Consider the following 230,686-nt stretch of genomic DNA (forward strand, 5'->3'; position numbering starts at 1 on the left):
GGTCAGCGGGCCCGAGGACGCCGAGGGCGGGGCCGACTGGCTCTTCACGACCTATGGTCGTGAGCCCGCGGTCGAGGTCAGCGTGCCCGCCGAGGTCACGAGCGAACGGTCCACGTCCTTCCTGCTCGACCTCGGTCCGGCGATCGAGCAGGTCGAGCAGACGCGCTTCTGCTCCTAGAGCCCCTGCCCTTCGGCGCAGGCCTCCAGCAGTCGCTCGACGTGGATCAGCGCAGCCCGGTGGTCCGCGCGAGGGCGAGCTGGAGCAGCTCGTCGATCAGTTCGGCGTACCCGAGCCCGCTCGACTCCCACAGGCGGGGGTACATCGAGAAGGGCGTGAACCCCGGCATGGTGTTGATCTCGTTGACCACGACCTCGCCGTCCCCGGTCACGAAGGTGTCGACCCGCGCCAGGCCCTCGCAGCCGACGGCCTCGAAGGTCTGGGCCGCGAGGTCACGCACGCGGGCGGCGATCTCCTCGGGCAGGTCGGCCGGGCAGCGGAGCACCACGCCGTCCTGGTCGAGGTACTTGGCCTCGAAGTCGTAGAAGGTGTGCCCCGCGTCGCTCACGACGATCTCGCCCGGGACGGAGGTGCGCGGGGGCGCGCCGTCCCGGCCCTGGAGGACTGCGCACTCGATCTCTCGGCCGCTCACCCCGGCCTCGACGAGGACCTTGGGATCGTGCTCCTGCGCGGCGCGGACCGCTGCGGGGAGGTCGGCGAGGTCGTCGACCCGGGAGATGCCCAGGCTCGAGCCGGCCCGGGCGGGCTTGACGAAAACCGGCAGCCCCAGGGCCTCGACGGTCGCGGTCCAGGTCGCCGGGTCCCGCTCCCACTGACCGGGCCGCAGGACGACGTAGGGGGCGACCGGGACGCCCTGCCCCGCCAGGACGAGCTTCATGTAGTGCTTGTCCATGCCGACGGCCGAGGCCAGCACCCCGGCGCCGACGTACCGGATGCCGGCGAGGTCGAGCATCCCCTGGACGGTGCCGTCCTCGCCGTAGGGACCGTGCAGGAGCGGGAGGACGACGTCGACGGTGCCCAGGCTCGAGGGCACCGTCCCAGGGACGAGGGTCAGCGCACCGTCGTCGTCGGTGGCCCGCGGGAGGAGCACCTCGGCCGAGCCGGTGCCCGCCAGCACCTCGGGGAGCTGCCCGTCGGTGATCTCCCAGCGGGCGGGGTCGTCCTCGACGAGCACCCAGCGGCCCGTCCGGGTGATCCCCACCGGGACGACGTCGTAGCGGGCGCGGTCGATCGCGCGGAGCACCCCCGCGGCTGTCACGCAGCTGATCGCGTGCTCTCCCGAGCGTCCGCCGAAGACGACGGCGACCCGTGGGCGCGCAGGGGTGGGGGCAGGGGTGGCGTCCATCGCGGATGACCCTACCGGCCCGCCGCGCTGTCGTACGCTGCGGCGGTGAGCCTGCACGCAAGCACCCCCCTGTCCCCCGCCACGACCGCCGTGACCGCCGGCCGCCCGCCCCGCGAGCAGGGCGGGCCGGTCAACCCGCCGGTCGTGCTGTCCTCGACGTACGTCTCGGCCGGGACCCCCGGCCCCGGAGAGCTGCTCTACACGCGCAACGGCACCGAGACGTGGACCCCTTTCGAGGTGGCCCTGGGAGAGCTCGAGCGCTCGGCGCTGCCCGCCCTCGTCCTGGGCTCGGGCATGGCTGCGATCGCCGCGACGCTGGCCCTGGTGCCGTCCGGCGGCCGCGTCGTCATGCCGCGGCACTCGTACCAGATGAGCCTCGCCCTGACCGAGGACCTCACCGTCCGGCACGGCTGGGAGCGTGAGCTGGTCGACATCGCCGACACCGAGGCGGTGCTCGCTGCGGTCCGGGGGGCCGACGGTCAGGGTCCGGCGAGCATGCTCTGGGTCGAGTCCCCCACCAACCCGATGCTCGAGGTCGCCGACCTGCCGGCCCTCGTCGCCGGCGCGCACGAGGTCGGGGCCCTGGTCGCCGTCGACAACACCTTCGCGACGCCGCTCGGCCAGCAGCCCCTCGCTGTCGGGGCCGACGTCGTCGTGCACTCGGTGACCAAGTACCTCGCGGGGCACTCCGACGTCGTGCTCGGGGCGGTCGTGACCTCCGACCCTTCCCTGCGCGAGCGGCTCGCCACCTTCCGCACGGTGCACGGCGCGATCGCGGGGCCCTTCGAGGTCTGGCTCGCGCTGCGGGGTCTGCGCACCCTCGCCCTGCGCGTCGAGCGCTCCCAGCGCACCGCGGAGACCCTCGCGGCCCGGCTTGCCGAGCATCCCGCGGTGGCCCAGGTCCGGCACACGAGCCTGCCCGACGACCCGGGTCACGAACGGGCCTCACGTCTGCTGACGGGGCACGGGTCGATCCTCGGCCTGCGCCCCCGCGGCGGGGCGGCCGCCGCGGACGCCGTGGTGGACCGGGTGCGGCTGTGGGTGCCCGCGACCAGCCTGGGCGGGGTCGAGTCGAGCCTCGAGCGTCGTCGCCGGTTCCCCACCGAGTCCGTCACCGTCCCCGAGGACCTGCTCCGGCTCTCGGTCGGCATCGAGGACGTCGAGGACCTCTGGCGGGACCTGGACCAGGCCCTGCGCGGCTGAGGGGACACCCCAGCGGCGTCAGGCGCGCTCGGCCTTGTGGGGCCTGGCGAGCAGCAGCTGGGCCATCTGGTCCACGGGCAGCCCGTGGTGCAGCACGTCGACCACGGCCGAGGTGATCGGCATCTCCACCCCGACGCTCACGGCGAGCTCGAGCACCGAGGTCGAGGACTTGACCCCTTCCGCGGTCCCCCCGGTGGCGAGGACCGCCTCCTCGAGGCTCGTGCCCTGGCCGACGTGCACGCCCAGGGTGTGGTTGCGGGAGAGCGGCGACGCACAGGTCGCGACCAGGTCACCCATGCCGGCCAGGCCCGAGAACGTCTCGGCGTCGGCCCCGAGGGCGAGGCCGAGGCGGGTGATCTCGGCGAGCCCCCGCGTGATGACGGTGGCCATCGTGTTGTGCCCGAAGCCCCGGCCCTGGGCGATGCCGACCGCGACGGCGATGACGTTCTTGACCGCCCCGCACAGCTCGACGCCCACGACGTCGGTGTTCGTGTAGGGACGGAAGTACCCCGAGGCGCAGGAGGCCGCGACCCGCTGCGCGGTCCCTTCGTCGGTCGACGCGACCACGGTCGCCGTGGGCTGCCGTTGGGCGATCTCCCGGGCGAGGTTCGGCCCCGAGACGACAGCCACCCTGTCCGCGGGCAGGGCGAGGGCCTCGCGCAGCACCTCGCTCATGCGACGGTCCGAGCTGAGCTCGACCCCCTTCATGAGGGAGACCACGACGGCCCCGGGCTCGATCAGCGGGGCGAGCGGGGCCAAGGTCGCCCGGGCGCTCTGAGCGGGGACGGCGACCGCGACGAGCTGGGCGCCCGCGAGGGCCTGCGCGGCCTCGGTGGTCGCGCGCACCCCCCGGGGCAGGTCGATGCCCGGCAGCGAGCGCTCGTTGCGGTGCTCGGTGTCGATCTGCTCGCAGACCTCCGCCCGACGGCCCCAGACCGTGACCTCTCGCCCGGCGTCGGCGAGCACGGCGGCGAAGGTCGTGCCCCAGCTCCCCGCACCGAGGACGGCCGTCCGGGTGATCGGGAGGGTCACGCGACCCCCTCCCCGCCGTGACGACGCCAGACGTACCGCTCGGGCGGGGCCTGCTCCTCGCGGATCTCCTCGAGCAGCTCGGTGATCGCGGCCATGACGCGCTCGGTCGCCTCCCGCAGCACCTGGCTGTCCTGGGGCCTGCCGTACAGGTCGGACAGGTCGACGGGCGGGCCCGCGACCACCGTGACCAGCTTGCGCGGGACAGGCCTCACGACCTTGGAGTACCTGCCGAGCAGGCTCTGGGCCCCCCACTGGGCGATCGGCACCACCGGGGCGCGCGTGGTCAGGGCAAGGCGGGCGACGCCGGTCTTGCCCGCCATCGGCCACAGGTCGGGGTCCCGCGTCAGGGTGCCCTCGGGGAAGACCGCCACGCACTCGCCTGCCTCGAGAGCCTCGACGGCGGCGCCCAGCGAGCGACCGGCCGCGGCCGAGTTCCGGTAGACCGGGATCTGCCCGGTGGCGCGCAGCACCGTGCCCAGCACGGGGACGGAGAAGAGCGAGGACTTGGCGAGGATCTTGGGCGCGACGCCCTGGTCGTACAGGAAGTGGGCGAAGGTCAACGGGTCGACGTTCGTCATGTGGTTCGCCGCTGCGATGAAGCCGCCGGGCTGGCTCAGGTGCTCCCCGCCGCGCCACTCCCGGCGCGTGACGGCGAACAGGAGGGGACGCACGACCCGTGCGACATTGCGGTAGGCGCGGTTGGAGCGCTGCGGTGCGGGCACGGGAGCCGATGCTACTCGGCCCCCGGGCCCTGGCTCACTCTCGGCTGAACTCGGCGCCCAGGGCCTCGAGCTTGTCCATGAAGTGCTCGTACCCGCGGTCGATCAGCCCGATGCCACGGACCTGCGAGGTGCCCTTGGCCGCGAGGGCCGCGATGAGGTGGCTGAAGCCGCCACGCAGGTCCGGGACCTCGATCTCGGCGGCGGCCAGGGGCGTGGGTCCCGAGATCACGGCCGAGTGGTAGAAGTTCCGCTGCCCGAAGCGGCACGGGTGACCGCCGAGGCACTCGCGGTACACCTGGATCGTGGCCCCCATGCCGCGCAGCGCGTCGGTGAACCCGAAACGGTTCTCGTAGACGGTCTCGTGGACGATGGACAGGCCCTTGGCCTGGGTCAGCGCCACGACGAGGGGCTGCTGCCAGTCGGTCATGAAGCCCGGGTGCACGTCGGTCTCGAGGACGATCGAGCTCAGGTCACCGCCGGGGTGGAAGAAGCGGATGCCGTCCTCCTCGACGTCGAACTCGCCCCCCACCTTCCGGAACGTGTTGAGGAAGGCGGTCATCTCGGGCTGGGTCGCACCCTTGACCTTGATGTCGCCGGCGGTGGCGAGGGCGGCCGAGGCCCACGACGCCGCCTCGATGCGGTCCGAGAGCGCGGTGTGCCGGTACCCGGTCAGACGCGGCACGCCCTCGATCCGGATCACCCGGTCGGTGTCGACCGAGATGATCGCGCCCATCTTCTGCAGCACGTTGATCAGGTCGAGGATCTCGGGCTCGATGGCCGCGTTCGAGAGCTCGGTGATCCCCTCGGCACGGACGGCCGTGAGCAGCAGCTGCTCGGTCGCCCCGACGCTCGGGTAGGGCAGCGTGATCTTGGTCCCGTGCAGCCCCCGGGGAGCGCGGATGTGGATGCCCTGCTCACGCTTGTCCACCTCGGCTCCGAACTGCCGCAGGATGTCGAGGTGGTAGTTGATGGGTCGGTCACCGATGCGGCAGCCACCCAGGTCGGGGATGAACGCCTCGCCGAGGCGGTGCAGCAGGGGTCCGCAGAACAGGATCGGGATCCGGCTCGACCCCGCGTGCGCGTCGATGTCCGCCACGTGCGCGGACTCGACGTTGCTCGGGTCCAGGCGCAGCACCCCGCCGGCGACGTCGGCGTCGACCGTGACCCCGTGCAGCTCGAGGAGGCCGGTCACGACACCGACGTCCCGGATGACCGGGACGTTGCGCAGCTCGCTGGGAGTCTCCCCCAGCAGCGCGGCCACCATGGCCTTCGAGACGAAGTTCTTGGCGCCGCGGACGGTGATCTCACCGTGGAGCGGGGCGCCGCCGTTGACGTAGAGGACGTCGTTCATGGGCCTATCGTCACCTACGACGCCCAGAACGTCATATCTCGCCCACGAGTCCTGCGTCACAGAGGGGTCCGGGGCATGGTCAGGCGAGCGCGTCGTCCCCGTGGCGCAGCACCGGGCGCGCCGCGACGACCTCGACCGGGGGGAGGTGCTTGGCCGGCAGGGTCAGGGGGCGCCACGACGCACGCGTGGCCTCGAACTCGGTGATCTCGCCCTCGTGCTTGAGGGTCAGGCCGATGTCGTCCAGGCCCTCCATGAGGCGCCACCGGGTGTAGTCGTCGACCTCGAAGGGCACCACGACGTCGTCGGCCCGCGCCTGCTTGGCGACCAGGTCGACGGTCACCTCGGTGCCGGGCCGGGCCTCGAGGACCTTCCACAGCAGCTCGATGTCCTCCTGGGCGACCTGGGCGGCGAGCAGGCCCTGCTTGCCGGAGTTCCCCCGGAAGATGTCGGCGAAGCGCGTCGACAGGACCGCCCGGAAGCCGTAGTCCTTGAGCGCCCACACCGCGTGCTCGCGCGAGGAGCCGGTACCGAAGTCGGGCCCGGCCACCAGGACGGAGCCGCTGCGGTACGCGTCCTGGTTGAGCACGAACTCCGGGTCACCCCGCCAGGCGGCGAACAGGGCGTCCTCGAACCCGGTGCGGGTCACGCGCTTGAGGTAGACCGCGGGGATGATCTGGTCGGTGTCGACGTTGCTGCGGCGCAGCGGGACCCCGACGCCGGTGTGCTGGCTGAACTTCTCCATCGTTCTCACGCTTCCTTCGTGTCGACGCGCTGCGGAGATGACCGCGGCGTCGGACCGGTTACTGGGGGTCTCAGGCGGACTGGCGGGCGTCGGCGACGGGCGCGCCCTCGAGCGGCGAGCCGTCCGGCACCTCGACGTCGGGCCCGAGGTCGGCCACCGAGGAGAGGGTGCCCCGGATGGCCGTCGCGCCGGCCACGAGGGGCGAGACGAGGTGCGTGCGGCCGCCCTTGCCCTGGCGGCCCTCGAAGTTCCGGTTGGAGGTCGAGGCGCTGCGCTCCCCCGGCGCGAGCTGGTCGGGGTTCATGCCGAGGCACATCGAGCAGCCGGCGTTGCGCCACTCGGCACCGAAGTCCAGGAAGATCTGGTCGAGCCCCTCGGCCTCGGCCTGGAGCCGCACGCGGGCCGAGGACGGCACCACGAGGACCCGCAGCGAGTCGGCCTTCTTGCGGCCCTTGACGAGCTTGGCGACCGAGCGGAGGTCCTCGATCCGGCCGTTGGTGCACGAGCCGATGAAGACCGTGTCGACCGCGATGTCCCGCAGGGGCATGCCGGGCTCGAGACCCATGTACTCCAGGGCCCGCTCGGCGGCGACGCGCTCGTTCTCGTCGGCGATCTCGGACGGGACGGGGACGTTGCTCGACAGCGGGAGGCCCTGGCCCGGGTTGGTGCCCCAGGTGACGAAGGGCTCGAGGTCAGAGGCCCGGAGGACCACCTCGGTGTCGAAGACGGCGTCGTCGTCGCTGCGCAGCGTGCTCCAGTACTCGACGGCTGCGTCCCAGTCGGCCCCCTCGGGGGCGTGCGGCCGACCCTTGAGGTACTCGAAGGTGGTCTCGTCCGGGGCGATCATCCCGGCGCGGGCACCGGCCTCGATGGACATGTTGCAGATGGTCATCCGCGCCTCCATGGACAGCGCGCGGATCGCCTCGCCGCGGTACTCGAGCACGTAGCCCTGACCGCCGCCGGTGCCGATCTTGGCGATGATCGCCAGGATGATGTCCTTCGAGGTCGCACCCTTGGGCAGCTCGCCGTCGACCGTGATCGCCATCGTCTTGAACGGCGCGAGCGGGAGGGTCTGCGTGGCCAGGACGTGCTCGACCTCGCTGGTGCCGATGCCGAAGGCGAGGGCGCCGAAGGCTCCGTGGGTCGAGGTGTGCGAGTCGCCGCAGACGACCGTGAGGCCGGGCATGGTCAGGCCGAGCTGGGGGCCCACCTGGTGCACGATGCCCTGGTCGGCGTCACCCAGGGAGTGCAGCCGCACGCCGAACTCGGCAGCGTTGTTGCGCAGGGTCTGGATCTGCGTCCGGCTCGTGAGGTCCGCGATCGGTCGGTCGATGTCGAGGGTCGGGGTGTTGTGGTCCTCGGTCGCGATGGTGAGGTCCGGTCGACGCACGGGCCTCCCCGCGAGCCGCAGCCCTTCGAAGGCCTGCGGGCTGGTCACCTCGTGCACGAGATGGAGGTCGATGTAGAGCAGGTCAGGGGCTCCGTCGGTGCCCCGGCGCACGATGTGCGCGTCCCAGACCTTCTCTGCCAGCGTGCCCGCCATGTGATGCTCCCTCGTCGATGTCACTCCCGGAAGGGTGGCCCGGGTACCAATCCGGCCGAGGCACTTGCGTCTCAGTGCGCGAGACGCCAATATCGACCTATGGACAACTCTAGCGGAGTCGGCGTGCTGGACAAGGCCGCATCCGTCCTCAGCGCTCTCGAGGCCGGCCCTGCGACCCTCGCCCAGCTGGTCGCCGCCACCCATCTTGCCCGACCGACCGCCCATCGCCTCGCCGTGGCGCTCGAGCACCACCGGCTCGTCGCGCGGGACATGCAGGGTCGGTTCGTGCTCGGGCCGCGGCTCTCCGAGCTCAGCACCGCAGCCGGCGAGGACCGCCTCCTCGCGGCGGCCACCCCCGTCCTGACCGCCCTGCGCGACCACTGCGGCGAGAGCGCCCAGCTCTACCGCCGCCAGGGAGACCAGCGCATCTGCGTCGCGGCCGCCGAGCGCCCGATCGGCCTGCGCGACTCGATCCCGGTCGGCGCGACCTTGACCATGCAGGCCGGCTCGGCCGCGCAGATCCTCCTCGCCTGGGAGGAGCCCGACCGCCTCCACCGCGGGCTCCAGGGCGCCAAGTTCACCGCAACGATCCTCTCGGGCGTCCGGCGTCGAGGCTGGGCGCAGTCCGTCTCCGAGCGCGAGGCGGGGGTCGCCTCGGTCTCAGCCCCGGTGCGAGGCCCCTCAGGTCGGGTCGTCGCCGCCGTGTCCATCTCGGGTCCGGTCGAGCGCCTGAGCCGTCAGCCCGGGCGCCTGCACGCCGGGTCGGTGGTCGCGGCCGCGAACCGCCTCACCGAGGTGCTGCGCCGCACCGGCGAGTAGCGGAGAACGACGAAGGCCCGGTCACCAGTGGTGACCGGGCCTTCTGCTGTACCCCCAAGGGGATTCGAACCCCTGTTACCGCCGTGAGAGGGCGGCGTCCTAGGCCTCTAGACGATGGGGGCCTAGACGATCTCTCCCCGGGGGGATCGACCGCGAGAACTCTACAACATGCTCAGCGCGCCGATGACCACCGATCCGCGAGCGGAGCGGCCGACGACGTGCGCTGGGGTACCAGGACTCGAACCTAGACTAAGTGAACCAGAATCACTCGTGCTGCCAATTACACCATACCCCATGGGGGTATAACCCCCGATCAGTGGGCCTCGTCGAGGCCTTGTGACCGGATGTCGTACCGGCGGGGAACTCTACCTGAGCAGAGCAGGTGCGCCAAACCCGCCGACGCGGCAGCGTGCCCGGACCCTGCCGCCGGCCCGGCGTGGTGCCTGTCCGCATGCTCGTGGGACCATGGCGAGGTGACCATCGACACACCCTCGCGCGACCGCGCGGCCTCCTTCGACCTGGGCGTCGCCGCCTACGGTCAGGCCCGCCCCGGCTATCCCGACGACGCCGCACGCTGGCTCGTCCCGGGCGCCGGCTGTCGCGTCGTCGACCTGGCCGCCGGGACGGGCAAGCTCACGTCGCGCCTCATCGCCCTGGGCCACACGGTGACCGCGGTCGAGCCCTCGCACGGCATGCGCGCCGAGCTCGAGCGCACGGTCCCGGGGGTCTGGACCCTGGCGGGCACCGCCGAGGCGATCCCGGTGCCCGACTCCTCGGTCGACGCCGTCGTGGTCGCGCAGGCCTGGCACTGGTTCTCCCCCCGGCACACCGTCCCCGAGGTCGCGCGTGTGCTGCGCCCCGGCGGCCACCTCAGCGTGGTGTGGAACGTGCGGGACCACCGGGTCGACTGGGTCGACCAGTTCACGCGGATCATCCACGAGGGCGACACGCTCGCCCCCTCGCACCGCGAGCCCGTGCTCGACGAGCAGTTCGCGCCGATCGAGCACGCCCGGTTCCCCTGGACCCACCGCCTCCGACCCGCGGACCTTCGCACCCTCGCCGCCTCCCGGAGCCACACCCTCACCCTCCCGACCGCGGAGAGGGAGGCGCTGCTCACCGCGGTCGACGAGCTCGCACGCACCCATCCCGACCTCGCCGGTCGCGATCACGTCGACCTGCCCTACCGGGCGACCTGCTGGCGCGCCCGCCTGCGGTGAGCGGCGCGGGAGGGCGGGCAGCGGCAGCAGCGACAGCGGCGGCAGGTCCGCACGAGGACGCCGCGCGGCTGGTGGACGCGGTCGGCTGGCTCGCCGACCACCTCCTCGAGGTGCCCGAGGCCGACTGGGACCTTCCTGCTGCGGGCCTCGAGTGGACCTGTCGCCGAACCGTCGAGCACCTGTGCGACGACCTCCTCGCGTACGCCCTGCAGCTGACGGGTGCACGAGCGAGCACCTGGGCGCGCGAGGACTACCTCCCCCTGACCTCCCCCACCGGCGGGGCCGACCTCGTCGCCGTGACCACCGAGGCGGGGACACCCGGCATCGTGGCGAGCCTGCGCACCCTCGGGCACCTGATGGGTGACACCCTGGCCGCGACCGACGACGACGTGCGCGCCTACCACCCGTGGGGCGTGACCGACCGCACGGGGTACGCGGCCGTCGGCATCCTGGAGACCCTCGTCCACGGCCACGACCTCCTGACAGGGCTCGGCACGCGCCCGGACCTGCCCGCGGGCCCCGCGGCGGCAGCCGTGCGACGACTCTTCCCCGACGCACCGACCCAGGCCACCGCGACCGACCCCGGCCTCACGCTCCTGTGGTGCACCGGTCGGCTCCCCCTCGCGCTGCCCGGCATCACGACCCGCCCCCGGAGGGACCACTGGCTCCCCCGGGCCCAGACCCCCTCGGACGTGGGCCTCGCGGGCCCCGTCAGAGCCCCAGGAGGGCCGGGAGCTCGCTGAGGGACCGGACGCCCTCGACCCCGGCGGCCCGAGCGGCCTGCACCTCGTCCTGGGAGATCGGGAGACGACGCGGCCCGGGGCGGTCCACCCACACCCCGAGCAGTCCGGCCCCGACCGCCGCCCGGGCGTCGACGTCGAGCTCGTCCCCGACGTAGGCGGTGCGCGACGGCACGGTCCCCAGCCGGCGGCAGGCCTCGAGGAACACCGCCGGGTCGGGCTTGCCGACGCCGAGCGTGTCGACGCCCACGAGCATCGGTACCCTCGCGCCGAGGCCGACCCGCTCGAGCTTGCCGGTCTGGTACGCGACGTCGGCGTTCGACAACGCCCCGACAGAGATCCCGCCCGAGATCAGGGCGTCGACCGCTGCAGCCGCCTCGGCATGGGCCGTCCACGCCGAGGAGAAGCCCTTCTCGAAGACCTCGTCCCAGGCCCGGTACCTCGCCTCGTCGAGCACCGCACCGCCGAACTCGGCGTGCAGGGCGTTGGCGCGGGCCATGCGCTGCTCGCGGTAGCCGAGCTCACCACGGGTGTACCGCGCATAGTGCCCGTCGACGTCGGCCCGCCAGTGGGCGAGCACCTCGTCCCGGCGGCTCGCAGCCTGGGGCAGGTAGGTCGTGACGATCTCGGTGAGCGCCGCACCGAAGGCCCCCCGGGTGTCGACCAGGGTGTCGTCGATGTCGAACAGGACACCGTCGACCCGACGTCCGACCGGCACGGACGACCCCACCGTCACAGGCTGGCGCGCAGCGCAGCGATCCGCGCGAGGCTCGAGTCCCGGCCGAGGATCTCGAGGGACTCGAAGAGCGGCGGCGAGACGCGGCGGCCCGAGACAGCCACCCGCAGGGGGGTGAAGGCCAGGCGCGGCTTGATGCCCAGGTCCTCGACCAGGGCCGCTGTGAGCGCCCCCTGGACGGCCTCGGTCGTGAACCCCTCGGCGGGGATCGCCGCCAGGGCGGCGGTCGCGGCGTCGAGCACGTCGGCGGCGCCGTCGCGGAGGGCCCCGCGGGCGTCCTCGGTGACCTCGAGGGCGTCGTCGGGCACCAGGAGGAAGCCGAGCATCGGGACGGCCTCGCCGAGCAGTGCGATGCGCTCCTGGACCAGCGGCGCGGCGGCTGCGAGGACCGCCTGCTCCTCGGGCCGGAGGGCGTCGTGCTCCCGGGCCGACACCAGCCCGGCGTCGTGCAGGTACGGCACGACGCGCCCACGGAAGTCCTCGGCGGCGAGCATCCGGACGTGGGTCCCGTTGATCGACTCGGCCTTCTTGACGTCGAAGCGCGCCGGGTTGGGGTTGACGTCCGCGACGTCGAAGGCCGCCACCATCTCCGCGACGGTGAAGATGTCGTTGTCGGGGGCGATCGACCACCCGAGCAGGGCCAGGTAGTTGAGCAGCCCCTCAGGGGTGAAGCCCCGCTCGCGGTGCAGGAAGAGGTTGGACTCCGGGTCGCGCTTCGAGAGCTTCTTGTTGCCCTCCCCCATGACGTAGGGCATGTGCCCGTACACGGGCTCGACGCTCGCGACGCCGAGGGCCACCAGGGCCCGGAAGAGGACGACCTGGCGCGGCGTCGACGAGAGCAGGTCCTCGCCGCGCAGCACGTGCGTGATGCCCATGAGCGCGTCGTCGACCGGGTTGGTCAGGGTGTAGAGCGGCTGCCCGTTGCCCCGCACGATGACGAAGTCCGGGACCGAGCCGCCCGCGAAGCTCAGCTCGCCGCGCACCAGGTCGGTGAAGACGACGTCCTCCTCGGGCATGCGGATCCGCAGGACGGGCTCGCGGCCCTCGGCACGGAACGCCGCGCGCTGCTCCTCGGTGAGGTCCCGGTCGAACCCGTCGTAGCCCAGCTTGGGGTCCCGGCCGGCAGCGCGGTGGCGGGCCTCGACCTCCTCAGGGGTCGAGAAGGACTCGTAGGCGTAGCCCGCCTCGAGCAGCCGCCGGGCGACGTCGGCGTAGACATCCATCCGCTCGGACTGACGGTAGGGGGCGTGCGGCCCGCCGACCTCGACCCCCTCGTCCCAGTCGAGGCCGAGCCAGCGCAGGGCGTCCAGGAGCTGCTCGTAGCTCTCCTGGCTGTCCCGGGCGGCGTCGGTGTCCTCGATGCGGAAGACGAAGGTGCCCCCGGTGTGCCGCGCGTAGGCCCAGTTGAACAGGGCCGTGCGGATGAGCCCCACGTGGGGCGTGCCGGTGGGTGAGGGGCAGAAGCGGACCCGGACCTGGTCGCCCGAGGGCGCGGCGGTCGGGGCGGAGGGCGTGGCGAGGTTCTCAGACATGGTGCGTCCAGCCTATCGGCGCGCGCCCGCCACACCCTCGCGACCCGGACCGTCGCGGATCCTCCGGTCAGTCGCGGCGCAGCACCGGGTTGCGGAGCACGCCGATGCCCTCGACCTCGCACTCGACGACGTCCCCGTGGACCACGGGCCCGACGCCGGCCGGGGTGCCGGTGAGGATGACGTCACCCGGCAGGAGCGTGAACGCCTGCGAGATGTAGGAGATGAGGAACGGCACGTCGAAGACGAGGTCAGCGGTGCGGCCGTCCTGCTTGGTCTCACCGTTGACCCGCGCGAGCACGGCGAGGTCGTCCACGTCGAGCCCGGGAACCACCCACGGGCCGAGCGGGCAGGACCCGTCGAACCCCTTGGCACGGCTCCACTGGTCGTCCGAGCGCTGGATGTCGCGCGCGGTGACGTCGTTCGCGACCGTGAACCCGAAGACGTGCTCGAGGGCGCGGTCCGGGGTGACCTCCTTGGTCACCTTGCCGATGACGACCGCGAGCTCGGCCTCGTGGTGCACGTCCGCGGACCACGAGGGCAGCACGATCGGGTCGTCCGGGCCGATCACGCTCGTGTTGGGCTTGAAGAAGAGCAACGGGCTGACGGGCAGCTCGTTGCCCATCTCGGCCGCGTGGTCGGCGTAGTTCCGGCCGACGCCCACGATCTTCGACCGGGGGATGACCGGGGACAGGAACCGCACGTCGTCGGTGACGGGGATCCGCTCCCCGGTGGGCTGGACGGGCATGTAGATCGGGTCGCCGCTGATGACGACGAGCTCCTCGGCCCCGGGCTCGCCGTCGACGAGGGCGAAGCGGGGGTCTCCTCCGGTGGTGAACCTGGCGATGCGCATCTGCGCAGCGTAGCCGGGGCGCCGGTCCGTGCCGCGGGAGGTGGCCGACGTAGGCTGCGCGGGTGCAGCGTGTGGTGGGAGCCGACGTGGCCCGGGGCCTGGCCGTCCTGGGGATGTTCGCCGCGCACGTGGGCGACGAGGACGAGCGGTTCTGGACGGCGACCGGCTGGCTGCAGGTGGTCGACGGACGTTCGGCGGCGACCTTCGCGCTGCTCGCCGGCCTCTCGGCCGCCCTCCTCAGCGGAGGGCCGGTGCCCGCCGAGGGCGCCCGACGACGCCACGCCCGGGTCCGGATCCTCGTGCGCGCCCTGATGCTCATCCCCCTGGGGGCGCTGCTGATCGCTCTGGGCACGCCGGTCGCGGTCATCCTGCCGGGCTACGCCGTGATGTTCGCCCTCATGATCCCGGTCCTGGGGTGGCGCCCTCCCTCGTTGCTGCTGCTCGCCGCCGTGCCGACCCTGGTCGGGCCGCTCGTGGTCGAGGCGGTGCGCGAGGCCCGGCGCGGGGACCCCTTCGCCGCAGGGCTGCCCCAACCGGTGGACGTCGTCGTGGGTGAGTACTACCCGGCGGCCGTCTGGACCGCGTACCTCCTCGTCGGTCTGGCCCTGGGACGCCTCGACCTGACCGACCGTGCCCTGCCGCGGCGCCTGGCCCTGGTGGGCGCCGCCCTGGCCGCGGTGGGTCACGGCACCTCGGCCGTCGCCCTGCGGGTGCTCGACCCGGAGCAGCGGACCCTGCGGGCCCTGCTGACCAGCGAGCCGCACGCCGACACCACCCCCGAGGTGGTCGGGAACCTCGGAGCCGTGCTGCTGGTCCTCGCGGCGAGCCTGCTCGCGGCACGGTACGCCCCGCGACTGGTGACGCCCGTGGCCGCGACGGGTGCGCTGGCCCTGACCGCGTACACAGGGCACATCATGGTGATCGCCGTGCTCGGCGACGAGGTGGTCCGTGAGCCCAGCAACCTGGTGCTGGCGGCCTTCGTGCTGGCGGCCCTCGGCCTGACGACGCTGTGGCGGCTCGCCCTCGGGCGTGGGCCGCTCGAGAACCTGCTCTCGCTCGCCTCGACCTGGACGGCCGACACCCTGGTCCCCACCGGTCGGCGCGGGGCGCCCGGCGCGGGCCCAGCCACCGCGGATGCGCGCAGGGAGGACCAGGCGCTCAGGCCCGGGCCAGGACCTGGCCGTGCAGCACCGTGAACCAGCCGTCCTCGGCGGTGCCCCACTGGCGCCACGCCTCGGCCAGGGCCTCGAGGGCGACGTCGTCGGCCAGACCGTGCTCGACCGCCTGGCGGGCGAAGTCCGAGACGGTGACGCGCTCGGCCCACAGCCCTGACCACCACCGGCGGTCCTCGGCCGTCGCGTAGCACCAGACGTCGGCCCCCGGCGTGATGCCTTCGGGGTCGAACCCCGCCTCGCGGACCCAGGCGAGCAGCCGTCGGCCCGCGTCGGCCTCGGCCCGGTTGGCGGTGGTGACCTCGTGGTAGAGCTCGCGCCACTCGTCCAGGCCGGCGGACTCCGGGTACCAGGTCATCGCGGCGTAGTCGGCGTCGCGGACCGCGACCACTCCCCCGGGCCGGGCCACCCGGCGCATCTCGCGCAGGGCACCGACCGGGTCGCTCAGGTGCTGGAGCACCTGATGGGCGTGCACGACGTCGAAGCTGTCGTCGGGGAAGGGCAGGTCCATCGCGTCACCGTGCTCGAAGGTGAGGTTCGTGGCGCCGGCCTCGCGGGCTGCCGCGCGGGCGACGTCGAGCACGGCCTCCGAGGCGTCCACGCCGACGACGACGCCCGGGGCGACCCGGGTCGCGAGGTCTGCGGTCACCGTGCCGGGGCCGCACCCCACGTCGAGGAGGCTGAGCCCTGGGCTCAGGGCGGGCAGCAGGTAGGCAGCCGAGTTCTCGGCGGTGCGCCGGCGGTGGGCGCGGAGCACGCTCTCGTGGTGCCCGTGGGTGTAGACGTCCTGGATGGTCACCAGCCCAGTAAGGCGTACCTGGCCCCGCGTATCAAGCAACAAGACACTCGGTCTCAGCCTTCGGGCACAGGGACCGGCCCACCCCCGCCCGGACCTCAGGCCTGCCGAGCCCCCCGCGCGACCTCGACCCCGCGGTTGGCGAGCTCGTCCGCCCGCTCGTTCCCCGGGTCCCCCGAGTGCCCCTTGACCCACACCCAGGTGACGTCGTGGCGTTCGACCTCAGCCTCGAGGGCCTGCCACAGCTCCTTGTTCTTGACGGGCTTCTTGTCCCCGGTGCGCCAGCCGTTGCGCTTCCAGCCCGCGAGCCAGGTGCTCATGCCCTTCATGACGTAGGTCGAGTCGACGTGAAGGGTGACCGCGCAGGGCCGGGTGAGGGCACGCAGGCCCTCGATCACGGCGGTGAGCTCCATGCGGTTGTTGGTGGTGAGCAGCTCGCCGCCGAAGAGCTCGCGCTCGTGCCCCTCGGTGCGCATCCAGGCACCCCAGCCCCCGGGTCCCGGGTTGCCCTTGCAGGCACCATCGGTCCACATCTCGACGACGGTCATGTCTGGTGCGATCGGGTCTGCCACGCGGCACACCTTAGCGCCACCCGGTCGAACACCTGTTCGACTATGCTCGTGTCATGCCTGCCGAGGGTGCGGTGATCCTGCATGCCGACCTCGACGCCTTCTACGCGTCGGTCGAGCAGCTCCTCGACCCTGCACTCCGAGGCAGGCCGATCGCGGTCGGTGGCGGGCCCCACGGGGGCGTGGTCCTCGCGGCCTCCTACGAGGCGAAGCAGCACGGGGTGCAGGGCGGCATGCCCGGCTGGCGCGCGGCCCGGCTCTGCCCCGACCTGACCTTCGTCCGCGGCAGCTTCGGGGAGTACCAGCGCCTGGGCGACGCCGCGATGGCCGTGCTCACCGACATGAGCCCGCTGGTCGAGCGCATCTCGATCGACGAGGCCTTCGTGGACGTCTCCGGGTCGGTCCACCTGCTCGGCCCGCCGGCAACCATCGCCGCGAGGATCCGCCGTCGGGTGCGCGAGGAGGTCGGGCTGCCGATCTCGGTCGGCGCCGCCCGGACCAAGCACCTGGCCAAGATCGCCTCGCAGGTCGCGAAGCCCGACGGACTGGTGGTCGTCGAGCCGGGCACCGAGCACCGGTTCCTCGACCCGCTCCCGGTGGGTCTCGTGTGGGGGGTCGGGCCCGTCACCGAGGAGCGGCTCGCGGGGTTGGGGGTGCGCACCATCGGCGAGCTCGCCCGCACCCCGTCCTCGACGGTCGAGCGCCTGCTCGGCCACGCGGTCGGCGGCAAGCTGCTCGCCATGGCGCACGACGACGACGCCCGGCGTGTCACCACGAGCCGCCGCGCCCGCTCGGTCGGCGCCCAGTCGGCAGTCCGACGACAGCGCCCGGATGCCGCGGAGGTCCGCGGCGTGCTGTCGCACCTGGCCGACCGCGTCTGCCGGCGGTTGCGGGGGCAGGGCCTCGCGGGGCGCACCGTCACGGCCCGGGTCCGCTTCACCGGGCGACGCTCGGTCACCAGGTCGCGGACCCTGCGCGAACCCGTGGCCACCACCCTGACCGTGACCGAGATCGCCGAGCAGCTCGCCTGGTCCGCGATCACCGAGGCCGGGGCGAGCCACGAGATCACCCTGCTGGGGGTGTCGGTCTCGGGACTGACCGACCAGCGCTCGATCCAGCTCGAGCTCGAGCTGCCGCCCCCCGACCCCTGGCGCCCCGGCTCGGCCCCTGGCGCGGCGCGGCGGGCCGTGGACGGTTCGGTCGACGCGATCCGCGGCCGGTTCGGCGCCACGAGCGTCGGCTATCTGCCCGTCCTGGTGCACCGCAAGGGTGCCGTCCCCGACGCCTTCCGTGAGCTGGCAGAGCACGACGACCTGGTCGAGCGCGGCGCTGCGAGCCCGGACGAGCTGGTCCCGGGCTCGCCCTAGGGCCAGCGCATCCCGCTGCTCCACCCCGCCTCGTCGCGCTCGTACACCAGCCGTCGGTGCGCCCGGTCGCCGCTACCCTGCCAGAACTCGACCCGCATCGGCTCGACCTCGTACACGACCCAGGTCCCCAGCACGAGGCCCGGGGACCGCTCGATCTGCTCGGTGGCCCGGCGGGTCGCCGCAGCGAGGTCGTCGAGCTCCGCGAGGGGCTCCCCGGGCCGCGCCGCCAGGGCGGCCACGCGCGAGGCGGGTGAGCGGCTCAGGAAGTCCTCCGCCGAGGCCGAGGCGGCGACCTGTCGCGCGGACCCCTCGACGCGCACCTGCCTACCCAGGGGCTGCCAGTAGAAGCACAGGGCGACCTGGGGCCGGGCCTCGAGGTCCTGGGCCTTGCGGCTGCGGGTGTCGGTCGCGAACCTCCAGCCACCGTCGACCACGTCGTCGAGGACCACCACGCGGCTCGAGGGCCGGCCGTCGGGGCCGACCGTCGCGACGGTCAGGGTGTGCGGCTCGGGCACCTCCTGCTCGAGCGCCTCCTCGAACCAGCGCAGGAACAGCTCGACCGGCTCACCGGGCACGTCGGCGAGGTCGAGCGCTGGCAGCGGGCCCGCGAGCGCGGGGATCCGGCGCAGCCGCGAGCGCAACGAGTCGCGGTCGCGGTGCCGCGCGCTGGGCCTGGCGGGGTCGGGGTGCGTCGGGTCGGTCATGGCGCCTCCTGGTCTCGGGGCGACCCTAGGCCCACGCAGACGGCCCCACCCGGGCAGGGGACCCTCGGCACGGATCTACCCTGGGACGGTGCCCATCGTCGTCCCGCGCCGTCTCGCGCCCGAGGTGCTGCCTGCAGACCTCTGGCTGTCGCGGGCCGCAGCGCATCAGGCGCGCGCCGACGAGCTCACCGCGGACCACCGTGCGCGCCGCGCCGCGGGCGAACGGCACCCGATCGACGACTTCCTCTTCGACTACTACGGCACCAAGCCCTCGCTCCTGCGGCGCTGGCACCCGGGCCCGGGCCTGGCCCTGGCCCCGACCCCCGAGGGCTCGGCCGAGCACGCGGGGTGGCGGTGGTACCGCGAGGACGGGGGCGGCGTGGTGCGGTTCGACGTCGAGGCCTTCCTCGCCGACCGGGGCAGCACCGTGCGGTACGTCCACCACCTGCTCTCGGCGACCGCGGGCCGCCCGGCGCACACCGGCTGCCTGGGTCTGCACGAGTGGGCGATGGTCTACCGCCAGGACGACGCCCGGCGCCGCCACTCCCTGCCCCTGCGCCTCGGTCGGGAGGGCACCGACGCCGTGGTGGAGTCCCACCCGCTGCGCTGCACCCACATCGACGCCTTCCGCTTCTTCACCCCCGAGGCCGTGGGGCGCAACCGGCTGCAGCCCACCCGCGAGAACCAGCCCGAGCTCGAGCAGCCCGGTTGCCTGCACGCGAACATGGACCTCTGGAAGTGGTGCTCGAAGCTCGGCCCGGCCGTGCCCGGGGACCTGGCCCTGGACTGCTTCGCCCTGGCGCGCGAGATCCGCACCCTCGACATGCAGGCCTCTCCCTACGACGTGTCGGGCCTCGGCGAGCAGGCCGTCGCGATCGAGACCCCCGAGGGCAAGGCCGAGTACGTCGCCCGGCAGCGCGGGTTCGCCGAGAGGTCGGGTGAGCTCCGGGCCCGGCTGATCCGGATCTGCGCAGACCTGGACCCCACGCTGGTGCCACACTCGACCGCGTGACCCTCCGCTACCCGGCAGCCCTGCGTCCCGGCGACGTGATCGGCGTGACCGCGCCGTCGGCAGGCGTCGCCCCCGCGCTGCGCCCGCGGCTCGAGGTCGCCGCCGAGCACCTGCGCTCACGCGGCTTCGAGGTGCTGCTCGGCGACTGCCTCGACGACGCGGGGGTGGTGAGCGCGCCGGCCGCCGAGCGCGCGGCAGAGCTGACGGCGATGCTGACGGACCCGGCGGTCCGCGCCGTCGTGCCGCCCTGGGGCGGGCAGCTCGCGATCGACCTGCTGCCGCACCTGGACTGGGAGCGCCTCGCGGCCGCCGAGCCCACCTGGCTGGTGGGCTTCTCCGACACCACCACCCTGCTGCTGCCGCTCACGGTGCACGCGGGCTGGGCGACCCTGCACGGCCAGAACCTCATGGACACCCCGTACCAGGTGCCCGCGCCCCTCATGCCCTGGCTCGACGTCGTGACCGCCCCGCGCGGCGCGGTGCTCAGCCAGGCCCCCTCGCGGGCCCACCGACGTGGGGCCTTCGACGACTGGGCGGCCGACCCCACGGTCACCGGCTACTCCTTCGACACCGCCGGGACGTGGGTGCGGCTCGACGGCGAGGAGCCGGTGACCGTCGCCGGCCGTCTGCTCGGCGGCTGCCTCGAGACCATCCACCACCTGCAGGGCACCCCGTACGGCGACGTGCCAGGCTTCGTCGAGCGCCAGGCCCCCGAGGGGCTGGTGGTGTATGTCGAGGCGGCCGAGGCCCCGGCCCTGGACACCGCGCGGTCCCTGCACGGGATGCGGCTGGCCGGCTGGTTCGACCACGCCCGCGCGGTCCTCGTGGGCCGCACCTCGGCCCCCGACTCCCCCGGGCTCACCCAGCGCGAGGCCGTCCTCGACGCCCTGGGCGGGCTCGGCGTCCCGATCATCGGCGAGGTCGACTGCGGGCACGTGCCGCCCCACCTGGCCCTGGTCAACGGCGCCCCCACGACGGTCCGCTGGTCACCCCGCGGCTCCTCGCTGGTGCAGACCCTCGCCTGAGCGTCCCCACGCCTCGTCCGAGGCGCGGCCGCACCTGCCCCCACGGGGCGCGACCGCACCACGCCCCCACGAGGCGCGACCGCACCTGGGAGGATGGCCGGTGATGACCACCACGAGCACTCCCCCGACCCTCGCCGAGCGCATCCCGACCGACCCCCAGGATGCGGACGCCCTCTACGCGGCCTTCGTGGGCTGGGCCGAGGACCAGGGCCTCACGCTCTACCCGGCCCAGGACGAGGCCCTGCTCGAGCTGGTCACCGGCTCGCACGTGATCCTCTCGACGCCGACGGGCTCGGGGAAGTCCCTGGTCGCGGTGGCCGCGCACTTCGTCGCCCTGGCCCAGGGGCGACGGACCTACTACACCGCACCGCTCAAGGCCCTGGTGAGCGAGAAGTTCTTCGACCTGGTCAAGGCCTTCGGCTCGCAGAACGTCGGCATGATGACCGGGGACAGCGCGGTGAACCCCGGCGCCCCGATCATCTGCTGCACGGCCGAGATCCTGGCCAACATCGCCCTGCGCACCGGTGACGGGGCCGCCGAGCACCCCGACCACGTGGACGACCTGGCCGTGCCGGGCGAGGACGCCGTCGGGCAGGTCGTCATGGACGAGTTCCACTTCTACGCCGATCCCCAGCGCGGGTGGGCGTGGCAGGTCCCGCTGCTCGAGCTGCCGCGCACCCAGTTCCTGCTGATGTCCGCGACCCTGGGCGAGGTCGACTTCTTCGTCGAGGACCTCGAGAAGCGCAGCAACCGCGCCGTCGCGACCGTGACGAACACCGAGCGTCCCGTGCCGCTGACCTTCAGCTACGTCGTCGAGCCCCTGCACGAGGTGGTCGAGGACCTGGTCCACACCCGACGCGCCCCGGTGTACCTCGTGCACTTCACCCAGCGCGACGCCGTCGAGAGGGCCCAGGCCCTGCTCTCGACGACGGTGGCCTCACGCGAGCAGCGGGACGCAATCGCTGCCGAGCTCGGGGCGTTCCGCTTCGGCACGGGCTTCGGCAAGACCCTCTCGCGGCTGCTGCGCCACGGGGTCGGGATCCACCACGCCGGGATGCTGCCCAAGTACCGGCGGGTGGTCGAGCGGCTCACCCAGCGTGGCCTGCTCACCGTGGTCTGCGGCACCGACACCCTGGGCGTGGGGATCAACGTGCCGATCCGCACCGTCGTGCTGACCTCCCTGGTCAAGTACGACGGCGTGCGGATGCGGCACCTCAGCGCACGCGAGTTCCACCAGATCGCGGGCCGGGCAGGGCGGGCAGGCTACGACACCGTGGGCGAGGTGGTCGTCATGGCCCCCGACCACGTGATCGAGAACCGCAAGCTGCTGGCCAAGGCCGGGGACGACCCCAAGAAGCTCAAGAAGATCGTCCGCAAGAAGGCCCCCGAGGGGGCCGTCAACTGGACCGACAAGACCTTCGAGCGGCTGCGTGACGCCCCGCCCGAGCCGCTGACCTCGAGCTTCGCGGTGAGCCACGCCATGGTCCTCAACGTGCTCGCGCGCCAGGCCCCCGACCGGCACGGCACGGTGCGGTCGGGGCCCGCGAGCGACCCGGTCGAGGCCATGCGGCACCTGCTCACCGAGAACCACGAGCCCGAGGCCACGCGCGGCCGGCACGTGCGCCAGGCCGTGCGGATCTACCGGTCGCTGCGCACCGCGGGGGTGGTGGAGCGGGTCGACCGCGAGGACGGGCGGGGCCGCACCGTCCGGCTCACGGTCGACATGCCCGCGGACTTCGCCCTCAACCAGCCGCTGTCCCCCTTCGCCTACGCGGCGCTGGACGTGCTGGACCGCGAGTCGCCCGCCTACGCCCTGGACGTGCTGTCGGTCATCGAGTCGACCCTGGACGACCCCCGCCAGGTGCTCGTCGCGCAGGAGAAGAAGGCCCGCGGCGAGGCCATCGGCGCGATGAAGGCCGAGGGATACGACTACGAGGAGCGCATGGCCGCCCTCGAGGACATCACCTACCCCAAGCCTCTGGCCGAGCTGCTCGAGGGCACCTTCGCGATCTACAAGCAGGCCAACCCGTGGGTCGCCGACCACGAGCTGTCCCCCAAGTCCGTGGTCCGGGACCTGCACGAGCACGCGATGACCTTCACCGAGTACGTCTCGTACTACGGCCTCGAGCGCACCGAGGGGGTGCTGCTGCGCTACCTCGCCGACGCGTTCCGAGCCCTGCGCCAGACCGTGCCGGCCGAGCGACGCGACGAGCACCTCGAGGACCTCGTCGAGTGGTTGGGCGAGCTGGTCCGCGGCACCGACTCGAGCCTGCTCGACGAGTGGGAGCGTCTGAGCAACCCCGAGGCCGTGGACGCCGCTGCGGACGACGACGGTCTCGCCGAGGAGGCTCCCCCGGCGATCACGACCAACCGACGCGCCTTCCGGGTGCTGGTCCGCAACGCGCTCTTCCGCCGGGTCGAGCTGGCCGCCCGCGAGCGCTGGACCGAGCTGGGGAACCTGGGCGACGTCGACCCCGACGGCGAGCGCTGGGACACCGAGCGGTGGCACGACGCCCTCGACCCGTACTTCGACGAGCACGACGAGATCGGCGTGGGACCCGACGCCCGCGGCCCCGGCCTGCTGATGATCACCGAGCGCCCCGGGACCGACGGCGAGCGCTGGGAGGTCCGCCAGGTGCTCGACGACCCGGCGCGGGACCGCGACTGGCGGATCGACGCCGTCGTCGACCTGGCTGCGAGCGACGAGCGCGGCGCGGTGGCCCTCACGGTGGTCGCAGCCGGGCGGCTCTAGGCAGGGCCGCTCCCCGGCCCCGTCGCCCTCCCCCTGCGGCGCCTGGCTACAGTGCCGAGGTGGCGAAGAAGAAGCCCCGCGGCACCCCGGCCCTGGTCGCCCTCGAGGCTGCCGGTGTGGACCACACCGTCCACGCCTACGAGCACCACGCCGAGAGCGACCTCGGGTACGGGCTCGAGGCGGCCCAGGCCCTCGGCCTTCCCCCCGAGCAGGTTCTCAAGACCCTCGTGGCGGCGGTCGACGGCCGGTTGACCGTGGCCGTGGTCCCGGTGACCGGCCGGGTGGACCTCAAGGCTCTCGCCTCAGCCGTCGGCGGCAAGCGGGCCGTCATGGCCGAGGTGGACGCGGCCGAGCGTGCCACCGGGTACGTCGCCGGTGGCATCTCCCCCCTCGGGCAGCGCACGTCCCTGCCGACGGTGGTCGACGACTCCGCCGCCGGCCTCGCCGTGGTCTACGTCTCAGCAGGCCGGCGCGGGCTCGACGTCGGGCTGTCACCCGCCGACCTGGTGCGTCTCACCGGTGCGCGAACGGCACCGATCGCGCGGTCATGACCTGCCGATGACGATCAGCGGCCGTAGCCGGCGAAGGGGCGGTCGGTGGAGACGATCTGCTTGCCCAGGGGCAGCAGCGAGACCGGGATCAGCTTGAGGTTGGCGATGCCCATCGGGATGCCGATGATCGAGACGAAGAGCGGAACCGCGGTGACCACGTGGCCGATCGCGAGCCAGATCCCGGCGACGACCACCCAGATCACGTTGCCGATGGTCGACAGGGCCCCGGCCGTCGGCCGGTCGACCACCGTTCGACCGAAGGGCCAGAGCACATAGCTGGCGATACGGAAGGAGGCGATGCCGAAGGGGATGGTCACGATGAGGATGCAGCACAGGATGCCCGCGGCGACGTAGCCCACCGCGAGCCAGAAGCCCGCGAAGACCAGCCAGATGATGTTGAGGAGGGTGTTCACCCAGCTACTGTCTCGTGACCTGGCGTCCTCCGGCATCCGGGGGATCCCTGATCTTGCCCGGGGTGGCGCGGTGCACGCCCCGCAGGTGGTCTCGCGAATAGCCGCGCGGAGAAGGCCCAGTAGGGTCGCGCTGTGCCCCAGGACCCGACCCCCGCAGCCCAGCACGACCTCGCCCCGGCCGGCCTGGTGCACCGCCTCGAGGCCGTCCAGGAGCGCGTGCGCCAGGCCGCCGAGCACGCGGGCCGACCGGCCGAGGACGTCCGCCTGATGCTCGCGAGCAAGACCCAGCCGGCCCCGGTCGTCCGGGTGGCGGTCGAGGCCGGCGCCCGGCTGCTCGGGGAGAACAAGGTCCAGGAGCTCGTCGCCAAGGGGCCCGACCTGGCCGACCTCTCCCCCACGGTGCACCTCATCGGCCACCTGCAGTCCAACAAGGTCAACGCCGCCTTGCGGTGGGCGGCCTGCGTGCAGAGCGTCGACACCCTCGACCTGGCCGAACGCCTCTCACGTCGCTGCGAGGCCGTCGACCGGGACCTCGAGGTCATGGTGCAGGTCAACGTCTCGGGCGAGGAGAGCAAGTACGGCGTCGCCCCCGCGCAGGCCACCGCCCTGGCCGCCGCGGTCGCGACCCTGCCTCGGCTGCGGCTGACAGGGCTGATGACGATCGGTGCGAACTCGGACGAGGAGACGGTGGTCCGGGCGGGGTTCGCCGAGCTCGGCCGGCTCCGCGACGAGGTGCTCGCCTCGGGCCTGCCGGGCACCGGCTCGGCCCACGAGCTCTCGATGGGGATGAGTGGAGACCTCGAGCTCGCGATCGCCGAGGGCGCGACGATGGTGCGGGTGGGCAGCGCGGTCTTCGGAGCCAGACCGGCGCCGGTCTGACCGAGGTCAGGGCACGCGGGCCGTCCACTCCGGGGTGCCGAACTTGGTCTCGACGAGCTCCTCGGCGCGGGCGCGCTCGGCGGCCGTGACCCCGCCCTCGACCGTGGCGTAGCGCGAGCGGAAGTGGTCCTTGAAGGCCTCGATGACCTCGCCGCGGGCCATCCCGGACTGCGAGCGCAGCGGGTCCACGCGCTTGTTGGCGCTCTTGGTGCCCTTGTCCGAGAGCTTCTCCCGGCCGATGCGCAGCACCTCGAGCATCTTGTTCGCGTCGATGTCGTAGGCCATGGTCACGTGGTGCAGGACGGCCCCGCTGGCCAGGCGCTTCTGGGCGGCACCGGCGATCTTGCCCGCGGGCGAGGCGATGTCGTTGAGGGGCACGTAGGTCGCGGTGATGCCGAGCTCGGCCAGGGCCCCCAGCACCCAGTCGTCGAGGAAGGCGTAGGACCGCTCGAAGCTCAGCCCCTCGACCAGGGAGGCGGGCACGGTCAGCGAGTAGGTGATGGTGTTGCCGGGCTCGATGAACATCGCCCCGCCGCCCGAGACCCGGCGGACCACCTGGATGCCGTGCCTATCGGCGCCCGCGGGGTCCACCTCGTTGCTCAGGGACTGGAAGGACCCGATGACGACGGCCGGGGCTCCCCACTCCCAGATCCGCAGGGTCGGTCGGCGGGTGCCGGCCCCCACGGCGTCAGCCAGGGCCTCGTCGAGGGCCATGTGCATCAGCGGGCTCTCGGGCCCCTCGTGCACGATCTCGAACTCGTGGTCCTCCCACCGGGTCGCGTGCCCCAGGGCCCGACGGACGGCGATGGCGACGGCCTCGGGGTTGAAGCCCACCATGGTCACGTGGTCGCCGAGGACGCTCTCGACCATGGTGGTCAGCTGCGCGACGGTCGCCGTCTGGGGCATGCCCAGCAGGGCGGCGTCGATGCTCTCCAGGGCGTCGTCGGGCTCGAGGAAGAAGTCCCCGCTGACCGCGACCCGGCTGAGCCGCCCATCGGTCACCTCGACCTCGACGGCCACCAGCTTGCCCCCGGGGACCTTGTACTCGCCGCGCATGTGCTGCCCTTCGTCGTGCTGCCGTCGTCGTCGTTCCTGTCGCGCCATCCTGCACCCCCGCCTAGCGTGCCCGCACACGACCCACTAGTGTTAGTTGAAGTTTGTATCACTCAGGTGACGGGAGCACCACCACCTCGTCACCCCGCCGCACCATCCGCACCACCGAGAGGACCGTCGTGGCACCCGAGGAGAAGTCCGAGAACTCCGAGCACGCCGAGCACCCAGAGCACTCCGAGGGCGGCCGCTACACGGCCAAGGGCAAGGAGTTCACCCGGGACACCCGGTACATCCAGACCCGCATCACCACCGACGGGCGCGACGGCTTCCCGGTCGAGGCTGGTCGCTACCGCCTCGTCGCGGCGCGGGCCTGCCCGTGGGCCAACCGGGCGATCATCGTGCGGCGGCTGCTGGGCCTCGAGGACGCGATCTCGCTCGGCACCCCCGGACCGACCCATGACGCACGGTCGTGGACCTTCGACCTCGACCCGGGCGGCAAGGACCCGGTGCTCGGCATCGAGCGTCTGCAGGAGGCGTACTTCGCCCGCGACCCCGAGTACCCGCGCGGTATCACGGTGCCGGCGATCGTCGACACGACCACCGGAGCAGTCGTGACGAACGACTTCGCCCAGATGACCCTCGACCTCTCGAGCGAGTGGGTCGACCACCACCGCGACGGCGCCCCCGACCTGTACCCCGAAGGGCTGCGCGAGGAGATCGACGCGGTCAACGACCGCGTGTTCCGCGAGGTCAACAACGGGGTGTACCGCTGCGGGTTCGCCGGGTCCCAGGAGGCCTACGACACGGCTTACGCGCGGCTGTGGGAGTCCCTGGACTGGCTCGAGGACCGGCTCGCGGGGCAGCGCTACCTGGTGGGCGACACGATCACCGAGGCCGACGTGAGGCTCTTCACCACGTTGGTGCGCTTCGACGCCGTCTACCACGGGCACTTCAAGTGCAACCGGAACAAGCTCAGCGAGATGCCCGCCCTGTGGGGCTACGCCCGCGACCTGTTCCAGACCCCCGGGTTCGGCGACACGATCGACTTCGCCCAGATCAAGGAGCACTACTACGTGGTGCACACCGACATCAACCCGACGCAGATCGTCCCCCAGGGTCCGGACCTGTCCGGGTGGCTGACCGCCCACGGGCGCGACCAGCTCGGCGGTCGGCCCTTCGGCGGCGGAAGTGCCCCCGGGCCGGTCCGTGAGGGCGAGCGCGTCGAGGCAGGGCACTCCCCGCTGGCCTGAGCGCGGCGGGCCACCGGGGCTGAGCCGATGCGGTCGGCTCAGCCCCGGTGCTCGACGCCGGCGTGCAGCAGGCCGTAGACGATCGAGTCGACCAGAGCCTCCCAGGAGGCCTCGACGAGGTTGGGGCCCACGCCCACCGTGCTCCACGTCGTCTCGGCCCCGGTGTCCATGGTCTCCACCAGCACCCGGGTCACGGCGTCCGTGCCGTGCTGGGTGTCCATGATCCGCACCTTGAAGTCGATCAGCTCGAAGCGCTCGACCTCGGGGTACGTGGGCAGCAGGGCCTTGCGCAGGGCATGGTCCAGGGCGTTGACCGGACCGTTCCCCTCCCCTGTCGCGAGCACCCGGTCTCCCCCCACGTGCATCTTCACCGTCGCCTCGGCGTTGGCATCCGTAGGATCCCCGGGGACGGTCTCGACGATCACGCGCCAGCTCTCGGTCGTGAAGTACGCCAGCCGCGCGCCGTCGAGCTCCTCACGCAGCAGCAGCTCGAAGGAGGCGTCGGCGGCGTCGTAGGTGTAGCCCTGGGCCTCGGCGTCCTTGACGCGGTGCGTGACGCGGGAGAGCACCTCGCCCTGCCCCGCCAGGTCGAAGCCCAGCTCGCGGCCCTTGAGCTCGATCGAGGCGCGACCGGCCATGTCCGAGATGAGCATGCGCATGTCGTTGCCCACCGCGAGAGGGTCGGTGTGCTGGTAGAGGTCGGGATCCACCTTGATCGCACTCGCGTGCAGCCCGGCCTTGTGCGCGAAGGCGCTCGACCCGACGTAGGGCTGGCGGGCGAAGGGCGCGATGTTCGTGATCTCGCTGATCGCGTGGGCGATCCGGGTCATGTCCCGCAGGCCCGTGCCGGCGAGCAGCTCGCGCCCCTCCTTGAGCTCGAGGTTCGCGACGACCGTGAGCAGGTCGGCGTTCCCGGTGCGCTCGCCGTAGCCGTTGATGGTCCCCTGCACGTGCACCGCCCCTGCGCTCACCGCGGCGAGGGTGTTGGCGACCGCGCAGCCCGAGTCGTTGTGCGCGTGCATGCCCAGACGGCCGCCGGTGGCCTCCCCGACGGCCGTGACGACCTGGTGGACCCAGTCGGGCAGCATGCCGCCGTTGGTGTCGCACAGCGTCACGACCTCGGCCCCGGCCGTGAACGCGGCCTCGGCAGCGCGCAGGGCGTAGTCGCGGTCGTACCGGTAGCCGTCGAAGAAGTGCTCGGCGTCGAGCACCACGCGGCGCCCCTCCTGCACCAGGAACGCGACGGTGTCGGTGATCATCGCGAGGTTCTCCTCGCCCGTGGTGCGCAGCGCCCGCTCGACGTGCCGGATGTCGCTCTTGGCCACGAGGGTCACCACGGGGGCCTCGGAGTCCAGCAGGGCGCGGACCTGCACGTCCTCGGACGCCTTGACCCCGGGCTTGCGGGTCGCCCCGAAGGCAGCGAGCACCGCGGTGCGCAGGTCGAGCTCCTTGTCCGCACGCTTGAAGAACTCGGTGTCCTTCGGGATGGCCCCCGGCCACCCACCCTCGATGTAGCCCACGCCGAGCTCGTCGAGCAGGGGGGCGATGGCGAGCTTGTCCGCGACGGACAGGTTCATGCCCTCCTGCTGCGCGCCGTCGCGCAGGGTGGTGTCGTAGACGTCGAAGGTCGTGCTGGCCACGGGAGCTCTCTTCGGTCGATCCGTCGGCGGGCCGACGGCGGTGCGCGGGCTGTGCGGTCGTGCTGTCCTGCAGACCCAGTCTCCCCGACCCGGTGCGAGCGGCGGGGGTGGTGCCGATCGGTGGGACGGTGCCCGGGCGGGGGTGGTGCCCAGACCAACAAAAAGACCCCCCGGGGTGCGGGAGGTCTGCGCGTCAGGCGGGTGGGCCGGACGCGCTACACGATGATGAGAGTGATCTGGGTCACCCGTGCATGATGCCACAGGGTCGGGCTGAGGTGAAGCGCTCCCCACGACCACGACCGAGGCCAGGGCTGTGGCCCGCCCGAGGTCGGGCGGGCCACGGCCCCGCAGTGCTGCTGGGCCCTCGGGCTGCGCCTGCCCTCAGGCCAGGCGGTGCAGCCAGCCGTGCGTGTCGGCCGCCCGGCCGTACTGGATGTCGGTGAGCTGCTGCCGGACGGCGGCGGTCACCGGTCCCGTGGCCCCTGCGCCGACGGTGAGGTCGAAGTCCTCGCTGGCCAGACGCCCGATCGGGGTCACCACCGCAGCCGTGCCGCAGGCGAAGACCTCGGTGACCGAGCCGTCCTCGAGGCCGCGGCGGAGGTCGGCCAGCGCCACGCGCTCCTCGCGGACCTCGTGCCCGGCCTCGGTCAGGAGCGTCAGGATCGAGGACCGCGTGACCCCCTCGAGGATCGAGCCGGTGAGCTCGGGGGTCGAGACGCTGCCGTCGGCGCGGACCACGAACACGTTCATCCCACCGAGCTCCTCGAGCTCGGTGTTGGTCGCGGCGTCCAGGAAGCAGACCTGCTCGCAGCCGCGGGCGAGCGCCTCCTGCTGCGGCAGCAGGCTGGCAGCGTAGTTCCCGCCGCACTTGGCCGCCCCCGTCCCTCCGGGCCCCGCGCGGTGGTAGTCGCGGACCACCCAGATCGACACGGGCTTGACCCCGCCGGAGAAGTACGGGCCCACGGGTGAGGCGATCACCGCGTACTCGGCCTGACGCGAGGGGCGCACCCCGAGGAAGGTCTCGGAGGCGTACATGAAGGGCCGCAGGTAGAGCGAGGTCTCCTCGCCCGAGGGCACCCAGGCGAGGTCGGCGTGGACGAGGGCCTCGATCGAGCCCAGGAAGTCCTCGACGGCGAGCTCGGGGAGGGCGAGCCGGCGGGCCGAGGCCGCGAACCTGCGGGCGTTGGCCTCGGGTCGGAAGGTCCAGACGGAGCCGTCGGCGTGGCGATAGGCCTTGAGCCCCTCGAAGACCTCCTGGCCGTAGTGCAGCACGGCCGCGGCAGGGTCGAGCAGGAGCGGGCCGTAGGGCTCGACCCGTCGGTCGGTCCAGCCCGTGTCGGCGCTCCAGGTGACCTTCGCCATGTGGTCGCTGAAGACGGTGCCGAAGGTGGGGGCGCCCAGCAGCTCGGCCCGCTCGGCCTCAGGTCGAGGAGCAGGGTTCGCGTGCAGGGCGAAGTCTGATGCTGTCGTGGTCGTGGTGGTGCTCATGATCCGGGTGGTCCTTTCACCAGGCGGCGACCTGAGGTCGTCTGACGGTACCGGTGGTGACGGCCGACGCGGAACGGGTGGGCTCAGCCGGCGACGCGCGCGGCGAGCTCGGTCCCGACCTCGGCCGTCGACCGTACTCGGTCGCCGCGCTCGGCGAGGTCGGCCGCGACGGCGGTCTCGACCCGCGTGGCGGCCTCGGCCAGGCCCAGGTGCTCGAGGAGCATCGAGACGCTCAGGACCGTCGCCGTGGGGTCGGCCTTGCCCTGGCCCGCGATGTCCGGGGCCGAACCGTGGACGGGCTCGAACATCGACGGGGCGGTGCGGTCGGGGTTGATGTTGCCCGAGGCCGCGAGACCGATGCCACCGGTGATGGCCGCGGCCTGGTCGGTGAGGATGTCCCCGAAGAGGTTGTCGGTGACGATCACGTCGAACCGGGAGGGCTTGGTCGTCATGAAGATGGTCGCCGCGTCGACGTGCAGGTAGTCCGTGGTGACCTCGGGGAACTCGGCGTTGACGGCCTCGACCGTGCGGCGCCACAGGTGCCCGGCGTGGACCAGGACGTTGTGCTTGTGCACCAGGGTCAGGTGCTTGCGCGGTCGGGCTGCGGCCCGCGCGAAGGCGTCCCGGACCACACGCTCGACGCCGAAGGCGGTGTTGACGGAGACCTCGTTGGCCACCTCGTGCGGGGTCCCCACGCGGATCGCACCGCCGTTGCCGACGTACGGACCCTCGGTGCCCTCCCGGACGACGACGAAGTCCACCTCGCCGGGCTCGGCCAGCGGGGACCGGACGCCCGGGAAGAGCTTGGCCGGCCGGAGGTTGACGTAGTGGTCGAGCTCGAAGCGCAGGCGCAGCAGCAGGCCACGCTCCAGGACGCCCGAGGGCACCCCCGGGTCGCCGATCGCGCCGAGCAGGATCGCGTCGTGCTCGCGGACCGTGGCGAGGTCGGCGTCGGTCAGGGTCTCCCCCGTCGCGTGCCAGCGCCGGGCACCGAGGTCGAGCTCGGTGGTGGCGACCGTGACGTCCGTCCCGGCGAGGGCGACGTCGAGGACCTTGAGGCCCTGCTCGACGACCTCCGTCCCGATCCCGTCCCCGGCGACGACAGCAAGCTTCACGGTGCGCGACATGGCTGAGATCCTAGCGCTCGTCCCACGGTTCGGGACGTCGATCTCGCATGTCGAATGGCACGCTCCGCCGTGCCCACCGCCTGCGACGAGCCGTCGCCGCCCTCCCGGCCAGGCACCAGGTGCCGGGGGCAGGCAGGCGTGATCTGCTGTGCGAACCCTGCTCCCGCGTCGTCCAGGAGGTCGCATGCCCCCCACGGCCGAGGAGGCGCGCCACCCCGGGGCCCATGCCGCCTCCCCGTGGGCCATCCCACCCCGAGGGTGGTGGCAGATCGCGGTCCGGGCCGGCCGGCGCTCCGCGACCGACCGCGTCCCGCTCATGGCCGCCGGCGTGGCCTTCTTCAGCTTCCTCGCACTCTTCCCCTCCCTCATCGCGACCATCCTGGTGTACGGCCTGGTGAGCGACCCGGAGGACATCACCGGCCACCTGGAGACCCTCGCGGGGGTGCTCCCCCAGGTCGGTGTCGATCTCGTCGAGGACCAGATGGACACCCTCGTCGCCGCCGACCGGCAGGGCCTGGGGCTCGGTCTGGCGGTCTCGGTCCTCGTCGCCCTGTGGTCGGCCTCCCTCGGCATCGCGCACCTCATCTCGGCCGTCAACGCCGCGTACGAGCAGGGTGAGCGCGTCGGGTTCGTCAAGCGCCGCGCGATGGCCCTGGTCTTCACCGGCGGCGCGATGGTGCTCTTCGTCGTGGTGATGACCCTCGTCGCCGTCTTCCCGGCCGTCGTCGCCCTGGGCGGCGTGCCTCGGCCGCTGCTCAACGTCGGGCGGTGGCTCGTCCTGCTCGCGGTGCTGGCGGTCAGCCTCGGGGCGGTGTACCGCTTCGCTCCTGAGCGCCGGTCTGCCCGCGTGCCGTGGGTGAGCGTCGGGGCGCTGGTCGCGACCGCGATCTGGCTCGCCGCCTCGGCGGGGTTCTCGCTCTACATCACCTACCTCGGCAGCTATGCCGAGACCTACGGGGCCCTCGCCGGAGTCGTGGTGATCCTGCTGTGGATGTGGCTGTCGGCCATGGCGGTGCTCTTCGGCGCCGAGGTCAACGCCGAGGCCGAGCACCAGACCGACGTCGACTCGACGGTGGGCGAGCCACGACCGCGGGGCGAGCGCGGAGCGGTCAAGGCCGACGCAGCCGTGGGCCGCCCACCCGAGTCCGAGGACTGAGGTGGACGGCCCACGGCCGGTCCGCAGCGTGGGAGGGACGCCCGCCCCCGCTGCGACGAGGGTCAGCGCGCGGCCGAGCCCTCCTGGTAGTCCGAGTCGGACTCCTTCATCCACGAGAACATCTTGCGGAGCTCGCGGCCCGTGGTCTCGATCGGGTGGGCCTCACCCTTCGCGCGGAGCTCGGCGAACTCGGGACCGCCCGCGTCCTGGTCACCGATGAAGCGCTCGGCGAAGGCACCGGACTGGATGTCGCCCAGCACGGCCTTCATGTTCTCCTTCACCTCGGGCGAGATGACGCGCGGGCCCGAGACGTAGTCGCCGTACTCGGCCGTGTCCGAGACGCTCCAGCGCTGCTTGGCGATGCCACCCTCGACCATGAGGTCGACGATCAGCTTGAGCTCGTGCAGCACCTCGAAGTACGCGACCTCGGGCTGGTAGCCGGCCTCGGTCAGGGTCTCGAAGCCGTACTGGACCAGCTGCGAGGCACCGCCGCACAGCACGGCCTGCTCGCCGAACAGGTCGGTCTCGGTCTCCTCGGTGAAGGTGGTCTTGATGCCACCGGCCCGCAGGCCACCGATCGCCTTGGCGTAGGACAGCGCCAGGCCCCAGGCCTCGCCGCTCGCGTCCTGCTCGACGGCGACGATGACGGGCACCCCGCGGCCGGCCTCGTACTCCCGGCGCACCAGGTGGCCCGGTCCCTTGGGGGCGACCATGAGCACGTCGTGGGCCGGGGAGGGCTTGATGTAGCCGAAACGGATGTTGAAGCCGTGGCCGAAGACGAGGGCGGCGCCGTCCTTGAGGTTGGGCTCGATCTCGTCGCGGTAGATGTGCCGCTGGAACTGGTCGGGGGCCAGGATGACGACGACGTCGGCCTCCTTGACGGCCTCGGCGACGGTCAGGACCGGCAGGCCCTGGTCCTCGGCCTTGGCCCGCGAGGCCGAGCCCTCGCGCAGGCCGACGCGCACGTCGACCCCCGAGTCACGCAGGTTGAGCGCGTGCGCGTGGCCCTGGCTGCCGTAGCCGATGACGGCGACCTTGCGGCCGGCGATGATGGACAGGTCGGCGTCGTCGTCGTAGAACAGCTCAGCCACTGGGGTGTCTCCTTGGGTTGATCGGGGTCGGTACGAGGTCTGGGGGTCAGGCGGAACGGCTGACGCGCTCGAGGGCGCGGTCGGTGATCGACCGTGCACCGCGCCCGATGGCCACGGTGCCGGACTGGACGATCTCACGGATCCCGAAGGGTTCGAGGGCCGTGAGCAGGGCGTCGAGCTTGCCCGGACCTCCGGTCGCCTCGATGGTCACGGCGTCGGGCACGACGTCGACCACCCGCGCCCGGAACAGCTCGACGACCTCGAGCACGTGGGACCGGATCGCGAGGTCGGCACGCACCTTGACCAGCAGGAGCTCGCGCTGCACGGCGGCGTCCTGCTCGAGCTCGACGATCTTGAGCACGTTGATCAGCTTGTTGAGCTGCTTGGTGACCTGCTCGAGCGGCAGCTCGTCGACGTCGACCACGACGGTGATGCGCGAGATCTCGGGGTGCTCGGTCGGCCCCACCGCGAGGGAGTGGATGTTGAACGAGCGACGGGCGAAGAGCCCTGCGACCCGGGTCAGGACGCCGGGCTTGTTCTCGACGAGGACCGACAGCGTGTGCCTGCTCATGCTGCACCTTCTTCCGGGGAGGTGGCCTGCGGCACAGCAGCCGCGTCAGGGACCGACAGGAGGGGACGGGAGAGCTCGCGCATCACTCCTCCCGGTCCCAGGAGGGGCTGATGCCACGGGCGTACTGGATCTCGTCGTTGCTCACGCCGGCCGCGACCATCGGCCACACCATCGCGTCGCGCGAGACCGTGAAGTCGACCACCACGGGCTGGTCGTCGATCTCCAGGGCCCGCTTGATGGTGGCGTCGACGTCGGCCTTGGTCTCGCAACGCAGGCCCACGCAGCCGTAGGCGTCGGCGAGCTTGACGAAGTCCGGGATGCGACGGGTGCCGTGTCCGGTGTGCAGGTCGGTGTTGGAGTAGCGCGACTCGTAGAAGAGGGTCTGCCACTGCCGCACCATGCCGAGCGAGGAGTTGTTGACCACGGCGACCTTGATCGGGATCTCGTTGATCGCGCAGGTCGCGAGCTCCTGGTTGGTCATCTGGAAGCAGCCGTCGCCGTCGATGGACCACACCGTCCGGCTCGGGTCCCCGACCTTGGCCCCCATCGCGGCAGGCACCGAGTAGCCCATGGTGCCCAGCCCGCCCGAGTTCAGCCAGGCGTTGGGTCGCTCGTAGCGGATGAACTGCGCGGCCCACATCTGGTGCTGGCCGACCCCCGCCGCGTACACCGCCTCGGGACCGGACATCTCACCGATGCGCTGGATGACGTGCTGCGGGGCGAGGTGGCCGTCCTCGGGCTCGGTGTAGCCCAGGGGGAAGGTCTCGCGCCAGTCGTCGATCTGACGCCACCAGCCCTCGAGGTCCGGCTGGCCGTGCTGGGCGTGCTCGCGGGCCAGCTCGGGCAGCAGGTCGGAGATGACCTCCTTGAGGTCCCCCACGATCGGCACGTCCACCCGGCGGTTCTTGCCGATCTCGGCCGGGTCGATGTCGGCGTGCACGATCGTCGCGTTCGGGGCGAAGGAGGACAGCTTGCCGGTCACGCGGTCGTCGAAGCGGGTGCCCAGCGCCACGATGAGGTCGGCCTTCTGCAGGGCCGCGACCGCCGGGACGGTGCCGTGCATCCCCGGCATGCCGAGGTTCTGCGGGTGGGAGTCCGGCAGGGCGCCACGGGCCATCAGGGTGGTCACGGCGGGGGCACCCGAGGCGTCCACGAGCCGCCGCAGCTCGGCGCTCGCGCCGGACCGGATCGCCCCGCCGCCGACGTAGAGCACCGGACGCCGTGCCGTGGCGAGGAGCCGGGCGGCCTCGCGGATCTGCTTGGCGTGCGGCTTGGTGACCGGGTGGTAGCCGGGCAGGTCGATCTCGGTGGGCCACGCGAAGGAGGTCATGGCCTGCATGGCCGACTTCGCGATGTCGACCAGCACGGGACCGGGACGCCCGGTCCGCGCGATGTGGAAGGCCTGGGCGATGGTCTTGGGGATGTCAGCCGGGTCGGTGACCAGGAAGTTGTGCTTGGTGATCGGCAGCGTGATGCCGACGATGTCCGCCTCCTGGAAGGCGTCGGTGCCGATCATGGGGGCCGCGACCTGGCCCGTGATGGCCACCATGGGCACCGAGTCCATGTTCGCGTCGGCGATCGGGGTCACCAGGTTGGTCGCCCCCGGGCCCGAGGTCGCCATGCAGACCCCGACCTCACCGCTGGTGTAGGCGTAGCCCGAGGCCGCGTGCCCCGCCCCCTGCTCGTGGCGCACCAGGATGTGGCGCAGCTTCGTCGAGTCCATGAGCGGGTCGTACGTGGGCAGGATCGCGCCGCCGGGGATGCCGAAGACGTTGCGGGCCCCGGCCTCCTCGAGGGATCGCACGATCGACTGCGCGCCGGTCATCGGCTCGCCCTGGCCCGAGCCGACGACCGTCGGACGGACGACGTCGGCCGGGGTGACCGCGGGGGCGGTCTGCGGGCGGGGTGTCGGCCGGTCGGCCGGCGGACGGCTGGCCCCGGCTGGCGGTGCCGGGTGGGGGCCCTGGACCATCGTTGCTCTCCCTGGACGTCGGACGTGCGGTGCGGTGCTCGGATCGGGCGCCTGGCCTCACGAGGCCTGGCATGAAAAAACCCCTCGCCCCGTCAAGCGGGGATGGCGAGGGGTGGGCGCGGACGAGACCTGGCGGCGGTCTGGCTCGCGCCTAGGTAAGTACTACGACGATCGTCTGCACCTCGTGAACATTACGCCTCCGTCACGGTGTTGTCACGCAGCCCGCATGGCGTCTCGCATCATGGATTACGTGACTGTGATGTGAGACGACCAGAGCCTCTCGACGAACCGGAACCTTCCACCCCCGCGGCCCTCGACCCCGCGCGAGGGCCCGACCAGACTCGGCACACAGCATCCGGACGCAGGACCACCACGAGATCGAGGAGCACCGATGGCTGGGACCTTCCTGGGCGCCGACCCCGCGGCCCTGCGCACGCAGGCGCTCGCCCTGCACCGCGCCGGTGACGCACTCAGCTCGAGCGCGCACCACGTCAGCCAGGGGCTCGACTCCCTCGCCTGGCACGGGGCCGATGCGACGGCCGCCCGCGAGGCCTGGCGCTCGTGCTTCGCGCCGATCCTGCTGCGCTGCGCCGCTGCGCTGCAGGAGGGATGCATCCGCCTCCTCGACGAGGCGGACCACCAGGACGGGGCCAGCACCGGCACGGCGCCGGGGGGCATGACCTGGGACCAGGTCCGGGGCACGGCCGCGAGCGCCCATGAGGTGGTCAACGCGGCCCTCGGACGGCTCGGCGACGTCGGAACCGTCGCGGACCTCGTCGCGCTGCACGCCGCGACCTCACGCTGGTCCAACGTCACCCTCGGCGCACCGGCCGCGGTGCTGAACCAAGGGCTGGAGATCATGCAGCAGGCCCAGGTCGGCCCCGCGCTGCGCCACGGGCTCACCGGGGTGGCGGTGCTGGGCGTCGGCTCCGACGCCCTCATGGCCCACCGTCGCCACAGCGAGGGCGACCTCACCGGGATGGTCGACCACGGTGCCTCGGCGATCCTCGGCACCGTCGGGCTGGCTCCCGCCTACTCCGCGCACGGCCTGCTGCTGGGGGCCTCGTGGCAGGTCGGATGGACCGTCGGCAGCCACGCCTCGGAGGCCATGGACGGAACCAGCTTCGGCGACCGCTTCACCGAACGCATGGAGCCCGCGTTCCAGATGGGCGGCGCCTGGGGGATGCTCAACACACCGGGTGCCCTGATGGTCACCGGGGCCGAGGAGGTCGGCCTGCGGGCCCGCGACACGTGGCGGTGGGTCACCGGCTCAGGCACGGGGACCCTGGACGACGGCCGCTAGTCTCAGGCTGGGCACAGGCCCACCCTGCTGAGCCACGAGGAGAGCATGGCCGAGGACGAGCTGTGGGCGCCTGCGCCCTCGCGCCCCCCCACGACCACCGTCGACCTCGGCCTGCCGGGACTGACCCGGGTCCAGGAGATCGCGCGGGGCGGGGAGAGCGTCGTCTACCGGGCCTACCAGGCGGCGCTGGACCGCGACGTCGCGGTCAAGGTCCTCCTCGAGACCGACCCCGCCACCCTGGCCCGGTTCCGCCGCGAGCTCGAGATCACGGTCCGGCTCGGGCGGCAGCACCCCCACATCGTGACGGTGCTGGACACGTCGACCACCTTGCAGGGAAACCCGTGCCTGGTCATGGACTTCCACGACCTCGGTTCCCTGCACGACCGCCTGCGCAGCCACGGGCCGCTCCCGGTCGCCGAGGTCGTCGCGGCCGGGACCGCGGTCGCCGACGCACTTGCCTTCGCCCACAGCCACGGGGTGCTGCACCGGGACGTCAAGCCCCAGAACGTGCTGCTGCTGCCGACCTCCTACGTGCTGACCGACTTCGGGATCGCCCGGATGGCAGGGGCCGACCACACCGCCTCGCTCGAGCGGTTCAGCTACCGCCACGCCTCGCCCCAGGTGCTCGACGGCCTGGAGCCCACCGTCGCCGACGACGTGTGGTCGCTCGGGTCGACGTTGTTCACCCTGCTCGACGGCCGCGCGCCCTTCTCGGCGGCTGATCCTGGTGACGACACGGCCCTGGGCTACCTGCGCCGGGTGCGCACCGGTGCGCGACGCCCCCTCGGCGGTCAGGAGCTCCCTCCCGGGCTGCGCGAGATCGTGGACCGGTGCCTGGCATCCGAGCGCGAGGACAGGTACGGAGCCGCCGCCGAGATCTACGAGGCGCTCCGTCGGCTGCCCACCGAGACCCGCACCTGGGCTCCCAGCCCAGCCGCGACGACCTCGGGTGCCGCAGCGGCGCCGGTGCCCGCCCCGGACCCGGCCCCGAGCCGGCCGGGGGACGGCAGCACGCCGCCCAGCACGTCCGGCGAGGACGCACCTGCTGCGGGACTCGCCGGCCTCGCCCTCCCACCGGTCGAGCCCCGCTCACCGGGCCCCCTGGCGCCCTCCGCCCTCGGGCTGCTCGACCTCGGCGCCGCCCCGGGCGGCCCCGGCGCCCTCGACGACGAGGCGACCGGTCTGCACCGCACCGCCGCCTCGGCACCCGAGCCGCGACCGGCTGTGCCCGACGGGCCCGACGGGTCCGAGGAGTCGGGACCTCGAGGTCGCCGACGATCGCGAGCCACGGTCGCGGCCTTCGTGGGCGGCGCCGTGCTGCTCGGCAGCGCCGTCGGCGTGGCGGTCCCGTTGTGGACGGGGGCACGGGTCGACCGCCAGGACGCGCTCGAGCCCTCGGTCCCCGCCCCCACCGCCGGGGAGGTCCCGGTCGAGGGCGATCCCCTGCCGGTCCCCGAGGGGCCCGTCCAGGCGTTGATCTCCGACCCCGAGCTCGAGCCGAGGGACGTGGTCGCGATCGACCGGGGCACCAGCGTCGAGCTGTCGTGGACGGACCCCACCGGAGGGCAGGTGCTCTCGGTGGTCGTCGACCCCGACTCGGACGAGGACCGACCCCTCGCGCTCAAGGCTGCCGAGCTCGGCGTCACCGAGGTGACCATCGAGGGCATCGACCCCGAGGCGCCTCAGGTGTGTCTCCAGGTGGTCGCGGTCGACGTCGCGGACTCCGAGCGTGTGGGCGTCTCCGAACCGGCCTGCGTCAGGCGCTGACAGCAGACGCTCAGCGGCGCCGCAGGGGCCGCGGGTCGATCCACCACCCCAGTCGGCGTCCGCGAGGGGCGCCCCGCCGCAGCCCCCGCTCCACCCGCCGGGCGGCGTCCCAGGTCCCGTCGCTCGTCGCCACCTCGACAGGAGGCCCGAAGGCCTCGGCCTCCGCCGCGAGGGCGAGCCCCGCAGCCTCGTGGTCGACTCCCCGCGCGGTCCCTCGATCGCTTGCCCGCACGAGGTCGGCGACCTCGTGCGCCTCGGCGTGCACGGTCGCCGCAGGCGCCGGTCGTCCGCGACGCAGCACGAGCGAGTCCGCGACGAGCTGCCACGCCCCGACGGCCCCGGCGGCACGCAGCCGCCGGCGCCTCAGCCCTCGAGCTGCCACCAGCCCCACGAGGACCACCCCCGCCGCTCCGGCCAGCGCGAGCAGGACCGCGACGACCACACCCCCCCGGTCGACGCCGTCGGGCACCGCGTCGCTGGCGACCGGGTCGTCGTCAGCGCCGGGCGGTGGCGCCTCCGGGAGCCCTTCGGGCTCAGGCTCTGCGTCGGAGACGTCCTGCTCCTCAGGTTCGTCACGCAGGCCCGAGGCCGTCGCGGCGTCGGGTGCCGGATCGAACCGGACCCAGCCCGTGCCCGCGAGGTAGACCTCGGCCCAGACACGCGCGTCCTGGCCCCGGACCGTGACCGGCGATCCGGTGCCCGGCTCGTCGAGGGCGAAACCCACCACGAGCCGGGACGGCAGGCCCACCGCCCTGGCGAGCACCGCGAAGGAGGCGGCGAACTGCTCGCTGGTGCCCACCTGGCCACCCTCGCCGCGGTCCGCGAACAGGAACTCGCGCAGCCGCACGTAGGAAGACCCACCGATCGCGTCCGTCGCGAGCTCTCGCTCGCCGCGCACCTCCTGCGCGATGAGGGTCGCCTGGTCGACCCGCGAGCTCGCGCCCTCGACGACCGCCTGGGCGTACTCGCGCATCTCGGCCGGGAACCGCGGCAGGGCGAGGTACCGGTCGACCTCGTCCCCGGCCGGCACACCGGCGCGCGCGGCTCGCACGGCGTCGGGCTGGTCGACCTCGCTGCGCACGCGATAGGTGAGCCCGTCAGGAAGCCGCCCGTCCTGCCCGACGGGCAGCATCAGCACCCCGGAGTCGGCGTCGACGAGGGCGCCCGTCAGATCGGTCTCGGTCACCTGTCCGGCCGAGGGCAGCCACGGGCCGGGGGGACTGGCGGACCCGGCGAGGCCCACCAGCTCGACCGTGACGTCCATCGCGCCACGGTCCCGTCCGGGAGCCAGGGCAGGCTCGACCACGGACCCGACGGGCCGCAGGTCCAGGCTCGCCCCCCACCCGGCTCCGTCGAAGTCCGGCAAGGTGACCCAGCTGAGGTAGCCGGGGTGCTCCCCCGCGACGGTCAGCAGCACGAGGTCAGGCTCAGCCTGCCAGCGCGCGAGCTCGGCCATCGGGTTCGCCAGGTCGGCGGGGACCTGGGGCGGTGCGACGAGCTCGCGCGGCTCGAAGGGCCTGCCGTCGACGGCCGAGGCCACCACCACGGCGCCCGCACCGACCACCAAGACGCTCACCAGACCCGCGAGTCCTCGCACCGTCCACGCCACGCGGGCTCGCCGGGGGGCCTCCCCGAGCCGCACGGCCGTGCTGCTGCGGCCCACGGCGCCGCCGTCCAGGACGACCCACCCGGCAGCGGCGACGACGACGCAGGCCGTCGCGACGACGCCACCGTCGGCGGCCCCCGCCGAGAGCAGCTGCCCGGCGCCGTAGATGACCGCCGCACCGACGAGGGGGGCGAGCCGCGCCGCGGACCCGCGGGCCAGGGCCAGGGCGACACCCAGGCTGACGAGGGCGCACAGGAGCAGCACGGGCAGGGCGAGCTCGAGGGGAGCAGGCCGCGGGGCGGTGAGCAGGCGGGCCACGGCGTCGGCCAGCGGTGCGACCAGGGACCCGCCCGGGCCCGCACGCCAGGTCCCCTCCGACGCCGGCCCCGCGGGTGCGGGCTCGGCCCGCGCGAAGGCCAGGGCGACACCCAGGACCAGCGACAGGCCACCGCTCGCCACCCCCCACGGCGGCACCCGGAGCCAGCGGCCCAGGGCCACGATCCCGACGGGGGCGAGCAGGGCACCCAGGACGAGCGCGAGAACCACGGGAGTCGTGAACGACGCGGCGAGCGGTACCGCCGCGACCAGCAGCAGCGCGAGGGCCCAGCCCGTCGTCGCGGGCCCGGTGGGACGGGGGGTCATCGGGTGGCCACCAGGTCCCAGCCCCGCAGGAGGTCCTCGGCGCGGGGGCCACGGACCACCGTCGCGGGGCCGAGGGCGCCGAGCACCCGACCCGGCTGAGGGTCCACGACGAGCAGCACGACCGAGGCCGGGTGCATCTCGTTCACGAGGAGCTCGTCGACCGCGGCCCCAGGTCCGGTGATCACCGCGAGGACGTCCACCGCTCCCCCGGCCGGCAGCGCTGCGGGCGGTCCCGAGCGACCGTCCCCGGGCACCAGGACCGTGAGCCGGTCGCTGACCTCGTCGACCGCCCGCAGCGGCGCCGAGGTCCCCGGGGCCCCCGTCGGCACGGCCAGGTCGAGGTCGCTCGCGAGGGCGACGCACCGTGCCGGCACCCCGGCGACGGCACACACCCCGACCAGGGAGGCGGCGACGTCGACGGCCTCCTCGAAGGTGTCGTCGCGATGACTCGTCGCGCGGTCGTCGAGGAGCACGGTCAGGTGCGGCTGGGCCGGGTCGGCGTCCTCACGGACCATGAGGGTCCCGGTCCGTGCGCTGGTCGCCCAGTGCAGACGGCGCAGGTCGTCCCCGGCGACGTACTCCCGCAGGCCGACGAGGTCGGTCCCACCGCGCTCGACCCGCTCCTCGGCCCCCACGTGCCCGCGTCGCCTGCCGGTCGGAGGCTCGGCCGCGGCGAGGGCGCGCGGGGTCACGACCAGGGTCGACCTGCCGCCCAGGGCCTCACGGGCCCGGACCAGGTCCGCCAGACCGCGACGCTCGAGGGTGAAGGGGCCTACGTGGAGAAGCCCGCGCCGGTCGGTCGGGACGGGGACCTCGACCGACCGTCGCTCCCCCGGCAGCAGTCGCACCGGGGCGACCTCGAGCTCCTGGGCCCCCACCTGGTCGGTGCCTGCCACCACGACCGGGACCCACGAGGACCTGTTGTGCAGCTCGAGGCGGGCCGCTGCCCGCCCCAGACGTGGGGTCCGGGCGGGCTCGAGGTGGTGCTCGACAGCCAGCGGCGCCGGGAGGAGGACCGAGACCGTCGCCACGAGGACCAGTCCCACAGCCGCCGAACCGAGGGCCACGAGCCCTGGGTAGGCCGCCGCCGCGCCACCGGCGAGCGCGAGGAGCCCGAGGCCGAGGGTGCCGAGGCCCCGCGGCGTCGGCCGCACGCGACGCCGGATCAGACCAGCCACCTCAGGCGGCCACGGGCCGCGGAACCTCGATGCCCTCGATCCCCGCCGCCACGACGTCGTGGGCCGTCGCCCCGTCCAGGACGGCCTCGCGGGTCGGGATGACCCGGTGGTCGAGCACCGCGTGGGCGAGCTGCTGCACGTCGCTCGGCACCACGTAGTGGCGTCCCTGCGCGGCTGCCTGGACCTGGGCCGCGCCCACCAGGGCCCGCAGCGCGCGCGTGCTCGCGCCGAGGCGGCTGCGCGGGTCGGTCCGCGTGGCCTCGCCCAGCGCGCGGACGTAGCGCAGCAGCGGCTCGGCGACGTGGACCCCCGTCAGCAGGCGCCGGTAGCGGGCGACCTCCTGGGGGCTGCTCACGACCGGGACGGTGCTCACGTCACCGGCCTGGCTCCCGGGGCGCAGCACCGCGAGCTCGTGCTCGACGTCGGGGTACCCCAGGGTGACCCGGACCAGGAAGCGGTCGAGCTGGGCCTCGGGGAGCCGGTAGGTGCCGTCGAGGTCGATCGGGTTCTGCGTCGCGACCACCAGGAACGGGTCCGGGACCGGGTGCGCCGTGCCGTCCGAGGTGACCGTCTGCTCGGCCATCACCTCGAGCATCGCCGACTGCGTCTTGGCGGCCGCCCGGTTGATCTCGTCCGCGAGCAGCACGTTCGCGAACACCGGCCCGGGTCGGAAGCCGACCGCCCCCGTCGCCGGGTCCAGGACCGTGGTGCCGGTCACGTCGGCAGGCAGCAGGTCCGGGGTGAACTGGATGCGCCGCGAGGTCCCCCCCAGCGCCCCCGCGAGGGCGCGGGCCAGGGTCGTCTTGCCGGTGCCGGGCACGTCCTCAAGCAGCACGTGACCGCCCGAGAAGAGGGCCGCGACGACGAGCTCGACCACGGGGCGCTTGCCGTGCACCGCGTGCTCGACCGCGTCCACGACCCTGCCGTGCAGCACGCGGAACTCCGCGATGGACTCGGCGGTGAGGTCGGTCATGGGGTCTCCTCGGTGATCAGGTTGGTCGAGTCAGGTCGCAGGCCGCGTCCGGTGGTCCGCTGGGTGCGCAGCACCCAGGCCGCGAGCAGCAGGCCGAAGCCCGTGGCCATGAGCGGGGGTCGGTCCGGCCCGCCGGGGGCCCCGGGGACCGGGGTCCAGGGCAGCGGCACGACGACGACCTCGGGGTCCTCGAGGCTCACGGGCTCGGTGCAGAGGTTCGTGACCCGGTCGCACTGGCCCCAGTTGTTGCGCGGCGGGATGTCACCCGCCGAGCCGGCAGAGGTGACGGTGGCACCGTTCACGCCCAGGGCCCGCACGCTCACGCTCACGCTCCCCGGGCCGATGAACCCGCCGAGGTGCACGGGCCCGCTGGTGCTGCACGCGATGGGACTACCGACCCCGTCCACGACGAGCTCGCACCCGCCCGTGTGCTCCCGCCACGACTGCGGCGGGTTGAGCTCGGCGGACATCGGGATCTCCTCGGCGTACCGATCAGGGGTGCCGGCGTGGACGTGGCTCACGACCACGTCACCGTTCGCAGGTGGCGGCGGGGGCGGTGCCGGCACGGCGACCGTGGTGCTTGCCGCACCCCCCTCCCCGACCCCGTTGCGGGCCGTGACGGTCACCGTCAGGGTGCCGCCCGAGGTGCACAGCGGCTGCCCGGCGCAGCCGACCCCGAGGGTGGTCGAGGTCCCGGCGACGGCGGTCGAGCCCGAAGCCCCTCCGCCGGACCAGCTCACCGTGTACCCCGTGACCGTGGAGCCCTGCCCTGCGGCTCCCGACCAGGAGACGTCGACCGTGACGGCGTCGGCGGTGCGCCCCTGCATCGTCGCCCCGAGCCCGCCGACGGGCCCGGGCACCCCGGCGACGACGACCTCGTTGCTGGGCTCGGAGCTCGTCACGAGGCCGTCTCGGACGGCCTGCACCACGAAGCGCAGCCCGGTGCCCGCAGGCAGGTCACGCAGGACGACCGAGGTGGAACCGGCACCGACCGAGGTCGTCGAGCCACCCTGCGGGCCCACGAGGTAGGAGTCCACGGTGCTCGTCGACGGCGTCCACGAGACCGTGACGGAGCCGTCCTCCCCCGCCACGGCGCCCACTCCCGACGCCGGGGCGGGCGCTTCGGGCGGGCAGGCCGGGGTCCGGACCGACGTCGCCGGAGCCGGCACCACCTGCGTCCCGGCGACCGCCTCGACGGTCACGGCGACCGTGGTGGCGCAGGCGAGGCTGCGCAGGGTGGCGCTGGTCGCCGTGCCGGCGACCTCGACGGGGGCCACGCCAGGGGCGCGGACCAGGTATCGCTCAGGGGGCGTCCGTGCACTGCTCCACGACACGGTCGCGTCGCTGGTGCCGTCGGGCTGCTGGGGGCCGAGCTCGGCGAGGACGCCCTGGGGGGCGAGGATCTCGTCCTCGGGGAGGTCCTCGTCGGGATCGGCGTCCGGGACGTCCGGGTCGGCTGGTGGGACGGTGCCCTGGCCGGGCGCGTCGGCGTCGGGCCGGCCCCCGCCCCCTGCGCCGGTGCCACCCCCGGTCCCGGACCCGGTGCCTGGCCGCGTCCCGCCGGTCGTCGGGGGCGTGACCTGCCCCGGGCCCCCGCGCGGCGGCGTGACGTCGCCCGGGCGCGAGGCGTCGCTGCCGGGGTCGTTGCCCACCGCGCGCTCCGGTGAGGTCGAGCTGGTCTGCCGCGGGGGCGGCATCACGACGGGAGCACCGCCGCTCCCGCTGGCGGGGTCCTGCACCGGTGCGCCGGACCGTCCGGTGTCGATCTGCCGGCTGCTCCCGTCGGCCTCGACCAGGACCGCGCGGGAGCCGTCCTCGGTGAAGACCACGAGGCGACCGTCGTCGACGAGCAGCCGCGGGTCGCGTCCGCCCGGGACGATCACGTCGGGCCCGCCGCGGGACCCGTCCGGCCGCAGCACGATCACGCGCCCGGCACCGGTGCACGGGACGTACACGCGGCCGGCGAAGACGGCCGGGCTCCCCGGGCGCTCGCAGCCCAGCGCACCGACCTCGACGTCGAGCACACGGTCCCCTGACAGCATCACCACGGCCGAGCGTCCTGGCAGGCTGGCCGGGGCGAGGTCGTTCGGTGAGGTCACCGCAGGCAGGACCTCGCCGTCCAGCTGCGGGACGGCGACGGCGAGATCGCGACCGACCCCGGCCTGGAGCACGGCACCGCCGTCCGGGGCGAAGACCGTGACCCCGCGCTCGTGCGGCACCAGACGCGTCGCAGCGCCCGCCCCTCGCACCGGGCGGGGCTCGGAGGCCTTCAGCACCTGGGCGTCGCGGTCCCACGTGAGGCTGCGGAGCTCACCGTCCCGGTCGACCACCCACACCTCGCCCTCGCCGTCGACCACGACGTCCGCGAAGGGCACCGCGCCGCGGTAGGGCGAGGCGAGGTCGCGCAGGGTCAAGGGGTCCACGATCCGCACGACGCCGGTGGAGGGCGTCACGAGAAAGGCCAGGCCCCCACCCACGAGGACGCGCGAGGGCTCGTCGGTCTGCCGCTGCCCCCCGGCGAGCAGGGTCGACAGGTCGATCGAGGTGATGGTCCCCGTGCTGGCGTCACCGATCACGAGGTGGCCGTCGCGCTGGCTGATCTCGAGCTCGCTGCCCGGCTCACCGATCTGCAGCCGCCGCTCGGCGCTCCCTGTCGCAGGGTTGATCTGGACCACCTGACCGGTGGCGTCGTCCGGCAGCCACGTGACCCCGTCGGACATCGACACCACGGTGCTCGCGACACCGCTGCCCACGGCGGCGCCGAGCACCAGGGCGGCGCCTGTCACCGCGACGCCCACCTCGGCCAGGCCACGCTGACGATCGGCGCCGCGACCCACCAGTCGCCTGAGCACCCCACCCTGCATGAACGTCCGGCTCAACGGTCCGCCCCCCGCTCGATCGACGGTGATATTACCTGGACCACACGGGTCGTCCCCTGGGTGATCACGAGGCCGCGGCCGGTGCCCGTCATCGGCTCGTGGCTGTGCATCGGCACGGTGGCCCCGACGAGGGACCCGTCGGCCATCTCGGGCGCGAGCAGGACGGCACGTCGAGCCCGCCGAGCGACCGTCACCGGGCCGGCGACGTGCTGCCGTGCCCGTGCCTCGTCGGCGTCGGTGGCGAGCACCACCGCGGTGCGCCGGGAGGTCGCCTGCTCGACCACCTGCGCGAGGAGCTCGACGAGGCGACGGTCCTCGCCGCCGCGCTCCCACCCGCGCTCCCACTCGTGCACGTCGTCCAGGAGCAGCAGGTCCCACGCCTCACCCTCGGGGGCCGGGCCGTTCAGGAGCACCTCGAGGGCTTCCAGCACCTCGGTCTGGTCGCTGAGCGCCTCGACCCCCGCGGCCGCCCGTGCTCGGGGTCCTACCAGGAGGACGGCGCGGGGCGGCACCGAGGACCGAGCAGCGACCTCGGCGACCCCGAGCAGGAGGGAGGTCCGGCCGCTGCGGGACCGGCCGCTGACCAGCAGCGGACCTGCGAGGAGCGGGAGCATGACGCCTGCCGCGAGGTCCGCGTCCACCCCGAGGCACACCTCGTCGCGCTCCGGGGCGGGCACGAGGTCCGCGGGCACGCGCGTCGGCATCGGGGGGATCGCGACCGGCGGCTGGGCCGCGTACCGACCCCGCTCGGTGTCGGCGATCTCACGCAGCAGTCGCGCCTGGTCGGGGGTGCCCGCCCCCCCGACGGTCGCGACCTGGACCTCGGACCGACCGAGCAGACCTCGACCCGCGGGCGAGCGGTCGTCGAGGACGTTCGGCGCCACCCCGAGCACCTGGTAGTCGTCCACCGAGGTCATGCGCAGCACGATCCGCTGGCCGAACGAGGTCGCCAAGGAGCTCGGCAGACCGGCCCGGCGCGGGGTCGTAGCCGTGACGTGGACGCCGCACCGGCGACCGTCCTGCAGGATCGAGGCGAGCTGGTCCACGTGCGCGCGGCGCAACGGCCCGCCCTGGTCGAGCTGCTCGACCAGGGCACCCAGGTTGTCCACGAGCAGGTGGACCCGCGGCATGACGACGCCGACGGCCGCGAGGGCTGTGAGATCTGCGACCCCGTGGCGCGCGAGGAGCGCGTTGCGCTCGGCGATGGTGCGGTGCACCATCCGGATCAGGCGCTGCACCCGCTCGGGCTGCTGCTCGACCACGACCGAGCCGACCGAGGGCAGCTCCTCGAGCACCCCCAGGCCGCCGCCCGCCGCGTCGATCGCGTACACCAGGCAGGGAGCGGGCTCGTCGGCGAGCGTGGCGGCCAGGGCCACGGTGCGCAGGAGCTCGGTCTTCCCGCTGCCCGAGGCGCCGTGCGCCAGGAGGTGACCCGCGTGCGCGTAGTCCACGACGAGCGGCGGCTGCGTCTGCTCGTCGGGCTGGTCTGCGAGGCCGATCGCCAGGCTGCCGGGCGCGGGGGTGCAGCTGCGCACCTCGGGGGAGCTTCCCGGCACCGCCTGCTCGTCCGACGCCCCGGGCCCCAGCAGGATCGCGCCGCGGTCCCCGCGCAGGATCGGGACCTCCTCGGGCAGGGGCGGCAGCCACGGGCGGGACGGCGCGGGGAGGCCGGACCGGGCGAAGGCCTCCCCGACCGTCAGGACGAGACGCTCGAGGTCGGACCGCTCGTGCACGCGTCCGGTGCCGGTCGTGACCTCGGCCGTGGCGCGCGCGCTGAACGGGCGCACCTGCACGGCGCCGTCGGCGTCGGCGAGCCGTGCGTGGGCACCGACCCAGCCCACCTGGACGAGCTCGCGCGTGCCGTGGCCCGTCCGCCGGAGCCAGGCGCGGCCCGGGGTCCGGCGCGAGAGGACAGCGGCGTCGGGGGCGTCGATCACGTCGGAGGAGTCCTCGGTCGAGGCCATCCGCAACGCGATGCGCAGGTCGGTGTTGGCCTTGATCTGCGGGGTCACGACGCCCGCCGGGCGCTGGGTCGCCAGCAGCAGGTGCATCCCCAGCGACCGTCCGCGCTGCGCGACGTCGACCACGCCGTCGACGAACTCGGGGACCTCGCCGAGCAGGGCGGCGAACTCGTCGACGCAGATCAGCATGCTCGGCGGTGCCAGGTCAGGCCGGAGCCGCTCGAGGGCGACCAGGTCCTTGGCCCCGTGCTCGGCCAGCAGGTGCTCGCGCGCAGCCAGCTCGGCCCGGAGCGAGACCAGGGCCCGCTGCACGAGGGCGGGGGTCAGGTCCGTGATGTACCCGACGGTGTGCGGCAGGTCGGCGCACTCGCGGAAGGCCGCACCCCCCTTGTAGTCGACCAGCAGGAAGGTGATCCGGCTCGGAGGGTTGTTGGTCGCGAGCGAGCAGAGCAGCGTCTGGAGCAGCTCGCTCTTGCCCGAGCCGGTCGTGCCGGCCACGAGACCGTGCGGACCGTCCTCGCGCAGGTCGACCGTCACGACACCGTCGGCCCCCGCACCCAGCTGGGCCCGCAGCCCCGAGGCCGTCGTCCACCGGTCGAGCACCGCGTTGACGTCGTCGGGGTCGGACAGGTCCGTACCCAGGTCGGGCAGACGCACCGACTCGGGCAGGGCGCTGTCGGGCGGGACGACGGCGGCCTCGTCGCGGAAGGCCGTGAGGACCCGCGCCGTCTGCCACGCAGCGGCGAGGTCGAGCTCGTCGGTGACCTCGACGACGTCATCTCCCCCGCGGTCACGCCGGCGCACCCGCCGGGAGTCCAGGTCGACGAGCAGGTCCGTCGCGGCGGGCACCTGCTCCGGGTCGGCGCCGACCCACAGCAGGTGCACCTGCGCCTCGGGGGCCTCTCCGGCGACCGCCTCGACGACACGGCGCGGTACGCCCGCGCGGTCGTCCACCACGCAGACGGTGTGTGCCCGGACGGCGTCCTGCGAGACGAGCGCCTCCAGCAGCCCGGCGCCGGCCGTGGCGCCGACGGCGACCGGTGGCAGCCCGGCGATGCGGCGGGCCGTGTGAGGCAGCCACCGCAACCAGGTCTCCACGTGCTCGCTCTCGGGACCGAGGACCGCCGCGATGGTCAGGTCGGTGGGTGAATGGGTCGCGGCCAGGCGCACCAGCAGCGCACGAACCGCCGCGTCGGCCCGGGCCCGGTCGGCGCAGGTGATCGCGACGAGCCGGTGCGCAGCGAGGGGCACCGGGACCGGCTGGTCGGCGAGCTCGGCCCTGCGCGAGACCTCGCGCAGGGCGAGCTCACGCTGCGCACGCTCGCCGCCCCGAGCGACGGACGCGGTGACCACGGCCGGCCTGGGCCCCGTGCCGGCACGCACCGACAGGAAGTCCTCGTCCGCGCGGGTCCGGCCCCAGGTCGACACGTGCCGGGCAAGGACCCGCTCGCGGACCGTGACGAGGTCGGGCTCGTCCTCGACGGCGCGTCCCCGCTGGCGCTCGGCTGCCGCGTCGAGCTGCTCGAGGGCCTCGTCGACCTCGACCCGCCAGGCCCCGAGCTCGGCGGCGTGCTCGCGAGCCTGCTGACGGCGTGAGACGACGTGGTTGAGGCTCATGAGGATCGGGAAGCCGAGCATGAACATGAGGGAGAACGGACTACGACTCATCGCGAACATCGCCCCGCCGAGCAGGGCGGGCATGAGCATCATCGGCCAGGGGAAGGCCTGCCGGCGGGGGGCCGACGGGGGCGAGGGGATCTCGAGCTCCTCGGCGTCCAGGCGCCCGCCGAAGCGCGGGGGCCGCAGGACCGCCACCTCCGAGGACGGCAGCGGCGCGTCCCCGCGGTGCACCTCGATCACGGTGCGCCCGAGCTCGATGCGCTCGCCCCAGCCGACGGGCTGCGCGCGCAGGACGGGGCGGCCACCCACGCGGGTGCCGTGCGCCGAGCCCTCGTCCTGCACCACGACGCCGCCCGCGAGGAGCAGGCGCGCGTGCAGGCGGGAGACCAGCGGGTCGGAGAGGACAACGGTGGCCGCCGAACCGCGCCCGACGGTGCACGCGTCCCCCTGGAGGTCGATCTCGCGGCCGGCGTCGGGCCCTGCGACGACCCTGACCCGCGCCCGCGCGGCACGGCGGGGCACGGGACGCTCGAGCCAGTCGGCCGGGACCGAGGCGACAGACAGGACCGCCCCGGTGCGGAGCGGCGCCTGGGAGAGCTGGAGCTGGGCAGGCCACGGCACACCGTCGGTGGTCGGGGCGAGGAGCACGCCGCTCGAGGGGCCCCCGAGGTGCTCCCCGAGGGATCGGGCGAGGTCCGCGACACGCGCGTCCTCACGGGCAGAGACCTCGACGTCGACGGCACGCAGCCCGCTCTCCCGGGTGGGCTGGATGCTCAGTCGCCACATGCTGGTCTCCTGGGGTCGGGGTGCGGTCGCCGGGGCGGTGCAGCGGCGGGGGTGGTGCGGGGCAGCGGGGTGCAGGGCGGAGGACGAGGCTGGGCCGGGGCGACCCGCCCAGGACGGCGCGGGTCGCCCCACCGGCTCAGCTCGAGGCGAGCTCCTGGTCGTCGGCCTGCTGCGAGAGCGACAGGGCGTTGGCCTGGAGGGCCTCGACGACACGCTGCAGGGCCGGGACGTACTGGCCGGTCCAGTCGGCGTTGAATCGCTGGGCGTCGGGTCCGTACCAGGGGGTCGCCTGGAGCTGCTGGGTCAGGCGCGAGGTGATCTGGGTGATCTGGTCGGCGTCGACGTTCATGATGCGGACGAGGTCGCGGGCGGCGTTGATGTCCATGCCGAGGACGTTGCTCATGGTGCTCTCCTTCGGGTTCGTGACCGGGCCGTGTGCCCGAGCCATCAGTGGTACGGCCGTGCAGTCAGGCCTGGACCGGCTCGACGGTGCCGAGCCGGACGGTGGTGTGCGCGTGGGCCAGGGCCTCGCGCAGGTCGGTGGAGGTCGTGGTCGACCAGGTCGAGACGACGGTGAGGGCGTGGCGGAGGCCGCCGGGGAGCTCGGGGAGGTCGAGCTGGACGTCCACCCGCTGCTCGACCGGGCTCCCCTCGTGGTGCCGCGTCAGGTCGGCGCGCGCCCGCCCGGGGTCCTCGCCCCCCTCGGGCCGCGCAACCTGGCCCGGGTACTGGGCGAGCATCGCCTCGAGCACCGCGGCGGCCGTGGTCCCGACCGGGACCAGGTCAGCGGTGACGGTGAGGTTCGCCACGCCGGTGGACGGGGCGGCCACGGGACGCAGGACCGCGAGGGCACGCGGGGCGGGCTCGGCCGTCCACCCGTCGGGCAGGTCCACGGTGAAGCGCGGTCCGCCAGGGAGCAGCGGTCCGGGGTGCTCGACCGTGCGGGGCTCGTCGACGGGGCTCATCGCGCGGCCTCGCCCTCGGAGGCGCTCCGGACGTCGAGGCCGCCACCCTGCTCGGGATCGCCTGCCTCGTCCGCCTCGCGCAGCGCCTCGCCCCGCAGCGCACCCAGGCCCGCGGCGCCGAGGGCCGCGAGGCCGAGAGGTGCGGCGGCAGCCGCGACGGGGATGCCACCGGCCTCGGCCGCGGCGACCGGCGGCAGCACCGGGCCCTCGCCTGCCCCTGGGCTGGCCGGGGCTCCCAGCCCCGCCCCCGTGCCGACCGGCGAGGACGGCACGGCGGTCGACGCCACGGGCGGGTCGCCCGGGACGCCGTCCTGCCCCGCGTCGGTCGCGGCTCCGAGCACCGCGCCGGTCCCGAGCGGTCCAGAGCCACCAGTACCGCTGCCGCCGCCGGACAGGCGGTCCGAGACGGCACCGCCGACCGCCGAGGCGACGGTCTCGCCCAGGGTCCCTCCCCCGACCGCGTGGCCCACGGCTCCCCCGACGATGCCGCCGAGGACCTGGCCGGCGGCCGTGCCCGGGTCCCGGACCAGACCGGCAGCGATCCCCCCGGCGGAGATGCCGGTGGACGCCCCGCCCACCGCCCCGCCACCGCCGTCGGGCCGGGTCACGGGCCCTTCGGGTGCGGTCACCCCGGCGCTGCCCCCTGCAGCACCGTTGACGTGGACCGTGACCGAGCCGATCGAGACGGGGGTCACCACCTGGGCGGCACCACCGGCGGACCCGCCCCCCGCGGAGGGCGGGGTGACGGCCGTGTCGGGGGCCACGAGGACCGGCCCGCGGGCGGCCGAGAGGGCAGGCAGCGTGGTCGGCTGGAACTGGTGGGCCGGGATGTGGACCGTCGGGGAGTCGGCGCTGACACGCTTCTGGGTCGAGGAGATCAGGGCCAGCACCGACGCGAAGCGACGCAGGTAGCGCGACACGGACTGCACCCACGGGATGACGACGCCCCGGAGGTAGCGGGCGAAGGCGATCGCCCAGCCGGTCCAGGACATCGCCTCCATCGCCGCGGCGAGGGCGCGCAGCACCGTCACGAGGTTGTCGGCGAAGTCGGCCGAGTCGTTCATCGTGCGGACGATCGAGTCGAGTCCGTCGACGTCAGAGCCCTGGAACATCGGTGCCTCCTGCGAAGGGGATGGAGCGGCGAGCGGCTGGGGTTGGCGTGATCGACGCTAGGGAGGGCGTGGCACGCGGGGCCAGCGTCCGGGGGGTGGAAGGTTCCGCCACGAGGCGAGCCTCAGCGGCTCGCCTCCTCCTGCATCTGGGCACGACGGGCGAGCTCGGCGGCGTTCTGCTGGAGGTTCTCGGTCGCAGCCTCGAGCTCGGGGCGCAGGGCGCCGTCCCACTCGGCGACGAAGCGCTGCGCACCGGGGCCGGTCCAGGTGACCTGGCTGAGGAGGGAGCTGACCGCTCCGACCATGCTCGAGAGATCCCCTGCACCGGCCTGCATGGCCCGGGCCTGCTCACGGCTGTACTCGGGGTCGATCCCGTGGAACGTGGTCTTGTCGTACACGTCGGTCCTCCTCGCGTCAGGCCCCCCGTGCGGGGACATCGGTGACGCTAGGTCGGCCGACGCGGATCAGGACAGGGCGCCGGGGGTGGAACCTTCCGGGTTGAGGCCGGCGCCGCGGGCCCGGGCGGCCTCGACCACCCCGAGGTCCTCGGCGGTCACCAGGCGCACCTCGGCCGCGCGGCGGCCGACCGCGAACCGGACGTTCTGCACCCGGCCCGTCCCCTGGGAGAACGGGTCGTCGGCCGGGCCGAAGGCCATCCGGGCGACCACCCTGATCGCGTCGTCGACCCGCTGGGCACGCTCGAGGTTCCAGGCGTGCCCGCGCCAGGTCAGGATGCGCTCGTAGATCTCCCGGTTCGACGGCGGGCGGGGGTAGTCGTCCGCCCCGACGAGCCACGGCTCGGCCAGGGCCAGCGCGACGTACCACTCGCGCGACCAGGCCTCGAGCCGGGGCGCGGGCGCGGTGGGGGCGCCGTCGAGGTCGGGGACCGGGACCCCCTCGAGAACCACGGGATGCTCGGCCGCCGGGACGGTCACGTCGACCACGAGCACCAGGTCTCCGTACTGCCCCGGCGCGGTCTGGCGGCCGCGCAGCAGCAGGACGTGGTTCTCGCCCTCGTCGAGCAGGGCGGCCATCCCGTCCGTCAGCGCGACCCTCCGCGCTCCACCGGGGGCGTCGAACAGGCTCGAGAGCTGGGCCTCGGTGGACCCACGCCACCGCAGACGCACGACCTCCTCACCGACCACGACCTCACCGACCACCCGCGAGACGTGCGGGGCCGCCCTCGGCAAGGTCAGGGCGGTGCGGCGCAGCTCGGCGTCCGGGTCCGAGTCGGCGACGGCGCCGTGCGGGTCGCGACCCACCAGGAGGGTCTCCCCCGATCCCAGGACGACGGTGGGCACACCGGCTCCTCGCAACGTGACACGCAGCATGGTTCCCCCCGGGCAGCGGCCGGCCCGTCGGCGGCGGCCTGGCGCTGTGGCAGCCTACCGGCCGGTGGCTGCACCTCCCGCGCGGGCTTCGTCACCAGCGCTCGGCGCCGGTGAGGTCCGTCGCCGGCGGCTCCAGCAGATGCTCGCGCAGGGCGGTGAGGTCGAGGGTGCGCTCGAGGGCCAGGTGGCTGATCACGTACGGCGTCAGTCGCGGGGGGTGCGGCGCCCTCACCCACCGCGCCCACCGTTCGGCCGCGCGCGCGAGCGGCGTGGCGACCGCCACCGGCACACCGACGACCCGGACCCGCCCGTGACCTCGCCGCGCGAGGAGGTCCACGAGGACCTCCCGCAGGACCACGGGTTCGGCGTCACCCACGTTGGCCACCAGGACCTGACGCCCGGCAGGCACGCGACCGCCGCTGCTGGGCGGCACGCGGACGGTGGTCGCCGCGAGCGCGGCCCGCACCAGGGTGTCGACGTGGGTCAGGGAGTGGGGGGTGAGCCCGTCCCCGGCGACCAGGACGATCTTGCGTCCCGCCGTGCCGCGTACCGACCCCTCGATCCGCGGCAGGAGGGTGGTGTCCCCCGGTCCGTAGACCGCGTGCGGTCGCAGCACGACGATGCCCGGGCCGGGTACGGCCTCGGTGAGGAGGTACCGCTCGGCCTCGGCCTTCGAGGCCCCGTAGGCCCCGAGGTACCGCGTGACGGGGGCCTCCTCCTCGCGTCCCTGGCGGGTCGGGCGGAACGGGTCGTAGACGCTCGCGGTCGAGATGTGCACCAGGCGCGCGGCCGGGAAGCTCTCGCGCACCGCCCGGGTGCCGTCGAGGTTCGCGGCCCGCACCGTGGCCGGGTCGCCCCAGTCGGTGACGGCTCCCCCGGCGTGGACGAGCGCGTCGATCTCGCCGAGCTCGTCGAGCGTTCGCGCGTCGAGCGGACCGTCCAGCAGGTCCCAGGTCATGTGGGTCGCCCCGTCGACGCCGGCCGGGCGGCGCGAGAAGGTGGTCACGTCGTGCCCGGCGGCGACAGCCGCACGGGCCACCGCACCTCCCACGAACCCCGAGGCACCCGTGACGGCGAGCCTCATCGCCCCTGCTCCGGTCCGAGGAGTGGCTGCACGAGGGTCACGAGCGCCCGCCGGTCGGGCTTGCGGCTCCGGCCGGCGACGGGCATCCGTCCCACCTGGACCACGGCGTCGGGCAGCGCGCCGTGGTCCAGGACCTCCGGCAGCTGGTGGGTCACCGCTGACGTGAGCGGGGTGCGCGCGCTCGGCAGCGCGTCGGCCGTCGTGCGGTCCCCCTCGACGACGAGGACGACCCTCTCGTCGCCGTCCTCCTGCGGCACGCCCACGAGGGCGGCCGCCCGCACCCCTGGCAGCCGTGCCAGACGCGGCTCGTGCAAGCCGGGGTAGATGTTGACCGTGCCCCGGATGATCATGTCCCGCGCACGCCCGACGAGCACGAGACGACCGTCCTGGACCCGGGCGAGGTCCCCCGAGCGGTGCTCGGTCACCGGGGAGGCTCCGAGGTAGCCGCGCATGAGGGACGGGCCGGAGAGCACCAGCTCCTCGCCGTCGATACGCACCTCGACACCGGGCAGGACCCGCCCGACCAGGTCGCCCTCACCGGTGTGCGCGAGCTTCTCCTCGGCCTCGACCACCGCGACCGGGAGGATCTCCGTCATGCCGTAGACCCCCGTCCACCGCGTCTCGGGCAGCACGCGCACGGCCCTGGCCAGCAGCGCCGCCGTCACGGGGGCACCCCCGACCAGCACCCGCCGCGCCGAGCGGGCCGGCGCTCGTCCAGCCTCGACCGCGTCGAGCAGCGCGGTCACGTCTGCGGGCACGAGGTAGGTGCTCGCCGCGTCGGCAGCGCGCGCCGCGAAGGAGACGACGTCCTGCGCGGGCGCACGGGCGGGGATCGACCAGGTCGCCCCTGACAGCAGGGCCGGGAGGCCCAGCAGCATCTGGTCGGTGTGGACCTCCTCGCCGGGCTCCAGCCGGTGGACCGCCCCCAGGAGCTCCGTCGCCGCCGCCAGGGAGCCAGCCGTGTGCACGACCGCACGAGGTGCGTCCGTGGTGCCCGAGGTGAAGACCACCAGCGCCTCGTCCTCGGCGTGCCCCGCCCCCTGCCCATCCGTCCCGTCGACCTGCCAGGAACCGGTCGCGGCGGCAGCGGGGCGAGCGAGGGCCGCGGCACGCACCGACCCCCGCGGCACACCGGGAAGCCGAGGCCCGGTGTGGAGGTGCTGCAGGTCGAGCTGGGCCCAGCGCGGCAGCAGCAGCCCACGCCGCCGCGCGACCCCTCGCAAGGGACCCGTCGCGAGGGCGTGCAGCAGGGACTCGGTCGCTGCCATCGTCGGCGCTGCCGCCGCGAGCCGGGCCGCGAAGAGCTCCGGGGTCGAGCCGGGGTCGACGAAGACCACCGCGCCGCGAGCCCGCACGACGCCCAGGGCCAGGACCACCCCCTCGGGCCGCGGCCGCACCGAGAAGAGCACCCGCCCCCCAGGGCGCAGCCCGTGCCGCGACAGACCCGTAGCCGTGGCCTCGACCTGACGCGCGAGGCTGCGGTAGGTGACCTCGACGGGCGTCCGACGCTCGCGGCCGGTGGTCGAGCCCCACCACCGCAGGGCCACCGCCTCGGGCGTTCGCTCGCACTGGGCGAGCACGAGGTCGACGAGGTGGCTCACGCGGCGACCCCGAGGCGGCGGTAGGACGGGATGAGCACCCCGCGGGCCGCGGCACGGTCCACGACCCGCAGCGTCCTCCCCGCCGACGCGACCGGCGCGAGGGCGTCCAGGACGGCGTCGACCTGGGCCATCGCGAGCGGCATCCCGAGGCAGAAGTGCGGGCCGGCCCCGAACCACAGGTGCCGGATCGCCGGGTCGGCGGGGGCCGACGGGTCGAACCGGCCGCCGGCCCGGCAGCAGGAGACCGTCGCGATCACCACGCGGTCCCCCGCACGGACCGGCACCCCGGCCACCGTCGCGCTCGCCCGCACCGACCGCAGCATCGCCGGCGAGGGGACCGTCACGCGCAGGGCCTCCTCGACGACCCGGGTGCGTTCCAGGGCGCCCGCGGGGGTGCCGAGCAGGGACCCGAGGTGCCCGGCGTCGTGCGTGATCGCCACGAGCCGCGGGACGAAGGACTGGATCGTCTCCGTGCCCGTCAGGACGAAGGCGCCCACGGCGCCCAACGCCTCTCGCTCGCTCAGCCCCAGGGCCCGCATCCGGCCGGGGACCGTCGCCTCGTCCCCGGCCCGGTAGGCCGTCCGGGCAGGTCGCCCGAGGTCGCCGAGCACCTGCCGGGCCCGTCTCACCTGGGCCGGGGTGAGCCGCCGTCGGTGCAGCCGGACCAGGCCGACGATCTCCTGGGCGGCGCGGAAGGCCCCGCGCACGGCGGCGTCCGTGGGCGGCAGACCCGTCATGCGGCAGATCACCGCACCCGCCAGCTCGGAGACCTCGGCGACGAGGTCGACCCGGCGGCCCGCGAGCAGGCGCGCGGAGAGGTCGTGCAGGGCTGCGCCCGCCACCGGGGCCGTGAGCTCGCGGACGGCCCGGGGGGTGAACAGCCCGCTGAGCGCCCGGCGCAGGCTCGCGTGCTCGGCCCCCTCCATGTTCAGCAGGACCGCGGGACCGAGCACGGGCGTCCACAGGTCCGAGGGCGCACCCGGGCCCACCTTCGAGAAGTGCTCGGTGTCGAGCAGGACGGCGCGCGCCGTGGCGGCATCGCTGACGACGACGCCGAGCCCGGGCACGCGGACCGCCGGCCTGCGCCTGAGCGAGCGGATGGCCGGATACACGACCGGGTGGGCGGCACGCTGCAACCGCTCCTCCCACACGAGCGGATCGGTCATCGGATGTCCACGACCTCGGGCCGGTAGCGGTGGTCGGCGTACCAGCCCAGGGTGCGCACGAGACCCCAGGCGTGGGCGCGACGCGTCGAGGCACGGACCACGACCTCCCGGTGGGCGCCGTACGCCGTCGTCAGCCGGCGCACCGCGTTGACGAGCGCCCGGTCCTCGTGGAGGTCCTCGATCGCCGTCCGCGGGAACCCCCCGGCCCGCAGGTACAGGTCGGACGTGATCGCCATGTTGCACCCGGGGGCCATCACGTAGGGCCCGAGGTACGAGGCGTCGCGGTTGCCCGGCCGGTACCGCCCGAAGGTGCTCGCGACCACGACGGCTGACCCGAGCACCGCCTGCTGCACCCGGGAGACGGGACGGTCGTCGGTGCGTGGGACCAGCCGGCCTGCGACGAGCTCGTCCCCGGTCGCGAAGGCGGCCCGGACGCGCGCGGTCCAGTCCGGGGTCGGCAGGCAGTCGGCGTCGGTCCGCGCCAGGTGCGTCGCCCCGGCCGCGATCGCGGCGCGCATGCCCGTGTCGGCCGCGGCCCCCGTGCCCTTCTGCTCCTCGTGGACCAGGCGCCACCGGGGCCTGTCCCAGTCCCGCGCGGCCTGCAGCACGACCTCCCCCGTGCCGTCCCTCGACCCGTTGTCGACGACCACGAGGTCGAAGTCCGGGTCCTCCTGGTCGCGCAGCGCCGCGAGGGTCGCGCCGATGCCGTGGGCCTCGTCCCGCGCGGGTACCACGACCGCCAGCCGCACCGCCTGGGAGCCACCGGTCTGGTCGACCCCGCTCACAGGCGCACGACCATCGCGCCGATCGAGATGCCTCCGGCCAGCCCCACGAGGACCACGACGTCCCCGGGCCCCACGGTGCCGTGCTGGAGGGCCTCGGCGAGCTGGAGCGGGAGGGAGGCCGACGCGACGTTCCCGTGGTCCGCCACGGTGACCAGGGTCCTGCCCGCGGGCAGGCCGAGGGCCTGACGCACGTCCTCGAGGTAGGGCACCGCGACCTGGTGCACCGCGACCAGGGCGACCTCGTCCCATCCGAGGCCCGCCTCGTCGAGGGCACGCAGCACGACCCCTGGCCCCAGGGCGAGGAAGGCCTCGCGCAGCCGCGAGCCGTCGATCTCGAAGTAGGTGCGGTCCAGGTCGCGCGGGTACGCCGTGCCACCCCCCGGGAGCATCCCGACGTCCCAGTGGGTCGAGTCGGCGCCGAAGGCGCTCGCCAGGATCCCTCGTCGCGCCGTCCCCTCGGCAGTGGCGCGCTCGGTCTCGGTCGCCGCGCGCACGAGGACGGCGGCCCCGGCGTCGGACATCGTGTAGCCGGGGGCTGAGAGCAGGTACGTCTCGCGGTCGGGCACCTCCCAGCGGACCGCCCGTGAGGGGGCCTCGCCGCACACCACGAGGACCGTCGCGTACCTGCCCGTGGCGATGAGGGCCTCGGCGACCTCGAGACCGTTGAGCACCGAGTTGCAGGCGTTCTTGACGTCCATCACCGGGGCGCGCACACCGAGGCGAGCGGCGACGATGTGGCTGGTGGCCGGCTCGACCATGTCCTGGCTCGCCGAGGCGAAGATCAGCAGGTCGAGGTCCTCGGGGGCGAGGCCGTGCTCGGCGAGCAGCTTGGCTCCGGCCGCCGCGGCGAGGTCCGAGGCGTTCCAGTCGTCGGGCAGCACGTGGACCCGTCGCACGCCGGTCAGGCGGGACACCATGGGGATGCGAGGAGCGGCGTCCGGGCTGCGCCGGTGGAGCTCTCGCTCGGCGTCGGCGACGTCCACGGTGCGCTCGGGCAGGTGGACGCCGACGCCGGCGATCACGGCGACAGGTGCAGGCATGGCGGAAGCGTAGCCACCACCGCGACCCTCGCGACGCCGCCCGGCGCCGTGTGGACGACCCGCGCGGGGTGCGGGTCCGACGTGCTGGACTGTGCCCGTGCTGACCACCCGTCACGAGATCGGCCTGCTCGTCCGGGCGCGCCCGGCCATGGCCGGGCTGCTCCTCACGGGCCACCTGCTCGCCCGGCGCGGCGGTGTGGTCCGCGTCCCGCACCTCGGCTGGGTGACGGCGGACCCCGTCGTCGGGCGACGCGTGCTGGGCGACCACCGCTCCTTCACCCTGGTCGGAGAGGGAGGAGTCGGCCACCTCTGGGCGCAGATCCTGGGCCCGTGGGTCCTCGACCTGTTCGACGGTCCCGGGCACCACGACCTTCGCAGCCGGTCGCGCGAGCTGTTCACCGAGGCGACCTCCTCCGTCCTGGTCGACACGGCGTGGCAGGGGCGCCTGGCCCAGGCGCGCGAGCAGCTGCGTGCGGGCGAGAGGCTGGACGTCGCTCACCTCTCCCGGGTCCTGGTCGGCCGCATGATGATCGGTCTGCTCGGCATGCCGGCGCCACCGGACCGCGCGGACAGCTCCGCGGCGTGGCCGACCGACCGCGAGGCCGAGGCCGCCTTCCGTACCGGCGAGGAGCTGGCCTCCCTGGCGCTGGGCAGCGCCGCGAGCACGGTCCTGTCCCCCGCGCAGGTGCACGCCGCCCAGCAGATCGTCGGCCGGCTCACCGCGGGGGTGCCCGACGGGTGGCGGCACGCGGGCCAGGAGTCGTTGCTGGGCCGGTGCCGTGCCCTGGGTCTCGGGCTCGAGGAGACGACCGGGCTGGCGAGCCTGCTCATGGTCGCGGGCACCGAGACCTCCGCGAGCGCGATGGCGCGCACCACGGCGCTGCTGATCGACACCGGTGAGCAGCACAGGCTGCTGGCCGCGATGCGCTCCCCCGAGGAGCGCTCGCGGGCACTGACCGGTGCCGTGCGGGAAGGCCTGCGCAGCACGAGCCCGGCCTCGGTGATCGGCCGCGGCGTCCAGGCCGACGTCGAGGTGGAGGGGCGCCACCTGCGGGCCGGGGAGCGCGTCATGATCCTGACCTGGAGCGCGACCACGGCACCGGGGCCCTTCCGCGTCGACCGGCCCTACCTGCCGGAGACCCGCCAGCTCTGGTTCGGGGCGGGGCGCCACCTGTGCCTGGGCGCCGCCCTCGCGAGGACGGAGGTCTCCCGCCTGCTCGAGACCCTCTGGGGGGACGGCGTGGCCCTGCGGGTCGTGCGGCGCAGGGCCGAGCGCCGGGTGCTGGTCCCTGGTTACGCCCGCCTCGAGGTCGCCCGCGCCTGACCAGGTGCGCCGGGGCCGCGCCGGGCAGGACCTCCTGCACCGGCGCCGCCCCCCGAGGGCTGCGTCAGATCAGCACGGCGCCCGTGCTGGCCGACTGGACGAGCTTGGCGTACTTGGCGAGCACGCCGCGGGTGTAGCGCGGGGGCAGCGGGGCCCAGCCCTCGCGACGGGCCTCGAGCTCCTCGGCGTCCACGAGCACGTCGAGGGTCGCGCGCGCGACGTCGAGCCGGATGCGGTCCCCGTCCCGGATGAAGGCGATCGGGCCGCCGTCGACGGCCTCGGGGGCCACGTGCCCCACGCAGAGGCCGGTCGTCCCGCCCGAGAACCGGCCGTCGGTCAGGAGCAGCACGTCCTTGCCGAGCCCGGCCCCCTTGATGGCCCCCGTGATCGCGAGCATCTCGCGCATGCCGGGGCCCCCCTTGGGGCCCTCGTAGCGGATGACGACGACGTCCCCGGCCTGGATGGTGCCGTCCTCGAGGGCGTCCATCGCGGCCCGCTCGCGGTCGAAGACCCGCGCGGTCCCCTCGAAGACGTCCGAGTCGAAGCCTGCAGACTTGACCACGGCTCCCTCGGGGGCGAGCGACCCGTGCAGGATCGTGATCCCGCCGGTGCGGTGGATCGGGTTGTCCATGGCCCGCAGGATCTTGCCGTCAGGGTCGGGCGGGGCGACGTCGGCGAGGTTCTCCGCGACGGTCTTCCCGGTGACCGTGAGGCAGTCGCCGTGCAGCAGCCCGGCGTCGAGCAGGGCCTTCATGACCACCGGCACGCCGCCGATGCGGTCCACGTCGTTCATGACGTAGCGGCCGAAGGGCTTGAGGTCGCCCAGGTGGGGCACCTTCTCGGCGACCCGGGCGAAGTCGGCGAGGGTGAGGTCGACCTCGGCCTCGTGCGCGATGGCGAGCAGGTGCAGGACCGCGTTGGTCGACCCGCCGAAGGCCATGACCACGGCGATCGCGTTCTCGAAGGCCTCCTTGGTCATGATCTGGCGCGCGGTGATGCCCTTCCGCAGCATCTCGACCACGGCTTCTCCCGAGCGGACCGCGAAGGTGTCGCGCCGGCGGTCGGCCGAGGGCGGTGCGGCCGAGCCGGGCAGGGACATGCCCATGGCCTCGGCCACCGAGGCCATGGTGTTGGCGGTGTACATGCCGCCGCAGGCGCCCTCGCCCGGGCAGATCGCACGCTCGATGCGGTCCACGTCCTCGCGGCTCATGAGGCCGCGCGAGCAGGCCCCGACGGCCTCGAAGGCGTCGATGATCGTGACCTCCTTCTCGGTGCCGTCCTCGAGCTTGACCCAGCCCGGGGCGATCGAGCCGGCGTAGAGGAAGACGGAGGCCAGGTCGAGGCGGGCGGCGGCCATGAGCATGCCGGGCAGGGACTTGTCGCAGCCGGCGAGCAGCACCGAGCCGTCGAGCCGCTCGGCCTGCATGACGGTCTCGACGCTGTCGGCGATCAGGTCGCGGCTCACGAGCGAGAAGTGCATGCCCTCGTGGCCCATCGAGATCCCGTCCGAGACCGAGATGGTGCCGAACTCGAGGGGGTACCCGCCGTTGGCGTGCACCCCGTTCTTGACGGCCTTGGCGAGGCGGTCGAGGGACAGGTTGCAGGGGGTGATCTCGTTCCACGAGCTCGCGACGCCGATCTGCGGCTTGGCGAAGTCCTCGTCGCCCAGACCGACCGCGCGCAGCATGCCGCGCGCCGCGGTCGCCTCCAGGCCGTCCGTGACCTGGCGGCTGCGCGGCTTGATGTCGGGGGTCCCGGCGTTCCCTGCGGTGCTCGTCTCGCTCATGCCGGGAGTCTAGGACGGCCGTCGGTGGGCCGGGCGCGAGGATCGCAGAGCGGACGGATGACCCTGTCTCAGCCCTCCCGGGCCTGCCAGGTGCACACGCAGGCCTCGTTGCCCTCGCTGTCGGCCAGCACCCAGAAGGCAGGGGCCCGTGTGTCGCTGACCAGATGCCCTCCCGCGGCGAGGGCCGCAGCCACACGCTGCTCGGCGACGTCGTGCGGGACCGAGACGTCGAGGTGGATGCGGTTGCGCTGCGGACGCGGCTCGTCCATCTGCTGGAACCACACCGCCGCCCCCCGGCCCGCGGGATCCGCGAGCGCCGGCAGGGCGCCCTCCGCGGGCGACGGCTCGTCGACGTAGCCCAGGACGGCGCGCCAGAAGGGCAGGACGGCGGGGATGTCGAGGGCGTCGATCGCGATCTCCAGGGCCTGGGAGGCCGTCGGGGCGGCCTCGACGCCCAGCTCGTCGACCACTGCCGAGACGGCACTCGCGAGGGCGACGTCGCGGGCGGTCAGCCCGCCGACGTCGTGGGAGACGCACGAGAGATGGACCGACCCGTAGCGCAGGTCGACGTCCGGGTGGTGGTCCATCTGCTCCGCGACCGCGGCGACCCGCTGGGTCAGCTCGAGAGCGCGCGTGAACGAGCCGGTACGGAAGGTTCCACGAATCCTCCCCAGCACGACCCGCCAGTGGCGGTGGTCGAGTGCCTCGGTCACCTCGGAGTCACGCATCAGCTCGCTCATGGCCCCACTGTCGCACCACGCACCGACACTCAACCGTCCTCGCGGTTGACGCAGGACCACCGTCCAGCATCCACGACGACGGGACGGCCAGGCTGCGCACCAGCGGGAGACCGAGGAGATCGGCGAGGGCCTGGCAGCCTGCCTGCGGGCCGCGATCGAGGCGTGCGCCGCCCGCCCCGCCTGAGGCGAGGCGGGCGGCGTCGGGCGAGGTGGGTGCGCGTCAGGCCCGGACGACGTCCGTGACGACCCAGCGGTCGTCGGCCGTGGTGACGCGGTGGACCGGTCCGCCGATGGTCAGCGTCGCCTCGGTCTCGCGCTCGAGGCACGAGGGACCCACCCACAGCTCGACAGCCCCGGGCTCGACGATGCGCACCATGTCCCGGTCGGAGAAGGCCAACCGCGTCGTCGGGACGCGGAAGGCGACGCGCGCCGACTCCCCCGCTGCCAGCCGCAGCCGCTGGTAGCCCAGCAGCTGCGCGGTCGGACGCGTCACGCTGCCGACCACGTCTCGCCCGTAGAGCTGGACGACGTCGTCGCCCTCGCGTTCGCCGGTGTTCGTGATCAGGACGCTGACCTCGAACGTGCCGCCTGCGGCGACCTCGGCGTCGCACCGCAGCTCGGTGCGGGCGAACGAGGTGTAGGACAACCCGTGCCCGAACGGCAGCACCGCGGCTGCAGCGAGGTTGGTGGTGTCGGTGCCTGCTCCCAGGCGCGGACGCAGGTACGACTGCGGCTGCGCCCCGGCGGACGAGGGCAGGCTGACCGGCAGCCGGCCGGACGGGTTGACCCGGCCCGTCAGCACACCGGCGATCGCGCGGCCGCCCTCCTCGCCGGGGAAGAAGGCCTGGACCACCGCGGCGCACCGCTCGAGCGCCCAGTCGACGACGTACGGCCGTCCGGTGAGCAGCACCAGGACGACCGGCGTACCGGCGTCGAGCACCGCCTCCACCATCTCGCGCTGCACACCCGGCAGCTCCAGGTCGTCGCGGTCGCACCCCTCGCCGACCGTCCCGCGGCCGAACAGACCGGCATGGTCCCCGACGACGACGACGGCGACCTCAGCACCGCGTGCTGCGGCCACCGCCTCGTCGAACCCCGAGCGGTCCTCGTCGTCCACCGCACAGCCCCGGGCCGCCACGATCTCGGCACCCGCGAGCTCCTCCTGCAGGGCCTCGAGCACCGTCGGGACCTCCAGGCTCCGCGGCACGTCGGGGTGGTGCGCCAGCACGTGGTTGGTGAACGAGTAGCAGCCGAAGAGCGCGGCCGAGCGATCGGCGTTGGGGCCGATCACAGCCACCGAGCCCGGCGCGGCGAGCGGCAGCGTCGCGTCGTTGGAGAGCAGCACGACCGACTCCTCCGCGAGCCGGGCAGCGACCTCCCGGTGAGCGGCGGAGTCCAGGTCGACCTCGGGCGGCGCGGGCTCGTCGAATGTCGCGTCGAGGAGGCCGAGCTCCTCCTTCTGGCGCAGCACGCGCAGCACGGCCCGGTCGACGAGGGCCTCGTCGACCAGCCCGGCACGGACCTTCTCCACCAGCGGCTGGAGGTAGGCGTTGCCCGTCGGCAGCTCGACGTCGATGCCGGCCGCGAGGGCTTGGCCCGCCGCGTCCCCGAGGTCCTCGGCCACCCCGTGCAGCAGGTGCAGGAAGGCGACCCCGAAGTAGTCGGCCACCACGACACCGTCGAAGCCCCACTCGTCCCGGAGCACACCGGTGAGCAGACGGGGGTCGGCCGCCACAGGAACGCCGTCGATCTCCGCGTAGGAGTGCATCACCGAGCGGACGTCGCCGTCGATCACGGCCATCTCGAACGGGACCATCAGCACGTCGGCGAGCTCGCGCGGGCCGGCGTGCACCGGCGCGAGGTTGCGTCCCGCGCGCGAGGCGGAGTACCCGACGAAGTGCTTGAGCGTGGCGTGGACGCCGGTCGACTGCAGGCCTCGCACGTAGGCCGTCCCGATCGTGCCGACGACGTACGGGTCCTCGGCGATGCACTCATCGACCCGTCCCCACCGCACGTCGCGCACGACGTCGAGCACGGGGGCCAGCCCCTGGTGCACACCGAGCGTTCGCATCGAGTCACCGATCACGGCCCCCATCCGCTCGACCAGGTCGGGGTCGAACGCGGCTCCCCACGCCAGCGGGGTGGGGAACGTCGCGGCCTGCCAGGCGGCAAGCCCCGTCAGGCACTCCTCGTGGACGATCGCGGGGATGCCCAGCCGGGTCTCCGAGACCAGGCGTCGCTGCTGGTCGCGCAGCCACGCGGCCCGCTCGGCCGGGTCGACCGGCCGGGTGCCGTAGACCCGCGTGAAGTGACCGAGACCGTGCCGCGTGAACTCCTCGAGCTTGCCGGAGCCCTCGCCCATCTCGCCCTGCATCGGGGCGACGACGTCACCGCCCTCGTCGACCCAGAAGCCGACGATCTGCGCGACCTTCTCCTCCAGCGTCATCCGTCCGAGCAGCTCCAGGGAGCGTTCGGACGGCCCCCTCACCGTGCTCGTCACAGGGGCGAACCCCACCTCGACATCAGTCATCGTCATTCCTCACTGCTGTGGCGGACAGGGCGCCCAGGTGCACCCCGTCGGGACGTCGTGGGTCAGCCCTTGACCGCACCCTGCAAGCCGTTGACGATGCGCTTCTGCATCGCCAGGAAGAACACCAGCGCCGGGATCATCGCCAAGGACGTGAAGGCGAGGATCCCCGCGGTGTCCTGCGCGTGCTCGCTCGAGAAGCTGGCTACGCCGAGCGGCAGGGTCCGTGCTGCCGGGTCACTGAGGATCAGCAGCGGGAGCAGGTAGGCGTTCCACGAGGCGACGAACGCCAGCACACCGACCGTCACCATCGCCGGGCCTGACAGGGGCAGCAGGATCCGCCAGAAGAATCCGATGCGCGAGGCGCCGTCGAGCATGGCTGCCTCCTCGAGCTCCTGCGGCAGCGCCATGAGGAACGGACGCAGGATGACGATCGTCATCGGCAGGGCGAAGGCAGCCTGCGGCAGTGCAACTCCCCAGAAGGTGTTCGTCAGATTCAGGTCACGGAGCATCAGGAACAGCGGGATGATCGCGACCGTCAGCGGGAACAGCAGTCCGAGCACGAACACCATGAACAGCGTGTTCCGTCCCTTGAACCGGTACCTTGCCAGCGGGTAGGCGGCCATGACGCCGAAGACCACCACGATCCCCGTCGTGACGAGCGCGACGACGATCGAGTTGAACGCGTAGCGCCAGAAGTCCGACGACGTCAGGACGTTGACGTAGTTGGTGAACACCCAGGGGTCGGGCAGGCTGACCGGTGCTGCCGCCAGCTGCGCGTTCGACCGGAAGCCGCCCAGGACCGCGTAGACCACGGGCCCCAGGGTCGCGATGACGACGAGGAGCGCGGCGCCGTACACGAGCGGGCTTCCGCCCTTGAACGAGTTGCTGCTCCGTCGGCGGCGGTCCCTCCCCTCGAGGCGTGCTGCCTTCCCGGGGACGGCGACACTGGTAGGAGCACTCATCGCTTCACCTTCTTGGTCCGGGGCGTGTCCTGGGCGTCACGGCGCAGGACGAACCCCTGGTAGATCGCCGCCAGGACGAGGGAGATGACGAACACGAGCACGGCCACCGCCGACGAGTAGCCGTAGAGGCTGCGGTTGGTCCCCTGGTTGATCAGGTAGGTGGCCATGGTCATCGTGGAGTTCGCCGGACCACCCCCGGTGAGGATCCACACCATGTCGAACAGCTGCAGGGATCCGATCATGGACAAAAATCCCCATGTCCGGATGGTCGGGCCGAGCAGCGGGATGGTGATCTTCCGCTGGACCTGCCACCACGAGGCTCCGTCGATCTGCGCGGCCTCGTAGAGGTCGGGGGGCACGCCCTGGAGGCCGGCGAGGAAGAGGATGACCGCGAGACCGAGGTACTTCCAGGTGAGCACGAACATCACCGTGTAGAGGGCGATGTCCGGGTCGCCGAGCCAGAGCTGCTTGAGCCCACCCAGGCCCAGCGCGTCGAAGATCGCGTCCACCGGGCCCCGCGGCTGGAGCAGCATGAGCCAGATCACACCAGCAACGACCTCGGCCAGGACGTACGGCACGAAGATGATCACGCGCAGCGCCGTGCGGCCCTTCATCTCCCGGTTGAGCAGGAGCGCGATCAGCAGCCCTAGCGGCAGCTGGATCAGGATCGACAGGACGATGATCGTCAAGTTGTTCATGACGGCGCCCGTGAAGACCTGGTCGCGGAGTGCATCCGCGTAGTTCTGCAGCCCGACGAAGTTGTCTATCGGGCCGAGCCCGTTCCACCGGTACACCGAGTAGCGACCGGCCTGGATGACCGGCACCACGACGAAGAGGGCGAACAGCACGAGCGCCGGAGCGACGAAGAAGAAGATCTCCAAGCGCTTGCGCACCTGGCTGGACATCGACCTGCGGCCGTCCTGGCGCCCACCTGCGGCTCGTACTGCCGACCGGGCAGGGGCCCGGTCGGCAGTACGAACGCTCCCAGAAGGCGAGGCGGCAGCGGCGCCGGTGCCCGTGCGGGCCGTGACGTCGTCTGCCACCGCGATCAGCCCTCCTGGTCCGCTGCGGCCTGCATCGCGTCGACGATGCCCTGCGGCGTGGTGCCACCGGAGAAGAGCAGCACGATCTCGTCGTTCATCGCACCGCCGATGTTCTCCCCGAACAGGGTGTCGAAGTAGAGCTGGACGTACGGCGCCTCATCACGGATCGCCAGCAGGTCGGCCAGGGCCGGGTCGGACACCGCGTCGTTGGCGGCGGGGTTGGTCGGCAGACCCATGTCGTTCTCGGCGAAGCCGATCTGGACCTCGTCACTCAGCAGGTACTCGACGAAGTCGACAGCCGCGTCGGGAGCGCCCTCGGAGACGGCCCAGGCGTCGCCGCCACCGAGCGCGGCGGACTGGTCACCCTCGCCGCCCTCGACCGCGGGGAACGTGAACCAGCCGGTGTCCTCGCCGAGACCTTGACCGTCCTCGGTGAGGCCCTGCATGACTCCGGGCTCCCAGTGACCTGCGAGCTCCATGGCGACCTGCCCCGTGGCGAGCAGACCGGAGGCGCTCGTCGGACCTTCCTGGGCGGGGGTCGCGAGGAAGCCCGTGTTGAACGGCTCCTCCTCGATGAGCTCCTGAAGGCTCTCACCGGCCGCGACGAAGCACGGGTCGGAGAAGTCGCGCTCGGCCACGGCGTTGTTGACCACGTCCTCGCTGCAGTGCCGCAGGGCGAGGTAGTACCAGTAGTGGGCGGCGGGCCAGCCGTCACCGGCACCGACGGCGATCGGCTCGATGTCCGCGGCCTTGAGCGCGTCGACCGCGGCGTAGAGGTCATCCATCGTCTCCGGCGCCTCGCTGATGCCGGCCTGCTCGAAGAGCGCCTCGTTGTACCAGAAGCCGACCAGGCCGAAGGAGAACGGCAGCGCATAGGTCTGGCCGTCCACCTGCCACGCGGCGACAGTGCCCCCGAGCTTCTCGATGGTGTCGGCTGCGTCCTCGGAGATGTCCTTGGTCAGTCCTGCCTCGACGTGAGCGGCCAGCTCACCGCCGCCGCGCTCCATGTAGATGTCCGGCGTGTCGCCCGTCTGGAACGCCGCGTTCAGGCGCGTGAGCATGTCTGCGTGCGCCAGGGCGCTGATCTCGATGGTGACGCCCGGGTTCTCCGCCTCGAAGTCAGCAGCCACCTGCTCGTAGTAGCCCTGACCGGGCTCGGCGTTGGAGTTGTGCCACCACGTGAGGGTGACCTCCTCGCCATCACTCCCGGCGTCGTTGCCGTTGTCGGTGGTGCCGCCGGTGCAAGCGGCGAGCAGCGCCACGCTCAGCGTCAGCGCGACGGCTGATCCAGCTCGGTTACGCGTCATTGGGTCGTCCCCTCGGTCTTCTTTGACGAACGGTCGATCGAGTTTTGCATCGCACGTCAGGCCATGTCAATCGGTATCGATAACGTTATCGATCCGATACAGTAGCGCCGTGCAACCAACCGGGCGGGTGACGATCGGCGACGTCGCCAGGACGGCGGGCGTCTCGGTCGCGACCGTCTCGAAGGTCATCAACGGCCGGTACGGCGTGGCCGCGGCGACCTTCAGCCGCGTCCAGGAGGTCATCGACCAGCTCGGGTACGAGTCGAGCCTGGTGGCGAGGAGCCTGCGCAGCCACAGGACCAACGTCATCGGCATCCTGGTCGCGGAGTTCGAGCCGTTCAGCACCGAGCTGCTCAAGGGGACCTCGCGCAGCGTGCAGGGCACCGGGTACGAGCTCCTCGCCTACTCGGGCGGCGGTCGAGCGGGCAGCGACGTCGGCTGGGAGCGTCGCTACCTCTCGCGCCTGAGCGGCACCCTGATCGACGGCGCGATCCTCGTCACCCCCACGGTCGTGGACGCGCAGTACGGGATCCCGGTCGTCGCGGTCGACCCGCACACGGGCCCCTCGGGGCTCCCCACCGTCGACTCGGACAACTTCGCCGGCGCGGTCACGGCCACCGAGCACCTGCTGAGCCTGGGCCATCGACGCATCGGGTTCCTCGGCGGTCGCACCGACCTCGAGTCCGCACGTCTGCGCGAGGAGGGCTACCGCCGGGCCCTGCAGGTAGCAGGCATCGAGCCCGACCCAGCCCTGATGCGGATCGGTGGCTACCGCCCCGAGACGGCCGACCAGCCCGCTCGCGAGCTGCTGACCCTGCCCCAGCCCCCCACGGCCGTCTTCGCCGCCAACGACCTCTCTGCCCTACGGACCATCGACGTCGCGCAGTCCTTGGGCCTCCGAGTCCCCGAGGACCTCTCGGTCATCGGTTTCGACAACGTCCCGGAGTCGGCCCTCTCGACGCCCTCGCTCACCACCATCAGCCAGCCCATCCAGCAGATGGGCGCGGAGGCACTGCGGCTGCTCGTCGACCTCATCCACGGCACCGAGCGCGAGAGCACCCACCTGCGCCTGCCCACCGAGCTGGTCGAGCGCCGCTCGTGCCGCGCGGTCTGACCGACGCCGGCAGCCTGCACGAACGGCCTGGGCTCAGGTCCGCGCGACGACGTTGACGGGCTCCTCCCCCGCCACGAGGGCGTCGACCTGACGACCGACGAGGTCCACGAGCCGTGGTGTGGTCGCGTCGGTGTACCCGCCCTCGTGCGGGGTGATGATCGTGCGAGGCGCACGCCAGAGCGGATGGTCGGCCGGCAGCGGCTCGGGGTCGGTCACGTCCAGGGCCGCCCGGAGCCGGCCCGACTCCAGCTCGGCGAGCAGGGCCTGGGTGTCGATCACCTTGCCTCGCGCGACGTTGACCACCAGGGCGCCGTCCGGCAGCGCCGCCAGGAAGGCGGCGTCGACCAGATGATGGGTCTCCTCGGTGAGCGGGACGACGAGGATCACGACGTCCACGGTCGGCAGCAGGGCGGGCACCTCGTCGATCGCGTGGACCTGGCCCTCGGAGGTGCGGCGTGCGCTGCGCCCCACACGGACGACCTCGGCCTCGAAGGCCTCCACCCGCCGCGCGACCGCACTGCCGATGGCCCCCGCCCCGACCACGAGCACGCGGCGGTCGGCGAGGGAGGAGCGGTAGGTCGGCTGCCACCTGCCCTCGGGCATCGCCCCGATCGCCTCGTCGAGCCCCCGTTGCGAGGCGAGGGTCAGCGCCAGGGCCAGCTCAGCCGTCCCCGCGTCGTGGACCCCTCGTCCGTTGCAGACGGTCAGGCCCGCGGGCAGGTGGGGCAGCGCGTGCTCGATCCCGGCACTCGGCAGCTGGACCACCCGCAACCGGGGCAGGCCCTCGAGCGCCCGGTACCCCTCACGCCTGACGAAGTAGTTCGGGACGACGACGACGTCGATCTCCTCGACGGGCACCGGTGCGGGGTCGACGAGGTCCCACAGGACCACCCGGGCCCCGGTGGGGATCCCTCGGGCCTCGAGTCCGGTCAGCAGGTCGGCATGGGCGACGGTCACGGTGAGCACCGGACCATCCTGGCCCATGGACGGATCAGCCGCGGTCGGCGGCGTCCACGGCCGTCGGGGTCAGGCCCGCGCGGTAGTCCTCCTCGAGGACCGCCATGAGGATCGCGTCGCACCAGAACTCCCCGTCGCGGTGGCTCTCCACGAGCCGTCCCTCGGTGCGGAAGCCAAGGCTCTCGTAGAGCATCCGGGCACGGGGGTTGATGCTCAGCACGTCCAAGGAGACGCGGTGCAGACCGAGCCCCTCGGGCTGGTCGGCGAAGGCGTGCGCCAGGACCAGCTCGATCGCCTCGCCGCCGAACCCTCGGCCCCGCTGACCGGGACGCAGGCTGAGGCGCAGGTTGGCGTTCTCGTTCTCCCGGTCGATGTCGTTCAGGACGATCTCGCCCAGGTACTCGTCGCTGCCGTGGGTGATCGCGAGGTCCACCCGGTCCGGGCGGTCGGCGACCGTCGCGCACCACTCGGCGACCTGCTCGCGGGTGAAGGTCGCCGTCGTGCCCGTCAGCCGACGGCCCTCAGGGTCCTCGACCATCTCCCACATGGGCTCGAGGTCCTCTGCCGTGATCGGCCGGAGGGTCACGAGCTCTCCGGTCAGGACGGGGGTGTGCATGGCAGGCTCCTCGCTTCCGCGCCGGACCGCGGAGGCGGACGGCTGCTGCCGAGCCTAGCGAGGGGCGCCCTCAGCCCTGCTGGACCCGCTCGAGGACGATCTCCCGGACCCGGCCTGCGTCGGCCTGGCCCCGCGTGGCCTTCATGACCGCACCGATGATCGCGCCGACCGGCCCCTGGTTGCCCCCACGGATCTTCTCGACGACGTCCGGCTGTGCGGCGAGGGCCTCGTCGACCGCGGCGAGCAGCGCGCCGTCGTCGGAGACCACCTCGAGACCGCGCGCGGTGACGACCTCCTCGGGGCTGCCCTCCCCCGCCAGCACCCCGGCGAGGACCTGGCGGGCGAGCTTGTCGTTGACCCGGCCGGCGTCGACCAGCTGCTGGAGCTGGCCGATCTGCTCCGGGGTCACGGGCAGGTCCGCCAGCTCGACCCCCTCGGTCTTGGCGGTGCGGGCGAGCTCGCCCATCCACCACTTGCGGGCGGCGGCGGGCGCAGCCCCGGCAGCGACCGTGGCCTCGATGAGCTCGATCGCCCCCGCGTTGACCACGTCACGCATCTCGGCGTCGGCGTAGCCCCACTCCGTCTGCAGCCGGCGGCGGCGCGCGACCGGCATCTCGGGCAGGGTCGCGCGGATCTCCTCGACCCACTCCCGGCTGGGCGCGACCGGCACCAGGTCCGGCTCGGGGAAGTAGCGGTAGTCCTCGGCGTCGGACTTCACGCGACCCGCGGTCGTGACCCCGGTGTCCTCGTGCCAGTGCCGGGTCTCCTGGGTGACGGTGCGGCCGGCGTCCAGGACGCCCGCCTGGCGGGAGATCTCGTGGCGCACGGCCCGCTCGACCGACCGGAAGCTGTTGACGTTCTTGGTCTCGGTCCGGGTGCCCAGCGGCGCCTCGGGGGTCGCACGCAGCGAGACGTTGACGTCGGCGCGGACGTTGCCGCGCTCCATCCTCGCCTCGGAGACGTCGAGGGCCCGGAAGATGTCCCGCAGGGTCTGCACGTACGCGCGCGCCACCTCGGGGGCACGGTCGCCCACCCCGGTGATCGGGCGGGTGACGATCTCGACCAGCGGGATGCCCGCGCGGTTGTAGTCGACCAAGGAGTACTCGGCTCCGTGGATCCGCCCGGTCGCGCCGCCGACGTGGGTGTTCTTGCCGGCGTCCTCCTCCATGTGGGCGCGCTCGATCTCGACGCGCACCACCTCGCCGTCGTCGAGCTCGATGTCGATCCAGCCGTCGAAGGCGATCGGCTCGTCGTACTGCGAGGTCTGGAAGTTCTTCGGGACGTCAGGGTAGAAGTAGTTCTTGCGCGCGAACCGGCACAGCTCGGCGATCTCGCAGTTGAGCGCGAGGCCGATCTTGATCGCCGACTCGACGGCCTTGCCGTTCAGGGCCGGCAGCGCCCCGGGCAGCCCGAGGGAGACCGGGGTGACCTGGGTGTTGGGCTCGGCGCCGAACTCGGTCGAGGCACCGTCGAACATCTTGGTCGCGGTGCCCAGTTCGACGTGGACCTCGATGCCGATGACGGGGTCGAACCGCGAGATGGCCTCGTCGTAGTCCACCAGGGGCGGGGTCGTGGTGCTCATCGGGTGGTCCCCTCGGTCGCGAGCTCGGGTGCACGGTTCAGCAGCGGTCCGCCCCACTCGCGCTCGAGCAGAGTCTCCAGGGCGGCGCCCACGCGGTAGAGGCGGTCGTCGGCACGGGCCGGGGCGAGGATCTGGAAGCCCACGGGCAGCCCGTCCTCCGACAACCCGTTCGGCACGGACATGCCCGGGACCCCCGCGAGGTTGGCGGGGATCGTCGCGACGTCGTTGAGGTACATCGCGAGCGGGTCGTCGAGCTTCTCCCCCAGCCTGAACGCCGTGGTCGGGGCCGTCGGCGAGACCAGGACGTCGGCCTGCTCGAAGGCGGCCGCGAAGTCCTGCTGGATCAGGGTGCGGACCTTCTGCGCGCTGCCGTAGTAGGCGTCGTAGTAGCCCGCCGAGAGGGCGTAGGTGCCCAGGATGATGCGGCGCTTGACCTCGTCCCCGAAGCCCTGGCCCCGGGTCGCCGCCATGACGCGCTCGGCGGTCACGGTGCCCTCGGTCGGCTCGACCCGCAGGCCGAAGCGCATGCCGTCGAACTTGGCCAGGTTGCTCGAGGCCTCGCTCGGCAGGATGAGGTAGTAGGCCGCGAGGGCGTGCCCGAAGTGCGGGCACGAGACGTGCACGACCTCGGCCCCGGCCCGGCGCAGCAGCTCGAGGGACTCCTCGAAGCGCGCCCGGACCCCGGGCTGGTAGCCCTCGCCGTTGAGCTCGTCGACCACGCCGACCCGGACCCCGGTGAGGTCCCCGCCCTGCCCGGCCCGGGCCGCGGCGACGAGCCCCGGCAGGTCCTCGGGCAGCGAGGTCGCGTCGCGCGGGTCGTGCCCCCCGATGACCTCGTGCAGCAGCGCCGAGTCCAGCACCGTCCGGGTCACGGGGCCTGCCTGGTCCAGGCTCGAGGCCAGAGCGATGAGGCCGTACCGCGAGACCCCGCCGTAGGTGGGCTTGACGCCGACCGTCCCCGTGACGGCCCCGGGCTGACGGATCGAGCCACCGGTGTCCGTGCCGATGGCCAGCGGGGCCTCGTAGGCGGCGAGGGCCGCAGCGCTGCCGCCTCCGGAACCGCCGGGGATCCGGTCCAGGTCCCAGGGGTTGTGGGTGGTGCCGTACGCCGAGTGCTCGGTCGAGGACCCCATCGCGAACTCGTCCATGTTGGTCTTGCCGAGGATCGGCAGGCCAGCCGCGCGCAGGCGCTCGACGAGGGTCGCGTCGTAGGGCGGCACCCAGCCCTCGAGGATCTTCGAGCCCGCCGTGGTGGGGAGACCCTTGGTCACGACGACGTCCTTGACGGCGATCGGCACTCCCGCGAGCGGGTGGAGCTCCTCGCCGGCCGCGCGTCGGGCGTCGACCTCGCGAGCGGTCGCGAGGGCCTCCTCGGCCGAGACGTGGAGGAAGGCGTGGACCGCGCCGTCGACCGCGGCGATCCGGTCCAGGTGGGCCTGGGTGACCTCGACGCTCGTGACCTCACCGGCGCGGAGCGCCTCGGAGAGCTGGGCCGCGGTGCGGCGGGTCAGGTCGCTGGACGGCTGGGTGGCCATCAGTCCTCCTCGAGGATCTGCGGGACGGCGAAGCGGCCACCCTCGGCCGACGGCGCGCCGGCGAGGGCGTCGGCGACGGGCAGGGGCTCCTCGGGCACGTCCGCACGGAAGACGTTGGTCAGCGGCAGCGGGTGGCTGGTCGCCGCGACGTCCTCGGTGGCGATCTCGCTGACCTTGGCGACGGAGTCGACGATGACGTCGAGCTCCCCGGCCAGTCGTGTGAGCTCGGACTCGGTCAGGTCGATCCTGGCCAGACCAGCCAGGCGTGCGACCTCCTCGCGGGAGATGGTGGACATGGTCGGTGAGTCTAGTGGTGCCGCGGGACGGCCCGAGGTTCGCCGACCGGGCGCGTCACGCGTCGGTGGTGGCCCGCTCGACGAGGGCGAGCAGGGCCAGGGCGTAGGCGTCGGCGGCGCTCGGCGCCGCGTGGACCTCGACCGTGCCGCGGCCCCCGCGGGTCGTGACCTCGAAGAGGAGGTCGGGGCCCGAGGCCTCGTCGACGTCCCCGCCCCCGGCCGCGGGCGCCTCCCCCACCGCACCGTCCCGGGCGCTCTCGACCGAGCCCGCGTCGTCCTGCTCCTCCGCGGCAGGCACCCGGGCGAGGGAGACGAAGGTGCCGCCGAGCAGCTCGCGCATCTGGTCCTCGCGCGGGAGCCACAGCGCCTCCTCCTGGGCGACCGAGTCCAGGGCCCACTCGGTCGTGCCGTTGAAGCCGAGGACCGTGCCCGTGGAGTACTCCCGGGCCTCGATGGTCATCTCGCTCAGGGTGAAGATCTCGCCGTCGAGCTCGGGCTGGGGAATGACGAACCTGTCCCCCGCGGCAGGCCGCCAGCGGACCCCGGCGTCTCGGAGGGCCACGGCGAGCTCGGCGGAGATCATGCCGTCCAGTATCGGCCCCCGCGAGCGTCAGGGCACGTGCGGGCGTGGCCCCCGCCCCCCGGGGGCCCCCCCCCCCGCGGGGCCCCCCCCCCCACGTCAGGGCAGGACTGCCGCCGAGGCCCGCAGGACCCTGCTCTCCTCCGCGGTGAAGGCCCGGCCCGTCTGGGCGGCGACCTGGCTGTCGAAGGCGCTGAGGAGCCAGTGCCGCACCGTGCTGCTCCGGGTGCGCTCGGCCAGGGTCAGGGTCGCGTTGAGGCCGACCGTGACGAGCCACCTGCTGCTGAACCGGTGCACCAGGGTCCGCAACGACCCGTAGGTGGCAGTGACGCTCACCTCGGTGGAGGCCTCCCCCACGTTCCCGGCCACGTCCGTCGCCGAGGCGGTCAGGGTGTGCGAGCCCACGCCGTGCTCCCAGGCAGGGGACGCAAGATCGGCGCAGGTCGACGAGGCGATGCCAGACCCGGGTGCGGGGTCGGTCGCGGTGCACCCGATCGCGATCTCCTCGTCGACCGTGTACGTCCTGGCACCGTCCTCGAGGATCACCTCGGGAGCGACCGTGTCGACCGCGACCGCGATGGTCGAGGCCTCCTCGACGGTCCCCGAGGTGCCCGTCGAGCGGAAGGACACCGTGCGCTCACCCTCACCGACCACGACGAAGGGCTGCTCGTAGGTGAGCCAGTCGCCGTCGTCCAGCCGGTACTCGGTCGACGCGACGCCCTGGTCGCCCTCGGCCACCAAGGTCACCGTGGGCTCGACCGGGTACCACCCGTTCACGGGCGCCGGGGCCACCGTCGCCCTCGTGACCGGTGCCGTGCTCGGGACCGGCTCACCGAGGCGGAGCCGGTCCAGGTTGACGTTGCCGTCGTCCCCGTCCGCGTACCGCAGCGTCACGGTGCTCTCGCCCTGCGGCAGGGCGAGGTCCGTCGTGATGCTCGACCATCGCGTCCACTGCCCCGTGCTCGGCACCGTGAGCCGCCCGCGGTCGACGCCGTCGACGAGCACCGACACCGTCTTGGGGCCCGCGAACGGGTGGGGCCCGTTCGCGTAGCGCACGGTCACCGGGTAGGTCCCGGCGGCGTCGACCACCACCGTCGTGGCCACCGACGCACCGGGGGTGTCGAAACCCTGCACGTAACCGCGGCCGGAGTACCCGGCGTGCTCGGTGCCGACCTCGGCACCGCCGTCGAGCACGCCGTCCTCGAGCTCGTAGGACCGCCCTGAGGACGCTGTCCCCCGGATGCGCACGTCCCGGTAGAACACCGCCTCGCCCGCACCGTGGTTCTGCACCCCGATGAAGCCGGTGGACAGATCACGAGCGGGGTCCGTGCTCGTGAAGTCGTTGACGAGAACGCCGTTGAGGTGCACCCGGATGGTGTCCCCCGAGACCTCGATCTCGTACTCGTTCCACCGGCCCACGGGGTTCAGCGCCTCGGCCACCGCGTCGGCGTCGGCCCCCTGGAAGGTGTAGATCGCGCCCGTGGTCCGGTCCTCCGCGTCGCTCGCGTCGATCTGGATCTCGTAGCCCTGGTCGACGGCGACCCACGGGTCGTTCCCCGGGTTCGGGAACCCCACGAAGACGCCGCCGTTGTCGTCCTTCACGAGCTTCCAGTCCAGCTTGAGGCTGTACTCCTCGAAAGCCTGCGCCGTGTACCACAGCAGGCCCAGCCCGCCCTGGGTGCGCAGGCTGCAGTCGGCCTGCCGTCCGAAGGATCCCGCCCCGGCCAGGCGCCAGTGGTCCAGGCTCGCCAGGGTGCCGTCGAAGAGCGCGGCGTACCCGTCCTCAGGGGTGCTCGGGGCGCAGATGTCGGGCTCGGCACCCACGCGGAGCACGTCGATGTTGACGTTCCCGTCGTCGCCGGGCTCGTAGCGGAAGGAGATCGTGTTCGTGCCCTGCAGCAGGTCGACGTCCTGGCTGAGGGTCCTCCAGGTCTTCCAGTCCCCCGTGCTGGGGAACTCGACCGGTCCCACGGCGGCACCGTTGACATGGAGCGTCATCTGCTTCGCCCCCTCGAACGGGTTCGGTCCGTTGGCGTAGCGCACGTGGATCGGGACGGTGCCCGCCTCGTCACGCTCGGTGGTGAACGTGACGGAGGCGCCAGGGCTCTGCAGCCCTGCCGTGAACCCCGAGCCGGAGTACCCGCTGTGGTCGGCCGCGATGCTGGCGCCGCCGAGCATCTGGGCCTCCTCGGCCTCGTGGTACCCGAGGTCGTCCGGGGCCTCGTAACCGGGGATCGCGTTCAGGGTGTACCAGGCCTCGGTGCTCCACAGCTCGGTGCCACCGGCGTCGGTGAAGGGCCGCGGGGACCGCAGGTGCACCACGCGGTCCGGCTTCAGGCCGTCGATCGTGAGGTGGACGGTCCGCCGGTCGGGCGACACCTCGGCCGCCGAGACGACCAGCACCTCCTCGTCGACCTTCGGTCCGCCGTACTGCTGCGTGGGCACGTAGCGCCACTGCTGCACCTGGTAGCCGTCCGCGGCGTTCGCGCTGATCCGCTGCGCGGTCTGCTCCGAGAGCGGCTGGGTGTAGCGCACCACGAACCCGTCCTCGGTGACGCTCATCGAGGACATGTCGAAGGTCTCGGCGCCCGTGGGCGTGAGCTTCTGGAGCCCGTAGTCGAGCTTGCCGCTCTCGCTCCAGTTCCCGGCCTCGCCGATCTCACCGACGTAGACGGCGCCGTCCGGCCCGACGACGGTCCGGTTGACCCCGGCCTGGAGCCCTGCGGTGTGGCGGAAGGCCGCCCCCTGGTACTCACCGTCCACCTCCTCGAGGAAGGCGCGCTGCAGGCCTCCGTAGGTGACGTCACCGAAGAGCATCTGCCCGGCGAACGGCCCGTGCTCGAGCAGCACGGGGTTGCTGGGCGAGTTGGCGATCTCGTTCTGGGGCAGCCACAGGGCGGGCTTGGTCACCGGCTGGCTGTCGAAGGGTCCTGCCGGGGTCGTGTAGTGGTTGAAGAAGCGGTCCTCCTTGATGTGGACCAGCTTCGAGGAGGGCAGCCAGGCGCCCTGGTTGTCCATGACGAACAGCTCGCCGCCGGGGCCCCAGCCGAGGCCGTTCGGGGTGCGCAGGCCGCCCGCCACGTACTCGACCTCTCCCGTCTCGCGGTCGATCGTGATGCTCGTCCCGCGGTTCTCGGCGGGCTGCGGGTCGGTGGTGGCACCCCCGTTGTCGATCGCGACCGACAGCGTCACGTAGAAGTGGTCCTCGTCGTGCAGCAGGCCGAACGCGAACTCGTGGAAGTTCTCCCCGTAGGGCCACTCGGCCACCGTCCGGTGCTCGCGCAGGCCGTCGCCGTCCTCGTCGGGGGTCAGCTCGGTCAGCCGGTCCCGCTCCGAGACGTAGATCGAGCCGTCGACCACCGCGACCCCCATCGGGTTGAGGAGGTCGGTGGCGACCTTGGTGACGGTCACCTCCTCGGCGCTCGTCTCCCCGGTCACGTTGCCCAGGAGGAAGACCTCTCCCGGCTCAGGGTCCGGCACCGGGCCGGAAGGGCTCACCGAGCCCGAGGTGACGAGCACGAGCTCCCCGTCCGCGGTCCAGTCGAGGGCCGAGACCATCGGCTCGAAACCCTCGGGCAGCAGGTCGGTCAGCGTGTAGTCGGGGTGCACCGCGTCCAGCCGCAGGCCGTCGCCGGGGGTGTCGGTGTCCCCGGTGCAGTACTTCGTGCCGGGCGCCGTCACCCGCACGACGTCGCGATCGGTGCTCAGCGCCGACTCGGGCACCAGCACGAACTCCTCCGCGCCCGGCGGGCGCCACTCCAGGCGCAGCACCTGGTCGTAGCCGGCGTCGAAGTACTCGACGAGCAGGGCGTGGTGGCCTGCCGACAGGGTGACCACCCCCTCCTTGGCGGTCGCCTCGTGCAAGCCGTCGTGGTCGACGACCAGCTGGCCGTCCAGGAGCAGCCGCGAGCCGTCGTCACTGGTCAGGCGGAAGGAGTACTCCCCGTCGACCGGTGTGTGCAGGCTGGCGAGGACGTCGGTGCGGAAGCTGTCCACCGCGCCGAACTGCTCGTGCGTCGTGTAGTCGATCGTGGGCATGAGCTTGTCGACGTTCGGCGTGGTGCCGGGCCTGATCTCGCAGATCGCCTGCGGTTCGGTGCCCAGGGTGTAGGTGCGCAGGGTGACGCCGGGCTGCTGCGGTGGCAGGTCGTCGGCTCGGGCAGCGGTCGGCAGGGCTGCCGTCGTCACCATCGAGCCGAGCAGGGACAGACCGAGCAGGGCGACGAGGCCTGTCGGGCGTTGCACCGTTCGTGATCGCACTCTTCCTCCTTGACGGGCGGTGATGCACCGGGACGCGGGATCAGGGCAGGGCGGAGCCGCCGCCGTCGCGACGGGCACGGGGCGGGGTGGCAGACCGGGACGTGCGGCCGGCCGTCGGGAGTCAGCGCGTGCTGAAGGCGGCGTCGAAGGACGCCGAGGGCGGCTCGAAGGCCAGGCGTCGGACGAACTGGAGGGCCTCGGGGGCTCCCACGAGGCGGTCCATGCCGGCGTCCTCCCACTCGATCGAGATCGGACCCTCGTAGCCGATCGTGTTGAGCATCCGGAAGCTGTCCTCCCAGGGCACGTCGCCGTGCCCGGTCGAGACGAAGTCCCAGCCCCGACGCGGATCGGCCCAGGGCAGGTGCGAGCCCAGCCGGCCGTTGCGACCGTTGCCGACCCGACGCTTCGCGTCCTTGCAGTCGACGTGGTAGATCCGGTCGCGGAAGTCCCCCAGGAAGCCCACCGGGTCCAGGTCCTGCCAGACGAAGTGGCTCGGGTCCCAGTTGAGCCCGAAGGCCTCACGGTGACCGATGGCCTCGAGGGTCCGCACGGTGGTCCAGTAGTCGTAGGCGATCTCGCTGGGGTGCACCTCGTGGGCGAACCGCACGCCCACCTCGTCGAAGACGTCGAGGATCGGGTTCCACCGGTCGGCGAAGTCCCGGTACCCCGCGTCGACGAGCTCGGCGGAGACCGGCGGGAACATCGCGACGTACTTCCAGATCGAGGACCCGGTGAAGCCCACCACGGTCTTGACCCCTAGGCGGGCTGCCGTCCGGGCGGTGAGCTTCATCTCCTCGGCGGCCCGCTGGCGGACACCCTCGGGGTCGCCGTCGCCCCACACCCGGTCCGAGAGCATGTCCCGGTGCCGCTGGTCGATCGGGTCGTCGCACACGGCCTGACCCTTGAGGTGGTTGGAGATCGCCCACACCTGGAGCCCGTACCTCTCGAGCACGTCGAGCCTGCTCTGCACGTAGGCGTCGTCCTCGGCAGCGCGCCAGGGGTCGAGGTGGTCCCCCCAGCAGGCGATCTCGAGGCCGTCGTACCCCCACTCGGAGGCCAGCCGGGCGACCTCCTCGAAGGGGAGGTCGGCCCACTGGCCGGTGAACAGCGTGACGGGTCGAGCCATGTCAGTCCTCCTGGATGGTGTCGGTCGGGACGGTCGTCCAGATGCTGTCGGCCGCTGCGCTGCGCTCGACCGCGTCGAGCACCCGCTGGACCACGAGGCCGTCGGCGAAGGACGGCCGGGGCTGCTCCCCCGCCGCCAACGAGCGCACGAGGTCCACGGCCTGGTGGGTGAAGCCGTGCTCGTAGCCCAGGCCGTGGCCGGGGGGCCACCACGCCGCCGCGTACGGGTGCTCCGGCTCGGTCACGACGATCCTGCGGAACCCCGCGAGGCGGGCCTCGTCCGCGGCGTCGAACCAGTGCAGGACGTTCATGTCCTCGAAGTCGAAGGCCAGGGACCCCGCCGAGCCGTTGATCTCGAGCCGGATCGCGTTCTTGCGGCCCCACGCGAACCGCGTCGCCTCGAAGGTGCCGATCCCGCCGCCCGAGAAGCGCGCGAGGAACACCGCCGCGTCGTCGACGGTCACCGGACCGCGCTCGCTGCCGGCCGAGCCGTGCAGCCCCGCGTGCTCGGTCGCGACGGGTCGCTCGTGCACGAAGGTCTCGAGCAGGCCGCTCACCCCCGTGATCCGCTCGCCGGTGATGAACTGCGCGAGGTCGACCACGTGCGCGCCGATGTCCCCCAGCGCCCCGGAGCCGGCCTTCTCGCGGTCCAGCCGCCAGGACAACGGCGCCTCCTCGTCGGCGATCCAGTCCTGCAGGTACTGGGCCCGCACGTGCCGGATGGTCCCCAGGCGCCCCTCGGCCACCAGCTGCCGCGCGAAGGACAGCGCAGGGACCCGTCGGTAGGTGAAGCCGACCATCGCGAGCACCCCGTCGCGCGCGGCCACGGCTGCGGCCGCGGCCATCTCCTCGGCCTCGGCGACCGAGTTGGCGAGCGGCTTCTCGCACAGCACGTGCTTGCCCGCGGCGAGGGCCGCCAGGGCGATCTCGGCGTGGGTGCTGCCCGGGGTGCAGATGTCGACGAGGTCGACGTCGGGCCGCTCGAGCAGGCGCCGCCAGTCCGTCTCGGCCTCGGCCCACCCGAGCCGCTCGGCCGCGGCCTCGACCGCGCTGCGGGTGCGCCCCGCCACCACCGTCATCTCGGGCGCCAGCGGGAGGTCGAAGAAGCGTGGTGCGACCCGCCACGCCTGCGAGTGGGCGGCCCCCATGAAGGAGTAGCCGATCATGCCGACGCCGAGCCGCCGGGCCTGCTGGTTGACCATCGTTCCTCTTCCTCCGTACGGGACCGCTCGACCTGCCGGGCACGCCGGGGCGGGTGCGCGGGCACCCGCCCCGGCGAGGCGCTCAGGACTCGAAGGCCGTGGGCAGGTACTCCTCGACGTTGTCCACCGTCACGACGGGGGCGTAGAGCTGGACGGTGCGCGGCACCTCGACCTCGACCAGGTCCGCCATGGCCTTGCCCTGGACGATGAGCCGCGCCAGGCGCACGCCGTCGGCGGCCTGGGTCGACGGGTAGACCACGGTCGCCTTGAGGACCGAGTCGTCCTCCTGGATCTCCCGCATGACGTTCGCCGAGCCCGCGCCGCCGACCATGACGAACTCGTCCCGGCCGGCCTCCTCGATCGCAGCCATGACGCCGACGCCCTGGTCGTCGTCGTGGTTCCACAGGGCGTCGATCTCCGGGGCCGCCTGGAGCAGGTTGGCTGCGGCCTGCTGGCCGCCCTGGACGGTGAAGTCCGCGGCGACGCGGTTGTCGACGTCCAGGCCGCAGTCCGCGAGGGCGTCCTCGAAACCTTGGCTCCGGTCCTGGGTCAGGGGCAGGGAGTCGATGCCGGCGATCTCGGCGACCACGGCGTCCGGGTCGTCGCCGACCTGCTCGCAGATGTAGGTGCCCGCACTGACCCCCATGCCGTAGTTGTCGCCGAGCACGGTGGTGCGCGCGGCGAACGGGCTGGAGAACTCGCGGTCGACGTTGACGACCGTGATCCCGGCCTCCATCGCCTCGATCGCCACCTCGGTCAGAGCCGCACCGTCGAAGGGCAGCAGCACGATCGCGTCGACCCCGTCGTTGATGAAGGTCTCGATCTGGCTGATCTGCAGGTTCACGTCGTTCGTGGCCTCGGCGACGCGCAGGTCCACGTCGTCGTACCGCTCGGCCTCCTCGAGGGCTGCCCGGGTGATCGCGCCCATCCAGCCGTGGTCCGCGGCAGGCGCCGAGAACCCGATCGTGACGGTCTCGCCGCTCTCGGCGTTGGCACCTCCCATGGCCTCGCCGCCACCGTCGGAGGAGGTGGTGCCCTCGTCCTCCTCGGGGACGGGGGTGTTCGAGGTGCAGCCGGTGACGAGGGCGGCGGTGGCGACCGTGGCGGCCGCGGCGAGCGTCCAGCGACGGCGCAGCTCCAGTGGTGCGGACATGGACTTCCTCCTTGGGTCGAGCGTGGGGTCGGACGAGCAGCGCAGGTGGCGCGGCCCAGGTGGACAGGTGGCTCAGGTCGAGCGCCGGCTCAGGTAGAGCGGTGACGGGCCGCGAGGCGCTGCTGCAGGAGCACCGCGGCGACGATGATCACGCCGCGGGCGACGGCCTGGGCGGAGATCGAGAGGTTGTTCTGCGTGAACACGTTGGCCAGGGTCGCGAAGATCAGGACGCCGAAGACGGTGCCGACGATCGTGCCCCGGCCACCGGCGAGCAGGGTCCCGCCGACGACGACGGCCGCGATGGCGTCGAGCTCGTAGTACTGGCCGTGGGTCGAGGACCCGGCCGTCGTGCGGGCCAGCATCATGACCGCGGCGATGCCCGCGGTCAGGCCGGCGATCGCGTAGAGATACATCGTGTGGCGCTTGACCTTGATCCCGGCCAGGCGCGCTGCCTCGGGGTTGCCCCCCACCGCGAGGGTCCGTCGGCCGAAGGTCGTCCGGTTCAGCAGCACCCAGCCCGCCACCGCGACGGCCGCGAAGATCCAGACCAGGACCGAGATGCCGAGCAGGTCCGCCCGGAAGAAGTCGAGGAAGGGGTCGACGGTGACGAGCTGGGTCTGCCGGTTGGCGATCATCTCGGCCAGCCCGCGGGCACCGACCATCATGGCGAGGGTCGCGATGAAGGCGACCACCCGGCCGTAGGCGATGAGCACCCCGTTGACCAGCCCGCAGACGGTGCCGACCGCGAGGGCCGTGCCGACCATGACGATCCAGTGGATGTCACCGGCCATGGTCTGGGTCGCCAGCGTGCTGGCCCAGACCGACGCCAGGCCCAGGACCGAGCCGACCGAGAGGTCGATGCCGCCCCCGGTGATGACGAAGGTCATCCCGATGCTGAGCACGCCGATCACCGCAGCGAAACGCAGGATGGTCATGAGGTTGTCGACGCTCGCGAACCGCTCCCCGGCCGTGGCGAAGCCGACGACGCACACGAGGACGAGCGCGATGACCAGGCCGATGTTGCGGCCGGCGGCTCCGTGCAGGAAGCGCCGCAGACCCGAGGGAGGAGGCTGCGTCGGGCCGACGGCGGTCCCGGGGGCGCCACCGCGGTCGACGGGGGTCGGGCGGTCGGGGTCGGGGGGGACGCTCCCGGCCGTCGCGAGGGTGGGGGGTGTCTGCTCGCTCACGCGGCACTTCCTTCCATGACGAGGTCGAGCACACCGTGCTCGTCGATCTGCTCTGCCGGGCAGCGGTGGACGACACGTCCCTCCGAGATCACCAGGACCTCGTCGGAGAGCCCGAGGACCTCCTCGATCTCGCTCGAGACGACGACGACTGCAGCGCCTCGGTCGGCCAGTGCCCGGACCAGGCCGTAGATCTCGGCGCGGGCCCCGACGTCGACCCCGCGGGTGGGCTCGTCGAGCAGGAGGACGTCGCAGCCGTGGACGAGCCAGCGCGCGAGCATGGCCTTCTGCTGGTTGCCCCCCGAGAGGGTGCGCGCGGTGCGGTCCGGGTCATGGGGCCGCAGGTCCAGGGCGGTGATCTGCTCACGGGCCGCGGTCCGCTCGGCCTGCTCGTCGAGCATCGGGCCGCGGGCGAACCGCCCGAAGGTCGACAGGGTGATGTTGCGGTAGACCGGCTCGTCGAGCAGGAGGCCCTGACTCTTGCGCTCCTCGGGGGCCAGCCCGATGCCGGCACCGACGGCGGCCGAGACCGATCCTGCACGCAGCCGACGACCAGCCACCTCGACGCTGCCGCTGGTCGCGCGCCGCGCACCGTAGATCGTCTCGAGGATCTCCGAGCGCCCTGAGCCCACGAGCCCTGCGAGGCCCACGACCTCACCGGAGCGGACCGTCAGGCTCACGTCCTCGAAGACGCCGCGCAGGCTCAGGTCGGCGACCACGAGGCGCCGGTCCGCCCCGGCCGGCACCCCGGGGCGCTCGGGGAAGGCGTGCTCGACGGTCCGTCCCGTCATGAGGCGGATGAGGTCCGCGGTCGGGGTCTTGTCCACCGCGAGCCCGGTCGCGACCGTCCGGCCGTCCTTGAGCACCGTGATCCGGTCGCCCACCTCACGGATCTCGTCGAGCCGGTGGGAGATGTAGACGACCGCGACCCCGGCGGCGGTGAGGTCGCGCACCACGCGGAAGAGGTTGGCGACCTCCTCCGAGTCCAGGACGGCTGAGGGCTCGTCCATGACGATCAGACGCGCGTCGTGCGACAGGGCCCTGGCCATGCTGACCACCTGCTTGCCCGCGGCCGAGAGACGACCGACCTCACGGCCCGGCGGGATCTCGGCATGACCCAGACGTGCGAGGAGCTCGGCGGTCCGGGCCCGCGCGGCACGGCGCTGGGTGAACCCGGCCGAGGCGAGCTCGTGACCCAGGTCGACGTTCTCGGTGACGGTCAGGCCGTCGACCACGTCGAGCTCCTGGTACATCGTCGCGATGCCCGCGCGGAGGGCCGCCACCGGGGTCGTCACCTCGAAGGGCTCGCCGCGCCAGGTGATGGTCCCGGAGTCGGGACGGTGGGCGCCGGCGAGGACCTTGATGAGGGTCGACTTGCCGGCGCCGTTCTGACCGAGCAGGCAGTGCACCTCCCCGGGCAGGACCTCGAGGTCGACCCCGTCGAGGGCCTTGGCACCAGGGAAGTGCTTGACGATCCCGCGCATCGTGAGGATCGGGGCGCCGGGCTGCGCCCCGGGAGAACCGGGGACGTTCTGGACATCGTTGACCATGACGAGGAACCTACTCACCTTTTGTCGATAGTCAAGCAAAAGTCGAGACGGGTGAATCGCGTTATGCGAACGTGATCTTCCGAAGGGGGTGTGCTTGACTGCGCCCATGGATGCGCTGACCAAGTTCGCGCCGCGGCCCAGCGGCGTCGGCGAGATGTTCCAGCTGCTCCGGGACGGCCGTCCCCGCACCCGTGCCGACCTCGCCCAGGTGACCGGTCAGGCCCGCTCGACCATCGCTGCCCGGGTCGACCTCCTTCTCGCCTCGGGCCTGGTCGCCCCCGCCGGGGAGGCGAGCTCGACCGGCGGGCGACCTCCCGCCACCTTCGCCTTCGCACCGAGCGCCAAGCTCGTCCTCGCCGTAGACCTGGGCGCGACCCACGCGCGCCTGGCCGTGACCGACCTCGCCTCGACCGTCCTGGCCGAGCACCACGAGGAGATCAGCATCGCCGCCGGCCCCGAGGCCGTCCTGGACCGCGCGGCCGGGCTCGGTCTGAAGCTCGTCGAGCAGGCGGGCCGCTCGAGCAAGGATCTGGTGAGCGTCGGTGTCGGGCTCCCCGGGCCCGTCGACCACGACTCGGGTCGACCGATGAACCCGCCGATCATGCCCGGCTGGGACGGCGCCGACGTCGTGACCCACCTCCAGGGCAGGCTCCCCGTGCCGGTGCTCGTCGACAACGACGTCAACATCATGGCCCTCGGCGAGCACCGGTCGCAGTTCCCCGACGTCGACCACCTGCTCTTCGTCAAGGTCGCGACCGGCATCGGCGCCGGGGTGATCAGCGACGGCGAGATCCGTCGTGGTGCTCAGGGCGCAGCCGGCGACCTGGGCCACATCGCTGTGGCCGGCGGCGGGGACGCTCCCTGCCGCTGCGGCAACACGGGCTGCCTCGAGGCACTGGCCAGTGGTCGGGCCCTCGCCGACGCGCTGACCTCGCACGGGACCCCGGCGCGATCGAGCGCAGACGTCGTCCGCCTGGTGCGGGCCGGCGACGTCACGGCGAGCCACGTGGTCCGCGAGGCCGGGCGCACCATCGGCAGCGTCCTCGCCACCTGCGTGAGCATGCTCAACCCGTCGGTCATCGTCATCGGCGGGAACCTCGCGGAGGCCGGCGAGCACCTGCTCGCCGGGATCCGCGAGGTCGTCTACCGCCGGTCCCTCCCGCTGGCCACGCAGCACCTGCGTATCGTCGGGAGCCGAACCCGCGGACGGGCCGGGGTGCTGGGCGCGAGCGCCATGGCCGCCGAGCACGTCCTGTCCCCCGCGGCGATCGAGGCCCTCATCCCCTGAGCACCCAGCCCACCCCGACCCGGTGCAGCGCAGCACCGCGGCGATGACGACGGGAGATCCATGAGCACCCCGACCGCACTCGTGGTCCGTGGCGGCTGGGAGGGGCACGCCCCGGTCGAGACCACGGACCTGTTCCTGCCCTTCCTGCGGGACGCCGGCTTCGAGGTCCTCGTCGAGGACTCCCTCGAGGTGTACGCCGACGAGACCCTCATGCACGGCACCGATCTCGTGGTGCAGAGCTGGACGATGGGCGACATCCTGCCCGCGGAGCTGCGCGGGCTGCGCGAGGCCATCCGCGCCGGGACCGGCTTCGCCGGGTGGCACGGCGGGGTGGTGGACGCCTTCCGACAGGCGACCGACTACCACCAGCTCGTCGGCGGCCAGTTCGCCGCCCACCCCGGCGACCTGGTGGACCACACCGTCGACGTGCGGCCCGAGCGGGCCGATCACCCGATCGTCACGGGCCTCTCCTCGATCCGGCTCCACTCGGAGCAGTACTGGGTCATGACCGACCCGCTGGTCGACGTCCTCGCGACCACGACCATCCCCCGCCGTCCCGAGGACCCGTGGTCAGAGCCGGTGACCTGCCCCGCCGTGTGGACCCGGACGTGGGGAGGGGGTCGGGTCTTCGTCTGCACCCCGGGGCACCAGACCGCGGACCTCGAGATCCCCGGCCTGCGCCAGGTGGTCGAGCGTGGCCTGCTCTGGGCGGCACGCGAGCGCTGAGCCGCATGCCTCGCGTCAGAGGTCGATCGTGTAGGCCACCATCGAGTACCCCTCGACCGACCAGTCCCGCGCGGGCACGCGCCTCAGCCCGAGCCGCTGGTACATGCGCTGAGCGGCACGCATCTCCACGAGGGTCGAGAGCACCACGCGCTGCGCTCCGGCCTCGGTCCCGTGGGCCAGCGCGGCCCTGAGCAGAGCCTCACCGACCCCGCGGCCGCGGGCGTCCGGGGCCACGGCGAGCATCCTCAGCTCGACCTCCCCCGGCACGGCGATCTCGGCCAGCGGCGACCCCGCCTGCGCGAGGGTCACGGTGCCCACGACCTGCCGACCACCCTCCTGCCCGTCGTCCACCGCGACGAGCACGGTCCCCACCCCCGCGCGCCCCACGGCGTCCCTCAGCTCGTCGAGATACCCGTCCTCGGGGCTCAGCAGGTCGTCGGCGAGGTAGGCGTGCGCCGTCAGCTCACCGACCTGGGTCAGGTCCTCGGGGGTCGCCGACCGGATCACGAGAGTCACTCGGCCACCTCGATCCCCACGGCCTCAGGGCCCCCCTCGAGCAGGGCGACGAACCCCGCCTCGTCCAGGATCCTCAGGCCGAGCTCGCGGGCCTTGGCCTCCTTGGAGCCGGCGTTCTCGCCCACGACCACGGCGTGGGTCTTCTTCGACACGCTGCCTGCGGCCTTGCCCCCGCGGGCGAGGATCGCCTCCTTGGCGCTGTCCCGCGAGAAGCCGTCGAGGGACCCGGTCACCACGACGGTGAGCCCCTCGAGGGTGCGAGGCACCGACGCGTCACGCAGGTCCTCCATCCGCACCCCCGCCGCCGCCCACCGGTCCACGATCTCGACGTGCCAGTCCACCGCGAACCAGTCCCGCACGGCAGCGGCGATGGTCGGACCGACGCCCTCGACGGCGGCGAGCTCGGACTCCTGCGCGGCCCGCACGGCCTCGAGGGAGCCGAACTCGGTCGCCAGGGCACGGGCCGCCGTGGGCCCGACGTGCCGGATGGACAAGGCCACGAGGATGCGCCAGAGCGCCTGCTCCTTGGCCTTGTCCAGCTCGGCGAACAGACGGACCGTGTTGGCGTGGGGCTTGGAGGGCGCCTTGGGCGTCGCCTTGGTCCAGAAGTGCAGCCGGTCCTCCCACAGGCCGGTGCCCGCGCCCTCCTTCTTGATCTCCCGCCAGACGCGCACCGACGCGAGGTCCTCCGAGGTCAGGTCGAACAGACCCGCCTCGCTCGACAGGACCGGCGTCTGCGGAACGGGCAGAGCATCGGGGACCGGGCCGTCCACCGCGCCGTCGGGCCGGTAGCTGGCAGGGTCCGCGGGGCGGTCCCGCTCGGGGGCCGTGAGGGCGATCGCCGCCTCCCACCCCATCGCCTCGATGTCCAGGGCGTTGCGCGAGGCGATGTGCGCCACACGCTCGCTCAGCTGTGCCGGGCAGGAGCGCGTGTTGGGGCAGCGGATGTCGACGTCGCCCTCCTTCGCCGGGGCGAGGGGTGTGCCGCACGAGGGGCAGTCGACCGGCATGACGAACTCACGCTCGCTGCCGTCCCGGAGGTCGACCACCGGGCCGACGATCTCGGGGATCACGTCCCCCGCCTTGCGGAGCACGACCGTGTCCCCGATGAGGACACCCTTGCGCCGCACCTCGCTCGCGTTGTGCAGGGTGGCCATCTCCACCGTGGACCCGGCGACCAGCGCGGGTTCCATGACGCCGTAGGGGGTGACCCTGCCCGTGCGTCCCACGTTGACCCGGATGTCGAGCAGGCGGGTGTTGACCTCCTCGGGGGGGTACTTGTAGGCGATGGCCCAGCGCGGCGCCCGGCTGGTCGCGCCGAGCCGTCGCTGCAGGGCCGTCTGGTCGACCTTGACCACGATGCCGTCGATCTCGTGCTCGACGTCGTGCCGGTGCTCGCCGTAGTGGTCGATCATGGCCTGGACACCGGCCTGGTCCGCGACCACCCGGGTGTAGGGCGAGACGGGCAGACCCCAGCCCGCGAGGAGCTCGTAGGTCTCGGACTGACGCGCGGTCGCGGCCTCCCGGCCCTCCCAGCGCAGGGCACCGACCCCGTGGCAGTACATCCGCAGCGGGCGGGAGGCCGTGACCCGCGGGTCCTTCTGGCGCAGGGACCCGGCCGCAGAGTTGCGCGGGTTGGCGAAGGGGGCCTTGCCCGCCGCAACCTGAGCCTCGTTGAGGGCCGCGAACCCCTCGACCGGCAGGAACACCTCGCCGCGCACCTCGATCAGCTCAGGGTGGTCCTCCCCCGCCAGGACGTGGGGCACCCCCTCGATCGTGCGGACGTTGAGGGTCACGTCCTCCCCGGTGCGCCCGTCCCCGCGGGTCGCTGCCCGGACGAGCCGACCGCGCTCGTAGAGCAGGGCGATCGCGAGGCCGTCGATCTTGAGCTCGCACAGGTACTGCAGCCCGTCGGCGGCGCCGTCCAGGTCCTTGTGGACCCGGGCGTCCCAGGCCGCCACGTCCTCGGCCGAGAAGGCGTTGTCGAGGCTCAGCATCCGCTCGACGTGGTCGACCGCGGCGAACTCGGTCGAGAAGGTCCCCCCCACCAGCTGCGTGGGCGAGTCGGGGGTGCGCAGGCCGAGGTGGGCGTAGTGCTCCTCGAGGGCCTCGAGCCGACGCAGCAGCCCGTCGTACTCGGCGTCGCTCACCGTCGGGGCGTCACGCACGTAGTAGGCGAACTGGTGGTCACGGATGGCCTCGGCGAGCTCGGTCCAGCGGTGCCGGGCCTCCGGCTCGTCGAGGTCGTGGTCCTCGGCGGCCAGCGCCGTCGTCGGGGCCTGGGCCCGGGGGGTCTCGTCGTCGTGCTCGCTCACGGCCACATCATGGCGCGTGGCGGTGACATCCCGCCTCTCAGCCCGCGTCGGCCCGCTCGGCGAGGATCCCCGCGACGCGGACCGAGGTGCCGATCGCGTGCCGTACGTCACGGGTGTCGCTCAGCAGCAGGTCCCCGCCGCCGAGACCACCCGAGGTCTCGACGTGCACGACGACGTCCTCGAGGGACCGGGCGGGCAGCCCGACGGCGGTCCAGGGTCGGGTGATGAGGTCGGCGACCTGCTGGGGGCCGGCCGGGCGCTTCCACCGGTCCTGGGGCAGTCCCAGCCACATGCGTCGACCGTCCTCGACCAGCGCGGCGACCTGCTCCCACTGCGGCCCGCGCACCGCCCCCGCCGCGATGCCGACGGACTCGGCACCGCTGCGCGCGAGGGCCTGCAGGGCCCGTGAGGCGAAGCGACCGCCGCCGTGGGCGACCACCTCGCCCACCCCGGCGGCCCGCGCGGCGTCGACGACCTCGCGCAGGGCCGCGGCCGCGTCGTCGAGGGGCACGGCAGGCAGGCGGCCGTGACCCGAGAAGGTCGCGAGGGTGCCGCTGAGCACGTCAGGCAGCATCGGCTCGCGCACCACCAGCACCGGACGCGCCCCGGGCACGGCCGTGCGGAGCGAGGCCATCAGGCCCCCCAGCCCGTCGGCGAGGGAGGCGGCCACGTCACGGGCCGCCCCGGCATCGCTGAGCACCCTGTCGCCCCGGGCCAGGTAGAGGATCGCGGACAGGGTCCACGGTCCGCGCACCGAGACCACGAGGGGGCCCTGGTAGCCGTGCCCGGCGATCGCGAGCGCGTCGAGGTCCTCCCGGAGCAGCGAGGAGGTCCGTTCGAGGTCGAACCCGGGCCGGTCGGCGAGCTTCCACCCGTGCGTGCCGATCTCCACGGGCATGTCGGTGAGCAGAGCCGCGGTCCGGGCCACCGAGGTCGCCCACGGGCCCCGGGCCGGGAGCTGGACCGCCGACGGCAGGCCGCGGACTCCCTCGGGCACAGCGGTGAGCTCGCCCAGGACGGTCGTCTGGGCCTCGAGCACCCTCTCGCCGGGCCAGGGGCCCAGCAGGCTGACCCCGGTCACCGTCGGGACGCCGTCACGGTGGCCTGGCCGACCACGCGGTCGCCCTCGAAGAGCACGAGCGACTGACCGGGGGCGATCCCTCGCAGCCCGTCCTCGAGGTGCACCTCGACCCGCTCGTGAGCTCCGTCCTCGGAGGCGGAACCGGGCGCCGGGGCGGCGGTGCGGCGTGCGCGGGCCTCGACCGGGGTGCCGTGGGCCCGTACCTGCACCGAGCACCCGAACCACGCGCTCGGCTCGGGGGCCGGGTCGAACCAGACGGCACGGTCCCCGTCGAGCTCTCGGACCGTGAGCAGCTCGGCCGCACCCACCACGACCGTGTTGCTCGAGGTCTGGACCTCCAGGACGTAGCGCGGACGGCCGTCCGGGGCGGGACGCCCCAGGGCCAGGCCCTTGCGCTGGCCCACCGTGTATGCGTAGGCACCGTCGTGCTCCCCGACCACCGCGCCCTCGGCATCGACCACCGGACCGGGTCGGGAGCCGAGCCGGTCGCGCAGGAAGCCCTGGGTGTCGCCGTCGGCCACGAAGCAGATGTCGTAGGAGTCGGGCTTGGCCGAGACCGCGAGGCCTCGGTCGGCCGCCTCGGCGCGCACCTGCTCCTTCGACGGCACGTCGCCGAGGGGGAACATCGAGCGCGCGAGCCGGTCCGGGCCCATCACGGCCAGCACGTAGGACTGGTCCTTGGCGACGTCGCGGGCCCGGAGCAGGGACCGGGTGCCGTCCTCGGCGATCTCGACGCGGGCGTAGTGGCCGGTGCAGACGGCGTCGAACCCGAGGGCCACGCCCTTGTCGAGCAGGGCCTCGAACTTGATGTGCTCGTTGCACCGCACGCACGGGTTGGGGGTGCGGCCGGCCTCGTACTCGGCGAGGAAGTCGGCCACGACGGTCTGCTCGAAGCGCTCGGAGAGGTCCCACACGTAGTACGGGATGCCCAGCACGTCGGCCGCCCGCCGCGCGTCCCCCGCGTCCTCGATCGAGCAGCAGCCGCGCGAGCCGGTGCGGAACTGGTCCCGGTTCCGGGACAGGGCCATGTGGACACCGACGACGTCGTGACCCGCGTCGACCGCGCGCGCAGCGGCCACGGCCGAGTCCACGCCCCCGGACAGGGCTGCCAGCACTCGCATGGGCTCAGACTACGGGCCGTCCGGCGCGGTCTCGCCCACCGGGAGGGCATCGGCCAGGGACCGCTCGTAGGCGACCTCGGGCACCGTGACGCCGTTCACCTCGGCCTCACGGGTGGCCTCGGTGCACGACCAGCCCCGTGCCTCGTAGAAGCGCCGGGCGCGGTGGTTCCCCGGCAGCACCCAGAGCCGAGCGCTGACGAGCCCCGCACGAGCCAGGTCGAGGGTGACCCGAGCCAGCAGCGCCGTGCCCACGCCCCGGCCCCACGCTTCGGGGTGGAGGTTGATCGCGTAGAGCTCGCCGAGCCCCGGACCGTCCTCGTCCCGGCACGGCCCGTACCCCGCGAAGCCCACCACGCGCCCGTCCATCAGGCCCACGACCTGCCGCGCGGACGTGCTCCCCCGAGGGTCCGTCGAGGCAGGAGCGGGCCCTGCCAACTCCCCCAGCATCCTGCGCCACCCAGCGGTGTAGCGCTCGGGGTCGAGGCGGTCGAGGTGCTCCTGGTCGATCAGTCCCTGGTAGGCCCCCTGCCAGGCACGCACGTGCGCGAGGGCGATCGCCTCGGCGTCCTCGCGCACCGCCGGGCGGACGGCGATCGCGGTCACCGCGCGAACCGTGTCGGGTCGAAGAGGCCGATCTCGTGGTCCGTGCGCCCCAGCACGGCGAGGTCCGCGAGGATCTCGCCGACCACCGGCACGAACTTGAACCCGTGACCCGAGAACCCGCAGGCGATCGCGACCTGCGGGTGCAGAGGGTGCGGACCGAGGACGAAGTGCTCGTCGGGGGTGGTCGTGTAGAGGCAGGTCCGTGCGTCGACCACGGGACCTGTCAGCTGCGGAAAGAGCTGGAGGGCACGGGCTCGCACCTCCTCGACCTCCTCGGGCCGGACCGTGCGGTCGACGGTCTCGGCCGTGGTCTCGACCCCGTTGCGGAAGTAGGCGAGCTTGAGCCCGCCCGCGGGGCCGTCGATCATCGGGAAGCCGTACATCGTGCCGTTGCCGTCGGTGCTCTCGACGTAGACCGGGTGCTCGGCGTCGGTGTACGCCTCGTAGGGCAGCTGCGCCGTGAAGTCCGGGGTGAACCAGCAGAAGATCTGCCGCTCGACGCGCAGCGGGATCTCCAGGTCCGCGAGCAGCCCGGGGGCCCAGGCCCCTGGGGAGAGGACCAGCCGGTCCGCACCGTAGGTCCCGGCGGCGGTGCGGACCTCGACCCCACCCCCCGGGGTCACGGTCCAGCCAAGCGCGGGTTCCTCCAGGTGGATCTCCGCGCCGCGGCGGCGTGCCACCTCGACCGTCGCACGGGTGGTCCGCTCGGGACGCACGTACCCCGCGGCAGCCTCGAGCACCCCCACGGCGTGCGACGCCGGGGCCATGGTCGGGATCCGCTGCCGCACCTCCTCGGCGGTCAGCACCTCGTGGGGCAGGCCGTGCTCCCGGGCCGAGGACAGGCTCCCGGTCACGACCTCGCTCGCCGGGTCACCGAGGTAGATGCCCCCGCAGAGGGTCAGCAGCTCCTGCCCCGAGGCCTCCTCGAGCTCGCGCCACCCCGCGTAGGCACGACGCAGCAGGGGCACGTAGGCGGAGCCCTCGAAGTAGGACTGGCGCACCAGGCGGGTGCCTCCGTGGGCCGAGCCACGGTCGTGCCCGGGGCGGAACCTCTCCAGGCCCAGGACCGACGCCCCGCGTCCCGCGAGCTCCATGGCGGCGGCCCCGCCCATCGAGCCGAGCCCGACGACGATCACGTCATGGGTCCGCACCTCAGCCGACCCCCGCCAGGCCGGCGGCCCGAGCCCGCTCGACCACCTCGGGCAGCACGCTGACCAGGGCGTCGACCTCCTGGGCCGTCGAGGTGCTGCCCAACGAGAACCGCAGGGCCCCACGGGCGTCGTGATCGTCGACCCCGGTGGCGACGAGCACGTGCGAAGGCTGCGGCACGCCGGCCTGGCAGGCCGAGCCGGTCGAGCACTCGATCCCGTGGCTGTCGAGGAGGTACAGCAGGGAGTCGCCCTCACAGCCCGGGAAGGTGAAGTGCGCGTTGGCCGGCAGGCGGCCGGGGCTCGGGGCGCCCGCGGCCCCGGGCTCGGGTCCGCGCAGCACGGCCTCAGGCACCCCGCGGCGCACCCCGGCGACGAGGGAGTCCCGCAGCCCGGCCAGACGCTCGGCGTTCTCCGCGCGGTGCGTGACGGCCTCCTCGACCGCGACCGCGAAGGCCCGGGCCGAGGCGACGTCGACCGTCCCGGAGCGCACGGCCCGCTCCTGACCGCCCCCGTGCAGCACCGGGGTCAGGTCGAGGCCGCGCCGCGCCACGAGGGCACCGACCCCGACCGGCCCGCCGACCTTGTGCCCCGAGACCGTCATGGCGTCGAGCCCCGAGGCCGTGAAGTCCACCTCGAGCTGACCCACGGCCTGCACCGCGTCGGCGTGCACCGGCACGCCGTGGCGGCCCGCGAGCGCCACGACCTCGTCGAGGGGCTGCACCGTGCCGATCTCGTTGTTCGCCCACATCACGCTGATCAGAGCCGCCTGGTCACCATGGGCGGCAAGCTCCTCGGCCAGGGCGTCCACCTCGAGCCGACCGTCCCTGTCGACCGGGAGCAGGACGACCTCGAAGCCCTCGTGCTCGGCGAGCCAGACCGCGGGGTCCAGGACCGCGTGGTGCTCGACCGCCGAGACCAGCAGCCGCCGTCGGCGGGGGTCCTGGGCGTGGCGGGCCCAGGCCAGGCCCTTGAGCGCGAGGTTGTCGGCCTCGGTGCCCCCCGCCGTCAGCACGACCTCGCTGGGCCGCGCCCCGAGGGCGGCACCGAGGGACTCGCGGGACTCCTCGACCACGCGCCGGGCGGTGCGGCCGGCCCCGTGCAGCGAGGAGGGGTTGCCCGTCCGGGTGAGCTGCTCGACCATCGCCGCCACGGCCCGCGGGTGCATCGGCGCGGTCGCCGCATGGTCCAGGTAGACGGTCACGAGACGGAAGTCTACGAACCTGCTGGCACAATCTCCCCGGTGACCACCAACGAGCCGGGACCTCGCGCCTTCAGCGGATCGCGCCTCGGGTGGGCCGACCTGCCCCGGTCGGTGCGCTCCCGCATCGCCGACCTCGCGGGGGCCGAGGTCGTCAGCGAGGCGAGCGCGACCAGCGGCTTCAGCCCTGGCTACGCCGCGACCCTCGAGCTGGGCAACGGCACCGAGGTCTTCGTCAAGGCGGTCTCGCCCGAGCAGAACCCCCACTCCCCCGATCTCGCCCGTGCCGAGGTGGTCGCCGCCCGTGCCCTGCCCGCCGAGGTGCGGTCCCCGCGCCTGCTGTGGTCCGACGATGACGGCACGTGGGTGCTGCTCGGCTTCCAGGCCGTGCACGGTCGCAGCCCGGCGATGCCCTGGCAGCCCGAGGAGCTCGGGCTCGTCCTCGCCGCCGTCGAGGACCTGGCCCAGACCGGGACCGGTGCCCGCGGGGACCTGCACCCGCTGACCGAGGACCTGACGGCCCTCGCCCCGTCCTGGCAGCGCCTCGCCGAGGACCCCACGAGCCTGGACGCCGCGGTCGCCGCCGCGGGCGAGCACGGGGCGTGGCTGAGGGACCACCTGGCAGACCTCGCGGACTGGGCCCGGGACGCCCCGGAGGCCGCCGCCGGCGACTGCCTCGTGCACGGCGACCTGCGCGGGGACAACGTGATGATCGAGCCCGACGGCACGGTGTGGCTCATCGACTGGCCGTGGGCCGCTGCGGCAGGGGCCCCCTGGTACGACCTGCTGAGCATGCTCCCGAGCGTCGCGATGCAGGGCGGTGGCGACCCCGGGAGCATGTTCTGGAGGCATCCCGTCTCCCGCGGTGCCGACCCGGACGCGGTGCGGTCGACCCTCGCCGCCCTGACCGGCTACTTCGTGCACGGGGCCGTCCAGCCCCCGCCGCCCGGCATCGGCAACCTGCGCGAGTTCCAGCGGGCGCAGGGCCTCGAGGCCCTCGCCTGGCTCCGGTCTCTCTGACCCGGAGGTCGAGCCGGTCAGGCCTGCTCGGCCTTGAGCCGACGGAGCTCGGCCGCGGCCTGCGGCAGCACCGAGAACAGGTCGCCCACCACGCCGAAGTCGGCGATCTCGAAGATCGGTGCCTCGGGATCGGCGTTAACCGCGACGATGGTCCCCGAGGACTGCATGCCGCCGCGGTGGTGCACGGCTCCCGAGACCCCGGCACCCACGTAGAGGCGGGGCGAGATCGTGACCCCCGTCTGACCGATCTGCGTCTCGTGACCGATCCAGCCCTCGTCGGTCGCGACGCGCGTCGCCCCGACGGCACCTCCTAGCACCTCGGCGAGCTCCTCGACCGCGGAGAAGTCCCCCTCGGTCCCACGGCCCCCGGCGACGACGACCTGGGCCTCGCCGAGCTCGGGCCGCCCCGAGGAGGGCCGGACCGTCCGCTCGACCACCCGCGTGCGTGCGGCGGGTGGGCTCACGAGCGCGTGGACCACGACCTGCGGGGCCTGCCCCGTGGGCTCGGCCTCCGCCGGGACGGCGTTCGGCTTGACCGCGACCACCGCGCGCGGGGTGGTGATCTCGACCTGGAGGGTCCAGGTGGCGGCGAAGGCCTGCTGGTGGACCACGAGGCGTCCCTCGCCGGACCGCTCGAGCCCCGCGGCGTCGACCGACAGCCCGGCCCCGGTCTCGTGCGCCGTGAGGGCCGCGACCTCCTTGTTCTCGAAGGTCGAGGACAGCAGCACCGTCGTGGCGCCGCTCTCGACCATGATCTCGGCGAGGGCACGCGCCGAGGTCGCCACCGTGACGTCGGCCTCGAGGTCCACCTGGTGGACCGTGCTCACGCCGTGCTCGGCCAGGAGGTCGAGGGCGTCGGCGAGGCCGCTGCCGAGCCAGACGGCCTCGACCGGGCCGAGGGACCGGGCCAGGGTCAGGAGCTCGAAGGCCGGGGCGCGCACGACGCCGTCGTGGTGGTCGACCAGGGCGAGGACGGCAGGCTGAGTCATCAGGGCTCCTTCAGACGAGACGGTTCTCGACGAGGTAGGCGGCCAGTCGCAGGCCGGCGTCCCCCTCGTCCGTGATGAGCACGCGGTCCTCGCGCGCGGGGCGCGGGCTCGCCTCGACGACCGTGGTGCGGGCCGCCGTCTGCCCGACGGCGGTCGGGTCGACACCCAGGTCCGCCAGGGACCAGGTCGACACGACCTTCTTGCGGGCCGCCATGATCGCCTTGAAGTTCGGGTACCGCGGCTGGTTGGCCTGGTCGGTGACCGAGACCAGGGCCGGGAGGTCGGCCTCGAGCACCTCGACGACGTGGTCGAGGTCGCGGCGCACCCGCACCGTCCTCGCGTCCGCGCCGGTCAGCGTCAGCTCGGCAGCCAGGGTCGCCTGGGGGAGGTCCAGCTCGGCGGCGAGAAGGGTCGGCACGACCGACATCAGGCCGTCGAGGGCTGCCATGCCGGTGACGACCAGGTCGACCGGACCGTCGGCGGCGATCCGTCGCACGGCCGCAGCCAGGACGGTCGCCGTCGCGAAGGCGTCGGAGCCCGCGAGCGCGTCGTCGACCACGTGGACCGCGTGCTCGGCACCCATCTGCAGACCGCGGCGCACGGCGTCCTCGGCGTCCTGGGGGCCCATCGTCAGGACCGTGACCTCGCCGCCGTGGGTCTCGGCGAGGGTGACGGCCGCCTCGACGGCGTTCTCGTCGAGCTCGTTGAGGGTCCCGTCGCCCTGGCTGCGGTCGACCCGCCCCTCGGGCGTGAAGCCCCGGTCGCCCTGCAGGTCCGGGACGTGCTTGACGCAGACCACGATCTTCATGCTCACCGGTCTCCATTCTCCTTGCCGAGGGCCCTGGGAAGGCTACCGCGCGAGGACTGGGACGTCCGCACCGTGGCCGGCCCTCCCCCGGGATCCTGACGTGGTCCACACTGGGTGATCGTGACCCGCGCCCTCCCGCCCCGCCTCGGGGCGCACCTCTCCCCCGAGGGGCTCGAGGTCGCCGTGCTGGCCTCGCACGCCGACGCGGTAGACCTCTGCCTGCTCGACCGCGACCCCTCCTCGACCGACGGCTGGAGCGAACGACGCCTCCCTCTCGAGGGTCCCGTCCATGGCGTGTGGTCGGCCCGCGTTCCCGGCGTCGCCGCGGGGCAGCACTACGGCTTCCGCGCCCACGGCCGGTGGGATCCACGCGCCGGCACCCGCTACAACCCCGCGAAGCTGCTCCTGGACCCCTACGCGCGCGGCGTCCAGGGGGAGCTGGAGCTCGGCCAGGCGGTGCACGGCCACCGGCTCGACGCCGAGCAGGACGAGCGCGGACCCCTCCCCGACCCCACGGACTCGCGGGCTGCCGTCCCGCACTCGGTCGTGGTCGACGACCGCTTCGACGCGCCCCCCGTGCCGTTGCCCGAGGTCCCCTGGGGGGAGACCGTCGTCTACGAGGCGCACGTCCGCGGGCTGACCGCCCAGCTGACCCAGGTCCCCGCCGAGCTCCGCGGCACCTACGCGGGGCTCGCGCACCCGGCGACGATCGCCCACCTTCAGGAGCTGGGGGTCACGACCCTCGAGCTGCTGCCGATCCACGCCTCGGTCAGCGAGCCGCACCTCGTCGAGCAGGGGCTGACCAACTACTGGGGCTACAACACCCTGGCCTTCTTCGCCCCCGAGCCTCGCTACGCGACCGCAGCCGCGCGGGCCGCAGGTCCTCAGGCCGTGCTGACCGAGGTCAAGGGCATGGTCCGGCTGCTGCACGAGGCCGGCATCGAGGTCGTCCTGGACGTCGTCTACAACCACACCTGCGAGGGCGGCACCGACGGCCCGCAGCTGAGCTGGCGCGGCCTGGACCCCACGGTCTACTACCTGCACGACGGCGGCTCCCCTGCCCGGTTCGCCGACGTCACGGGCTGCGGCAACTCGCTGGACTTCCGGCGCCCTCGCGTGGTCCAGATGGCCCTGGACTCGTTGCGCTACTGGGCCGAGGTGGTCGGCGTCGACGGCTTCCGCTTCGACCTCGCCGTGACCCTGGGCCGTGGCGAGGAAGGGTTCGACCCCGATCACCCGTTCCTCGTGGCCCTCCAGGCGGACCCCGTGCTGAGCCGGCGGAAGCTCATCGCCGAGCCCTGGGACGTCGGGCCGGGCGGATGGCGCACGGGCGGGTTCCCGGCACCCTTCTCCGAGTGGAACGACCGCTTCCGCGACGCGGTGCGCACCTTCTGGCTCGTCGACCCCGGTCAGGCGGCTCACGGCCGGCCCGGATCGGGGGTCGCGGAGCTCGCGACCCGCCTGGCAGGCTCAGCCGACCTGTTCGGCTACAGCGACCCGCCGCTGATGCGCGGCGTCGTCGCCTCGGTGAACTACGTCACGGCGCACGACGGGTTCACCCTCGCGGACCTCGTCGCGTACTCGCACAAGCACAACCACGCGAACCGCGAGGGCAACCGCGACGGCACCGACAACAACCGGTCCTGGAACCACGGGCTCGAGGGACCGGTCGGCGCGTCCTCGGTGGGCATGGAGATCGTCCCTCTCCGGAGACGGTCGATCCGCAACCTGCTGGGCACCCTCGTGCTGTCTGCCGGGGTCCCCATGCTCACGGCCGGGGACGAGATCGGCCGCACCCAGCACGGGAACAACAACGCCTACTGCCAGGACGGCGAGCTCTCGTGGCTGCACTGGGACCTGTCCCCGTGGCGGTCCGACCTCCTGGCCACCACCCAGCACCTCCTGCGGCTGCGTCGCGAGCACCCGGCCCTGCGCGAGACCGAGTTCTACCTCGGTCGGCCGAGGCCAGGGCACGACCCGCGGCCCGACCTGGACTGGCTGACCCCGCAGGCCACCGCCTTCGACCACGACCGGTGGCACGACCCCGCCGTGCGGACCCTGCAGATGATCCGCACCGCCCGGGACGGCTCGGCAGTCCTCATGATCATCAACGGCTCGCTGGACCCCGTCGAGGTGACCGTCCCCCCGGCCGTCCCGGGCGCCTGGCAGCTGCTGTGGGACAGCGTCGCCGAGCACCCGGAGGACCTCACGGACCCGGACGGCGCGGGGGCGAACGGTGCGGGAGCACCCTCCCCCGGGACGGTCCTCCTGGTCGAGCCGCTGTCGATGCGGGTCTACGCCGGCTGAGCGCGCTGCAGGCCGAGCTGCCGCCTCACCGCCGACACGCCCGGTCGGACGCGCCCACCGGATGCCGACCACCATCCCGGCTGGGTAGGTTCGGGGGGTGACGCCGACCACGCCGCCGATCCCGCCGCGGGACCCCGCCCCTGAGACGGGCGACCGTCGCGGGGCCCGGCCCCCCGTCCCCCCTGCCCCAGCGACCCCACGGAGCACGGTGTCCCCCGACTCAGCCCTCCCCTCCTCTGACGCCGGCCGGACCGAGATCGGCCGCATCCCCGTGATCTCGGTCGGTCCCGTGGTCGAGGGCGGTCGTTGGCCGGCCCGCGCGATCGTCGGTGAAGCCGTCGAGGTCACCGCCACCGTCTTCCGCGAGGGCCACGACGCCGTCGCCGCGACCGCCGTGCTGGTCGCCCCCGACGGCACGGATCGTGCGAGCGTCCGGATGGACGTCGTCAACGCGGGCCTCGACACCTACCGCGCGGACCTCGTGCCCGACGCCCCGGGGGCCTGGGCCTTCCGCGTCGAGGGGTGGTCCGACCCGTACGGGACGTGGTTGCACGACGCGACGATCAAGGTCGAGGCCGGGGTCGACGTCGAACTGATGCTGGCCGAGGGCGCAGCGCTGCTCGAGCGCGCCGCAGCGCGCGACGGGCTGTCGACCGAGGCCGCGTCGACCCTGGGCGAGGCCGTCCGGGGCCTGCGGGACACCCACCAGCAGCCGACCACCCGGCTCGCCTCGGGCACGGCCTCCGCGGTGCAGCGTGCCCTCGCGACGCACCCCCTGCGCGAGCACGTGACGGTCTCGGAGACCTACGACCTCGACGTCCAGCGCGAGCTCGCGATGGTCGGCGCCTGGTACGAGATGTTCCCCCGCTCGGAGGGGGCCGAGCTCGACGAGGTCACGGGCGAGTGGCGGTCGGGCACGCTGCGCACGGCCGCCGAGCGGATCCCCGCGATCGCGGGGATGGGGTTCGACGTCGTCTACCTGACCCCCGTGCACCCGATCGGGACCACGTACCGCAAGGGGCGCAACAACGCCCTGACGACCGAGCCGGGCGACCCGGGGTCGCCCTACGCGATCGGCTCCCCCGAGGGCGGGCACGACGCGATCCACCCCGAGCTGGGCACCTTCGAGGACTTCGACGCCTTCGTGGCGACCGCCCGGGAGAACGGCCTCGAGGTCGCTCTGGACCTGGCCCTGCAGTGCTCCCCGGACCACCCGTGGGTCACCGAGCACCCCGAGTGGTTCACCACGCGCATCGACGGCACCATCGCCTACGCCGAGAACCCGCCCAAGAAGTACCAGGACATCTACCCCCTGAACTTCGACAACGACCCCGAGGGCATCTACCACGAGGTGCGCCGAGTCCTGCAGGTGTGGATCGACCACGGCGTCACGGCCTTCCGGGTCGACAACCCGCACACCAAGCCGTTGTCCTTCTGGGAGCGGATCCTGGCCGACGTCGCCCAGGACCACCCCGAGGTGATCTTCCTCGCCGAGGCCTTCACCCGTCCCGCGATGATGCACACCCTCGCGCGGATCGGTTTCCACCAGTCGTACACGTACTTCACCTGGCGGAATACCAAGGCCGAGCTCGCCGAGTACCTGACCGAGGTCTCGGGCGAGGCCGCCGCGTACATGCGCCCGAGCTTCTGGCCCACGACCCACGACATCCTGACGCCCTACATGCAGCACGGAGGCACGGCGGCCTTCGCGATCCGTGCCGTGCTGGCCGCCACGGGAGCGCCGACCTGGGGGATCTACTCGGGCTACGAGCTCGTCGAGAACGTGCCGCGCCCCGGGGTCGAGGAGCAGATCGACAACGAGAAGTACGAGTTCAAGCCGCGGGACTGGTCGACCGCCGAGGGCATCGGCATCTCGACCCTGCTGACCCGGCTCAACGAGATCCGCCACGAGCACCCCGCCCTCCAGCGGCTGCGCGGGCTCACGGTGCACCGCACCTCGGACTCCTCGCTGCTGTGCTTCTCACGCCGGGTGACCGCCGCGCAGTCCCCGACGGGCCGTGCGGACACCGTCATCGTCGTCGTCACCACCGACCCGCACCAGGCCCACGAGGGCGTGATCGAGCTCGACCTCGAGGCCCTGGGGATCCCCGACGGTGACGGTGCCCTCTTCGGCGCCCACGACCTCCTCTCGGGGGCGACCTACGCCTGGGGTGCGCGCCCCTACGTACGCCTCGACCCGTGGAGCCAGTGCGCCCACGTCATCACCGTGAGGCCGCTGTGAGCGACCGTCACCACGAGACGTCCCGCGAGGCCACGACCGCCCGGCCGGTCGACCCGCGCAGCGCCCTGCCCGCGCGACCGGACCCCCTGGCCGGGCTGCCCCGGATCGAGCCGCAGGGCCTCTCGCAGGACCCCGACTGGTACAAGACCGCGGTCTTCTACGAGGTCATGCTCAAGTCCTTCGCCGACTCGACCGGTGCGGGGATCGGCGACCTGCGCGGTCTGATCGAGCGCCTGGACTACCTGCAGTGGCTCGGGATCGACTGCCTGTGGCTGCCACCCTTCTTCCCGTCGCCCCAGCGCGACGGTGGGTACGACGTCGCGGACTTCACCGCGATCGCCCCCCAGTACGGCACCCTGCAGGACTTCTCCGAGCTCATCGAGAGGGCCCACGAGCGCGGCATCCGGATCATCATCGACCTCGTGATGAACCACACCAGCGACCAGCACCCGTGGTTCCAGGCCTCGCGATCGGACCCGGAGGGCCCGTACGGGGACTTCTACGTGTGGAGCGACGACAACACCCGCTACGAGGACGCCCGCATCATCTTCGTGGACACCGAGACGTCGAACTGGACCTTCGACCCGGTGCGACGGCAGTTCTTCTGGCACCGGTTCTTCAGCCACCAGCCCGACCTCAACTTCGAGAACCCCAGCGTGCGCGAGGCCATGAAGGACGTCGCCCGCTTCTGGCTGCGCATCGGCGTCGACGGGTTCCGGCTCGACGCGGTGCCGTACCTCTTCGAGGAGGAGGGCACCAACTGCGAGAACCTGCCGCGCACGCACGCCTACCTCGCCGAGATGCGCAGGATGGTCGACGAGGAGTTCCCGGGGCGGATCATGCTCGCCGAGGCCAACCAGTGGCCTGAGGACGTGATCCCGTACTACGGCACCGAGGACGCCCCCGAGTGCCACATGTGCTTCCACTTCCCGGTCATGCCGCGGATCTTCTACTCGATCAAGGACCAACGGGCCAACCAGATCGTCGACATCCTCGCCGACACCCCCCAGGTGCCGGCCGGGGGGCAGTGGAGCACTTTCCTGCGGAACCATGACGAGCTGACCCTCGAGATGGTCTCGACCGAGGAGCGCGCGTCGATGTACGGGTGGTACGCCCCGGACCCCCGGATGCGCGCCAACGTCGGCATCCGCCGGCGGCTCGCACCGCTGCTGGACAACTCGCGGGCCGAGATCGAGCTCGCGCACGCCCTGCTGCTGTCCCTGCCGGGCAGCCCGTGCCTGTACTACGGCGACGAGATCGGCATGGGCGACAACATCTGGTTGCCTGACCGCGACGCCGTCCGCACACCGATGCAGTGGACCCCGGACCGCAACGCGGGGTTCTCGACCGCCGACCCGGGCAAGCTCTACCTGCCGGTGGTGCAGTCCCTCGCGCACCACTTCACGGCGCTCAACGTCGAGGCCCAGCTCGTCCAGCCGACCTCGCTGCTGCACTGGGTCCACGGCATGCTCGCCGTCCGTCGTCAGCACCCCGTGTTCGGCACCGGGGAGTTCGTCGCCCTGACGACGGACAACGACGCGGTCCTGGCCTACCTCCGGCGCTCTGCCGAGGAGACCGTCCTGTGCGTGGCGAACCTCGCCTCGACCCCGCGCTCGGCCCGCGTCAGGCTCCCCGACCACCACGACTACGCCCTGCACGACATCTTCGGCGGGGCGGAGTTCCCGCCCGTCGACCACCGCGGCGAGACGGTCATGACCCTCGGCTCGCGCGACTTCTTCTGGCTCACGGTCACACCCAGCGGCTGAGCGCTCGGCCCGAGGACCCAGACGACGAACCCGGCGGAGGTCGGCATGACAGCGCAGGACACGACGCAGTCCCCTCGTCCGGCGCGGCCCGTCGCAGCCGCCGAGACCGACCTCGTCGCCGCCGTCGCCGCGTGGGCCCCCGAGCAGCGGTGGTTCCCGGCCAAGGGCACGACCGATGCCCTGAGCAGCATCGGAGTGGTCGACCTGGCCGACCCGGTCGGTGAGGCCGAGGTGCTCCTCCTGCTCCTCCGGCTCCCGGGGGGCGGGGTGCTCCAGGTCCCGGTGACCCTGCGGCCCGAGCAGCACCCCGGTCCCGGGGTGGTCGGCGCCGTCGAGGTGCGCGGCCGCGCGGTGGTCGTCGTGGACGGCTGCCACGACCCTGCCTTCCTGCGCGCCTGGCTGGCCGTGGCGCGCTCGGCCGAGGACGGGGACCACGGACCCGAGGGCCTCGGGACCGAGGCGCTCACGGGGGCCCGGGTGCTGACCGGCGAGCAGTCGAACACCTCGGTGCTGCTGCCGGGCCTCGACCCCCCGGCCATCCTCAAGGTCTTCCGAGGTATCAGCACGGGCGCCAACCCCGACGTCGAGGTGCCGCTGGCGCTGAGCAGCACCTTCGCGGGGGTCCCCCGGCCCCTGGCCTGGCTCACCGGCAGCTGGCCGGAGGCCGAGGGCGAGGCCGTCGGGCACCTCGGCGTGCTCAGTGAGCTGGTCCTCGACGCCAGGGACGGGTTCGAGCTGGCCTGCGAGCGTGCCGCGGCCGGCGAGGACCTCGGCGACCTCGCCGAGACCCTGGGCCGCACCACCGCCCAGATGCACCTGGCCCTGCGCACCTCGTTGCCCACGCCCCCGCCGCCCCCCGGCACGACGGAGGCAGCAGGGACGGCCACCGCTCGACGGGTCGCCGCCGCGCTGGCGGCCCGCGCCTCGGCGGCCCTGCGCGACGCCCCCGTCCTCGTGCCCCGCGCCGACCGGGTGGCCGAGCTCATCGAGGGGGTCGCCGAGCTGGAGGACCTGCCCCCGCTCCAGCGCGTGCACGGGGACTACCACCTGGGGCAGGTCCTGCACGCCCACGACGGCTGGCGCGTCCTGGACTTCGAGGGAGAGCCCCAGGCCCCTGCCGCCGAGCGCGCCCGGCCCGACCTCGCGCTGCGCGACCTCGCCGGGATGCTCCGCTCGGTCGACTACGCGGCCGCCGTCGGCGGCGCCCAGGACCCGGGATGGTCGGCGCGGGCGAGGGAGCGGCTCGTCGCCGGGTACCTCGACGCGTCGGGCGAGGGCACCCCGGCGAGCGGCACGACCGTCCAGCTCCTGCGCGCCCTCGAGCTCGACAAGGCGCTCTACGAGGTCGTGTACGAGTCGCGCAACCGTCCCGACTGGGTGCACATCCCCCTCGGCGCCGTCGACCGGCTCCTGGGCGGGACGGGCTGACCGGCGGGCCGGCGACCCGACCCCTCGCCAGCCGTGCGGGGGGATGCCCACCGTGGCAGGGTGGGCACATGAGGCCCCCCGAGACGCCGTCCACCCCGCCGACCTCGGCGATCACGGGCGTACCGCCTGCCGCCGCGCCCGACCAGACCTCCGCGAGCCCGTCGCCGAGGACCCCTCGGCCGATCAGCCACGAGGAGCTCGACGCCGTCGTCGGGGGGACCCACTGGGACCCGCACCGTGTGCTCGGCGCCCACCTCGACAGCGGCACCGCCGGTCCTCCGCGGGTGACCATCCGCGCGCTGCGGCCCCTCGCGGACGCCGTCACGGTGGTCACCACCGAGGGTGAGCACCCCGCCGAGCACGAGCACGGCGGCGTGTGGGTCTGCGTGCTCGAGCGCGACGAGATCCCCGACTACCGGCTGCACGTCACCTACGGCGAGGTCGTCACGACCGGGGACGACCCGTACAGGTTCCTGCCCACCCTGGGCGAGATGGACCTGCACCTCGTCGCCGAGGGGCGCCACGAGGAGCTGTGGACCGTGCTCGGGGCGAACCTGCGGACCTACCCGAGCGTGCTGGGCGAGGTGCACGGCACCGCGTTCGCCGTCTGGGCCCCCAACGCCCGCGCGGTGCGGGTGGTCGGGGACTTCAACCACTGGCAGGGCACCCCCCACGCGATGCGCGCGCTGGGCAGCACCGGCGTGTGGGAGCTCTTCGTGCCTGGCGTGGGCGCCGGCGCACGGTACAAGTTCGAGATCCTCAGCCAGGACGGATCCTGGCGTCAGAAGGCAGACCCGATGGCCCGCGGCACCGAGGTGCCCCCGGCGACCGCCTCGGTCGTCGTCGCCTCGGACCACACCTGGCACGACGAGGACTGGCTCGCGCGCCGCAGCGAGGGCGACCCCCACCAGGGCCCGGTGAGCGTCTACGAGGTACACCTGGGGTCCTGGCGCCCCGGCCTGGGGTACCGCGAGCTGGCCGACCAGCTCACCGAGTACGTCACCTCGCTCGGGTTCACCCACGTCGAGCTGCTCCCCGTGGCTGAGCACCCCTTCGGGGGCTCCTGGGGCTACCAGGTGAGCTCGTACTACGCCCCGACCTCACGGTTCGGGCACCCGGACGACTTCCGGCACCTCGTGGACCGGCTCCACCAGGCCGGCGTCGGCGTGATCCTCGACTGGGTCCCGGCGCACTTCCCCAAGGACGAGTGGGCCCTGGGCCGCTTCGACGGCAGCCCTCTCTACGAGCACCCCGACCCGCTGCTGGGCGAGCAGCCCGACTGGGGCACGTACGTGTTCAACTTCGGGCGCAACGAGGTCCGGAACTTCCTCGTCGCGAACGCGACGTACTGGCTCGAGGAGTTCCACATCGACGGCCTACGTGTCGACGCGGTCGCCTCGATGCTCTACCTCGACTACTCCCGCAGCCACGGCCAGTGGCGCCCCAACGTCCACGGCGGCCGGGAGAACCTCGAAGCGATCCAGTTCATCCAGGAGGCCAACGCCACCGCGTACCGGCGCACCCCCGGGATCATGATGATCGCCGAGGAGTCGACCGCGTGGCCCGGGGTCACCAGCGCGACGACCGACGGTGGTCTGGGCTTCGGCCTCAAGTGGAACATGGGCTGGATGAACGACACCCTCCGCTACCTCGCGGAGGAGCCGATCAACCGCCGGTACCACCACCACGAAGTCACGTTCTCCCTCGTCTACGCCTTCTCGGAGCAGTTCGTGCTCCCGCTCTCCCACGACGAGGTCGTGCACGGCAAGGGCTCCCTCCTGGGCAAGATGCCGGGCGACCGCTGGCAGCAGGCTGCCGGCCTGCGCACCCTGCTGGGGTACCAGTGGACCCACCCGGGCAAGCAGCTGCTCTTCATGGGCGGGGAGTTCGGCCAGCCCGCGGAGTGGGCCGAGGGACGCGGCCTGGACTGGCACCTGCTCGAGGACCCGACCCATGCGGGCATCTCGCGCCTGGTGACCGACCTCAACGAGCTCTACCGCTCCGAGCCCGCCCTGTGGCGGCTCGACGGAGACCCTGCGGGCTTCGAGTGGATCGACGCGCAGGACGCCGCGCACAACGTGCTGTCGTACATCCGCCGCGACGGTGAGGGCCGCAGCGCCGTCGTCGTCGTGAACTTCGCCGGGACGCCGCACGAGGGCTATCGGGTGGGGCTGCCCACCGGCGGGGTGTGGCGCGAGGCCCTCAACACCGATGCCGAGGCCTACGGCGGCAGCGGGGTGGGGAACCTCGGACAGGTCGAGGCCGACGCGGTGCCGCTCCACGCCCAGCGCTGGTCGGCTCTCCTGCGGGTCCCGCCCTTCGGAGTCCTGGTCCTCACCCCGGAGGACCAGGGGACCTCCTGACGCAGCCGTGGCCCGCCCCCGCCCGCGGGGCGGGCCCCCCGCGGCCGGGCTGAGCGCCGCCGACGAGCGGCGCCGCGGCGGGTCGGGCGAGGGCGTCGCTCAGTAGAGGGCGCTCGCCAGGGAGCGTCGGGCCGCCATCACGCGCGGGTCGTCGTCGCCCACCACGCCGAAGAGCTCGACCAGCCGGACGCGGACCGCCTCCCGCTCCTCCCCCGCCGTGACGCGGACGAGGTCCACCAGGCGGACGAAGGCGTCCTCGACCTTCCCGCCGAGCACGTCGAGGTCGGCCACGGCGAGCTGGGCCTCGACGTCCCGGGGCGCGTCTGCCGCGGCGGAGCGCACGGCCGCGAGGTCGGCGCCCTGGGTGCGGCGCAGCAGCTCGACCTGGGCCCGCCCGGCTCGCGCCATGTCGTCACGCGGGTCCTCCAGGAGGGCCTGGTCGTAGGCGGCGGCCGCCGCATCCAGGTCGTCCCGCTCGATCGCGTCGTAGGCCGCCTGGTGGAGCGGCGGCAGCGGGGGCTCGGCCGGCTCCTCGGTCTCGGGCTCGACCGGGCCCGCCTCGACCCGTCCGGTCACCCCGTTGGCCGCGGCCGCCTCGAGCAGCTGCGTCAGCACTGCCCGCACGTCCTCGGTCGAGGCCTGGCCCTGGAAGAGCGGGACGGGCTGCCCCTTGAGGACGGCGACGACGCTGGGCACCGACTGGGCCTGGAATGCCTGCGCGATCTGCGGGCTCGCCTCGGAGTCGACGCGAGCCAGCAGGAACCGTCCCTCGAACTCGTCCGCCAGGGCGACGAGGTCCTTGACCACCTCGGCCGCGACCTCGCTCCACGCGGCCCACAGGACGAAGACCACAGGCACCTGGACGGACTGCTGCACGACGTCGGCGAAGCTCGCCTCGGTCACGTCGACGACGTAGCCGGGGGTCGCGGCCCCGCCCCCGGTCGGAGGACCGCCGGGGGCCGGGGCCGGCGTGCGGCCGAGGCCCGACAGGTCGACGGCTCCGCGCACGTCGAGGCGGGGCTGGTTCCCTACGGGCTGCTGGCTCATCTCTCGCTCCTGGTTCGGGGCTGCGGGTCGGTCACTCGCCGGTGACCTCGGTCAAGGTGTGCTCGGCGCCGAGCACCCGGACGGGCTCCTCCGAGCCCGCGGGTGGGACGGCGAAGGCGACGGTGCTGGTCCAGTCGATCGCGAGGTTCGCCGCGACGACCTCCTGGCCGAGCAGCGCGGCCGTCTCGCCCCCGAGGTTCACCGTGCTGTCCTCGAGGGTGATCGTCGTGCTGGTCCGGACAGACCCCACCACGATGGCGCCGCCCTCAGCCGTGCCGATCACCTGAACCCCGTCGGCACCGGGCTCGTAGGTCTCGGTCAGCGTGCCCTTGTCGACCACGAGGCCCTCGTACCCGGCGCGCACCGCGGCGATCTGCGCCCGGAGCGGGTCGTCCTCCTCGTCGAAGGCCTGGGCCGCCTCGTCCTCCGCATCACCGTCGAGGAGGGCGACGTAGCCCTCGAGCACCGCCTCGGGGGTCAGCAGGAGGGCCTCGGGGTCGACCTCGGCGCTGCCGAGCTCAGGCTGGTTGGTCGGGGGCATCTGGGCCCCCGGGAACAGACGCACCCAGGACCACAGCTCGAACTGGGACCGGGGCCCGTCCTGCACCAGGGTCACCAGCAGGGGAGCCCGGAGGTCCTCAGGGGCCTCGGTGACGGCCATCACGGTCCGCGGCCACTGCGTGGTGCTCGGGACGACCACGGTCTGGGTGCCCTCGGGAATGGCCGTGACGGCGCCCTCGTCCCCTGCCTCGACCTCGGCGTACTGGGCGGTGCGCAGGTCGAGGGCGGGTCCGGCGACGCGCGGGCCGAGCAGCCCGGCGTCATGCACCTCGTCCCCCTCGGCGACCACGGTGCTGACGTCCTCGAGGATCCGTTCGACCTGGGCGGCGGTGAGGGCAGGGGGCGGCACGGCTGGCGCAGCCTCAGGCTCGGGCTCAGGCAGAGGGGTGCTGCAGCCGACGAGAAGGAGACCTGCCGCCAGCGCACCCGTGACCGTCATGGGCCGTGTCCTCATGATGCGCCTCCCTCGTCCTCGTCGCGGCGACCTCGGCTGCTGCCGTCCCGGGGGTCAGGGTCCTTCGTCGACCTCTCGGCGTCCTCGGCCGAGCCCGCTGCCCCACCCTCCGGCCCGAAACCCCAGGCCTTGCGCCAGGCGTCGGCCGAGGCGCTCTGACCGGCCTGGGGGCGGGTCGACCATGTCAACGGGGCAGGTCCCGGCGGGGTTCCCGCCGCGCCCGAGCCCGGAGCGTCTCCGGGGCGGTCGGTGAGGCCCCCCGCCCCCCTGCCCGCGCGTCCTGGGGCCAGGGGCGCACCAGGGCTGTCGGCCGTCGCCTTCTCGGACCGGCGCGCGGGGAGCGCCCGCCCCAGACGCCCCCGCCACCCCGCGGCGGGCTGGGGCTCGTCCGCCCGGTCGCCGGGCGGCCGGGTCGTCGCGTCCGAGGCCGACGGGGGGCCTGCCGGTGGGGCCGCCGGGGCAGGCGGGCCGCCCGCGGGGGGGACGGCCGGGGTCTGGCCGGTCGGAGCGCTCTCGGCGCCGCGAGCAGGGCGCCGACCACGCGACGTGGCCTGTCGCGCCTCGAGGGCGCGGCGCTGCTCGAGCTCGCGGATCTGACGGCGGGTCATCGGCCCGGTGGGCGGGCCGTCCGGGCCGCTCGCCTCCGCGGCGGCTGCGCCCGCGAGGGGAGCTGGCGCGGCGGTCGTCGGTCCGCCCCCCGAGCCCACACCCTCGACCTGCGGTGACGTCGACTGCCGGGTCGGGGCCCCCCCGAGCGGTGTGACCGTCCCCACGTGCAGGGGCAGCCCACCCGCGGGGGTCGAGGTGACGCGGATCGGTGCCGGTCGACGCGCCTCGCGGCGCGCGCGGAGCAGGAGGAGGGCCCACCAGACGATGCCGGCGAGAAGGAGCACGCTGCCGACGGCGACCCCTGGCACGAGCCAGGGCGTGCGGACCTCCTGGGGCCAGGTCAGCGAGACCGACGGCGGGCCCGCGTCCTCCCCGGTGGTCGCGACCAGCACGCTCCATCGACCCGGCTCGGTGGTCCAGGACAGCTCGGCCTCTCCGACCCCGCCGACCTCGGTGACCCACAGGTCCGAGCCCGCGGGGTCCGGGGCCGGACGCGGCTCGGCGTCCTCCTCCGCAGCCTCGGAGTCCTCGGCCTCTGGCGCGTCCGCTGCCGTCTCCTCGGCATCGCCCTCCGCCTCCTCCGGGGCGGGCTCGACGACCTCCGTGCGCAGGACCTCGGCGTCGGCGAACCCGGTGACCAGGGTGTAGGCGTCCTCCCCGACCCATGCCTCGACGTCGGAGGTCCTGCCGAGGGCGATGACGACCGCCTGATCACCCTGCGCGCGGGCCTCGACGAGCACCTCGTCGGCAGCGAGGTCGAGCACGCCGGGGGCGGTGACGACCATCGTCCCGCCGTCGGCGGCCTGGGCCTGCGCGACGAGGGTGTCCGAGGGCCGCCACACCGTGGCCGAGGCTGCGGCGAGGGAGATGGCGACGACGCCGAGAAGGCAGAGCAGCGTCGCAAGAGCACGTTGGAGCACAGATCGTCCTTTCAGACGTGACGGTCCACCTTAGGCGAGGCGACCCCTCGTGGCGCGCCCAGCCCGGCCACAACGGACACTTCGGACGTCACGGAGAGTCCCACGCCGTGCCCTGGGGCGGGGTCGGGTCCGGCGCGGGGTAGGGCGCGAGCGCCGTGACCGATACGCTGGACGCCGTCCGTCGTCACCCGACCGGGTGAACGACCGCACCAGCGTGAACGGTCCGACGTCCGCGCACCGCACGCCCGCGGCGGCTCCCCGCCGCTCCTGAGGAGGTTCTTCGTGGCCGACGAGCGATCGCCCTTCCCCGTCGTCATGCGCGGGTACGACCGCGTCCAGGTCGACCAGAGGATCCAGCAGCTCGAGAAGCAGCTCACCGACGCCCGCACCCAGGTCGAGCAGCTCGACGCCAAGACCATGCAGGTGGCCGGCGAGCTGTCCGAGGCGCACCGTCAGCTCCGCGAGGCCGAGCGGCCCACCTACTCAGGGCTCGGGTCGCGCATCGAGCAGCTGCTCCGCTCGGCCGAGGAGCAGTCCTCCGACGTCGTCTCCCAGGCCAACGCGCAGGCCGCCGACGCCCTGGCCCGCGCCAAGCTCGCGGCGGGTCAGCTGCGCGCCCGGGCCGAGAACGAGGTCGCCGAGCTCCTCGCCACCACACGTCGTGAGGCCGAGGAGCTGCGGTCGACCGCCGCCTCCGAGTCCGAGAGCACCCTGACCTCCTCGCAGCGCCGGGCCGAGGAGCTGGTGAGCTCGGCGGAGCGCGAGGCCGCACGGATCCAGAGCGCCATCACCACCGAGGAGAGCGAGCGCCGCACCGGCCTCGAGCGCGAGCTCGGCACCCTCCGCGCCACCGTCGAGCGCGAGACCACCGAGCTCCGGGTCACGACCGAACGCGAGGCCGCCGAGCTGCGCACCAGGGCGCAGAACGAGACCGCCCGTCAGCGCGACGAGGCCGAGCGCTACGCCCAGGACCTGCGCGCGACGGCGGACGCCGAGACCACAGAGCTCCGGCGCCGCACCGAGAACGACGTGGCCGCGATGCGCACCGAGGCCGACGAGTACTCCGCGGCCCTGCACACCGAGGCCGACGAGTACGCCGCGCGGGTCCGGACCGAGGCAGAGACCGAGACCGCCGAGCTGCGCCGGGAGACCGAGGAGCAGGCCGCAGCGGTCCGTGCCCAGGCCAAGGAGGCCGCCGACGCCCTGCGCGCGGCCGCCGAGCGCGAGGCTCGGGCGACAGCGCAGCGGGCCGAGACGGAGGTCACCGCGCTGCGGGCCGAGGCAGACCAGTACGCGGCCTTCGTCCGGGCCACGGCCGACCGCGAGGTCGCCGAGCAGCGCTCCGTCGTGGCGGACGAGGTCAGTAGCGCCCGCGCCGCCCTGGCCCAGGAGCTCTCCGAGCTGCGGGCCGAGGCCGAGGAGTACGTCGGCGAGCTCCGAGCGACTGCTGAGCGCGAGACCACCGAGCTGCGCGAGAGCACCGAGCGGGACACCACGCACCTGCGGAGCTCGACCGAGCGCGAGGTCACCGAGCTCCGCACCACGGCCGAGCGCGAGGTGGCCGAGATGCGGACCACCGCAGCCCGCGAGGTGAACGAGCTGCGGACCACCGCCGAGCGCGAGACCACCGAGCTGCGCGAGCAGACCCGTCTCGACACCGAGCGGGTCCTCACCGAGGCGCGCCGTCGCGCGGCTGAGATGACGACCGAGGCCACCACCGAGGCCGAGGCCCGCCGCGAGGAGGTCCGACGGCTGCAGGCGGACGCCGAGGTCGACATCGCGACCCGCCGTGAGGCGGCCGAGCGGGCCGATGCCGAGCGTCACGAGGCAGCCCGCGCCGAGACCGAGCGCCTGGTCTCCGACGCCGAGGCCCACGCCACCGAGGCCGAGCAGCGGGTGGCCAACGCCCTCGAGCAGGCCGAGAAGATCCGCAAGGACGCCGACGCCCACGCCAAGGACCTGATCTCCAACGCCCGACGGAACGCCGACCGGGTGGTCGCCGAGGCCCGCGAGCACGCCGAGAAGACCCTCTCGGAGGCGATGACGGAGGCCGAGCGCGAGCGGACCACGGCTCAGCGGCAGGTCGAAGACCTCAACCGCCAGCGCGAGTCCATCACGTCCTACCTCGACGAGCTGCGCAACCTCCTCGGCCACGACCCGGTGCCCTCGCGCCTCGTGCTCGAGCGGGCCGACGACGTCGAGGCCAGGTTCGCGGCCTCGCTGCCCGAGGTCACCCCCTCCCCCGCTCCCGAGGCCGCGCAGGTCGAGGACGTCGACGGGGCCGATGACCGTGAGCCGTCCCAGGACGGGGCCCCGGTCGTGGAGGGCGCGCCCGAGGTGACCGGGAACGACTCGACGGTCGAGGACGAGGCCCTGGCCACAACCGACCCGGATGATGAGCCGTCCGAGGCAGAGCCCGAGCCAGCCGCCGGGGACCTCGACGCGGAGGACGACACAGCGGACCCGGCCGTGGTGGCTGCCCGCTCGGGCCGCGGAGACCGTGAGGCCTGAGCACCCCGGTCACGCCGAGGAGGGGCAGGCCTGGCGCGAGCAGCGCAGCGTGGCAGCGACCGAGCACGCTCGCGCGCTCGAGCGCGCCCGAGCCGCCGAGACCGCCCGGGCACGGTCCCTCCTCGAGGAGTTCGTGGCCCAGGCCGAGGCGCACGGCCCCGTCGCCGTGCCCCTCCGGGTGCGCTCCTACGACGGGCGGGTCACCTACCGCACCCCGCTGCGGGGCTGGTACCTGCGGCAGAACCGCTCGGTGGCCGTGGACACCTCCGGAGAGTTCTACGTGCTCACCGCGCCGAGCAGCCTCCTCGGTCTGCTGCGCGGCGTCACTCCCGAGCCGAGCGACCCGCCCCTGGTCCTCGGCAAGGGGGCTCGGGACGGCGAGTCCATCGACCTCGCCGATGCGCTGGCCCTCGTGCTCGCCAGCCAGCCCGGCACCGCCGGCTAGACCCTCAGGCCTGGCCGGGCACCGCAGCCCGATCGGCCCGACGCAGCAGCGTGGCCAGGGCGCTCGCGACCGGCTCAGGGCTCTCGTTGGGCGTCATGTGTCCGGCACCGCGGACGACGACGAGCTCGGCCTCGCGAAGTGCACCCACCATGTGCTCGGCCGCCGGGACCGGGCTCAGCTCGTCCTCGTCCCCTACCACCACCACCGCAGGGCCGGTGTACCCCTCCAGGACCCGCGTGCGGTCGGGGCGGTCGGCCATCGCCTCCTGCGCCCAGGCGACAGCCTCGGGCCCCTGGTCACGGATCCATCGTTCGATGCGCTCGACGAGGTCAGGCCGAGCGATCCGGTTGGTGGCACCGAGCACCGAGGTACGCATCCCGAAGACCGCGTCGACGCGCATCTCCGCGCGCACCGTCCGAGCGACCTCGAACCGCTTGGCGCGGGCACCGTCGTCGTCGGCGGTCGACTTGGTGTCGACCAGGCCGATCCCTGCCACCAGGTCCGGGTGACGCTCGAGCAGGGCCATGGCGACGTAGCCACCCATCGAGAGTCCCGCGACGACTGCCCGCTCGACCCCCTCCGCCCGCAGCACCGCCGCGACACCGTCGGCCATGACGTCGACCGACGGGGTGGCGACGTCGGCGCTCAGGGTCCTGGCGATGTCCGGACCCGTCGGCGAGGCACCGAAGCCCGGCAGGTCGGGGGCCAGCACCGTCCGGTCCCCGGCCAGGAGATCGGTGACGTCGTGCCACATGCGGTGGTCCAGCGGGAAGCCGTGCAGCAGGACGAGGGGCATCTTCTCCTGCCGTCCCTCACGCAGCGTGAACAGCCTCAGCATGCCGTCCGTCGTCATGTGCTCCTCCGTCGTCTCGGGTGCAGGCAGATGGGAGTCGGCTGCGAGCCTAGCCATGTCGAGGCCTCCTCGCCGCAGGACAAGGGTCAGCGCCGCCGACCGCGTGCCTGCCAGCAGGCGGTGTGCCAGTGCCGCCGGTCCTCGAGCCCGGCGACCGCGCCGAGCAGCGCGTCGTTGGCCCAGGCGACCACGTGGGCCGTCCCCGGCAGGATCTCCTGGCGGCATCCGGGGCAGCGGTAGGTCTTGGTCCCTGCCGGCACGGTCTGGACCGTCCACTCGCCGTCGGGGCCGCTCTCGGTCCGGCGACCGCCCAGGGCGCGGTCGACATCGAGCTCGGGGTGCGGCTCGACGCGGCGTCGACGGCTCGACCGGCGTCCTGAGGGCATGCTCCAGTGTCTCTCGGCAGGACGGGTCTCGCTGCGCGGCAGCGAGACCCGTCAGCCCCGGTCAGGTCAGGTCTGCGGCGATCTCGACCGGCGGGAGGGCGTGGGTCCGGACGAGCTCGCGGTACCAGTACGCCGAGTCCTTCCAGGTGCGCTCGAGGGTCTCGTAGTCGATCCGGACGATCCCGAAGCGTCGGTGGTACCCGTACGCCCACTCGAAGTTGTCCATGAGGGACCACACGAAGTAGCCGCGCACGTCGGCCCCGGCGTCCATGGCCTGGCCCACGGCGTCCACGTGGCGCGCCACGTAGCTGACCCGCTCGGCGTCGTGGATGCGTCCGTCGGCGGAGACCTCGTCCTCGAAGGCCGCTCCGTTCTCGGTGATCATCAGCGGCAGCCCGGGGTAGGTCTGGGCCAGCCCCGTGAGCAGCTCGGTCATGCCGCTCGGATCGATGTTCCACCCCATCGCGGTGTACGGACCGGGCTGCTCGAGGAACTCGACGGACTCGGCCGCGACCCACGGCGTGGCGGCCGAGGCTCCGTGCCCGTCCGCCATGGAGCGGACGTGGTCAGCCGTGTAGTGCCGCACCCGCTGCGTCGAGTAGTAGTTCACGCCCAGGACGTCCAGTCCCGTACGGGTGATCTCGAGGTCACCGTCCTGGACGAAGGACCAGTCGGTCACCTCGGCGGTGTCCTCGAGGAGGTCGGCGGGGTACCGGCCGTCGAGCACGGGCTCGAGGAAGCAGCGGTTGGCCAGCGCGTCGATCCGCCGTGCAGCGTCGACGTCCTCGGGCTTGCTCGGGTCGTCGGGCCGTGCGACGTGCAGGTTCAGCGTCAGGGAGAGGGTGGCCTGCTCCCCCAGCACGTCACGGACCGCGGCACCGCCGAGCCCGTGGGCGAGGTTGAGGTGGTGCACCGCGGCGAGGGCCGAGGCGGGCTCCTGACGACCCGGGGCGTGCACGCCGGAGCCGTACCCGAGATAGGCCGTGCACCACGGCTCGTTCAACGTGGTCCAGACCTTCACACGGTCGCCGAAGGCCTCGACCGCGGTGCGCGCGTAGTCGCCGAAGCGCAGGGCCGTCTCGCGCGAGGGCCAGCCGCCCGCGTCCTCGAGGGCCTGGGGCAGGTCCCAGTGGTAGAGGGTCACGACGGGGTCGATGCCGGCCGCGAGCAGGTCGTCGATCAGGCGGCTGTAGAAGTCCAGGCCCGCCTGGTTGACGGCGCCGGCCCCCGTGGGCTGGATCCGGGGCCAGGCGAGCGAGAAGCGGTAGGCGTCCAGACCCAGGCCCCGCATGATCGCGATGTCCTCGGCGGTGCGGTGGTAGTGGTCGGCAGCCACGGCCCCCGTGTGACCGTCGAGGGTTCGTCCCGGGGTCGCGGAGAAGGTGTCCCAGATCGACCTGCCCCGGCCGTCCTCGTCGACCGCCCCCTCGATCTGGTACGAGGCGGTCGCCGCCCCCCAGCGGAAGGCGGCGGGGAAGGTACGTCCGGGGTTCGGCAGAGTCGTCATGGCGCACCATCCTGCCTCGGTCGAACCGTTTCGGGGACGCGATGTCCAGGGACTGGGAGCGTGGTCATGCACTGCGGTTCACGGAGCGAGACGCTCGATGACCCAGCCCGAGCTGGGGGCCGCCTCGTCCGGGGTGGGTCTGCGGTACCGGAGCCTGTCGTGCAGCCGCGAGGTGCGCCCCTGCCACAGCTCGACGGTCTCCGGGAGGACGCGGAAGCCGCCCCAGTGCGGGGGTGTCGGCACCACGGAGCCCGGCGGGTACTGCTCGGCGAGCTCGGCGAACCGGGCCTCGAGGTGCCCTCGGTCCGGGAGCACGGCCGACTGCTCGCTCGCCCAGGCCCCCAGCTGGGAGTCGTGCGGCCGAGAGGCGAAGTACTGCTCGCTCTCGCGCCGCGGGACGGTCTCGACCTGGCCGACGACGACGACCTGCCGGTCGATCTCGAACCACGGGAACACGAGGGAGGCGCGCGGGACGGCCAGCATCTCCTGGCCCTTGCGGGACCGGTGGTTCGTGTAGAGGACGAAGCCACGGGGGTCGACGGCCTTGAGCAGCACCGTGCGCGCCGACGGCGTCCCGTCGGCGGCGACCGTGCCGAGGACCATGGCGTTGGGCTCGGTCAGGCCCGCCTCCACGGCCTCGTCGAACCACGCGTCGAACTGCACCATGGGATCGGCAGCGACATCCGTCTCGAGCAGCGCGCTGCGGGCGTAGCTGCGACGCAGGGCCGCCAGCCTCGCGCGCCGGTCGGCGGCCTCGCGCTGGCTTCCCATGATCGAGGGCTCACGGAGGTCAGCGGGGTCGGCGGGCTCGGGGACCGACGCAGGGACCATGGACAGATCCTTGCACCGTGGGTACCCGCTGCGCGCGGCGCGCCTTCCCTGCGCGCACCGCGGAGGGAGGGCTCAGAACAGACGGGCCTCGACGTCGTCCATGCCGCGCAGGGCCTCGTAGTCCAGCACGACGCACCCGATGCCACGGTCCTGCGCCAGGACCCGCGCCTGGGGCTTGATCTCCTGGGCGGCGAAGACCCCGCGGACGGGGGCCAGGTGCGGGTCACGGTTCAGGAGCTCGAGGTACCGCGTGAGCTGCTCGACACCGTCGATGTCCCCGCGTCTCTTGATCTCCACGGCCACGGAGGCGCCGGCGGCGTCCCGCGCCAGGATGTCCACCGGACCGATCGCCGTCGGGAACTCCCGCCGGACGAGGGTGTGCCCGGCACCCAGCACGTGGATCTGCTCGGCGAGCAGGGCCTGAAGGTGCGCCTCGACGCCGTCCTTGACCAGCCCGGGGTCCACTCCCAGGTCGTGGGCGGAGTCGTGGAGCACCTCGTGCAGGTCGATCTCGAGCCTGTCGTCGGACTTGGTGTGCTGGACGTGCCACACCTCGAGGACGCCTCGCTCGGCCGCCTCCGGCTCCGGGGGCCGGACCGCGAGGCTGCACGGCGGGCTCATCCAGTTCAGCGGCTTGTAGGAGCCGCCGTCGGAGTGCAGCAGGACGCTGCCGTCGGCCTTGACCAGGAGCAGGCGGGTGGCGAGGGGCAGGTGCGCCGAGAGACGCCCGGTGTAGCGGGCGGCGCAGCGCGCGACGACCAGGCGCACCTAGATCACCCTCCCCACGGGTCGAGGGCCCGCCTCGAGCCAGGACACCAGACCGGCGCAGGCAGGGGCGGACATGGTCAGCTGGAAGGTCTCCCCCTGGTGCGCGCAACGCACCAGGAGGAGCGGTTGTCCTCGGTGGTCGACCTCGGCCAGCTCGATCCTCTCGAGCAGGGTCAGCTCGGCTCGCGACCAGCTGTGCGCTGCGCGCGGGGCGAAGGAGACCTGCCGCCACCAGAGCAGACGTGAGGCGGAGTACTGCGCGATCCCCCCGACCCAGGACCCGCCGGCCTGGTCACGCAGCGAGCAGGGGAAGGAGCCCACCCGGCCCGAGAGAGTGCTCTGCCTCGACACGTAGAGCCCGACCGCGGCGAGCAGGACCAGCGCGACCGCACCGAAGGCGACCAGGGCCGTGACCAGCTCCACCGCGGGCGACCCTCAGCGCGTGGAGGCCGCGCCGGCCCCGTCCTGAGCGCTGTCGACGACCACCGTCACACGGTCGTCGTCCACAGAGAGGAAGCCGGAACCCACCTCGACGTGGCGGACGGATCCGTCGGTCGGGGTGATCCGCACGGCCCCCGGGTGCAGCACCGCGAGCACCGGGGCGTGACCGGGCAGGATACCGATCTCGCCGTCGGCGGCCGGGGCGCTGACCATACGGGCCTCGCCCGACCAGACCTTGCGGTCGGCCGCGACCAGGTCGACCTCCAGGTGTGCCACGGAGCTGCTCCTCAGGTTCGGGGACGTCGTCGACGCGAAGGCTCGCGTCAGCCGATCTCGGACTGGATGCGGGCGGCGTTCTTCTCGAGGTCCTCGAGCCCGCCGATGTTGAAGAAGGCCTGCTCGGGGATGTGGTCGAACTCGCCGTCCGCGATCTTCGTGAACGCCTCGATGGTCTCGCTCAGCGGCACGGTCGAGCCGGGAACGCTGGTGAACTGCTCGGCCATGTAGGTGTTCTGCGAGAGGAACTGCTGGATGCGGCGCGCACGGGCCACGACGATCTTGTCCTCCTCGGACAGCTCGTCGACTCCCATGATCGCGATGATGTCCTGCAGCTCCTTGTTGCGCTGGAGGATCTGCTTGACCCGCACCGCGGTGTCGTAGTGCGCCTGACCCACGTACCGCGGGTCCAGGATCCGCGAGGTCGAGGTCAGCGGGTCGACAGCGGGGTACAGCCCTCGCGAGGCGATCTCGCGGGACAGCTCCGTCGTCGCGTCGAGGTGCGCGAAGGTCGTCGCCGGAGCAGGGTCGGTGTAGTCGTCGGCCGGGACGTAGATCGCCTGCAGCGAGGTGATCGAGTGCCCGCGGGTCGAGGTGATGCGCTCCTGCAGCTGGCCCATCTCGTCGGCGAGGTTCGGCTGGTAGCCCACGGCCGAGGGCATCCGGCCCAGCAGGGTCGACACCTCCGAGCCCGCCTGCGTGAACCGGAAGATGTTGTCGATGAAGAGCAGCACGTCCTGCTTCTGCACGTCACGGAAGTACTCCGCCATCGTGAGCGCGGACAGGGCCACCCGCAGACGCGTGCCCGGCGGCTCGTCCATCTGACCGAAGACGAGGGCCGTCTGCTTGATGACCCCCGAGTCGGTCATCTCCTCGATGAGGTCGTTCCCCTCGCGGGTCCGCTCGCCCACGCCTGCGAACACCGAGACACCGTTGTGGTTGTTCGCGACGCGGTAGATCATCTCCTGGATCAGGACCGTCTTGCCGACACCGGCGCCACCGAAGAGGCCGATCTTGCCACCCTGGACGTACGGGGTGAGCAGGTCGATGACCTTGATCCCCGTCTCGAACATCGAGGTCTTCGACTCGAGCTGGTCGAAGGCCGGGGGCTTGCGGTGGATCGGCCAGCGCTCGGTGATCTCGAGCTTCTCCCCCTCCTTGAGGTTGAGGACCTCGCCGGTCACGTCGAAGACGTGACCCTTGGTGACGTCGCCGACCGGGACGCTGATCGGCTCGCCGGTGTCGGTGACGACCGCACCGCGGACGAGCCCGTCGGTGGGCTTGAGGGCGATGGCGCGGACCATCGAGTCGCCCAGGTGCTGGGCCACCTCGAGGCCGAGGGTGAAGGAGCTCTCGCCCTCGCCCTGGGCCGAGAGGTCGATGTCGACCTTGAGTGCGTTGTAGATCTCCGGGAGCGCATCGGCCGGGAACTCGATGTCGACGACCGGGCCGATCACCCGGGCGACCCGGCCCGTGCCGGTCCCGCCCTGGGGCTGGGCCGCGGCGTCGGTGGTGGTGGCAGTCATGTCTCTCTCGCTTCGCTCGACCGGAGCGGGCTCCGGTGGGTTGGTGCGGTCTGCTGGTCTGTTCAGGGGATCAGGACGAGGCGGCCAGCGCGTCGGCGCCGGACACGATCTCGCTGATCTCCTGGGTGATCTCGGCCTGGCGGGCCTGGTTGGCCAACCGGGTGTACATGCGGATGAGGTCCTCGGCGTTCTCCGTGGCGGTGTGCATCGCGCGCTGACGCGAGGCCAGCTCGGAGGCTGCGGCCTGGAGGAGGCAGCTGAAGATGCGGCTCTGGATGTACCTCGGCAGGAGCGAGTCCAGGACCACCTCGGGCGAGGGCTCGAACTCGTACAGCGGCACGGCGTCGTGCTCGGTGGCCACGCCCTCGACCACCTCGAGCGGGAGCATCCGGATCACGCGCGGGGTCTGCGTGACCATGTTGACGAACTGCGTGTAGACCACGTGCAGCTCGCCGACCCCACCCTCGGACGCATCGGCGAGGAACGCCTCGAGCAGCGTCTCGGAGATCTCGTCCGCGGTCTCGACCGTCGGTGCGTCCGAGGCGCCCGTCCACTGCGCGACGATCTCGCGGTGCCGGAACGTGAAGTACGAGACCGCACGGCGCCCGGTCACGTAGAGCGCGATCTCCTTGCCCTCGGCCGTGAGCTGCTCGATCAGCCGCTCCCCCTCGCGGATGACCGACGCCGAGTACGCCCCGGCCATGCCCCGGTCGGAGGTCACCAGGAGCACGGCGACACGCTGGGTGTCATGGCGCTCCGTGGTCAGCGGGTGGTCGATGTCGGCGTGGGTGGCCACCGCCGACACGGCCTGCGTGATGGCCCGCGAGTACGGCGAGGCCGCCGTCACACGGGCACGCGCCTTGCTGATGCGCGAGGCAGCCATGAGCTCCATCGCGCGGAAGATCTTCTTCAGCGACTGGGTCGACTTGATCCGCTGCCGGTAGACGCGCTGCTGGCCTGCCACGCTCAGCCCCGCTTCTGCTTGACGATCTGCTCCTGCTCGACCTCGGCCTCGGCACCGTCGGCTGCGGTGGCCTCGGTGCTCAGCTCGGCGCTCTCACCGACGACGAAGGTCGCGGCGAACTCGTCGATCGCTCGACCGAGCTCGGCCTCGGTGTCGTCCGAGAGCTGTCCCGTCTCCGTGATCGTCGTCAGGACAGAGGAGTTGCGACGCAGGTGGTCGAGCATCTCGGTCTCGAAGCGACGGACCTCGCTGAGCGGGACCTTGTCGAGCTTGCCCTTGGTACCTGCCCAGATCGAGGCGACCTGGTCCGCGACCGGGTAGGGCGAGTACTGGGGCTGCTTGAGCAGCTCCATGAGACGAGCACCCCGGGTGAGCTGCTGCCGCGAGGCCGCATCGAGGTCGGAGGCGAACATCGCGAAGGCCTCGAGGGACCGGTACTGCGCGAGGTCGATCTTGAGCGTCCCGGAGACCTTCTTCATGGCCTTGACCTGCGCCGAACCACCGACGCGGGAGACCGAGATGCCGACGTCGACCGCAGGACGCTGGTCGGCGTTGAAGAGGTCCGACTGGAGGAAGATCTGCCCATCGGTGATCGAGATGACGTTGGTCGGGATGTAGGCCGAGACGTCGTTGGCCTTGGTCTCGATCATCGGCAGCCCGGTCATCGATCCGGCACCCAGCTCGTCGCTCAGCTTGGCGCAACGCTCGAGCAGGCGGGAGTGCAGGTAGAAGACGTCGCCCGGGTAGGCCTCACGGCCCGGCGGGCGGCGGAGCAGCAGCGAGACGGCACGGTAGGCCTCAGCCTGCTTCGACAGGTCGTCGAAGATCACCAGGACGTGCTTGCCCTGGTACATCCAGTGCTGGCCGATGGCCGAGCCGGTGTAGGGGGCGAGGTACTTGAAGCCGGCGGGGTCCGAGGCGGGGGCCGCGACGATGGTCGTGTACTCGAGCGCACCGGCCTCCTCGAGGGCGCCACGCACCGAGGCGATGGTCGAGCCCTTCTGGCCGATCGCCACGTAGATGCAGCGGACCTGCTTCTGCGGGTCGCCGGACTCCCAGTTGGCCTTCTGGTTGATGATCGTGTCGATCGCGATCGCCGTCTTGCCGGTCTGGCGGTCGCCGATGATGAGCTGGCGCTGACCGCGCCCGATCGGGATCATCGCGTCGATCGCCTTCAGACCCGTCTGCAGCGGCTCGTGCACGCTCTTGCGAGCCATCACGCCCGGGGCCTGGAGCTCGAGGGCCCGGCGACCGTCCGTGGCGATCTCACCCAGACCGTCGATCGCGGTGCCGAGCGGGTCCACGACGCGGCCGAGGTAACCATCCCCGACGGGGACCGAGAGGACCTCTCCGGTACGCCGGACGACCTGCCCCTCCTCGATGCCGGTGAACTCACCGAGGACGACGACGCCGATCTCGCGGACGTCGAGGTTGAGGGCGAGGCCGAGCGTGCCGTCCTCGAACTCGAGGAGCTCGTTGGCCATCGCGCCCGGGAGGCCCTCGACCTGCGCGATGCCGTCTCCGGCGAGCGTGACCCGCCCGACCTCCTCGCGCACGGCTCCCTGCGGCTCGTAGGACTTCACGAAGCTGTCCAGAGCAGCCCGGATCTCCTCGGGCTTGATCGTCAGCTCAGCCATGGGTCTCTCTCCTGTCGTGGCAGCACCACCGGTGCTGTCCTCATCGTCTGCTCGAGCCTCGCTGGGCGGGCTCGGTGGTGTGTGGGGCGGGCTAGCCGGCCAGCCGGCGTCGGGCGTCGTCGAGGCGTGCCAGGACGGTCGAGTCGACGACCTCCGAGCCGACCTGGATCCGCATCCCGCCGATCACGGCGGGGTCTACGGAGAGGTTGAGCTGCACAGGACGACCGTACGCCTGCTCGAGAAGGCCCGTCAGACGGGCCTCCTGCGCCTTCGTCAGCGTCGTCGCGACCGAGACGGCAGCGACGAGGCGTTCCCGGCGCGCCGCCGCGAGCCGACCGACCAGGCCCAACGAGGCGCTGACGCTGCGACCGCGGGGCGCACGGGCGACCCTCTCGACCAGCTGGAGGGTGAAGGCATGGACCTTGCCCTCCAGCACCGTGCGCACCAGCCGGGCACGCTGCCCGGCGTCCGCGCCGCGGGCCGTGAGGGCCTGCCGGAGCTCACGCTGGCCGACGAGCATGCGGTCGAGGCGGAAGAGCTCGTCCTCCACCTGGGCCAGGGCCCCCGCGTGCTCGGCCGCGGCCAGCACGGCGTCCAGCCCCAGGTGCTCGACCGCGGTCACCAGGTCAGCCTCGGCCGACCAGCGTGCCCGGGCCAGCCCGGCCACGACCTCGGTGACCCGCCCGTCGACCTTGCCGCCGAGCAGGCCCGTCACCAGGGCAGCCTTGTCGTCCCCGGACCGTGCGGGATCGCTCAGCGCTCGGCGCAGCGACCCGGACGAGTCCAGGGCGTCCACGAGGGCGAAGAGCTGCTCCCCGATCACGGCCGCGTCGGGGCCCGCCTGGGCGAGGACCGGCTCGAAGAGCCCGGCGACCTGGTCCAGCGACGCCTGACCGGTGCCCCGCATCAGCGCTGGTCCGCCGTGCTCGCCTCGAGCTCGTCGAGGAAGCGGTCGATGACCCGCGACTGGCGCGCCGAGTCCGCGAGGGACTCACCCACGATCCGTGAGGCCAGGTCGGTCGCGAGAGCACCCACCTCGGTCCGCAGGGACTGGGAGGCCTGCTGCCGCTCGGCCTCGATCTGACGCTGAGCGTTCTCGAGGATGCGCGCGGCGTCCTCCGAGGCCTTGGTCCGCAGCTCGGCGACGATCGCGCTGCCCTCGGCCCGGGCGGCCTCACGGATGCGACCGGCCTCGGCACGGGCCTCGGCGAGCTGGCGCGTGTACTCCGCCAGCGCCTCCTGAGCCTCGGCCTGGGCCGACTCCGCCTTCGCGATGCCGCCCTGGATGAGCTCGGTGCGCTCGTCGAGGATCTTCGTGAAGGTCGGCAGGACCTTCTTCCAGAAGAGCAGAGCGATGGCCACCAGAGCAACCGCAGACCACAGGATGTCGTAGTCCGGCGGGATGAACAGCCAGATGCCCGTGGGGACCTCGCCCTCCCCCGCAGCGATCACGGTGGCCTTGATCACGCGAACACCAGGCCCGCAACCAGGCCGATGAGTCCGAGGGCCTCGACGAGGGCCATACCGATGAACATGTTGATGCGGAGCTGACCGGCGACCTCAGGCTGACGTGCCGTGGCCTCCTGGGTCTTGGCGACGAGGATGCCGATGCCGATGCCGGGGCCCAGCGTGGCGAGGCCGTAGCCGATCGTCGCGACGTTGCCGGTCACCTGGGCGAGAGTGGTGCTGTCCACTGTGTTTCCTTCCATGTCCCCTGCGCCGGGAGCGCAGGGCGTTTGTCACGTCGGTCGAGCAGCGGCCGCAGGAGCGACCGGCGGGTGGATCAGTGCGCCTCCTGCGAGAGGTTGATGTAGACCGCAGTCAGCAGGGTGAAGATGTAGGCCTGCAGGGCCGAGATGAAGATCTCGAAGACCGTGAAGGCGATGGCAGCGCCGAGGGTGATGACGCCGACGCCCTTGAGCGCTCCGCCCGCCTCGAGGAACAGCCAGTGCGTCATCCCGAAGAAGAGCACGAGGAGCAGGTGCCCCGCGAGCATGTTGGCCATCAGACGGATGGTCAGGGTGGCCGGCCGCAGGACGAAGGTCGAGAGCAGCTCGATGGGGGCCAGGATGATGTAGATGGGCCACGGCACCCCCGAGGGGAAGAGCGTGGTGCGCAGGTAGCCGAACGCTCCGTGCGCCTTGATCCCCGCGTAGATGAAGGCCACGAAGGAGGCCACCGCGAGGAGCAGAGGCACCGCGACGACGCTCGTCGAGGCGATGTTGAGGAACGGGATCACCCCGGTGATGTTGAGCGCGAAGATCGCGAAGAACATCGTCGTGAGGAGCGGGATGAAGGGCCGGGCGTGCTGCTTGCCGAGGATCTCCTCGGCGATGTTGACCCGGACGAAGTCCAGGCCCATCTCCGCGATGTTCTGGGCCCGGCCAGGCACCAGACGTGCGCGGTTGGTCACGACCCAGAAGATCGCCACGAGAGCAGCGGTCGCGACGAGCCGGACCAGAGTCATCCGGTTGAACTCGAAGACCGTGCCCTCGAAGAAGATCGGTGCTGGGAAGAACTCGCCCATCGAGGGGATGGGGAAGCCGCCGTCCTCACCAGACGCGGCGAGCAAGTGGTTCGTCGCTGCGGTGATCAGAGCGCACTCCCCGAGATAGGCCGACCCTGCGGCGCGCACAAGTCAGCACGCCATCGGACCGAGTGTTGGTGGATCGCGGAAATCGTAACGCATCGGGACAGCCCTTCCGGACGCCCGTCCAGGAGCCGGTGGGCGCCCGGCGCGAGGGACCTAGGTCCCGCACCGGCCCGCCGGTGCTCAGCGGCCAGCACCGTCCCCCGCACCAGGCTCGGTGTACGGCACCCGCATGCCGGCGACCGCGCGGTAGTCGAGGAGCACCGCGCCGAGCACACCGACCAGGACCGCGACGAGGAAGGTCCCCCGGTCGTAGAAGTCCATGTCTCGGAGCAGCCCGAAGGCGATGATGAGCAGCAGCATCTTGGTGATCCACGTCCCCACCAGGGCCCCGCTCGCCGCCGTGACCGAGCTCCGGGCGGTCAGGAGCATCGCGAGCACCGTGCTGCCCGAGAAGACGAGGGTGACGGCCGCTGCCAGCAACGCGCCCCAGAGACCGGCGGTGCCGCTCACGAGGTAGCCCACGACCGCTCCGACGACGGTGACCACGCCCACGAGCACGAGCACGTCGCGCAGGGCCCGTCGGAACGCGTCACGCACCGCACTCGGGGGGCGTACGGGCCCGTCACCGGTCGACGGGTGCTCCGGACCGGTGCCTGGCGTCGGTGCGGGGGTGGTCATCGGAGGCTCCTCGGCTGGTGGGGGTCGTGCGCAGGACGTGGCCCCGCAGGGGGCCCAGGGTCAGGACGAGGGCGATGGCAGCCCCGATGCCGAGCGCCCACAGGGCGCTCGACGTGCTCCAGACAGCCAGGGAGGCCGTACCGAAGGCGACGACCGCCGTCCAGAGGTACATGATCACCACGGCGCGGCGGTGCGAGTGGCCCAGCTGGAGCAGCCGGTGGTGCAGGTGGCGCCGGTCCGGGTGGAACGGGGACCTCCCGGCGCCGACGCGGCGGATCACAGCCAGGCCCATGTCCATCAACGGGAGCACGAGCACCGCGAGGGGCAGCACGATCGGCAGGAAGGCAGGGATGCTCTGACGGTCCGAGACGACCGCGGAGTCGATCTGACCCGTGACGATGATGCCGGCCGAGGCGATGGTCAGCCCGATGAGCATCGAGCCCGAGTCGCCCATGAAGATGCGCGCGGGATGGACGTTGTGCGGCAGGAAGCCCAGACAAGCACCGACCAGGACGGCGACCACCACGCTCGCGACGTTCGAGTAGTCGGTCGACGAGGCGTCCCGCGACAGCAGGTAGGTGTACACGAAGAAGCCGGTGCCACCGATCGCGATCAGGCCGGCCGCGAGCCCGTCGAGCCCGTCGACGAAGTTGACCGCGTTGATCGCGACGACCACCACCAGCACCGTCGCGACCAGGGAGAGCTGGGCGCTGCCGATGGTCCGCCCGGCGATGGGCACAGAGACCAGCTGCACCCCCCCGAGCCAGGCCATGAGACCGACGACGAGCACCTGGCCGATGAGCTTGGTGAACCAGTCGAGGTCCCAGATGTCGTCAGCGGCCCCGAGCAGGCACACCATGGCTGCGCCTCCCAGCACCGCCCAGGCGGTCGGCTGGCTGAAGACCCCTTCGAGGAAGGGCATGCGCGAGGCGATCACCATCGCCACCGCCATGCCGAGCAGCATCGCCACTCCCCCCATCCGGGGGGTCGGGATCGCGTGCACGTCGCGCTCCCGCACGGCGGTGATCGCGCCCGAGCGCAGCGCCAGCCACCGTGCGAGGGGGGTGGTGAGGTACGTGACCGCCGCCGCGACGAGCATGACCAGCAGGTAGACCCTCAAGCCGGGGCCTCGCCCTCGGTCACGGGGGCGACCTCGCGCAGCTCCTCGAGGCTCACCGCCCCTGCACGGACGATCCGGAGCCCCGCAGTCGCGTCCACGATGGTGGAGGCGACCCCTCCGGGAGCCGGTCCGGCCTCGAGGTAGACCTGGACGCTGTCGCCCAGCTGGTCACGAGCCTCCTCGGCCGTCGTGCCTGCCGGCCGGCCGGTCCGGTTGGCGCTCGAGACCGCGAGCGGACCGGTCCTGCGCAGCAGGGCCAGCGCAGCCGGGTGGTCGGGCATCCGGACCGCGACGGTGCCACGCGTCTCGCCGAGGTCCCACGCCAACGAGGGCTGCGCCTGGCAGATCACGGTGAGCCCGCCGGGCCAGAACGCCTCGACCAGCGCCCGCGCGCCGTCCGGCACATCGGTGCACAGGCCGTCCAGGGTGCGCACGTCGGCGACGAGCACGGGGGGTGGCATCTGGCGGCCGCGGCCCTTGGCCGCCAGCAGGGCCGCGACGGCCTCGGGGGCGAACGCGTCCGCCCCGATCCCGTAGACCGTGTCCGTCGGGAGCACCACGAGACCACCCCGTCCGAGGGCGTTCACGGCCTCGTCGAGGGCGGGACCCCAGGTCCCCGGGTCGCTGCAGTCCAGCACGCTGCTCACGGCCGCGAGTCTTTCACGTCCGCGCCCCGGTCCCGACGTCGCCGTGCCACGACCATGCGATCACGGCCGGCGAGGTCCGGCATGGTCCGCACGTCGACGAGGGCCGAGGTCGCGGCGGCTGCCTCGCGCAGCGCTGCCGCCTGCACCTCGGCGTGCTCCATGACGAGGAGCCCACCCGGGCGCAGCAGCCTGATCGCGGTCGTCATGACGCCCCGCGGCACCTCGAGCCCGTCGAGACCGCCGCCGTAGAGGGCGAGGTCGGGGTCGTGGTCGCGGACCTCGGGCTCGGTCGGCACCGCGTCGGGCGGGATGTACGGCGGGTTCGACACCACGACGTCCACCGCACCGTCGAGATCCGCCAGCACGTCGGACGCGGTCGCGTCACCCTGCTCGAGGCGGATCGGCGGCAGACCGCTCGCGGCGTGGTTGCGACGCGTCAGATCCACGGCCTCGGCAGAGAGGTCCACCGCCGTGACCGTGGCGCCGGGGACCTCGAGGGCCACCGACAGGGCGATGCCCCCCGCGCCGCAGCACAGGTCGACCACCGCAGGGCTCTCGCCTCGCCGGACCAGGAGCTGCGCCTCGTCGATCGCGACCTGCGCCACGCTCTCCGTCTCGGGGCGCGGGACGAAGACACCAGCTTCGACCGCGAGGACCAGGTGGCGGAAGCCCGTCGTCCCGACGATGTGCTGCAGGGGCTCACGCCGCCGCCGCCGCTCGACCAGCTCCGCGTAGGTGCCGGCGAAGCCCGCGGGCACTGGAGGAGGCAGCACGAGGTCGAGACGGTCGACGCCCAGCGCACGGGCCGCCAGCGCAGCCGCGTCGTGCGCGGGTGAGGGCACCCCCGCCTCCTCGAGCACGCGGGCGGCCCCGCGCACGAGGTCGCGCAGGGCGGGGGCGCGCAGGTCGGGCGAGGTCACGGCAGTCCGCCGGCCTGCGCCAGACGGGCCGCCTCGTCAGCCTCGATCGCCGAGCGCAGGACGGGGTCGAGATCCCCGGACAGGACCTGGTCCAGGTTGTACGCCTTGTACCCGGTGCGGTGGTCGGCGATGCGGTTCTCGGGGAAGTTGTAGGTCCGGATGCGCTCGGAGCGGTCCACCGTGCGCACCTGCGAACGACGCAGGTCCGAGGCAGCGGCAGCGGCCTCCTCCTGCTGGACGGCGAGCAGCCGGGCCCGCAGGATGCGCAGGGCCTGCTCCTTGTTCTGCAGCTGGGACTTCTCGTTCTGGCACGAGACGACCAGGCCGCTGGGAAGGTGGGTGATGCGGACGGCCGAGTCCGTGGTGTTCACGGACTGACCACCAGGGCCCGAGGAGCGGTACACGTCGATGCGCAGGTCGTTCGGGTCGATCGCGACCTCGGCGGCGTCCTCGACCTCGGGGAGGACCACCACCCCGGCGGCCGAGGTGTGGATCCGGCCCTGGGACTCGGTCACCGGCACGCGCTGGACCCGGTGCACGCCGCCCTCGTACTTCAGGTGCGCCCACACGCCCTCGGCCGGGTCCTGGACCGCCCCGCGGGCCTTGATCGCCAGGGTGACGTCCTTGTAACCGCCCAGGTCGGACTGCGTCCCCTCGAGGACCTCGCCCCGCCATCCCCGGCGCTCGGCGTAGCGCTGGTACATGCGCAGGAGGTCGGCCGCGAAGAGGGCCGACTCCTCGCCCCCCTCCCCCGCGCGGATCTCGAGCAGCACGTCGCGCGCGTCGTCGGGGTCCTGGGGCACCAGGACGCGACGCAGGCGGTCCGTCGCCAGCGTCGCCGCCGCCTCGAGGTCGGGCAGCTCCTCGGCGAAGGCCTCGTCCTGCTGGGCGAGCTCGGCCGCTGCGGTGGCGTCCCCGCTCGCGCGCCGCCACTCCTCGTAGGCCGCGACGACCCGCCCGAGCTCGGCGTACCGCCGCCCGAGCCGCCTCGCCCGGGCCGCGTCGGCGTGCACCTCGGGGTCGGCGAGGGCGGCCTCGATCTCGGCGTGCTCACCGAGCAGCGGCGCGACGGCGTCGAAGACCTCGCTCACCGGCTGCTCCCCTCTTCCCGCGTCGGATCAGACCCCAGGCACGACGACGCCGGCGGGTGCGGCGCGCCGCCCGTCCCGAAGGAGGGGCGGGCCGTCAACCCCGCCGGCGTCGTGGGTGCTACTTGGCGTCCGACTTGCCGTAGCGAGCCTGGAACCGGGCCACGCGGCCACCGGTGTCGAGGATCTTCTGCTTGCCCGTGTAGAACGGGTGGCACGCGGCGCACACGTCAGCGCGGATCTCGCCCGAGGGCGAGGTGCTGCGCGTCGTGAAGGTGTTGCCGCAGGTGCAGGTCACCGTCGTCTCGACGTACGAGGGGTGGATGTCGCTCTTCACAGTCGTTCTCCTATCGACGGGTCCCCGGGTCGCAGGCGCTGATCGCCTCCGTGAACCGCAGACCAAGGGGTCAGTCTGCCAGAACGCAGGCGACTGCCGAAATCATCCCTCGACCGCGTCGTCGTCCTCGTCGTCGAGCCCGACCGTTCCCAGACCCGGGACGCCGGCCCCGGACGGCCCCCTCCCCTGCCCTACGGTGATCGCGTGGCGAGCTGGGTCGAGGTGGCGGACGGGGTCCTGGTGCTCCGGCACGCGCCGGGCGCGATCGACGTGACCTCCACCGCTGTCCTCGGGCCTACCGGGGTGGTCGTCGTGGACACGCTCGGCACCCCGGCCGTGGCCTCGCGCGCGCACGCCCGCCTTCTCGCCCGCACCGGTCTGCCCGTGGTCGGGATCGTGCACACCCACGCGCACCACGACCACACCTTCGGGGCCACCTCCTTCGCCACCCCGGAGCACGGCCGCGCGACGACGTACGCCCACCACCGCTTCGCCGAGCACCTCGAGCGGCACGAAGAGGCCGAGCTGGCCGCCGGACGAGCCGGCGATTTGGCCCTCGACGACCCCACGGCCTGGGACGACGTCACCCTCGTGGGGCCGGACGTCCCCGTCACGGGCACGACGACGATCCGCCCCGCCGGTCGCGAGCTCGTGCTGCACCCCTTGCCGACCGCCCACACGACCTGCGACCTCGTGGTCCACGTGCCCGACGCGGCGACCTGGGTCGTGGGCGACGTGGTCGAGGAGTCCGCCGCGCCGAGCTTCGAGGTCGACAGCGACCCGGTCGGCTGGGCAGCTGTCGTCACCGCCCTCGCGGCGCAGATGGAGCCCCGGGCCGTCGTCGTGCCTGGGCACGGAGCCTGCGTGGACCCAGGGTTCGTCGCGGCCCAAGGACGTGAGCTCACCGCGCTCGCCGCCGCCCTCGAGGACTGCCGGCTCAGGGGGGTCGGTGCCGGGCCCTCGATCGCCAGCCTCCGGGAGGCGACCGGCTGGCACGCCGGGACCCTGCGTGCCGCCGCGCGCGCCTTCTGGTCCGCCGCGGACGGCCCCGTCGCGCCCCCATGACCTGAGCCGGCGCCCGGTCCGGGACGACGGACGCCCCCGCACCGAGGTGCGGGGGCGTGGCGTCGAGCACGGGCGGCACCGTGCCGCCGTGCCGGTCAGTCGTCGCGCTGGCCGGGGGCCGTCGGCGTGGTCTTCTGCACCTGGAGCAGGAACTCCACGTTGGAGCGCGTCTCCCGGAGCTTGCCCAGGAGCAGCTCGATGGCCTGCTGCTGGTCCAGGGCGCTCATCACCCGACGCAGCTTCCAGCTGATCTTCAGCTCGTCGGCAGGGATGAGGATCTCCTCGCGGCGCGTGCCCGACGCGTCTACGTCCACGGCCGGGAAGATGCGCTTGTCCGCGAGCTGACGGGAGAGCTTGAGCTCCATGTTCCCGGTGCCCTTGAACTCCTCGAAGATGACCTCGTCGGCCTTGGAGCCGGTCTCGACCAGGGCCGTCGCGAGGATGGTGAGGGATCCGCCGTGCTCGATGTTGCGCGCCGCCCCGAAGAACCGCTTGGGCGGGTAGAGCGCGCTCGAGTCGACGCCCCCGGACAGGATCCGGCCCGAGGCGGGCGCTGCGATGTTGTAGGCACGTCCCAGACGGGTGATCGAGTCGAGCAGCACGACGACGTCCTGGCCCAGCTCGACCAGGCGCTTGGCGCGCTCGATGGCGAGCTCGGCCACGGTCGTGTGGTCGTCCGCGGGCCTGTCGAAGGTCGAGGCGATGACCTCGCCCTTGACCGTGCGCTGCATGTCGGTGACCTCCTCGGGGCGCTCGTCGACGAGCACGACCATGAGGTGGACCTCGGGGTTGTTCGTGGTGATCGCGTTGGCGATCGCCTGCAGCACGAGGGTCTTGCCCGCCTTGGGGGGCGAGACGATCAGGCCGCGCTGACCCTTGCCGATCGGGGCGACCAGGTCGATGACCCGGGTCGTCATGATCCCGGGCTCGGTCTCGAGGCGCAGCCGGTCCTGCGGGTAGAGCGGCGTGAGCTTGCCGAACTCGGCACGGGCACGGGACTCCTCCGGCGACATGCCGTTGATCGAGTCCAGGCGCACCAGGGCGTTGACCTTGGAGTTGCGCCCCTGGGGCTGCGGGTCGCCCTCGCCGCGCTGCTTGACGGCTCCGACGACGGCGTCGCCCTTGCGCATGCCGTTCTTCTTGACCTGGTTCATCGAGACGTACACGTCGTTGTCCCCCGGCAGGTAGCCCGAGGTCCGCACGAACGCGTAGTTGTCCTTGATGTCGAGGATGCCCGCGACGGGGAGCAGGACGTCGTCGTCGTGGACCTCGACGTCCTCGTCACCGCGCAGGTCGTCCTGACCGGTGCGGCTCCCGCGGCGCTTGTTGCGGTCGCGGTCGCGGTAGCGGCCCCGACGGCGGCGCCCACCGGGCTCGTCCTCGCCGTCGTCCGGTCGGTTGCGGCCACCCTGGTTCTCGCGAGCGCCCTGACCGTCGCGCAGCCCCTGGTTGTCCCGGCCACCACGCGCCTGGCCGTCGCGCGCCTGGCCGTCACGCCCTCCGCGCCCCTGCCCCTCGCGGTCCTGGCTGCCGTCCTGCCCGTGGCTGGCGCGGCCCTGGTCACGGTCGTCCCCGTCGGAGCGGCGGGCCTCGCCCTGCTGCTCCTCGGGGCGGTGCTGGTCCTTGCTCTGCTCGGGCGCGCCCTCAGCCCGGCCCGCCCGGCGTGAGCGCCGGCCCTCGACCGTGACCGCACGCGCCGCCTCAGCCGCCCGGGCCGCCCGCTCGTCCGGGGTCTCGCTGCCGTGACCGCGCTCGGGGGCGCGGTCCTCGGAGCGCGACGCACGCTCCTCCTGGGCAGGGCGCTCCTCGGCAGGGCGCTCCTGGGTCCGGCTCCGGCTCCGGCGCGGGGCCTTGGCCGGCTCGGCGGCCTGCTCCTCCGCGGGCTCCTCGGCCTTGCTGGCGCGGCTCGCGCCACGGGCGGCAGGCGCGGCCTGGTCCCCGCCGGAGGCACGCCGTTCGCGGATCGCGCTCACCAGATCGCCCTTGCGCATCCCCGCCGTGCCCTGCATGCCGAGCTCGGCCGCGAGAGCCTGGAGCTCAGGCAGTCGCAGGGACGACAACGCGCCGCTGCGGGACGGGCTGCTGGCGCCTGCGGTGGTCGCAGAGCTGCTCTGCGCAGCCTCGATGGTCTCTGTCACGAAGGATCCTTCCCCCTCGTCGGCGGCCGTCACATGGGGAGATGGGCCGCGTGGTCGACGTCCGAGCCGTGCCCGGATCGTTGTTCGCGCCACGGAGGATCGACGACCGTGAGGCCCGACCATCAGGTGGCTTGGTCCCCGTCGGCGGACAAGCCCTGCGCTCCCGTGGGTGCGCGGTTCCGCTCGAGGTGCCGGGGGGATGCCGACCACGGTACCACTGCGAGGCCACCCCTCGTGGTGGCGTCCGCGGGCGCCACCACGACCACCGGCGGACCGGGCGAGCCCGTCAGAGCCGTTCGGCCAGGGCCCCTCGGGAGTCGACCCCGGGCCGCAGCTCACGCCAGGCAGGCTCTCCCGTCGAGCCGACGAGGCCGGCCAGCAGCTCGCGGCGCACCTCGTGCGCCCGGTCCCCCGCCGACGCCCGACCGAGGACCAGGACCGAGGGCCCCGCCCCTGAGACGACCGCCGCCTGACCCACGCCACGCAGGGCCGCGACCAGCTCGGAGGTCGTGGGCAGCACCTCGGTGCGGTACTGCTGGTGCAGCCGATCCTCGGTCGCGTCGAGCAGCAGCTCAGGGGCGTGGCAGAGCGCCTGCACGAGCAGCGCCGCACGCCCCGCCGTGAAGGCCGCATCCCGGTGCGGCACCGTGGGTGGCAGAACCCCGCGGGCCGTGCGGGTCGCGCAGCGAACCGAGGGCACCAGGACGACGGGCTCGACGTCGGGGTGCACGGGCAGCACGGTGGCCCGGGGCCCGGTCGGTGTCTCCCAGGCGATGGTCGCGCCCCCCACGAGCGCGGGCGCGGCGTTGTCGGGGTGGCCCTCGAAGGCGGTCGCCAGGCGCAGCACCTCGGCGTCGTCGAGGGCCTCCGGGTCGGCGATCATCATGCGGGCGACGAGGATGCCGGCGACGACCGCCGCAGCCGAGGAGCCCATGCCGCGCCCGTGCGGGATCGCGTTGACGCACCGCAGGTGCAGCCCGGTCTGCGGGGCCCCCACGTGGTCGAGGGCTGCCCTGATCGCCCGGACGACGAGGTGGTCCTCCCCGCTCGGCAGGTCGGTGCCACCCTCTCCACGCACCTCGACCGTGACCTCGGGGCTCCCCAGGGCCCGGACCTCGATCTCGTCGTGGTGCCCCAGGGCGAGCCCGAGAGCGTCGAAGCCCGGTCCGAGGTTGGCGCTCGTCGCCGGCACCCGGACCCGCACGTGGTCGCTGCCCAGCCGCATGGTGACCTTCCCGGGCTCAGGCGAGCTCGAGGGCGCTGGCGATCGCCATCGCCTCGGCGGGGACCCGGACCGGCTCGACCTCGGAGCCGTCGGCCGTGCGCAGGGCCCACTGGGGGTCCTTGAGTCCGTGCCCCGTCACCGTCACGACGATCTGCGCCCCGGCCGGGACCCGCCCCTCGTCGGCCAGGCGGAGCAGGCCCGCCACACCGGCCGCCGAGGCCGGCTCGACGAAGACCCCGCACCGCGCGGCGAGCACCCGGTGGGCGTCGAGGATCTCCTCGTCCGTCACGGACTCGATCAGACCACCCGAGCCGTCACGGGCTGCGACGGCCTGGTCCCAGGACGCGGGGTTGCCGATCCTGATGGCGGTCGCGACCGTCTCGGGCTCGGTCACCGGGTGGCCCAGGACGATCGGGGCGGCACCGGCAGCCTGGAAGCCCCACATCGCCGGGGTCCGGCTGGCGGGGCCGCTCGCGGCGTACTCCGTGTACCCGGCCCAGTAGGCCGTGATGTTGCCCGCGTTGCCCACCGGCAGCACGTGCACGTCCGGGGCATCGCCGAGGGCGTCGACCACCTCGAAGGCGCCGGTCTTCTGGCCCTGGATGCGGTCGGGGTTGACCGAGTTCACCAGCTCGACCGGGTAGGCCTCGGCGAGCTTGCGGGCCGCGATCAGGCAGTCGTCGAAGTTGCCGTCGACCTGGAGCAGCCGCGCCCCGTGGGCCACCGCCTGGCTCAGCTTGCCCATCGCGATCTTGCCGTCGGGCACGAGGACCGCGCAGGTCATGCCCGCCGCGGTCGCGTAGGCGGCGGCCGAGGCCGAGGTGTTGCCCGTCGAGGCGCACACGACCGCCTGGGCGCCTCGCCCCGCCGCCGCGGAGATGGCCGTGGTCATCCCGCGGTCCTTGAAGGACCCGGTGGGGTTCATGCCCTCGACCTTGAGCCGGACGTGCGCGCCGGTCCGCTCCGAGAGGTACCAGGCGTCGACCAGGGGGGTCCCGCCCTCCCCCAGCGTGATGACCCGCTCCTGGACGTGGGCGGGCAGACGGTCGGCGTACTCGGCGATGACGCCGCGCCACTGGTGGGCCACCTAGACCCCCTCGACTCGGAGCACGGACAGGATCTTGACGACCACCGGGAGGTCCTGGAGGTCCGCGACCGTGGCCGAGAGCGCCTCGTCGGTCGCTGCGTGGGTGACCACGAGCAGGTCGGCGTGGTCGCCGTAGACCTCGGCCCGGGACTGACGCACGGTCTCGATCGAGACACCGTGGTCGGCCACGACCTGCCACACCTGGGCGAGCACCCCGGGCAGGTCCCGCACCCGCAGCTCGACCTGGTACCGGGTGACCGCCTCGGCGACCCCGCGCACCGGCAGCTCCGCGTAGCGGGACTCGATGGGTCCCTTGCCCCCGATGACCTTGTTCCGCGCGACCGTGACGACGTCACCCAGGACCGCGCTGGCCGTGGGGGTCCCGCCTGCCCCGCGCCCGTAGAACATGAGCTCGCCCGCGGCCTCGGCCTCGACGAAGACCGCGTTGAAGGATCCGCGCACGCTCGCGAGGGGGTGCCACTGCGGCAGCAGCGCCGGGTGGACGCGCACGACCACGCCGTCCCCGCTCCGCTCGGCGATGGCGAGCAGCTTGAGCACGTGACCGGTGGTCGCGGCCCGCGCGACGTCGTCGGCCGTGAGGTTCATGATCCCCTCGCGGTGCACGTCGGCGGCACTGACGCGGGTGTGGAAGGCCAACGACGCGAGGATGGCTGCCTTGGCCGCGGCGTCGTAGCCCTCGACGTCAGCCGTCGGGTCGGCCTCGGCGAAGCCCAGCTCCTGGGCCTGACGCACCGCCTCCTGGAGGCCCTGGCCACTGGTCGCCATCTGGTCGAGCACGTAGTTCGTGGTGCCGTTGACGATGCCGAGCACCCGGGTGATGCGGTCCCCCGCGAGGGACTCGCGCACGGGGCGCACGATCGGGATGGCCCCGGCGACCGCGGCCTCGAAGTACAGGTCGGTCCCGGCGGCGTCGGCGGCTGCGTAGAGGGTCGGGCCGTCCTTGCCGAGCAGCTCCTTGTTGGCCGTGACCACGGCCGCCCCGCGCTCGATGGCCCGCAGGATCAGCGCCCGGGCGGGCTCGACCCCGCCCATGACCTCGACCACGACGTCGGCGCGGTCCACGAGCCCCTCGGCGTCGGTGGTCAGCAGCTCGGGGTCGACGGCCGCGCCGCGCGGCGTGCTCGTGTCCCGTACCGCGACGCCGACGAGCTCGAGCGGGGCGCCCACGCGGGCTGCGAGGTCCTCGGCCTGCTGCACGAGCAGCCTGACCACCTCGGTCCCGACCACGCCGCAGCCGAGCACGGCCACCCGCACCGGTCCTCTGGTTGCCACGTGACCTCCGCCTTCCGTCGTCCCCCACCTGCCGCACCCGGCAGGGCCGCCCCAGGATACGGCTGCACGTCCCCCGCGGGGCCCGGTGTCAGCATGCGGTCGGCGACGCCCGCTGACGCGGTCAACCGAGGTCGAGGGCGAGCAGGTCGTCCTCGGTCTCCCGACGCACGAGCACCCTCGCGTCGCCGTCCCGCACGGCCACGACGGGCGGGCGGGGCACCATGTTGTAGTTCGAGGCCATCGAGCGGCCGTACGCGCCGGTCGCGGGGACGGCGAGCAGGTCCCCCCGCGCGATGTCGACCGGGAGCTCGACCTCGTGCACGACGACGTCGCCGCTCTCGCAGTGCTTCCCGACCACCCGGGAGGTGACCGCGTCCGCGACGGACCCGCGCGAGGCGAGCACGGCGTGGTACCTGGCCCCGTAGAGGGCAGGGCGCAGGTTGTCGCTCATGCCTCCGTCGACCGAGACGTAGGTCCGCGTGCGGGGCGACTCGTCCTCGTCGGTGAAGGTCACCGGCTTGACCGTCCCGACGGTGTAGACCGTGATCCCGGCCGGCCCGACGACGGCGCGCCCGGGTTCGATCGAGATCCGCGGCACGGAGGTCCCCTGGGTCCGGCAGACCGCCGCCACCGTCCTGGCCACGTCCCGTGCGACCTGCTGGGGGTCGATGGGCACCTCGCCCGGCAGGTAGGCGATCCCGTAGCCACCACCCAGGTCGACCTCGGGCACGAGGTGCCCGGTGGTGGTGGCCAGGGTCGCGCGCAGCTCGAGGATGCGTCGGGCAGCCTCCTCGAAGCCCGCGGGGTCGAGGATCTGGCTGCCGATGTGGGAGTGGATGCCGACCAGCTCGAGCTCGGGGTGCTGCAGGACCGCGTGGAGCGCACGCTCCGCCTGCCCGCCGGCGATCGAGAGCCCGAACTTCTGGTCCTCGTGGGCGGTCGAGATGTACTCGTGGCCCCCCGCGTGCACCCCCGTGGTGACCCGCACCATGACCGGGGCGCGCACCCCGCGGGCCCGGGCCGCCGCAGCCACCCGCACGACCTCCTCGAGGGAGTCCAGGACGATGCGGCCGACGCCCGCTGCCAGGGCTCGCTCGAGCTCCTCGTCGGACTTGTTGTTCCCGTGCAGGCCGATCTCCGCGCCGGGGACGCCGGCGCGCAGGGCCACGGCGAGCTCCCCGCCCGTCGCGGTGTCGATCCGCAGCCCTTCCTCGTGCATCCACCGCGCGACCGCGACGCTCAGGAAGGCCTTGCCCGCGTAGTAGACGTCGACCTCGGCGCCGATCTCGGCGAAGGCCGCGACGAAGGCCTCCCGGTAGGCGCGGGCCCGGGACCGCAGGTCGGCCTCGTCGAGGACGTAGAGCGGCGAGCCGTGCTCGGCGACCAGGTCGGTCACGGGCACCCCGCCGACGGCGACCACCCCGGCCTCGTCGACGAGGGCGGTGCTCGGCCAGAGCGCCGGGTCGAGCACGGGCGGCACGGGTCGCCCCGACGCCCCGGCCAGGGCGGTCCGCTCGACGCTCACATCCGCTCCGGGGCGCTCACCCCGAGCAGCCCGAGGCCGTTGGCCAGCACCTGGCGGGTGGCGTCGTTGAGCCAGAGCCTGGTGCGGTGGGTGTCGGTGACCTGCTCGTCCCCGAAGGGGGTGACCCGGCGCTGGTCGTACCACTTGTGGTAGGCACCGGCGAGCTCCTCGAGGTACCGGGCCACGCGGTGCGGCTCACGCAGCTCGGCCGCCTGGGCGACCACCCGGCCGAACTCGCCCAGGGCCGCGAGCAGCGTCGACTCGGTCGTGTGGTCGAGCAGGGCCGGGTCGAACCCGTCGGCACGGCTCACCCCGAGCTCCCCGGCGTTGCGCCCCACGCTGACGGTCCGGGCGTGGGCGTACTGGACGTAGAAGACCGGGTTCTCGTTGCTGGCCCTGGTCAGCAGGTCGAGGTCGAGGTCGATCATCGAGTCGGTCGAGGACCGTGCCAGGGAGTAGCGGGCCGCGTCCACGCCGACCGCGTCGACCAGGTCGTCGATCGTCACCACGGTGCCCGCACGCTTGGACATCCGGACCGGCTGGCCCTCGCGCACCAGGTTGACCAGCTGACCGATGAGGATCTCGAGGTTCACGTGCGGGGTGTCGCCGAAGGCCGCGCACATGGCCATCATCCGGCCGATGTACCCGTGGTGGTCGGCCCCGAGCATGATGATGACCCGGTCGAAGCCCCGCTCGCGCTTGTCCAGGTAGTAGGCGAGGTCCCCCGCGATGTACGCCGCGTGGCCGTCGGACTTGAGGATGACGCGGTCCTTGTCGTCACCGAAGTCGGTGGTCCGCAGCCAGGTCGCGCCCTCGGCCTCGAAGATGTGACCGAGCTCGCGCAGCCGAGCCACGGCACGCTCGACAGCACCCGAGGAGTGCAACGAGTCCTCGTGGAAGTAGACGTCGAAGTCGACGCCGAACTGGTGCAGGCGCTCCTTGATCTCGGTGAACATCAGGTCGACACCGACCGCCCGGAAGACCTCCTGGGCCTCGTCCTGCGGGAGGGTGAGCGGCGCCGGCAGGCCCTCGGCACGCCGGCGCTCGGTGACGGCCTCGGCGATCTCGCTGATGTACTGCCCGCCGTACCCGTCCTCAGGGGCCTCCTCGCCCTTCGCCCGTGCGAGGAGCGACCGGGCGAACCTGTCGATCTGAGCACCGTGGTCGTTGAAGTAGTACTCCCGGGTGACCTGGGCTCCTGAGGCCTCGAGCATCCGTGCGAGGGAGTCGCCGACGGCGGCCCAGCGGACCCCGCCGATGTGGATGGGCCCGGTCGGGTTGGCCGAGACGAACTCGAGGTTGATGCGCTGGCCCGCGAGGGTCTCGTTGCGCCCGAAGCCGGTCCCGGCCTCGACGACGGTACGGGCGAGCTCACCCGCCGCGGCGGCGTCCAGGGTGATGTTGAGGAACCCCGGGCCGGCGACCTCGACGGCGCTGACCCCGGGCAGGGCGAGCAGTCGAGCCTGGAGCAGCTCGGCCAGGGCACGGGGAGACATGCCGGCCTTCTTGCCGAGCTGCATCGCGACGTTGGTCGCCCAGTCCCCGTGCTCGCGCGACCGGGGTCGCTCGACCGTGACCGTGGCCGGCAGGTCCGCCGGGGAGAGCGGGAGCGTGCCGTCGTCGACGGCGTCGGTCAGCAGGGCGCGCAGCGCCGCGGAGAGCTCAGCAGGGGTCACCCGGCCAGGGTACCGAGCCGCGCCGGACCCCTGCGCCGTGCCCCTGCGCGCGGCCACGGTCGCTGCCGGGTCACGACCGGGTGCGTGGGAGCCAGGTGTCCTCGAGCATCACGGGGCGACAGGTCACGGCCCCCGCGACGACCAGCACCCCCACCGTGGCGAGGAGCATCGCGAAGGTCGCCGCCCACCCGCCGGTCGCCTCGTGCAGCACCCCCGCGAGCACGGGCCCCGCCGCGGAGAGGGCGTAGCCGACCCCCTGCGCGAACCCCGAGAGCGACGAGGCCCCCGCCGAGGTGCGGGTGCGCAGGTTGATCAGGGCGAGCAGGAGCGGGAAGGTGCCCGGCCCGAGACCCAGCAGCACCATCCAGACGGGCAGGGCGGCGAGCGGGGCGAGCCACAGTCCCAGGTACCCCAGGACGAAGCACGAGGCGAAGACCGCGACGACGACGAACGGGTTGCGCACGCGGACCGCGAGCATCGGGGCCACGAGCGAGGCCGGCAGCCCCAGGATCGCGAAGAGAGCGAGCCACAGGCCGCCGACCTCGGCCCCCAGGCCGACGTCCACGAGCATCTGGGGCAGCCACGCGAGGAGCACGTACGTGTTGAGCGAGTTCATGCCGAAGGTCACCGCGAGGGCCCACGCGAGCGGGCTGCGCCAGACCCGACCGGCACCCCGGTGACGCGAGGCGAGCGCGGGGGTGTCCTGCGGGGCGCGGCGCAGGATCTCCCGCAGGGCGCCCCGGGCGAGGACCGACCGCAGCACGACGACCAGCCACGGGACGGTCGCGACGAGGGCGACGACGGCCCAGGAGCCGAGCGAGACCCTCCAGCCCAGCGAGGCCGCGAGCGGCACCGCGAGCAGCGGCGGGGTCGCCGTGCTGATCGCCATGCTGACCGAGTACAGGGCCGTGACCGGCCCGATCCGGTCCGGGAAGTAGCGCTTGACCGTCGGCGGGAGGAGGACGTTGCCCATGCCCATGCCGGCCAGGGCGATGACCGACCACCCCAGGAATCCGGCCGAGGTCTCGGTGGTCGAGCGCACCACCTCGCCCGCGGCCGAGAGGAGCATCGCCAGGACCAGGCTGGGCTCGAGCCCGATCCTGCGCGCCACGAGCGGGGCGAGGGAGCCGAACAGGGCGAAGGACACCACCGGGACGGTGCCCAGGAGCCCGGCCTCGGCGGCGGAGAGGGCCACGTCCCGCCGCACGACGTCGAGGATCGGCGAGACCGAGGCGACCGCGATCCGCAGGTTCAGGGCGACGAGCAGGATCCCCAGCAGCACGAGGATGCGTCCGCGCCACGGGGCGGGCACGGGCGGAGGAGCTGGCATCAGGACCATCATCCTCCATCCCGTGAGAGATGCGCCGAGGGGGTCGCTCGGTGTTGACTGCCTCTCACGCCTCACACCCGGAGATGGGATGACCCGCCGCACCAACCTGATCGACCTCGCCGTCGGCCGCCTGCGCCAGCAGATCACCTCGGGCGCGTGGGAGGTCGGCACGCGCATCCCCGCCGAGCCCGAGCTGACCGAGCTCATCGGCGTCGGGCGCAACACCGTGCGCGAGGCGGTCCAGTCGCTGGTGCACGCCGGGATGCTCGAGCGTCGGCAGGGCTCAGGGACCTACGTGCTCTCGAACTCCGAGCTGGGCAACGCGATGGGCCGCCAGATCGCGGGCGCCCACCAGCGCGACGTCCTCGAGGTGCGGCGCAGCCTCGAGGTCGAGGCCGCGCGGCTCGCTGCGCAGCGCCGCACCCCCGAGCAGGTCACCGAGCTGCGCAGGCTGCGGGACACCCGCGCCTCGGCCTACGCGAGCGGCGAGCTCGACGCGATGGTCACCGCCGACCTCGCGCTCCACCGCACCATCGCCCAGGCCGCGCACAACCCTGTCCTCCTCGCGCTCTACGAGAACCTCCAGGACGCCATCGGCGAGAACATCCGCTTCAACTTCGAGCACCCCGTGCACGACGACGACTCCCACGACGCCCTGGTCGAGGCCATCGCGGGCGCGGACGCGGTCAGCGCCATGGCTGAGATCGACGACTACCTCTCCGACCTCATCGGCACCGACCAGGTGGACCTGGCAGCCGAGGAGCAGGCGGGGTGAGGGCGTCGTCCCGGACCAGCGAGGGCTGGTAGTGTTCTGCACCGCCCCGCCCGCGTAGCTCAGGGGATAGAGCGTCTGCCTCCGGAGCAGAAGGCCGCAGGTTCGATTCCTGCCGCGGGCACCGGTCGAAGCCCCGGTCACCACCACGGTGACCGGGGCTTCGTCGTGACAGGTCCAGCCCGGCGAGCGAGCCCCGGCGGCCGCTCAGCAGGCGCGGTAGGCGTACCCCGGGCTCCCGGCGGGCACGAGCCCGAGGTCCCGCACGATCGTGCTCGGCCCACCCTCGGCCCTGGCGCACACGGCGTCCGCCGTGCCGCGCAGGTCGTGCTCGTACTCGACGTCGTAGACCTGCGAGCCGAAGGTCGCTGCGTAGACGTCGCACTCGTCGTAGCGGTCGCACTGCTCGGTCACCGCGAAGTCGAACCCGATCTCCTCTGGTCCGCGGGACCCCAGCTCCGGGGTGTTCTTCTGGCCGACGGCGAGCCCGCGACCGTGGGCGTGCTCGGTGAGGGCGGTCGCGAGCGCCACAGACTCCTCGAGCCCGAAAGCCCCCTGCGCCCGGGTGTAGGAGTCCAGGTTGTCGAGCTCGACCGCGTCGTAGCCGGCGGCCGCGCAGGCGTCGACCGAGCGCTGGACGCGAGCCGCCACCTCGTCGCGGCGGTCGGCGGTCGAGAGGTCGAGGATCTGCTCGTCGGGCCAGTCAGGGTCCACGACGGGCCGGCCCGTGGTGTCGTGCACGACGAGCCGCTCGGGCCAGTCCGCGCCGGGCTGGGTCTGGAAACCGTTGACGTAGCACACCGAGTAGTACCCGGGCAGCGCGGGCTCCGTGCTGTCGCGGACGACCATCTGCACCTCGGGCGGAGGCGGGTGGGCCCCACCGAGCTGGTAGTCGAACGGCTGGTCGGCCGGGGGCAGCACGACGGGCACGGGCTGCCGAGGCTCGCTCTCGCCCCGTACCACCAGGGCCAGGAGGACCACGAGGGCTGCACCAGCCGCGAGGAGCCGAGGTGATCGCACCTGGCTACGGTACGGCCCCGCCGAGCCGGCTGGGCCGCGCGAGCCCTCGGGACTCAGCTCTCCTTCTCGCTCCCGGTCGGCACGTCCCGGGGAGCGCTGTCGGTCTTGCTCAGCAGCGGGCCGCGACGACCGGCCTGGGCCTGCTCCTGCTCCCGCTCCTCCTCCTCGCGCCGGGCTGCCTCCTGCGGAGGCAGCACCTTGCGCCACCGCTTGGTCCGCAGGGGCTGGCGCTCCCCGGCGTCCTCCTTGAGGGCGCGCAGAAGGCTGTAGATCATGACGTAGCCCATGACGAAGAAGGGCAGTCCGACGACGATGATGACCTGCTGCAGGGCCTCGAGCCCGCCTGCGCCCGTGGCACCCAGCAGGGTGCCCGCGACGAGGGCGACGCACAGCGCCCAGAAGACGCGCTGACGGGTCGGTGCGGGGTCCTCGTGACCGTTGGCGATGGTGTCCATGACGAGGGCCGCCGAGTCCACCGAGGTGGTGAAGAACACGATGACCAGCATGATCGCGATGACGGACATCACCGTCGAAAGAGGGTAGTTCTCGAGGAACACGAACAGGGCACCAGGGATGTCGCCGTCGTCCACCACCGGGCCGGTCAGGGCACCGGGGTCCTGCCGCTCGATGTCGTAGGAGCCCCACCCGAACACGCCGAACCAGATCACGCTGAAGGACACCGGGACGGCCAGCACACCGATGACGAACTGGCGGATCGACCGTCCCCGGGAGATGCGGGCGATGAAGATCCCGACGAAGGGCGACCAGGAGATCGTCCAGGCCCAGTAGAAGACCGTCCAGCTGTTCTGCCAGCCGCTGCCGGCGATCGTGTCGTTCCAGAAGGCCAGCTCGGGAAGCCACGCGAGGTAGGTGCCGACCGACTCGATCGTCCCTTGGAGCAGGAACAGCGTCGGGCCCGTCACCACGACGAAGCACAGGAGCCCGACGGCGACGACGATGTTGAAGTTGGAGAGCCGCTTGATCCCCCGGTCGAGGCCGACCCCGACGGAGATCACGGCGATCGCGGTCACGGCACCGATGATGAGGATCTGGACCAGGCGGCTCTCCTCGATCCCGAAGAGGGAGGCCAGCCCGCTGTTGATCTGCAGGGTGCCGAGGCCCACCGAGACCGCGACCCCGAACATCGTCCCGACGATCGCCGTGACGTCGATCACCGCACCGAGGGGGCCGTGGATCCGGTCGCCGAGCAGGGGGTGGAAGATCGAGCTCACCCGCGGCGGGAGGTTCCGCTTGTACATGAAGTAGGCGAAGCACAGCGCCGGGAGCGTGAAGATCGTCCAGGTGTGCAGACCGAAGTGGTAGAGGGTGAACGCCATGGCCTGCTCGAAGGCCGCGGCCGACCCCGCCTCGACGTCCTGCATCGGTGGGTTGGCGAGGTGGTTGATCGGTTCGGCCACCCCCCAGAACATGAGGATGGTCCCGATCCCGGCGGCGAAGAGCATGCCGAACCAGCTGAGCCCCGAGTGCTCCGGCCCCTCGTCGTCGGGGCCGAGACGGACCCGCCCGAACCGGCTCGCCGCCATGTAGACGAGGAAGGCCAGGAACACCGTCACGCCCAGGACGTAGAACCAGCCCAGGTTCTCCAGGAGCCAGCCCGTGAGCCCGGCGAAGAAGGCGTCCACCTGGGTCGTGAAGAGGATCGTCGTGATGACGAAGGCGGCGATGACCACGGCCGAGGCCGTGAAGATCGTCGTCCCGGTCCGCAGGCCCAGGGAGTCGTGCAGCCGGTGGACGGCTGAGCGCATGCTGCCTCCTCGACGCGCCCGCGGGCCCGCCCGTCGATCTGTCCTCGCCGGGCGGCGGCGCGCGCCACGCGGACGGGCCGGCGAGATCTGCCGGGAGAGATCATCCTCGGACCTCGCCGAGCCGCAACCGGAGCAGACCAGAGCCCCGCCGACCGGGGGTCGACGGGGCTCTGGTCGAGCGAAGGGGTCGGTCCTCGGCGGGACCGAGGAGCTCAGTCCTCGGTGGGACGGGGCTGCGGCACGCCGGCGAGCAGGCTACGGACCTCGGCCTCGCTGTACCGGCGGTGCCCGCCGAGGGTGCGGATGGCCGAGAGCTTGCCGGCCTTGGCCCACCGGGTGACGGTCTTGGGGTCGACACGGAACATGCTGGCCACCTCCGACGGCGTGAGGAGGGCTCCGGGCGCGTCCTGCGTGGTGGAGTGGGTAGAGATCTGAGGCGACATGGTCTGCTCCTGTCGTTCGGTGAGCCCGGCCGACCCCTGGGGTCCCGGTGGCTTTGCGTCCCCACCTCGCGGTGGGTTTGCCCTTTTCGCTGACATGGACAGGTTGCCACAATCCGGACATCCCCGCAAAGGCTGCCCCCTCCCACGGCCGAAATTCACCCGTTCGACGTACCGACGGCCCTCCTCGTCACCCGCCCGCCGATGAGGCGGTGGGGTCGTGGACCGCACGGCGCCCTGCGCTCGGCCGTACGGTCTCGCCGCGCGGATCCTGACGCACCGACCTACCGTGGCGGCAACCAACTCTCAGGAGGTCGCGATGCCTAACGTCGAGCAGTCGATCGACGTCGACGTCCCCGTCAGGACGGCGTACAACCAGTGGACCCAGTTCGAGTCCTTCCCCCAGTTCATGGGCGGCGTGGACAGCGTCACCCAGCAGGACGAGACCCACACGCACTGGAAGACCTCGATCGGCGGGGTCGAGCGCGAGTTCGACGCGAAGATCACCGAGCAGCACCCCGACGAGCGGGTGGCCTGGACCAGCACCGACGGCAAGACCCACGCCGGCGTGGTCACCTTCCACCGGATCAGTGACACGACCACCCGGGTCATGGTGCAGATCGATTGGGAGACCGAGTCCCTCGCCGAGAAGCTCGGTGCCGCGGTCTCCCTCGACGACCACCAGGTCAAGAAGGACCTCAAGAAGTTCAAGGAGTTCATCGAGTCGCGCGGTTCCGAGACCGGCGCGTGGCGGGGCGACGTCTGACGTCCTCGGAGCCCCCGGGCGGCGCTAGGTTGCGGTGATGAGCTCCAGCGACGCCTACGAGGCCCCCGGCGCCGCCGAGCTGCGGCGCCGGGGCAGCCTCAAGTGGACCGCCCTGCCGGCCGAGATCGCCGCCTGGGTGGCCGAGTCCGACCTCGGGACGGCACCGGCGGTCACGGCCGCCCTGCACGAGGCCGTACGCACCGAGCAGCTGGGCTACCTCCCGCCGGCCCTGCGCCGCCGCCTCGGCGAGGCCTGCGCCGCCTGGCACCACGACCGCTACGGGTGGGAGGTCGCCCCGGGGCGCATCCACCCTGTCGCCGACGTGCTCGAGGCCCTGCGGGTCACGGTCGAGCACCACTCCCCCACCGGCAGCGCGGTCATCCTGCCGACCCCGGCCTACATGCCGTTCGTCACCGCCCCCGAGGCGTGGGGGCGGCAGGTCCTGCAGGTGCCGATGACCAGCGCGGAGGGGCGCCCCACCCTCGACCTCGAGGCCCTGGACGACGCCTTCCGGCAGGGCGGTGGCCTGCTCGTCCTGGTCAACCCCCACAACCCCACCGGCCGGGTGCTGACCGTCGAGGAAATGCGCGGGATCACGACCGTCGTCGAGCGCCACGGCGGACGGGTCTTCGCCGACGAGATCCACGCCCCGATCGTGCACCCGGGTCACCGGCACGTCCCCTACGCGTCGACGAGCAGCGCCGCCGCCGGCCACACGGTCACCGCGACCTCGGCCTCCAAGGCCTGGAACGTGCCCGGCCTCAAGTGCGCGCAGGTGATCCTGAGCAACGAGGCCGACGCCCGGGTGTGGGACACCCACGACAAGCTCTCGACCCACGGCGCCTCGACCTTGGGTGTCGTGGCCAACACCGCGGCCTACCGTGACGGCGGGACCTGGCTCGGCGAGCTGCTGCACCGCCTCGACGACCACCGCGCCGTCCTGCTCGAGACACTCCGCCGGGAGGCGCCGCAGGTCGCCTACCGACCGCCCGAGGGGACCTACCTGGCCTGGCTCGACCTCAGGGAGGCCCTGGGCCCGGCGGCCACGGCCCCCGGGGCCGGGCTCGCCCGGGGGGTGCTGCGCGCCACGGGGGTCGCGGTGACGGACGGCGCGGACTGCGGGACCGTCGGGCGGGGCTTCGTCCGGCTGAACCTCGCGATGCCCCGCCCGATGGTCGTCGAGGCGGCCGCCAGGCTGGGCCGCCACCTCAGCGAGCTCAGCCCGCCGACTCCTCCTCGCTGACCTGCTCCGAGCCTCCGATGGCCGTGGCTCCGGTCGCGGCGTGCCGGATCTCGATGCGGCGCGGACGGGCCTCCTCGGCCACCGGGATGGTCAGCGTCAGCACGCCGTCGGCGTAGCTCGCGTCGACGTCGTCGAGGGCGAGGCCGCGGCCCACCGTGAGCTGACGGACGTAGGTGCCCGACGCCCGTTCGCGGGCCAGCCACTGGACGTCGGCCTCGGTCCGGGCCGTGCGCTGGGCGCGGATCGTCAGCGTGCTGTCCTCGACGTTGACATCCACGCTGCCGGGGTCGGCCCCCGGCAGGTCGACGTGCAGCACGTAGTGGTCGCCCGCACGGTACAGGTCCATCGGCATCGTCGGGGCTGATGCCGGAGCCTCGCGAGCGCTGCCGAGCAGCTGGTCCATCCACCGGGCGGTGTCGGTGAAGGGGTCGAATCGAGTAGCCACGCGGAACACCTCCTCACGTGGCGCCCCGGACCCTCCGGGGCGCGGTGCTGACCCGACGGAGGTCCCACCTTCCCGGGCCTCCGTACGAGGGGCTACAGCTCATGTTTTAGCACTCTCGACCCGCGAGTGCCAGCCCCTGGACGAAGGTCCCGCAGGACCTTTGACACACGCGCCGCGCCCCCTGGACGCCTAGCGTCATCAGTGGGTCAACGGTGATCCTCCACCACACACTGCGAGATGACCGGGAGCCTCCCGTGAGTGCACGACGAGCACGAGCCACCACGTCCACCGAGGCCGCCGCGGCCACCACCGAGGCCGCGACGCCTCCGGTTGCCGCGCCTGCGGCCGAGCCCGCCGCGCCGGCCGGGACCTCACCCATCGACGACCTCGTCGCCGGTGCGAGCAAGGCCCTCGCGGCCTACGCGTCCTTCACCCAGGCCGACATCGACCACATCGTCAAGAAGGCGTCGGTCGCCGCCCTCAACCAGCACGGCGAGCTGGCCAAGCTGGCTGTCGCCGAGACCCGCCGCGGGGTCTTCGAGGACAAGGCCGTCAAGAACATCTTCGCCTGCGAGCACGTGACCAACTCGATGGCCAGCCTCAAGACCGTGGGCATCGTCGGACGGGACGACCTCAACGGCATCGTCGAGATCGCCGAGCCCGTGGGCGTGATCTGCGGGGTCACCCCGGTGACCAACCCGACCTCGACCGCGATCTTCAAGGCGCTCATCGCGATCAAGACGCGCAACCCGATCATCTTCGCCTTCCACCCCTCGGCCCAGGAGTGCTCCGTCGCGGCTGCACGCATCGTCCGGGACGCGGCCGTCGCCGCAGGCGCCCCCGAGCACTGCGTCCAGTGGGTCGAGCAGCCCTCGATCCAGGCGACCAACGAGCTCATGAACCACCCGGGTGTGGCACTCATCCTCGCGACCGGCGGCAACGCCATGGTCAAGGCGGCCTACTCCTGCGGGAAGCCCGCCCTCGGGGTCGGCGCAGGCAACGTACCCGCCTACATCGAGAAGTCGGCCAAGCTCAAGCGAGCGGTCAACGACGTGGTCATGTCCAAGTGCTTCGACAACGGCATGGTCTGCGCCTCCGAGCAGGCCGTCATCCTCGACGCCGAGATCTACGACGCCGCGCTCGCCGAGTTCGACGTGCTGCACGCGTACCGGTGCACGCCCGAGCAGAAGACGATGCTCGAGCGCTTCATCTTCGGGGTCGAGGCCGAGTCCGCCAACTGCGCCGGAGCCAAGCTCAACGCCTCCGTCGTCGGGCAGAGCCCGGTCTGGATCGCCGAGCAGGCCGGCTTCACCGTCCCCGCGGACACCTCGATCCTGCTGGCCGAGGTCAGCCACGTGGGCCCGGCCGAGCCGCTCACCCGCGAGAAGCTCGCCCCGGTGCTCGCCGTCCTGCGTGCCGAGTCCCGCGAGCACGGCATGCAGCTCGCCGAGCAGATGGTCGAGTTCGACGGCCTGGGTCACAGCGCGGCCATCCACTCCGAGGACACCGCCCTCGTCGAGGAGTTCGGCAGCCGCGTCAAGGCGGTCCGGGTCATCTGGAACTCCCCCAGCTCGCACGGCGGCATCGGCGACATCTACAACGCCTTCGTCCCCTCCCTCACCCTCGGGTGCGGCAGCTACGGCGCGAACTCGGTCTCCAACAACGTCTCGGCGGTCAACCTCGTGAACATCAAGCGGATCGGCCGACGCAACAACAACCTCCAGTGGTTCAAGGTCCCCGGCAAGACGTACTTCGAGCCGAACGCGATCCGCTACCTCGCCGACATGCCCGACATCCACCGGGTGACGGTCGTGACCGACGCCACCATGACGAAGCTGGGCTTCGTCGACAAGGTCCTGGACGTGCTCGGCCGCCGCGGCGAGAAGATCGCGCTGCAGATCATCGACAACATCGAGCCCGAGCCGACCATCGCCTCGGTCGACCGGGGCGCGGAGCAGATGCGCGAGTTCAACCCGGACACGATCATCGCTCTGGGCGGTGGCTCGCCGATGGATGCCGCCAAGGTGATGTGGCTGCGGTACGAGCACCCCGAGATCGTCTTCGCCGACATGCGCGAGAAGTTCTTCGACGTGCGCAAGCGCGCCTTCAAGTTCCCGACCCTGGGGGCCAAGGCCAAGCTCGTCTGCATCCCGACCACCTCGGGGACCGGCGCGGAGGTCACCCCCTTCGCCGTCATCACCGACGAGAAGACCGGCGTGAAGTACCCGCTCGCGGACTACGCGCTGACGCCGACCGTCGCGATCATCGACCCGGCGCTGACCGGCAAGATGCCCGCCTCCCTCGCCGCGGACTCGGGCTTCGACGCCCTGACCCACGCGACCGAGGCCTACGTGTCGGTCTACGCCAACGACTTCACCGACGGCATGGCCCTGCACGCCATCCGGCTCATCTTCGAGAACCTCGAGGAGTCGGTCACCGGTGGCGAGGCCGCGGTGCAGGCCCGCGAGAAGATGCACAACGCCGGCACGATCGCCGGGATGGCCTTCGGCAACGCGTTCCTGGGCATCGTCCACGCCATGGCCCACACGATCGGCTCGACCTTCCACCTGGTGCACGGGCGGACCAACGCGACCCTCCTGCCGCACGTCATCCGGTACAACGGCACGGTCCCGACCAAGCTGACCAGCTGGCCCAAGTACGAGCACTACGTGGCCCCCGAGCGGTTCCAGGAGATCGCCAAGACCCTGGGGCTGCCCGCCTCGACCCCGGCCGAGGGCGTCGAGTCCTACGCCCGGGCGATCGAGGAGCTGCGCGACAAGGTCGGCATCCCGGCCTCCTTCGCGGCCCAGGGCGTCGAGGAGCACCGCTTCATCGGCAAGCTCGACGACCTCGCGATGCGGTCGTACGAGGACCAGTGCGCTCCGGCCAACCCCCGCATGCCCATGCTGGACGACATGAAGGACCTCATGACTGCGGCGTACTACGGGACGTCGCTCCAGGACGTGCGCTCCCGGCGCACGGCGGCAGGGGCGGAGGGGCAGTCCGCCCAGGAGGCTGTCTCCACCTCCTGACGCACCGGGTGTGCCCGTTCGGTCGCGCGAACGGGCACACCTCCAGACGCGACGGCCCGGCCTGCTCGTCAGGCCGGGCCGTCGCGCGTCACAATGGACCTCCCCCACGACGAGGAGCCTCCGGTGACGACTCCGTCCACCACACCTGCTGCGTGCGCCACGGCTCGGCCCCCGGTCGGCTGGCGCACCGCGTCGGCAGGAACCCTGGCGCTGCTGCTCCTGGCCGGCTGCGGCGTGCTCGAGGGCGAGAGCCCCGACCTCTCACGCCTCAGCGAGCAGATCGAGCAGGGTATCGGGGACGCCCGCGGCGCCCTCGAGGACGTCGAGTCCGGGATCGACGGCGCGGGGATCGACGAGGGCACCCGCGAGCGGGCCCGCGAGGCCGCCGAGCGGACGGGCACGGCGGTCGAGGAGGCGCGCGCGGCTCTGGACCGGGTCGCCGCGGGTGCGGACCCCGCCGCCGAGGTCGAGGCCCTCGAGAAGGCACGGGCCTCCCTCGACCAGGCCGCGGGCTCGATCGACGAGGCGGCGGCCGGGGCCGACGGTGTGCTGGCGCGGGCCCTCGAGGCCCTGAGCGAGCAGGTCGACGACCTCTCGGCCCGTCTCGAGGACGCGGCCGACGAGGTCGGATAGCGTTCTCGGGTGAGCACCGCGAAGCCGTCCTCGACCACCCCGGCCCCCCTCTCGGGGCACCAGATCAGGATCGCCCTGGACGACCAGGAGGCCGTCGTCACCGACGTCGGGGCCAAGGTGCGGCGGTACGCCGTCGACGGGCGTGACGTGTTCACCCCGTTCGACGAGGACCAGCCCGCCCCCGCGGGGCACGGAGCCGTGCTCGCGCCCTGGCCCAACCGCATCCGCGACGGCCGGTACACCTGGGACGGCGTCGAGCGGCAGCTCGACCTCAGCGAGCCCGAGCGAGGCACGGCCCTGCACGGGCTCGCGATGTGGCAGCGCTGGACGGTGCTGCCCGAGGTCGACGCCGCCCACCGGGACGGTCAGGCGGTCACGCTCGAGCTGCGCCTCGCCCCGAGCGGTGGTTACCCCTTCGACCTGCTGCTGCGCGTGACGTACCGACTGACCGCCACCGGTCTGCACGTGCAGACCGTCGCGACCAACCTCGGTGCCGCCGCGGCGCCGTACGGCGTGGGCTTCCACCCCTGGCTGTCCCCCGGCCCGGGCACCCTCGACGAGTGCACGATGAGCCTCGACGCCCGCACCAGGGTCACGGTCGACGACCGGCTGCTGCCCACGGGCACCGAGCCGGCCGCGGGGCCCTACGACCTGCGCGAGACGCGCAGCATGGTGGGGCTCGACCTGGACGATGCCTTCGTGGACGTCCTGCGCGACGAGCAGGGGCTGTCCTGGGTGCGGCTCACGGGCTCGGACGGGCGGACGGCAGCGATCTGGATGGACGAGTCGATGGACACCTGGCAGGTGTGCTCGGGCGACCACCTGAGCGCCGTCGAGGTCCGTCGGACCGGCCTGGCTGCCGAACCGATGAGCTGCGTCGCTGACGCCTTCCGCACCGGCGACCGGCTGGTGCGGCTCGAGCCCGGCGCGAGCCACGAGGTGACCTGGGGCGCGACCCTGCTCTGAGCGGGGCGCCTCGAGGGCGTCGGGAGAGGCGGGACCCGCAGGGGGCCGGGTCAGCTCGACGTCGGCACGCAGGTCAGCGAGACGGCGGCACGTCAGCCGTTGGTGCTGCCCATGCTGTCGGTGCCCGGGAAGTACTCCCAGTGCCAGGGCTCGTAGGGGCCGGACCCGCCGCTGCGGGCCCAGTCCGGGTTGTCCCAGCCGTAGGTCGGGCCGTTCTCCAGGAGCCACTGCATCACGGTGCTGCTGCCGGTCTCGCTCGAGCAGAGGTCGACCGCGAGGCCCCAGCCGTGGTTACTCCGGCCGGGCGTGGCCGCCAGACCGGGCTTCTGGTAGATGAGACGACGCTGCGAGGCGAGGGTGCGGTAGGAGTCCGTCAGGCAGAGGTCCCGCGAGAAGACGGCGCGGAAGTTCTGGTTGAGCTCGGCGATCGCCACGGCCGCGTCCCCACGCAGCATGTGGTTGCCGTCCCACAGCGTGCAGAGGTCCGAGGCGGGGATCTGCCCGTTGGCCCCGCCCGGCCGAGGCTGGCCGTCGCAGCCCGGGAGAGGATCACGCTCGAGAGAGCGGCTCGAGCCGCCCGACACCTGGCTCACGCCCTGCACGGCGGCCAGCAGCGAGGTCGGGGTGGTCTGCAGGGTCAACGAGGAGAGGACCTCGTGAGCCGAGGGGTACCCGTCGTCGACCGTCTGCGCGACGGGGTTGGGCACCTGGTCCTCGGGGCTGAGGGCGTCGGCGACCGGGAGCCCGATGGTCGCGGTCGCGAGGGCCGTGAGGACGGCGGTACGTGGGACCCAGCGGCTCGCGCGGAGGCCGGGCTTCCGCGACGTGGCCGCTCCACGACTCGGGGTCGGGCGGAGCTCGCGTCGAGAGGTCACCGAGGTCTGCGGTGATCGCGACCGCTCAGACTCCACAGGACCTCCGACGTCGGCCGCGGCGCGGCAGACCAGTGCTCGATGACCAGGTTCATCCCCCGGACGGGGGCGCACCCCCGAGGAGGACTCGGCACACGGGCGTGCCGGGTCTTTCCGTGAGGTGATCACGAAACAGTAACGGCTCGCGGGCCAGGAACCAAGCGACGTACGTCCCAGAGGTGGACGGGGCTGTGCCAGTCTGGGGCCATGGCAGCCGCAGCAGGCCCCGCAGCAGAGACCACCGTGCTGGTCGTCGAGGACGAGCCCGCGATCGCCACCGCGATCGCGCACCGCATGGCGGCCGAGGGCTGGCAGGTCGAGATCGCCTCGGACGGGCCGGCCGGCGTCGAGGCCGCAGCCCGCGCACGACCCGACGTCGTGATCCTCGACGTGATGCTCCCCGGCATCGACGGGCTCGAGGTGTGCCGGCGGATCCAGCACGACCGCCCCGTCCCCGTGATCATGCTGACCGCCCGCGACGACGAGACGGACATGCTCGTGGGTCTCGGGGTCGGCGCCGACGACTACATGACCAAGCCGTTCTCGATGCGCGAGCTGGTCGCGCGCACCAAGGCCCTGCTGCGTCGGGTCGAGCGCTCGTCCCAGGCCAGCGACGTCGGCGCGGGCGAGCCCCCGCTCCAGGTCGGTGACGTCCAGGTCGACCGGGCCCAGCGTCGCGTCTCGCGCAACGGGGCCGAGATCCATCTCACCCCCACCGAGTTCGACCTCCTGGTGACGCTCGCGACCTCGCCGCGCACCGTGCTCACCCGGGAGCGGCTGCTCGCCGAGGTCTGGGACTGGGTCGACGCGAGCGGCACCAGGACCGTGGACTCGCACGTCAAGGCGCTGCGCCGCAAGCTCGGCGCCGACCTGATCCGTACGGTGCACGGGGTGGGCTACGCCTTCGAGCCAGCCGAGGGCTGAGGTGAGCACGCCACGCCACGCGGGTCGCCTGCCGGACCTGCGCCCGCTCGACCGCCTCTCCTCGATCAAGATCAAGCTGGGCGTCCTGGTGACCGTGACCGTCACCCTCGCCGCGTTCATCACGTGGATCGGGCTGTACAACCACTTCGGCCCGACCAGGACCCTGCCGATCGCGATCGCCGTGTCGGTGGTCATGGTCCAGGTGCTCGCGCACGGGATGACCGCCCCGCTCCGCGAGATGAGGGCCGCCGCCCGGGCCATGGCCGAGGGGGACTACTCCCAGCGGGTGCGAGCCACGAGCCGGGACGAGGTCGGCCAGCTCGCGGAGGCCTTCAACACGATGGCCCAGGACCTCGAGCAGGTCGACACCCTGCGGCGCGAGATGGTCGCCAACGTCTCGCACGAGCTGCGCACCCCGGTGGCAGCCCTGCGCGCCCAGCTCGAGAACATGGTCGACGGCGTGAGCGAGCCCGACACCCCCGCCCTCGAGGCCGCACTCGCCCAGACCGAGAGGCTGGGCAGGCTGGTGACCTACCTGCTGGACCTGTCCCGGATCGAGGCAGGGGCCGTGGGCCTCGAGGTGACCGAGGTCCCCCTCGCCGAGTTCCTCGAGGACGCGGCTGCCGGCGTGCGTCCCGTGGCCGCCGAGAAGGACGTCACCTTCTCGGTCGCGGTCGACCCCTCCGGCCTGACCGTGCCCGCCGACGCCGAGCGGCTGCACCAGGTGGTCGCCAACCTCCTCCACAACGCGGTGCGGCACTCCCCCGGTGGCGGTGAGGTGCAGCTGGCCGCACGGCGCGGCGGAGGCTTCGTCGTCATCGACGTCGTGGACCAGGGCCCTGGCATCCCCCCAGCCCACCGCCAGCAGGTCTTCGAGAGGTTCCACCGGGGCAATGCCCCCGCCCAGACCGGCCAGACGAGCACCGGCGGCACCGGGCTCGGCCTGGCGATCGTCCGGTGGGCCGTCGAGCTCCACGGCGGGCAGATCCAGGTCGCCGACTCGCCGACGGGCTGCGTCATGCGGGTCTCCCTGCCTGCGCAGCGTCGCCGCGCCGCTACGGTGGAAGCATGATCAGGAGCGCCTCCCGCAGGACCAGGGACGACCACGCCGGCATGGTCGTCGTCGACCGCCTGTCGAAGAGCTTCGGTGCGGTGCACGCCGTGAAGGACCTGTCCTTCGCGGTGGGTCCCGGCCGGGTGACCGGGTTCCTCGGTCCCAACGGCGCCGGCAAGACGACGACCCTGCGGATGCTGCTCGGGCTGGTCAGCCCGAGCGGCGGCTCCGCGACGATCGACGGGCGCCCCTACCACCAGCTCCACCGTCCGCTGCGGGTGGTCGGCGCCGCTCTTGAGGCAGCGAGCTTCCACCCTGGGCGGACCGCCCGCGACCACCTGCGCGTGTACGCCCCGCAGGTCGGCGTCCCCGACTCGCGCTGCGACGAGGTGCTCGCGATGACCGGGCTGACCGAGGCCGCTCGCCGCCGCGTCGGCGGCTTCTCCCTGGGCATGCGGCAGCGCCTCGGCCTGGCCACCACCCTGCTGGGCGACCCCCGGGTGCTCGTCCTCGACGAGCCGGCCAACGGCCTGGACCCCGAGGGCATCGCGTGGCTGCGGTCCTTCCTGCGTCATCTCGCGCGCGAGGGGCGCACCGTCCTGGTCTCGAGCCACGTGCTCTCCGAGGTCCAGCAGACGGTCGACGACGTGGTCATCATCGCGCGCGGACGGCTCGTGCACTCGTCCTCCCTGGCCGAGCTCGACGCCCAGACCGAGCGAGCCGTCACGGTCCTCTCGCCCGACGGCGAGGGCCTGCGGACCCTGGTCGAGGACAGGTGGCCGGGGAGGTGGGAGACGATCGACCGTCCGGGCGCCGGAGCAGGAGCCGGGGCGGTGCTCGTCCGGGACGTGGACGCCGCGAGCGTCGCGCCGCTGCCTTCGCCGCACGTGTCGAGCTCTACGAGCTCGCGACCCGCACCGTCGACCTCGAGGACGTGTTCCTCCGGCTCACGGGTCAGGCGCCGGCCGAGGACCGGGAGAGCGACACGACGGGAGCCGTCGCATGATCGCCGCACTGCGGTCCGAGCTGCGCAAGACGATGACCACCCGGATGTGGTGGGTCCTCCTGCTCACGATGGTCGGATACATGGCCTTCCTCGCGGGCGTGATGGCCTTCGCCTTCGCCTTCGAGGCCCCCGGGGCCGGGGTGGGGGCGACGCCGGGCCCGGAGAGCCCGGAGGGGATGGCGCTGGCCCCGCTGGACCTCGCGCTCACCGTCTACACCCTCGCCCCCACGCTGGGCTACGTGTTCCCCGTGATCATGGGCGCGCTCTCCGTCTCCGGGGAGTTCCGCCACATGACGGTGACCCCGACCCTCCTGGCCGAGCCGCGCCGCTCGGTGGTGCTCGGGGCCAAGCTCCTCGCCGGCCTGCCGATCGGGCTCCTCTACGGGGTGGTGGGCACGCTCACCACGATCGGCACCGGCGCGGCGGTCCTCGCCGCCCTGGGCGAGGACCCGATGCTCACCGACCCCGAGGTGCTCAGGACCGCGGCCTTCGCCGTGCTGGCGATGACCGTGTGGGCCGTGGTCGGGGTCGGCTTCGGGGCCGCCCTGAAGAACCAGGTGGTCGCGGTCGTCGTCGTCCTGGCCTTCACCCAGCTCGTCGAGCCCACGATCCGCTTCGCCCTCGGCTTCGTGGAGTCCCTCCAGGGAGTCCCGAAGTGGCTGCCCGGGGCAGCCGGTGAGGCGATCGCGGGCGCGAGCCTCTACAGCGCCTCCGGGATCAACGAGCTGCTCCCCCGTGGGCAGGGCCTCGTGGTCCTGCTCGGGTACGCCCTCCTCCTCGCGGCAGTCGCACGGCTCACGACCCTGCGCCGGGACATCACCTGACCACGTGGCGGACGTGAGCCTGGTCACACGGGCCACCCCCCGGCCCCCGCCGCACGCCCCCGTGCGGCCTACCTTGGCGCAGCAGGGCCCCGCTGTTTGCGTCGGCATTGCCCCGGGGCGACCGCGGGGTGACGAAGCCGGCGCCAGGGCCACGGACACGGTCCGGCAGGGCCGCGCCGAGCGCGTCACACGGGCCGACGTGGCCTAGGGTTGGTGCCAAGAGCAGGGCCGTGCGACGACGCAACGGCCGAAGGTCCCGTGGTGGAAGTGGGCGAACCCGGAGTGTCCCAGAAGGCCGATCCAGACGCTGCTACGCAGTTCGGTGCGAACCAGTGGATGGTGGACGAGCTGTACGAGCAGTACCTGGCCGACAAGCACGCGGTCGACCCCGCCTGGTGGGAGTTCTTCGAGGACTACCGCCCGGGAGAGGGCAGCGCGACGAACGGCTCCCCGCGCCCCCGTCCCGCAGCAGGGGCCGCCGAGGGCGAGCAGGCAGCCTCCGCGCCCCGGGAGACCGCCCCGCGGGCCGAGGCCCCCAGCAGCGCCACGGCCACCTCGACGTCGGCAGAGCGCCCGTCCGCTTCCTCGGAGCAGGCCTCAGGCACGGCCGTCCCGACCGGGTCCGAGCAGGGAAGCCCCGGCAGCGCTCCCACCTCGCCCCAGGAGCGGCCGGCCCCCGACGCCCAGGCACGCCGCTCCCCCGCGCAGGCCACCCCGCGGACCCCGCGAGACCCTGACACCTCGGTCGCCCCGCCGGTGGCCTCTGCCCAGCCCGCGACCGCCCCGTACGCCGAGGTCCCCCAGGCGATCCTCGAGACCGATGAGCGTCCTGAGCCGGCCGTGCAGCGCCTGCGCGGCCCGGCGGCCCGCGTCGTGACCAACATGGAGGCGAGCCTCGAGGTCCCGACCGCGACCTCCGTCCGCGCGGTCCCGGCCAAGCTCATGGTCGACAACCGCATCGTCATGAACAACCACCTGGCGCGCACCCGGGGCGGCAAGGTCTCGTTCACCCACCTCATCGGTTACGCCGTGGTCGAGGCCCTGGCCGAGATCCCGGCCATGAACGCGGGCTACACCCTCCAGGACGGCAAGCCTGCCGTGGTCCAGCCCGGTGCGGTCAACTTCGGCCTCGCCATCGACCTGGCCAAGCCCGACGGCTCTCGCCAGCTGCTCGTGCCGAGCATCAAGAGCGCCGACACGATGGACTTCGGCCAGTTCGTCGCCGCGTACGAGGACGTGGTCCGACGCGCCCGCAACGGCAAGCTGACGGCCGACGACTTCGCCGGCACCACGATCACCCTGACCAACCCGGGGACGATCGGCACGGTCCACTCGGTGCCTCGGCTCATGGCCGGCCAGGGGACCATCATCGGTGTCGGCGCGATGGACTACCCCGCCGAGTTCCAGGGCGCCTCCGACGAGCAGCTGGCCCGTCTCGGCATCTCGAAGGTCCTGACGCTGACCTCGACCTACGACCACCGGATCATCCAGGGCGCGCAGTCCGGAGACTTCCTGCGCCTGGTGAGCGCGAAGCTGCTCGGCGAGGGCGGGTTCTACGACCGCGCGTTCACGGCGATGCGGATCCCCTACGAGCCCGTGCGCTGGGTCCGGGACAACACCGTCGACGCCGACACCGAGCAGGCCAAGCCCGCGCGGATCGCCGAGCTCATCCACTCCTACCGCTCGCGCGGCCACCTCATGGCCGAGACGGACCCGCTGGCCTACCGGCAGCGGACCCACCCCGACCTCGACATCCAGAACCACGGCCTGACGCTGTGGGACCTCGACCGCGTGTTCCCCACGGCCGGGTTCACGGGGAAGCCCAAGGCCAAGCTGCGCGAGATCCTCGGGCTGCTCCGGGACTCCTACTGCCGGACCATCGGCTTCGAGTACATGCACCTGCAGGACCCGCGCCAGCGCCGGTGGCTCCAGGAGCGGCTCGAGTCGGGGTACGCCCGGACCCCACGCGAGGACCAGCTGCGGATCCTGCGCCGCCTCAACGCGGCCGAGGCCTTCGAGACCTTCCTGCAGACCAAGTTCGTCGGGCAGAAGCGCTTCTCCCTCGAGGGTGGCGAGTCGCTCATCCCGCTCCTCGACGCCGTGCTGTCCAAGGCTGCCGAGGGTGGCCTCGACGAGGTCTGCATCGGCATGTCCCACCGCGGACGGCTCAACGTGCTCGCCAACCTCGCGGGCAAGAGCTACGCGCAGATCTTCGCCGAGTTCGAGGGCAACCAGGACCCGCGGAGCGTCCAGGGCTCCGGGGACGTCAAGTACCACCTCGGCACCGAGGGCACCTTCACGGCTGAGTCGGGGGCCACCACGGCGGTGTACCTCGCGGCCAACCCCTCGCACCTCGAGGCCGTCGACCCCGTGCTCGAGGGCATCGTCCGCGCCAAGCAGGACCGGATCGACCTGGGCGGCGACGGCTTCTCGGTCCTGCCGATCCTCATCCACGGCGACGCGGCCTTCGCGGGCCAGGGCGTGGTCGTCGAGACCCTCAACCTCGCCCAGCTCCGTGGCTACCGCACCGGCGGCACCGTCCACGTGATCGTCAACAACCAGGTGGGCTTCACCACCGGCCCTTCCTCGTCCCGCTCGACGCACTACTGCACCGACGTGGCCAAGGGGCTCCAGGTGCCGATCTTCCACGTCAACGGTGACGACCCCGAGGCCTGCGTCCGGGTCGCCGAGCTCGCCTTCGAGTACCGCGAGCAGTTCGACCGCGACGTCATCATCGACCTGATCTGCTACCGGCGCCGCGGGCACAACGAGGGGGACGACCCCTCGATGACCCAGCCGCTGATGTACAACCTCATCGAGGGCAAGCGCTCGGCGCGCAAGCTCTACACCGAGGCCCTCGTCAGCCGCGGGGACATCACCGTCGACGAGGCCTCGCAGGTGCTGCAGGACTACCAGAGCAGGCTCGAGCAGGTCTTCACCGAGACGCGGGACGGCGGGTACACCCCGCCCCCGTCGAGCGAGCCGATCGCCGGGCTCGAGAAGCCCGAGTCCCAGCTCGAGGACGCCGGGATCATGGTCGGATGGAAGACCGCCGTCGACCCCGAGGTGCTGCACCGCATCGGGCGGGCGCACGTCCGCCCGCCGTCAGGCTTCACCGTGCACCCCAAGCTCAGCCAGCTGCTCACCAAGCGCGAGCAGATGTCCCGCGAAGGTGGCATCGACTGGGGCTTCGGCGAGCTCCTCGCCTTCGGTTCGCTGCTGCTCGAGGGCACCCCGGTGCGCCTCGCCGGCCAGGACTCGCGTCGCGGCACCTTCGTGCAGCGTCACGCGGTTCTCCACGACCGCGAGTCCGGGTCCGAGTGGACCCCTCTGCTCTACCTCTCGAGCGACCAGGCGAAGTTCTGGGTGTACGACTCCTCGCTCTCGGAGTTCGCGGCGATGGGCTTCGAGTACGGGTACTCGGTCGAGCGCCCCGACGCCCTGGTGCTCTGGGAGGCCCAGTTCGGTGACTTCGTCAACGGTGCGCAGACGATCATCGACGAGTTCGTCTCCTCGGCTGAGCAGAAGTGGGGCCAGCGTTCCTCGGTGGTCCTCCTGCTGCCGCACGGCTTCGAGGGGCAGGGCCCCGACCACTCCTCGGCCCGGATCGAGCGCTTCCTGCAGCTGTGCGCCGAGGAGAACATGACCGTCGCGGCGCCGAGCACCCCCGCCTCGTACTTCCACCTGCTGCGACGACAGGCCTACGACCGACCGCGTCGTCCGCTGGTGGTCGCGACGCCCAAGTCGATGCTGCGGCTCAAGGCTGCCGCCTCGCCGGTCGAGGAGTTCACCTCGGGCACCTTCGAGCCGGTCCTGCCGGACCCGTACCTGCCCGACCCGGCCTCGGCCGACCGGGTGCTGCTGTGCTCGGGCAAGGTCTACTACGACCTCCTGGCGCACCGCACCAAGGTGGGCGACGACCGGACGGCGATCGTGCGTGTCGAGCAGCTCTACCCGCTCGAGGCCGAGGACCTCGCCCAGGCCCTCGCGCCGCACGGCGAGGCCGAGCTGGTCTGGGTCCAGGAGGAGCCCGCCAACCAGGGAGGCTGGACCTTCGTGGCGCAGCACCTGCCCGAGGCTCTCGGACGCGAGCTCCGTCGCGTCTCGCGGGCCGCCTCCGCGTCTCCGGCTGCAGGGTCGAGCAAGATCCACGCGGCCGAGCAGAAGAGCATCGTCGAGGAGGCCTTCGCCCGGTGAGGGCTCGGCGCGTCAGCGGGCGGCGGCAGCAGTCCGTCGCCCGACGGCGAGCGAGCTGGACCCTGCCGGGACCGCCTGGTCCGGCGCACGGGGCGTGAAGGTCCGCCGATAGGCCTGCGGGCTCGTCCCGAGGGTCCGGGCGAAGTGGTGCCGCAGGGCTGCCGCAGCACCGAACCCGGTGCGTCGGGCGATCTCCTCGACCGGGAGTCCGGTCTGCTCGAGCAGCTCCTGGGCACGCAGGACGCGCTGACGCGAGGTCCAGTCCGCCGGGGTGGTACCGGTCTGGGCGCGGAAGCGGCGCGCGAAGGTCCGCTCGGACATCTGGGCCATGCGCGCGAGCCGCGGGACGGTGATCTCCTCGTCCAGGTGCGCCACGACCCAGTCGAGCACAGGGGTCAGCTCCCCTCCCTCGCAGGGCAGCGGGTTCTCGATGTACTGGGCCTGACCACCGTCGCGGTGCGGCGGGACGACCATGCGTCGCGCCACGACGGCGGCGGCCGCCGCGCCGAGCTCGTGCCGCACGAGGTAGAGGCCCGCGTCGATCCCTGCTGCCGTCCCTGCGCTCGTGATGATCGTGCCGTCGTGGACGTACAGCACCGACGGGTCGACCTCGACCTCGGGGTACTGCGCGGCGAGCTCGTCGGAGTACATCCAGTGGGTGGTGCAGCGGCGGCCGTCGAGCAGGCCCGCCCGCGCCAGGGCGAACGCGCCGCTGCACACGCTCAGGATCCAGGCCCCACGCGCGTGAGCGGCGCGCAGGGCCTCGAGGACGGGCTCGCCGAGCTCGACGTCCGCACCGTAGGCCGGGACGGCCACCAGGTCGGCGGTCTCGGTGGCCTCGAGACCCGCGTGAACGACCAGCTCCATCCCCACCTTGGTGGGCACGACGCCAGGGGTCGGTGTGCACAGGGTGAGCTCGAAGGATGGTCCGCCCGTGTCGCTGCGGTCGATGCCGAAGATCTCGCAGACCACTCCCAGCTCGAACGGCGCGAGGCCGGGAAGGACGAGGGCGGCGACGGTGCGGAGCATGCGACGAGTCTCGCACCCCAGTGGCGGCATGTCGACGGTTGCTGTCGTTCCTGCCACTCGTGGCGGGATTCCGTGGTGCGGAGACTTTCTGCCATGCTCCTTTCTCTCGTCCTCGTCGCCCTGCTCGCCCTCCTGCTCCTCGGGGTGGTCGCCGCCGTCGTGCGGGCGGTCCACCACGACGGGTACGGCCTCCGCCCCCCGCCGCGCTCTCACCTGCCGTGGGACGGCCCACCCCCGACCTCGTGGCCCTGAGCGGCGTCCCCACCGCATCGCGTCCCGGGGCCAGGACGGCGCGGCCCGCGCGTCGGCGGGCCCTGCGGCCCCCCGGTCGGCGAGACTGTCCCCACCGGACGACCGAGGAGGACTGGTGGGTGACCGCGCGCTGCGCATCTGCGTGATCGGCGACGAGCTCGTGGCAGGGACGGGCGACCCCAAGGGCCTCGGCTGGGTCGGTCGCGTCGCCGCCCGCACCCCGGCCGACCCCCTCCCCCTCATCATGACCCTCGCGGTGCCCGGGGAGACGACGACGGCCCTGAGCGCTCGCTGGGAGTCCGAGACCACGCTGCGGCTCGGCCCCACCCCGCCCGAGGGCGGCAACCACCTCGTCGTGGCCCTGGGACGGGCCGACCTGGCGGCAGGGATCTCCCTCGCACGGAGCCGGCTCAACCTCGCCAACATCCTCGACGTCGCTGACCAGCGTCGCCTGTCGACCTTCGTCGTCGGGCCGCCGCCCACCGCTCACGAGGAGCCTGAGCGACAGGCCGAGCTCTCCGCGGCCTTCGCCGACGTCACCCGGCGCAGGCGGGTGCCCTACGTCGAGACCTACGCCCCTCTGGCCCAGCACGAGCAGTGGCTCGCCGACCTCGCGGCCGGGGACGGGGCCACGCCCGGGCAGGCAGGCTACGGCCTCATGGCCTGGCTCGTGCTGCACAGCGGCTGGCACCACGCCCTCGGCCTGCCCGAGGACGCCGCCTGACACCTGCTCGCCGTCGGACGGCGCCGTGGCGCCAGCACTGGGTGCACGCGCCGACGCAGGTCAGTGCACGATCCCCGCGGCCCGCAGCTCGACGGTGAGGTCCTGCGGGTTGCTCGCCACGGTGCAGGCCTCCTCGTAGGTGACGACCCCGTCCCCGATGAGCGTGAAGAGGTGCTGGTCGAAGGTCTGCATCTTGTAGTACTCGCCCTCGGCGATGAGGTCCCGCAGCGGCGGGGCGTTGTACGGGTCGACGATCGCCTCGGCCGTACGGCCGGTGTTCACCAGGACCTCGATCACCGCGGCACGCCCCGACCCGTCGGCCTTGCGGACCAGCCGCTGGGAGACGACGCCACGCAGGGCCTGGGCGAGGGCGCTGCGGACCTGCTTCTGCTCGTGCGGCGGGAAGAAGTCGACGATGCGGTTGATCGTCTCCTGAGCGTCGATCGTGTGCAGGGTGGACATCACGAGGTGGCCTGTCTCGGCCGCCGAGAGGGCCGCGCGCACCGTCTCGATGTCACGCATCTCCCCGACCAGGATCACGTCGGGGTCCTGACGCATGGCGGCGCGCAGCGCGACCGTGAAGTCGGCGGTGTCGTGGCGCACCTCGCGCTGGGAGACGATCGCCTTCTTGTCGTGGTGCAGGATCTCGATCGGGTCCTCGATGGTGACGATGTTCACCTCGCGGTAGGTGTTGACCAGGTCGACCATCGACGCGAGGGTCGTCGTCTTGCCCGAGCCGGTGGGGCCCGTGACCAGCACGAGGCCGCGCGGCTCGAGGGCGAGCTCGCCGACGACCTCGGGCAGCCCGAGGTCCTCGAGGGAGGTCGCGCCGACGGCCACCCGGCGGAAGACCAGCCCCTGGGTCCCCCGGGCCTGGTACGCGTTCACACGGAACCGCCCGACCCCCTCCAGCGAGTACGCGAAGTCCGCCTCGTGGGTGCGCTCGAACTCCTCGACCAGCTGGGCGGGCAGCACCTGCGCGACCATGTAGTGGGTGTCCTCGGCCTCCAGGTCGGGGACCTGGAGGCGTCGCAACCTCCCGTCGACCCGCAGCCGCGGCGCCGAGCCGACCTTGCAGTGCAGGTCCGAGCCGCCGCTGCTGGCCAGGGCGTGCAGGAGGGGGATCACGGACTGGGGTGCATCGCTCACCCTGTGATGATCGGGCGGAGGGGGTGCGGACTTGAGCCCCGAGGACGAACCCGCGCCGCCGGTGTGGGACCATGGGTGCTGCTGATCGGCCGATCGGTCTGTCTGAAGGAGTCACCCATGAGCAAGCGCGGTCGCAAGCGTCGCTCCCGCAAGGGCAGCGCCGCCAACCACGGCAAGCGTCCCAACGCCTGAGAGACGGCGTCGGGCCGGAGCGGTGGATCCCTCGGGGGTCCACCGCTCCTGTCGTCTCCGGGGACGTCCGTCCCGTGCGCGGACCGGCGTGGCCTCCCGGGGAGCCCAGACCGGCTCCGGCACGTCAGCCGCGTTCGTCGACCTGGATGCGCAGGACGGTCAGCTGCTGCCGGATCCGCAGGTGGAGCTCGACCGGGGCCGCCTCGTGGCAGGACCTGCGCACGAGCTTCTTGAGGTGGTCCTCGACGTCGTACTCGCTCAGGCAGGGCTCGCAGTCGGCGAGGTGCTGACGGATCCGGTCTCCCTCGACCTCGTCGATCTCGGCGTCGAGGAAGTCGAACAGCCGGGACAGCGCCTCGGAGCAGTCGACCGGACCGCGCTCACCCTCGGGGCTACGGTGCTCGCTCTGGCTCATGACGAGCTCCCCTCGGACGAGGCGCTCGGGACCATGCCCCGCTCGCGGGCGTAGTCCGTCAGCAGCTCGCGCAGCTGGCGCCTGCCGCGGTGCAGACGGGACATCACGGTGCCGATCGGCGTGCCCATGATCTCGGCGATCTCCTTGTACGCGAACCCCTCGACGTCGGCGAGGTAGACCGCGAGGCGGAAGTCCTCACCGATGGCCTGGAGGGCCTCCTTGACGTCGCTGTCGGGGAGGTTGTCCAGGGCCTCGGTCTCGGCCGAGCGCAGCCCCGTCGAGGTGTGCGAGGCCGCTCGGGCGATCTGCCAGTCCTCGACGTCCTCGGCCCCCGACTGGAGCGGCTCGCGCTGCTTCTTGCGGTACGTGTTGATGAAGGTGTTCGTCAGGATCCGGTAGAGCCAGGCCTTGAGGTTGGTGCCCGGCCGGTACTGGTGGAAGGCGGCGAACGCCTTGGCGAAGGTCTCCTGGACGAGGTCCTCGGCGTCCGTCGGGTTGCGCGTCATGCGCAGGGCGGCCGAGTACAGCTGGTCGACGTAGACCAGTGCCTCGTTCTCGAACCGGGCCGTGCGTGCGGCGGCGTCCTCCGCGTCGGGGGCCCGGTGGGTCTCGGAGCTCATCAGGGGTGAGCCTAGCCGTCCGTGGGCGGCGAGGTCGGGGTAGCCGACCACCGGCCACCGCGCAGGGGGGTGCGAGGTCACGACGAGCGAAGTCATGGGAGAAGAACGCACCCGGGCCGTGCAGACATTCCCGACCGCTCCGTCCGCGCCAGGGTGCCTGCGGGGCACGGAGGCGTTAGCGTGCGATGAAGACCGCCGTGACCCGCGACACAAGGAGTTCACCGATGCTCGTCCGTCGGATCGCCCGCCCACTGTTCGCGGCGGTGTTCGTCGCCGAGGGCCTCGACGCGGTACGCCGCCCGCAGGCCCACGTCGACCGCACCGAGGCCGCCTGGCAGCGGCTCGAGAAGCGCACGGACCTGCCCCCCGCTCCCCCGACGGCGCGTCTGCGGACCTTCGTGCGGGCGCACGGCGCGGCGATGACCCTCGCGGGCGCCATGCTGGCCCTGGGCAAGGCCCCCCGTCTCGCCGCCCTGACCCTCGCGGTGCTGACCCTGCCGGCCGCCGCGGTCAACCAGCCCTTCACCTCACCCAAGGCGGGCCACGGTGACGGGCCCGGCGAGAACCTCCAGCGCCGGGTGCTCCGCGAGCGCTTCGTCCGGAACCTGTCGATGGTGGGCGGCGCCCTGATCGCAGCGATCGACACCGAGGGGCGCCCGGGTCTGACCTGGCGCGTCCAGCACGCCCGGGTGGACCACGCGGCCCACGACGCCCGCAAGGCCGTCGCCTCGAGCATGAAGGACGCCCGCAAGGCCATCTCCTGATCACCGGCCACGTCGGCGGCCGCCACCTCGGTAGCCTCGGGGCATGACCGCGACCCACCTCGACTCCCCCTGGCCGGCCCCGACGGGGAGCGGCCCGCTCGACGCGGTGGTGGAGGTGCCGGGCTCGAAGTCCCTGACCAACCGCTACCTGGTGCTCGCGGCCCTCGCCGAGCACCGAGGGGTGCTGCGCGGGGCTCTCGCCTCCCGGGACACGCTGCACATGGCCCGGGCCCTCGAGAGCCTCGGCGCCCGCGTGGTCCAGGACGGGAGCGACTGGACCGTCGAGCCGATGCCGGCCGACGCCGACCTCCGGCCCGGCGACGAGCCCGTCGAGGTCGACTGCGGCCTGGCCGGGACCGTCATGCGCTTCCTCCCCGCCGTGGCAGCCCTGACACGGCGGCCTGTCCGCTTCGACGGTGGGCCGACCGCACGGGTCAGGCCCATGGGGCCGGTGCTGGACGCCGTGCGCGCGCTGGGCGCCCGCGTCGACGACGGTGGCCGGGGCACCCTGCCCTTCACGGTCACCGGCCCGGGCCGGGTGCGGGGCGGGCAGGTGGACGTCGATGCGAGCGTCTCCTCCCAGTTCGTCTCCGGGCTGCTGCTGGCCGGGGCACGGTTCGACCAGGGCCTCCTCCTGCGGCACACGGGCCCGACGCTGCCGAGCGTGCCGCACATCGAGATGACGGTCGCGGTGCTGCGCGCGGCCGGCGTCGAGGTCGACGACAGCCGCCCGTACATCTGGCAGGTGTCCCCCGGGCCGATCGCGGCCCGCGACGTGCGCGTCGAGCCCGACCTCTCCAACGCCGCCCCCTTCCTGTGCGCGGCCCTGGTGCTGGGCGGCTCCGTCAGCGTCCCGGGCTGGCCGACGCACACCACCCAGCCCGGCGGTCTGCTGCCCGAGCTCCTCACCGCGATGGGTGGGACGGCGCGCCTCGAGGACGGCGTGCTCACCATGACCGGCACCGGTGAGGTCAGGGGCATCGACGTGGACCTCCACGAGGCGGGCGAGATCGCCCCGACCATCGCGGCCCTGGCCGTCCTGGCCGACTCCCCCACACGACTGCGCGGCATCGCCCACATCCGCGGCCACGAGACCGACCGGCTGGCTGCCCTCGCGACCGAGATCACCCGCCTGGGTGGCCAGGCCGAGCAGACGACCGACGGGCTCGTCATCACGCCCCGCCTGCTGCACGGTGCCCGCGTCGAGACCTACCACGACCATCGCATGGCGACCGCTGCGGCCCTCATCGGCCTCAAGGTCCCCGGTGTCGAGGTGGTCGACGTCGGCACAACCGCCAAGACGCTCCCCGACTTCGTCGGGATGTGGACCGCGATGCTCGGCGACGCGACGCCCGGACCGCGATGACCCGACGACGGTACGACGAGAGCGACGTCCGGAGCCGCCCCAACCCCCGCGGCTCCCGGCCACGGACCAAGCAACGTCCCGAGCACGCCGAGGCCCAGCCCGCCCTGATCACCCAGGTCGACCGGGGCCGCTACACCCTGCTCGTGCTCCCTGAGACGCCGCAGGAACAGGTGGTCGTCGCGATGAAGGCCCGCGAGCTGGGGCGCGAGCGGCTGGTCTGCGGGGACCGCGTCGAGGTGGTCGGCGACACGACGGGACGCCCGGGTTCCCTCGCCCGCATCGTGCGGCTGACCGAGCGCCGGACCCTGCTGCGACGCACGGCCGACGACACCGACCCGGTCGAGCGGGTGATCGTCGCGAACGCCGACCAGCTCGTCATCGTGACGGCCCTGGCCGACCCCGAGCCCCGCACCCGGATGATCGACCGCTGCGTGGTGGCCGCCTACGACGCCGGCATGTCGGCCCTGCTGTGCCTGACCAAGGCCGACCTCGCCGACCCGGCCGAGCTCGTCGCGATGTACCAGCCCATCGGTGTCGAGGTGGTCGTGACCTCGCGGACCGAGGGGGCCGGCGCGGTGCTCGGCCTCGACGAGGTCCGCTCCCACCTGGTCGGCCGCACCTCGGTGCTGGTGGGCCACTCCGGGGTCGGGAAGTCGACCCTCGTCAACGCCCTCGTCCCGCGCGCCGACCGCGCCACAGGGGTGGTCAACCTCGTCACGGGCCGTGGACGGCACACCTCCTCCTCGGCGGTGGCCCTGCGGCTGCCCGCGCACGACGGCTGGGTCATCGACACGCCCGGGGTCCGGTCCTTCGGTCTGGCGCACGTGCAGGTCGACAGCCTGCTCGCCGCCTTCGGGGACCTCGCCGAGGTGGCCACCCGGGAGTGCCCCCGCGGGTGCACCCACGCCGCCGACGCCCCGGACTGCGCCCTCGACGCCTGGGTCCTCCAGGGTGAGGACCCCACGACGACGGCGGCCCGCGAGGCCCGCGTGGACTCGATGCGTCGCCTGCTGACCGCGCGGAACGGGGCCGACACCCCCTGACCGTCGCCGCCACGCGCGGTGACCGGACGATACGGTGCAGCCATGTCCTTGCGCTCCGGCTACGACGACGACCTTCGGCTCGCCCACGTCATCGCCGACCAGGTCGACTCGATGACCATGTCCCGCTTCCGGGCGCAGGACCTGCAGGTCGACACCAAGCCCGACACGACCCCCGTCACCGACGCCGACCGCAGGGCCGAGGAGATCGTGCGCTCGCAGCTCGGCCGGACCCGCCCTCGGGACGCGGTGCTGGGTGAGGAGCTGCCGGACACGGGGCACGGCCCGCGCCAGTGGGTGGTCGACCCGATCGACGGCACCAAGAACTTCGTGCGCGGGGTCCCGGTCTGGGCCACGCTCATCGCCCTGATCGACGAGGGGCAGCCGGTCCTGGGCGTGGTGAGCGCCCCCGCCCTCGGGCGACGCTGGTGGGCGGCCTCGGGCTCCGGGGCGTGGTCGGGGCGCTCGCTCGCCGCCGCGACCCGCCTGCAGGTCTCGCAGGTGAGCCGGCTCGAGGACGCGTCCCTGTCCTACTCGAGCCTGAGCGGCTGGGAGGAGGACGGGCGGCTCGAGGGCTTCCTCGACCTCACGCGCAGCGTGTGGCGGACCCGCGGGTACGGGGACTTCTGGTCCTACATGCTGGTCGCCGAGGGGGCTGTGGACATCGCTGCCGAGCCCGAGCTGGCCCTGCACGACATGGCCGCGCTGGTACCCGTCGTCACGGAGGCCGGGGGCCGGTTCACCTCGATCACGGGCGTGCCGGGTCCCTTCAGCGGTTCGGCCCTGGTGACCAACGGGCGTCTGCACGACCAGGTCCTCGCCCTGATCGACCCCTTCGGCGAGGGCTAGCAGCGCCGACCGGCTACCGCGGGGACGGACCGGCGAGGCCGGCCAGCTCGCTCACGTCGTACCAGAGCAGGTCACGCTCCGCGAGACGGTCGAGGGCCGACTCGTCCTCCGCGAGCGCGGCCTCGACCTCAGGCCCGGCCGCCACCTCGTCGACGTGGGCGCAGGCCACGGCCTCCCAGGCCACGGGGGCGGTCAGCCGGACGAGGCTGGGGGCGTGCTCCTCGCCTGCCGGGACGGCCTCGACATCGGACTCGGGGACGTCTGCCGCGACGACCAGGCGGCGGCGCGGTGCGGCCGCGTCCTCGGCGAGCAGGTCGAGGCTGTCGTCGGCGGCGAGGAGCTGGGCGGCGTACTCGAGGCCTTCGTCGTCCTCGTCGGGCAGGGCGGCCCGCAGGCCCGGGGTCACCGCGTGGACCAGTCGGGGCTCGAGCGTCGCGGCGCGCAGCTCGGTCACGGTCGAGGGCAGGTAGATGCGCACGCGCTCAGTGTGCCCCGGCGGGGGCGTGCCGGGCGAGCACCACGCGGGCGAGGTCGGCCATCGCTCGCCGCACCGTCGAGGTGGGGGCGTGCTCGACGAGGGTCTGCGCGGCGAGCAGGGCTCCGTCGCAGACCGCGGTGTCCTCCGGGAGGAGATGCACCTCGGCGACCCCGGCGTAGCGCCTCAGGGCTCCGCGCACCGCGTCAGCGGGCTGGGGGCCGCTGGCCGAGGCGCGCAGCCGGTTCACCACGACCACCCGTGCCTGCTCGGGAACCCCGAGCTCGGCCAGGTCCGCGAGGCCCCGCACCAGCCGCTGCAGCCCGATCGGGTCCCCCGTGCCCACCGCGACGACGACGTCGGCCTCGGCCAGGGCGGACAGGGTCGCGGCGTTGCGCCGTGGTGCACGGGTGTCGTAGCTGAGGGCCTCGTCCTGCTCGAGGCTGAACCCCACGTCGACCACGGTCCACCGGGCCAGCTCACGAGCCACCTGCCACACCACCTCGAGGCTCGAGCTCGGGAGCTCGGGCCAGCGGTCGGCCCTGCCCAGGCCCGTCAGGACCCGAGGCCCGCCCTCGAGGACCGGGCTCAGGGCGCCGAGCCCGTGCGCGTCCAGCCGCCCTGTCGCGGCCAGCCGTGCGGCAGCGGCGAGGCCGGGCGACTCGTCGAGGAGGCCGAGCCGCTGCGCGAGCGTCCCGCCGTAGGTGTCTGCGTCCACGAGGAGGACCTGCCCGGGCTCGAGTCCTGAGGCGAGCTCGCTCGCGATCCCGAGGGCCGTGGTGCTGCGGCCTGGAGCGCCCGTGGGGCCCCAGACGGCGACCAGCCCGCCACGGACGGCGAGGACGGGCACCTGCTGCGGCTCCCTCGCACCCTCCTCGGGGGACGCCTGCCCGTCACTCACGGCGCCCCGGTCGAGGTCTGCGCGCCGCACGGTGTCGACCGGGGTGGTCACCCGACCGTTCCCCGCGGCGTCGCTGACGGCGAGGGGGTGCTCGCGTCCTGCGCTCGAGGACCGGTCCGTGCCCAGAGCCCTCGACGCGGGCTCGGCCCCCCGGCTGCCAGGACGGCGCCCGGTTCGGTCGGCCTCGTCGAGGAGGGCGACCACGAGACCACCCACCCCCTCCCCTCCCGCACCGGTCACGGCGTCCGCTCCCAGGCCCCCTGGCTCCAGGGCTCCGCCGCCCCGTGGCTCAGGGACGAGCACGACCCAGGCGCCCGAGCCGTGCAGATGCCGGACCGACTCCCGGTCCAGGCCGGGGAGATCCGTCGAGACCACGGCGACGCGCCCCAGTCCTGCGGCCGCCGCTGCGAGCAGCTCGGCCAGGTCGGCGCAGCGGCGCGTGACCTCCGTCCGACCGTCCGGGCGAGCGAGCTCACGGACCACCGCGGTCTCCGTCGCGCCGCGCACCGCGCAGAGGACCCCCGCGCTCATGGGCGTCCGGCCACGCCGGGGACGTGGACGAGCTCGACGGCCCCCTCGGCCGCGAGGGCACCGAGCACCAGCGGAAGGTCGTCCACGGGGACGAGGACGTGCACCGTCGGGCCCTGCTCGACCGTGAACGCGCCCGTGTCCACGCTCAGCTCGGCGACCGTCAGCGAGTCCGCGACGCGCTGCGGGGCCCCGTCCTCCGGGACGTGCCACAGCTCGACCACGCTGCCGACCGCGACCTGCTCCGAGACGGCGCGGGCAGGCCGGACCGCGAGGGGTCGAAGCCCCAGGTCGACGTCGGTGGACAACGCCGTCCACGGCACGAGCTCCCCGGCCCCGACGGTTCGCACCACCGTGAGCCCCGACGGCAGCTCGTCGCCTGGGGCCAGGTACAGCGCACCGTCCTCCGGGAGCCGCACCTGACGCACGTCGAGATCCTCGGTCTGGACCGTGCTCCCGGGGACGAGGGCGTCGCGGGCGACGAGGACCGGAACCGTGCGGCCCGCCGTGGCCACGAGCCACGAGCCGAGGGCGACCGACAGGGCCACGAGGACGAGCCCGACGAGGAGGCGCGGGTCCCGCCAGCCGGGCCTGCGCAGCCTGACCGCACTGGGGAGCGGCGCCCCTCCGGCGTGACCGGAGCCGACAGGCTCCGGTGCGTGCACGCTCGTCGTCTGCATGGCCCCTGCTCCCCGGGGCGTCACCCACCGGGGGTGACACGCCGTGTCGGTCTGTGCTGGTCTGCGCACATCATGCCCGTTCTGCACCCCGGGCCACGAGCCGCCCTGCGCGACCCTGTGGACGACGCGTCCGAGGAGGACCTGCGTGGGAGACTTCGGGGCATGGCAGCGCGATTCCTCACCCTGGCCGACGTGACCGAGATCCTGAACATCTCGGCGGCGCAGGCCTACGCCCTGGTGCGCACCGGGGAGCTTCCTGCCATCCAGATCGGCGGCCGCGGCCAGTGGCGCGTCGAGTCCACCGAGCTCGAGGCGTACATCCAGCGGATGTACGCGCAGGCCCGCTCGCGGATCGATGCCGGCCAGATCGACGAGAGCCCCTCGACCTCAGAGACTGCTGATCAGGTCTAGGCCGCCGAAGGCCAGCACCTGGCTGCGCCCGGTCGGCCGTCCCGAGTCCTCGTAGGCGAGGGCCACGTCGAGGTGGTCCGCCCCCACCACGTCGACCCGGCCGAGGTGCTCCCCCGCCACCGTGCGGACCCGGACCAGGCTCCGGTCGCGGGCCACCGCCCGCACGGCATGGCCGAGGCCCAGCCGACGCAGCACGCCGTCCTGGGAAGCCGCCGCGCCACCAAGACCGCTCAGCCCGACCACGGCTCCCATCGGCACGAGGTGCTCACGACCCGAGGCCAGCAGGTGCACCCACGCCGGTCCCACGTCCTCGACCCGTCCGGTGAGCAGCAGGCCTGACCGCAGCGTGACCGTGAGCTCCTCGCCGCGGCTGCCTCGCAGGCGGTCGGCCAGGGACACGGTGGCCCGCTCGGCCCGCGTCAGCTCGGCGACCTCGTCAGCCCGGTCCTGCGCATCGGCGGCCGCGAGCTGCGCCTCCATGTCGGCGAACAACGACTCCCAACGCATCGCACCACCGTAGGGCAGCGCCGTATCCACATGTCGGCAACGGGACTGGACACGGACATCAGTCGTCAGACAGAGTCTCTCGACATCAGAGAGCACCAAACGCGATCAAACGTCATCACAAGCGTCCCAGGGGCACGAAGGAGCATCATGACCTCGAGCACCAGCCCGCACCCGGGTCGACGCCCCGGCGCGCTCCGGGCGGGGGCCGCGACCGGCTCCCTCGGCCTGGCCGCCCTGACCCTGGCGGGTGCTGCTGTCGACGCCGTGGCCAGGGCCTCGGCCCCCGGCGCGGGCCCCGACGCCTGGGTCGCGGCAGCAGCGATCGCGGTCGGGCTCGTCGCCGTGGCCGTGCTCGGTCTCGGCTGCGCGCTGCTCCTCGCGGCGGCGCTCACCCGGTCGGCGGCCCGGACGTCGCGGTGGCTCGAGGCCACGGCCTCACACCTCACCCCCGCCGTCCTGCGCCGCGCCCTCGCGGTCACCGTCGGCACGGGGCTGAGCCTGGGCGCCGGGGTCGGCGCCGCGACGGCGCAGGAGGTGGACCTCGGGTGGGAACCCACCGCGAGCCAGGCCACCCTCACCGCCGAGGGCGACGAGACGGTCGAGGGCTCCGGAGAGAGGGCGGCGCTCGAGCAGCCGCACTCGGCCCACGGCCCCGAGGCTGTCCCCGAGGCTCTCGGCCCGGACGCCCTCGCCCGCGCCTCCCACGCAGACGCCGCGACGGTCTCGCTCGCCGAACCCGCGCAGGGGGCGGTCTCGGTCACGGCGGAGGCGCAGACGGCGGCTCCGGGCAGCGCCGAGGCGGCGAACGTGACCGTCGCCCGGGGCGACACGCTCTGGGACATCGCCCAGGCCCACCTCGGTCCCGGGGCGACCGCCGAGCAGGTCGCGCAGGCGTGGCCAGCCTGGCACGAGGAGAACCGCGAGGTGATCGGCGCCGACCCGCACCTGATCCGCGCGGGACAGGTGCTCGCGGTCCCCACCACGGGACCGGGCGCCGACGACGCGACCTCACCCACCCCCGACACCACCCGCTGACCCGGCTCGACGCCACCCGCAGCACACGACACCCATCAGGCCCGACCCCGGAGGACCACCATGAGCACCGCCACCCTGCGCCGACCGGCCCCGCGCACCGCAGCACCGGGACTCGACAAGACCCGCCGGTCCGGACCACCACGCCGCGCGCCGCGCCTCCTCCTTCCGCCCCGGCGCGAGCCGACGGCGAGCGCCCTGCCCGCTCCCCAGCTCTCCCTGCCCGGGCTGCGCCCCGTCCACTCGGCCGTGACCGAGCAGGCCTGGGCTCACGCCCTGCGCCGACCGGGCCCGGCGGGCCCCTCGCTGCCCGACCCTGCGACCGTGTGCGGACCTGTCGTGCTCGCCGCGGTCGAGGCGCTCGTCGGCGGCCGGCCGTTGACGCAGCTGGTGCGCTGGGTCACCCCCCAGGTCTACGAGGCGCTGGGGGCCCGGCTGCGGGACTGCGGTCCGCGTCCGGGGGCCGTGCGTCGGGCCACCGTGCTGCGCTCGCACCTGTGCCGCGTCTCACCGACCGTCGCCGAGGCGAGCGTCGTCATCCACGACGGCGTCCGGGTGCGTGCGGGGGCGCTGCGCCTCGAGGTCCACCGCGGGCACTGGCGGGCGACGGTCCTCGAGATCGGCTGATGCGCCCTACTGCACCTCGGGGTCGTTCCGGCCGTGGCAGACCTTGTACTTCTTGCCCGAGCCGCACGGGCACTGGGCGTTGCGCGCCGTCCCCGGGAAGGTCTGCCCGTCCTTGTCGGCGGCCACCGCCTCGACCGTGGCGCTCGCCGGCGCCCCGGACGCGTCGCCGTCGAGGGTCGGGGCCGAGTACTGCAGCGGGACCTGCCGCTCGGGGCCGTCCAGCCCCTGAGCGATGAGGGTCGGCGCGCCCGCGCTCGGGGCGGCGGAGCCCCCGCCCGCCGGGGCTGCCGACGCTCCCCCGGCCGTCGGCGCCGCCGCTGCCCCGTCCGCCTCGCTCGCCGTGGCTGCCCCCGGAACGGTGGGCTCGGCGACCTTCACCTCGAGGTTGTGCAGGTAGGTGACCGACTCCTCCTTGATCGCCTCAGTCATCGCGCCGAACAGCTGGAACCCCTCGCGCTGGTACTCGACCAGCGGGTCACGCTGGGCCATCGCGCGCAGGCCGATGCCGTCCTTGAGGTAGTCCATCTCGTACAGGTGCTCACGCCACTTGCGGTCGAGCACCGACAGGACGACGCGCCGCTCGAGGTTGCGCATGTTGTCCTCACCGATGAGGTCCTCACGCGACTGGTACGCGTGCCGGGCGTCGGAGAGGACCTCCTCGAGGAGCACCTCGCGCGTGAGCTTCGCCTGGTCGCCGACCTCGGCCACGACCTCCTCGACGGTGATCGAGACCGGGTACACGGCCTTGAGCGCCGTCCACAGCGCGTCGAGGTCCCACAGCTCGGGGCTGCCCTCGCCGGTGGCCCCGTCGACGTAGGCGGTGAGCACGTCGTCCTGGAAGTGCTGGATCTGATCGCGCAGGTCCTCGCCCTCCAGGACGCGGCGCCGCTCGTCGTAGATCACGGTGCGCTGGCGGGAGAGCACGTCGTCGTACTTGAGGACGTTCTTGCGGATCTCGAAGTTGCGGCCCTCGACCTGTGACTGGGCGCTCTGGATGCCCCGGGTCACCATCTTGGACTCGAGGGGCATGTCGTCCGGGAACCCGGCGCGGTTCATCATGGTCTCGGCGAGGCCCGAGTTGAACAGACGCATGAGGTCGTCGGCCATCGACAGGTAGAAGCGGGACTCGCCCGGGTCACCCTGGCGGCCGGACCGCCCACGCAGCTGGTTGTCGATCCGTCGTGACTCGTGGCGCTCGGTGCCGAGCACGTAGAGCCCACCGAGGTCGACGACCTCCTCGTGCTCGGCCGCGACGGCCTCGGTGGCCGCGGCGAGGGCCGCGGGCCACGCGGCCTCGTACTCCTCGGGCTGCTCGGCCGGGTCCAGCCCCTGGCTCGCGAGGGCGTCGACCGCCATGAACTCGGCGTTGCCGCCGAGCATGATGTCGGTGCCACGGCCGGCCATGTTGGTCGCGACCGTCACAGCCCCCTTGCGCCCGGCCTGGGCCACGATCGCGGCCTCACGCGCGTGCTGCTTGGCGTTGAGGACCTCGTGCGGGACGCCCTGCTTGCGGAGCAGGCCCGAGAGCAGCTCGCTCTTCTCCACGCTCGTGGTGCCCACCAGGACGGGCTGCCCGGCGGCGTGCCGCTCGACGATGTCCGCGACCACCGCGGCGAACTTGCCCTCCTCGTTCTTGTAGACGAGGTCGGGCTGGTCGATGCGCTGCATGTCCCGGTTGGTGGGGATCGGCACGACGCCGAGGGAGTACGTGCTCTGGAACTCGGCGGCCTCGGTCTGGGCCGTACCGGTCATGCCAGCGAGCTTGTCGTACAGCCGGAAGTAGTTCTGCAGGGTGATCGTGGCGAGGGTCTGGTTCTCGGCCTTGATGGCCACCCCCTCCTTGGCCTCGATCGCCTGGTGCATGCCCTCGTTGTAGCGGCGCCCGGGCAGCATGCGACCCGTGTGCTCGTCGACGATGAGAACCTCGCCCTTGATGACGACGTAGTCCTTGTCGCGCTTGAAGAGCTCCTTGGCCTTGATCGCGTTGTTGAGGAAGCCGATCAGCGGCGTGTTGAGCGACTCGTAGAGGTTCTCGATGCCGAGGTGGTCCTCGACCTTGGCGATGCCCGGCTCGAGCACACCGACCGTGCGCTTCTTCTCGTCGACCTCGTAGTCGACGTCGACCGTGAGCCGACGGACGACCTTCGCGAACTCTCCGTACCACTTGTTCGAGTCCCCCGAGGCGGGGCCCGAGATGATCAGCGGGGTCCGAGCCTCGTCGATGAGGATCGAGTCGACCTCGTCGACGATGGCGAAGTGGTGGCCACGCTGGACGAGCTCCTCGGGCTTCCACGCCATGTTGTCGCGCAGGTAGTCGAAGCCGAACTCGTTGTTGGTGCCGTAGGTGATGTCCGCGGCGTACTCGGCGCGGCGCTCGTCGGGCTTCTGCCCCGAGACGATGCAGCCGGTCGTGAGGCCGAGGACCCGGAACACGCGGCCCATGAGGTCGCTCTGGTAGCGGGCGAGGTAGTCGTTGACCGTGACGACGTGCACGCCCTTGCCGCTCAGGGCGTTGAGGTAGGCCGGGGCCGTCGCGACGAGGGTCTTGCCCTCACCGGTCTTCATCTCGGCGATGTTGCCCAGGTGCAGCGCCGCCCCGCCCATGAGCTGGACGTCGAAGTGGCGGTGCCCGAGGGTGCGCCGGGCTGCCTCGCGCACGGCGGCGAAGGCCTCGGGCAGCAGGTCGTCGGTGGTCTCGCCCTCGGCCAGACGGGCGCGGAACCGGTCGGTCTCCTCGCGCAGCTCCGCGTCGCTCAGGGAGGTGAAGCTGTCCTCGAGGGCGTTGACCTGGTGAGCCAGGCCGGTGAGCTTCTTGACGATCCGGCCCTCGCCGATGCGCAGGACCTTGTCGAGGATCGAGGGCACGAATAGCTCCAGACTCGTCAGCTTCCCGCGCCGGACGGCGGCGGGTCGGGCCGGGTGGGCGCGCCGGTGCGGCGCGGGTTCAGCACAGACCGACGACCATCGTAGGCGAGTCGGCCACCAGGAAGGGGGCGGGGACGCACCGCGATCACGGCGAGTCCCAGGACGAGGCCCCCGAGGACGCCCGCGGGACCGAGCCGCTCGCCCAGCAGGACGGCTGCGATCACCGCCGCCGTCACGGGCTCGAGGAGTGCGACGAGGCTCGCGGTGGTCGCGGGGACCGTGCGCAGCCCGCTGAAGTAGGCCGCGTAGGCGAGCGCCGTCGGCACCAGGCCGAGGAAGAGCACGAGGAGCACGAGGCGCCCCCCGCCAGCACCTGCGCCGCCCGCGTCCAGCACGAGCCCCTCACGCGGGCCCGCCACCACCACCCCGAGCACGGCCACGGGGGCCAGGAGCACCCCGCCGACCGTGAAGGACGCGCCCGTCATCGCGAGCGGGCCCAGCCCGGGCACGCCGCGCCGGTTGACCAGGGTCAGCAGGGCGAAGCAGGAGGCCGCGCCGAGCGCGAGGGTCAGGCCCACCCCCGACGCGCGCTCCGAGGGACCACCGGCACCGGTCAGCAGCCCCAGCCCGACGAGGGCGAGCGCGAGGGAGATCAGGACCCGCGCGGAGGGCGGCCGCCGTCGCCTCAGGGCCGTCGAGAGCGCGACGAGCACGGGGGCCGCGCCGAGGGCGACGAAGGTCGCGACGGAGACAGAGGTCAGGTCGACGGCCGCGAAGTAGGCGGCCTGGTACCCCGCCGCGAGGAGCCCCACCAGGGCGACCCGGCCCACGGCCTGGCGGGTCCGTGGCAGCAGGGGCACCGGCCGGGCCGTCCGCCCCCGGACGGCCCGCAGCAGGGCGAGGAGGGCGAGCAGTGCGACGCCGCCGACTCCCAGGCGGACCGAGGCCACCGCGACCGGGGGCAGGTCGCCGGCCTCGCCGAGGCTCGCCCCCGTGACCCCACCCGTCCCCCACAGGACAGCGCCGAGGAGGACGAGGGTGAAGCCGGTGCCCCGACCCGTCCCCTCAGCCACCGGCGGGCCGAGCCCGGCGCCCCCGGCGCTCACCGTCAGCTCTCCGCCAGGTGGGTCGCCAGGGACCCGGCGAGGTCCCCGGGCGCCTCGGGGAGCACGCGCACGTGGCCCAGGGACAGCCAGGAAGCCATCTCCTCGAGCTCGGCAGCGAGCTCGGCGACGACCACACCGGTCTCGTGACCAGAACCGGGCTCGGCGAAGGCCGACCGCACCTCGAGGACCCCGGCCGCCCGGTCGGCCCGCAGGTCCACGCGCGCGGCCATCCGGGAGCCGAGCAGGAAGGGCAGCACGTAGTACCCGTGCACCCGACGGTGGGCAGGCACGTAGATCTCGATCCGGTACCGCATGCCGAACAGCTCCTCGAGCCGGCGGCGCTCGAAGACCAGGGGGTCGAAGGGGCTCAGCAGGGCCCGCCCCGAGGCACGCCGCGGCAGGGTGGCGTCGCGGTGCAGGTAGGCAGGACGATCCCAGCCCTCGACGCTCACCGGCAGGAGCTCCCCCTCCTCGACGAGGTCCACGACCGCCGTCCGGACCGCGGCAGGTCGCTTGACCCGGAAGTAGTCCGCGAAGCAGTGCGGCGTCCCGACCCCGTGGGCGCGGGCCGCCATGGCGACGAGCTCGCGGATCGCGTCCTGCTCGCTGGGCTCGGGCTGCGCCAGGACCTCGGCCGGCAGGACGCGCTCGGTCAGGTCGTAGCAGCGCTCGAAGGCCGCGTTGCGCCGGGCAGCCGTGAGCTCTCCGGTGAAGAACAGGAACTCGAGCACGCGCTTGGCGACCGTCCAGTTCCACCCCCAGTCGGTCCGCCGACGCGGGTGCTCGGCCTCGTACCGGGCGTGCACGTCACGGGCCGTGACCGGGCCCTCGGCCGTCACCAGGGCACGGATCTCGGCGAGCACCGCGGCGTGCTGCAGCGGGACCTCGCGGATGGTGCCCCAGGCCTGGTCGCGGTAGGCCCGCTGCCGCCACCCCTGCAACCGGTAGGTCCGCGGGGCGACGAAGGAGGCCTCGTGGGCCCAGCACTCGACCAAGCGCCTCGGTGCGCGCCCCGCGGCGCGGTCGAGCAGCCCGGTGTCGTAGGCCCCGAGCCTGGAGTAGGCGGGCATGAGGTGCGCCCTGGCCAGGACGTTGACGGAGTCGATCTGCAGCAGCCCGAGCCGGTCGACGACCTGCTGGAACCCGCGCATCGTCGGGCGGCCGCCCGAGACGCGGGGCCGGTCGAGGCCCTGGGCGCGCAGCGCGACCCGCCTGGCCTGCTCGAGGGTGAGCGAGGCCCCGGCGTCCGGTGGTGCGAGGGCGGGCGGCATGGTGACCATCCTGGCGCGTCCCACCGACACGGGCCCGACGGGTCCGTGCGCCCGGCCCGGCAGACGTCGGACGGCGGCCGACGCAGGGACCGTGTGCCTGCCTCGACCGCCGTCCGACGGGGCTCAGACTGCGTGCGCCGTCGTGGCCACCGGGGCGTCGAGCCGGATCACGCCGTAGCTCCAGCCCCGGCGCCGGTAGGCGACCGAGGGGAGCGCCGTCTCGGCGTCGATGAAGAGGTAGAAGTCGTGCCCGACCATCTCCATCTCGTACAGGGCGTCGTCGAGGGTCATCGGGAGGGCCTGGTGCATCTTCTCGCGGATGACCACGGGAGAGTCGCCCCAGGTCGACTCGACCGCCTCGCCGAGGGCTGGCGGGGCGGGCTCGGGCTCAGGCGTCGGCTCGGGCTCGGGCGGGAGCACGTCGACGGGGGGCGCCGTCGGGCCGCGGTGGTGGTCCTTGCTGCGGTCACGAGCACGGCGCAGCCTCTCGAGGAGCTTGGTGGTCGCGACGTCGAGCGCCGCGTACTCGTCGTCGGCGCTGGCCTCGGCCCTGATCACGGGGCCCTTGCCACGGACGGTCAGCTCGACCCGCTCGGACACCTCCGACTGCCTGGGGTTGCGCTCGTGGGTGAGCTCGACGTCGACCCGCTGGGCGCGGGGAGCGAGCTGGGTGACCTTGGAGAGCTTGTCCTCCACGTGGCGGCGGAACCGGTCGGGAACCTCGACGTGACGTCCGACGACGACGATCTCCATGCTGACCTCCTACTGGTGGGACGGCGACGCCGTCCGATGGACTGCTGGGCACGCCCTCACCGGGCGGACGAGGAGCACCACCTCCTCAGGAGACCGGAGCACGGCACGATCGGCTGGCGTCCTCGCGCGGCCTCGGTCCGGTGCTCCATGACCAGACGCTAGTCCCCCGGAACGCCCGTGGGAAACGCTAGAGGTCCCGTGTCGGGGGTGGAGTCGCCGCGAGGACCACGGCGCCCAGGACGAGTGCACCCGAACCGGACAGAGCACGCTCGCAGCCGGCCAGGGTGCTCCCGGTGGTGACGACGTCGTCGACCAGGAGGTGCGGTGCACGCCGGTCCTCCGCGTACCCGGGTCGCAGCCGCCAGGCCCCCGCGGTGTTGACGTCGCGCGCCCGCGCGCCGAGCCCGACCTGGTCCCGCCCGCCCCCACGACGGGACAGGCGGGGCACCGGATGCGCGGGCACCCCCTGCTCCGTCAGCCCCCGGGCCACCGCCGCTGCCAGGCCGCCGACCAGGTCCTCACCGCGCCGGCGCCGGGCGCGTGCCGTCGACGGGACCGGCACCACACGGACGGGCTCCCCCGCCGTCGCCGTGGCGAGGTCGGCCGCGACGCCCCTGCCCAGGTCCGTCGCCGCACGACCCAGCGGTCGGGAGAGGTCGGTCCGCCCCCGGTCCTTCCAGGCCACGACCACCCCCCGCACCGGGCCGGCGTAGTCGGTCGCGACCCAGACCGGCAGCGGCGTGGTCCCGTCCATCCGGTCCAGCCGGGGCACGTGCTGCTCGCACCGGCGCACCGGTCCGTCGCCCAGGCAGCCCCGCAGGAGCCGCTCGCAGGGCGGGCACAGGGGCTGGTCCCAGACCCCGCACCCGGGGCACTGGACGGGCAGGACGAGTCGAGCCAGGCCGACCGCCCCGAGACGGAGCAGCTCGGCGACCTCACCCCCCGACCTCCGCACGGCACCACCCTGCCCGGGGCGCCCGCCTCGCGGGGGCCGTCCACAGGCCCGGTCTCAGCCGGGGAAGACGGGATCGCTCACGTCGGTCGCGACCCTGACCCAGCTGACGTTCTGCCGCGAGTAGAGCGCGCCGTCGGCCACCGCGACGTAGAGCGCCCGGTCCCCGCGGCCCGAGGCGATGCCGACGGTCTCGTCCACCAGGGAGAGGGTCGTCGTCGGTCCCCCGAGGGGCACGGTGTGCACCGTCGGGTCGACGGCGGAGGCGCTCGTGCCCAGGACCGCCACGGTGGCCTCGTCGACCCAGGCGACCTCCCAGGCGTCGGTCAGCACCGCGCCCACCGGTGTCCGTTCCCCGACCAGGCGCGGGGTGCCGTCCTCGTCGCGGACCACGCTCGCGACGTCGACCGTCGTGCCCCGCTCGCCGCCACCGACCGACACCACGGCGATCCGGACGCCGTCCCGCGAGACCCGGATCGACCGCACCTCGCGCCCCTCGAGCCACTCGGCCCCGACGACGACGTCCTCCCCGGTCGGGGCGACGGCGGTCAGCGATGCGGTGCTCTCCTGCTCCCCCGTCCACACCCAGCCGAACCTGTCCACCGAGGGCGGGAGCAGCTCCTCGCCCTCGAGCAGCTCGACGGGGGCCGAGCCGTCGGTCGGCAGCAGCATCAACCGGTCGTCCCCGTCCAGGACGACCCGCACCGAGTCGTCGAGGCTCACCGCGGGGCTGTTCGCGTCCAGACCCGTCAGCGCCGGGGCGTCCTCGAGGGGGACGACCTCGCCGCGCTCGACCACGGCCAGCCGCCCCTCGCTCAGCACGTAGGGCCCCCGCTCGGGGGCCACGTCGCGATCCAGGGCCGGGAGGCTCTCGTGCTCCCAGGCGAGTCCGGCGACGGTGACCACGACCTCGGTCGCCGGGACGCGCCCGAGGGTCGTCTCGAGCTGGCTCTGGAGGAGGTCGCGGTCCGCATCGGCGACCCTGGTGTCGGCGCGCAGGTCGACCGAGGCGACGCCGTCGGTCACCGCGACGGCGGCGGTGCTCAGCGCGGCGTCCTCCGGGGCACCCGAGACCACAGCGTCGCGCAGCCAGGGCGCCGGGCCGGCGAGCAGCTCGGAGACCGCGTAGGTCGCGGTGCTCCGGGTCGGGAACCACCGGACGTCGGGCACGAGCTGGGACTGGTCGGGGGTCGCGAAGTAGAGCGGCGTGCGCCGGTAGACGGCGCCGAAGACCGCCGGGAGCATGAGCACGCCGTCGTCCAGGCGGGAGATCCGCCACTGGCCACCGGCGTCGCGCACGAGGTCGAAGACGAGCTCCTCGCGCGAGCCGGGCACCGCCTCGACGTAGGAGCCACTCGCGTCGACCGTGGCCTCGACCGGGACCGTGACCATCACGCTGTCGTCGCCGCGCAGCTCGGTCTGGATCCCGCCCCCGTCGTCCGAGTAGACCAGGACCCGCGAGCGCGGGCTCCACCTGGCCGAGGCCGGGCCGGTGAGGAACTTCCGCGCGACGGTGAACTCGTCGTAGAGCCCCGCTGCGCCCGCGTCCAGGAAGCCCCGGACGATCGCCTCGGGCTCCGCATCGGGCTCGGGGTCGTCGGCCAGCGGGATCGCCGACGCCGGTTCGGTGAGCTCGACCTCGCCGGTGCCGATCGGCCCCGAGGTCGGGATGACGGCGCAGCTCGCCACGACGGCGACGGCCGCGACGACAGCCGTGGCGCAGCGCAAGGACCGGCGCAGGGACCGCCGCATCATGCCTCCATCCTGTCGAGATCGGGCACCGAGGTCGGGTCCAGGGCGGGGCTGCTGCTGACCGGCGGCTCGGGCTCGTCCTCCTCGCGGGGTGGCTCGAGGGGCAGCGGCGACCCGGAGAGGGTGATGCCTGCGCGCCGCGGCAGGGTCAGGCGGAAGCACGCGCCGCGGTCGGGCCGGCCCCAGACCTCCAGCCAGCCACCGTGCAGCCGGGCGTCCTCGATCGAGATCGCCAGGCCCAGGCCGGTCCCCCCCGTGGTCCGTGCCCGGGCGGGATCCGCGCGCCAGAACCTGTCGAAGACGTGCTCGGCAGCCTCCGCCGTCATGCCGACGCCGTGGTCCCGCACGGTCACGGCCAGCGCCCTGCTGTCGGCTGCGACCCGGATCTCGACCGGCTTGCCGTCAGCGTGCTCGATCGCGTTGACCACGAGGTTGCGCAGGATGCGCTCGACCCGGCGCGGGTCGACGTCGGCGACCGCGGGCCGCTCGGGCAGGTCGACCGTGAGCCACACGCCCCGGCGCTCGGCGAGCATGCTCGCCTGCTCGACCACGAGGGTCACGACCTCGCCGACGTCCTGGGCCTCGGCGTCGAGCATGGCCGCCCCGGCGTCGAACCGGCTGATCTCGAGCAGGTCGGCGAGCAGGGCCTCGAACCGGTCGAGCTGGGTGGTCAGCAGCTCGGCCGAGCGGCGGGCGGCCGGGTCGAGCTCCTCACGCGAGGCGTGGATCACCTCGGCCGCCATCCGCACGGTGGTGAGCGGGGTGCGGAGCTCGTGCGAGACGTCCGAGACGAACCGCCGCTGCAGGTCCGAGAGCTGCTCCATGCGGAAGATCTGGTCCTCGAGGCTCTCGGCCATCTCGTTGAAGGAGCGCGCCAGGGTGGCCATCTCGTCCATCCCGCGCACCGTCATGCGTTCGCCGAGGTTGCCGTCGGCGAGGCGCTCGGCGACGCGAGCGGCCGTGCGCACGGGCTGCACGGCCTGCCAGGTGACGAGCCAGGTCATGACTCCGAGCAGGCCCACGAGGCCCAGGCCCGCGATCGCGAGGGTCTGCTGGACGAAGGCGAGGGTCTGCTGCTCGGACTCGAGGTCGTACAGGTAGTAGAGCTCGTACTGGCCGGCGGCGGGCACGGTCACGGTCGAGCCGATCAGCAGGCCGGGGTGCTCGTCGTCGGACTCGGCGTCCGGCACGGCGACCGAGACCCAGCGTTGGACGTCGGAGCCGCGCACGGCCTCGCGCATGTCGGGGGTGATGAGGGCGCCGACCTCGGGGCGGGTCGACAGGTCGTTGACGCCGTTGAGCCGCGGGGTGCCCGGAGAGCGACGCAGGAAGACCTCGGGCTGGCTCGAGGCACCGACCTGGAGCTCACGGACCAGGCTCAGGAAGAGCTCCTGGACCTCTCCCCCGGTGACCGCGGGGGCCGCGTCGAAGGTGGTGCGGGCCTGGGTCGTGGAGCGGGCGCTCTCCTCGAGGACCTCGGTCAGGCGCTGCTCGAACAGCCCGTCCCGGATGCTGTCCGCGAGGTAGCCCCCCAGCAGGCCCACCGTGACCAGGCCGGCCACCAGGGTCGAGGTCAGGACGCGCAGCTGCAGCGACGAGCGCCAGGCGGTCCACGCCGCCCGCCCCGCCCGCTGGAGCCGGAGACGGAGCCGCAGCGCCCAGCGACGCGTCCTGGCCACCGTGATCACGGCCGAGCCGTCCCGTTCACGACGGGCCGGTGCCCGCCTTGTAGCCCACACCGCGCACGGTCACGACGATCTCGGGCCGCTCGGGGTCGTGCTCGATCTTCGAGCGCAGACGCTGGACGTGGACGTTGACCAGCCGGGTGTCGGCCGCGTGCCGGTAGCCCCACACGCGCTCGAGCAGCACCTCACGGGTGAAGACCTGCCAGGGCTTGCGGGCGAGGGCGACGAGCAGGTCGAACTCGAGCGGGGTCAGGGGGATCAGCTCCCCCGCACGGGTGACACGGTGCCCCGTCACGTCGATCTCGAGGTCGCCGATGGTGAGGTGCTCGGGGGTGGGCTCGTCGGTCCGACGCAGCCGCGTGCGCACCCGCGCGATGAGCTCCTTGGGCTTGAACGGCTTGGAGATGTAGTCGTCGGCCCCCGACTCCAGGCCCAGGACGACGTCGACCGTGTCGCTCTTCGCGGTGAGCATGACGACGGGGACCCCCGACTCGGCGCGGATCAGCCGGCAGATCTCGGTGCCGTCCTTGCCGGGGAGCATGAGGTCGAGGAGCACGAGGTCGGGCTGGTGCGTCCGGAACGCGGCCAGCGCCTCGTCCCCGTGCGCGCAGAAGGAGGGCTCGAAGCCCTCGGACCGCAGCACGATGCCGATCATCTCGGCGAGCGCGACGTCGTCGTCCACCACGAGGATTCGACCCTTCATGGCCCCATGGTGTCATCCCCGGAGCCCGGCAGGACGCCGCGCGCGCCGGGGACCTTCCCAGGACGACGCCCCGAGACCTCGTCGTGGGGGCGAGGCGTGGCACGATGGGGCGCGCCGGGGACCGACCGCGAGGCCGTCGTCCGCGGCGGACCGACACCACTCCAGGACGGCAGGGGAGCACAGTGACCGACCCGAACCAGCCCGGGCAGCAGCCACCCCAGGGATGGGGGCCGGGCTCCTCGCAGCAGCCGGGCTACGGCCCGGCGGGTCAGGGCACCTCCGGGAACGAGCAGCCGACCCCGGCGCCCCCCGCCCCGGCCTACGGGCAGGGTCAGTACGGCCAGCCCCCGCAGGGTCAGTACGGGCAGGGGCAGTACGGGCAGGCGCAGTACGGGCAGCCCGGCGCGGCCCCCGGCTACCGCCCGCCGCCGGTCCAGCGCGGGATCGTCCCGCTGCGTCCGCTGGGGATGGGCGAGATCTTCGACGGCGCCTTCCGCTCGATCCGGGACAACCCGCGGGTCATGTTCGGGGTCAGCGCGATCGTCGTGACCCTCTCGGTGCTCCTCGAGACGCTCGTCCAGTGGTACAGCTTCGGGTTCCTGGGGGACTCCCTGAGCGCCCCGGTCGACCAGCAGGCCGACATGCTCCTGGGCGACGCCGTCGGGCTGCTGGGCGGCTCGGCCCTGTCCCTGGTCGTGTCCCTGGTGTCCACGACCCTCCTGACCGGTCTGCTGATCGTCTCCGTCAGCCGCTCGGTGATCGGCCAGCGCGTCTCCCTCGCCGACGCCTGGCACCGGGTGCGGCCCCAGCTCTGGCGGCTGCTCCTGCTCACCCTGCTCGTCATGCTGCTGCTCCTCGTGGTCCCGGCGGTCTGGCTCGGGATCGTGGTGGCCCTCGCCGTGGCCGAGCAGTGGGGGCCGATGTTCGTCGTCCTGCTGGTCGGCGGCGTCGGGGTGCTCGTGTGGAGCCTGTGGATCAGCGTGCGGACCCTCCTCGCGACCCCGGCCCTGATGCTCGAGGAGCAGCGGGTGGTCGCGGGGCTGAAGCGAGGCTGGGAGCTCTCCCGCGGGAGCTTCTGGCGCCTGCTGGGCATCTACCTGCTCGTCACCATCATCGTGGCGACGGTCGCCGGGATCATCGTGTACCCCGCGGCCATGGTGCCGGTCGTCATGCAGCTCGACCCCATGGGTGGGGTCTCGCTCGCGATCACGGCCGTGGCCGCGATCCTGGCCTCGGTCCTGACCACCCCGTTCCTGGCCTCGGTCGTCGCCCTGCTGTACATCGACCTGCGGATCCGTCGCGAGGGTCTCGACGTCGAGCTCGCCCGTGCCGCCGAGAGCGCCGCTGCCGAGGCCGCGACCGGGGCGGGGGGGCGTGCCTGAGGTGCTGCGCACCGCCCTGGGGGCACTGCCGTCCGCGCTGCGCGACGTCCCGGTCGAGCCCGACGCCGAGACCGCGCGCCGCTGGGCCGTGACCGAGCTCTCCGACCCCGTCTACCACGAGCGGCCGAGCCTGCTCGAGCTCGCGCTCGAGTGGCTCGTCGAGCAGCTCGCCGGGATCGAGACGGCCGCGACCGGTCTGGACGCGCGTGCCGCGGCGCTGATCATCGTCGCGGTCGTGGTCGTGGGTGCTCTCGTCGCACTCGTGGTGGCCGGTCCGGTCCGCCGGGCGCGCGCCGCAGGGCGCGGTTCGGCGACGGTCTTCGTGGACGACACGCGGAGCGCTGCCGAGCTGCGGGCCAGCGCCGATGCCCATGCCGCGCAGGGCATGTGGGCCGAGGCCGTGCTGGACCGCTTCCGAGCCTTGCTCCGCTCCCTCGAGGACCGCGCTCTGCTCGACGAGCGCCCGGGCCGCACCGCCCACGAGGCCTCGGCCGAGGCCGCGGACCGGTTGCCCACCTGCGCCGGCGACCTCCGCCGTGCCGGCCGACTCTTCGACGACGTCTGCTACGGCCATGCCGAGGCCCGGTCCGAGGAGGACGCCTGGCTGCGCGAGGTCGACGAGGCGGTGGCCGCGACCCGACCGGTCATGCCCGGCGCGGCAAGCCCCGACCGCGAGGAGGCCCTCACATGAGCCAGCTCCTCGCCCCTCCCCCACCCACGCAGCCCTCCCAGGCGGCCGCCGCCACCCGGGTGACCTCCTCCGCAGCCCCCGTGGTCGTCGGCGACGGCACGACGGGCGCCTCGCGGGCCCGGTCGCGCTGGCGCCGCGCACGCTGGCCCCTCGCGGTCCTCGGCCTGATCGTGGTCGTCGGCTCGCTCGCAGCAGTCCTGCAGCCGCGGACCTCCGAGGTCCCCCTCGCCCCGGACAACCCCGCGGGCGGCGGAGCGCGCGCGGCGGCCGAGATCCTGGGCGACCAGGGGGTCGAGGTGACGATGGTGCGGACCTCGGCCGAGGCCCTGCGGCGCGCGGCGGCCGGGACGACCCTCGTCGTGACGAGCACCTTCCTGCTCGACGACGGCCAGGTCGAGGCCCTCTCCGAGAGCGAGGCCGACGTCGTGCTGCTCGACCCCGACTGGTGGGTGCTGGACGCGGTGACCGACGGCGCGATGGACCTGGGCTGGCTCGGCACGGAGACGGTGCGGGCGGCCGAGTGCGACGACCCGGCAGCCCAGGCAGCCGGCCAGGTCCGCAGCGGCGGCTCCGGGGTGGTCGCCGTCGACCCCGCCGTCGTCGTCTGCTTCCCCACCGACGAGCCCGGAACCGGGGCCTACGCCGTCCTGGACGACGGTGACCGCCGCGTCACCGTCCTGGACGACGCCTCGATCACCACGAACGACCGGCTCACCGAGGACGGCAACGCCGCGCTCGTGCTGCACACCCTCGGTCGTCACGAACAGCTGACCTGGTGGGTACCCACCTACGGCGACACCAGCGAGGCCACGACCGGCCCCGCCGCTGGCGAGCTGCTGCCCGCCTGGGCCGGGCCGGTCGCCGCCCAGCTGGCCCTCGTCGTGGTCGTGCTGATGCTGTGGCGGTCCCGAGCCCTGGGGCGGGTCGTGACCGAGCCGCTGCCGGTCACCGTCCGCGCGGCCGAGGCCACCCTCGGGCGCGCTCGGCTGTACCGTCGCTCCCGGTCCCGGGGGCACGCCGCGGCGGCGCTGCGGGCCGGTACGGCGCGGCGCCTGGCAGCCCGTGTGGGACTGCCTCGCACCGCGGGCGCGCCGGCCGTGATCGACGCCTTGACCCGGGCCACCGGGCGTAGCAGGGAGCAGGTCGCCGGCCTGCTCTACGGACCACCACCCACCGACGACGCCGGGCTGCTCCAGCTGGCCCGACAGCTCGACGAGCTCGAGAGCGAGGTTCACCGCACGTGACCGAACCCACCTGGCAGCAGCCCCCCGCCCCCGCGGCAGAGGACCCGAGCGCCGCAGGGAACCCGCCGGTAGCCCCGGGCCCCGCCGAGACGCCCCCGGTCCCTGCCGCACCGCCTGTCGAGGGCGCGATCACGCCCTCGGCCGAGCTGCGCGAAGGGCTCGCGGAGCTGCGTGCCGAGGTCGCGAAGGCCGTCGTCGGGCAGGACGCCGCGGTCACCGGACTGGTCATCGCCCTCCTGTGCCGCGGCCACGTGCTCCTCGAAGGCGTGCCGGGCGTGGCCAAGACCCTCCTCGTGCGGACGTTGAGCGCCGCTCTCGACCTGGACACCAAGCGCGTCCAGTTCACCCCTGACCTCATGCCCGGTGACGTCACCGGGTCCCTGGTCTACGACGCCAGCACGGCGCAGTTCTCCTTCCGGGAGGGGCCGGTCTTCACCAACCTGCTCCTCGCGGACGAGATCAACCGCACGCCTCCCAAGACCCAGGCCTCGCTGCTCGAGGCCATGGAGGAGCGCCAGGTCTCGGTGGACGGCCTGCCCAAGCCCCTGCCCGACCCGTTCCTCGTGATCGCGACCCAGAACCCCGTCGAGTACGAGGGCACCTACCCCCTGCCCGAGGCGCAGCTGGACCGCTTCCTGCTCAAGCTGACGCTGCCGCTGCCTGAGCGCGACCACGAGATCGAGGTGCTGCGGCGGCACTCCCGCGGGTTCGACCCCCGGGACCTGGCCGCAGCGGGCCTGCGCGCGGTGAGCGACGCGCACCAGCTCGCCCGTGCCCGCGCCGAGGTCGCCCAGGTGCAGATCTCCGACGAGGTCCTGGGCTACGCGGTCGACGTGTGCCGTGCGACGCGCCAGTCCCCGTCCCTGTCCCTGGGCGTCTCCCCCCGTGGCGCGACCGCCCTGCTGGCCACCTCGCGGGCCTGGGCCTGGCTCTCGGGGCGCGGCTACGTCACCCCCGACGACATCAAGGCGCTGGCGCACCCGACGCTGCGCCACCGCGTCCAGCTGCGCCCGGAGGCCGAGCTCGAGGGCGTCACGGCCGAGAGCGTGCTCGACACCGTGCTCGCCGCCGTGCCGGTGCCGCGCTGAAGGGCTGCTCATGACGATCACGTGGCGGGCCGTGGCCCTCACGGCCCTCGGCCTGCTCCCGGTGCTGCTGGTGCCGGCGAGCGGTGTGGTGCTCGCGTGGGCCCTGCTCGTGGTGGTCGCCTGCGTGCTCGACGTCAGCCTGGCCGCATCCCCGCGGCAGGTCGCGATCCAACGGTCGGTGCCGACCTCGGTCCGGCTGACCGAGGGCTCGCGCTCGACCCTCGTCGTGACGAACCGCTCTCCGCGGCGGCTCCGGGCGCTGGTCCGCGACGCGTGGCAGCCCTCGGCCGGCGCCGTCGCGAACCGTCACGAGGTCGATCTGCCTCCGGGCGAGGCACGACGGCTCGTGACCTCCCTGGTGCCCACGCGGCGCGGCGACCGGCACGCCGACCGCGTCACGGTCAGGTCCTTCGGTCCGCTCCGTCTCGCCGCCCGGCAGGTCTCCCTCGAGGTGCCCGGACGGCTCCGGGTGCTGCCCGAGTTCGCCTCCCGACGGCACCTGCCCAGCAGGCTCGCGCGGCTCCGGGAGCTCGACGGGCGCACCGCGGTCCAGGTGCGGGGCTCGGGCACCGAGTTCGACTCCCTGCGGGAGTACGTCATCGGGGACGACGTCCGGTCCATCGACTGGCGTGCGACCGCTCGACGCTCCGAGGTGGTGGTCCGCACGTGGCGGCCCGAGCGCGACCGCCGCGTGATGATCGTCCTGGACACCTCGCGCACCTCCGCCGCGCGGATCGGTGACCTGCCCCGGATCGACGCCTCGATGGAGGCCGCGCTGCTGCTCTCGGCCCTCGCAGCCCGCGCCGGGGACCGGGTCGACCTCGTCGCCTACGACCGCCGGGTCCGGGCCCAGGTCGCCGGGACCGGCGGTCCGCGCCTGCTGCCCGCCCTGGCTGACGCCCTCGCCCCGCTCGAGCCCACCCTCGTCGAGGCCGACTGGTCGGGGGCGGTGAGCGCGATCCGGCAGCGTCTCTCCCAGCGCGCCCTGGTCGTCCTGCTGACCTCCCTCGAGCCCGCAGCCGTCGAGTCCGGCCTGCTCCCCGTGATCGGCCCCCTCGCGCACGACCACACCGTGGTCCTCGCCTCGGTGGCCGATCCAGAGCTGGCGACCCTCCGCGCAGGACGGGAGAGCTCCTCGGCCGTCTTCGACGCGGCTGCCGCCGAACGGGTCGAGCTCGAGCGCGCGGCCGTGGGCGTCCGCCTGCGCCAACGCGGCGTCGAGGTGGTCGACGCACTGCCCGACGACCTCGCACCGCGGCTCGCGGACACGTACCTGGCCCTCAAGGCCGCAGGGAGGCTCTGATGGACGACCGTCGCCCCACCATGATGGATCGCCGCCGGCGACGGGCGCGCATCGTCGCGATCGTCGTCGCCCTGGCGTTCGTCGCGACGGCGACCCTGCCTCTGATCGCGTTCGCCGCCCCCCAGGGTCAGGCAGGGCCCGCGCTCGCCGAGGCCTCCGGCGTCGACCCGTGGGTGGTCGGGGTGCTCGGGCTCGCGGCGATCGGCGCGGCCCTCGTCACCATCATCATCCGGATCCGGCGACCGCCCGGCGACTGATCGCCGAGGCAGCAGCCCTCAGGCCGCGACCGGCAGCGTGGCGGCGCTGTGGTCCTCGCGGAGGTCACCCGTCTCGCCCGAGCGCACCGCACGCCTCCCGAGGACCAGCGTGTAGACCCAGTAGGCCGCGAGGACGAGGGCCCCGATCACGATCTTGAGCCACCACGGGAGCGTCGACGGCGTCACGAACCCCTCGACGAGCCCCGAGACCCCGAGCACCCCCACCAGGCCGAGGGCCACCGTGAAGAGGGCACGGCCCTCCTCGGCCACCGCACGTGACCGCGGTCGACCCCGCGGGTCGATCACGGTCCAGAACAGCTTGAGCCCAGCCCCGGCCGCGACGAAGATCGCGGTCAGCTCCATGAGACCGTGCGGCAGGATCAGCTGGAAGAAGACGCCGAGACCGTCGTGCAGGGCCATCACGCCGCCCGCGGACCCGACCCCGACGGCGTTCTGCACCAGGACGAGCACGGGCCAGATGCCGCTGATGCCGAAGGCGATGCACTGCGCAGCGATCCAGGCGTTGTTGGTCCAGACCTGGGCGGCGAAGCTCTCCCCCGGGTAGTTGGAGTAGTAGTTCGCGAACTCCTGCTCGGCGTAGGTCTCGAGCTGGCTCGGGGTACCCATGGCCGCCTGCGCCTCGGGGCTCGAGTAGACGTGCACCCCGGCGACCACCGCGAGGGCGGTGAAGGCCACCATCACGCCGACGGTCCACCACCGGACCCGGTAGAACGCTGCGGGCAGGGTCAGCACCAGGAAGCGCTTGGCGTCAGACCACGCGGGCTCGTGCGATCCCGCGATCGTGGACCGCGCCCGGGCCAGGGTCTCCGAGAGCCGTGAGACCGTCCCCGGGTCGGGGGCGGCAGACCTGACGGTCGACAGGTGGGTGGCGACCTCCTGGTAGAGGCGGACCAGCTCGTCGCTCTCGGCACCCGTCAGGCGTCGCCGCCGCGCGAGCTCGTCCAGACGCGCCCAGGTCGGGGCGTGCACGGCGGAGAACGCGTCGAGGTCCACGCCCGGTAGCCTGCCACAGCAGAAGCCAGCGCAGAGAGGAGCGGACGTGTCGGACGAGATCGTCATCGGCGAGGGCGTGGTCCTCGACGCCCGTCCCGCCTCCTTCGCGACCCGCATGGTCGGTGCCGTCCTGGACGTCGCGATCCTCCTCGGCGTGGGGTTCCTCCTGGTGCTCGTCACCTCCCCGGTCGTCGAGCAGATGGACCAGGCCGCCACGGCGGCCCTGGTGATCACCCTGGTCGTGACCGTGCTCGTCGTGGTCCCCGCGACGGTCGAGACCCTCACCCGAGGGCGCTCGGTCGGCAAGCTCGTGATGGGTATCCGCATCGTGCGCGACGACGGTGGCCCGGTGCGGTTCCGGCACGCGGTGGTCCGGGCCCTGACCGGGGTCGGTGAGCTGTGGCTCACCGTCGGCTCGGTCGCCCTGATCACCTCACTCGTCCACCCCCAGGGCAAGCGGGTCGGTGACCTGCTCGCCGGCACCTACGCCGTCCGGGTCCGCGGGGGCCAGGAGGCCCTGCCGCCGGTCATCATGCCGCCCGAGCTCGCCACCTGGGCGCGGTCGGCCGACATCCGACGCCTCCCGGACGGGCTCGCCCTCTCGGCCCGTCAGCTCCTGGGGCGGGCGACGACCTTGCATCTCGCCTCGCGGGTGCGCCTGGGCAACGACCTCGCGGGGGAGATCGAGCGGTACGTGGCCCCCGGCCCGCCGCCGGGCACCCACCCCGAGCGGTTCATCTCGGCCGTGCTCGCCGAACGGCGGGACCGTGAGTACGCCTACGCCGTGCGGGTCGCCCGTCAGGTGGAGGCCGAGGGCGCCCTGGTGCACCGGCTCCCGCACGCGGTGCCCGACCCGGTCGACTGACCGGCGCGACACCCCTGACCCGGCCCCCGTGAGGGCCGCGGCAGACCATCGGCAGCCCTGGCCAGAGGCCTAGGTACGTCACAGAACAGTAACGATCCAAGAACACGCAAAGCCCCAGGTCAGCGGGGGTCTGGCGGTCGCTGCACCCCTCGCGGACCCCCTCCTCGCGCCGACCCTCGGTTGATCGCCGCGGGCATCCGCGACATGGTGGTCGACGGCCCGGCCTTCTGCTCGGGCAGTTCGCGGGCCCTGTCCCCCTCGGGCCCGCTGGGTCGGAACCGTTCCGACACACGACTCACCGCAAGGTCGCGGCCCCACCGCTGCACGCCGCGGCGCGGGCCGCCCCCCGACCGCCTGGCGCGGCCGGGCCCCCCGAGCGAGACGAGAGACTAGTGGCAGCACTGCGCGCCGAAGGCGTCTACAAGGTCTTCGGTCGACGACCGGCCGAGGCCGTACGCCGACTGCAGGCCGGAGCGACCCGGGACGAGGTCAAGAACCACGGCACCGCCGCCGTGATCGACGCGAGCTTCGAGGTCGAGGCGGGCGAGACCTTCGTCGTCATGGGCCTCTCAGGCTCGGGCAAGTCGACGCTCATCCGGATGCTCAACGGCCTGCAGCCGCCCACCGCCGGGCGCGTGGTCCTCGGCGACGCCGACCTCTCGACCGTCTCGTCCAAGGAGATGCGTCAGATCCGCCAGAAGCGGGTCTCGATGGTCTTCCAGCACTTCGCCCTCCTGCCCCACCGCACGATCATCGACAACGCCGCGTACCCCCTCGCCCTCCAGGACGTCGACCGCACCGAGCGGCGCCAGCGGGCCGGGCGGGCCCTGGAGATGGTGGGCCTGTCGGGCTGGGAGGACCACCTGCCCTCCGAGCTCTCGGGCGGCATGCGTCAGCGCGTGGGCCTCGCCCGGGCCCTGGCGGCCGACACCGAGATCCTGCTCATGGACGAGGCCTTCTCGGCCCTCGACCCGTTGATCCGCCGCGAGATGCAGGAGCAGCTCCTCGAGCTGCAGGAGACCCTGGGCAAGACCATCGTCTTCATCACCCACGACCTCAACGAGGCCATGCACCTGGGTGACCGCATCGCGATGATGCGCGACGGGCAGATCGTGCAGATCGGCACGGCCGAGCAGATCCTGTCCGACCCCGCGAACGACTACGTGGCCCAGTTCGTGGCCGACGTCGACAAGACCCGGGTGCTCACGGCCGGGTCCGTGATGGTGCGGCCCGCCGCGGTGGTCACCTCGGGGGCCGGTCCGCGGGTCGCCCTGCGCGAGATGCGCGAGGCCCAGGCCTCCGCCGCCTACCTGGTCGACAAGGACCGCACCCTGCGCGGCGTGCTGCGCGACGAGGACGTCGTGGCCGCCCAGCGTGCCGGGAGCGAGTCCCTGGTCGACCTCACCCGGGACGAGGTCACCGCCGTCGACGTCGACGCCCCCCTCTCGGAGATCTTCGCCCCCTCGGCGGAGAGCCCGCTGCCGGTGCCCGTGGTCGACGCGCGCGGCCGGCTCGTCGGGGTGATCCCCCGCGTGACCCTTCTCGAGGCCATGGCGCCCAACGACACCAGCGGCCCCGACACCTCCTCCGGTGACGTGGCCCCCGAGCCTGCCACCGGCCCCAGCACCACGGACGGAGCCGCCTCGTGAACGACCCCCTGGTCCGCATCCCGCTCGGCGACTGGGCCCGGGACGTCATCGCCTGGCTCACCTCGACCCTCGGCGCGCTCTTCGACGTGGTCGGTGACGTGCTGCGCGCGGGCTACGACGGCCTCACCTTCGTCCTGGCCGAGCCCCCCTTCTGGGCGGTGGGCCTGGTGCTCGCCGCGATCGCCCTGCTCGCCCGCCGCAGCTGGCAGCTCCCCGTGGGGAGCCTGATCGGCTTCGCGATCATCTACGGCGTCGACCAGTGGGACAACGCGATGGCGACCCTCGCCCTGGTGCTGGTGGCCAGCGCCATCGCCATCGCCATCGCCATCCCGATCGGGATCCTCGCGGCCCGCAACGCGACCGTCTCCGCGATCACGCGCCCCGTCCTGGACTTCATGCAGACGATGCCGGCCTTCGTCTACCTGCTGCCCGCGGTCATCCTCTTCCGGGTCGGCGTGGTGCCCGGACTGGTCGCCACCGTGATCTTCGCCCTCGCCCCCGGCGTCCGGCTCACCGAGCTCGGCATCCGCCAGGTCGACACCGAGGTCGTCGAGGCCGGGCACGCCTTCGGGGCGACCCCTCGCCGCATCCTGCGGCAGATCCAGCTCCCGCTCGCCCTGCCCACGATCATGGCCGGCGTCAACCAGGTGATCATGCTGTCGCTGTCGATGGTCGTCATCTCCGGCCTGGTCGGTGCGGCCGGGCTGGGCCAGGACGTGGTCCGGTCGCTGCAGAGCGTCAACATCGGTCTCGGCGTCGAGGCCGGCCTGGCCGTCGTGATCCTCGCGATGTACCTCGACCGGGTCACCTCGGCCTTCGGCAAGCGCTCGGCCGTCGAACGGGCCCGCGCCTCCGCCAAGGCCTGATCCCCCACGAACCTGTCCCCCACGTCCACGACCGAGCAGGTCTCACCCCCGAGGCCCGCTCACGAGAGGAAACGATGAGAAACGCACGACGCACGACGACCGCACTGGCCTCGGCCGGTGTCCTGGCCCTGGCCCTCACGGCCTGCGCCAGCGACTCCGACACCACGGAGGAGAGCTCCGGCGACGCGGGTGCCGCAGAGCAGAGCGAGCCGATCACGATCGGCGTGCACTCGGGCTGGGAGGAGGGCATCGCCGTCTCCCACCTGTGGAAGCACATCCTCGAGGGCGAGGGCTACGAGGTCGAGATGGAGACCGCCGACGCCGGCATCGTCTTCACCGGGCTCTCCGAGGGCGACTTCGACGTCAACTTCGACACCTGGCTGCCGCAGACCCACGCCTCCTACCTGGAGCAGTACGGCGACAGCCTCGAGGACCTCGGTGCGTGGCTCGACGACGCCCCGCTGACCATCGCGGTCAACGAGGACTCCCCGATCACCTCCCTCGACGAGCTCGCCGAGTACGCCGACGAGTTCGACAACAGGATCGTCGGCATCGAGTCGGGTGCGGGCCTCACGGCCATCACCCAGGACGAGGTCATCCCGACCTACGGCCTCGAGGACATGGAGTTCCTCGTCTCCTCGACCCCGGCCATGCTCACCGAGCTGCAGGCCGCGACCGACGCGGGCGAGAACATCGTCGTCACCCTGTGGCGCCCGCACTGGGCCTACGACGCCTTCCCGATCCGCGACCTCGAGGACCCGGAGAACGCCCTCGGGGACGCCGACAGCATCCACACCTACGCGCACCAGGACTTCTCGGGCGAGTACCCCGAGGTCGCCGAGTGGATCTCGGGCTTCCGGATGGACGCCGACCAGCTCCACGCCCTCGAGAACATCATGTTCAACGAGATGGACGGCGAGGACAACGACGCCGCGGTCGAGCAGTGGCTCGAGGAGAACCCGGACTACGTCGACAGCATCGTCTCGGGTTCCTGACCCGGCACGAGCACTGACGCACCGGCGCCGACACCGGCGCCACGCATGACGAAGGGCCCGTCCGCACACGGTGCGGCCGGGCCCTTCGTCATGCCCGACCTCGGATCAGGCGGTGCCGCCCGCGGGGTAGGCGTCGTCGACCAGGAGGACGGGGATGCCGTCGCGGACGGGGTAGGCCAGCGCGCAGGCCTCTCCGGTGCAGACCAGCTCGGCCGCCCCGTCGGGCCTGGTCCCGTCGCGCAGCTCGTCGCCGCAGGCGGGGCAGCGCAGGATCTCCCGGACCCAGGGCTCGATCTCGCTCATCTCACTCCTGCCCCTGACGCACGAGCGCCAGGACGTCGTCGCGCACCTTGACCATGATGTCCTCGTCGGCCGCCTCGACGTTGAGGCGCAGCAGCGGCTCGGTGTTGGAGGCTCGGAGGTTGAACCACCACCGCGGGTGGGCGTCCCAGTGCGAGACCGTCAGGCCGTCGAGCTCGTCGACCTCGACCGGACCGCCCCCCTGCTGGGTCACGTACGCCTCGACGACCCGCTCGCGGGCCGCCTCGACGTCCTCGACCCGCGAGTTCATCTCACCGCTCGCGACGTACGGCTCGTAGGCCTCGGCCAGCAGGGACAGCGGCACCGGAGCCCCGTCGCTGCCCCGGGCCTCGCCCAGCGCGGCGAGCACGTGCATCGCGGCGAGCATGCCCGTGTCGGCGTAGAAGAAGTCCCGGAAGTAGTAGTGCGCGCTGTGCTCACCACCGAACACGGCCTCGTGCTCCGCCATCTGCGCCTTGATGAACGAGTGGCCCACCCGGGTGCGCACCGTCCGAGCACCGGCGGCCTGGAGGAGGTCGGGCACGACCCGGGAGGTGATCAGGTTGTGGATCACCGTCGAGGAGCGTCCCGCAGCCGTCTCCCGGGCCACCTCGCGCAGGCCGACCAGCGCCGTGATGGCCGACGGGCTCACCGGCTCACCCCGCTCGTCGATGACGAAGCACCGGTCGGCGTCGCCGTCGAAGGCCAGCCCGATGTCGGCGCCGTGCTCGACCACCGCGGCCTGGAGGTCGCGCAGGTTGGCAGGCTCGAGAGGGTTCGCCTCGTGGTGGGGGAAGGTGCCGTCGAGCTCGAAGTACAGCGGCACCACGTCCAGCCGCAGGGGCTCGAGGCCTGCGGCCGTGCCCAGCACCGCGGGGGCGGTCAGGCCGGCCATGCCGTTGCCCGCGTCGACGACGACCTTGAGCGGACGGATGCCTCGCAGGTCGACCAGGGTCCGCAGGAAGGCGGCGTACTCGCCGAGCATCTGCCGCTCGCTGACCTCCCCCGGGGTCTCGACCGGGTCGGGCAGGCCGTCGTTCAGGTAGCGGGTCGCGAGATCGCGGATCGCGTCGAGCCCGGAGCCCTGGCCGACCGGACGGGCCCCCGCGTGGCACATCTTGATGCCGTTGTACTCGGCGGGGTTGTGGCTGGCGGTGAACATCGCCCCGGGGATGTCGAGGGCCCCCGACGCGTGGTACAGGCCGTCCGTCGAGCAGAGCCCGATCCGGACGACGTCCACGCCGCGCTCGGTGAGCCCCGAGGAGAACGCCTCGACCAGGGGGCCGCCGGACTCCCGCATGTCCTGACCGATCGCGACGCGCGGGCGGGTGGGGACCCCCTCGTCCCGCTCACGCGCCTCGGCGGCGTCCTTGACCACGATCTCGGCGAAGGCCGTGGCGATCGCGCGGGCGACCTCCGGGCTGAACTCGTCGGGCACCAGACCCCGGACGTCATAGGCCTTGATCAGGCGGGACAGGTCAGGGGCCGGCCGAGGGCTGCTGTTGTCGGTCACGTCGAGGAGCCTAGTTGGCCGAGGGGACGAGGCCCGCATCCTGCGGGGGCCGCGCCCTCGGCACGCGGTGCGTCAGCGGGGCTTGCGGGCCGAGCGCTCGAGCACGGACGCGATCGGGATCGAGGTCCACCCACCGGCCTCGTCCTGCGAGAACCAGGCGCGCACCTCGCAGACGTGGCACGAGATGAAGGTGACGTCGGTGCCGTCGGTGAGGACGAGAGGCAGGCGGGTCAGCACGGTGCTCCCGCACGAGGAGCAGGCCTGCAGGGCGTCGTCCGGGGCCGTCACCGCTCAGATCCCGTCCCCGCGGAGCACCCGGAGGTGACCACGACGCGCGACCTCCGTCGCGACCGGCTCAGGCAGCACGGCCTCGGCGCGGGGTCGTCCGGCCTCGCGCACGGCGTCGGCGAGGGCCACGAGGTCGTCCGGGCTGGGGCCCGTCGGGACGAACTCGGGGGTGAGGCGCACGACCTCCCACCCGCGCGGCGCGGTGAGCCGTCCGGCGTGCTCGCTGCACAGGTCGTAGGAGTGCGGCTCGGCGAGGTTGGCGAGCGGCCCGAGGACCGCCGTCGAGTCCGAGTAGACGTAGGTGAGCGTCGCGACCGCGGGGCGCCCGCAGGCGCTGCGCGAACACTGGCGGCCTGATCTCACAACGCCCGAGCGTACCTGCGCCGCCCGAGATCGCGGCAACCACCACGCCGTAGAGTGAGCGTGTGAGCCTCTCCCCCAGCACCGGGGACGCCGCGGCGTCCGGCCGGCCCGGCCCACCGGCCACCGCACCGGGTCGAGATCCGCTCGGAGCACGCCGCCGCGACCGTCGCGGTCGGGGCCTGCGCGGGCCGGTCCTGCCGCCCGACCTGCCGGGCCACCGCACCCGGGCGGACCGCTTCGACGACCACGTGCTGGCGGCGGTCGAACGGCTCGAGCGCCGGTGGGGCCCCCAGCTCGAGGGCACCGAGTTCGCCGTCGAGGAGGTCCCGCCCTCCCACCCCGCCCCGTGGGAGCACGGGGGCGTCCCCCTCGGCAGGTACTTCCCGTCCGACGTCGGGATGCCCGCCCGGATCCTCGTCTACCGGCGGCCGGTCGAGACCCGCGCCGTGGACGACGCCGACCTCGCCGAGCTGGTGCGTGACGTCGTCGTCGAGCAGGTCGCCCATCTGCTGGCGAAGTCCCCCGAGGAGGTCGACCCGCACTTCCGCGGCTGAGCCGACCTGGTGTCCCGCACTAGGCTGACCCCCGCCTGCCCCCACGCCCGAGGAGCTCCTCATCACTGCCCCCACGCCCGGACCCACCCCACCGGCCGTGCGCGTCGTCTGCGTCACGTTCAACCCCGGTCCCGAGCTCGACGACTTCGCGACCTCCTTGCGTGCCGGGAGCAGCGCCGAGGTCGAGCTCGTCCTGGTCGACAACGGCACCGAGCACGAGCGGGTGGACCGGGTGGTCCAGGAGCACGGCGCGGTGCTCGTGCGCGACGGGCACAACCACGGGTACGGAGGCGCGGCGAACCGCGGCAGCACAGGCGCGCGCCAGCGGTGGATCGTCGTCGCGAACCCGGACGTCGTCTGGCACCCGGGGGCCCTGGACCTGCTCCTCGAGGCCGGCGAGCGGCACCCCGAGGCCGGTGCGCTGGGCCCCACCCTGCTCAACACCGACGGCACGCGCTACCCCTCCTCGAGGGCCTTCCCCTCGCTGGTGCAGGGCGTCGGGCACGCCCTGCTGGGGAAGGTGTGGCCCGGCAACCCCTTCACCGTGCGCTACCGGCAGGACCACCAGGAGCCCCGAGGTGACGAGGGACCCACGGGCTGGCTCTCCGGGGCCTGCCTCCTGCTGCGCCGTGAGGCCTTCGAGCAGGTCGAGGGCTTCGACGAGGCCTACTTCATGTTCTTCGAGGACCTCGACCTCGCCGAGCGCCTGCTGGCGGCAGGCTGGTCGAGCATCCACGTCCCCGCTGCGGTGACCACCCACGTGGGCGGCACCTCCTGGCGCGCCCGGCCCGAGGCCATGATCCGCGCGCACCACCGCAGCGCGGCGCTCTACCTCTCCCGCCGCTACCCGGCCTGGTACCAGGCGCCGGTCCGCCTGGTGCTGCGCGTGGGTCTGCTCGCGCGGCAGACGGTCGAGCTCCGCGCGGCGCACCGCGAGCTGCGCTGACCACGACCGGCTAGCGCAGCCGCACCCCGACCTCGGGGCGGGCGGGCTCAGGGGCGACCGGCACGAGGACGGAGACCAGCTCACCCGCCTCGTCGTCCACCGTGAGCACCGCGCCCCACACGACCCGCGCGTCCGCGGTCCGCAGGACGAGCCCGGCGACCTCCCCGTCGACGTCCTCGGCGAGCTCCTCCGCCGTGAGGGTCGTCGTCGTCGCCTCGGCGAGACTCAGCTCCTGCGCATCCAGCACGGCGCCGTCGGGGCCCAGCAGCTCGAGCACGACCGCAGCCCGGCCCTCGGCCTCCACGTCCACGACGGCGCCGGGGACCACGGCGAGGGCCACCGTGGGCTCGGGCCCCTCCGGCAGGGCGAGGCTCCCGGCGGGGACCCCGGCACCAGCCGAGGCCACCCAGGCGCGGTCGAGCGGGTCGTCGGCCTCGACCGCGGTCTGCCCTGCCGACTCCCCTCGCGTCACCAGGGCTCCGACCACCACCGGCTCGTCCGCCTGCACGACCGCCGTGTAGGTCCCGGCGGGCAGGCCACCCAGCGGGAGGTCGAGGACCTCGCCGCCGTCGAGGTCGACCTGCTCGGTGCCCGGGAGCTCGGTCACGCCGTCCGGGCCGAGGAAGGTCACCCGCGCGCTCGTCCCGGTCTCCCCCGGGGCCAGGAGGCGCAGCTGGGCCGTGTCGGTGCCGTCGAGCTCGGAGTCGGTCACGGCGATCCCGGGGACCACCTGACGCAGGGCGGGGGCCTGCCCCGCGCTCACATGGTCCACCCCGGCGGGCACCAGCCCTCGGACCTCGCTGTCCTGCAGGTAGGCGGTGACGAGGCCACCCACGGCGGTCAGGTGCACCACGACGCGCCGCTGCTCGGCGGCGACCCCTTCGAGCAGGACGACCCGTTCGCTCCCCGGGGGCACCAGGTACTCGGGGGCCCCGGCGACCTCGGCCTGGCCGGCCGGTCCCCAGAGGTCGAGCTGCACCGTGGCGGCGGTCTGGCCAGGGTTCTGCAGCACCAGGCGGGCGCTCGACCCCAGGGCGGTGCTCCCGCCCACGAGCCACACGTCGGTCGCAGGCCGCTGGCAGGGGGCCGCTGCCAGACCGCGCAGGTCGCCCTCGGTCGTCGTCGCGGTGACGGCGCCCGCGTCCCAGGCGGGGACACCCTCCTCCGGGTCGGCCGGCTCCCCGCGCAGCACCAGCCCCTGGTCCGCCTCGTCGCGCTGCTGGACGACCGCGGGTCCCGTCCCCTCGAGCCGCGTCGAGCCCGCCCCGTCGAGCCCTGCGAGGCTCCCGCCGGCCCCGTCGACCACGAGGGCACCCAGACGAGTCACCGACTCCCCGGGGGACGGGTCGAACTGGGGGTCGTAGGCGACGTCCTCGCCCTCCTCGGGCTCGGTCGGGACGCGGACCGTGCCCGGGCAGACGAGCGTGGTCCCTGCCGCGGGAACCGCCACCGTGGCGAGCGGTGCCTCGCTGCGGACCGTCGGGGGCTCGAGGGTCCCCAGGACGGTCACGGCTCCCACGAGCCCCAGCACGAGGAGCCCGGTCCCTGTCCGGGCGAGCACCCGTCCGACGCGCGCGGCCCGCCTGACCTGCTCGCCACCGACCGGGTCCACGCGCGGCGTCGTCGGTGCGGCAGCAGCGGCCTCGGGGTCGCCGGGAGGCTCGGCCGCAGGCTGGCGCGCGGGCTCGGGCTCGGTCCCCGCCGGCGGGGACTGGGGCTCGAGCGGGTCAGCGGGCGTCACCATCGGGCGCCTCCTCGTCGGCGTCGCACGGGCAGGGCGAGCAGCACCGTCGCGAGCAGCACCGTCCCCTGGAGGACGAGCCAGGGCGTGCGCGAGGCCGGGGCGTGGCCGACCACCAGCAGGCCACCCTCCTCGCCGAGCTCGAAGGCCTGCTGCCAGGGCGTCTCGACCGCGCGCAGGGGGACACCGTCGAGGGTGGCGTACCAGCCGGGATCGGCCCGCTCAGCCAGGACCAGCAGTCGCGGCTCCCCCGCCGGGACCCGCGTCGACACGTCGGTGCCGTTCGCCGGGACCGGCTCGACCAGCGTCCCCGCAGGGCCGCCGTCGGCGTCGACGAGCCGTGCCCAGGCCGAGGTGGTGCCGAGCTCACCGGTCGCGACCCGCCAGATGATCCCGGCCCCCGTCTCGGTCATCCGCTCGAGGGCAGGGGTCGAGTCGATCCGCCCGATGAGGGCGGCGCGGGCCTGGGTCGAGCCGTCCTCCCCGGGCGGGGGGACGAGCACCGAGGCGACGCCCAGGCCGGCGAGCTCGGCCGCGACCTCCTCGGCGGTGCCGGTGGCGAGCCGCGCGGCGGCGTCGGCGAGCACGAGGTCCGCGGCGTCGGGCTCGACCGGCCGCCCTTGTCCGGGGGCTCCCCCGACCTCGCGGGCGACCACCGACCGGGCGACCTCGGTGAGCTGTCGGCCGTCCTGCCGGAGCAAGGTCGCCTCGACCTGACCGTCAGGGTCCGTGCGCAGGGACAGGACCCGCGCCGAGAGCTCGGCGGACTGCGCCTCGCGGCCGACGGCCGGCACCACAGGCCCGTCGAGCAGCTCGAGGGCCAGAGGCTCCTCGGCGGCGCGATGACTGCCGGCGTCCCGCGTGGCCCAGGTCCAGCTGCCCAGCACGAGGGCGGGGCCCGCGACCGCCGCGAGGGTCACCAGGCCCGCCGTCACCTGGCGCCAGCCGAAGGAGTGGCGTGCCATCGCCTGGCGCAGGCCGTCCGCCCCGAGGACGGCGGCCGTGAGCAGCCCGAGCAGGGCCAGGCTCAGCCCCGACCCCGGCCAGGCCGTGGCCAGGACCGTGCCGAGCCCCTCCCCCGCCGCGAGCCCCGTCTCGACCCGACCAGCGCCGCCGGCCGCGAGCAGACCCGCCGCAGCCACGGCCCAGGCGACCCGCACGGCCCGACCGCGACCACCGGCCCGGGTCAGGGCCACCGCGGCGAGGAGGACCACGAGTCCCGTCGCCGCCAGGGCCGTGACCTGCGAGGCGAGCTCGGCCCACGAGGGCGGCACGACGGGCCACCCCAGGAGCTGCTGCCACGCCGGGGCCGGGACCGAGGCCACCGGCAGGCCGGGATCGGTCAGAGGGAGGCGCCAGGCGTCGCCCCGCTGGACGGCGGCCGCGATCGTGGGGCCCTGCAGGGCGAGGGAGGGCAGTGCCACCCAGAGGAGGCGCCGGCGGCGACGCACGACGAGGGCGATCGCGGCGAGGGCCAGCAGGCAGGCGGGCAGGAGCACGGGCGCCCCGGCCGTGACGACCGCGAGGGCGAGCCCGGCGCCCGCCGTCGCCGCGAGGGATGCCTCGGTGGTCGTGGGGCGGGCGAGGGGCGGGCCAGGATCGGCGACCGCACTCGTCCCGCCCGGTTCGCGCTGCGCACCGACCAGCCCCGACTCGACCACGTCGACCCGCGCGACCCCGAGCCCGCGCGCGACCCCCAGCGCGACCCAGGGCAGGGCCACGTGGGCCAGGACGGCACCCAGGCGCAGGTCGTCGAGGGCCAGCAGCAGGGCCGGCGCCCCGGTCCAGACCAGGGCCGCCCAGGCCCGGAGCGCGGTCGAGCGGGTCGCCGCACCCGCGGCGAACCAGGCGCCGAGGGCCGAGAGCAGCAAGGCTCCGAGCAGCGTGAGGGCCGCTGCCCTCCCCACGGTGCCGAGCAGCGCCGTGAGCGGGGTCAGGGCGAGCAGCAGCGGATCGGCGGGTCCCGGCTCGCCGAGCCCGACAGCGACCCAGCCGGACAGGGCTGCTGCCCACACCCCGCCCGGTCCGGCGTCACCGAGCTCGAGGGTGCCCCCGAGCAGCCGTGCGCCGCCGAGGACCCGGGTGATCACCGGGCCGAGGGTGACCGCCGTGAGGCCGACGGCGAGCAGGAGGACGCCGGCGAGGGCTCGGCGTCGGCGTCCGCGCAGGGCTGCCAGCTCGGCGAGCTCGAGCTCGCTGGGGGCCTGCCGCGTCCGACGGAGCTCCGCCGCGGCGAGCCGACGGTCCTGGCTCTGGCGCCACACGTCCCGCCAGGTGACCTGGAGCGGACGCAGGGCGCGGCGCCGCACGCGTGCGGTGCTGGCAGCTCGGCGGCGGGCGCGGACCACCCGCACGGGACGCAGCAGGACCGCGGCCGGAGCCACCAGCTCGGCGAGGACCAGGTGCGGCTCCTTGGTCACCAGGCGACCCAGGGCCCGGACCAACCCGCTCACCACGGCGAGGACGGCGACCACGGGCACCAGGGGCAACGGCACCCCCACGAGCTGGGAGTGCAGGTAGGCCTGCCGCCGGGCCTGGGCCGAGCGCCGGGCGTCCCAGCCCGGGCGGTGGAGCACCGCGCCGCCGAGGGGGCGGGCGAGAGTCGCCTGCGCGTGGTGGACCACGGCCCGGGGGACGACCACGACGCGGTGCCCGGCGAGTCGCGCACGTCGCGAGAGGTCGAGGCCGTCGCCGTAGGGCCCGAGGGCCGGGTCGGTACCGCCCAGGTCGGTCCACACGTCACGCCGGACGAGGGCACCGGCGATGCCGACGCCGAGGACGTCCTCACGCCCGTCGTGCTGCCCCTGGTCGACCTCGGGCTCGTCGATCCCCGTCATGCGCCGGCCGAAGCGAGAGGTCGCGATCCCGACCTCGACCACCCGCGGGGTCTCGCCGGGGAGGGACCAGGTGCGCTGCTTGCAGCCCGCGACGGCTACCGAGGGGGCGAGCTCGACCGCCCGGAGCAACGCGGCCAGCGCGCCGGGCTCGGGGGCGCTGTCGTCGTGGAGGAGCCAGAGCCATCCCTCGCGCCCCCCAGCCAGGTCGGCGGCCGCCAGACCCTGCCGCACGGCCTCACCGAAGGTGCTCGCATGGGGTGCCGCGTGCACGGTGACCCGGGACGGGTCCGTAGGGCCTGCCGACCAGTGGCCTGCGACGAGGCTCCCCAGGCCGGGGTCGGGCCCGTGCGGGTCGGCATCCACGAGCACCACCTGCTGCGGGGCCCGGTCCTGGCCCGCGAGGGCCGCGAGGGTCTGCTCGAGATACTCGCTGGGGCCCCGGGTCACCACGACCGCGGTGACCGCGGGTCCGTAGGGTCGCTCGACGGGCGCGCCGCGGACCGTCGGAGCGTCAGTCATGGGTGCCGGGCGAGCGCCGTGAGAGGCCGGACGGGCCTCTCAGACGACGCGCTTCTTCAGCTTGCGGCGCTCGCGCTCGGACAGGCCGCCCCAGATCCCGAAGCGCTCGTCGTTCTCGAGGGCGTACTCGAGGCACTCGGACCGGACCTCGCAGCCGGTGCACACGCGCTTGGCCTCGCGGGTCGAGCCGCCCTTCTCGGGGAAGAACGCCTCAGGGTCGGTCTGCGCGCACAGGGCACGCTCCTGCCAGCCCATCACGGTGTCGTCCTCGGCCGTGCCGAAGAGCGGCAGCACCGGCGCGACGTCCGCAGCCGGTACCGAGTGGTCGGTCGGGAACGATGCCTCGTCGTCGAGCAGGTTCCACATGTCCGCCAGCCTTCCGTGCAGAGCGGCCCCGGTCAGAACCGCATGCATGGAATTACACGCGTGTCATCCACACCAGTCAAGCGGTGGTGTGTTAGATCCGTGTGCTCCCGGCGAGCGTAGTGGGAGAAAACGGTGCAGGACGGACATGATCTCACCCGCCCCGCGGTGGCGCGGGTGCCCCCTCACCCGGATGGCCCAGCGCTCGGCAGCATGACGAGGCACCGCGTGCCGTCGTGGTGGTGGACGCGCAGCATGCGCAGCAGGCCTGCCGCCACGAGCAGGCAGCCGGTCATCTCGAGGCTCTCCTCGACCGCCACCGCACTGATGAAGGCGGCGCGGTCACCGTGGTGCTCGAGGGCCCACGTCGAGGCGAGCTCACCCAGCACCGCACCGAGGACGAGGACCAGGACCCCCGCCGGGACCAGCCGGCCCGCCGCCGCCGGCAGCCCTCGTCCCCAGCGCACGAGCAGGGCCACCCCTCCGGAGATCAGCAGGCCGACGATCGCCCAGACCACCGGCTGGCCGACCTGGCCGTCCTCGAGGAGCAGGACGAGCAGGTCCTCGTGCCACCGAAGCATCCCGTCCAGACCCAGCAGGGTGCTCACCACGACCGTCACGACCCACCGGCGGCGGCGTCCCTGCTCGACGGCAGCCAGGACGGCTGCGGCTCCCGCGACGGTGACGAAGAGGAGGCTGCGCCACATGGCTGGGACCGTCCCGGGCTGGTTGAGCGCGAAGGCCTCGAGCCACGGACCGGGCGCCCGGTCCGGGCGCGAGACGAGGTGCAGCACGAGGCCGGTCACGACCAGCGCGCCGGAGACCGCACCCAGGGGTCCGAGCAGCAGGCGCAGGCGCAGCGGCCGTCCGGTCGGGGTCACCGAGACACCGTAGCGACGGGCACCGACGCCCGGGCCGGGCCTAGGCTGGACGGGTGACCTCGCCGACGACCGTCCCCGGGCTGCTGCAGTCCCTCGCCGCCGACGCCGGGCGCCCGCGCCTGACCTGGTACGGCCCGGGGGGCGAGCGCATCGAGCTCTCGGGGCACGTCCTGGACAACTGGGTGACCAAGACGGCGAACCTGCTGGCCGAGGAGTTCGGTGCCGGTCCCTCCCATCGCGTGCAGGTCGACCTGCCACCGCACTGGCGCACCGTCGTCTGGGCCCTGGCGGTCTGGCGCGTCGGCGCGCACCTGGTCCTCGGCGAGGACGACTCCGCAGACCTGGTCGTGACGGACCGACCCCAGTCGCACACCGGCGCGGTCGAGCTGGTCGCCGTCGCCCTGCCGGCCCTCGCCCGGAGCTTCGACGGGACGCTGCCTCCGGGGGCCGTCGACGCCGCGAGCGCCGTGATGACCTACGGGGACATGCTGACCTGGATGCCCGAGGCCGTCCCCTCGGCCCCGGCCGTGACCGTGGGAGAGGGCTCCCCCGTCCCGCACGGCGAGCTGCTCGCCTGGGCACGGCCCGCCGCCGGCTCCCCCGGGCGCCGCGTCCTGGTCGAGGTGGCCGGTGCAGGCACCGCCGAGGTGCTGCGCGCGGTCCTCGGGGTCTACGCCGACGACGGCTCGGTGGTCCTCTGGGCGACGGACCCCGACGAGCCGGCGGACCAGGCTGCTGCGCGCCGCGACCGGGTCGTCGAGAGCGAGCGCGTCACGGGATGACCGGGCGACGCCCCCACCGGGTCAGGGCACGTCCGCCTGGATCAGTCGACCGCGGCCACGGACCGTGAGCTCACCGTCCTCGGCAGGGGCGAAGGCGGTCTCGCCGCGAGCCAGGGTGAGGCCAGGTCCTCGCGCCGGCTCGACGGTCAGCTCACCCTCGAGGCACAGCAGGATCCGCGGCCCTCGGCCCGGAAGACGGTGCACGGCGTCGTCGTCGACCGTGGTGACGGAGAGCTCGAAGTCGTCCACCGGGGCGTAGAAGACCTTCGTGGCGCCGTAGAAGGTCTCAGGCGCGATCCGGATGGGTGGTGCGGCGACGTAGTCGACGTTGTCGAGCAGCTCGGGGATGTCGATGTGCTTGGGCGTCAGGCCGGCGCGGAGCACGTTGTCCGAGTTGGCCATGACCTCGACCGCCATGCCGTGCAGGTAGGCGTGGACACCGCCGACGGGGACGAACATGGCCTCGCCGGGGTGCAGCGTCACGGGGTTGAGGAGCAGCGAGGTCACGATCCCCGGGTCGCCCGGGTGGTGGCGCGCGAGCAGGGCCACGGTGCGATCGGCCCGGGGCGAGGTCGACCCGCCCTCGAGCCGGGCCCGGCAGGCGTCGACCACCTCCCCGACCGCCTCGGTCGAGGGTCGGGTCGCGGGCTCGAGGAGGCACTGGAAGACCGAGCGGATCCCAGCCGGTGACGGGTCGGCGGCCAGGGCGTCGTGCAGCTGTCGTGCGAGCGGGGCCTCGAGCCCGGCGAGGAGCTCGGCCGCGCGCCGCGGCGCGCGGAACCCGCACAGCGCCTCGAACCTCGTCAGCGCGTACACCAGCTCCGGCTTGTGGTTGCGGTCCCGGTAGTTGCGACGCGGCCCGTCGAGAGGGATGCCCGCTGCCTCCTCCTCGGCGTACCCCGCCCGGGCGCGCTCCAGGGTCGGGTGGACCTGGAGGGACAACGGCGCCTCGGCCGCGATCAGCTTGAGCAGGTACGGCAGCGCCGGGCCGAACCGGGCCATCGCCCCCTGCCCCAGGGTGCCCCGCGGGTCCCGACGGACGTACTCGTCCAGCCGGACGGGGCCTTCGGCCGTCAGCACCACGGAGGGTGCGCTGGGGTGCGCCCCGAGCCACCACTCCGCGACCGGTTCCCCGTCGGGCTCGACCCCGATCAGCTCGGGGATGGCGGACGGCGACCCCCAGGCGTAGGGCTGGGTGCGGTTGCGGGTAGGAAGCACGACGCCCTCGGCGCTCGACGACAGGACCGCGATGATCGTATTCGTCCGGGATCACCACGGGAAGCGCGCGACTAGTGATCGCCCGCCGACTAGGCCACACTGGGCGACCATGCGAGGAATCATCCTGGCCGGCGGGTCCGGCACGAGGCTCCACCCGATCACCCAGGGCGTCAGCAAGCAGCTGGTCCCGGTCTACGACAAGCCGATGATCTACTACCCGCTCTCGACGCTGATCCTCGCCGGCATCCGCGACGTGCTCGTGATCACGACCCCGCACGACGCCGAGCAGTTCCACCGTCTGCTGGGCGACGGCTCGCAGTTCGGCATCTCGATCTCCTACACGGTGCAGGCTGAGCCCAACGGGCTCGCGCAGGCCTTCGTGCTGGGTGCGGACTTCATCGGCACGGACTCCGCGGCCCTCGTGCTCGGGGACAACATCTTCTACGGCGCCGGACTCGGCAGCCGCCTCTCGCGGTTCAGCGACATCGACGGTGGCGCCGTGTTCGCCTACCGGGTCGCCGACCCCACGAGCTACGGCGTGGTCGAGTTCGACGAGAGCGGCAAGGCGCTCTCCCTCGAGGAGAAGCCCACCCACCCCAAGAGCAGCTACGCGGTGCCGGGGCTGTACTTCTACGACAACGACGTCCTGGCGATCGCCCGGGACCTCGAGCCCTCGGCCCGCGGCGAGTACGAGATCACCGACGTCAACCGCACCTACCTCGAGCAGGGGCGCCTGCAGGTCGAGGTGCTGCCCCGCGGGACCGCCTGGCTCGACACCGGCACCTTCGACTCGCTGCTCGAGGCCTCCGACTACGTGCGCACGGTCGAGCACCGCCAGGGCCTCAAGATCGGCTCCCCCGAGGAGGTGGCCTGGCGGCGCGGGTTCCTCAGCAACGACGAGCTGCGCGCCCGGGCCGAGGGGCTCACCAAGTCCGGCTACGGCACCTACCTGCTCGAGCTGCTCGAGCAGGAGGGCTGACCCGGGGGGCGGGCCGCACCCCGGGTCGGGTCAGCTGAGCGCGTCGATCGCATCCGCGATGGTGATGCTCGGCCGGGCGTCGTCGAGAGGACCTGACGAGCGGTAGCGCTCGGGGTCAGCCAGGAATGCTCGGAGACCGCGCGCCTCGAGGCGCGTGAGCACCATCGTCTGGCCCGCTCCGGCATCACGCTCGGTGTGGGCGCGGTGGACGGCGCACGGGATGCCGAGGTAGGCGCTCTCCTCCTGCAGCCCGCCGCTGTCCGTCACCACGAAGCGCGCCCCGGCGAGCACCGGCAGGAACGCGACGTAGCTGAGCTTGTCCTCGATCCGGAAGTGCACCGGGTCGAACAGATCGAGCAGGCCGTACTGCTCGAGGCGCTCACGCTCCGAGGCGCCGGCGAAGTAGATGATCGGCACCTGCAGGCTGGCCTCCTGGAGGACCTCGAGCGCCTCCCGGTAGAGGTCCTCCCGCCGCACGAGCTCGAAGCGGTGCAGGGTGGCCACGGCGTAGGTCTCCGGCAGCTCGACGGCGAGACCACCTGGTCGCGCGAGCGCGTGCCGCACGGCGTCGACGACCGTGTTGGCGCCGGTGGTCACGATCGCCCCACGGTGCCGGCGGAGGTGGCGTGCCTCGACCGGGGTCGGCGGGAAGTGCAGGTCGGCGAGCCGCCCGACGACACGGCGGTTCAGCTCCTCCGGGAAGGGGTGCAGGAGGTTCCCGCTGCGCAGACCCGCCTCGACGTGCCCGACCCGGGCCCCCAGCACGCGCCCGATGATCGCGCCCACCGGAGCCGTGAACGTGTCTCCGTGGACGAGCACGACCGGCGGGGTGCCGTCACTCGCGAGCCGCTTCACGAGGTGGGCGCGCCGACGCAGCACGGTCCCCAGCACGCGTGCGCCCCACCGAGGGACGTCAGCCGGTCGCGCAAGGTTGCGGGCGCCCTCACGGGGCACGAGCCACACCTGGGGCGCCGGGAGCCCGAGGTCCTCCAGGGTGCTCGCGAGCTCCTCGACGTGCTGACCCGAGTACCAGATCTCGACGGCACGGCCTCGTGCCACGAGCTCGCGGTGGACCGGAGAGATCTTGATGAGCTCGGCGGTCGTGCCGACGATGAACGCGATCAACGCGGTGCCGCCCCTCTGTGGTTGTCCTCCAGCGTGGTCACAGAATACGCAGACGACGCCCGCCCGCGGTGGGCCTTCCGGTGACCTCGCGCTCGGCTAGGGTTGGCCGGTGATCTCCCCCACGCGTGGTGACGCTCTCGAGATCTCCTCACCACCCGGCACCCTCAGCGTGGTCATCCCGGTCTACAACGAGGAGCGCTGGATCCGCCGCTGCGTGGCCGCGCTCGCGGACGCCGCGGCACGGGCCGGGCTGGCGCTGGACGTCGTCATCGTCGACGACGGGAGCGTGGACGGTACACCAGAGGTGCTTCGTGACCTCTCCTCCCAGCACGACCTGCGCGTCGTGACCCAGCCCAACGCCGGCCGGCTCGCCGCTCGCAGCACGGGGCTCGCGGCAGCGCGCGAGCCGTGGGTGCTCCTGCTCGACAGTCGGGTGATCGCGGAGCCGTCCGGGCTGGCCTGGGTCCGGGAGCAGATCGCGTCGCACCCCACGCGCCAGGTGTGGTGCGGCCATGTCGACGTCGACACCGACGGCAACCTCTTCGCCGCCTTCTGGTCCGGCCTGGTCAAGATCGGTTGGCGCCGGTACACCTCCGCCCCCCGGCTGGTCTCCTTCGGCGCCGAGGACTTCGACGCCTACCCCAAGGGCACGGGGTGCCTGCTGCTTCCTGCCGACCTCCTCCGTGAGGCGGTCGCCGGGTTCGACTCCCTCTACGACGTCCCGGACCTGGCGAGCGACGACACGCGGCTGCTGAGGTACGTCGCGGAGCGGCACCGCATCTGGCTCTCCCCCGACTTCGCCTTCCGCTACTTCGGCAAGCAGGGGTTCCGTGGGTTCCTGCGCCAGTCGTACTTCCGGGGCACGACCTTCGTCGACGGCTACCTCGGCCACGCCGGGGCTGTCCGGCGAGCGCTGATCACGGCGGTCCTCGGCGGGGTCGGCCTGCTCGCCCTCGCCGCTCGCAGACCGGCGTGGGGGGCCACGGGCATGGGGGTGATCACCGCAGCCCTCGCGACCGCAGTCCGCCGGGTGGGCGGCACGCGCGACGAGGTGAGGGCCGCGGCGGCCCTCACGCCCGTCTTCGCGGTCGTCTTCGGCTCGGGGGTGGTCCGCGGCCTGCTCCTCGCCGCTGCGCACGCCGTCCGTGGTGCTCGCGGCCCCTCACCACGGTGAGCTCTCCGGACACGGTGCGCCCTCCACGCGGTGGCAGCGGCCGTTCGAGCGTGATGCGGGTCGGCGTGGCGATCGCCGTCGCGAGCGCGGTGGGATACGCCCTGCTCGCGATCGTCGGGCGCTCGCTCCCCCCCGCAGACTTCGCCCTCTTCGTCGCCTTCTGGGGTGTGCTCTTCGGACTCGGGTCGTCGCTGTCGATCGTCGAGCAGGAGACGGCACGGGCCACCGCGGACGAGGGCCGGCAGGACACCGGACCTCCGGCGCACGCGGTGACGGCAGCGGCGGCCCTCCTGGCGATGCTGCTGGCGGCGACAACCCTCGTCCCGGCGCTCGCCGAACGTCTGTACGGGGACGCTGACAGCCGCATGGGGTTGCTCGTCACGGCCGCAGCCCTCGGCTTCGCGGTGCAGTTCGCCGTCCGCGGCCGCCTCATGGGGTCTGGTGCCGTCCAGAGCTACGGCTGGCTCGTGATGAGCGAGGCCCTGGCGCGGCTCGGCGCGCTGGCCGTCGTGCTGGTGATCGCCGGCATCGACCTCTGGTCGGCCGGTGTCGCCGTGGCCATCGGTTCCTTCGCGTGGCTCGGATGGGCGCGTCGAGCCCGGAGCGTCCTGCCCCGTCGAGGGCCCTCGCTGATCGTCTGGGCTGCCGCTGCCCGCCGCGCGGCGACGCTGATGCTCGCTGCCGGGCTGAGCGCAACGGTCATCACCGGGTACCCGACGATGGTCGCAGCCCTGACCGCGGAGCAGCCGGGGGCAGCAGGCGGAGCAGTGTTCGCGGCGCTCACGGTCTCGCGGGTACCGCTCCTCCTGGTCTCGCCGCTCCAGGCGCTCACCGTCCCGTACGTGGTGCGGGCGCAGGCGCAGGCGCAGACCTCCACCACGCCGCCGCTGCAGCGCGGACTCCTCGTGGGTACGGCCGCTGCCGTGGCCGTAGGCCTGCTCGGTGGTGCCGCGGGGTACCTCGCCGGGCCATGGGTCGTCCGACGCGTCTACGGGGCCGCCTACGAGGTCTCGGGGCAGGCGGTCGGTCTGCTCGTGCTCTCGGCCTTCCTCCTGGCGTGGGTGCTCCTGCTGTCAGCAGCCCTCGTGGCGCTGGCCTCGCACCGCGGGATGATCCTCATGTGGTCAGCCGGAGCAGGCTCGACCGCCGTGTGGCTGCTGGCCAGCCCGCTACCTCTCGTCGAGACGACGGCGGTCGGAGCGCTCGTCGGTCCGTGTGCGGCGGCAGCCGTGGCTCTGCCCCTCCTGTGGCGTCTCGTGCGGCCGGCTCAGCCCCGCACGGGGTGAGGCTCGTCCTCTGTCGCCGGTCGCCCCTCCGAGTCCGGTACCGTCGCGCCACGCTCCTCCATCTCGCGCGTGAGGAGCAGGACCGCACCGAGGAACGCGGCGGAGCCGAGCGCCCAGAGGCCCATCGGCGAGATCGGCAGGCTCCACCACCACTCGATCGTGCTGTCGAGGTTGAGGCCACCCACGTCGACGCCGGTGACGTACCGCCGGAGGTTCGCGTGCAGGGCGCCCGCGTTCGCCGCGCCGAGGGCGAGGGCGAGCAGGATCCGTTGCGTCCGGGTCCACGTGCCCCCGGCCTCGCCCCGACCGACGCGCAGCACGGCGATGATCACGAACAGGATCACCAGGGGGTACACGTACCGGGGCTGGACGTACGCTCCGACGGGTTGGCCCGAGAGGTACTGCACGTAGGCCGGGACGACCCACGCCGCGAGACCGATACCCAGGAGTGCCAGGCCTCGGCGGAGCTGGACCTTCCCGAGCCCGATCACGACAGCCGCGGCGGCAGCACCCACGGTGAGGGGGACGACGAGCGTCGGCATCGCGGTGTCGAGCCACCCCAGACCCGCGCCACCGAGCGCCCCCACCCACAGGGTGGGCACGTCGACCAGGATCCCGGCGGCCAGGGAGAGCTGGAAGGCGCCCGACGCCTCGCTCGTCACGGCGTCTGACTGCCCGGACGAGAGGTACGAGCCCGCGGCGGCGGCACCGAGCAGCAGCGGGTACACCGCACGCAGCAGCGACTCCCGCCGCCGCACCACCGTGCAGGTGAGGGCCGCGCACACAGCGAGAGTCGCGTACATCGCGGAGTCCGCTCTCGCCCCCGCACCGAGGACCACGGCCAGGGCAGCGACCGCACCGTGCCCGAGCATCCGCCTGGTGCCCGTCGTGGTCATGAAACCGACTAGGGAGATGAAGAGCACCACGGCGGAGATCACGGCCCAGCTGCTCGGGTTCAGCGACGGGACGATGAACGTGCCGAGGGGCACGAGGGTCACGAGCGCGCCTCCGACGAGACCCCGCCGGAGACGGGGTGCGGACAGGGCGTAGGTCCACGCCCCGAGGCCGACGAAGAGCAGCGCGTTCACGAGGCGCATGATGACCACCGAGCGCGCGAGGTCGTCCCCGGCGAAGACGCTCATCACGGCGTAGAAGACCGGCGGGTAGCTGCCCGCGAAGTTGCCGCGGTCGGAGAGGACCTGCTCCTGGTCCGCGAGCGACGGCACGCGTTCCTGGCAGCCAGCGCTCAGCGTCGGCTCGAACGCGTAGCAGGTCGAGCCGACCAGGGCCGGCGCCACCTGGCGCTCGCCGTCGCCGGTCCCCTCGTCGCAGACGCCTTCGTCGATCCCGCCCCCGCACCAGATGCTGACGAGGTGGTAGTCCTCGTCGGGCGAGGACCCGACGGGGGACGCGAAGGCCCACGCGGCCAGGGCCGTCAGGAGGAGGAGGGCGCCGATCGGCATCCCCCAGGGACGGAGCCGACGGCCGAGCGCGTCCCGGTTCACGATGCGCGAGCGTAGCAGCCGCTGCGACGGGGCAGCAGGACCGTGGCGGGGGCCTCCAGCGCCTGCCACGGCCCCGTCGACCACCGTCATCCGGGCGAGCGACCGCTCGGGTCAGGATCCGCCACCGAGGGCGGCCGAGGCGCTGCGCCCGCGGCTCTCTCGAGCCTCTCGACCCTGTTGCGCAGCAGGGCCAGCTCCTCCGCCAGGGTCTGGCTCTCCTGCTCGAGGGTGCTCACCTCAGCGCTGAGCTGGACGCACACCACCAGCAGCAGGAGCTGCCCCACGAAGAGGATCAGGTTGATCGGCACCGTGACACCGACCACCGTCGCCACCTGGTCGAGCAGTCGCGGGAAGAACGCGCCGACCAGCACGACCAGCGCGACCCCGATCCACAGGACGACGTACTTCTCCCGGAGCCGACGACGGCGGAGCAGCTCGATCATGAAGAGGAGGGTGACGACCGCGCAGGCCTCCGCGAACAGCTGCCCGCTCATGCGGCCACCTCCGTCTCGACGGCGATCTGAGACCGCCGGGTCAGCGAGATCCCGAGAGCCAGGCAGGCGCGGAGCAGGTAGACGGCTGCCTTGACCGGGTGCTGCGAGGGGCGTCCCGCGGATCGCACCCGCATCGCCACACCGACCTGCTTGACGGTCAGTCCGCTCCGGACGGCGATGACGAGGGACTCGATCGTGTCGCCGAGGTACTCGGCGGGGTAGTGCGCGGCGAAGAGACGGATCGCCCGGGGTCCCGAGGCCCGGAACCCCGAGGTCGTGTCCGTGAGGCGGGTGCGCGCGAGCCGGCTCAGGACGCCGGCCAGGACCTTCATCGCCCAGCGGCGCGGTCCGCGCACCTCGTAGGCATCACGCTCGGCGAAACGGGCACCGATGACGACGTCCGCCTGCTCGAGGCCCTCGACGAGCATCGGGACGTCCCGGGGGTCGTGCTGACCGTCGGCGTCGACCTGCACGACGGCGTCGAACCCCTCGGCCAGGGCGTACCGGAAACCGGCACGCATCGCCCCTCCCACACCCAGGTTGAACGGGAGGTCGAGGACCTCGACGTCGAACTGCCGCGCGAGGGCGCTCGTCCCGTCGGTCGACCCGTCGTTCACGACCAGGGCGGACACGCCCGGCAGGTGGGAGCGGATCTCCGTGAGGATGGCAGGGAGCGACTCCGCCTCGTTCCATGCCGGAAGCACGATCAGGACACGTCTGTCCTGCAGAGAAGCCATGGCGAGAGAGTAGCGAACCCCTCCCGCACCGCGTGCCCGCGTGGGCCGACGGCCTCGATGTCGAGCAGGAGGACCCGCTCAGCGGCGAGCGACGAGTCTCGCCACCGGGCACCCGGCTCCGCAGGGCTCGCCACCGCACCGCACAGCGTGTCGTGCGGCGTCGACGTGCAGCACGAACCACGCGACCAGCCCGACCAGCTTTGCCCCGTCCTCCCACAGGTAGGGGTCGATCCCCGCCGGGTCGATCAGGTCGAGGCCGACCGAGGCCCCGAGGAACAGCCCGGCCATCAGCAGCAGGCCGCGGCGACAGGCGAGGATCTCCCGCCAGAAGCCCAGAGCGATCGCGGCGCAGGCCACCCCGTAGCCGGCGAAGGTCACGAGCTCGGGGATGCCGATCATCGGCAGCACGGCCTCGTGCAGGAGGAAGAGGTCGTCGAGCGCCAGGACGAGGGTGAGGGTGCCGGTGGCGGCGAGCAGCGCCCGCAGGCGACGGGTCGCCGGCCCGACGCCCGACGCTGCCGCGAAGAGAGCGATCGCCGCCGTCCCGGCCCAGACGAAGATGCCGATCTGGGACAGGAAGCCGATGAAGGGCGAGGCCATGAACGTGGTGGCGGGATCCCGCATCAGCTGGGAGGTGGTGAGGTCGAGCCGCGCGCCGATCGCCAGCGTGGAGCCGATCAGCACTACCGAGAGGATCAGCACGGCAAGGTAGGGCAGTGCCTGAGGCAGGGCGCGAGGACGGGAACGGTCGTCGGCGGCGGGCATCGGGTCAACCTAGCGTCCGGCCGTTACCCTCGCCGGATGCCCCGCCGCCCCTTCCGGACCTCCTTGGCCCTCCTGGCGGTCTGCTTCGGGCTGCTGGCGAGCTGCTGGTCGGTCCTCACGCCGCCCTTCAAGGCCCCCGACGAGCCCCAGCACTTCAACAGCGTCCTGCGCCTCGTGAACGGGGGAGGATGGCCCGCACCCGGGGCCGCCTACCTGACCGAGGGGACGGTCCTGGCCACGCAGGAGGCCGGCTTCGACGCAGGGCTGGACGTGCTGGCCGCCCGCGACCCGGCGGACGTCCCGAGCCGCTCGGTCGTCACGGGGATGACGGCACCGTTCCCGGCACCGATCACCCAGAGCTACGACCAGATGAGCCAGCACCCACCGGCGTACTACCTGCTCGGGGCCGGTCTGCTGAAGGCGCTCGGGGCGCAGCACTGGACCTGGGACAGCCAGCTGCTCACCCTCCGTCTGCTCAGCGTCGCGCTCACCGTCGGAGCGGTTCCCCTCATCGGCCTGAGCGCTGAGATGCTGACCGGCTCGCGGCCCATCGCCCTCGCGGCGGCTGTCGTCCCGATGGCCATCCCGCAGGTGGCGCACATCGCTGGCGGCGCCTCGAACGACGCCCTGGCCACCTTCGCGGGCAGCGTGGTGGTCTATCTCGTCGTCCGAGCCATGACCAGACCGCCCACCCCTCTGACCCTGCTCGGTGTCGGCGGCGCCCTGGGTCTCGGCTTGCTGACCAAGGGGTTCATGCTCGCCGCGATCCCCATGGTCGCGCTCGCCCTGCTCGTCCCCGCGCACGGCCTGACCGGGCGTCGCCGGACCGCCAACGCGTTGATCGCCCTGACCGCGGCCTTCGCCGTCGGGGGCTGGTGGTGGTTGCGCAACCTGCTCCTCTACGGCGAGGTCCAGCCTGCGGGTGACCCGCCCCTGCCGCAGGGGGACGGCCAGCAGACCGTGCGCGTGTTCCTCTACCAGGCATCGGTACGCCTCTCGCAGACGTTCTGGGGGTCCTTCGGCTGGCTCGAGCTCCAGGTTCCGCTCTGGCTGGTCCGCTCGGGGAACCTCCTCGTCGCGCTCGCCCTCCTCGGCGCCGCGGTGTGGGCGGTCCGCCGTCGCCGTGCGGGCACGATGCTGGCCCTGGCCGCCTTCCCTGCAGGGGTCTTCGGCATCGTGCTCGTCGGCGGAGGGGTCCGGCACTTCCACTCGGGCCAGTTCCCCGGGCTCCAGGGCCGCTACCTCTTCTGCGCCCTGGTGGTGCTGGGGATCGCCGTCGCCGCGGCCCTCGACCTGGTGGTCAGGTCCGCGTCCCTGCGCGCGGCACTTCCCGCCGCCGTCACCGTTGCCGCCGCAGCCATCTCTCTCCACGGTCTCGTCCTGGCCGCCGACCACATGTACCGACCTGCTGGCGGCTCGCTCGACGAGGCCTGGGCGCGCTGGGGAACGTGGGGACTCGCCCCAGCGCCCGTGAACGGCACCGTCCTCGGGCTGGCGGCCGCGGCGTGGACGACGACGGTGCTGGTCCTGCTCGTCCAGGGCTGGCGCACTCGGGCTGAGGCTGCGCCCGCTCCTGGCGACGCCGCCGACCCCGGGCGACCGACCACTACTCTCCTGAGGTGAACTCCCCAGCGGCGCCGCCCGGTGCCCCCCGCGCGCGCCGCTGGCCGCGCCTGCGCCGGTACCTGCGGCCCTTCGCTCTCGCCGTGGTCGCCGTCTTCGCCACCCTCTACCTGATCGACGAGTGGGACGAGATCTCCGCCGGACTGGGCCGACTCGACCTGGGAGCCGTCGGCGCCGCCTTCGCCCTGGTGCTCCTCGGGCTCGCGTTCACGACGATGACCTGGCGAGCCGCACTCGGAGGCCTGGGGTCTCCCCTGTCCGTCATCACCGCCTCCCGCATCTTCCTCCTCGGCGAGCTGGGCAAGTACGTGCCCGGCGGCGTGTGGCCCGTGGTCGCACAGTCGGTGCTCTCCAGGGACCACGGCGTGCGCCGCACCCGGGCGATCCTCGCCGGCATGGTCCGGTGGGTGGTCTCCGTCGTCATGGGGGTCGTCGTCGCGATGGTGACCCTCGCCTTCTCCTCCCCCGAGGCCCTGCACGCCTACTGGTGGCTGACGATCCTGGCCGCGGGAGGGGTGGTGTCCCTGGTCCCGGCCGTCTTCAACTGGTGGTTCCCGGCAGCTCTGACCCTGGTGCGTCGGGGCGACAGCATCGAGCCGATCTCGGCACGCGCGATGCTCGAGGCCTGCCTGTGGACGACGGCCATGTGGCTCGCCTTCGGCCTGCACCTGTGGTTCCTCGCTCGCAGCCTGGGTGCCCCTGCCGAGGGACTGCTGCTGCTCACCACGGGCGGCTACGCCCTCGCCTGGGTCGTGGGCTTCGTCATCGTGGTGCTGCCCGCGGGCGCGGGCGCACGTGAGGCTGCCCTCGTCCTGGTCCTCGCGACGGCGCTGAGCCGCGAGGACGCCCTGGTCCTGGCGCTCGTCAGCCGCTTCCTCATGCTCCTCGCCGACGGGACGAGCGCTGGCCTCGCAGTCATGGTTGCGCGGCTGGGTGGCTGGGGGCACACCGTCGCGCAGGTGCGCGCCCAGGCACCGCGCAACGGCTAACGTAGGCCGCGCTCGCGCGACCCGGTGACGGAAGCCGCCAGTACGCAGCACCTCCACCTCGTCCGAGCCCGCACGAGCGGCACAACCGAACGGCCCTCCCCAGTGAACAGGTCCCCTGGTCACGCGGCGTCCCGCGTCGCTGGCCCGCCGCGCCACGCCCGCGCCAGAGCGACCAGGCGGCAGTCGTCCGCGGAGGCCCGCGGCCATCGGCCCGAGATCCAGGCTCTGCGCACCCTCGCGGTGATGACGGTGGTGCTCTTCCACCTGTGGCCAGACCGCCTCACCGGTGGCTATGTCGGCGTCGACGTCTTCTTCGTCATCTCGGGGTTCCTCATCACCTCTCACCTCGTCCGGGAGATGACGGCCAAGGGCAGGATCTCGCTGGGGGCCTTCTGGGCGCGCCGGGTGCGCCGCCTGCTCCCCGCGGCGGGCCTGGTCCTCGTCGCCTCGTTGCTGGGAACCCTGCTCGTCGCCCCCCGTACCCTCTGGCAGCCCTTCAGCCTCGAGATCGGCGCCAGCGCCGTGTACGTCCAGAACTGGGTGCTCGCGGGCAGCGCCGTGGACTACTTCGCTCAGGAGGTCCCCGCCTCGCCGGTCCAGCACTACTGGTCGCTCTCCGTGGAGGAGCAGTTCTACCTCGGCTGGCCGCTGCTGATGCTCGGGCTCCTCGTCCTCGCCCGCCGCGCCGGCCTCTCGTTGCAGCGCACCCTCGCCGTCGGCCTCGTCACGGTGCTGGCCCTCTCGCTCGCCCACTCGATCCACGCCACCCTCGCCACGCCGTCGAGCGGGTACTTCTCGACCTTCACGCACGCGTGGGAGTTCGCGGCCGGCGGCCTCCTGGCCCTCGCCACCAGACGCCTCGCCTCGGCTCGGTGGGCGGCAGCCCGCGGGGCGCGCGTCGTCCTCAGCTGGACCGGCCTCGCGCTCATCGTGGTCGCCGTCCTCGTCTTCGACGGAGGGACGCCCTTCCCGGGCTACCTCGCGGCGATCCCTGTCCTGGGCACGCTCGCGGTGATCGCCGCAGGCATGACGGGGAGCCCCGTGGGACCTGACCGGGTGATGACCCTCGGGGTCACGCGCGCCATCGGTAACGCCTCGTACTCCCTGTACCTGTGGCACTGGCCGCTCATCGTCCTCGTGCCCTACGCCCTGGGGCGCGATCTGACTCTCGTCGACAAGCTCGGGGTGCTCCTCGCCTCGGTGGTGCTCGCGTTCGTGACCAAGGCGATGGTCGAGGACAGGTTCCGGGGATCCGGCGGCGTGCGGACGACGTACCTCGTCGCCGGGGTCGTGACCGCGGCCATGGTCGCGGCCTGCTTCGTCGCGTGGCAGCACGTCGAGAACCGCACGACGAGCGCCTACGTCTCGGCGGAGGCAGTGGGGTCGAGCGCCCTCGCCGGTTCAGACCCGTGCCTCGGCGCCATGGCCATGGAACCGGGGGGCCACTGCCCCGACTCCCACCGTCTCCGCGAGTGGATGACGCCGGAGTTCGCGTCCGGTGACGGACAGGACGCGTGGATCGACGTCCAGGCGGAGACCGCCCCCTTCTTCCGCAGGAGCTGTGCTCTCGTCGAGGGCACCGTCGTCGAGGAGTGCCGCTTCGGGAGCCAAGACCCGAGCGCGACGGTCGCGCTGGTCGGTGACTCCCACGCCCGGCACCTGACGCGGGCCGTGGCCATGCTCGCCGAGGAGAACAACTGGGCGATCCGGGTGTACGGCGCGAGCTCCTGCCGCCCGGCGATCCAGACCTACACCACGAGCATCGACCGTGAGAACCGTGAGGACTGCCAGCACTGGAAGCGCGACCTGGTACCCCTGATCGCGGAGATGCAGGACGTCGACGTGATCCTGACCGCGGGGGCGACCAAGCGCTACGCCTACACCGAACCGGCCGAGGAGCTCCCCCGGATCGCGGAGGCCTTCGCCGCGACCTGGCGCATCTGGACCGCCGGCGGGACCCCGGTCGTGGCCGTCGTGGACGTCCCGATCTCCATGGACCGGAACGTGCCCGACTGCATCGCGGCCGCACCGGTCGACGAGGACCCCTGCACCCTGCCTCGCGCGGAGGCTGCACCCCTCGACCCGATCGTCGTCGCGATGGAGTCGGACCCTGTCCCAGGAGTCACCCTCCTGGACATGACCGACTCCTTCTGCGACGAGGAGACCTGTCACTTCGTCATCGGCGGGATCATGACGCACAAGGACACGAACCACATCACCTCGACCTTCGGGGCGACCCTCGCCCCACAGATCCGCGAGGCCCTGGTCGGGGCGATGGACCGCTGACGCGGCCTCGACCGCAGTCCCGGGGCCCTAGAGGACGACGGGGGCCGCGACCTGCCAGCGCTGGTGCCAGTCCCCGATGGGCGCCACGCCTGCCCTCTCGAGCGCGCCGTGCCCGAGGACCGAGAAAGCCGGCCTCGGAGCCGGGCGCTCGAAGGCTGCGCTCGTCGTGGTCGCCACGATCGTCGGGTCGAGGCCTGCTGCGGCGACGACCTCCTGGGCGAAGCCGTGCCACGACGTCCGGCCCGACGAGGTGCCGTGGTAGATGCCGGGCTCGGCACCCGCGAGGACCAGCCGGTGGATGAGGTCTGCCAGGTCCTGGGTCCACGTCGGCTGGCCCCACTGGTCGTCGACCACGTCGAGGCCCCCACGCTCCCGGGCGACGCGGGCGATCGTCTTGGGGAAGCAGGCCCCGTGCGCCCCGTACAGCCACGCCGTGCGCACGAGCAGGTGGTCAGGGTTCTCGGCGCGGACGGCCCACTCACCGGCCCCCTTGGTACGGCCGTAGGCCGAGGCGGGGGCGAGGGGATCGGTCTCGCCGTAGGGCTCGGTCGCCGTCCCGTCGAAGACGTAGTCGGTGGACACGTGCACCACGCGCGCACCTGCCACCCGGGCGGCCCGGGCCACGTTGGCGGCCCCGACGGCGTTCACGGAGAAGGCTGCCGACTCGTCCGTCTCGGCGGCGTCCACCGCGGTGTAGGCGGCGCAGTTCACGACCACGTCCACCTGGGGATCGATGCTCAGCGGGTGCGTCACGTCGGTGATGTCGAGCTCGGTGCGATCGACCGCGCGGGCCTCCTCGTCCCGCTCGGCGAGCAACGCCGTCATGTCCTGCCCCAGCATCCCGCCCGAACCCACGACCAACCAGCGCACGCCTGCTCCCATCACTCGCCGCAGAGGAGTCGCCAGCGTAGCCGCCAGGTAGGCTCGCGGCGTCAGTCGAGGCCTGAGAGGAACACATGACCTACCGCGAGCTCACCGTGCCTGGAGCATGGGAGATCACCCCGAAGCAGCACGGCGACCCGCGCGGTGTCTTCCTCGAGTACTTCCAGGGGGGGCCCTTCGCCGAGGCGGTCGGGCACTCCTTCGACCTCCAGCAGGCCAACTGCTCGGTCTCGGCGGCTGGCGTCCTGCGCGGGATCCACTTCGCCGACGTTCCGCCCGGGCAGGCCAAGTACGTGACCTGCGCCAAGGGCGCCGTGCTGGACGTGGCCGTCGACATCCGTGTGGGCTCACCGACCTTCGGGCAGTGGGACGCCGTGCTCCTCGACGACGTGGACCGCCGCGCCATCTACCTGAGCGAGGGGCTGGGCCACGCGTTCATGTCCCTCGAGGACGACTCGACCGTCCTGTACCTCTGCTCGACCGGGTACGCCCCGGGCCGGGAGCACGGGATCCACCCGATGGACCCCGATGTCGGCATCGAGTGGCCCACGACCGGCCGCGACGGAGCCCCGCTGACCCCGCAGCTGTCCGACAAGGACACCGCCGCCCCCGGGCTCCTCGAGGCCCGTGCCTCGGGCCTGCTGCCCGACCTCGAGACGGTGACCGCCTACCTCGGCGCACTCGGCGAGGGAACCAGCCGCTGATGGCGGATGCTGCGGCTCCAGCGCCACCGGACCCACAGCCCGCCCCCAGCGCGACCCGGCGGGAGCTGCGCCGTCGCCGAGAGCTCGACGGGAGAAGCGTCGGCGACGCGGGCACCCCTACGTCCCCCTTCCCGACCACTCTCGTCGCGGTGATCTCGGTCGCCTGGCTGGCGGTGCTCCTGGCCTGGAGCGTCACCCTGCCGACGTACCGGTCGGCCGACGAGGTCCTTCACGTCAGCGCCACGATCTCGCTGCGGGAGACGCTCGAGTGGCCGGGGTTCAAGGAGCTGCCTGCCCTCCGCGAGGTCATGGACTCCCGGGACGCCGCGGGGATGTTCAACGAGGACCGCGAGTACTACCCGCTCGCCGCCGCGGACGCCGTGCCTCGCCCCGAGCGTCCGCCGTTCACCACCGACGGCACCTTCACCGGCTTCGGGATCAACAACCTGGGTCAGCATCCCCCCGGCTACTACACGCTGACCGGCGTGGTCAGCGCCCTGACGCCCTCGACCACCCCCTTCGACCTCCAGGTGTGGCTGCTCCGACTGGTGAACGTGCTGCTCGTCGCGCCCCTGCCGTGGATCTTCGCCGGCATCGCCCGGACCTTCCGCGCCGACCGCGCAGCCGTCGCCGTCGCGGCGCTGACCCCGCTGCTGATCCCTCAGCTCGGCGCCCTCGGCGGGGCGGTCAACAACGAGAACCTGGCGATCCTCACCGGGGCCGGGATGTCCCTGCTGATCGCGCGCGTGGCGGTCGGGGACCTCCGCGCACGCACCGCCCTCCTGCTCGGCCTGGTGCTGGGCGTCGGCATGCTGACCAAGGCCTGGAGCCTGCTCTTCGTCCCGGTCATCGCCCTCGCCTACGTGGTCGCCGGGTTCCGCACGCGACGCTGGGGACGGGCCGCCGGCGGCCTGGCCGTGGCCGGACTGCTCTCGTGCATCGGAGCCTGGTGGTGGGTCCGGAACTACCTCGTCTTCGGGGCGGTGCAGCCTGCCGGTCACCTCCCCGCCCGCGAGGGCGGCCCGCTCGGCCGTCGCGAGGGGCTGCCGGACTTCGTCGACGCCGCGGCCGATCTCCTCCCGACCCGGTTCTGGGCGACCCTGTCCCTCAAGTACGGGGACGACCCGTTCTCGCCAGCCCTGACCGGCGCGCTGACGGTCCTGCTGGCCCTCCTCATGGTGGTCTTCCTGCTCCGGCGTCGTTCCTTCGAGGCACGCCGGATCGACGCCTTCCTGCTCGTCGCCCCGTTCGCGGCTGCCCTGCTCGTGCTCCTCTCCTCGACCTTCTCGCTCTACCTCGTGACCGGGGCCGCACGCGGGCTCCAGGGGCGATACCTCTACACGGGGCTCGCTGCGGTCGCGGCCTGCGTGGCCCTCGGGCTGCTCGGGCTGCTTCGGCCAGCGCTACGGCGGGCGGTCGCCATCCTCCTGAGCGTCCTCGGCGGGTGGTTCACCCTGGCCTCGCTCGCCAGGGCCCTCGAGGGGCACTGGGCAGGCGACGACCTGCTGGACCGGATGACGTCCCTGACCGCGTGGAGCCCGCTGCCGCCGATCCTCTCGGCCGGTTTCGTCGTCCTTGCCGGTGCCGCCCTCGTCGTGATGGTGATCGTCCTCGGCGTCGTCCTGGTCCGACGTGAACCACCACCGCCGCTCGACGCCGAGAAGGAGGTGCTCTGATGGTCGGCACGCCCGATCGCGCCGCCGACCTCCCACCCCGGCACCGTGCTGCTCGGCGGCCGCGCGTCACCGGCGACGGACCCCGACGCCCGCTGGCCCCCGTCACGCGACGGGTCCTCGTGGCCGTGACGCTGGCGTGGGTGGCCGTGACGGCGACCTGGTCGGTGCTGCTGCCGACCTACCGCTCCGCCGACGAGTCGCACCACATCAGCGCGATCCTCTCGATGCAGTACGACGGTGAGTGGGGTGGCTACCGGACGCTCAACCAGCTCGAGGAGCTGCGGGCGACACGGGTGGTCTCCGGATGGACCCAGCGCGAGGACCTCCGGGAGGGGTACTACCCCCTTGCGGCGGAGGGCGCGCTCCCCCGCTCCGAGCGCCCCTCCCTGGTCCCCGACGGGACCATCACCGAGACCGAGGTGGTCAACAGCCTCGGTCAGCACCCCCCGGGCTACTACGTCCTCGGCGCCGCCGTGAACGACCTCACCCCCGCCACCCTCGCCTTCGACATGGAGGCGTGGGCCCTGCGCCTGCTGAGCGTCGCCCTGCTGGCTCCGCTCCCCTGGCTCCTGGCCGCGATCGCCACCCGGCTCGGCGCGGATCCTCCGGCTGCCATCGCAGCGTCGCTGGTTCCCTTGGGGATCCCCCAGCTCGGGGCGCTGGGCGGGGCGGTCAACAACGACAACCTCCTGATCCTGAGCTGCACGGCCGTGGCCCTGCTGGCCGCGAGGATCGCCACCGGCGACCTGCGGGCCCGGACCACCGTCCTGGTCGGCCTCGCGCTGGCCTGCGCCCTGCTCTCGAAGGCCTGGGCTCTGATGTTCGTCCCGGTCGTCGTGCTGGCGTACGTCATCGGCGGCACCCGGACGCGCCGTTGGGGTCGAGCAGCGGGGAGCCTCGTCGCAGCGGGAGCGCTGAGCTGCGCAGGGGGGTGGTGGTGGGTCCGCAACTACCTCGTGTTCGGCACCCTGCAGCCCGCCGGGCACTCCCCCAGCCTGCCCGAACCCCTCACCTGGCAGGAGGGCCTGCCGACGTACCTCGAGCACGCCACGACGCGCATCCCGATGCGCTTCTGGGCGACCCTCTCGATCAAGGACGGATCCCCTCCCTACCCCTACGCACTCACGACGGGCCTCGCGGCGCTCGTGCTCGCCGGCCTCGTCATCTTCCTCGTCCGCAAGCAGTCCTTCGCCGCGGGTCGCGCTGACGCCCTCCTCCTGGTGCTGCCCTTCCTGCTGTGCCTCGCGAGCCTGCTGTACTCGACGTGGGGCCTCTACCTCGACACGGGAACCCCGCGCGGGCTCCAGGGGCGCTACCTCTTCGCCGCGATCGCGGCACCTGCCGCCGCCCTCGGCGTCGGGGTCATGTCCATGCTGACCTTCCGCGCCCGGTGGTGGGCGGTCGTGACCCTCGGCGTCGGCGCGGTGGCCTTCACGGTCAGCGCGATGCTCCAGGCTCTCGCGTTCCACTGGACGGGCGGCGGGAACGACCTCCTCTCCGCAGCTCGGGCGCTCGTCGCCTGGGCCGCGCCCGTGCCGACGGTCACCTTGTCGATCGTCGCCCTCCTCGCGCTCGCCCTCACGACCGTGCTGGTCCTGCTCCTGCACGGAGCGGCGCACGAGCTGCGGTCCGCTGCGCCCCACGAGGTCCGGGACCGCTCCCGCGGGGACCGGGCTGCGGTCGACGACGAG

The 230,686-nt window shown here is 73.2% G+C and carries 201 protein-coding genes, 3 tRNA genes, 1 pseudogene and 1 riboswitch (2 of these 206 cut by a window edge); of the genes and pseudogenes, 74 read left to right on the plus strand and 131 right to left on the minus strand.

What is annotated here, in order from left to right:
* Window positions 1–178: the 3' portion of a DUF3515 family protein gene (locus tag J4G33_RS02930; RefSeq protein WP_208054367.1), read on the plus strand. 386 nt of this gene lie to the left of the window's left edge; only the last 178 of its 564 coding nucleotides appear in the window; the start codon falls outside the window, past its left edge; its stop codon occupies window positions 176–178.
* A 46-nt stretch (window positions 179–224) separates the two neighbouring features.
* Here the strand turns inward: J4G33_RS02930 and J4G33_RS02935 are convergent, their stop codons facing one another.
* Window positions 225–1,364: a D-alanine--D-alanine ligase family protein gene (locus J4G33_RS02935; RefSeq protein WP_208054368.1), complete on the minus strand. Its 1,140-nt coding sequence runs from the start codon at window positions 1,362–1,364 to the stop codon at window positions 225–227.
* Window positions 1,365–1,415: 51 nt separating this feature from the next.
* Here J4G33_RS02935 and J4G33_RS02940 point away from each other — a divergent pair, with 51 nt between their 5' ends.
* Window positions 1,416–2,567 (plus strand): trans-sulfuration enzyme family protein, encoded by a 1,152-nt coding sequence (locus tag J4G33_RS02940; RefSeq protein ID WP_208054666.1) that lies wholly within the window; start codon window positions 1,416–1,418, stop codon window positions 2,565–2,567.
* An 18-nt stretch (window positions 2,568–2,585) separates the two neighbouring features.
* Here the strand turns inward: J4G33_RS02940 and J4G33_RS02945 are convergent, their stop codons facing one another.
* The 5 genes from J4G33_RS02945 to leuC form a co-directional block, all read right to left on the minus strand.
* The gene (locus J4G33_RS02945; protein WP_208054369.1) at window positions 2,586–3,599 is read right to left on the minus strand and encodes an NAD(P)H-dependent glycerol-3-phosphate dehydrogenase; all 1,014 of its coding nucleotides are present in this window, start codon (window positions 3,597–3,599) and stop codon (window positions 2,586–2,588) included.
* Window positions 3,596–4,321, minus strand: a complete 726-nt coding sequence (locus J4G33_RS02950) for a lysophospholipid acyltransferase family protein (RefSeq protein WP_208054370.1) — start codon at window positions 4,319–4,321, stop codon at window positions 3,596–3,598. The genes J4G33_RS02945 and J4G33_RS02950 overlap by 4 nt, the downstream gene beginning before the upstream one ends.
* 34 nt (window positions 4,322–4,355) lie before the next feature.
* Window positions 4,356–5,672, minus strand: coding sequence for a UDP-N-acetylglucosamine 1-carboxyvinyltransferase (gene murA / locus J4G33_RS02955; RefSeq protein WP_208054371.1), 1,317 nt, complete (start codon window positions 5,670–5,672; stop codon window positions 4,356–4,358).
* 79 nt (window positions 5,673–5,751) lie between these two features.
* Complete coding sequence (leuD, locus tag J4G33_RS02960) at window positions 5,752–6,414, minus strand: 3-isopropylmalate dehydratase small subunit (RefSeq protein ID WP_208054372.1); 663 nt, start codon at window positions 6,412–6,414, stop codon at window positions 5,752–5,754.
* A gap of 70 nt (window positions 6,415–6,484) precedes the next feature.
* Window positions 6,485–7,957, minus strand: a complete 1,473-nt coding sequence (gene leuC, locus J4G33_RS02965; protein WP_208054373.1) for a 3-isopropylmalate dehydratase large subunit — start codon at window positions 7,955–7,957, stop codon at window positions 6,485–6,487.
* A gap of 99 nt (window positions 7,958–8,056) precedes the next feature.
* Between leuC and J4G33_RS02970 the strand changes: the two genes are divergently transcribed.
* Window positions 8,057–8,776: an IclR family transcriptional regulator gene (locus J4G33_RS02970; RefSeq protein WP_208054374.1), complete on the plus strand. Its 720-nt coding sequence runs from the start codon at window positions 8,057–8,059 to the stop codon at window positions 8,774–8,776.
* Window positions 8,777–8,825: 49 nt separating this feature from the next.
* Here the strand turns inward: J4G33_RS02970 and J4G33_RS02975 are convergent.
* Together J4G33_RS02975 and J4G33_RS02980 are read right to left on the minus strand one after the other, a co-directional pair.
* Window positions 8,826–8,898: transfer RNA gene (locus J4G33_RS02975), tRNA-Glu, on the minus strand.
* Window positions 8,899–8,999: 101 nt separating this feature from the next.
* A tRNA-Gln gene (locus J4G33_RS02980) sits at window positions 9,000–9,071 on the minus strand.
* Between the two features lie 178 nt (window positions 9,072–9,249).
* Here J4G33_RS02980 and J4G33_RS02985 point away from each other — a divergent pair.
* Window positions 9,250–9,993, plus strand: a complete 744-nt coding sequence (locus J4G33_RS02985) for a class I SAM-dependent methyltransferase (protein ID WP_307793695.1) — start codon at window positions 9,250–9,252, stop codon at window positions 9,991–9,993.
* Window positions 9,990–10,736, plus strand: a complete 747-nt coding sequence (locus J4G33_RS02990; protein WP_208054376.1) for a maleylpyruvate isomerase N-terminal domain-containing protein — start codon at window positions 9,990–9,992, stop codon at window positions 10,734–10,736. The genes J4G33_RS02985 and J4G33_RS02990 overlap by 4 nt, the downstream gene beginning before the upstream one ends.
* Here J4G33_RS02990 and J4G33_RS02995 read toward each other — a convergent pair.
* From J4G33_RS02995 to J4G33_RS03005, 3 genes are all read right to left on the minus strand, one after another.
* A complete protein-coding gene (locus J4G33_RS02995) occupies window positions 10,705–11,451 on the minus strand; it encodes an HAD family hydrolase (RefSeq protein ID WP_307793696.1) in 747 nt (248 codons plus the stop codon). The genes J4G33_RS02990 and J4G33_RS02995 overlap by 32 nt on opposite strands.
* 14 nt (window positions 11,452–11,465) lie before the next feature.
* On the minus strand, window positions 11,466–13,001 hold the full coding sequence (gene gltX / locus J4G33_RS03000; RefSeq protein WP_208054378.1) for a glutamate--tRNA ligase: 1,536 nt from the start codon (window positions 12,999–13,001) through the stop codon (window positions 11,466–11,468).
* Window positions 13,002–13,068: 67 nt separating this feature from the next.
* Window positions 13,069–13,851, minus strand: coding sequence for a fumarylacetoacetate hydrolase family protein (locus tag J4G33_RS03005; RefSeq protein WP_208054379.1), 783 nt, complete (start codon window positions 13,849–13,851; stop codon window positions 13,069–13,071).
* A gap of 62 nt (window positions 13,852–13,913) precedes the next feature.
* Between J4G33_RS03005 and J4G33_RS03010 the strand changes: the two genes are divergently transcribed.
* A complete protein-coding gene (locus J4G33_RS03010) occupies window positions 13,914–15,047 on the plus strand; it encodes a heparan-alpha-glucosaminide N-acetyltransferase domain-containing protein (protein WP_208054380.1) in 1,134 nt (377 codons plus the stop codon).
* Here the strand turns inward: J4G33_RS03010 and J4G33_RS03015 are convergent.
* Window positions 15,010–15,825 carry a methyltransferase domain-containing protein gene (locus J4G33_RS03015; protein ID WP_208054667.1) on the minus strand — a complete coding sequence of 272 codons (816 nt, stop codon included), beginning with the start codon at window positions 15,823–15,825 and terminating at the stop codon, window positions 15,010–15,012. The two genes, J4G33_RS03010 and J4G33_RS03015, sit on opposite strands and share 38 nt — an antisense overlap.
* Before the next feature lie 92 nt (window positions 15,826–15,917).
* A complete protein-coding gene (gene rnhA, locus J4G33_RS03020; RefSeq protein WP_208054668.1) occupies window positions 15,918–16,367 on the minus strand; it encodes a ribonuclease HI in 450 nt (149 codons plus the stop codon).
* A 77-nt stretch (window positions 16,368–16,444) separates the two neighbouring features.
* Between rnhA and dinB the strand changes: the two genes are divergently transcribed.
* Window positions 16,445–17,755, plus strand: coding sequence for a DNA polymerase IV (gene dinB, locus J4G33_RS03025; protein ID WP_208054381.1), 1,311 nt, complete (start codon window positions 16,445–16,447; stop codon window positions 17,753–17,755).
* Here dinB and J4G33_RS03030 read toward each other — a convergent pair.
* A complete protein-coding gene (locus J4G33_RS03030) occupies window positions 17,752–18,459 on the minus strand; it encodes a pyridoxine/pyridoxamine 5'-phosphate oxidase (RefSeq protein ID WP_208054382.1) in 708 nt (235 codons plus the stop codon). The two genes, dinB and J4G33_RS03030, sit on opposite strands and share 4 nt — an antisense overlap.
* 88 nt (window positions 18,460–18,547) lie before the next feature.
* On the opposite strand from J4G33_RS03030, the gene J4G33_RS03035 reads away from it, so the two are divergent.
* From J4G33_RS03035 to ybaK, 4 genes are all read left to right on the plus strand, one after another.
* Window positions 18,548–19,471, plus strand: a complete 924-nt coding sequence (locus J4G33_RS03035; protein ID WP_372434942.1) for a 3-methyladenine DNA glycosylase — start codon at window positions 18,548–18,550, stop codon at window positions 19,469–19,471.
* A complete protein-coding gene (locus J4G33_RS03040; RefSeq protein ID WP_208054383.1) occupies window positions 19,468–20,496 on the plus strand; it encodes a S66 family peptidase in 1,029 nt (342 codons plus the stop codon). Before J4G33_RS03035 ends, J4G33_RS03040 begins: the two co-directional genes overlap by 4 nt.
* Before the next feature lie 103 nt (window positions 20,497–20,599).
* Window positions 20,600–23,248, plus strand: coding sequence for a DEAD/DEAH box helicase (locus tag J4G33_RS03045; protein WP_208054384.1), 2,649 nt, complete (start codon window positions 20,600–20,602; stop codon window positions 23,246–23,248).
* A gap of 59 nt (window positions 23,249–23,307) precedes the next feature.
* Window positions 23,308–23,799 carry a Cys-tRNA(Pro) deacylase gene (gene ybaK, locus J4G33_RS03050; RefSeq protein ID WP_208054385.1) on the plus strand — a complete coding sequence of 164 codons (492 nt, stop codon included), beginning with the start codon at window positions 23,308–23,310 and terminating at the stop codon, window positions 23,797–23,799.
* 14 nt (window positions 23,800–23,813) lie between these two features.
* Here the strand turns inward: ybaK and J4G33_RS03055 are convergent, their stop codons facing one another.
* Complete coding sequence (locus tag J4G33_RS03055; RefSeq protein WP_208054386.1) at window positions 23,814–24,212, minus strand: YccF domain-containing protein; 399 nt, start codon at window positions 24,210–24,212, stop codon at window positions 23,814–23,816.
* 132 nt (window positions 24,213–24,344) lie between these two features.
* On the opposite strand from J4G33_RS03055, the gene J4G33_RS03060 reads away from it, so the two are divergent.
* Window positions 24,345–25,091, plus strand: coding sequence for a YggS family pyridoxal phosphate-dependent enzyme (locus J4G33_RS03060; protein WP_208054387.1), 747 nt, complete (start codon window positions 24,345–24,347; stop codon window positions 25,089–25,091).
* Between the two features lie 6 nt (window positions 25,092–25,097).
* Here J4G33_RS03060 and lplAB read toward each other — a convergent pair whose 3' ends face one another.
* On the minus strand, window positions 25,098–26,147 hold the full coding sequence (gene lplAB / locus J4G33_RS03065) for a lipoate-protein ligase LplAB (RefSeq protein WP_208054670.1): 1,050 nt from the start codon (window positions 26,145–26,147) through the stop codon (window positions 25,098–25,100).
* A gap of 176 nt (window positions 26,148–26,323) precedes the next feature.
* On the opposite strand from lplAB, the gene J4G33_RS03070 reads away from it, so the two are divergent.
* Entirely contained in the window at window positions 26,324–27,394 is a 1,071-nt protein-coding gene (locus J4G33_RS03070) for a glutathione S-transferase family protein (RefSeq protein WP_208054388.1), read from the plus strand.
* 38 nt (window positions 27,395–27,432) lie between these two features.
* On the opposite strand, the gene cimA is transcribed toward J4G33_RS03070, so the two are convergent.
* The 3 genes from cimA to J4G33_RS03085 form a co-directional block, all read right to left on the minus strand.
* A complete protein-coding gene (cimA, locus tag J4G33_RS03075; RefSeq protein WP_208054389.1) occupies window positions 27,433–29,034 on the minus strand; it encodes a citramalate synthase in 1,602 nt (533 codons plus the stop codon).
* Window positions 29,035–29,415: 381 nt separating this feature from the next.
* Window positions 29,416–30,522 carry a branched-chain amino acid aminotransferase gene (locus J4G33_RS03080; RefSeq protein ID WP_208054390.1) on the minus strand — a complete coding sequence of 369 codons (1,107 nt, stop codon included), beginning with the start codon at window positions 30,520–30,522 and terminating at the stop codon, window positions 29,416–29,418.
* Between the two features lie 83 nt (window positions 30,523–30,605).
* A complete protein-coding gene (locus J4G33_RS03085; protein ID WP_208054391.1) occupies window positions 30,606–31,649 on the minus strand; it encodes a 3-isopropylmalate dehydrogenase in 1,044 nt (347 codons plus the stop codon).
* A 184-nt stretch (window positions 31,650–31,833) separates the two neighbouring features.
* On the opposite strand from J4G33_RS03085, the gene J4G33_RS03090 reads away from it, so the two are divergent.
* Window positions 31,834–32,805: a YihY/virulence factor BrkB family protein gene (locus tag J4G33_RS03090; RefSeq protein WP_208054392.1), complete on the plus strand. Its 972-nt coding sequence runs from the start codon at window positions 31,834–31,836 to the stop codon at window positions 32,803–32,805.
* Between the two features lie 62 nt (window positions 32,806–32,867).
* On the opposite strand, the gene ilvC is transcribed toward J4G33_RS03090, so the two are convergent.
* From ilvC to J4G33_RS03105, 3 genes are all read right to left on the minus strand, one after another.
* Complete coding sequence (gene ilvC / locus J4G33_RS03095; protein WP_208054393.1) at window positions 32,868–33,896, minus strand: ketol-acid reductoisomerase; 1,029 nt, start codon at window positions 33,894–33,896, stop codon at window positions 32,868–32,870.
* Between the two features lie 46 nt (window positions 33,897–33,942).
* Window positions 33,943–34,467 carry an acetolactate synthase small subunit gene (gene ilvN / locus J4G33_RS03100; RefSeq protein ID WP_208054394.1) on the minus strand — a complete coding sequence of 175 codons (525 nt, stop codon included), beginning with the start codon at window positions 34,465–34,467 and terminating at the stop codon, window positions 33,943–33,945.
* An 82-nt stretch (window positions 34,468–34,549) separates the two neighbouring features.
* On the minus strand, window positions 34,550–36,439 hold the full coding sequence (locus J4G33_RS03105) for an acetolactate synthase large subunit (protein ID WP_208054395.1): 1,890 nt from the start codon (window positions 36,437–36,439) through the stop codon (window positions 34,550–34,552).
* Window positions 36,440–36,830: 391 nt separating this feature from the next.
* Between J4G33_RS03105 and J4G33_RS03110 the strand changes: the two genes are divergently transcribed.
* A complete protein-coding gene (locus J4G33_RS03110; RefSeq protein ID WP_208054396.1) occupies window positions 36,831–37,742 on the plus strand; it encodes a hypothetical protein in 912 nt (303 codons plus the stop codon).
* 45 nt (window positions 37,743–37,787) lie between these two features.
* On the plus strand, window positions 37,788–39,509 hold the full coding sequence (locus J4G33_RS03115) for a serine/threonine-protein kinase (RefSeq protein WP_208054398.1): 1,722 nt from the start codon (window positions 37,788–37,790) through the stop codon (window positions 39,507–39,509).
* A 10-nt stretch (window positions 39,510–39,519) separates the two neighbouring features.
* On the opposite strand, the gene J4G33_RS03120 is transcribed toward J4G33_RS03115, so the two are convergent.
* From J4G33_RS03120 to J4G33_RS03190, 15 genes are all read right to left on the minus strand, one after another.
* Window positions 39,520–41,757 (minus strand): transglutaminase-like domain-containing protein, encoded by a 2,238-nt coding sequence (locus tag J4G33_RS03120; RefSeq protein WP_208054399.1) that lies wholly within the window; start codon window positions 41,755–41,757, stop codon window positions 39,520–39,522.
* On the minus strand, window positions 41,754–42,935 hold the full coding sequence (locus J4G33_RS03125) for a DUF58 domain-containing protein (protein WP_208054400.1): 1,182 nt from the start codon (window positions 42,933–42,935) through the stop codon (window positions 41,754–41,756). Before J4G33_RS03125 ends, J4G33_RS03120 begins: the two co-directional genes overlap by 4 nt.
* Window position 42,936: 1 nt before the next feature.
* Window positions 42,937–43,908 carry an AAA family ATPase gene (locus J4G33_RS03130; protein WP_208054401.1) on the minus strand — a complete coding sequence of 324 codons (972 nt, stop codon included), beginning with the start codon at window positions 43,906–43,908 and terminating at the stop codon, window positions 42,937–42,939.
* Window positions 43,905–46,760, minus strand: coding sequence for a fibronectin type III domain-containing protein (locus J4G33_RS03135; protein ID WP_208054403.1), 2,856 nt, complete (start codon window positions 46,758–46,760; stop codon window positions 43,905–43,907). Before J4G33_RS03135 ends, J4G33_RS03130 begins: the two co-directional genes overlap by 4 nt.
* A gap of 23 nt (window positions 46,761–46,783) precedes the next feature.
* Complete coding sequence (locus J4G33_RS03140; RefSeq protein WP_208054404.1) at window positions 46,784–51,154, minus strand: type VII secretion EssC family protein; 4,371 nt, start codon at window positions 51,152–51,154, stop codon at window positions 46,784–46,786.
* 136 nt (window positions 51,155–51,290) lie between these two features.
* The gene (locus J4G33_RS03145) at window positions 51,291–51,557 is read right to left on the minus strand and encodes a hypothetical protein (protein ID WP_208054406.1); all 267 of its coding nucleotides are present in this window, start codon (window positions 51,555–51,557) and stop codon (window positions 51,291–51,293) included.
* Window positions 51,558–51,621: 64 nt separating this feature from the next.
* Window positions 51,622–52,119 carry a hypothetical protein gene (locus J4G33_RS03150; RefSeq protein WP_208054407.1) on the minus strand — a complete coding sequence of 166 codons (498 nt, stop codon included), beginning with the start codon at window positions 52,117–52,119 and terminating at the stop codon, window positions 51,622–51,624.
* On the minus strand, window positions 52,116–53,231 hold the full coding sequence (locus tag J4G33_RS03155) for a hypothetical protein (RefSeq protein ID WP_208054408.1): 1,116 nt from the start codon (window positions 53,229–53,231) through the stop codon (window positions 52,116–52,118). The genes J4G33_RS03150 and J4G33_RS03155 overlap by 4 nt, the downstream gene beginning before the upstream one ends.
* A 122-nt stretch (window positions 53,232–53,353) precedes the next feature.
* Window positions 53,354–53,629 (minus strand): hypothetical protein, encoded by a 276-nt coding sequence (locus tag J4G33_RS03160; RefSeq protein WP_208054409.1) that lies wholly within the window; start codon window positions 53,627–53,629, stop codon window positions 53,354–53,356.
* Between the two features lie 66 nt (window positions 53,630–53,695).
* Window positions 53,696–54,532, minus strand: a complete 837-nt coding sequence (locus J4G33_RS03165) for a hypothetical protein (RefSeq protein ID WP_307793697.1) — start codon at window positions 54,530–54,532, stop codon at window positions 53,696–53,698.
* Window positions 54,533–54,653: 121 nt separating this feature from the next.
* Complete coding sequence (locus J4G33_RS03170; RefSeq protein WP_208054411.1) at window positions 54,654–55,646, minus strand: NAD-dependent epimerase/dehydratase family protein; 993 nt, start codon at window positions 55,644–55,646, stop codon at window positions 54,654–54,656.
* The gene (locus J4G33_RS03175) at window positions 55,643–57,247 is read right to left on the minus strand and encodes a class I adenylate-forming enzyme family protein (protein WP_208054412.1); all 1,605 of its coding nucleotides are present in this window, start codon (window positions 57,245–57,247) and stop codon (window positions 55,643–55,645) included. The genes J4G33_RS03170 and J4G33_RS03175 overlap by 4 nt, the downstream gene beginning before the upstream one ends.
* Complete coding sequence (locus J4G33_RS03180) at window positions 57,244–58,413, minus strand: cytochrome P450 (protein ID WP_208054413.1); 1,170 nt, start codon at window positions 58,411–58,413, stop codon at window positions 57,244–57,246. The genes J4G33_RS03175 and J4G33_RS03180 overlap by 4 nt, the downstream gene beginning before the upstream one ends.
* A complete protein-coding gene (locus J4G33_RS03185) occupies window positions 58,410–59,198 on the minus strand; it encodes a glycosyltransferase family 2 protein (protein ID WP_208054414.1) in 789 nt (262 codons plus the stop codon). Before J4G33_RS03185 ends, J4G33_RS03180 begins: the two co-directional genes overlap by 4 nt.
* Complete coding sequence (locus J4G33_RS03190; protein WP_208054416.1) at window positions 59,195–60,238, minus strand: 3-oxoacyl-ACP synthase III family protein; 1,044 nt, start codon at window positions 60,236–60,238, stop codon at window positions 59,195–59,197. The genes J4G33_RS03185 and J4G33_RS03190 overlap by 4 nt, the downstream gene beginning before the upstream one ends.
* 97 nt (window positions 60,239–60,335) lie before the next feature.
* On the opposite strand from J4G33_RS03190, the gene J4G33_RS03195 reads away from it, so the two are divergent.
* Complete coding sequence (locus J4G33_RS03195) at window positions 60,336–61,562, plus strand: cytochrome P450 (protein WP_307793698.1); 1,227 nt, start codon at window positions 60,336–60,338, stop codon at window positions 61,560–61,562.
* A gap of 64 nt (window positions 61,563–61,626) precedes the next feature.
* Here the strand turns inward: J4G33_RS03195 and ilvD are convergent, their stop codons facing one another.
* The 6 genes from ilvD to J4G33_RS03225 form a co-directional block, all read right to left on the minus strand.
* Entirely contained in the window at window positions 61,627–63,348 is a 1,722-nt protein-coding gene (gene ilvD, locus J4G33_RS03200) for a dihydroxy-acid dehydratase (protein ID WP_208054417.1), read from the minus strand.
* Between the two features lie 68 nt (window positions 63,349–63,416).
* The gene (locus J4G33_RS03205; protein WP_208054418.1) at window positions 63,417–64,088 is read right to left on the minus strand and encodes a 4a-hydroxytetrahydrobiopterin dehydratase; all 672 of its coding nucleotides are present in this window, start codon (window positions 64,086–64,088) and stop codon (window positions 63,417–63,419) included.
* 220 nt (window positions 64,089–64,308) lie between these two features.
* Window positions 64,309–66,618 (minus strand): beta-xylosidase/alpha-l-arabinosidase, encoded by a 2,310-nt coding sequence (locus J4G33_RS03210; RefSeq protein WP_372434943.1) that lies wholly within the window; start codon window positions 66,616–66,618, stop codon window positions 64,309–64,311.
* Between the two features lie 62 nt (window positions 66,619–66,680).
* Window positions 66,681–67,580 carry a carbohydrate ABC transporter permease gene (locus J4G33_RS03215; protein WP_208054420.1) on the minus strand — a complete coding sequence of 300 codons (900 nt, stop codon included), beginning with the start codon at window positions 67,578–67,580 and terminating at the stop codon, window positions 66,681–66,683.
* Entirely contained in the window at window positions 67,577–68,623 is a 1,047-nt protein-coding gene (locus tag J4G33_RS03220) for a carbohydrate ABC transporter permease (RefSeq protein WP_208054422.1), read from the minus strand. Before J4G33_RS03220 ends, J4G33_RS03215 begins: the two co-directional genes overlap by 4 nt.
* Before the next feature lie 5 nt (window positions 68,624–68,628).
* A complete protein-coding gene (locus tag J4G33_RS03225; protein WP_208054423.1) occupies window positions 68,629–69,930 on the minus strand; it encodes an ABC transporter substrate-binding protein in 1,302 nt (433 codons plus the stop codon).
* Window positions 69,931–70,039: 109 nt separating this feature from the next.
* On the opposite strand from J4G33_RS03225, the gene J4G33_RS03230 reads away from it, so the two are divergent.
* Window positions 70,040–71,044, plus strand: a complete 1,005-nt coding sequence (locus tag J4G33_RS03230) for a LacI family DNA-binding transcriptional regulator (RefSeq protein WP_208054425.1) — start codon at window positions 70,040–70,042, stop codon at window positions 71,042–71,044.
* A 33-nt stretch (window positions 71,045–71,077) separates the two neighbouring features.
* On the opposite strand, the gene J4G33_RS03235 is transcribed toward J4G33_RS03230, so the two are convergent.
* The 12 genes from J4G33_RS03235 to J4G33_RS03290 all read right to left on the minus strand — a co-directional run bounded on the left by J4G33_RS03235 (window position 71,078) and on the right by J4G33_RS03290 (window position 87,018).
* Window positions 71,078–72,010 (minus strand): 2-hydroxyacid dehydrogenase, encoded by a 933-nt coding sequence (locus J4G33_RS03235; RefSeq protein ID WP_307793700.1) that lies wholly within the window; start codon window positions 72,008–72,010, stop codon window positions 71,078–71,080.
* Window positions 72,011–72,035: 25 nt separating this feature from the next.
* Window positions 72,036–72,617, minus strand: a complete 582-nt coding sequence (locus J4G33_RS03240) for a GNAT family N-acetyltransferase (RefSeq protein ID WP_208054429.1) — start codon at window positions 72,615–72,617, stop codon at window positions 72,036–72,038.
* Window positions 72,618–72,687: 70 nt separating this feature from the next.
* The gene (gene gatB / locus J4G33_RS03245; RefSeq protein WP_208054431.1) at window positions 72,688–74,199 is read right to left on the minus strand and encodes an Asp-tRNA(Asn)/Glu-tRNA(Gln) amidotransferase subunit GatB; all 1,512 of its coding nucleotides are present in this window, start codon (window positions 74,197–74,199) and stop codon (window positions 72,688–72,690) included.
* Entirely contained in the window at window positions 74,196–75,734 is a 1,539-nt protein-coding gene (gatA, locus tag J4G33_RS03250; RefSeq protein ID WP_208054433.1) for an Asp-tRNA(Asn)/Glu-tRNA(Gln) amidotransferase subunit GatA, read from the minus strand. The genes gatB and gatA overlap by 4 nt, the downstream gene beginning before the upstream one ends.
* The gene (gene gatC, locus J4G33_RS03255; RefSeq protein ID WP_208054435.1) at window positions 75,734–76,030 is read right to left on the minus strand and encodes an Asp-tRNA(Asn)/Glu-tRNA(Gln) amidotransferase subunit GatC; all 297 of its coding nucleotides are present in this window, start codon (window positions 76,028–76,030) and stop codon (window positions 75,734–75,736) included. Before gatC ends, gatA begins: the two co-directional genes overlap by 1 nt.
* A 55-nt stretch (window positions 76,031–76,085) precedes the next feature.
* Window positions 76,086–76,613, minus strand: coding sequence for a pilus assembly protein CpaE (locus J4G33_RS17910; protein ID WP_372434944.1), 528 nt, complete (start codon window positions 76,611–76,613; stop codon window positions 76,086–76,088).
* Window positions 76,614–76,709: 96 nt separating this feature from the next.
* Window positions 76,710–80,870, minus strand: coding sequence for a 3-keto-alpha-glucoside-1,2-lyase-like domain-containing protein (locus J4G33_RS03265; protein ID WP_307793701.1), 4,161 nt, complete (start codon window positions 80,868–80,870; stop codon window positions 76,710–76,712).
* Window positions 80,871–80,991: 121 nt separating this feature from the next.
* Window positions 80,992–81,996 (minus strand): sugar phosphate isomerase/epimerase family protein, encoded by a 1,005-nt coding sequence (locus J4G33_RS03270; protein ID WP_208054436.1) that lies wholly within the window; start codon window positions 81,994–81,996, stop codon window positions 80,992–80,994.
* A 1-nt stretch (window position 81,997) separates the two neighbouring features.
* The gene (locus tag J4G33_RS03275; protein ID WP_243758374.1) at window positions 81,998–83,197 is read right to left on the minus strand and encodes a Gfo/Idh/MocA family protein; all 1,200 of its coding nucleotides are present in this window, start codon (window positions 83,195–83,197) and stop codon (window positions 81,998–82,000) included.
* An 82-nt stretch (window positions 83,198–83,279) separates the two neighbouring features.
* Complete coding sequence (locus J4G33_RS03280; protein WP_208054437.1) at window positions 83,280–84,350, minus strand: substrate-binding domain-containing protein; 1,071 nt, start codon at window positions 84,348–84,350, stop codon at window positions 83,280–83,282.
* A gap of 89 nt (window positions 84,351–84,439) precedes the next feature.
* The gene (locus tag J4G33_RS03285; protein ID WP_372434945.1) at window positions 84,440–85,537 is read right to left on the minus strand and encodes an ABC transporter permease subunit; all 1,098 of its coding nucleotides are present in this window, start codon (window positions 85,535–85,537) and stop codon (window positions 84,440–84,442) included.
* On the minus strand, window positions 85,534–87,018 hold the full coding sequence (locus J4G33_RS03290; RefSeq protein WP_243758566.1) for a sugar ABC transporter ATP-binding protein: 1,485 nt from the start codon (window positions 87,016–87,018) through the stop codon (window positions 85,534–85,536). The genes J4G33_RS03285 and J4G33_RS03290 overlap by 4 nt, the downstream gene beginning before the upstream one ends.
* A 172-nt stretch (window positions 87,019–87,190) precedes the next feature.
* On the opposite strand from J4G33_RS03290, the gene J4G33_RS03295 reads away from it, so the two are divergent.
* Window positions 87,191–88,372, plus strand: a complete 1,182-nt coding sequence (locus J4G33_RS03295) for an ROK family protein (RefSeq protein WP_208054438.1) — start codon at window positions 87,191–87,193, stop codon at window positions 88,370–88,372.
* Window positions 88,373–88,432: 60 nt separating this feature from the next.
* Window positions 88,433–89,098, plus strand: a complete 666-nt coding sequence (locus J4G33_RS03300; protein WP_208054439.1) for a ThuA domain-containing protein — start codon at window positions 88,433–88,435, stop codon at window positions 89,096–89,098.
* A gap of 15 nt (window positions 89,099–89,113) precedes the next feature.
* Here J4G33_RS03300 and J4G33_RS03305 read toward each other — a convergent pair whose 3' ends face one another.
* From J4G33_RS03305 to J4G33_RS03335, 7 genes are read right to left on the minus strand one after another with little or no spacing between them, the layout of a single operon-like run.
* On the minus strand, window positions 89,114–89,614 hold the full coding sequence (locus J4G33_RS03305) for a GNAT family N-acetyltransferase (RefSeq protein ID WP_208054440.1): 501 nt from the start codon (window positions 89,612–89,614) through the stop codon (window positions 89,114–89,116).
* Window positions 89,611–91,929 carry an NAD-dependent DNA ligase LigA gene (ligA, locus tag J4G33_RS03310; protein ID WP_372434946.1) on the minus strand — a complete coding sequence of 773 codons (2,319 nt, stop codon included), beginning with the start codon at window positions 91,927–91,929 and terminating at the stop codon, window positions 89,611–89,613. Before ligA ends, J4G33_RS03305 begins: the two co-directional genes overlap by 4 nt.
* Before the next feature lie 37 nt (window positions 91,930–91,966).
* Window positions 91,967–93,010: a uroporphyrinogen decarboxylase/cobalamine-independent methonine synthase family protein gene (locus tag J4G33_RS03315; protein ID WP_208054441.1), complete on the minus strand. Its 1,044-nt coding sequence runs from the start codon at window positions 93,008–93,010 to the stop codon at window positions 91,967–91,969.
* The gene (gene mnmA / locus J4G33_RS03320; RefSeq protein ID WP_208054443.1) at window positions 93,007–94,131 is read right to left on the minus strand and encodes a tRNA 2-thiouridine(34) synthase MnmA; all 1,125 of its coding nucleotides are present in this window, start codon (window positions 94,129–94,131) and stop codon (window positions 93,007–93,009) included. Before mnmA ends, J4G33_RS03315 begins: the two co-directional genes overlap by 4 nt.
* A gap of 9 nt (window positions 94,132–94,140) precedes the next feature.
* Window positions 94,141–94,734, minus strand: coding sequence for a GNAT family N-acetyltransferase (locus tag J4G33_RS16970; protein WP_208054445.1), 594 nt, complete (start codon window positions 94,732–94,734; stop codon window positions 94,141–94,143).
* Window positions 94,731–95,885 (minus strand): N-methyl-L-tryptophan oxidase, encoded by a 1,155-nt coding sequence (gene solA / locus J4G33_RS03330; protein ID WP_307793702.1) that lies wholly within the window; start codon window positions 95,883–95,885, stop codon window positions 94,731–94,733. Before solA ends, J4G33_RS16970 begins: the two co-directional genes overlap by 4 nt.
* A gap of 1 nt (window position 95,886) precedes the next feature.
* A complete protein-coding gene (locus tag J4G33_RS03335; RefSeq protein ID WP_208054447.1) occupies window positions 95,887–97,086 on the minus strand; it encodes a cysteine desulfurase family protein in 1,200 nt (399 codons plus the stop codon).
* A gap of 39 nt (window positions 97,087–97,125) precedes the next feature.
* Between J4G33_RS03335 and J4G33_RS03340 the strand changes: the two genes are divergently transcribed.
* Window positions 97,126–98,103, plus strand: a complete 978-nt coding sequence (locus J4G33_RS03340; RefSeq protein WP_208054448.1) for a phosphotransferase — start codon at window positions 97,126–97,128, stop codon at window positions 98,101–98,103.
* Window positions 98,104–98,120: 17 nt separating this feature from the next.
* Here J4G33_RS03340 and J4G33_RS03345 read toward each other — a convergent pair whose 3' ends face one another.
* The gene (locus J4G33_RS03345; RefSeq protein WP_208054449.1) at window positions 98,121–99,092 is read right to left on the minus strand and encodes an electron transfer flavoprotein subunit alpha/FixB family protein; all 972 of its coding nucleotides are present in this window, start codon (window positions 99,090–99,092) and stop codon (window positions 98,121–98,123) included.
* Between the two features lie 10 nt (window positions 99,093–99,102).
* A complete protein-coding gene (locus tag J4G33_RS03350) occupies window positions 99,103–99,900 on the minus strand; it encodes an electron transfer flavoprotein subunit beta/FixA family protein (RefSeq protein WP_208054678.1) in 798 nt (265 codons plus the stop codon).
* A gap of 120 nt (window positions 99,901–100,020) precedes the next feature.
* On the opposite strand from J4G33_RS03350, the gene glgX reads away from it, so the two are divergent.
* The 5 genes from glgX (at window position 100,021) to glgB (ending at window position 110,006) form a co-directional block, all read left to right on the plus strand.
* Window positions 100,021–102,207, plus strand: a complete 2,187-nt coding sequence (gene glgX / locus J4G33_RS03355; RefSeq protein ID WP_307793703.1) for a glycogen debranching protein GlgX — start codon at window positions 100,021–100,023, stop codon at window positions 102,205–102,207.
* 208 nt (window positions 102,208–102,415) lie between these two features.
* A complete protein-coding gene (locus tag J4G33_RS03360) occupies window positions 102,416–104,449 on the plus strand; it encodes an alpha-1,4-glucan--maltose-1-phosphate maltosyltransferase (RefSeq protein WP_208054451.1) in 2,034 nt (677 codons plus the stop codon).
* 86 nt (window positions 104,450–104,535) lie between these two features.
* Window positions 104,536–106,215, plus strand: coding sequence for a maltose alpha-D-glucosyltransferase (gene treS / locus J4G33_RS03365; RefSeq protein ID WP_243758572.1), 1,680 nt, complete (start codon window positions 104,536–104,538; stop codon window positions 106,213–106,215).
* A 45-nt stretch (window positions 106,216–106,260) separates the two neighbouring features.
* Window positions 106,261–107,643 (plus strand): maltokinase N-terminal cap-like domain-containing protein, encoded by a 1,383-nt coding sequence (locus J4G33_RS03370; RefSeq protein WP_208054453.1) that lies wholly within the window; start codon window positions 106,261–106,263, stop codon window positions 107,641–107,643.
* Between the two features lie 68 nt (window positions 107,644–107,711).
* Window positions 107,712–110,006, plus strand: coding sequence for a 1,4-alpha-glucan branching protein GlgB (gene glgB / locus J4G33_RS03375; RefSeq protein ID WP_208054454.1), 2,295 nt, complete (start codon window positions 107,712–107,714; stop codon window positions 110,004–110,006).
* 99 nt (window positions 110,007–110,105) lie between these two features.
* Here the strand turns inward: glgB and J4G33_RS03380 are convergent, their stop codons facing one another.
* Genes J4G33_RS03380 through J4G33_RS03390 form a run of 3 tightly spaced genes read right to left on the minus strand, consistent with a single transcriptional unit; the run spans window position 110,106 to window position 113,597 of the window.
* Window positions 110,106–111,053, minus strand: a complete 948-nt coding sequence (locus J4G33_RS03380) for a co-chaperone YbbN (protein WP_208054455.1) — start codon at window positions 111,051–111,053, stop codon at window positions 110,106–110,108.
* 31 nt (window positions 111,054–111,084) lie between these two features.
* A complete protein-coding gene (locus tag J4G33_RS03385; RefSeq protein WP_208054456.1) occupies window positions 111,085–112,053 on the minus strand; it encodes a DUF8094 domain-containing protein in 969 nt (322 codons plus the stop codon).
* An 11-nt stretch (window positions 112,054–112,064) separates the two neighbouring features.
* Entirely contained in the window at window positions 112,065–113,597 is a 1,533-nt protein-coding gene (locus tag J4G33_RS03390) for a hypothetical protein (RefSeq protein ID WP_208054457.1), read from the minus strand.
* A 282-nt stretch (window positions 113,598–113,879) separates the two neighbouring features.
* On the opposite strand from J4G33_RS03390, the gene J4G33_RS03395 reads away from it, so the two are divergent.
* Together J4G33_RS03395 and J4G33_RS03400 are read left to right on the plus strand one after the other, a co-directional pair.
* The gene (locus J4G33_RS03395) at window positions 113,880–116,108 is read left to right on the plus strand and encodes a coiled-coil domain-containing protein (RefSeq protein WP_208054458.1); all 2,229 of its coding nucleotides are present in this window, start codon (window positions 113,880–113,882) and stop codon (window positions 116,106–116,108) included.
* A complete protein-coding gene (locus J4G33_RS03400; protein WP_243758375.1) occupies window positions 116,098–116,553 on the plus strand; it encodes a hypothetical protein in 456 nt (151 codons plus the stop codon). The genes J4G33_RS03395 and J4G33_RS03400 overlap by 11 nt, the downstream gene beginning before the upstream one ends.
* A gap of 4 nt (window positions 116,554–116,557) precedes the next feature.
* Here the strand turns inward: J4G33_RS03400 and J4G33_RS03405 are convergent, their stop codons facing one another.
* The 20 genes from J4G33_RS03405 to rpmE form a co-directional block, all read right to left on the minus strand.
* Window positions 116,558–117,463, minus strand: coding sequence for an alpha/beta fold hydrolase (locus J4G33_RS03405; protein WP_243758376.1), 906 nt, complete (start codon window positions 117,461–117,463; stop codon window positions 116,558–116,560).
* Between the two features lie 29 nt (window positions 117,464–117,492).
* Entirely contained in the window at window positions 117,493–117,792 is a 300-nt protein-coding gene (locus J4G33_RS03410; RefSeq protein ID WP_208054459.1) for an Rv1322 family protein, read from the minus strand.
* Window positions 117,793–117,853: 61 nt separating this feature from the next.
* A complete protein-coding gene (locus J4G33_RS03415; protein ID WP_208054460.1) occupies window positions 117,854–119,299 on the minus strand; it encodes a GH1 family beta-glucosidase in 1,446 nt (481 codons plus the stop codon).
* A 78-nt stretch (window positions 119,300–119,377) separates the two neighbouring features.
* Window positions 119,378–120,130 (minus strand): pyridoxamine 5'-phosphate oxidase, encoded by a 753-nt coding sequence (pdxH, locus tag J4G33_RS03420; protein WP_243758377.1) that lies wholly within the window; start codon window positions 120,128–120,130, stop codon window positions 119,378–119,380.
* 72 nt (window positions 120,131–120,202) lie between these two features.
* Complete coding sequence (gene nucS / locus J4G33_RS03425; protein WP_208054461.1) at window positions 120,203–120,898, minus strand: endonuclease NucS; 696 nt, start codon at window positions 120,896–120,898, stop codon at window positions 120,203–120,205.
* Window positions 120,899–121,321 (minus strand): DUF2550 family protein, encoded by a 423-nt coding sequence (locus tag J4G33_RS03430; RefSeq protein ID WP_208054462.1) that lies wholly within the window; start codon window positions 121,319–121,321, stop codon window positions 120,899–120,901. It lies immediately after the preceding gene.
* Window positions 121,322–121,333: 12 nt separating this feature from the next.
* The gene (locus J4G33_RS03435; RefSeq protein ID WP_208054463.1) at window positions 121,334–121,615 is read right to left on the minus strand and encodes a F0F1 ATP synthase subunit epsilon; all 282 of its coding nucleotides are present in this window, start codon (window positions 121,613–121,615) and stop codon (window positions 121,334–121,336) included.
* A 47-nt stretch (window positions 121,616–121,662) separates the two neighbouring features.
* A complete protein-coding gene (gene atpD, locus J4G33_RS03440; RefSeq protein WP_208054464.1) occupies window positions 121,663–123,141 on the minus strand; it encodes a F0F1 ATP synthase subunit beta in 1,479 nt (492 codons plus the stop codon).
* A gap of 70 nt (window positions 123,142–123,211) precedes the next feature.
* Window positions 123,212–124,105, minus strand: coding sequence for a F0F1 ATP synthase subunit gamma (locus J4G33_RS03445; protein WP_208054465.1), 894 nt, complete (start codon window positions 124,103–124,105; stop codon window positions 123,212–123,214).
* A 2-nt stretch (window positions 124,106–124,107) separates the two neighbouring features.
* On the minus strand, window positions 124,108–125,742 hold the full coding sequence (gene atpA / locus J4G33_RS03450) for a F0F1 ATP synthase subunit alpha (RefSeq protein ID WP_208054466.1): 1,635 nt from the start codon (window positions 125,740–125,742) through the stop codon (window positions 124,108–124,110).
* Window positions 125,743–125,833: 91 nt separating this feature from the next.
* Entirely contained in the window at window positions 125,834–126,649 is an 816-nt protein-coding gene (locus tag J4G33_RS03455) for a F0F1 ATP synthase subunit delta (RefSeq protein ID WP_208054467.1), read from the minus strand.
* Entirely contained in the window at window positions 126,649–127,209 is a 561-nt protein-coding gene (locus J4G33_RS03460) for a F0F1 ATP synthase subunit B (protein WP_208054468.1), read from the minus strand. The genes J4G33_RS03455 and J4G33_RS03460 overlap by 1 nt, the downstream gene beginning before the upstream one ends.
* Complete coding sequence (gene atpE / locus J4G33_RS03465; protein ID WP_307793704.1) at window positions 127,206–127,436, minus strand: ATP synthase F0 subunit C; 231 nt, start codon at window positions 127,434–127,436, stop codon at window positions 127,206–127,208. The genes J4G33_RS03460 and atpE overlap by 4 nt, the downstream gene beginning before the upstream one ends.
* 89 nt (window positions 127,437–127,525) lie before the next feature.
* Window positions 127,526–128,269 carry a F0F1 ATP synthase subunit A gene (gene atpB, locus J4G33_RS03470; RefSeq protein WP_208054470.1) on the minus strand — a complete coding sequence of 248 codons (744 nt, stop codon included), beginning with the start codon at window positions 128,267–128,269 and terminating at the stop codon, window positions 127,526–127,528.
* A 246-nt stretch (window positions 128,270–128,515) separates the two neighbouring features.
* Complete coding sequence (locus J4G33_RS03475; RefSeq protein ID WP_243758378.1) at window positions 128,516–129,013, minus strand: Cg1360 family ATP-synthase-associated protein; 498 nt, start codon at window positions 129,011–129,013, stop codon at window positions 128,516–128,518.
* On the minus strand, window positions 128,958–130,133 hold the full coding sequence (locus J4G33_RS03480) for a glycosyltransferase family 4 protein (RefSeq protein WP_208054471.1): 1,176 nt from the start codon (window positions 130,131–130,133) through the stop codon (window positions 128,958–128,960). Before J4G33_RS03480 ends, J4G33_RS03475 begins: the two co-directional genes overlap by 56 nt.
* A complete protein-coding gene (locus J4G33_RS03485) occupies window positions 130,130–130,780 on the minus strand; it encodes an L-threonylcarbamoyladenylate synthase (RefSeq protein WP_208054472.1) in 651 nt (216 codons plus the stop codon). The genes J4G33_RS03480 and J4G33_RS03485 overlap by 4 nt, the downstream gene beginning before the upstream one ends.
* Complete coding sequence (prmC, locus tag J4G33_RS03490; protein WP_307793705.1) at window positions 130,777–131,700, minus strand: peptide chain release factor N(5)-glutamine methyltransferase; 924 nt, start codon at window positions 131,698–131,700, stop codon at window positions 130,777–130,779. Before prmC ends, J4G33_RS03485 begins: the two co-directional genes overlap by 4 nt.
* The gene (gene prfA / locus J4G33_RS03495) at window positions 131,697–132,791 is read right to left on the minus strand and encodes a peptide chain release factor 1 (protein WP_208054473.1); all 1,095 of its coding nucleotides are present in this window, start codon (window positions 132,789–132,791) and stop codon (window positions 131,697–131,699) included. Before prfA ends, prmC begins: the two co-directional genes overlap by 4 nt.
* Before the next feature lie 118 nt (window positions 132,792–132,909).
* The gene (rpmE, locus tag J4G33_RS03500; RefSeq protein ID WP_208054474.1) at window positions 132,910–133,125 is read right to left on the minus strand and encodes a 50S ribosomal protein L31; all 216 of its coding nucleotides are present in this window, start codon (window positions 133,123–133,125) and stop codon (window positions 132,910–132,912) included.
* 204 nt (window positions 133,126–133,329) lie between these two features.
* On the opposite strand from rpmE, the gene J4G33_RS03505 reads away from it, so the two are divergent.
* On the plus strand, window positions 133,330–134,190 hold the full coding sequence (locus J4G33_RS03505) for an MBL fold metallo-hydrolase (RefSeq protein ID WP_208054475.1): 861 nt from the start codon (window positions 133,330–133,332) through the stop codon (window positions 134,188–134,190).
* A 95-nt stretch (window positions 134,191–134,285) separates the two neighbouring features.
* Here the strand turns inward: J4G33_RS03505 and rho are convergent, their stop codons facing one another.
* The 7 genes from rho to J4G33_RS03540 form a co-directional block, all read right to left on the minus strand.
* Window positions 134,286–136,328 carry a transcription termination factor Rho gene (gene rho / locus J4G33_RS03510; protein ID WP_307793706.1) on the minus strand — a complete coding sequence of 681 codons (2,043 nt, stop codon included), beginning with the start codon at window positions 136,326–136,328 and terminating at the stop codon, window positions 134,286–134,288.
* 286 nt (window positions 136,329–136,614) lie between these two features.
* The gene (gene thrB, locus J4G33_RS03515) at window positions 136,615–137,553 is read right to left on the minus strand and encodes a homoserine kinase (protein ID WP_208054477.1); all 939 of its coding nucleotides are present in this window, start codon (window positions 137,551–137,553) and stop codon (window positions 136,615–136,617) included.
* Window positions 137,554–137,569: 16 nt separating this feature from the next.
* Window positions 137,570–138,640 carry a threonine synthase gene (thrC, locus tag J4G33_RS03520; protein ID WP_208054478.1) on the minus strand — a complete coding sequence of 357 codons (1,071 nt, stop codon included), beginning with the start codon at window positions 138,638–138,640 and terminating at the stop codon, window positions 137,570–137,572.
* Window positions 138,641–139,933 (minus strand): homoserine dehydrogenase, encoded by a 1,293-nt coding sequence (locus J4G33_RS03525; RefSeq protein ID WP_208054479.1) that lies wholly within the window; start codon window positions 139,931–139,933, stop codon window positions 138,641–138,643. It lies immediately after the preceding gene.
* Between the two features lie 121 nt (window positions 139,934–140,054).
* Entirely contained in the window at window positions 140,055–141,404 is a 1,350-nt protein-coding gene (gene lysA / locus J4G33_RS03530) for a diaminopimelate decarboxylase (RefSeq protein WP_372434953.1), read from the minus strand.
* A gap of 50 nt (window positions 141,405–141,454) precedes the next feature.
* Window positions 141,455–143,134 (minus strand): arginine--tRNA ligase, encoded by a 1,680-nt coding sequence (argS, locus tag J4G33_RS03535; RefSeq protein WP_208054480.1) that lies wholly within the window; start codon window positions 143,132–143,134, stop codon window positions 141,455–141,457.
* 70 nt (window positions 143,135–143,204) lie between these two features.
* Complete coding sequence (locus J4G33_RS03540) at window positions 143,205–144,464, minus strand: CynX/NimT family MFS transporter (protein ID WP_208054481.1); 1,260 nt, start codon at window positions 144,462–144,464, stop codon at window positions 143,205–143,207.
* Between the two features lie 88 nt (window positions 144,465–144,552).
* On the opposite strand from J4G33_RS03540, the gene J4G33_RS03545 reads away from it, so the two are divergent.
* Both J4G33_RS03545 and J4G33_RS03550 read left to right on the plus strand, forming a co-directional pair.
* On the plus strand, window positions 144,553–145,239 hold the full coding sequence (locus J4G33_RS03545) for a FadR/GntR family transcriptional regulator (protein ID WP_208054482.1): 687 nt from the start codon (window positions 144,553–144,555) through the stop codon (window positions 145,237–145,239).
* A 48-nt stretch (window positions 145,240–145,287) separates the two neighbouring features.
* A tRNA-Arg gene (locus J4G33_RS03550) sits at window positions 145,288–145,360 on the plus strand.
* An 83-nt stretch (window positions 145,361–145,443) separates the two neighbouring features.
* Here J4G33_RS03550 and J4G33_RS03555 read toward each other — a convergent pair.
* The 3 genes from J4G33_RS03555 to J4G33_RS03565 form a co-directional block, all read right to left on the minus strand.
* Window positions 145,444–146,256, minus strand: coding sequence for an endo alpha-1,4 polygalactosaminidase (locus J4G33_RS03555; protein ID WP_208054483.1), 813 nt, complete (start codon window positions 146,254–146,256; stop codon window positions 145,444–145,446).
* A 53-nt stretch (window positions 146,257–146,309) separates the two neighbouring features.
* On the minus strand, window positions 146,310–148,022 hold the full coding sequence (locus tag J4G33_RS03560) for a BCCT family transporter (protein ID WP_208054484.1): 1,713 nt from the start codon (window positions 148,020–148,022) through the stop codon (window positions 146,310–146,312).
* A 212-nt stretch (window positions 148,023–148,234) separates the two neighbouring features.
* Window positions 148,235–148,465 carry a BldC family transcriptional regulator gene (locus tag J4G33_RS03565; protein WP_208054485.1) on the minus strand — a complete coding sequence of 77 codons (231 nt, stop codon included), beginning with the start codon at window positions 148,463–148,465 and terminating at the stop codon, window positions 148,235–148,237.
* Window positions 148,466–148,480: 15 nt separating this feature from the next.
* Window positions 148,481–148,557, minus strand: a riboswitch (cyclic di-GMP riboswitch).
* A 224-nt stretch (window positions 148,558–148,781) separates the two neighbouring features.
* Here J4G33_RS03565 and J4G33_RS03570 point away from each other — a divergent pair.
* Both J4G33_RS03570 and J4G33_RS03575 read left to right on the plus strand, forming a co-directional pair.
* Complete coding sequence (locus J4G33_RS03570; protein ID WP_208054486.1) at window positions 148,782–149,228, plus strand: SRPBCC family protein; 447 nt, start codon at window positions 148,782–148,784, stop codon at window positions 149,226–149,228.
* A 37-nt stretch (window positions 149,229–149,265) separates the two neighbouring features.
* A complete protein-coding gene (locus J4G33_RS03575) occupies window positions 149,266–150,471 on the plus strand; it encodes a MalY/PatB family protein (protein ID WP_208054487.1) in 1,206 nt (401 codons plus the stop codon).
* On the opposite strand, the gene J4G33_RS03580 is transcribed toward J4G33_RS03575, so the two are convergent.
* Window positions 150,446–150,916 carry an Hsp20/alpha crystallin family protein gene (locus J4G33_RS03580; protein ID WP_208054488.1) on the minus strand — a complete coding sequence of 157 codons (471 nt, stop codon included), beginning with the start codon at window positions 150,914–150,916 and terminating at the stop codon, window positions 150,446–150,448. The genes J4G33_RS03575 and J4G33_RS03580 overlap by 26 nt on opposite strands.
* A gap of 254 nt (window positions 150,917–151,170) precedes the next feature.
* On the opposite strand from J4G33_RS03580, the gene adhE reads away from it, so the two are divergent.
* The 3 genes from adhE (at window position 151,171) to J4G33_RS03595 (ending at window position 155,547) form a co-directional block, all read left to right on the plus strand.
* Entirely contained in the window at window positions 151,171–153,948 is a 2,778-nt protein-coding gene (adhE, locus tag J4G33_RS03585; protein WP_208054489.1) for a bifunctional acetaldehyde-CoA/alcohol dehydrogenase, read from the plus strand.
* 123 nt (window positions 153,949–154,071) lie between these two features.
* Entirely contained in the window at window positions 154,072–154,581 is a 510-nt protein-coding gene (locus J4G33_RS03590; RefSeq protein WP_208054490.1) for a hypothetical protein, read from the plus strand.
* Window positions 154,582–154,590: 9 nt separating this feature from the next.
* Complete coding sequence (locus J4G33_RS03595) at window positions 154,591–155,547, plus strand: aldose 1-epimerase family protein (protein WP_208054491.1); 957 nt, start codon at window positions 154,591–154,593, stop codon at window positions 155,545–155,547.
* Window positions 155,548–155,639: 92 nt separating this feature from the next.
* Here J4G33_RS03595 and J4G33_RS17700 read toward each other — a convergent pair whose 3' ends face one another.
* Window positions 155,640–156,422: a M15 family metallopeptidase gene (locus tag J4G33_RS17700; protein WP_208054492.1), complete on the minus strand. Its 783-nt coding sequence runs from the start codon at window positions 156,420–156,422 to the stop codon at window positions 155,640–155,642.
* Between the two features lie 243 nt (window positions 156,423–156,665).
* On the opposite strand from J4G33_RS17700, the gene J4G33_RS03605 reads away from it, so the two are divergent.
* From J4G33_RS03605 to J4G33_RS03625, 6 genes and pseudogenes are all read left to right on the plus strand, one after another.
* Window positions 156,666–157,382 (plus strand): response regulator transcription factor, encoded by a 717-nt coding sequence (locus J4G33_RS03605; protein ID WP_208054493.1) that lies wholly within the window; start codon window positions 156,666–156,668, stop codon window positions 157,380–157,382.
* A gap of 1 nt (window position 157,383) precedes the next feature.
* Window positions 157,384–158,454, plus strand: coding sequence for a HAMP domain-containing sensor histidine kinase (locus J4G33_RS03610; RefSeq protein WP_208054494.1), 1,071 nt, complete (start codon window positions 157,384–157,386; stop codon window positions 158,452–158,454).
* A gap of 41 nt (window positions 158,455–158,495) precedes the next feature.
* Window positions 158,496–158,990, plus strand: a pseudogene (locus J4G33_RS03615) (ATP-binding cassette domain-containing protein); the annotation flags it as partial.
* 233 nt (window positions 158,991–159,223) lie between these two features.
* Window positions 159,224–159,442, plus strand: coding sequence for a hypothetical protein (locus tag J4G33_RS16980; RefSeq protein ID WP_243758379.1), 219 nt, complete (start codon window positions 159,224–159,226; stop codon window positions 159,440–159,442).
* Window positions 159,439–160,266, plus strand: a complete 828-nt coding sequence (locus tag J4G33_RS03620; protein ID WP_208054495.1) for an ABC transporter permease — start codon at window positions 159,439–159,441, stop codon at window positions 160,264–160,266. The genes J4G33_RS16980 and J4G33_RS03620 overlap by 4 nt, the downstream gene beginning before the upstream one ends.
* A 336-nt stretch (window positions 160,267–160,602) precedes the next feature.
* Window positions 160,603–164,463 (plus strand): multifunctional oxoglutarate decarboxylase/oxoglutarate dehydrogenase thiamine pyrophosphate-binding subunit/dihydrolipoyllysine-residue succinyltransferase subunit, encoded by a 3,861-nt coding sequence (locus J4G33_RS03625; protein ID WP_243758380.1) that lies wholly within the window; start codon window positions 160,603–160,605, stop codon window positions 164,461–164,463.
* Between the two features lie 12 nt (window positions 164,464–164,475).
* Here J4G33_RS03625 and J4G33_RS03630 read toward each other — a convergent pair whose 3' ends face one another.
* Window positions 164,476–165,492 carry a GlxA family transcriptional regulator gene (locus J4G33_RS03630; protein ID WP_208054496.1) on the minus strand — a complete coding sequence of 339 codons (1,017 nt, stop codon included), beginning with the start codon at window positions 165,490–165,492 and terminating at the stop codon, window positions 164,476–164,478.
* A gap of 93 nt (window positions 165,493–165,585) precedes the next feature.
* Between J4G33_RS03630 and J4G33_RS03635 the strand changes: the two genes are divergently transcribed.
* Both J4G33_RS03635 and J4G33_RS03640 read left to right on the plus strand, forming a co-directional pair.
* Window positions 165,586–165,744 carry a hypothetical protein gene (locus J4G33_RS03635; RefSeq protein WP_208054497.1) on the plus strand — a complete coding sequence of 53 codons (159 nt, stop codon included), beginning with the start codon at window positions 165,586–165,588 and terminating at the stop codon, window positions 165,742–165,744.
* A 115-nt stretch (window positions 165,745–165,859) separates the two neighbouring features.
* Window positions 165,860–166,468: a GDSL-type esterase/lipase family protein gene (locus J4G33_RS03640; protein WP_208054498.1), complete on the plus strand. Its 609-nt coding sequence runs from the start codon at window positions 165,860–165,862 to the stop codon at window positions 166,466–166,468.
* Window positions 166,469–166,528: 60 nt separating this feature from the next.
* On the opposite strand, the gene J4G33_RS03645 is transcribed toward J4G33_RS03640, so the two are convergent.
* Complete coding sequence (locus J4G33_RS03645; protein ID WP_208054499.1) at window positions 166,529–167,617, minus strand: type IV pilus twitching motility protein PilT; 1,089 nt, start codon at window positions 167,615–167,617, stop codon at window positions 166,529–166,531.
* Between the two features lie 117 nt (window positions 167,618–167,734).
* Here J4G33_RS03645 and J4G33_RS17915 point away from each other — a divergent pair, with 117 nt between their 5' ends.
* Complete coding sequence (locus J4G33_RS17915) at window positions 167,735–167,809, plus strand: 50S ribosomal protein bL37 (protein ID WP_156968370.1); 75 nt, start codon at window positions 167,735–167,737, stop codon at window positions 167,807–167,809.
* 124 nt (window positions 167,810–167,933) lie between these two features.
* Here J4G33_RS17915 and rsrA read toward each other — a convergent pair whose 3' ends face one another.
* Together rsrA and J4G33_RS03655 are read right to left on the minus strand one after the other, a co-directional pair.
* Window positions 167,934–168,224, minus strand: coding sequence for a mycothiol system anti-sigma-R factor (gene rsrA / locus J4G33_RS03650; RefSeq protein ID WP_208054500.1), 291 nt, complete (start codon window positions 168,222–168,224; stop codon window positions 167,934–167,936).
* The gene (locus tag J4G33_RS03655) at window positions 168,221–168,940 is read right to left on the minus strand and encodes a sigma-70 family RNA polymerase sigma factor (RefSeq protein WP_372434947.1); all 720 of its coding nucleotides are present in this window, start codon (window positions 168,938–168,940) and stop codon (window positions 168,221–168,223) included. The genes rsrA and J4G33_RS03655 overlap by 4 nt, the downstream gene beginning before the upstream one ends.
* Before the next feature lie 128 nt (window positions 168,941–169,068).
* Between J4G33_RS03655 and J4G33_RS03660 the strand changes: the two genes are divergently transcribed.
* Genes J4G33_RS03660 through hisN form a run of 4 tightly spaced genes read left to right on the plus strand, consistent with a single transcriptional unit; the run spans window position 169,069 to window position 172,863 of the window.
* Window positions 169,069–169,608 (plus strand): DoxX family protein, encoded by a 540-nt coding sequence (locus J4G33_RS03660; protein ID WP_208054502.1) that lies wholly within the window; start codon window positions 169,069–169,071, stop codon window positions 169,606–169,608.
* Window positions 169,609–169,651: 43 nt separating this feature from the next.
* A complete protein-coding gene (aroA, locus tag J4G33_RS03665; RefSeq protein WP_208054503.1) occupies window positions 169,652–170,974 on the plus strand; it encodes a 3-phosphoshikimate 1-carboxyvinyltransferase in 1,323 nt (440 codons plus the stop codon).
* Window positions 170,971–172,017, plus strand: coding sequence for a ribosome small subunit-dependent GTPase A (gene rsgA, locus J4G33_RS03670; RefSeq protein WP_208054504.1), 1,047 nt, complete (start codon window positions 170,971–170,973; stop codon window positions 172,015–172,017). The genes aroA and rsgA overlap by 4 nt, the downstream gene beginning before the upstream one ends.
* A 42-nt stretch (window positions 172,018–172,059) precedes the next feature.
* On the plus strand, window positions 172,060–172,863 hold the full coding sequence (hisN, locus tag J4G33_RS03675; protein ID WP_208054505.1) for a histidinol-phosphatase: 804 nt from the start codon (window positions 172,060–172,062) through the stop codon (window positions 172,861–172,863).
* A 13-nt stretch (window positions 172,864–172,876) separates the two neighbouring features.
* Here hisN and J4G33_RS03680 read toward each other — a convergent pair whose 3' ends face one another.
* From J4G33_RS03680 to J4G33_RS03690, 3 genes are read right to left on the minus strand one after another with little or no spacing between them, the layout of a single operon-like run.
* Window positions 172,877–173,341 carry a DUF6912 family protein gene (locus J4G33_RS03680; RefSeq protein WP_208054506.1) on the minus strand — a complete coding sequence of 155 codons (465 nt, stop codon included), beginning with the start codon at window positions 173,339–173,341 and terminating at the stop codon, window positions 172,877–172,879.
* A 4-nt stretch (window positions 173,342–173,345) separates the two neighbouring features.
* A complete protein-coding gene (locus J4G33_RS03685) occupies window positions 173,346–174,770 on the minus strand; it encodes a CpaE/TadZ family protein (RefSeq protein WP_208054507.1) in 1,425 nt (474 codons plus the stop codon).
* Window positions 174,767–175,447: a hypothetical protein gene (locus J4G33_RS03690; RefSeq protein WP_208054508.1), complete on the minus strand. Its 681-nt coding sequence runs from the start codon at window positions 175,445–175,447 to the stop codon at window positions 174,767–174,769. Before J4G33_RS03690 ends, J4G33_RS03685 begins: the two co-directional genes overlap by 4 nt.
* Before the next feature lie 162 nt (window positions 175,448–175,609).
* Between J4G33_RS03690 and J4G33_RS03695 the strand changes: the two genes are divergently transcribed.
* The gene (locus J4G33_RS03695; RefSeq protein ID WP_208054509.1) at window positions 175,610–175,858 is read left to right on the plus strand and encodes a helix-turn-helix domain-containing protein; all 249 of its coding nucleotides are present in this window, start codon (window positions 175,610–175,612) and stop codon (window positions 175,856–175,858) included.
* Here the strand turns inward: J4G33_RS03695 and J4G33_RS03700 are convergent.
* On the minus strand, window positions 175,835–176,365 hold the full coding sequence (locus J4G33_RS03700; RefSeq protein ID WP_208054510.1) for a hypothetical protein: 531 nt from the start codon (window positions 176,363–176,365) through the stop codon (window positions 175,835–175,837). The two genes, J4G33_RS03695 and J4G33_RS03700, sit on opposite strands and share 24 nt — an antisense overlap.
* A 147-nt stretch (window positions 176,366–176,512) precedes the next feature.
* Between J4G33_RS03700 and J4G33_RS03705 the strand changes: the two genes are divergently transcribed.
* On the plus strand, window positions 176,513–177,400 hold the full coding sequence (locus tag J4G33_RS03705; RefSeq protein ID WP_208054511.1) for a LysM peptidoglycan-binding domain-containing protein: 888 nt from the start codon (window positions 176,513–176,515) through the stop codon (window positions 177,398–177,400).
* A 60-nt stretch (window positions 177,401–177,460) separates the two neighbouring features.
* Window positions 177,461–178,024 carry an Rv3235 family protein gene (locus tag J4G33_RS03710; RefSeq protein ID WP_208054512.1) on the plus strand — a complete coding sequence of 188 codons (564 nt, stop codon included), beginning with the start codon at window positions 177,461–177,463 and terminating at the stop codon, window positions 178,022–178,024.
* A gap of 6 nt (window positions 178,025–178,030) precedes the next feature.
* Here the strand turns inward: J4G33_RS03710 and secA are convergent, their stop codons facing one another.
* The 8 genes from secA to mtrA all read right to left on the minus strand — a co-directional run bounded on the left by secA (window position 178,031) and on the right by mtrA (window position 189,111).
* The gene (gene secA / locus J4G33_RS03715; protein ID WP_208054513.1) at window positions 178,031–180,889 is read right to left on the minus strand and encodes a preprotein translocase subunit SecA; all 2,859 of its coding nucleotides are present in this window, start codon (window positions 180,887–180,889) and stop codon (window positions 178,031–178,033) included.
* A 17-nt stretch (window positions 180,890–180,906) separates the two neighbouring features.
* The gene (locus J4G33_RS03720; RefSeq protein WP_208054514.1) at window positions 180,907–181,995 is read right to left on the minus strand and encodes a DMT family transporter; all 1,089 of its coding nucleotides are present in this window, start codon (window positions 181,993–181,995) and stop codon (window positions 180,907–180,909) included.
* A 2-nt stretch (window positions 181,996–181,997) separates the two neighbouring features.
* Window positions 181,998–183,266, minus strand: a complete 1,269-nt coding sequence (locus J4G33_RS03725) for a winged helix-turn-helix domain-containing protein (RefSeq protein ID WP_208054515.1) — start codon at window positions 183,264–183,266, stop codon at window positions 181,998–182,000.
* Between the two features lie 123 nt (window positions 183,267–183,389).
* Window positions 183,390–184,019 (minus strand): ribosome hibernation-promoting factor, HPF/YfiA family, encoded by a 630-nt coding sequence (hpf, locus tag J4G33_RS03730; protein ID WP_208054516.1) that lies wholly within the window; start codon window positions 184,017–184,019, stop codon window positions 183,390–183,392.
* 187 nt (window positions 184,020–184,206) lie between these two features.
* Window positions 184,207–184,974 (minus strand): ComF family protein, encoded by a 768-nt coding sequence (locus tag J4G33_RS03735; RefSeq protein WP_307793712.1) that lies wholly within the window; start codon window positions 184,972–184,974, stop codon window positions 184,207–184,209.
* A 54-nt stretch (window positions 184,975–185,028) separates the two neighbouring features.
* Complete coding sequence (locus J4G33_RS03740) at window positions 185,029–186,726, minus strand: LpqB family beta-propeller domain-containing protein (RefSeq protein WP_208054517.1); 1,698 nt, start codon at window positions 186,724–186,726, stop codon at window positions 185,029–185,031.
* Window positions 186,723–188,411 (minus strand): MtrAB system histidine kinase MtrB, encoded by a 1,689-nt coding sequence (gene mtrB / locus J4G33_RS03745; protein ID WP_307793714.1) that lies wholly within the window; start codon window positions 188,409–188,411, stop codon window positions 186,723–186,725. The genes J4G33_RS03740 and mtrB overlap by 4 nt, the downstream gene beginning before the upstream one ends.
* 16 nt (window positions 188,412–188,427) lie before the next feature.
* Complete coding sequence (mtrA, locus tag J4G33_RS03750) at window positions 188,428–189,111, minus strand: MtrAB system response regulator MtrA (RefSeq protein WP_208054518.1); 684 nt, start codon at window positions 189,109–189,111, stop codon at window positions 188,428–188,430.
* Between the two features lie 182 nt (window positions 189,112–189,293).
* Between mtrA and J4G33_RS03755 the strand changes: the two genes are divergently transcribed.
* From J4G33_RS03755 to J4G33_RS03780, 6 genes are read left to right on the plus strand one after another with little or no spacing between them, the layout of a single operon-like run.
* Window positions 189,294–190,493, plus strand: a complete 1,200-nt coding sequence (locus tag J4G33_RS03755; protein WP_208054519.1) for a DUF7847 domain-containing protein — start codon at window positions 189,294–189,296, stop codon at window positions 190,491–190,493.
* Window positions 190,486–191,184, plus strand: coding sequence for a DUF4129 domain-containing protein (locus J4G33_RS03760; RefSeq protein WP_307793715.1), 699 nt, complete (start codon window positions 190,486–190,488; stop codon window positions 191,182–191,184). The genes J4G33_RS03755 and J4G33_RS03760 overlap by 8 nt, the downstream gene beginning before the upstream one ends.
* Window positions 191,181–192,428, plus strand: coding sequence for a DUF4350 domain-containing protein (locus J4G33_RS03765; RefSeq protein ID WP_243758381.1), 1,248 nt, complete (start codon window positions 191,181–191,183; stop codon window positions 192,426–192,428). Before J4G33_RS03760 ends, J4G33_RS03765 begins: the two co-directional genes overlap by 4 nt.
* On the plus strand, window positions 192,425–193,516 hold the full coding sequence (locus tag J4G33_RS03770) for an AAA family ATPase (RefSeq protein ID WP_372434948.1): 1,092 nt from the start codon (window positions 192,425–192,427) through the stop codon (window positions 193,514–193,516). The genes J4G33_RS03765 and J4G33_RS03770 overlap by 4 nt, the downstream gene beginning before the upstream one ends.
* Window positions 193,517–193,526: 10 nt before the next feature.
* Complete coding sequence (locus tag J4G33_RS03775) at window positions 193,527–194,819, plus strand: DUF58 domain-containing protein (RefSeq protein ID WP_208054520.1); 1,293 nt, start codon at window positions 193,527–193,529, stop codon at window positions 194,817–194,819.
* Window positions 194,819–195,076: a hypothetical protein gene (locus J4G33_RS03780; protein ID WP_208054521.1), complete on the plus strand. Its 258-nt coding sequence runs from the start codon at window positions 194,819–194,821 to the stop codon at window positions 195,074–195,076. Before J4G33_RS03775 ends, J4G33_RS03780 begins: the two co-directional genes overlap by 1 nt.
* An 18-nt stretch (window positions 195,077–195,094) precedes the next feature.
* Here J4G33_RS03780 and J4G33_RS03785 read toward each other — a convergent pair whose 3' ends face one another.
* Window positions 195,095–196,090: a stage II sporulation protein M gene (locus J4G33_RS03785; protein ID WP_208054522.1), complete on the minus strand. Its 996-nt coding sequence runs from the start codon at window positions 196,088–196,090 to the stop codon at window positions 195,095–195,097.
* A 46-nt stretch (window positions 196,091–196,136) separates the two neighbouring features.
* Between J4G33_RS03785 and J4G33_RS03790 the strand changes: the two genes are divergently transcribed.
* The 4 genes from J4G33_RS03790 to J4G33_RS03805 all read left to right on the plus strand — a co-directional run bounded on the left by J4G33_RS03790 (window position 196,137) and on the right by J4G33_RS03805 (window position 200,465).
* Window positions 196,137–196,955: an RDD family protein gene (locus J4G33_RS03790; RefSeq protein WP_208054523.1), complete on the plus strand. Its 819-nt coding sequence runs from the start codon at window positions 196,137–196,139 to the stop codon at window positions 196,953–196,955.
* Window positions 196,956–197,347: 392 nt separating this feature from the next.
* Window positions 197,348–198,604: a quaternary amine ABC transporter ATP-binding protein gene (locus J4G33_RS03795; protein ID WP_208054524.1), complete on the plus strand. Its 1,257-nt coding sequence runs from the start codon at window positions 197,348–197,350 to the stop codon at window positions 198,602–198,604.
* A complete protein-coding gene (locus J4G33_RS03800) occupies window positions 198,601–199,470 on the plus strand; it encodes an ABC transporter permease (RefSeq protein ID WP_208054525.1) in 870 nt (289 codons plus the stop codon). The genes J4G33_RS03795 and J4G33_RS03800 overlap by 4 nt, the downstream gene beginning before the upstream one ends.
* Before the next feature lie 74 nt (window positions 199,471–199,544).
* Window positions 199,545–200,465 (plus strand): glycine betaine ABC transporter substrate-binding protein, encoded by a 921-nt coding sequence (locus J4G33_RS03805; RefSeq protein WP_208054526.1) that lies wholly within the window; start codon window positions 199,545–199,547, stop codon window positions 200,463–200,465.
* Between the two features lie 105 nt (window positions 200,466–200,570).
* Here the strand turns inward: J4G33_RS03805 and J4G33_RS03810 are convergent, their stop codons facing one another.
* Genes J4G33_RS03810 through J4G33_RS03825 form a run of 4 tightly spaced genes read right to left on the minus strand, consistent with a single transcriptional unit; the run spans window position 200,571 to window position 202,929 of the window.
* Window positions 200,571–200,768, minus strand: coding sequence for a Trm112 family protein (locus J4G33_RS03810; protein ID WP_208054527.1), 198 nt, complete (start codon window positions 200,766–200,768; stop codon window positions 200,571–200,573).
* A 1-nt stretch (window position 200,769) separates the two neighbouring features.
* Window positions 200,770–202,317, minus strand: coding sequence for a phosphomannomutase/phosphoglucomutase (locus J4G33_RS03815; RefSeq protein WP_208054528.1), 1,548 nt, complete (start codon window positions 202,315–202,317; stop codon window positions 200,770–200,772).
* A gap of 33 nt (window positions 202,318–202,350) precedes the next feature.
* Window positions 202,351–202,566, minus strand: coding sequence for a hypothetical protein (locus tag J4G33_RS03820; RefSeq protein WP_208054529.1), 216 nt, complete (start codon window positions 202,564–202,566; stop codon window positions 202,351–202,353).
* Between the two features lie 3 nt (window positions 202,567–202,569).
* Entirely contained in the window at window positions 202,570–202,929 is a 360-nt protein-coding gene (locus J4G33_RS03825; RefSeq protein ID WP_208054530.1) for a DUF3499 domain-containing protein, read from the minus strand.
* A gap of 62 nt (window positions 202,930–202,991) precedes the next feature.
* On the opposite strand from J4G33_RS03825, the gene J4G33_RS03830 reads away from it, so the two are divergent.
* On the plus strand, window positions 202,992–203,483 hold the full coding sequence (locus tag J4G33_RS03830) for a metallopeptidase family protein (RefSeq protein ID WP_307793719.1): 492 nt from the start codon (window positions 202,992–202,994) through the stop codon (window positions 203,481–203,483).
* 97 nt (window positions 203,484–203,580) lie between these two features.
* Entirely contained in the window at window positions 203,581–204,429 is an 849-nt protein-coding gene (locus tag J4G33_RS03835) for a glycosyltransferase family 2 protein (RefSeq protein WP_307793720.1), read from the plus strand.
* 10 nt (window positions 204,430–204,439) lie between these two features.
* Here J4G33_RS03835 and J4G33_RS03840 read toward each other — a convergent pair whose 3' ends face one another.
* The 4 genes from J4G33_RS03840 to J4G33_RS03855 all read right to left on the minus strand — a co-directional run bounded on the left by J4G33_RS03840 (window position 204,440) and on the right by J4G33_RS03855 (window position 210,770).
* Window positions 204,440–206,173 (minus strand): DUF5719 family protein, encoded by a 1,734-nt coding sequence (locus tag J4G33_RS03840; protein WP_208054531.1) that lies wholly within the window; start codon window positions 206,171–206,173, stop codon window positions 204,440–204,442.
* Window positions 206,167–209,526: a glycosyltransferase gene (locus J4G33_RS03845; protein ID WP_208054532.1), complete on the minus strand. Its 3,360-nt coding sequence runs from the start codon at window positions 209,524–209,526 to the stop codon at window positions 206,167–206,169. The genes J4G33_RS03840 and J4G33_RS03845 overlap by 7 nt, the downstream gene beginning before the upstream one ends.
* Window positions 209,527–209,565: 39 nt before the next feature.
* A complete protein-coding gene (locus J4G33_RS03850) occupies window positions 209,566–209,892 on the minus strand; it encodes a WhiB family transcriptional regulator (RefSeq protein WP_284501722.1) in 327 nt (108 codons plus the stop codon).
* 182 nt (window positions 209,893–210,074) lie between these two features.
* Window positions 210,075–210,770 carry a DUF8692 domain-containing protein gene (locus tag J4G33_RS03855; protein WP_208054533.1) on the minus strand — a complete coding sequence of 232 codons (696 nt, stop codon included), beginning with the start codon at window positions 210,768–210,770 and terminating at the stop codon, window positions 210,075–210,077.
* Window positions 210,771–210,823: 53 nt separating this feature from the next.
* Between J4G33_RS03855 and J4G33_RS03860 the strand changes: the two genes are divergently transcribed.
* Window positions 210,824–211,552: a TIGR03089 family protein gene (locus J4G33_RS03860; protein ID WP_307793721.1), complete on the plus strand. Its 729-nt coding sequence runs from the start codon at window positions 210,824–210,826 to the stop codon at window positions 211,550–211,552.
* A 21-nt stretch (window positions 211,553–211,573) separates the two neighbouring features.
* Here J4G33_RS03860 and manA read toward each other — a convergent pair whose 3' ends face one another.
* A complete protein-coding gene (gene manA, locus J4G33_RS03865; RefSeq protein ID WP_208054534.1) occupies window positions 211,574–212,770 on the minus strand; it encodes a mannose-6-phosphate isomerase, class I in 1,197 nt (398 codons plus the stop codon).
* Between the two features lie 109 nt (window positions 212,771–212,879).
* Here manA and rfbA point away from each other — a divergent pair, with 109 nt between their 5' ends.
* Entirely contained in the window at window positions 212,880–213,749 is an 870-nt protein-coding gene (rfbA, locus tag J4G33_RS03870) for a glucose-1-phosphate thymidylyltransferase RfbA (RefSeq protein WP_208054535.1), read from the plus strand.
* A 30-nt stretch (window positions 213,750–213,779) separates the two neighbouring features.
* On the opposite strand, the gene J4G33_RS03875 is transcribed toward rfbA, so the two are convergent.
* Window positions 213,780–214,874, minus strand: a complete 1,095-nt coding sequence (locus J4G33_RS03875; protein WP_208054536.1) for a UDP-N-acetylglucosamine 2-epimerase — start codon at window positions 214,872–214,874, stop codon at window positions 213,780–213,782.
* 109 nt (window positions 214,875–214,983) lie between these two features.
* Here J4G33_RS03875 and J4G33_RS03880 point away from each other — a divergent pair, with 109 nt between their 5' ends.
* Both J4G33_RS03880 and J4G33_RS03885 read left to right on the plus strand, forming a co-directional pair.
* Window positions 214,984–216,048: a glycosyltransferase family 2 protein gene (locus J4G33_RS03880; RefSeq protein WP_208054537.1), complete on the plus strand. Its 1,065-nt coding sequence runs from the start codon at window positions 214,984–214,986 to the stop codon at window positions 216,046–216,048.
* A 65-nt stretch (window positions 216,049–216,113) separates the two neighbouring features.
* Window positions 216,114–217,334, plus strand: coding sequence for a hypothetical protein (locus tag J4G33_RS03885; protein ID WP_208054538.1), 1,221 nt, complete (start codon window positions 216,114–216,116; stop codon window positions 217,332–217,334).
* On the opposite strand, the gene J4G33_RS03890 is transcribed toward J4G33_RS03885, so the two are convergent.
* The 4 genes from J4G33_RS03890 to J4G33_RS03905 all read right to left on the minus strand — a co-directional run bounded on the left by J4G33_RS03890 (window position 217,316) and on the right by J4G33_RS03905 (window position 220,835).
* Complete coding sequence (locus tag J4G33_RS03890; RefSeq protein WP_208054539.1) at window positions 217,316–218,839, minus strand: DUF2142 domain-containing protein; 1,524 nt, start codon at window positions 218,837–218,839, stop codon at window positions 217,316–217,318. The two genes, J4G33_RS03885 and J4G33_RS03890, sit on opposite strands and share 19 nt — an antisense overlap.
* Window positions 218,840–218,925: 86 nt before the next feature.
* On the minus strand, window positions 218,926–219,333 hold the full coding sequence (locus tag J4G33_RS03895; protein ID WP_208054540.1) for a DUF2304 domain-containing protein: 408 nt from the start codon (window positions 219,331–219,333) through the stop codon (window positions 218,926–218,928).
* Window positions 219,330–220,070, minus strand: coding sequence for a glycosyltransferase family 2 protein (locus J4G33_RS03900; protein ID WP_208054541.1), 741 nt, complete (start codon window positions 220,068–220,070; stop codon window positions 219,330–219,332). Before J4G33_RS03900 ends, J4G33_RS03895 begins: the two co-directional genes overlap by 4 nt.
* Before the next feature lie 78 nt (window positions 220,071–220,148).
* A complete protein-coding gene (locus tag J4G33_RS03905; protein WP_208054542.1) occupies window positions 220,149–220,835 on the minus strand; it encodes a DUF8692 domain-containing protein in 687 nt (228 codons plus the stop codon).
* 36 nt (window positions 220,836–220,871) lie between these two features.
* On the opposite strand from J4G33_RS03905, the gene J4G33_RS03910 reads away from it, so the two are divergent.
* From J4G33_RS03910 to J4G33_RS17705, 3 genes are all read left to right on the plus strand, one after another.
* On the plus strand, window positions 220,872–222,458 hold the full coding sequence (locus J4G33_RS03910; protein WP_208054543.1) for a DUF2142 domain-containing protein: 1,587 nt from the start codon (window positions 220,872–220,874) through the stop codon (window positions 222,456–222,458).
* Window positions 222,455–223,447 (plus strand): lysylphosphatidylglycerol synthase domain-containing protein, encoded by a 993-nt coding sequence (locus J4G33_RS03915; RefSeq protein WP_208054544.1) that lies wholly within the window; start codon window positions 222,455–222,457, stop codon window positions 223,445–223,447. Before J4G33_RS03910 ends, J4G33_RS03915 begins: the two co-directional genes overlap by 4 nt.
* A 102-nt stretch (window positions 223,448–223,549) precedes the next feature.
* Window positions 223,550–225,733: an acyltransferase family protein gene (locus J4G33_RS17705; RefSeq protein ID WP_307793723.1), complete on the plus strand. Its 2,184-nt coding sequence runs from the start codon at window positions 223,550–223,552 to the stop codon at window positions 225,731–225,733.
* Between the two features lie 27 nt (window positions 225,734–225,760).
* Here J4G33_RS17705 and rfbD read toward each other — a convergent pair whose 3' ends face one another.
* Window positions 225,761–226,603: a dTDP-4-dehydrorhamnose reductase gene (rfbD, locus tag J4G33_RS03925; protein WP_208054546.1), complete on the minus strand. Its 843-nt coding sequence runs from the start codon at window positions 226,601–226,603 to the stop codon at window positions 225,761–225,763.
* Window positions 226,604–226,689: 86 nt separating this feature from the next.
* Here rfbD and J4G33_RS03930 point away from each other — a divergent pair, with 86 nt between their 5' ends.
* The 3 genes from J4G33_RS03930 to J4G33_RS03940 form a co-directional block, all read left to right on the plus strand.
* Window positions 226,690–227,319: a dTDP-4-dehydrorhamnose 3,5-epimerase family protein gene (locus J4G33_RS03930; protein ID WP_208054547.1), complete on the plus strand. Its 630-nt coding sequence runs from the start codon at window positions 226,690–226,692 to the stop codon at window positions 227,317–227,319.
* Between the two features lie 149 nt (window positions 227,320–227,468).
* Window positions 227,469–228,995: a glycosyltransferase family 39 protein gene (locus J4G33_RS03935; RefSeq protein WP_208054548.1), complete on the plus strand. Its 1,527-nt coding sequence runs from the start codon at window positions 227,469–227,471 to the stop codon at window positions 228,993–228,995.
* Window positions 228,995–230,686 carry the 5' portion of a phospholipid carrier-dependent glycosyltransferase gene (locus J4G33_RS03940; RefSeq protein WP_208054549.1) on the plus strand. The gene runs 84 nt beyond the window's last position, so the window shows 1,692 of its 1,776 coding nt (coding positions 1–1,692); the start codon lies at window positions 228,995–228,997; the stop codon falls past the right edge of the window. Before J4G33_RS03935 ends, J4G33_RS03940 begins: the two co-directional genes overlap by 1 nt.

The sequence above is a fragment of the Actinotalea soli genome, from assembly GCF_017565425.1.
In the GTDB taxonomy this organism is placed as follows: domain Bacteria; phylum Actinomycetota; class Actinomycetes; order Actinomycetales; family Cellulomonadaceae; genus Actinotalea; species Actinotalea soli.

Coding starts and splice junctions, on each gene's coding strand:
- thrB (WP_208054477.1), bottom strand. CDS start 137,553: ATGCGGCTGGGCAGCGACCACGTGCGGGTCCGGGTGCCGGCGACGAGC.
- J4G33_RS03105 (WP_208054395.1), bottom strand. CDS start 36,439: ATGGTCCAGGGCCCCCACCCGGCACCGCCAGCCGGGGCCAGCCGTCCG.
- J4G33_RS03300 (WP_208054439.1), top strand. CDS start 88,433: ATGAGCACCCCGACCGCACTCGTGGTCCGTGGCGGCTGGGAGGGGCAC.
- J4G33_RS03655 (WP_372434947.1), bottom strand. CDS start 168,940: ATGACTTCGCTCGTCGTGACCTCGCACCCCCCTGCGCGGTGGCCGGTG.
- J4G33_RS03900 (WP_208054541.1), bottom strand. CDS start 220,070: ATGGCTTCTCTGCAGGACAGACGTGTCCTGATCGTGCTTCCGGCATGG.
- J4G33_RS03660 (WP_208054502.1), top strand. CDS start 169,069: ATGCTCGTCCGTCGGATCGCCCGCCCACTGTTCGCGGCGGTGTTCGTC.
- J4G33_RS03225 (WP_208054423.1), bottom strand. CDS start 69,930: ATGACGCGTAACCGAGCTGGATCAGCCGTCGCGCTGACGCTGAGCGTG.
- J4G33_RS03410 (WP_208054459.1), bottom strand. CDS start 117,792: ATGCCCTCAGGACGCCGGTCGAGCCGTCGACGCCGCGTCGAGCCGCAC.
- J4G33_RS03345 (WP_208054449.1), bottom strand. CDS start 99,092: ATGACTCAGCCTGCCGTCCTCGCCCTGGTCGACCACCACGACGGCGTC.
- J4G33_RS03145 (WP_208054406.1), bottom strand. CDS start 51,557: ATGAGCAACGTCCTCGGCATGGACATCAACGCCGCCCGCGACCTCGTC.
- J4G33_RS03705 (WP_208054511.1), top strand. CDS start 176,513: ATGACCTCGAGCACCAGCCCGCACCCGGGTCGACGCCCCGGCGCGCTC.
- J4G33_RS03780 (WP_208054521.1), top strand. CDS start 194,819: ATGGACGACCGTCGCCCCACCATGATGGATCGCCGCCGGCGACGGGCG.
- atpB (WP_208054470.1), bottom strand. CDS start 128,269: ATGGGCGAGTTCTTCCCAGCACCGATCTTCTTCGAGGGCACGGTCTTC.
- gatA (WP_208054433.1), bottom strand. CDS start 75,734: ATGGCCACCCAGCCGTCCAGCGACCTGACCCGCCGCACCGCGGCCCAG.
- J4G33_RS03560 (WP_208054484.1), bottom strand. CDS start 148,022: ATGCGCTCAGCCGTCCACCGGCTGCACGACTCCCTGGGCCTGCGGACC.
- dinB (WP_208054381.1), top strand. CDS start 16,445: ATGCCTGCCGAGGGTGCGGTGATCCTGCATGCCGACCTCGACGCCTTC.
- J4G33_RS03080 (WP_208054390.1), bottom strand. CDS start 30,522: ATGAGCACCACCACGACCACGACAGCATCAGACTTCGCCCTGCACGCG.
- J4G33_RS03895 (WP_208054540.1), bottom strand. CDS start 219,333: ATGAGCGGGCAGCTGTTCGCGGAGGCCTGCGCGGTCGTCACCCTCCTC.
- J4G33_RS03110 (WP_208054396.1), top strand. CDS start 36,831: ATGGCTGGGACCTTCCTGGGCGCCGACCCCGCGGCCCTGCGCACGCAG.
- rfbA (WP_208054535.1), top strand. CDS start 212,880: ATGCGAGGAATCATCCTGGCCGGCGGGTCCGGCACGAGGCTCCACCCG.
- J4G33_RS03155 (WP_208054408.1), bottom strand. CDS start 53,231: ATGTTCCAGGGCTCTGACGTCGACGGACTCGACTCGATCGTCCGCACG.
- J4G33_RS03405 (WP_243758376.1), bottom strand. CDS start 117,463: ATGGCTAGGCTCGCAGCCGACTCCCATCTGCCTGCACCCGAGACGACG.
- J4G33_RS03045 (WP_208054384.1), top strand. CDS start 20,600: ATGACCACCACGAGCACTCCCCCGACCCTCGCCGAGCGCATCCCGACC.
- J4G33_RS03710 (WP_208054512.1), top strand. CDS start 177,461: ATGAGCACCGCCACCCTGCGCCGACCGGCCCCGCGCACCGCAGCACCG.
- J4G33_RS03630 (WP_208054496.1), bottom strand. CDS start 165,492: ATGCTCCGCACCGTCGCCGCCCTCGTCCTTCCCGGCCTCGCGCCGTTC.
- J4G33_RS03775 (WP_208054520.1), top strand. CDS start 193,527: ATGACGATCACGTGGCGGGCCGTGGCCCTCACGGCCCTCGGCCTGCTC.
- J4G33_RS03725 (WP_208054515.1), bottom strand. CDS start 183,266: ATGCCGCCCGCCCTCGCACCACCGGACGCCGGGGCCTCGCTCACCCTC.
- mnmA (WP_208054443.1), bottom strand. CDS start 94,131: ATGCGAGTGCTGGCAGCCCTGTCCGGGGGCGTGGACTCGGCCGTGGCC.
- glgB (WP_208054454.1), top strand. CDS start 107,712: ATGAGGCCCCCCGAGACGCCGTCCACCCCGCCGACCTCGGCGATCACG.
- J4G33_RS03845 (WP_208054532.1), bottom strand. CDS start 209,526: ATGACTGACGCTCCGACGGTCCGCGGCGCGCCCGTCGAGCGACCCTAC.
- aroA (WP_208054503.1), top strand. CDS start 169,652: ATGACCGCGACCCACCTCGACTCCCCCTGGCCGGCCCCGACGGGGAGC.
- gltX (WP_208054378.1), bottom strand. CDS start 13,001: ATGTCTGAGAACCTCGCCACGCCCTCCGCCCCGACCGCCGCGCCCTCG.
- J4G33_RS03170 (WP_208054411.1), bottom strand. CDS start 55,646: ATGAGGCTCGCCGTCACGGGTGCCTCGGGGTTCGTGGGAGGTGCGGTG.
- J4G33_RS03575 (WP_208054487.1), top strand. CDS start 149,266: ATGAGCTCCAGCGACGCCTACGAGGCCCCCGGCGCCGCCGAGCTGCGG.
- J4G33_RS03455 (WP_208054467.1), bottom strand. CDS start 126,649: ATGCGGGGCACCGGTCAGGCGTCGCTGGACCAGGTCGCCGGGCTCTTC.
- J4G33_RS03685 (WP_208054507.1), bottom strand. CDS start 174,770: ATGAGCGCGGGGGTCCTCTGCGCGGTGCGCGGCGCGACGGAGACCGCG.
- J4G33_RS03280 (WP_208054437.1), bottom strand. CDS start 84,350: ATGTCCGCACCACTGGAGCTGCGCCGTCGCTGGACGCTCGCCGCGGCC.
- J4G33_RS03120 (WP_208054399.1), bottom strand. CDS start 41,757: ATGACCCCCCGTCCCACCGGGCCCGCGACGACGGGCTGGGCCCTCGCG.
- J4G33_RS03475 (WP_243758378.1), bottom strand. CDS start 129,013: ATGACCACCCCCGCACCGACGCCAGGCACCGGTCCGGAGCACCCGTCG.
- J4G33_RS17910 (WP_372434944.1), bottom strand. CDS start 76,613: ATGATCTCCGCCGAGCTCGCCGTGGCCCTCCGAGACGCCGGGGTCCGC.
- leuC (WP_208054373.1), bottom strand. CDS start 7,957: ATGGCGGGCACGCTGGCAGAGAAGGTCTGGGACGCGCACATCGTGCGC.
- gatB (WP_208054431.1), bottom strand. CDS start 74,199: ATGAGCACCACGACCCCGCCCCTGGTGGACTACGACGAGGCCATCTCG.
- J4G33_RS03910 (WP_208054543.1), top strand. CDS start 220,872: ATGCCCCGCCGCCCCTTCCGGACCTCCTTGGCCCTCCTGGCGGTCTGC.
- leuD (WP_208054372.1), bottom strand. CDS start 6,414: ATGGAGAAGTTCAGCCAGCACACCGGCGTCGGGGTCCCGCTGCGCCGC.
- J4G33_RS03605 (WP_208054493.1), top strand. CDS start 156,666: ATGGCAGCCGCAGCAGGCCCCGCAGCAGAGACCACCGTGCTGGTCGTC.
- J4G33_RS03350 (WP_208054678.1), bottom strand. CDS start 99,900: ATGAAGATCGTGGTCTGCGTCAAGCACGTCCCGGACCTGCAGGGCGAC.
- J4G33_RS03115 (WP_208054398.1), top strand. CDS start 37,788: ATGGCCGAGGACGAGCTGTGGGCGCCTGCGCCCTCGCGCCCCCCCACG.
- J4G33_RS03295 (WP_208054438.1), top strand. CDS start 87,191: ATGGATGCGCTGACCAAGTTCGCGCCGCGGCCCAGCGGCGTCGGCGAG.
- J4G33_RS02970 (WP_208054374.1), top strand. CDS start 8,057: ATGGACAACTCTAGCGGAGTCGGCGTGCTGGACAAGGCCGCATCCGTC.
- J4G33_RS03815 (WP_208054528.1), bottom strand. CDS start 202,317: ATGCGGGCCTCGTCCCCTCGGCCAACTAGGCTCCTCGACGTGACCGAC.
- J4G33_RS03140 (WP_208054404.1), bottom strand. CDS start 51,154: ATGTGGCGACTGAGCATCCAGCCCACCCGGGAGAGCGGGCTGCGTGCC.
- J4G33_RS03805 (WP_208054526.1), top strand. CDS start 199,545: ATGAGAAACGCACGACGCACGACGACCGCACTGGCCTCGGCCGGTGTC.
- J4G33_RS03085 (WP_208054391.1), bottom strand. CDS start 31,649: ATGTCGCGCACCGTGAAGCTTGCTGTCGTCGCCGGGGACGGGATCGGG.
- J4G33_RS03090 (WP_208054392.1), top strand. CDS start 31,834: ATGCCCCCCACGGCCGAGGAGGCGCGCCACCCCGGGGCCCATGCCGCC.
- J4G33_RS03180 (WP_208054413.1), bottom strand. CDS start 58,413: ATGACCGATCCGCTCGTGTGGGAGGAGCGGTTGCAGCGTGCCGCCCAC.
- J4G33_RS03635 (WP_208054497.1), top strand. CDS start 165,586: ATGCTCCTTTCTCTCGTCCTCGTCGCCCTGCTCGCCCTCCTGCTCCTC.
- J4G33_RS03695 (WP_208054509.1), top strand. CDS start 175,610: ATGGCAGCGCGATTCCTCACCCTGGCCGACGTGACCGAGATCCTGAAC.
- gatC (WP_208054435.1), bottom strand. CDS start 76,030: ATGTCCACCATCTCCCGCGAGGAGGTCGCACGCCTGGCTGGTCTGGCC.
- J4G33_RS03270 (WP_208054436.1), bottom strand. CDS start 81,996: ATGGCTCGACCCGTCACGCTGTTCACCGGCCAGTGGGCCGACCTCCCC.
- J4G33_RS03275 (WP_243758374.1), bottom strand. CDS start 83,197: ATGGTCAACCAGCAGGCCCGGCGGCTCGGCGTCGGCATGATCGGCTAC.
- J4G33_RS03905 (WP_208054542.1), bottom strand. CDS start 220,835: ATGCCCGCCGCCGACGACCGTTCCCGTCCTCGCGCCCTGCCTCAGGCA.
- J4G33_RS03215 (WP_208054420.1), bottom strand. CDS start 67,580: ATGAGTGCTCCTACCAGTGTCGCCGTCCCCGGGAAGGCAGCACGCCTC.
- J4G33_RS03620 (WP_208054495.1), top strand. CDS start 159,439: ATGATCGCCGCACTGCGGTCCGAGCTGCGCAAGACGATGACCACCCGG.
- J4G33_RS03625 (WP_243758380.1), top strand. CDS start 160,603: ATGGTGGACGAGCTGTACGAGCAGTACCTGGCCGACAAGCACGCGGTC.
- rnhA (WP_208054668.1), bottom strand. CDS start 16,367: ATGACCGTCGTCGAGATGTGGACCGATGGTGCCTGCAAGGGCAACCCG.
- J4G33_RS03740 (WP_208054517.1), bottom strand. CDS start 186,726: ATGATGCGGCGGTCCCTGCGCCGGTCCTTGCGCTGCGCCACGGCTGTC.
- J4G33_RS03565 (WP_208054485.1), bottom strand. CDS start 148,465: ATGTCGCCTCAGATCTCTACCCACTCCACCACGCAGGACGCGCCCGGA.
- pdxH (WP_243758377.1), bottom strand. CDS start 120,130: ATGGTCCCTGCGTCGGTCCCCGAGCCCGCCGACCCCGCTGACCTCCGT.
- J4G33_RS03370 (WP_208054453.1), top strand. CDS start 106,261: ATGACAGCGCAGGACACGACGCAGTCCCCTCGTCCGGCGCGGCCCGTC.
- J4G33_RS03290 (WP_243758566.1), bottom strand. CDS start 87,018: ATGCGCGGGATCGTCAAGCACTTCCCTGGTGCCAAGGCCCTCGACGGG.
- murA (WP_208054371.1), bottom strand. CDS start 5,672: ATGAACGACGTCCTCTACGTCAACGGCGGCGCCCCGCTCCACGGTGAG.
- J4G33_RS02935 (WP_208054368.1), bottom strand. CDS start 1,364: ATGGACGCCACCCCTGCCCCCACCCCTGCGCGCCCACGGGTCGCCGTC.
- J4G33_RS03380 (WP_208054455.1), bottom strand. CDS start 111,053: ATGAGCCAGCAGCCCGTAGGGAACCAGCCCCGCCTCGACGTGCGCGGA.
- J4G33_RS03545 (WP_208054482.1), top strand. CDS start 144,553: ATGACCCGCCGCACCAACCTGATCGACCTCGCCGTCGGCCGCCTGCGC.
- ilvD (WP_208054417.1), bottom strand. CDS start 63,348: ATGAGCGAGACGAGCACCGCAGGGAACGCCGGGACCCCCGACATCAAG.
- rsgA (WP_208054504.1), top strand. CDS start 170,971: ATGACCCGACGACGGTACGACGAGAGCGACGTCCGGAGCCGCCCCAAC.
- J4G33_RS03205 (WP_208054418.1), bottom strand. CDS start 64,088: ATGAGCGAGCTGATGCGTGACTCCGAGGTGACCGAGGCACTCGACCAC.
- mtrA (WP_208054518.1), bottom strand. CDS start 189,111: ATGAAGGGTCGAATCCTCGTGGTGGACGACGACGTCGCGCTCGCCGAG.
- J4G33_RS03690 (WP_208054508.1), bottom strand. CDS start 175,447: ATGCAGACGACGAGCGTGCACGCACCGGAGCCTGTCGGCTCCGGTCAC.
- J4G33_RS03765 (WP_243758381.1), top strand. CDS start 191,181: ATGAGCCAGCTCCTCGCCCCTCCCCCACCCACGCAGCCCTCCCAGGCG.
- hpf (WP_208054516.1), bottom strand. CDS start 184,019: ATGGAGATCGTCGTCGTCGGACGTCACGTCGAGGTTCCCGACCGGTTC.
- J4G33_RS03130 (WP_208054401.1), bottom strand. CDS start 43,908: ATGACCGACCTCACCGCCGAGTCCATCGCGGAGTTCCGCGTGCTGCAC.
- J4G33_RS03210 (WP_372434943.1), bottom strand. CDS start 66,618: ATGACTGATGTCGAGGTGGGGTTCGCCCCTGTGACGAGCACGGTGAGG.
- J4G33_RS03540 (WP_208054481.1), bottom strand. CDS start 144,464: ATGCCAGCTCCTCCGCCCGTGCCCGCCCCGTGGCGCGGACGCATCCTC.
- J4G33_RS03570 (WP_208054486.1), top strand. CDS start 148,782: ATGCCTAACGTCGAGCAGTCGATCGACGTCGACGTCCCCGTCAGGACG.
- J4G33_RS03850 (WP_284501722.1), bottom strand. CDS start 209,892: ATGTGGAACCTGCTCGACGACGAGGCATCGTTCCCGACCGACCACTCG.
- J4G33_RS03415 (WP_208054460.1), bottom strand. CDS start 119,299: ATGACGACTCTGCCGAACCCCGGACGTACCTTCCCCGCCGCCTTCCGC.
- J4G33_RS03150 (WP_208054407.1), bottom strand. CDS start 52,119: ATGAGCCCCGTCGACGAGCCCCGCACGGTCGAGCACCCCGGACCGCTG.
- atpA (WP_208054466.1), bottom strand. CDS start 125,742: ATGGCTGAGCTGACGATCAAGCCCGAGGAGATCCGGGCTGCTCTGGAC.
- atpD (WP_208054464.1), bottom strand. CDS start 123,141: ATGACTGCCACCACCACCGACGCCGCGGCCCAGCCCCAGGGCGGGACC.
- rsrA (WP_208054500.1), bottom strand. CDS start 168,224: ATGAGCCAGAGCGAGCACCGTAGCCCCGAGGGTGAGCGCGGTCCGGTC.
- J4G33_RS03240 (WP_208054429.1), bottom strand. CDS start 72,617: ATGCACACCCCCGTCCTGACCGGAGAGCTCGTGACCCTCCGGCCGATC.
- hisN (WP_208054505.1), top strand. CDS start 172,060: ATGTCCTTGCGCTCCGGCTACGACGACGACCTTCGGCTCGCCCACGTC.
- lplAB (WP_208054670.1), bottom strand. CDS start 26,147: ATGCGCGGCGAGTACAAGGTCCCCGGGGGCAAGCTGGTGGCCGTCGAG.
- J4G33_RS03930 (WP_208054547.1), top strand. CDS start 226,690: ATGACCTACCGCGAGCTCACCGTGCCTGGAGCATGGGAGATCACCCCG.
- J4G33_RS03190 (WP_208054416.1), bottom strand. CDS start 60,238: ATGCCTGCACCTGTCGCCGTGATCGCCGGCGTCGGCGTCCACCTGCCC.
- J4G33_RS03030 (WP_208054382.1), bottom strand. CDS start 18,459: ATGACCGACCCGACGCACCCCGACCCCGCCAGGCCCAGCGCGCGGCAC.
- J4G33_RS03810 (WP_208054527.1), bottom strand. CDS start 200,768: ATGAGCGAGATCGAGCCCTGGGTCCGGGAGATCCTGCGCTGCCCCGCC.
- J4G33_RS03005 (WP_208054379.1), bottom strand. CDS start 13,851: ATGCGCATCGCCAGGTTCACCACCGGAGGAGACCCCCGCTTCGCCCTC.
- J4G33_RS03385 (WP_208054456.1), bottom strand. CDS start 112,053: ATGACGGTCACGGGTGCGCTGGCGGCAGGTCTCCTTCTCGTCGGCTGC.
- J4G33_RS03840 (WP_208054531.1), bottom strand. CDS start 206,173: ATGGTGACGCCCGCTGACCCGCTCGAGCCCCAGTCCCCGCCGGCGGGG.
- ilvN (WP_208054394.1), bottom strand. CDS start 34,467: ATGAGCAGGCACACGCTGTCGGTCCTCGTCGAGAACAAGCCCGGCGTC.
- J4G33_RS03700 (WP_208054510.1), bottom strand. CDS start 176,365: ATGCGTTGGGAGTCGTTGTTCGCCGACATGGAGGCGCAGCTCGCGGCC.